240 protein-coding genes, 1 riboswitch and 1 other annotated feature (1 of these 242 running past the window's edge) are annotated in these 230,686 nt (G+C 38.0%); of the genes, 207 read left to right on the top strand and 33 right to left on the bottom strand.

What is annotated here, in order from left to right; all coding sequences use genetic code 11:
* Positions 1-73 precede the first annotated feature (73 nt).
* A riboswitch (SAM riboswitch) is annotated at positions 74-184 on the top strand.
* 73 nt (positions 185-257) lie between these two features.
* From mtnW to FS608_RS07770, 5 genes are all read left to right on the top strand, one after another.
* Positions 258-1,469, top strand: coding sequence for a 2,3-diketo-5-methylthiopentyl-1-phosphate enolase (gene mtnW, locus FS608_RS07750; RefSeq protein ID WP_144548701.1), 1,212 nt, complete (start codon positions 258-260; stop codon positions 1,467-1,469).
* On the top strand, positions 1,466-2,140 hold the full coding sequence (locus FS608_RS07755; protein WP_144548702.1) for a 2-hydroxy-3-keto-5-methylthiopentenyl-1-phosphate phosphatase: 675 nt from the start codon (positions 1,466-1,468) through the stop codon (positions 2,138-2,140). The genes mtnW and FS608_RS07755 overlap by 4 nt, the downstream gene beginning before the upstream one ends.
* Complete coding sequence (locus FS608_RS07760) at positions 2,134-2,754, top strand: methylthioribulose 1-phosphate dehydratase (RefSeq protein WP_395947663.1); 621 nt, start codon at positions 2,134-2,136, stop codon at positions 2,752-2,754. Before FS608_RS07755 ends, FS608_RS07760 begins: the two co-directional genes overlap by 7 nt.
* A 40-nt stretch (positions 2,755-2,794) precedes the next feature.
* Entirely contained in the window at positions 2,795-3,325 is a 531-nt protein-coding gene (locus FS608_RS07765) for a 1,2-dihydroxy-3-keto-5-methylthiopentene dioxygenase (RefSeq protein WP_144548704.1), read from the top strand.
* A gap of 276 nt (positions 3,326-3,601) precedes the next feature.
* Complete coding sequence (locus FS608_RS07770; protein WP_144548705.1) at positions 3,602-3,844, top strand: aspartyl-phosphate phosphatase Spo0E family protein; 243 nt, start codon at positions 3,602-3,604, stop codon at positions 3,842-3,844.
* Between the two features lie 46 nt (positions 3,845-3,890).
* Here FS608_RS07770 and FS608_RS07775 read toward each other — a convergent pair whose 3' ends face one another.
* Positions 3,891-4,625: a ZIP family metal transporter gene (locus FS608_RS07775; RefSeq protein ID WP_144548706.1), complete on the bottom strand. Its 735-nt coding sequence runs from the start codon at positions 4,623-4,625 to the stop codon at positions 3,891-3,893.
* A 407-nt stretch (positions 4,626-5,032) separates the two neighbouring features.
* Here FS608_RS07775 and FS608_RS07780 point away from each other — a divergent pair, with 407 nt between their 5' ends.
* From FS608_RS07780 to FS608_RS07795, 4 genes are read left to right on the top strand one after another with little or no spacing between them, the layout of a single operon-like run.
* On the top strand, positions 5,033-5,857 hold the full coding sequence (locus tag FS608_RS07780; protein WP_144548707.1) for an electron transfer flavoprotein subunit beta/FixA family protein: 825 nt from the start codon (positions 5,033-5,035) through the stop codon (positions 5,855-5,857).
* A gap of 35 nt (positions 5,858-5,892) precedes the next feature.
* The gene (locus tag FS608_RS07785; protein ID WP_144548708.1) at positions 5,893-6,924 is read left to right on the top strand and encodes an electron transfer flavoprotein subunit alpha/FixB family protein; all 1,032 of its coding nucleotides are present in this window, start codon (positions 5,893-5,895) and stop codon (positions 6,922-6,924) included.
* Positions 6,917-8,212: an FAD-dependent oxidoreductase gene (locus FS608_RS07790; RefSeq protein ID WP_144548709.1), complete on the top strand. Its 1,296-nt coding sequence runs from the start codon at positions 6,917-6,919 to the stop codon at positions 8,210-8,212. The genes FS608_RS07785 and FS608_RS07790 overlap by 8 nt, the downstream gene beginning before the upstream one ends.
* Positions 8,212-8,496, top strand: coding sequence for a ferredoxin family protein (locus FS608_RS07795; RefSeq protein WP_066252392.1), 285 nt, complete (start codon positions 8,212-8,214; stop codon positions 8,494-8,496). Before FS608_RS07790 ends, FS608_RS07795 begins: the two co-directional genes overlap by 1 nt.
* Positions 8,497-8,631: 135 nt before the next feature.
* Here the strand turns inward: FS608_RS07795 and FS608_RS07800 are convergent, their stop codons facing one another.
* Positions 8,632-8,979, bottom strand: coding sequence for a hypothetical protein (locus FS608_RS07800; RefSeq protein ID WP_144548710.1), 348 nt, complete (start codon positions 8,977-8,979; stop codon positions 8,632-8,634).
* Positions 8,980-9,201: 222 nt separating this feature from the next.
* Here FS608_RS07800 and FS608_RS07805 point away from each other — a divergent pair, with 222 nt between their 5' ends.
* Complete coding sequence (locus FS608_RS07805; RefSeq protein WP_260871624.1) at positions 9,202-9,723, top strand: hemerythrin domain-containing protein; 522 nt, start codon at positions 9,202-9,204, stop codon at positions 9,721-9,723.
* 26 nt (positions 9,724-9,749) lie between these two features.
* On the opposite strand, the gene FS608_RS07810 is transcribed toward FS608_RS07805, so the two are convergent.
* Positions 9,750-10,991, bottom strand: a complete 1,242-nt coding sequence (locus FS608_RS07810) for an MFS transporter (RefSeq protein WP_144548711.1) — start codon at positions 10,989-10,991, stop codon at positions 9,750-9,752.
* A 345-nt stretch (positions 10,992-11,336) separates the two neighbouring features.
* Here FS608_RS07810 and FS608_RS07815 point away from each other — a divergent pair, with 345 nt between their 5' ends.
* A complete protein-coding gene (locus FS608_RS07815) occupies positions 11,337-11,777 on the top strand; it encodes a MarR family winged helix-turn-helix transcriptional regulator (protein ID WP_144548712.1) in 441 nt (146 codons plus the stop codon).
* A gap of 95 nt (positions 11,778-11,872) precedes the next feature.
* Positions 11,873-13,567, top strand: a complete 1,695-nt coding sequence (locus FS608_RS07820) for a M3 family oligoendopeptidase (protein ID WP_144548713.1) — start codon at positions 11,873-11,875, stop codon at positions 13,565-13,567.
* Between the two features lie 50 nt (positions 13,568-13,617).
* On the opposite strand, the gene FS608_RS07825 is transcribed toward FS608_RS07820, so the two are convergent.
* Positions 13,618-15,771, bottom strand: a complete 2,154-nt coding sequence (locus FS608_RS07825) for an ATP-dependent Clp protease ATP-binding subunit (RefSeq protein WP_144548714.1) — start codon at positions 15,769-15,771, stop codon at positions 13,618-13,620.
* Positions 15,772-15,963: 192 nt separating this feature from the next.
* On the opposite strand from FS608_RS07825, the gene FS608_RS07830 reads away from it, so the two are divergent.
* Entirely contained in the window at positions 15,964-17,013 is a 1,050-nt protein-coding gene (locus FS608_RS07830) for a YkvI family membrane protein (protein ID WP_144548715.1), read from the top strand.
* A gap of 32 nt (positions 17,014-17,045) precedes the next feature.
* Here the strand turns inward: FS608_RS07830 and FS608_RS07835 are convergent, their stop codons facing one another.
* Positions 17,046-17,657, bottom strand: a complete 612-nt coding sequence (locus FS608_RS07835) for a CPBP family intramembrane glutamic endopeptidase (RefSeq protein WP_144548716.1) — start codon at positions 17,655-17,657, stop codon at positions 17,046-17,048.
* A gap of 145 nt (positions 17,658-17,802) precedes the next feature.
* Here FS608_RS07835 and FS608_RS30730 point away from each other — a divergent pair, with 145 nt between their 5' ends.
* Positions 17,803-17,922 carry a DUF6254 family protein gene (locus FS608_RS30730; protein WP_222127323.1) on the top strand — a complete coding sequence of 40 codons (120 nt, stop codon included), beginning with the start codon at positions 17,803-17,805 and terminating at the stop codon, positions 17,920-17,922.
* Between the two features lie 61 nt (positions 17,923-17,983).
* Here FS608_RS30730 and FS608_RS07840 read toward each other — a convergent pair whose 3' ends face one another.
* Positions 17,984-18,172: a YkvS family protein gene (locus FS608_RS07840; RefSeq protein WP_026566278.1), complete on the bottom strand. Its 189-nt coding sequence runs from the start codon at positions 18,170-18,172 to the stop codon at positions 17,984-17,986.
* Between the two features lie 249 nt (positions 18,173-18,421).
* On the opposite strand from FS608_RS07840, the gene FS608_RS07845 reads away from it, so the two are divergent.
* The 9 genes from FS608_RS07845 to FS608_RS07880 all read left to right on the top strand — a co-directional run bounded on the left by FS608_RS07845 (position 18,422) and on the right by FS608_RS07880 (position 24,771).
* Positions 18,422-18,616 (top strand): hypothetical protein, encoded by a 195-nt coding sequence (locus FS608_RS07845; RefSeq protein WP_144548717.1) that lies wholly within the window; start codon positions 18,422-18,424, stop codon positions 18,614-18,616.
* Between the two features lie 281 nt (positions 18,617-18,897).
* Positions 18,898-19,164, top strand: coding sequence for a phosphocarrier protein HPr (locus FS608_RS07850; RefSeq protein WP_144548718.1), 267 nt, complete (start codon positions 18,898-18,900; stop codon positions 19,162-19,164).
* Positions 19,164-20,876, top strand: coding sequence for a phosphoenolpyruvate--protein phosphotransferase (gene ptsP / locus FS608_RS07855; RefSeq protein WP_144548719.1), 1,713 nt, complete (start codon positions 19,164-19,166; stop codon positions 20,874-20,876). Before FS608_RS07850 ends, ptsP begins: the two co-directional genes overlap by 1 nt.
* A 231-nt stretch (positions 20,877-21,107) precedes the next feature.
* Positions 21,108-21,254, top strand: a complete 147-nt coding sequence (locus tag FS608_RS30135) for a hypothetical protein (protein ID WP_186328651.1) — start codon at positions 21,108-21,110, stop codon at positions 21,252-21,254.
* Positions 21,255-21,361: 107 nt separating this feature from the next.
* Positions 21,362-21,997, top strand: a complete 636-nt coding sequence (locus tag FS608_RS07860; protein WP_144548720.1) for an FMN-dependent NADH-azoreductase — start codon at positions 21,362-21,364, stop codon at positions 21,995-21,997.
* Positions 21,998-22,129: 132 nt separating this feature from the next.
* A complete protein-coding gene (locus FS608_RS07865; RefSeq protein ID WP_144548721.1) occupies positions 22,130-22,915 on the top strand; it encodes an SDR family oxidoreductase in 786 nt (261 codons plus the stop codon).
* An 88-nt stretch (positions 22,916-23,003) separates the two neighbouring features.
* Positions 23,004-23,477 carry a hypothetical protein gene (locus FS608_RS07870; protein ID WP_144548722.1) on the top strand — a complete coding sequence of 158 codons (474 nt, stop codon included), beginning with the start codon at positions 23,004-23,006 and terminating at the stop codon, positions 23,475-23,477.
* A gap of 165 nt (positions 23,478-23,642) precedes the next feature.
* On the top strand, positions 23,643-24,518 hold the full coding sequence (locus FS608_RS07875) for an NAD(P)-dependent oxidoreductase (protein ID WP_144549385.1): 876 nt from the start codon (positions 23,643-23,645) through the stop codon (positions 24,516-24,518).
* 73 nt (positions 24,519-24,591) lie between these two features.
* Positions 24,592-24,771, top strand: coding sequence for a hypothetical protein (locus FS608_RS07880; protein WP_144548723.1), 180 nt, complete (start codon positions 24,592-24,594; stop codon positions 24,769-24,771).
* Between the two features lie 50 nt (positions 24,772-24,821).
* On the opposite strand, the gene FS608_RS07885 is transcribed toward FS608_RS07880, so the two are convergent.
* The 6 genes from FS608_RS07885 to FS608_RS07910 all read right to left on the bottom strand — a co-directional run bounded on the left by FS608_RS07885 (position 24,822) and on the right by FS608_RS07910 (position 29,942).
* Complete coding sequence (locus FS608_RS07885; RefSeq protein WP_144549387.1) at positions 24,822-25,976, bottom strand: aminotransferase A; 1,155 nt, start codon at positions 25,974-25,976, stop codon at positions 24,822-24,824.
* 160 nt (positions 25,977-26,136) lie between these two features.
* A complete protein-coding gene (locus FS608_RS07890) occupies positions 26,137-26,337 on the bottom strand; it encodes a hypothetical protein (protein ID WP_144548724.1) in 201 nt (66 codons plus the stop codon).
* 158 nt (positions 26,338-26,495) lie between these two features.
* The gene (locus FS608_RS07895; protein ID WP_144548725.1) at positions 26,496-26,972 is read right to left on the bottom strand and encodes a YkyB family protein; all 477 of its coding nucleotides are present in this window, start codon (positions 26,970-26,972) and stop codon (positions 26,496-26,498) included.
* 187 nt (positions 26,973-27,159) lie between these two features.
* Positions 27,160-28,032 (bottom strand): metallophosphoesterase, encoded by an 873-nt coding sequence (locus FS608_RS07900; RefSeq protein WP_144548726.1) that lies wholly within the window; start codon positions 28,030-28,032, stop codon positions 27,160-27,162.
* 365 nt (positions 28,033-28,397) lie between these two features.
* Complete coding sequence (locus tag FS608_RS07905; RefSeq protein WP_144548727.1) at positions 28,398-28,862, bottom strand: CBO0543 family protein; 465 nt, start codon at positions 28,860-28,862, stop codon at positions 28,398-28,400.
* Between the two features lie 225 nt (positions 28,863-29,087).
* Positions 29,088-29,942: a C39 family peptidase gene (locus tag FS608_RS07910; RefSeq protein ID WP_144548728.1), complete on the bottom strand. Its 855-nt coding sequence runs from the start codon at positions 29,940-29,942 to the stop codon at positions 29,088-29,090.
* A 134-nt stretch (positions 29,943-30,076) separates the two neighbouring features.
* On the opposite strand from FS608_RS07910, the gene FS608_RS07915 reads away from it, so the two are divergent.
* From FS608_RS07915 to FS608_RS07965, 11 genes are all read left to right on the top strand, one after another.
* Positions 30,077-31,288: an EAL domain-containing protein gene (locus FS608_RS07915; protein ID WP_144548729.1), complete on the top strand. Its 1,212-nt coding sequence runs from the start codon at positions 30,077-30,079 to the stop codon at positions 31,286-31,288.
* Between the two features lie 222 nt (positions 31,289-31,510).
* Positions 31,511-31,747: a YkuJ family protein gene (locus tag FS608_RS07920; RefSeq protein WP_026566292.1), complete on the top strand. Its 237-nt coding sequence runs from the start codon at positions 31,511-31,513 to the stop codon at positions 31,745-31,747.
* Positions 31,748-31,898: 151 nt separating this feature from the next.
* Positions 31,899-32,351 carry a cyclic-di-AMP-binding protein CbpB gene (cbpB, locus tag FS608_RS07925; RefSeq protein ID WP_144548730.1) on the top strand — a complete coding sequence of 151 codons (453 nt, stop codon included), beginning with the start codon at positions 31,899-31,901 and terminating at the stop codon, positions 32,349-32,351.
* Between the two features lie 55 nt (positions 32,352-32,406).
* Entirely contained in the window at positions 32,407-33,909 is a 1,503-nt protein-coding gene (locus FS608_RS07930; RefSeq protein WP_144548731.1) for an MDR family MFS transporter, read from the top strand.
* A gap of 33 nt (positions 33,910-33,942) precedes the next feature.
* On the top strand, positions 33,943-34,830 hold the full coding sequence (locus FS608_RS07935; RefSeq protein ID WP_144548732.1) for a transcriptional regulator CcpC: 888 nt from the start codon (positions 33,943-33,945) through the stop codon (positions 34,828-34,830).
* Between the two features lie 75 nt (positions 34,831-34,905).
* On the top strand, positions 34,906-35,616 hold the full coding sequence (gene dapD / locus FS608_RS07940) for a 2,3,4,5-tetrahydropyridine-2,6-dicarboxylate N-acetyltransferase (protein WP_144548733.1): 711 nt from the start codon (positions 34,906-34,908) through the stop codon (positions 35,614-35,616).
* Between the two features lie 90 nt (positions 35,617-35,706).
* Positions 35,707-36,825 (top strand): N-acetyldiaminopimelate deacetylase, encoded by a 1,119-nt coding sequence (locus FS608_RS07945; RefSeq protein WP_144548734.1) that lies wholly within the window; start codon positions 35,707-35,709, stop codon positions 36,823-36,825.
* Between the two features lie 279 nt (positions 36,826-37,104).
* Entirely contained in the window at positions 37,105-37,653 is a 549-nt protein-coding gene (locus tag FS608_RS07950; RefSeq protein ID WP_098572591.1) for a peroxiredoxin, read from the top strand.
* Between the two features lie 65 nt (positions 37,654-37,718).
* Positions 37,719-38,174, top strand: a complete 456-nt coding sequence (locus FS608_RS07955; RefSeq protein WP_144548735.1) for a TlpA family protein disulfide reductase — start codon at positions 37,719-37,721, stop codon at positions 38,172-38,174.
* Positions 38,175-38,315: 141 nt separating this feature from the next.
* Positions 38,316-39,218 carry a DUF4349 domain-containing protein gene (locus FS608_RS07960; protein WP_144548736.1) on the top strand — a complete coding sequence of 301 codons (903 nt, stop codon included), beginning with the start codon at positions 38,316-38,318 and terminating at the stop codon, positions 39,216-39,218.
* Between the two features lie 85 nt (positions 39,219-39,303).
* Complete coding sequence (locus tag FS608_RS07965) at positions 39,304-39,963, top strand: potassium channel family protein (protein WP_144548737.1); 660 nt, start codon at positions 39,304-39,306, stop codon at positions 39,961-39,963.
* 173 nt (positions 39,964-40,136) lie between these two features.
* Here FS608_RS07965 and rnjA read toward each other — a convergent pair whose 3' ends face one another.
* Positions 40,137-41,804: a ribonuclease J1 gene (gene rnjA, locus FS608_RS07970; RefSeq protein ID WP_026566302.1), complete on the bottom strand. Its 1,668-nt coding sequence runs from the start codon at positions 41,802-41,804 to the stop codon at positions 40,137-40,139.
* Entirely contained in the window at positions 41,801-42,019 is a 219-nt protein-coding gene (locus FS608_RS07975) for a DNA-dependent RNA polymerase subunit epsilon (protein WP_144549389.1), read from the bottom strand. Before FS608_RS07975 ends, rnjA begins: the two co-directional genes overlap by 4 nt.
* 475 nt (positions 42,020-42,494) lie before the next feature.
* On the opposite strand from FS608_RS07975, the gene FS608_RS07980 reads away from it, so the two are divergent.
* Positions 42,495-42,740 carry a hypothetical protein gene (locus tag FS608_RS07980; RefSeq protein WP_144548738.1) on the top strand — a complete coding sequence of 82 codons (246 nt, stop codon included), beginning with the start codon at positions 42,495-42,497 and terminating at the stop codon, positions 42,738-42,740.
* 356 nt (positions 42,741-43,096) lie between these two features.
* On the opposite strand, the gene def (FS608_RS07985) is transcribed toward FS608_RS07980, so the two are convergent.
* Positions 43,097-43,651 (bottom strand): peptide deformylase, encoded by a 555-nt coding sequence (def, locus tag FS608_RS07985; protein ID WP_144548739.1) that lies wholly within the window; start codon positions 43,649-43,651, stop codon positions 43,097-43,099.
* A 179-nt stretch (positions 43,652-43,830) separates the two neighbouring features.
* Here def (FS608_RS07985) and FS608_RS07990 point away from each other — a divergent pair, with 179 nt between their 5' ends.
* From FS608_RS07990 to lpdA, 5 genes are all read left to right on the top strand, one after another.
* Positions 43,831-44,493: a YkyA family protein gene (locus tag FS608_RS07990; protein ID WP_144548740.1), complete on the top strand. Its 663-nt coding sequence runs from the start codon at positions 43,831-43,833 to the stop codon at positions 44,491-44,493.
* Between the two features lie 498 nt (positions 44,494-44,991).
* Positions 44,992-46,107 (top strand): pyruvate dehydrogenase (acetyl-transferring) E1 component subunit alpha, encoded by a 1,116-nt coding sequence (gene pdhA, locus FS608_RS07995; RefSeq protein ID WP_144548742.1) that lies wholly within the window; start codon positions 44,992-44,994, stop codon positions 46,105-46,107.
* A 3-nt stretch (positions 46,108-46,110) separates the two neighbouring features.
* Positions 46,111-47,088, top strand: coding sequence for an alpha-ketoacid dehydrogenase subunit beta (locus FS608_RS08000; protein ID WP_144548744.1), 978 nt, complete (start codon positions 46,111-46,113; stop codon positions 47,086-47,088).
* 79 nt (positions 47,089-47,167) lie between these two features.
* Positions 47,168-48,496 carry a dihydrolipoamide acetyltransferase family protein gene (locus FS608_RS08005; RefSeq protein WP_144548746.1) on the top strand — a complete coding sequence of 443 codons (1,329 nt, stop codon included), beginning with the start codon at positions 47,168-47,170 and terminating at the stop codon, positions 48,494-48,496.
* Between the two features lie 4 nt (positions 48,497-48,500).
* The gene (gene lpdA / locus FS608_RS08010) at positions 48,501-49,916 is read left to right on the top strand and encodes a dihydrolipoyl dehydrogenase (protein ID WP_144548748.1); all 1,416 of its coding nucleotides are present in this window, start codon (positions 48,501-48,503) and stop codon (positions 49,914-49,916) included.
* A 462-nt stretch (positions 49,917-50,378) separates the two neighbouring features.
* On the opposite strand, the gene FS608_RS08020 is transcribed toward lpdA, so the two are convergent.
* The gene (locus FS608_RS08020) at positions 50,379-50,813 is read right to left on the bottom strand and encodes a DUF1885 family protein (protein ID WP_186328652.1); all 435 of its coding nucleotides are present in this window, start codon (positions 50,811-50,813) and stop codon (positions 50,379-50,381) included.
* 169 nt (positions 50,814-50,982) lie between these two features.
* Here FS608_RS08020 and FS608_RS08025 point away from each other — a divergent pair, with 169 nt between their 5' ends.
* Both FS608_RS08025 and FS608_RS08030 read left to right on the top strand, forming a co-directional pair.
* Positions 50,983-51,282: a DUF3055 domain-containing protein gene (locus tag FS608_RS08025; RefSeq protein WP_144548755.1), complete on the top strand. Its 300-nt coding sequence runs from the start codon at positions 50,983-50,985 to the stop codon at positions 51,280-51,282.
* A 165-nt stretch (positions 51,283-51,447) separates the two neighbouring features.
* Positions 51,448-51,570, top strand: a complete 123-nt coding sequence (locus FS608_RS08030; RefSeq protein WP_144548757.1) for a GapA-binding peptide SR1P — start codon at positions 51,448-51,450, stop codon at positions 51,568-51,570.
* Positions 51,571-51,622: 52 nt separating this feature from the next.
* Here FS608_RS08030 and FS608_RS08035 read toward each other — a convergent pair whose 3' ends face one another.
* On the bottom strand, positions 51,623-53,095 hold the full coding sequence (locus tag FS608_RS08035) for an aminotransferase class I/II-fold pyridoxal phosphate-dependent enzyme (protein ID WP_144548759.1): 1,473 nt from the start codon (positions 53,093-53,095) through the stop codon (positions 51,623-51,625).
* A gap of 202 nt (positions 53,096-53,297) precedes the next feature.
* Here FS608_RS08035 and FS608_RS08040 point away from each other — a divergent pair, with 202 nt between their 5' ends.
* Both FS608_RS08040 and FS608_RS08045 read left to right on the top strand, forming a co-directional pair.
* Positions 53,298-54,257 carry an NAD(P)H-dependent flavin oxidoreductase gene (locus tag FS608_RS08040; RefSeq protein WP_144548762.1) on the top strand — a complete coding sequence of 320 codons (960 nt, stop codon included), beginning with the start codon at positions 53,298-53,300 and terminating at the stop codon, positions 54,255-54,257.
* A 42-nt stretch (positions 54,258-54,299) separates the two neighbouring features.
* Positions 54,300-54,572, top strand: a complete 273-nt coding sequence (locus tag FS608_RS08045) for a UPF0223 family protein (protein ID WP_144548764.1) — start codon at positions 54,300-54,302, stop codon at positions 54,570-54,572.
* A gap of 45 nt (positions 54,573-54,617) precedes the next feature.
* On the opposite strand, the gene FS608_RS08050 is transcribed toward FS608_RS08045, so the two are convergent.
* Entirely contained in the window at positions 54,618-55,250 is a 633-nt protein-coding gene (locus FS608_RS08050) for a YktB family protein (protein ID WP_144548765.1), read from the bottom strand.
* Between the two features lie 179 nt (positions 55,251-55,429).
* On the opposite strand from FS608_RS08050, the gene FS608_RS08055 reads away from it, so the two are divergent.
* Both FS608_RS08055 and FS608_RS08060 read left to right on the top strand, forming a co-directional pair.
* Positions 55,430-55,624, top strand: coding sequence for a hypothetical protein (locus FS608_RS08055; protein ID WP_098572623.1), 195 nt, complete (start codon positions 55,430-55,432; stop codon positions 55,622-55,624).
* 264 nt (positions 55,625-55,888) lie between these two features.
* Positions 55,889-56,686 carry an inositol monophosphatase family protein gene (locus tag FS608_RS08060; protein ID WP_144548767.1) on the top strand — a complete coding sequence of 266 codons (798 nt, stop codon included), beginning with the start codon at positions 55,889-55,891 and terminating at the stop codon, positions 56,684-56,686.
* Between the two features lie 29 nt (positions 56,687-56,715).
* Here the strand turns inward: FS608_RS08060 and FS608_RS08065 are convergent, their stop codons facing one another.
* Positions 56,716-56,901, bottom strand: a complete 186-nt coding sequence (locus FS608_RS08065; RefSeq protein ID WP_144548769.1) for a YlaF family protein — start codon at positions 56,899-56,901, stop codon at positions 56,716-56,718.
* A 172-nt stretch (positions 56,902-57,073) separates the two neighbouring features.
* Between FS608_RS08065 and typA the strand changes: the two genes are divergently transcribed.
* Genes typA through FS608_RS08080 form a run of 3 tightly spaced genes read left to right on the top strand, consistent with a single transcriptional unit; the run spans position 57,074 to position 59,543 of the window.
* The gene (gene typA, locus FS608_RS08070; protein WP_144548771.1) at positions 57,074-58,912 is read left to right on the top strand and encodes a translational GTPase TypA; all 1,839 of its coding nucleotides are present in this window, start codon (positions 57,074-57,076) and stop codon (positions 58,910-58,912) included.
* A 19-nt stretch (positions 58,913-58,931) separates the two neighbouring features.
* Positions 58,932-59,237 (top strand): YlaH-like family protein, encoded by a 306-nt coding sequence (locus FS608_RS08075; protein ID WP_144548773.1) that lies wholly within the window; start codon positions 58,932-58,934, stop codon positions 59,235-59,237.
* A gap of 15 nt (positions 59,238-59,252) precedes the next feature.
* Positions 59,253-59,543: a hypothetical protein gene (locus tag FS608_RS08080; protein WP_144548775.1), complete on the top strand. Its 291-nt coding sequence runs from the start codon at positions 59,253-59,255 to the stop codon at positions 59,541-59,543.
* A gap of 85 nt (positions 59,544-59,628) precedes the next feature.
* On the opposite strand, the gene FS608_RS08085 is transcribed toward FS608_RS08080, so the two are convergent.
* Positions 59,629-59,829 carry a YlaI family protein gene (locus tag FS608_RS08085; RefSeq protein ID WP_144548777.1) on the bottom strand — a complete coding sequence of 67 codons (201 nt, stop codon included), beginning with the start codon at positions 59,827-59,829 and terminating at the stop codon, positions 59,629-59,631.
* 174 nt (positions 59,830-60,003) lie between these two features.
* On the opposite strand from FS608_RS08085, the gene FS608_RS08090 reads away from it, so the two are divergent.
* Complete coding sequence (locus tag FS608_RS08090; RefSeq protein ID WP_144548779.1) at positions 60,004-60,459, top strand: pyridoxamine 5'-phosphate oxidase family protein; 456 nt, start codon at positions 60,004-60,006, stop codon at positions 60,457-60,459.
* Positions 60,460-60,500: 41 nt separating this feature from the next.
* Here the strand turns inward: FS608_RS08090 and FS608_RS08095 are convergent, their stop codons facing one another.
* Positions 60,501-61,085 (bottom strand): YhcN/YlaJ family sporulation lipoprotein, encoded by a 585-nt coding sequence (locus FS608_RS08095; protein ID WP_144548782.1) that lies wholly within the window; start codon positions 61,083-61,085, stop codon positions 60,501-60,503.
* 204 nt (positions 61,086-61,289) lie between these two features.
* Between FS608_RS08095 and FS608_RS08100 the strand changes: the two genes are divergently transcribed.
* A complete protein-coding gene (locus FS608_RS08100; RefSeq protein WP_098572738.1) occupies positions 61,290-62,618 on the top strand; it encodes a PhoH family protein in 1,329 nt (442 codons plus the stop codon).
* 36 nt (positions 62,619-62,654) lie between these two features.
* Here FS608_RS08100 and FS608_RS08105 read toward each other — a convergent pair whose 3' ends face one another.
* Positions 62,655-63,152 carry a molybdopterin-binding protein gene (locus FS608_RS08105; protein WP_144548785.1) on the bottom strand — a complete coding sequence of 166 codons (498 nt, stop codon included), beginning with the start codon at positions 63,150-63,152 and terminating at the stop codon, positions 62,655-62,657.
* Positions 63,153-63,374: 222 nt separating this feature from the next.
* On the opposite strand from FS608_RS08105, the gene FS608_RS08110 reads away from it, so the two are divergent.
* From FS608_RS08110 to pyc, 3 genes are all read left to right on the top strand, one after another.
* On the top strand, positions 63,375-63,656 hold the full coding sequence (locus tag FS608_RS08110) for an Fpa/YlaN family protein (protein WP_026566329.1): 282 nt from the start codon (positions 63,375-63,377) through the stop codon (positions 63,654-63,656).
* Positions 63,657-63,848: 192 nt separating this feature from the next.
* Positions 63,849-65,057, top strand: a complete 1,209-nt coding sequence (locus tag FS608_RS08115; protein ID WP_144548787.1) for an FtsW/RodA/SpoVE family cell cycle protein — start codon at positions 63,849-63,851, stop codon at positions 65,055-65,057.
* 66 nt (positions 65,058-65,123) lie between these two features.
* Positions 65,124-68,567 carry a pyruvate carboxylase gene (gene pyc, locus FS608_RS08120; RefSeq protein WP_144548789.1) on the top strand — a complete coding sequence of 1,148 codons (3,444 nt, stop codon included), beginning with the start codon at positions 65,124-65,126 and terminating at the stop codon, positions 68,565-68,567.
* A gap of 37 nt (positions 68,568-68,604) precedes the next feature.
* On the opposite strand, the gene FS608_RS08125 is transcribed toward pyc, so the two are convergent.
* Entirely contained in the window at positions 68,605-69,513 is a 909-nt protein-coding gene (locus FS608_RS08125; protein WP_144548791.1) for a COX15/CtaA family protein, read from the bottom strand.
* Positions 69,514-70,097: 584 nt separating this feature from the next.
* Here FS608_RS08125 and cyoE point away from each other — a divergent pair.
* The 7 genes from cyoE to FS608_RS08160 all read left to right on the top strand — a co-directional run bounded on the left by cyoE (position 70,098) and on the right by FS608_RS08160 (position 76,708).
* On the top strand, positions 70,098-71,033 hold the full coding sequence (cyoE, locus tag FS608_RS08130; protein WP_144548793.1) for a heme o synthase: 936 nt from the start codon (positions 70,098-70,100) through the stop codon (positions 71,031-71,033).
* A 113-nt stretch (positions 71,034-71,146) separates the two neighbouring features.
* Complete coding sequence (coxB, locus tag FS608_RS08135) at positions 71,147-72,205, top strand: cytochrome c oxidase subunit II (protein WP_144548795.1); 1,059 nt, start codon at positions 71,147-71,149, stop codon at positions 72,203-72,205.
* 31 nt (positions 72,206-72,236) lie between these two features.
* Positions 72,237-74,108 carry a cytochrome c oxidase subunit I gene (gene ctaD, locus FS608_RS08140; RefSeq protein WP_144548797.1) on the top strand — a complete coding sequence of 624 codons (1,872 nt, stop codon included), beginning with the start codon at positions 72,237-72,239 and terminating at the stop codon, positions 74,106-74,108.
* Complete coding sequence (locus FS608_RS08145; RefSeq protein ID WP_026566335.1) at positions 74,108-74,734, top strand: cytochrome (ubi)quinol oxidase subunit III; 627 nt, start codon at positions 74,108-74,110, stop codon at positions 74,732-74,734. Before ctaD ends, FS608_RS08145 begins: the two co-directional genes overlap by 1 nt.
* 4 nt (positions 74,735-74,738) lie before the next feature.
* The gene (gene ctaF / locus FS608_RS08150) at positions 74,739-75,074 is read left to right on the top strand and encodes a cytochrome c oxidase subunit IVB (RefSeq protein WP_144548799.1); all 336 of its coding nucleotides are present in this window, start codon (positions 74,739-74,741) and stop codon (positions 75,072-75,074) included.
* Between the two features lie 143 nt (positions 75,075-75,217).
* Positions 75,218-76,123: a cytochrome c oxidase assembly factor CtaG gene (gene ctaG, locus FS608_RS08155; protein ID WP_144548801.1), complete on the top strand. Its 906-nt coding sequence runs from the start codon at positions 75,218-75,220 to the stop codon at positions 76,121-76,123.
* A 120-nt stretch (positions 76,124-76,243) separates the two neighbouring features.
* On the top strand, positions 76,244-76,708 hold the full coding sequence (locus tag FS608_RS08160) for a DUF420 domain-containing protein (protein ID WP_144548803.1): 465 nt from the start codon (positions 76,244-76,246) through the stop codon (positions 76,706-76,708).
* Positions 76,709-76,746: 38 nt separating this feature from the next.
* Here FS608_RS08160 and FS608_RS08165 read toward each other — a convergent pair whose 3' ends face one another.
* Positions 76,747-77,106: a YugN family protein gene (locus FS608_RS08165; protein WP_144548805.1), complete on the bottom strand. Its 360-nt coding sequence runs from the start codon at positions 77,104-77,106 to the stop codon at positions 76,747-76,749.
* Between the two features lie 191 nt (positions 77,107-77,297).
* Here FS608_RS08165 and FS608_RS08170 point away from each other — a divergent pair, with 191 nt between their 5' ends.
* Positions 77,298-77,732 carry a CBS domain-containing protein gene (locus FS608_RS08170; RefSeq protein ID WP_144548807.1) on the top strand — a complete coding sequence of 145 codons (435 nt, stop codon included), beginning with the start codon at positions 77,298-77,300 and terminating at the stop codon, positions 77,730-77,732.
* A gap of 179 nt (positions 77,733-77,911) precedes the next feature.
* On the top strand, positions 77,912-78,994 hold the full coding sequence (locus tag FS608_RS08175) for a CAP domain-containing protein (protein ID WP_144548809.1): 1,083 nt from the start codon (positions 77,912-77,914) through the stop codon (positions 78,992-78,994).
* A 16-nt stretch (positions 78,995-79,010) separates the two neighbouring features.
* On the opposite strand, the gene FS608_RS08180 is transcribed toward FS608_RS08175, so the two are convergent.
* On the bottom strand, positions 79,011-79,370 hold the full coding sequence (locus FS608_RS08180; protein WP_144548811.1) for a hypothetical protein: 360 nt from the start codon (positions 79,368-79,370) through the stop codon (positions 79,011-79,013).
* Positions 79,371-79,390: 20 nt separating this feature from the next.
* On the bottom strand, positions 79,391-79,876 hold the full coding sequence (locus FS608_RS08185; RefSeq protein WP_144548813.1) for a PaaI family thioesterase: 486 nt from the start codon (positions 79,874-79,876) through the stop codon (positions 79,391-79,393).
* Positions 79,877-80,024: 148 nt separating this feature from the next.
* Here FS608_RS08185 and FS608_RS08190 point away from each other — a divergent pair, with 148 nt between their 5' ends.
* The 5 genes from FS608_RS08190 to FS608_RS08210 all read left to right on the top strand — a co-directional run bounded on the left by FS608_RS08190 (position 80,025) and on the right by FS608_RS08210 (position 82,100).
* Entirely contained in the window at positions 80,025-80,429 is a 405-nt protein-coding gene (locus FS608_RS08190; RefSeq protein WP_144548815.1) for a YlbD family protein, read from the top strand.
* A gap of 19 nt (positions 80,430-80,448) precedes the next feature.
* Complete coding sequence (locus FS608_RS08195; RefSeq protein WP_144548817.1) at positions 80,449-80,688, top strand: YlbE-like family protein; 240 nt, start codon at positions 80,449-80,451, stop codon at positions 80,686-80,688.
* Between the two features lie 108 nt (positions 80,689-80,796).
* Positions 80,797-81,162: a hypothetical protein gene (locus FS608_RS08200; RefSeq protein ID WP_144548819.1), complete on the top strand. Its 366-nt coding sequence runs from the start codon at positions 80,797-80,799 to the stop codon at positions 81,160-81,162.
* Between the two features lie 61 nt (positions 81,163-81,223).
* Positions 81,224-81,667 (top strand): YlbF/YmcA family competence regulator, encoded by a 444-nt coding sequence (locus tag FS608_RS08205; protein WP_144548821.1) that lies wholly within the window; start codon positions 81,224-81,226, stop codon positions 81,665-81,667.
* 157 nt (positions 81,668-81,824) lie between these two features.
* On the top strand, positions 81,825-82,100 hold the full coding sequence (locus FS608_RS08210; RefSeq protein ID WP_026566347.1) for a YlbG family protein: 276 nt from the start codon (positions 81,825-81,827) through the stop codon (positions 82,098-82,100).
* A 34-nt stretch (positions 82,101-82,134) separates the two neighbouring features.
* Here the strand turns inward: FS608_RS08210 and FS608_RS08215 are convergent, their stop codons facing one another.
* Positions 82,135-82,524 (bottom strand): DUF7147 family protein, encoded by a 390-nt coding sequence (locus FS608_RS08215; protein WP_144548823.1) that lies wholly within the window; start codon positions 82,522-82,524, stop codon positions 82,135-82,137.
* A gap of 408 nt (positions 82,525-82,932) precedes the next feature.
* On the opposite strand from FS608_RS08215, the gene rsmD reads away from it, so the two are divergent.
* Positions 82,933-83,493 carry a 16S rRNA (guanine(966)-N(2))-methyltransferase RsmD gene (rsmD, locus tag FS608_RS08220; protein WP_144548825.1) on the top strand — a complete coding sequence of 187 codons (561 nt, stop codon included), beginning with the start codon at positions 82,933-82,935 and terminating at the stop codon, positions 83,491-83,493.
* Positions 83,494-83,505: 12 nt separating this feature from the next.
* Complete coding sequence (coaD, locus tag FS608_RS08225; protein ID WP_144548845.1) at positions 83,506-83,988, top strand: pantetheine-phosphate adenylyltransferase; 483 nt, start codon at positions 83,506-83,508, stop codon at positions 83,986-83,988.
* Positions 83,989-84,025: 37 nt separating this feature from the next.
* On the opposite strand, the gene ylbJ is transcribed toward coaD, so the two are convergent.
* Positions 84,026-85,240, bottom strand: coding sequence for a sporulation integral membrane protein YlbJ (ylbJ, locus tag FS608_RS08230; RefSeq protein ID WP_144548848.1), 1,215 nt, complete (start codon positions 85,238-85,240; stop codon positions 84,026-84,028).
* Between the two features lie 233 nt (positions 85,241-85,473).
* On the opposite strand from ylbJ, the gene FS608_RS08235 reads away from it, so the two are divergent.
* On the top strand, positions 85,474-86,253 hold the full coding sequence (locus FS608_RS08235) for a patatin-like phospholipase family protein (RefSeq protein WP_144548850.1): 780 nt from the start codon (positions 85,474-85,476) through the stop codon (positions 86,251-86,253).
* Positions 86,254-86,261: 8 nt separating this feature from the next.
* The gene (locus FS608_RS08240) at positions 86,262-87,281 is read left to right on the top strand and encodes a SepM family pheromone-processing serine protease (protein WP_144548852.1); all 1,020 of its coding nucleotides are present in this window, start codon (positions 86,262-86,264) and stop codon (positions 87,279-87,281) included.
* A 220-nt stretch (positions 87,282-87,501) separates the two neighbouring features.
* Here FS608_RS08240 and FS608_RS08245 read toward each other — a convergent pair whose 3' ends face one another.
* Positions 87,502-88,716: a nucleotidyltransferase gene (locus tag FS608_RS08245; RefSeq protein WP_144548854.1), complete on the bottom strand. Its 1,215-nt coding sequence runs from the start codon at positions 88,714-88,716 to the stop codon at positions 87,502-87,504.
* A 255-nt stretch (positions 88,717-88,971) separates the two neighbouring features.
* On the opposite strand from FS608_RS08245, the gene FS608_RS08250 reads away from it, so the two are divergent.
* From FS608_RS08250 to FS608_RS08265, 4 genes are all read left to right on the top strand, one after another.
* Positions 88,972-89,493, top strand: a complete 522-nt coding sequence (locus FS608_RS08250; RefSeq protein ID WP_144548856.1) for a YceD family protein — start codon at positions 88,972-88,974, stop codon at positions 89,491-89,493.
* 89 nt (positions 89,494-89,582) lie between these two features.
* Positions 89,583-89,756, top strand: coding sequence for a 50S ribosomal protein L32 (gene rpmF / locus FS608_RS08255; RefSeq protein ID WP_026566356.1), 174 nt, complete (start codon positions 89,583-89,585; stop codon positions 89,754-89,756).
* Between the two features lie 138 nt (positions 89,757-89,894).
* Positions 89,895-90,629 (top strand): enoyl-CoA hydratase/isomerase family protein, encoded by a 735-nt coding sequence (locus tag FS608_RS08260; RefSeq protein WP_144549391.1) that lies wholly within the window; start codon positions 89,895-89,897, stop codon positions 90,627-90,629.
* Between the two features lie 83 nt (positions 90,630-90,712).
* The gene (locus FS608_RS08265; protein ID WP_144548858.1) at positions 90,713-91,342 is read left to right on the top strand and encodes an RsfA family transcriptional regulator; all 630 of its coding nucleotides are present in this window, start codon (positions 90,713-90,715) and stop codon (positions 91,340-91,342) included.
* A 36-nt stretch (positions 91,343-91,378) separates the two neighbouring features.
* On the opposite strand, the gene FS608_RS08270 is transcribed toward FS608_RS08265, so the two are convergent.
* A complete protein-coding gene (locus FS608_RS08270) occupies positions 91,379-91,855 on the bottom strand; it encodes an N-acetyltransferase (protein WP_144548860.1) in 477 nt (158 codons plus the stop codon).
* A 236-nt stretch (positions 91,856-92,091) separates the two neighbouring features.
* Between FS608_RS08270 and FS608_RS08275 the strand changes: the two genes are divergently transcribed.
* The 49 genes from FS608_RS08275 (at position 92,092) to pyrE (ending at position 142,591) form a co-directional block, all read left to right on the top strand.
* Positions 92,092-93,429 carry an acetyl-CoA carboxylase biotin carboxylase subunit gene (locus tag FS608_RS08275; RefSeq protein WP_144548862.1) on the top strand — a complete coding sequence of 446 codons (1,338 nt, stop codon included), beginning with the start codon at positions 92,092-92,094 and terminating at the stop codon, positions 93,427-93,429.
* A 13-nt stretch (positions 93,430-93,442) separates the two neighbouring features.
* A complete protein-coding gene (locus FS608_RS08280) occupies positions 93,443-93,655 on the top strand; it encodes a biotin/lipoyl-containing protein (protein ID WP_144548865.1) in 213 nt (70 codons plus the stop codon).
* Positions 93,656-93,676: 21 nt separating this feature from the next.
* Positions 93,677-95,218 carry an acyl-CoA carboxylase subunit beta gene (locus FS608_RS08285; RefSeq protein WP_144548867.1) on the top strand — a complete coding sequence of 514 codons (1,542 nt, stop codon included), beginning with the start codon at positions 93,677-93,679 and terminating at the stop codon, positions 95,216-95,218.
* A gap of 120 nt (positions 95,219-95,338) precedes the next feature.
* Entirely contained in the window at positions 95,339-96,241 is a 903-nt protein-coding gene (locus FS608_RS08290) for a 2-dehydropantoate 2-reductase (RefSeq protein ID WP_144548869.1), read from the top strand.
* Complete coding sequence (locus FS608_RS08295) at positions 96,238-96,633, top strand: DUF3397 family protein (RefSeq protein WP_144548871.1); 396 nt, start codon at positions 96,238-96,240, stop codon at positions 96,631-96,633. Before FS608_RS08290 ends, FS608_RS08295 begins: the two co-directional genes overlap by 4 nt.
* Before the next feature lie 88 nt (positions 96,634-96,721).
* Positions 96,722-98,356, top strand: a complete 1,635-nt coding sequence (bshC, locus tag FS608_RS08300) for a bacillithiol biosynthesis cysteine-adding enzyme BshC (protein ID WP_144548873.1) — start codon at positions 96,722-96,724, stop codon at positions 98,354-98,356.
* Between the two features lie 372 nt (positions 98,357-98,728).
* Positions 98,729-99,160 (top strand): division/cell wall cluster transcriptional repressor MraZ, encoded by a 432-nt coding sequence (mraZ, locus tag FS608_RS08305; RefSeq protein WP_144548875.1) that lies wholly within the window; start codon positions 98,729-98,731, stop codon positions 99,158-99,160.
* A gap of 63 nt (positions 99,161-99,223) precedes the next feature.
* Entirely contained in the window at positions 99,224-100,156 is a 933-nt protein-coding gene (gene rsmH, locus FS608_RS08310) for a 16S rRNA (cytosine(1402)-N(4))-methyltransferase RsmH (protein ID WP_144548877.1), read from the top strand.
* 61 nt (positions 100,157-100,217) lie between these two features.
* Positions 100,218-100,571 (top strand): cell division protein FtsL, encoded by a 354-nt coding sequence (ftsL, locus tag FS608_RS08315; RefSeq protein WP_144548879.1) that lies wholly within the window; start codon positions 100,218-100,220, stop codon positions 100,569-100,571.
* Between the two features lie 2 nt (positions 100,572-100,573).
* Positions 100,574-102,811 carry a penicillin-binding protein gene (locus FS608_RS08320; protein ID WP_144548881.1) on the top strand — a complete coding sequence of 746 codons (2,238 nt, stop codon included), beginning with the start codon at positions 100,574-100,576 and terminating at the stop codon, positions 102,809-102,811.
* A 116-nt stretch (positions 102,812-102,927) separates the two neighbouring features.
* Positions 102,928-104,847 carry a stage V sporulation protein D gene (locus FS608_RS08325; RefSeq protein ID WP_144548883.1) on the top strand — a complete coding sequence of 640 codons (1,920 nt, stop codon included), beginning with the start codon at positions 102,928-102,930 and terminating at the stop codon, positions 104,845-104,847.
* A gap of 190 nt (positions 104,848-105,037) precedes the next feature.
* The gene (locus FS608_RS08330; RefSeq protein WP_144548885.1) at positions 105,038-106,498 is read left to right on the top strand and encodes a UDP-N-acetylmuramoyl-L-alanyl-D-glutamate--2,6-diaminopimelate ligase; all 1,461 of its coding nucleotides are present in this window, start codon (positions 105,038-105,040) and stop codon (positions 106,496-106,498) included.
* Positions 106,499-106,500: 2 nt separating this feature from the next.
* The gene (locus FS608_RS08335; RefSeq protein ID WP_144548887.1) at positions 106,501-106,944 is read left to right on the top strand and encodes a hypothetical protein; all 444 of its coding nucleotides are present in this window, start codon (positions 106,501-106,503) and stop codon (positions 106,942-106,944) included.
* Position 106,945: 1 nt separating this feature from the next.
* The gene (gene mraY, locus FS608_RS08340; protein WP_144548889.1) at positions 106,946-107,920 is read left to right on the top strand and encodes a phospho-N-acetylmuramoyl-pentapeptide-transferase; all 975 of its coding nucleotides are present in this window, start codon (positions 106,946-106,948) and stop codon (positions 107,918-107,920) included.
* Positions 107,921-109,273 carry a UDP-N-acetylmuramoyl-L-alanine--D-glutamate ligase gene (murD, locus tag FS608_RS08345; protein WP_144548891.1) on the top strand — a complete coding sequence of 451 codons (1,353 nt, stop codon included), beginning with the start codon at positions 107,921-107,923 and terminating at the stop codon, positions 109,271-109,273.
* Positions 109,274-109,376: 103 nt separating this feature from the next.
* Positions 109,377-110,477, top strand: a complete 1,101-nt coding sequence (gene spoVE, locus FS608_RS08350; protein WP_144548893.1) for a stage V sporulation protein E — start codon at positions 109,377-109,379, stop codon at positions 110,475-110,477.
* Positions 110,478-110,828: 351 nt separating this feature from the next.
* Entirely contained in the window at positions 110,829-111,932 is a 1,104-nt protein-coding gene (gene murG / locus FS608_RS08355) for an undecaprenyldiphospho-muramoylpentapeptide beta-N-acetylglucosaminyltransferase (protein WP_144548895.1), read from the top strand.
* 61 nt (positions 111,933-111,993) lie between these two features.
* The gene (gene murB / locus FS608_RS08360; protein WP_144548897.1) at positions 111,994-112,902 is read left to right on the top strand and encodes a UDP-N-acetylmuramate dehydrogenase; all 909 of its coding nucleotides are present in this window, start codon (positions 111,994-111,996) and stop codon (positions 112,900-112,902) included.
* Positions 112,903-113,148: 246 nt separating this feature from the next.
* Complete coding sequence (locus FS608_RS08365; protein ID WP_144548899.1) at positions 113,149-113,940, top strand: cell division protein FtsQ/DivIB; 792 nt, start codon at positions 113,149-113,151, stop codon at positions 113,938-113,940.
* Positions 113,915-114,625: a DUF881 domain-containing protein gene (locus FS608_RS08370; RefSeq protein ID WP_260871626.1), complete on the top strand. Its 711-nt coding sequence runs from the start codon at positions 113,915-113,917 to the stop codon at positions 114,623-114,625. Before FS608_RS08365 ends, FS608_RS08370 begins: the two co-directional genes overlap by 26 nt.
* A 50-nt stretch (positions 114,626-114,675) precedes the next feature.
* Positions 114,676-115,407 (top strand): DUF881 domain-containing protein, encoded by a 732-nt coding sequence (locus tag FS608_RS08375; protein ID WP_144549396.1) that lies wholly within the window; start codon positions 114,676-114,678, stop codon positions 115,405-115,407.
* Entirely contained in the window at positions 115,407-115,769 is a 363-nt protein-coding gene (locus FS608_RS08380; RefSeq protein WP_026566380.1) for a small basic family protein, read from the top strand. The genes FS608_RS08375 and FS608_RS08380 overlap by 1 nt, the downstream gene beginning before the upstream one ends.
* Before the next feature lie 126 nt (positions 115,770-115,895).
* On the top strand, positions 115,896-117,194 hold the full coding sequence (gene ftsA / locus FS608_RS08385) for a cell division protein FtsA (RefSeq protein WP_144548901.1): 1,299 nt from the start codon (positions 115,896-115,898) through the stop codon (positions 117,192-117,194).
* A gap of 38 nt (positions 117,195-117,232) precedes the next feature.
* Positions 117,233-118,369, top strand: a complete 1,137-nt coding sequence (gene ftsZ, locus FS608_RS08390; RefSeq protein WP_144548903.1) for a cell division protein FtsZ — start codon at positions 117,233-117,235, stop codon at positions 118,367-118,369.
* Positions 118,370-118,452: 83 nt separating this feature from the next.
* A complete protein-coding gene (locus FS608_RS30735; RefSeq protein WP_222127324.1) occupies positions 118,453-118,608 on the top strand; it encodes a hypothetical protein in 156 nt (51 codons plus the stop codon).
* Between the two features lie 50 nt (positions 118,609-118,658).
* Positions 118,659-119,693, top strand: coding sequence for a sigma-E processing peptidase SpoIIGA (gene spoIIGA / locus FS608_RS08395; RefSeq protein ID WP_313958703.1), 1,035 nt, complete (start codon positions 118,659-118,661; stop codon positions 119,691-119,693).
* A gap of 44 nt (positions 119,694-119,737) precedes the next feature.
* Complete coding sequence (sigE, locus tag FS608_RS08400; RefSeq protein ID WP_026566384.1) at positions 119,738-120,457, top strand: RNA polymerase sporulation sigma factor SigE; 720 nt, start codon at positions 119,738-119,740, stop codon at positions 120,455-120,457.
* Positions 120,458-120,618: 161 nt separating this feature from the next.
* The gene (gene sigG / locus FS608_RS08405) at positions 120,619-121,398 is read left to right on the top strand and encodes an RNA polymerase sporulation sigma factor SigG (RefSeq protein ID WP_026566385.1); all 780 of its coding nucleotides are present in this window, start codon (positions 120,619-120,621) and stop codon (positions 121,396-121,398) included.
* Between the two features lie 264 nt (positions 121,399-121,662).
* Entirely contained in the window at positions 121,663-121,932 is a 270-nt protein-coding gene (locus FS608_RS08410; RefSeq protein ID WP_144548905.1) for a YlmC/YmxH family sporulation protein, read from the top strand.
* Between the two features lie 69 nt (positions 121,933-122,001).
* Entirely contained in the window at positions 122,002-122,820 is an 819-nt protein-coding gene (gene pgeF / locus FS608_RS08415) for a peptidoglycan editing factor PgeF (RefSeq protein ID WP_144549400.1), read from the top strand.
* 5 nt (positions 122,821-122,825) lie between these two features.
* Positions 122,826-123,503 (top strand): YggS family pyridoxal phosphate-dependent enzyme, encoded by a 678-nt coding sequence (locus FS608_RS08420; RefSeq protein WP_144548907.1) that lies wholly within the window; start codon positions 122,826-122,828, stop codon positions 123,501-123,503.
* A gap of 11 nt (positions 123,504-123,514) precedes the next feature.
* Positions 123,515-123,976: a cell division protein SepF gene (locus FS608_RS08425; protein WP_144548910.1), complete on the top strand. Its 462-nt coding sequence runs from the start codon at positions 123,515-123,517 to the stop codon at positions 123,974-123,976.
* Positions 123,977-123,982: 6 nt separating this feature from the next.
* Positions 123,983-124,249 carry a YggT family protein gene (locus tag FS608_RS08430; protein ID WP_144548912.1) on the top strand — a complete coding sequence of 89 codons (267 nt, stop codon included), beginning with the start codon at positions 123,983-123,985 and terminating at the stop codon, positions 124,247-124,249.
* Positions 124,250-124,279: 30 nt separating this feature from the next.
* Positions 124,280-125,056, top strand: coding sequence for a YlmH family RNA-binding protein (locus FS608_RS08435; RefSeq protein WP_144548914.1), 777 nt, complete (start codon positions 124,280-124,282; stop codon positions 125,054-125,056).
* 86 nt (positions 125,057-125,142) lie between these two features.
* The gene (locus FS608_RS08440) at positions 125,143-125,658 is read left to right on the top strand and encodes a DivIVA domain-containing protein (protein WP_026566392.1); all 516 of its coding nucleotides are present in this window, start codon (positions 125,143-125,145) and stop codon (positions 125,656-125,658) included.
* A gap of 49 nt (positions 125,659-125,707) precedes the next feature.
* Positions 125,708-125,950, top strand: a binding site (T-box leader).
* 75 nt (positions 125,951-126,025) lie between these two features.
* On the top strand, positions 126,026-128,791 hold the full coding sequence (gene ileS / locus FS608_RS08445; RefSeq protein ID WP_144548916.1) for an isoleucine--tRNA ligase: 2,766 nt from the start codon (positions 126,026-126,028) through the stop codon (positions 128,789-128,791).
* A gap of 141 nt (positions 128,792-128,932) precedes the next feature.
* The gene (locus tag FS608_RS08450) at positions 128,933-129,217 is read left to right on the top strand and encodes a hypothetical protein (RefSeq protein ID WP_144548918.1); all 285 of its coding nucleotides are present in this window, start codon (positions 128,933-128,935) and stop codon (positions 129,215-129,217) included.
* A 99-nt stretch (positions 129,218-129,316) separates the two neighbouring features.
* A complete protein-coding gene (gene lspA / locus FS608_RS08455; RefSeq protein WP_313958704.1) occupies positions 129,317-129,826 on the top strand; it encodes a signal peptidase II in 510 nt (169 codons plus the stop codon).
* On the top strand, positions 129,798-130,709 hold the full coding sequence (locus tag FS608_RS08460) for an RluA family pseudouridine synthase (protein ID WP_144548923.1): 912 nt from the start codon (positions 129,798-129,800) through the stop codon (positions 130,707-130,709). Before lspA ends, FS608_RS08460 begins: the two co-directional genes overlap by 29 nt.
* Before the next feature lie 185 nt (positions 130,710-130,894).
* Positions 130,895-131,437 carry a bifunctional pyr operon transcriptional regulator/uracil phosphoribosyltransferase PyrR gene (gene pyrR / locus FS608_RS08465; RefSeq protein WP_144548925.1) on the top strand — a complete coding sequence of 181 codons (543 nt, stop codon included), beginning with the start codon at positions 130,895-130,897 and terminating at the stop codon, positions 131,435-131,437.
* 171 nt (positions 131,438-131,608) lie between these two features.
* Positions 131,609-132,922: a solute carrier family 23 protein gene (locus FS608_RS08470; RefSeq protein WP_144548927.1), complete on the top strand. Its 1,314-nt coding sequence runs from the start codon at positions 131,609-131,611 to the stop codon at positions 132,920-132,922.
* 151 nt (positions 132,923-133,073) lie between these two features.
* The gene (locus FS608_RS08475) at positions 133,074-134,018 is read left to right on the top strand and encodes an aspartate carbamoyltransferase catalytic subunit (RefSeq protein ID WP_144548930.1); all 945 of its coding nucleotides are present in this window, start codon (positions 133,074-133,076) and stop codon (positions 134,016-134,018) included.
* Positions 133,978-135,264 (top strand): dihydroorotase, encoded by a 1,287-nt coding sequence (locus FS608_RS08480; protein ID WP_144548932.1) that lies wholly within the window; start codon positions 133,978-133,980, stop codon positions 135,262-135,264. The genes FS608_RS08475 and FS608_RS08480 overlap by 41 nt, the downstream gene beginning before the upstream one ends.
* Positions 135,261-136,352, top strand: a complete 1,092-nt coding sequence (locus tag FS608_RS08485; protein WP_144548934.1) for a carbamoyl phosphate synthase small subunit — start codon at positions 135,261-135,263, stop codon at positions 136,350-136,352. The genes FS608_RS08480 and FS608_RS08485 overlap by 4 nt, the downstream gene beginning before the upstream one ends.
* On the top strand, positions 136,345-139,551 hold the full coding sequence (gene carB / locus FS608_RS08490) for a carbamoyl-phosphate synthase large subunit (RefSeq protein ID WP_144548936.1): 3,207 nt from the start codon (positions 136,345-136,347) through the stop codon (positions 139,549-139,551). The genes FS608_RS08485 and carB overlap by 8 nt, the downstream gene beginning before the upstream one ends.
* Positions 139,548-140,321, top strand: coding sequence for a dihydroorotate dehydrogenase electron transfer subunit (locus FS608_RS08495; RefSeq protein ID WP_144548938.1), 774 nt, complete (start codon positions 139,548-139,550; stop codon positions 140,319-140,321). Before carB ends, FS608_RS08495 begins: the two co-directional genes overlap by 4 nt.
* Entirely contained in the window at positions 140,318-141,259 is a 942-nt protein-coding gene (locus FS608_RS08500; protein WP_144548940.1) for a dihydroorotate dehydrogenase, read from the top strand. The genes FS608_RS08495 and FS608_RS08500 overlap by 4 nt, the downstream gene beginning before the upstream one ends.
* Entirely contained in the window at positions 141,231-141,947 is a 717-nt protein-coding gene (gene pyrF / locus FS608_RS08505; RefSeq protein WP_144548942.1) for an orotidine-5'-phosphate decarboxylase, read from the top strand. The genes FS608_RS08500 and pyrF overlap by 29 nt, the downstream gene beginning before the upstream one ends.
* Entirely contained in the window at positions 141,944-142,591 is a 648-nt protein-coding gene (gene pyrE / locus FS608_RS08510) for an orotate phosphoribosyltransferase (RefSeq protein WP_144548944.1), read from the top strand. Before pyrF ends, pyrE begins: the two co-directional genes overlap by 4 nt.
* A gap of 44 nt (positions 142,592-142,635) precedes the next feature.
* Here the strand turns inward: pyrE and FS608_RS08515 are convergent, their stop codons facing one another.
* A complete protein-coding gene (locus tag FS608_RS08515; protein ID WP_144548946.1) occupies positions 142,636-144,345 on the bottom strand; it encodes an Rqc2 family fibronectin-binding protein in 1,710 nt (569 codons plus the stop codon).
* Between the two features lie 183 nt (positions 144,346-144,528).
* On the opposite strand from FS608_RS08515, the gene FS608_RS08520 reads away from it, so the two are divergent.
* The 17 genes from FS608_RS08520 to spoVM all read left to right on the top strand — a co-directional run bounded on the left by FS608_RS08520 (position 144,529) and on the right by spoVM (position 162,393).
* Positions 144,529-147,207 carry a calcium-translocating P-type ATPase, SERCA-type gene (locus FS608_RS08520; protein WP_144548948.1) on the top strand — a complete coding sequence of 893 codons (2,679 nt, stop codon included), beginning with the start codon at positions 144,529-144,531 and terminating at the stop codon, positions 147,205-147,207.
* Positions 147,208-147,313: 106 nt separating this feature from the next.
* Positions 147,314-148,189 carry a YicC/YloC family endoribonuclease gene (locus FS608_RS08525; protein WP_144548950.1) on the top strand — a complete coding sequence of 292 codons (876 nt, stop codon included), beginning with the start codon at positions 147,314-147,316 and terminating at the stop codon, positions 148,187-148,189.
* 60 nt (positions 148,190-148,249) lie between these two features.
* Positions 148,250-148,513 (top strand): extracellular matrix/biofilm regulator RemA, encoded by a 264-nt coding sequence (gene remA / locus FS608_RS08530; protein WP_026566410.1) that lies wholly within the window; start codon positions 148,250-148,252, stop codon positions 148,511-148,513.
* Positions 148,514-148,524: 11 nt separating this feature from the next.
* Positions 148,525-149,139, top strand: a complete 615-nt coding sequence (gene gmk / locus FS608_RS08535) for a guanylate kinase (RefSeq protein WP_144548952.1) — start codon at positions 148,525-148,527, stop codon at positions 149,137-149,139.
* Between the two features lies 1 nt (position 149,140).
* Positions 149,141-149,359, top strand: a complete 219-nt coding sequence (gene rpoZ, locus FS608_RS08540; RefSeq protein ID WP_144548954.1) for a DNA-directed RNA polymerase subunit omega — start codon at positions 149,141-149,143, stop codon at positions 149,357-149,359.
* 192 nt (positions 149,360-149,551) lie between these two features.
* On the top strand, positions 149,552-150,775 hold the full coding sequence (gene coaBC / locus FS608_RS08545; protein ID WP_144548956.1) for a bifunctional phosphopantothenoylcysteine decarboxylase/phosphopantothenate--cysteine ligase CoaBC: 1,224 nt from the start codon (positions 149,552-149,554) through the stop codon (positions 150,773-150,775).
* A complete protein-coding gene (gene priA / locus FS608_RS08550) occupies positions 150,762-153,173 on the top strand; it encodes a primosomal protein N' (RefSeq protein WP_144549402.1) in 2,412 nt (803 codons plus the stop codon). Before coaBC ends, priA begins: the two co-directional genes overlap by 14 nt.
* Before the next feature lie 115 nt (positions 153,174-153,288).
* Entirely contained in the window at positions 153,289-153,774 is a 486-nt protein-coding gene (gene def, locus FS608_RS08555) for a peptide deformylase (protein WP_144548958.1), read from the top strand.
* Positions 153,771-154,709, top strand: a complete 939-nt coding sequence (gene fmt / locus FS608_RS08560; protein WP_144548960.1) for a methionyl-tRNA formyltransferase — start codon at positions 153,771-153,773, stop codon at positions 154,707-154,709. Before def (FS608_RS08555) ends, fmt begins: the two co-directional genes overlap by 4 nt.
* 2 nt (positions 154,710-154,711) lie before the next feature.
* Positions 154,712-156,061, top strand: coding sequence for a 16S rRNA (cytosine(967)-C(5))-methyltransferase RsmB (gene rsmB, locus FS608_RS08565; RefSeq protein WP_144548963.1), 1,350 nt, complete (start codon positions 154,712-154,714; stop codon positions 156,059-156,061).
* Between the two features lie 3 nt (positions 156,062-156,064).
* A complete protein-coding gene (rlmN, locus tag FS608_RS08570) occupies positions 156,065-157,156 on the top strand; it encodes a dual-specificity RNA methyltransferase RlmN (protein ID WP_144548965.1) in 1,092 nt (363 codons plus the stop codon).
* Positions 157,157-157,161: 5 nt separating this feature from the next.
* Positions 157,162-157,920 carry a Stp1/IreP family PP2C-type Ser/Thr phosphatase gene (locus FS608_RS08575; protein WP_144549404.1) on the top strand — a complete coding sequence of 253 codons (759 nt, stop codon included), beginning with the start codon at positions 157,162-157,164 and terminating at the stop codon, positions 157,918-157,920.
* Positions 157,917-159,899, top strand: a complete 1,983-nt coding sequence (pknB, locus tag FS608_RS08580; protein ID WP_144548967.1) for a Stk1 family PASTA domain-containing Ser/Thr kinase — start codon at positions 157,917-157,919, stop codon at positions 159,897-159,899. Before FS608_RS08575 ends, pknB begins: the two co-directional genes overlap by 4 nt.
* 42 nt (positions 159,900-159,941) lie before the next feature.
* Complete coding sequence (gene rsgA, locus FS608_RS08585) at positions 159,942-160,823, top strand: ribosome small subunit-dependent GTPase A (protein WP_144548969.1); 882 nt, start codon at positions 159,942-159,944, stop codon at positions 160,821-160,823.
* Between the two features lie 2 nt (positions 160,824-160,825).
* Positions 160,826-161,470: a ribulose-phosphate 3-epimerase gene (gene rpe, locus FS608_RS08590; protein WP_144548971.1), complete on the top strand. Its 645-nt coding sequence runs from the start codon at positions 160,826-160,828 to the stop codon at positions 161,468-161,470.
* A gap of 57 nt (positions 161,471-161,527) precedes the next feature.
* Entirely contained in the window at positions 161,528-162,175 is a 648-nt protein-coding gene (locus FS608_RS08595; RefSeq protein WP_144548973.1) for a thiamine diphosphokinase, read from the top strand.
* Between the two features lie 134 nt (positions 162,176-162,309).
* Positions 162,310-162,393: a stage V sporulation protein SpoVM gene (gene spoVM / locus FS608_RS08600; RefSeq protein WP_035445740.1), complete on the top strand. Its 84-nt coding sequence runs from the start codon at positions 162,310-162,312 to the stop codon at positions 162,391-162,393.
* A 79-nt stretch (positions 162,394-162,472) separates the two neighbouring features.
* Here spoVM and FS608_RS30740 read toward each other — a convergent pair whose 3' ends face one another.
* Both FS608_RS30740 and rpmB read right to left on the bottom strand, forming a co-directional pair.
* Positions 162,473-162,652: a hypothetical protein gene (locus FS608_RS30740; protein WP_222127325.1), complete on the bottom strand. Its 180-nt coding sequence runs from the start codon at positions 162,650-162,652 to the stop codon at positions 162,473-162,475.
* A 77-nt stretch (positions 162,653-162,729) separates the two neighbouring features.
* Positions 162,730-162,918, bottom strand: coding sequence for a 50S ribosomal protein L28 (gene rpmB, locus FS608_RS08610; protein ID WP_026566424.1), 189 nt, complete (start codon positions 162,916-162,918; stop codon positions 162,730-162,732).
* A gap of 284 nt (positions 162,919-163,202) precedes the next feature.
* Between rpmB and FS608_RS08615 the strand changes: the two genes are divergently transcribed.
* From FS608_RS08615 to FS608_RS08930, 65 genes are all read left to right on the top strand, one after another.
* Positions 163,203-163,565 (top strand): Asp23/Gls24 family envelope stress response protein, encoded by a 363-nt coding sequence (locus tag FS608_RS08615; RefSeq protein WP_144548976.1) that lies wholly within the window; start codon positions 163,203-163,205, stop codon positions 163,563-163,565.
* 35 nt (positions 163,566-163,600) lie between these two features.
* Positions 163,601-165,283, top strand: a complete 1,683-nt coding sequence (locus tag FS608_RS08620; RefSeq protein WP_144548978.1) for a DAK2 domain-containing protein — start codon at positions 163,601-163,603, stop codon at positions 165,281-165,283.
* 187 nt (positions 165,284-165,470) lie between these two features.
* On the top strand, positions 165,471-167,519 hold the full coding sequence (gene recG / locus FS608_RS08625; RefSeq protein WP_144549406.1) for an ATP-dependent DNA helicase RecG: 2,049 nt from the start codon (positions 165,471-165,473) through the stop codon (positions 167,517-167,519).
* A 141-nt stretch (positions 167,520-167,660) separates the two neighbouring features.
* Positions 167,661-168,227 (top strand): transcription factor FapR, encoded by a 567-nt coding sequence (fapR, locus tag FS608_RS08630; RefSeq protein ID WP_144548981.1) that lies wholly within the window; start codon positions 167,661-167,663, stop codon positions 168,225-168,227.
* A 12-nt stretch (positions 168,228-168,239) separates the two neighbouring features.
* Positions 168,240-169,244, top strand: coding sequence for a phosphate acyltransferase PlsX (gene plsX, locus FS608_RS08635; protein WP_144548983.1), 1,005 nt, complete (start codon positions 168,240-168,242; stop codon positions 169,242-169,244).
* 12 nt (positions 169,245-169,256) lie between these two features.
* The gene (fabD, locus tag FS608_RS08640; protein WP_144548985.1) at positions 169,257-170,204 is read left to right on the top strand and encodes an ACP S-malonyltransferase; all 948 of its coding nucleotides are present in this window, start codon (positions 169,257-169,259) and stop codon (positions 170,202-170,204) included.
* Positions 170,201-170,944 carry a 3-oxoacyl-[acyl-carrier-protein] reductase gene (fabG, locus tag FS608_RS08645; RefSeq protein ID WP_144548987.1) on the top strand — a complete coding sequence of 248 codons (744 nt, stop codon included), beginning with the start codon at positions 170,201-170,203 and terminating at the stop codon, positions 170,942-170,944. The genes fabD and fabG overlap by 4 nt, the downstream gene beginning before the upstream one ends.
* Before the next feature lie 111 nt (positions 170,945-171,055).
* A complete protein-coding gene (acpP, locus tag FS608_RS08650; protein WP_026566432.1) occupies positions 171,056-171,289 on the top strand; it encodes an acyl carrier protein in 234 nt (77 codons plus the stop codon).
* A 168-nt stretch (positions 171,290-171,457) separates the two neighbouring features.
* Complete coding sequence (gene rnc / locus FS608_RS08655) at positions 171,458-172,198, top strand: ribonuclease III (RefSeq protein ID WP_144548989.1); 741 nt, start codon at positions 171,458-171,460, stop codon at positions 172,196-172,198.
* Between the two features lie 54 nt (positions 172,199-172,252).
* Entirely contained in the window at positions 172,253-175,819 is a 3,567-nt protein-coding gene (smc, locus tag FS608_RS08660) for a chromosome segregation protein SMC (RefSeq protein WP_144548991.1), read from the top strand.
* Positions 175,820-175,926: 107 nt separating this feature from the next.
* The gene (gene ftsY, locus FS608_RS08665) at positions 175,927-176,913 is read left to right on the top strand and encodes a signal recognition particle-docking protein FtsY (protein ID WP_144548993.1); all 987 of its coding nucleotides are present in this window, start codon (positions 175,927-175,929) and stop codon (positions 176,911-176,913) included.
* Positions 176,914-177,009: 96 nt separating this feature from the next.
* Positions 177,010-177,342, top strand: a complete 333-nt coding sequence (locus FS608_RS08670) for a putative DNA-binding protein (protein WP_144548995.1) — start codon at positions 177,010-177,012, stop codon at positions 177,340-177,342.
* A 12-nt stretch (positions 177,343-177,354) separates the two neighbouring features.
* Positions 177,355-178,707 (top strand): signal recognition particle protein, encoded by a 1,353-nt coding sequence (ffh, locus tag FS608_RS08675; protein WP_144548998.1) that lies wholly within the window; start codon positions 177,355-177,357, stop codon positions 178,705-178,707.
* A 119-nt stretch (positions 178,708-178,826) separates the two neighbouring features.
* Positions 178,827-179,099, top strand: a complete 273-nt coding sequence (gene rpsP / locus FS608_RS08680) for a 30S ribosomal protein S16 (protein WP_144549000.1) — start codon at positions 178,827-178,829, stop codon at positions 179,097-179,099.
* 11 nt (positions 179,100-179,110) lie between these two features.
* Entirely contained in the window at positions 179,111-179,341 is a 231-nt protein-coding gene (locus FS608_RS08685; protein WP_144549002.1) for a KH domain-containing protein, read from the top strand.
* 121 nt (positions 179,342-179,462) lie between these two features.
* On the top strand, positions 179,463-179,858 hold the full coding sequence (locus tag FS608_RS08690; protein WP_144549004.1) for a YlqD family protein: 396 nt from the start codon (positions 179,463-179,465) through the stop codon (positions 179,856-179,858).
* 4 nt (positions 179,859-179,862) lie between these two features.
* Complete coding sequence (rimM, locus tag FS608_RS08695; protein ID WP_144549006.1) at positions 179,863-180,381, top strand: ribosome maturation factor RimM; 519 nt, start codon at positions 179,863-179,865, stop codon at positions 180,379-180,381.
* Positions 180,378-181,121 (top strand): tRNA (guanosine(37)-N1)-methyltransferase TrmD, encoded by a 744-nt coding sequence (gene trmD / locus FS608_RS08700; protein WP_144549009.1) that lies wholly within the window; start codon positions 180,378-180,380, stop codon positions 181,119-181,121. The genes rimM and trmD overlap by 4 nt, the downstream gene beginning before the upstream one ends.
* Positions 181,122-181,266: 145 nt before the next feature.
* Positions 181,267-181,611 carry a 50S ribosomal protein L19 gene (gene rplS, locus FS608_RS08705; RefSeq protein ID WP_026566443.1) on the top strand — a complete coding sequence of 115 codons (345 nt, stop codon included), beginning with the start codon at positions 181,267-181,269 and terminating at the stop codon, positions 181,609-181,611.
* A 187-nt stretch (positions 181,612-181,798) separates the two neighbouring features.
* The gene (gene lepB, locus FS608_RS08710; protein WP_144549011.1) at positions 181,799-182,356 is read left to right on the top strand and encodes a signal peptidase I; all 558 of its coding nucleotides are present in this window, start codon (positions 181,799-181,801) and stop codon (positions 182,354-182,356) included.
* A 145-nt stretch (positions 182,357-182,501) separates the two neighbouring features.
* Positions 182,502-183,365 carry a ribosome biogenesis GTPase YlqF gene (ylqF, locus tag FS608_RS08715; RefSeq protein WP_144549013.1) on the top strand — a complete coding sequence of 288 codons (864 nt, stop codon included), beginning with the start codon at positions 182,502-182,504 and terminating at the stop codon, positions 183,363-183,365.
* Between the two features lie 122 nt (positions 183,366-183,487).
* Entirely contained in the window at positions 183,488-184,150 is a 663-nt protein-coding gene (gene sdaAB / locus FS608_RS08720; RefSeq protein WP_144549015.1) for an L-serine ammonia-lyase, iron-sulfur-dependent subunit beta, read from the top strand.
* 31 nt (positions 184,151-184,181) lie between these two features.
* On the top strand, positions 184,182-185,087 hold the full coding sequence (sdaAA, locus tag FS608_RS08725) for an L-serine ammonia-lyase, iron-sulfur-dependent, subunit alpha (protein ID WP_144549018.1): 906 nt from the start codon (positions 184,182-184,184) through the stop codon (positions 185,085-185,087).
* Positions 185,088-185,178: 91 nt separating this feature from the next.
* Entirely contained in the window at positions 185,179-185,946 is a 768-nt protein-coding gene (locus tag FS608_RS08730) for a ribonuclease HII (RefSeq protein WP_144549020.1), read from the top strand.
* Between the two features lie 3 nt (positions 185,947-185,949).
* On the top strand, positions 185,950-186,123 hold the full coding sequence (locus tag FS608_RS30140; protein WP_186328655.1) for a hypothetical protein: 174 nt from the start codon (positions 185,950-185,952) through the stop codon (positions 186,121-186,123).
* A gap of 297 nt (positions 186,124-186,420) precedes the next feature.
* A complete protein-coding gene (sucC, locus tag FS608_RS08735) occupies positions 186,421-187,581 on the top strand; it encodes an ADP-forming succinate--CoA ligase subunit beta (protein WP_144549022.1) in 1,161 nt (386 codons plus the stop codon).
* Positions 187,582-187,603: 22 nt separating this feature from the next.
* Positions 187,604-188,506, top strand: coding sequence for a succinate--CoA ligase subunit alpha (gene sucD, locus FS608_RS08740; protein ID WP_098571679.1), 903 nt, complete (start codon positions 187,604-187,606; stop codon positions 188,504-188,506).
* Positions 188,507-188,594: 88 nt separating this feature from the next.
* Positions 188,595-189,482, top strand: coding sequence for a DNA-processing protein DprA (gene dprA, locus FS608_RS08745; protein ID WP_144549024.1), 888 nt, complete (start codon positions 188,595-188,597; stop codon positions 189,480-189,482).
* A gap of 345 nt (positions 189,483-189,827) precedes the next feature.
* Entirely contained in the window at positions 189,828-191,906 is a 2,079-nt protein-coding gene (gene topA / locus FS608_RS08750; protein ID WP_144549026.1) for a type I DNA topoisomerase, read from the top strand.
* Between the two features lie 197 nt (positions 191,907-192,103).
* Positions 192,104-193,411 carry an FADH(2)-oxidizing methylenetetrahydrofolate--tRNA-(uracil(54)-C(5))-methyltransferase TrmFO gene (gene trmFO, locus FS608_RS08755; RefSeq protein WP_144549028.1) on the top strand — a complete coding sequence of 436 codons (1,308 nt, stop codon included), beginning with the start codon at positions 192,104-192,106 and terminating at the stop codon, positions 193,409-193,411.
* A gap of 184 nt (positions 193,412-193,595) precedes the next feature.
* Positions 193,596-194,138, top strand: coding sequence for an ATP-dependent protease subunit HslV (gene hslV / locus FS608_RS08760; RefSeq protein WP_088086376.1), 543 nt, complete (start codon positions 193,596-193,598; stop codon positions 194,136-194,138).
* An 18-nt stretch (positions 194,139-194,156) separates the two neighbouring features.
* A complete protein-coding gene (gene hslU / locus FS608_RS08765; RefSeq protein ID WP_144549030.1) occupies positions 194,157-195,560 on the top strand; it encodes an ATP-dependent protease ATPase subunit HslU in 1,404 nt (467 codons plus the stop codon).
* Between the two features lie 120 nt (positions 195,561-195,680).
* A complete protein-coding gene (gene codY, locus FS608_RS08770; RefSeq protein ID WP_144549032.1) occupies positions 195,681-196,460 on the top strand; it encodes a GTP-sensing pleiotropic transcriptional regulator CodY in 780 nt (259 codons plus the stop codon).
* Between the two features lie 198 nt (positions 196,461-196,658).
* Positions 196,659-197,363, top strand: coding sequence for a 30S ribosomal protein S2 (rpsB, locus tag FS608_RS08775; RefSeq protein WP_144549034.1), 705 nt, complete (start codon positions 196,659-196,661; stop codon positions 197,361-197,363).
* Between the two features lie 139 nt (positions 197,364-197,502).
* The gene (gene tsf, locus FS608_RS08780; protein WP_144549037.1) at positions 197,503-198,384 is read left to right on the top strand and encodes a translation elongation factor Ts; all 882 of its coding nucleotides are present in this window, start codon (positions 197,503-197,505) and stop codon (positions 198,382-198,384) included.
* Between the two features lie 106 nt (positions 198,385-198,490).
* A complete protein-coding gene (pyrH, locus tag FS608_RS08785) occupies positions 198,491-199,216 on the top strand; it encodes a UMP kinase (RefSeq protein ID WP_026566459.1) in 726 nt (241 codons plus the stop codon).
* The gene (gene frr, locus FS608_RS08790; RefSeq protein WP_144549039.1) at positions 199,216-199,773 is read left to right on the top strand and encodes a ribosome recycling factor; all 558 of its coding nucleotides are present in this window, start codon (positions 199,216-199,218) and stop codon (positions 199,771-199,773) included. Before pyrH ends, frr begins: the two co-directional genes overlap by 1 nt.
* A 266-nt stretch (positions 199,774-200,039) precedes the next feature.
* The gene (locus tag FS608_RS08795; RefSeq protein WP_144549041.1) at positions 200,040-200,816 is read left to right on the top strand and encodes an undecaprenyl pyrophosphate synthase; all 777 of its coding nucleotides are present in this window, start codon (positions 200,040-200,042) and stop codon (positions 200,814-200,816) included.
* A gap of 24 nt (positions 200,817-200,840) precedes the next feature.
* Entirely contained in the window at positions 200,841-201,635 is a 795-nt protein-coding gene (locus tag FS608_RS08800; protein WP_144549043.1) for a phosphatidate cytidylyltransferase, read from the top strand.
* Between the two features lie 34 nt (positions 201,636-201,669).
* On the top strand, positions 201,670-202,812 hold the full coding sequence (gene dxr, locus FS608_RS08805) for a 1-deoxy-D-xylulose-5-phosphate reductoisomerase (protein WP_144549045.1): 1,143 nt from the start codon (positions 201,670-201,672) through the stop codon (positions 202,810-202,812).
* Between the two features lie 17 nt (positions 202,813-202,829).
* A complete protein-coding gene (gene rseP, locus FS608_RS08810) occupies positions 202,830-204,089 on the top strand; it encodes an RIP metalloprotease RseP (protein ID WP_144549047.1) in 1,260 nt (419 codons plus the stop codon).
* A gap of 185 nt (positions 204,090-204,274) precedes the next feature.
* Positions 204,275-208,600, top strand: a complete 4,326-nt coding sequence (locus tag FS608_RS08815; RefSeq protein WP_144549049.1) for a PolC-type DNA polymerase III — start codon at positions 204,275-204,277, stop codon at positions 208,598-208,600.
* A gap of 215 nt (positions 208,601-208,815) precedes the next feature.
* Complete coding sequence (rimP, locus tag FS608_RS08820) at positions 208,816-209,286, top strand: ribosome maturation factor RimP (protein WP_144549051.1); 471 nt, start codon at positions 208,816-208,818, stop codon at positions 209,284-209,286.
* A gap of 35 nt (positions 209,287-209,321) precedes the next feature.
* Positions 209,322-210,443, top strand: a complete 1,122-nt coding sequence (nusA, locus tag FS608_RS08825; protein WP_144549053.1) for a transcription termination factor NusA — start codon at positions 209,322-209,324, stop codon at positions 210,441-210,443.
* A gap of 19 nt (positions 210,444-210,462) precedes the next feature.
* Positions 210,463-210,735 (top strand): RNase P modulator RnpM, encoded by a 273-nt coding sequence (gene rnpM / locus FS608_RS08830; RefSeq protein ID WP_144549055.1) that lies wholly within the window; start codon positions 210,463-210,465, stop codon positions 210,733-210,735.
* Positions 210,736-210,743: 8 nt separating this feature from the next.
* On the top strand, positions 210,744-211,046 hold the full coding sequence (locus FS608_RS08835; protein WP_144549057.1) for a YlxQ family RNA-binding protein: 303 nt from the start codon (positions 210,744-210,746) through the stop codon (positions 211,044-211,046).
* Between the two features lie 19 nt (positions 211,047-211,065).
* Entirely contained in the window at positions 211,066-213,384 is a 2,319-nt protein-coding gene (gene infB, locus FS608_RS08840) for a translation initiation factor IF-2 (RefSeq protein WP_144549059.1), read from the top strand.
* Positions 213,381-213,662: a DUF503 domain-containing protein gene (locus FS608_RS08845; RefSeq protein ID WP_026566471.1), complete on the top strand. Its 282-nt coding sequence runs from the start codon at positions 213,381-213,383 to the stop codon at positions 213,660-213,662. The genes infB and FS608_RS08845 overlap by 4 nt, the downstream gene beginning before the upstream one ends.
* Positions 213,663-213,679: 17 nt before the next feature.
* The gene (rbfA, locus tag FS608_RS08850; protein ID WP_144549061.1) at positions 213,680-214,051 is read left to right on the top strand and encodes a 30S ribosome-binding factor RbfA; all 372 of its coding nucleotides are present in this window, start codon (positions 213,680-213,682) and stop codon (positions 214,049-214,051) included.
* A gap of 46 nt (positions 214,052-214,097) precedes the next feature.
* Positions 214,098-215,018, top strand: a complete 921-nt coding sequence (gene truB, locus FS608_RS08855) for a tRNA pseudouridine(55) synthase TruB (RefSeq protein ID WP_144549064.1) — start codon at positions 214,098-214,100, stop codon at positions 215,016-215,018.
* A 30-nt stretch (positions 215,019-215,048) separates the two neighbouring features.
* Positions 215,049-215,987 (top strand): bifunctional riboflavin kinase/FAD synthetase, encoded by a 939-nt coding sequence (gene ribF / locus FS608_RS08860; protein WP_144549066.1) that lies wholly within the window; start codon positions 215,049-215,051, stop codon positions 215,985-215,987.
* Positions 215,988-216,173: 186 nt separating this feature from the next.
* Positions 216,174-216,443: a 30S ribosomal protein S15 gene (gene rpsO / locus FS608_RS08865; RefSeq protein WP_026566475.1), complete on the top strand. Its 270-nt coding sequence runs from the start codon at positions 216,174-216,176 to the stop codon at positions 216,441-216,443.
* A 237-nt stretch (positions 216,444-216,680) separates the two neighbouring features.
* Complete coding sequence (gene pnp, locus FS608_RS08870; protein WP_144549068.1) at positions 216,681-218,798, top strand: polyribonucleotide nucleotidyltransferase; 2,118 nt, start codon at positions 216,681-216,683, stop codon at positions 218,796-218,798.
* 159 nt (positions 218,799-218,957) lie between these two features.
* Positions 218,958-219,905 (top strand): polysaccharide deacetylase family protein, encoded by a 948-nt coding sequence (locus FS608_RS08875; protein ID WP_144549070.1) that lies wholly within the window; start codon positions 218,958-218,960, stop codon positions 219,903-219,905.
* Positions 219,906-220,003: 98 nt separating this feature from the next.
* Complete coding sequence (locus FS608_RS08880) at positions 220,004-221,242, top strand: M16 family metallopeptidase (RefSeq protein WP_144549072.1); 1,239 nt, start codon at positions 220,004-220,006, stop codon at positions 221,240-221,242.
* Positions 221,243-221,384: 142 nt separating this feature from the next.
* A complete protein-coding gene (locus tag FS608_RS08885; protein ID WP_088086400.1) occupies positions 221,385-221,627 on the top strand; it encodes a YlmC/YmxH family sporulation protein in 243 nt (80 codons plus the stop codon).
* A gap of 169 nt (positions 221,628-221,796) precedes the next feature.
* On the top strand, positions 221,797-222,699 hold the full coding sequence (gene dpaA, locus FS608_RS08890) for a dipicolinic acid synthetase subunit A (protein WP_144549075.1): 903 nt from the start codon (positions 221,797-221,799) through the stop codon (positions 222,697-222,699).
* The gene (dpaB, locus tag FS608_RS08895; protein WP_026566481.1) at positions 222,696-223,295 is read left to right on the top strand and encodes a dipicolinate synthase subunit B; all 600 of its coding nucleotides are present in this window, start codon (positions 222,696-222,698) and stop codon (positions 223,293-223,295) included. Before dpaA ends, dpaB begins: the two co-directional genes overlap by 4 nt.
* A 204-nt stretch (positions 223,296-223,499) precedes the next feature.
* Entirely contained in the window at positions 223,500-224,549 is a 1,050-nt protein-coding gene (gene asd / locus FS608_RS08900; RefSeq protein ID WP_144549077.1) for an aspartate-semialdehyde dehydrogenase, read from the top strand.
* A gap of 33 nt (positions 224,550-224,582) precedes the next feature.
* Positions 224,583-225,827 (top strand): aspartate kinase, encoded by a 1,245-nt coding sequence (gene dapG / locus FS608_RS08905; protein ID WP_144549079.1) that lies wholly within the window; start codon positions 224,583-224,585, stop codon positions 225,825-225,827.
* An 81-nt stretch (positions 225,828-225,908) separates the two neighbouring features.
* On the top strand, positions 225,909-226,784 hold the full coding sequence (gene dapA, locus FS608_RS08910) for a 4-hydroxy-tetrahydrodipicolinate synthase (protein ID WP_144549081.1): 876 nt from the start codon (positions 225,909-225,911) through the stop codon (positions 226,782-226,784).
* Between the two features lie 225 nt (positions 226,785-227,009).
* Positions 227,010-228,677: a ribonuclease J gene (locus FS608_RS08915; RefSeq protein ID WP_144549083.1), complete on the top strand. Its 1,668-nt coding sequence runs from the start codon at positions 227,010-227,012 to the stop codon at positions 228,675-228,677.
* A gap of 97 nt (positions 228,678-228,774) precedes the next feature.
* Positions 228,775-229,521, top strand: coding sequence for a ClpP family protease (locus FS608_RS08920; protein ID WP_144549085.1), 747 nt, complete (start codon positions 228,775-228,777; stop codon positions 229,519-229,521).
* Between the two features lie 14 nt (positions 229,522-229,535).
* Positions 229,536-229,757, top strand: a complete 222-nt coding sequence (locus FS608_RS08925; protein WP_313958705.1) for a YlzJ-like family protein — start codon at positions 229,536-229,538, stop codon at positions 229,755-229,757.
* Between the two features lie 128 nt (positions 229,758-229,885).
* A protein-coding gene (locus FS608_RS08930; protein ID WP_144549089.1) for an FtsK/SpoIIIE family DNA translocase crosses the window boundary here: on the top strand, positions 229,886-230,686 show its 5' portion. Its footprint extends 1,548 nt past the window's final position; the window shows 801 of its 2,349 coding nt (coding positions 1-801); it begins with the start codon at positions 229,886-229,888; the stop codon falls past the right edge of the window.

Below are 230,686 nucleotides of genomic sequence, written 5' to 3' on the forward strand. Positions count from 1 at the left end.
TTTTATTTTTTTCTTGCGATAATGCAAATTAAAGTTAAACACACATTAATAACTGAATAAAATACGAATCGTTTTCTTATCAAGAGCAGGCGGAGGGAAAAGCCCAATGAAGCCCGGCAACCGACTTAAACTAAAGTTTAAGCACGGTGCTAATTCTTGCAGCAACAAGGCTGATAGATGAGAAGATGTTAGTTTGCGGCTAACCTCTTCTTTGTCGAAGAGGTTTTTTATGTTTGATTAAAAGGAAGTGTTTTTTAATGACTGAAATTATTGCTACATATCTACTAAATAACGAAAAGAAACCATCAAAGAAGGCAGAGGAAATTGCCCTAGGTTTAACAGTTGGATCCTGGACGAATCTACCTGAATTAGAACAAAATCAATTGCGTAAACATAAAGGAAGAGTCGTATCGGTTGAATCGAATCCCTCAGAAACAGAAGATCAAGCAGTAATCAAAATTGCCTATCCATCGATAAATTTTTCTAATGACCTCCCCGCTATCATAACTACCGTTTTTGGTAAACTTTCATTGGATGGCGAAATAAAATTACTTGATTTGGAATTTGATGAAGGACTAAAAAGGCAGTTCCCTGGTCCAAGATTTGGGATTGATGGACTGAGGGATAAATTAAACGTTAATAATCGACCATTATTAATGAGTATCTTTAAAGGCGTGCTCGGGAAAGACATTAATTTTTTAGTCGAACAGTTAAAACAACAAGCCCTTGGTGGTGTTGATTTGGTAAAGGATGATGAAATCCTGTTTGAAAATGAATTAACACCATTTGAAAAAAGAATTGTTGAAGGAAAAAAAGCGCTGCAAGAAGTGAATGACCAAACAGGACACCGCACTTTATATGCTGTAAACCTAACTGGCAGAACTTCGCAGCTGAAAGAAAAAGCAAGAAAGGCTGCTGAACTTGGAGCAGATCTCTTATTATTCAATGTTTTTTCCTATGGATTAGATGTGCTGCAGGAATTAAGAGAAGATGATGAAATTGCATTACCGCTAATGGCACATCCTGCTTTCAGTGGTGCATTTGCATCATCACCCGTATATGGAGTATCCCATTCCTTATTACTTGGGAAACTGCTTCGATATGCAGGTGCTGATTTGTCATTGTTCCCATCGCCGTATGGGACAGTTGCATTAGAAAAAACGAAAGCACTGTCGATTGCTAATGAATTAACTAGTGAGGACAGTTTTAAAAAGTCTTTCCCAGTGCCATCGGCTGGAATTCATCCTGGCTTGGTTCCATTGTTAATAGGTGATTTTGGTATTGATTCGGTTATTAATGCAGGCGGTGGAGTACATGGACATCCAGGCGGTGCCCGTGGCGGCGGTCTTGCATTCCGACAAGCGATTGAAACTAAACTCCAAGGCAATTTATTGGCTGAAGGGGCTGAAATGTATCCTGAACTTAAACTAGCACTAAAGCTATGGGGAAATGCAGAGGTAACAGTATGACCAAACCTGTAATCTTTTGTGATTTTGATGGAACCGTAACGGAAAGTGATAATATTATCAAAATGATGGAAGAATTTGCTCCTCAGGGATGGGAAAACATTAAGGATCAAATTCTCACTTGCCAAATCTCCATTAATGAGGGAGTAGGAAAATTATTCTCTTTATTACCTAGTCAATTGGAGAAAGAGTTAACTGCGTTTGCGATTGAGCATGCAAAAATTCGGCCGGGATTTAAAGAATTTGTAGAATTTGCGCAAAAAGAAGAGATTCCTTTATATATTGTTAGCGGTGGGATTGACTTTTTTGTTTATCCGGTATTAGAGAAATTTGGACCATTTGCTGGTATTTATTGTAACGAATCTGATTTTTCGGGTGAGAGAATTAAAATTCTTTGGCCGAATGAATGCGATTCATTATGTGACAATAATTGTGGCTGCTGTAAGCCGAGCATTATTCGAAAGCTAACCCATGAAAACGACAAGTTCAAGATTGTCATAGGAGATTCGGTTACAGATCTTGAGGCAGCGAAGCATGCTGATTTTGTGTTAGCAAGAGATTTACTGCAGGAGAAATGTGAGGAATGGGGCATTAATCATCGAGGATTTAGTACGTTCTTCGAATGTATCGAGGAAATTAAAAAAAGAATTGAGGTGGGGGAATTAAAATGTTAAAGGAAAGATGGAATGAATTAGCAGATGTAAAAGATGAACTTGCAAATCGAGACTGGTTTATGGGTACGAGCGGTAATCTAGCGATAAAAGTTAGTGATCATCCACTTCATTTTTTGGTAACAGCGAGTGGTAAGGATAAGCGGAAACGTACAGATGAAGATTTTTTACTTGTTGATGAGTTTGGTCACCCTGTCGAACAAACACATTTAAAACCCTCAGCAGAGACACTGCTTCATGTTGAAATTTATCGAAAAACGAATGCTGGCTGCAGTCTTCATGTTCATACAATTGATAATAATGTTATTTCAGAAATATATGGTGATCAGGGTGAGGTCACGTTTAAAGGACAAGAATTAATCAAAGCATTTGATTTGTGGGAAGAGGATGCAACCTTAAAAATACCGATCATTCACAATTATGCACATATACCGACTCTGGCTGCTAAATTTTCTGAACAAATATCTGGGGATACGGGGGCTGTTTTAATTCGTAACCATGGAATCACGGTATGGGGGAAAACTGCATTTGAAGCGAAAAAAATTCTTGAAGCTTCTGAGTTTTTATTTCGGTATCAGTTACGGTTATTAGAACATAAACCATACCAAATTATTTAAAGTAGTCAAACCAACTAATAATGGAAAGGAAGAATGTAAAATGGCATATATTACATTTCAAAACAAAGAAGTGCAAATAAATGTTCAAGAAGAGGTTGCAAGTTTCCTTGAATCTCAAGAAGTTATTTATGAAAATTGGGATATTAGCAAGCTTCCAAGTGCTCTGGTAGAAAAGTATCTTTTGAGCGAGGGAGAAAAAGAAGAAATTCTAAGTGTTTTTTCTGAAGAAATCGCTGATATCTCTGCTAGAAGGGGTTACAAAGCTCAGGATGTGATTTCATTGTCAGAAAATACTCCGAATTTGGATGTCTTGCTGACAAATTTTAAAAATGAACATCATCATACAGATGATGAAGTTCGTTTTATTGTCAGTGGCCACGGTGTATTTGTCATTCAAGGCAAAGATGATGAGTTCTTTGAGGTACATCTAAATCCTGGTGACTTGATCTCTGTCCCTGAAAATACAAGACACTATTTTACCTTAGAAGAAGACAGAAAAGTTGTCGCAGTAAGGATATTTGTAACAACCGAAGGCTGGGTTCCGATTTACGACAAGTTAGAAGTTCAATAATAGTAGTGAAAGAACTGGCTGTAGTTATCTGCAGCCAGTTTTTTCGTGAATATCTTATTAGTTTGATGAAAAAAGGATTTGAAGAAATACGAAGAATTTTGTCGTAAAACCGATATGTTTAACGAAGAATTTGTCGAAAAACGAAAGAAATAGGATGTTTTGTCTACTTTTGCGAATGTGTTTACTTTTATCAAAATTCTTGTCATAATTCATCAAGTAGTCTAAATTTTAGTGATTTACAGTAATTGGGTAATAGGTAGGGGGAAACAAAAAATCATGTACGAGTATTGTAATAACCATAATGAAATGATTGAAGAGATAAAGGAAAAAAGGCAGCTAATGATTAATAGTGCCAACTCTCTTGGGTTTACGAGTGAAGTAACTATAAAATATAGTCAAGAGCTGGATGAATTAATAAACGAATATCAAAAGGCCATGGAAGGATCCTCGAGGCCAAATGATGAAATCAAGCTTGCTTTTAAACAGATGATTATGATTTGGCCTAAAATATTGATTTAATAACAATGCAAAAAACCATCTCGAATAGGCCCCGTTAAATGAAATCCTATGAAAAAATATCAATAATGTACACCATGACAAGCAGTCCCATGATAAATGCATAGGTGGACACCCGCTCATTTCCGTCTCCATGGCTTTCGGGTATCAATTCCTTATAAATAATAAATAACATAGCTCCGGCTGCAAAAGAAAGCCCATATGGTACAAGACCTTGTACATATGATGTCAAAAAATATCCTAATAATGATGTAACGATTTCAATGGCTCCCGTTAATGTCGCTATAATGAAGGCCTTCCACTTACCTATCCGCTGATTAATTAAAAATAATGCGACAAGAAGGCCTTCTGGTGCATTTTGAAATCCAATTGCCAAAGCGATAAGATTTCCTGTATCGCCCTGCTCCGATGCGTAACTGACGCCAACTGACAATCCTTCAGGAATATTATGCAGAGTAATCGCAGAAATAATTAAAAGGGCTTTCTCGTCAAATTGAATTCCAGTTTTGTTATGCTGTAAGTCAATATGAGGGATATTTTTTTCTAATAGAGTCAGCGTCCAAACTCCTAGACAGATTCCTACAAAAAGGGATGCAAATCCACCGTATTTCAATGCCTCTGGGATTAAACCTATCGTAGAAGCTGCCATCATAATACCAGCACTAAAAGCTAATAAAACATCCTTCCAACGATGTGTAATAGAATGTTGAATAAATAGAATGATTAGTGCACCTGCTCCTGTAGATAGCGCCGAAAGTACACTGCCAAAAATAACCTCAGTCATCACATAATTCCTTCCTTATCCAATAATCCTAATCCAGACATCTACAAAATTAGACATGACCTGTGATTTTTATCATTGTTTATATCTAAATATTTCATATAGTTATATTAGTACTATTTATCAAATATTTACATCACGATTAACTACATATCTTACCACAACTTGTCATAACTTCAAATTGTTAATACTTTTAATTCTACCTCTTAGAAACGGCATAAAGATTTGTTTGAAGTCTTTTAATCATCACTAGTTTAAGTAAAATTCAGTAAGAAAATAAGAAATCTATCATTGTTTGGTACTATGCTTCTGTTGCGATACATATATCGTTAATAAAAGCATTTTTCAACCATAAGGGAGCAAACGCTTTCACTAAATCTAGAGATCATATGGAGGAGGGAAATTCCTACATGCATATTGTCGTATGTGTCAAACAAGTACCCGATACAAAAATTATTAAAATCAACCCAAAAACGAACACACTCGACCGCCGCAGTGCACCTGCCATCTTGAACCCTTACGATGCCCACGCTGTTCAGGAGGCGGTAACAATCAGGGAAAGAACTGGGGGTACCATTTCCGTTTTATCAATGGGTCCGCCGCAAGCGACTGATATCATTAAAAAGAGTGTAGAAATAGGTGCAGATAAAGGATATCTAATTTCAGACCGTGCCTTTGCAGGAGCAGATACTCTGGCAACTAGTTACGCTCTTTCGAAAGCATTAGAAAAAATCAATAAAGAACACCCGGTAGATATGATTATTTGTGGAAAGCATGCAATTGATGGTGATACAGGACAAGTTGGGCCTGGAATCGCAAGAAGAATGGATATCCCGCCAATAACCAATGTAATTGAAGTGACAGAAGTCAATCAGAAAGAAAAGACAGTACTGATAAAACGAAAATTAACAAACGGCTATGAATTGATTCAATCGGAACTACCTTGCTTATTAACCGTTGAAAAAGAAATTAATGAGATTGAGTATTCACCAATGCCCAATATGGTTCAAGCAGCAAGGTATGAACCCATTATTTGGGCAGTAAGTGACTTTGAAAATGTTGAACGCTCGCAGCTCGGACTAAAAGGTTCACCAACAATTGTGGGGAAAATGTTTACGCCGCCTCGTCCTGAAGGTGGTAAAAGACTAGAAGGTGCTGCAGATGAGCAGGTCAAGCAGCTTATGGACCTTTTGATGGAGAAGAAGGAACTATTAACAATCCAGACATCTAATTAATATAGAACAATCTTTTGTCAAGGGGGGAATTTAACATGAATCTAGACGATTTTCGGGGAGTCTGGGTATTTATTGAACAAAATGATGGGAAGGTCGAAGGTGTTTCTCTAGAATTACTTGGTGCCGGAAGAAAGTTAGCGGATAAATTACAAGTTCCATTAGCTGGCTTTTTACTTGGTCATGAAATAAAACCATTAGGGAATAAAATTATTTCTTATGGTGCAGATATTGTGTATATGGTTGATCATCCTGTTTTAAAGAATTATCGTACAGAATCATATATGAAGGGCGTAATGCTCCTTGCTGAAACATACAAACCAGAGATAATCCTTTACGGTGCAACACCCAACGGGAAAGATTTAGCAAGTGCCGTAGCTACAGATTTAAATACAGGTTTAACGGCAGATACAACCATGCTAGACGTGGATATTGCTAATAGATTGCTAGAAGCAAGCAGACCTGCCTTTGGCGGTAATATTATGGCAACTATCCTTTGTAAAAAACATCGACCGCAAATGGCAACGGTGAGACCAAAGGTAATGAAGGCATTAGAACCAGATTCAGGGAGAACAGGCAAAATCATTGAGGAAAAAATATCACTTCAAGAAGAAGATATGCGTACAAAGGTATTACAAATTGTGAATGACGTAACAAATAAAGTCAATTTAGCTGATGCCCATGTCATCGTCTGTGGAGGAAAAGGAATGGGGGATTTGCAAAACTTCCAGCTTCTGTATGAATTTGCAGAAACAATTGGAGCAACCGTTGGTGGTACACGTGATGTTGTTGAAGCTGGCTGGCTGCCACATCACCTTCAAATTGGTCAAACAGGTGAAACAGTTACTCCAAAAATTTATTTTGCCGTTGCCTTATCTGGAGCCATTCAGCACGTTGTTGGTATGAAAAATTCTGATTTAATTATCGCGATTAACAAAGATCCAAATGCGCCAATTTTTGATGTTGCGACATATGGAATCGTTGGAGATGCCTTGGAAATCCTTCCAAGATTAATCGAACAATTTAAGCAACTTAGATCTGTAAAGGGCGGTGAAATGAGTTATGTCTGAAAAATTTGATGTGATTGTCGTTGGTGCTGGCCCAGCAGGTACTTCATGTGCCCTTACCTGTGCAAAAAGTGGACTAAACGTTTTACTAATTGAAAGAGGGGAATACCCAGGGGCTAAAAACGTAATGGGCGGGGTATTGTACCGTAAGCAAATGGAAGAATTAGTTCCTGAATTTTGGAAGGAAGCACCTCTGGAACGACCAGTGATTGAACAACGTTTTTGGATGATGGATAAAGAATCTGTTGTTCAATTTGGTTATAAAGGTCTCGAATGGGGTGTAGAACCATATAATAATTTTACAGTCTTACGCGCACAGTTTGACCAATGGTTTGCCAAAAAGGCAGTTGATGCTGGTGCACTCCTTATAAATGAAACAGTTGTAACTGAATGTATTGTTGAAAACGGTAAAGTCGTTGGAGTTCGTACCGATCGTCCAAATGGTGATGTATATGCGGATGTCGTCGTGCTTGCAGATGGGGTTAACTCGCTCCTTTCAAAACAGTTGGGCTTCCATAAAGAATTTAGACCAGATGAAGTTGCTTTAACCGTAATGGAAGTGATTAATTTACCAAAAGAAAAAATAAATGACCGATTTAATTTGGAAGATAATCAAGGGTGTACGATTGAAATTTTTGGTGATTCAACAAAAGGCAACCTCGGTACAGCGTTTGTGTACACCAATAAAGAAAGCTTAAATATTGGGGTGGGAACAACACTATCGAGTATGATTAAAGCGAAAATAAAGCCATATGAGCTCCTAGACTACTTAAAAACTCACCCTATGGTAAAACCAATCCTGGCAGGGGGAGAATCCGCCGAATATCTTGCCCATCTCATACCAGAAGGGGGCTACCGTTCGGTTCCTAAAGTGGCTGGAAATGGAGTTATTGTCGTTGGAGATGCAGCACAGCTAGTCAATGCGATTCATCGTGAAGGTTCGAACATGGCGATGGCATCTGGAAAAATGGCTGCAGAAGCTGTTGTCCAGGCACATAGTCGTGGGGATTTTAGTGAATCAAGCTTAAATAGCTATCGTGATGCACTAAATAGTAGTTTCATAATGAAAGATTTAGAGAAATATAAGGATGCTGCACATATCTTTGAGAAGTATCCGCAATATTTTAATGAATATGTTCCAATGATGAATAAAGCCATGAGCAAATTCTTTACGGTCGATGGAACACCGAAGCGGGAAAAACAAAAACAAATCATGAAGAGTGTGACCTCAGAACGTGGAACCATCCGTGTGATACAAGATATTTATCGTGCTTGGAAGGCGGTGAAATAATGTCAACGAAAAATATCGAGGAAAAACAGTATCTCCTCCGTTTTAAATGTGATACAAAATCTCATTTGACCGTACTGGATCATGACGTCTGCATGACAAAATGTCCCGATAAGATTTGTACAGTATTTTGCCCTGCTGAGGTTTATAAGTGGGAAGGAACACGAATGCAGGTAGGCTATGAGGGCTGTCATGAATGCGGAAGCTGCCGGATTGGCTGTCCGTATCAAAATATTAAATGGGAATACCCTAAAGGCGGACATGGAATTGTATTTAGGTTAGCCTAAGTTTCAAATTAAAAAGTGCTGTCTGCAATTGCAGACAGCACCTTTTTTATGTAGATTTTTAATTTTAACTATATGTGGGTTATTTCACAAATGAGAGTAAAAAGAAGGTGAAGCAGAAGGTAATATTTTTAGGGGTTAGCTTATTTTCTCTAGAAGCGTTGCTGAAGAAAGTCGATCGTTTTTGCCGGCTGAAACGAGAGACGATGCAAATGCGTTTGCATGATCAATTAACTCCATATTCGTAGAACAATAATATGGCTTTTTCCAATTGAAGTCTCCTTCACAATCAGCAGGGTATATACTTACTTTCCAATGAAAATATATTTTTGTTTGTGGGAGTTGAACCCCTTCTACGGCAATCAGCCAATGGGTTGAAGGTGAGTTCGCATTGTTTGCACTGGATTCCTGTAAGGCAATTTGGTCATTTACACCAATGGGGATTAGTGCCTTTTGATAAAAATCGTGATAATTTGGGGTTTTCATATCTTTTCCCTCCCTTTTATGGTCTACCTCTATTATATGAAACAATTAATCTTTTTTTGTGTGATAAATGTTAAAATTTTAAAAAAAATTGGCAAGTTTTCATTAAACTGACAAAATTTCTTTCATTCATTCACAATTTTGTATAAATGTGAGCAAAGTCACTACATTAACTACTGGTTGATTTTATACTTGTACCAATAAAAGTGATAGAGGTGATTGTTGATGAGTGGCTGTATGAGTGGGTTTGGAGGCATGCCCCAAGCTGAACTAAGTAAAGGACTTAAGCAATTAAAAGGTGAACACTCACCGTTATTAAAGCAACTAGATGACATGTACGAGTTAACACAAAAAATTGACCAAGAAATAGATATCGAGACTAATTTCTCAGCATTAATTACAAGTGTAAAAGAATTTAAGGCGGCATTAGACCCCCATTCTGAAAGAGAAGAAGGTGTTCTTTTTCCGATGATGGGTGTTTATATCGGTACAACTTCAGGACCTATTGCTGTAATGGAGTATGAGCATGACCAAGCTAAATCCAAAATTGGAGAATTTCTTAGGAATGCAGAAAATAAACCGAGGTCTATTGAGGAAAAGAAAAAAGCAGCACAACTAGTTCAAAGTGCTTACTTTATCTTAACAGAGCATTTCTCCAAAGAGGAAAATGTTTTATTCCCAATGGCGGAAAGAATGCTTACCGACGAGCAAAAGGAAGAATTATATCAAAAAATCCAGGAAATATAAAAGGATGGGCTCCTGTGCCCATCCTTTTATATTTCCTGCTTATTCCATTCCGTGATCTTTTTATCGGTTGGAAGAAGGAAAGCTATTATACCTAGTAATGGCAGTACTCCGAGCAACCTTATCATTGATTGCATCCCAATCCAGTCTGCAATATAACCAAGGCCCACAGAACCAATTGCCCCCATTCCAAATGCAAGGCCAACTGTTAATCCTGACATCGTCCCAATTTTACCTGGGACTAATTCCTGAGCGTATACTACCGTAACTGAGAAACTAGTCATTAAGATAAATCCAGTGATAATCAGGAATATAAACGCCAGAGTCGGCGGTGCATACGGAATCAAAATAGAAAAAGGAACGGTCGTTAACATTGAGATAGAAATGATGGTTTTTTTTCCAAAACGATCTGAAAGAGGCCCTCCAAAAAAAGTACCGACTGCGCCCGAAACTAAAAAAGCGAAGAGGAAGAGCTGAGACTGTTTAATCGTCAAGGAATATTCCTTGATTGCATAAAAAGTATAAAAATTTGTAATTCCAGAAGTATACCAAGTCCTTGCAAAAATTAATAACAGAATCAAAAGTAATGTAGTTTTTACCTCTTTCGTTAACCCTTTATTTGTTCCTGCACTAGATTGCTTTTTCTTTAATACATTTGGAGAAACTATTAATCTCTGATGGTACCAATTAGCAATATAGACCAATAAGATTACCGCAAGTGCAGCTACAACCGTAAACCATGAAGCTCCGATTTGCCCAAGAGGAACTAATATTAACGCTGTAATTAAAGGGGCTAATGCCTGCCCTGTGTTACCGCCGACCTGATATATTGATTGAGCCAATCCACGGCGATTTCCTGCTGCCATATAGGCAACCCTAGAACCCTCTGGATGAAATACCGCTGACCCAAGACCAATGAACAGAACTGACAGTACGATCAATCCGAAGCTTGAAGCAAATCCTAATCCAAGAATACCGACTAAAGTGAAAGTGAGCCCAACCGGGAGTGCGTAGGGCATTGGTTTTTTGTCGGTAATAAACCCGACAATAGGCTGCATAACGGATGAAACCATATTTAAGGAAAAAGCAATTATCCCAAGTTGGGTAAAACTCAGTCCCATTGATTTTTCCAAGATAGGAAACATCGCGGGGACGACAGCTTGAATGGCATCATTTAATAAATGACACAATCCAATAATAAATAAAATTTTGTACATGGTTGCTTCAGAAGTATTGGATTTCTGTGAGGGTAAAACTGCTGGTTGACTCATAAACATCCCTTCTTTATTTAAGTAGTTAGTAACTATTTGCTAACCTTATCTTACTATTGAATGAAGGAAATAAGAAATATTTATTCTTTATTCAATAATAAACATTCTTACCTCTTCCTTGTTGGGTAAATTGACAAATCATCAAAAATTTTTTATAATAATCTTGAAATCAAGATAATTATAAGATCCATCTCTTATATAAATAAAATTATTTTATTATATAGGCTGTGTTATTTTTGGTACTCTGTTGACCTTCGTTCCAGGCACGCCCGCTAACCGCTCGTGCCTGGAACGGAAATCAACAGACAAGTTTAACACAGACAATAATTAAAGGATGAGTTTTTTATGGAAAATAATTCAACTGCCAATTCATTGAAGCTTTTTATTGTCCTTTCAAGAGCATATAAAGCTATAAACGAACATGTAAATAAAGTAATCCAGGCTAACGGGTTAAACCCTACCGAATTTGCCGTTCTGGAACTTCTGTATCATAAGGGTGACCAGCCGATGCAGCAAATTGGCGGAAAGATCTTGCTGGCAAGTGGGAGTATTACTTACGTGGTCGACAAACTTGAACAAAAAGGGATGTTAAGAAGAATTGCCTGTCCGAAAGATCGCCGTGTCACTTATGCACAAATCACAGAAGATGGGAAAAAATTTATTCAGGATATTTTCCCTGAACATGCAGAACAAATCAATAATCTCATGTCAGCGCTTAGTGAACCTGAAAAACTAGAGGCGATTGAATTGTTAAAAAAACTGGGATTACCTGCTGGTAAATTCTAATACGGCCATTTTGGCCGTATTTTTTTGTTTTCAGGAATGTTAGTCGATAGTATATAATATAATAGGTTGGAATATTTTACAAAGGGGTTGTTTCAATGGGGTTTGAAAACTATACATACATAAGGCCGAACTTAAAAGAAGTAACAGAAAAATTTAATGCTGCCCTTGAGAGTTTAAAAAATGCAGTCACAGTAGATATACAAAACGAAATAATGAATGAAATTAATAAATTAAGAAATGACATAGGGACGATGTTTAACCTTTGTTATATCCGTCATTCAATTGATACCAATGATGAATTTTACAAGGAAGAACAAGATTATATGGATGAAATTCAACCTGAGGTTGAAGGGTTAGTGACAAAGTATTATCAAGTACTGGTTGATTCTAAGTTCCGGCCTCAACTAGAAGCGAAATGGGGTAAACAGCTTTTTGCCCTTGCCGAAGGACAGCTGAAGACATTCAAACCAGAAATTGTTCCTTTACTTCAGAAAGAAAATCGGTTGTCAACGGAATATACAAAGCTAATGGCATCTGCAAAGATTGACTTCGAAGGGGAAGAAAGAACTCTAGCCCAATTAGAGCCGTTCGCTCAATCAACTGACAGAGAAATGAGAAAAAGAGCAAATGAAGCGAAATTTGGCTTTATGGTTGAACATGAAGCAGAATTTGATCGCATTTATGATGATCTTGTTAAAGTAAGGACTGAAATCGCTCAGAAACTTGGGTTTAAAAACTTTGTTGAACTTGGTTATTATCGAATGATGAGAACTGATTATAATGCAGAAATGGTTGCCAATTTCCGTAATCAAGTAAAGGACTACATTGTTCCAATCGCAACAAAATTAAAGGTGAGGCAACAGGAAAGAATCGGTCTCGATAAGCTTAAATATTACGACGAATCTTTTAATTTTCAAACGGGAAATGCCACTCCAAAGGGTACGCCGGAATGGATTATAGAAAATGGGCAGCAAATGTATGAGGACCTATCACTAGAAACTGGGGAATTTTTCCGATTTATGCAGGAAAATAATTTGATGGATCTTGTGGCTAAGAAGGGAAAAGCCGGCGGCGGCTATTGTACTTTTATCGAAAATTATAAAGCTCCTTTCATTTTTTCAAATTTCAACGGTACCTCTGGAGATATTGATGTTCTTACACATGAGGCTGGTCATGCATTTCAAGTTTATTCGAGTCGTCATTTTGAGATTCCTGAATATGCTTGGCCGACATACGAAGCATGTGAAATTCATTCCATGAGTATGGAATTTTTCACATGGCCATGGATGGATTTGTTCTTTAAGGAAGATACCGATAAGTACAAGTTTTCTCATCTAAGTGATGCTTTATTATTCCTGCCATATGGGGTGTCCGTTGATGAATTCCAACACTGGGTCTATGAAAACCCAGAAGCTACACCAAAAGAGCGAAAGCTACAGTGGCGTAAAATTGAGAAAAAGTATTTACCTCATAAAGATTACGACGGCAATGAATACCTAGAAAATGGGGGCTTCTGGCAGCGTCAAGGCCATATCTTTAATTCACCGTTTTACTACATTGATTATACACTTGCGCAAATTTGTGCCTTTCAATTCTGGAAGCGCTCCAGAGAGAATCAAAAGGAAGCATGGGAAGACTATGTGAAATTATGCAAATTAGGCGGCAGTATGTCATTCACTAAGTTAGTTGAAGCAGCGAATTTAATCTCGCCATTTGAGGCTGGTTGTGTTGAATCGGTAGTGGGTGTGATTGAAAACTGGTTAAACTCTGTGGATGATAAGCATCTATAAATGAAAAGAGCGAAGCCCTTCTACAATTTCTAGAAGGGCTTCGCTTTTGCTTATTTAACAGCAGTAACATGAGAAACTACTTTTATCTCATCTTTTTCAACAATAGCAGTTAATTCTTTAATCTCTGGCTGCTCTAAGATAAAATCCGCTATTTTATCTTCAAGCTGTTCTTGGATGACACGGCGGAGCGGGCGTGCGCCGAAAGCTGGATGGTATCCAAGCCGTGCAAGTTTTTCTTTTGCCTCAGTCGTCACCGTTAGTTCAATCTTTTGTTCCGTAAGCGTTTCTTGTAATTCATTAATCATTAAGTCGACAATAAAAAGGATATGCTCTTTGCCGAGTGAATTAAACTCGATGATACTGTCGAAGCGATTTAAGAATTCAGGTTTAAAGAAACTGCCAAGTGAGTCAAGGATACTTGCTTCTTCTATCGCCTCGTTTGTACCGAATCCAACATGAACGGTCTTGTGGCCCACGCCAGCATTGCTTGTCATAATGATTACGGAATCTTTAAAGCTGACAATTCTACCTTGACTATCTGTCAGGCGTCCATCCTCAAGAATTTGCAGGAATAGATGTTGAACGTCTGGATGTGCCTTTTCAATTTCATCTAATAGAATAATGCTGTATGGGTTTCTGCGCACTTTTTCTGTTAACTGTCCTGCTTCTTCATGACCTACATAGCCAGGGGGTGAGCCAATCAATTTAGAGATACTGTGTTTTTCCATGTATTCGCTCATATCTAGGCGGATCATTGAATCCTTAGAGCCAAATAGTTCTTCGGCAAGTGTTTTCGTTAATTCTGTTTTACCAACTCCGGTTGGTCCGACAAATAAGAAAGAACCGATTGGACGATGTTTTGATTTTAAGCCGGCACGACTGCGTCTAATCGCTTTAGCTACTTTTTTTGCAGCTTTTTCCTGACCTATAACCTTAAATTTTAGATTTTCCTCTAAAGATTTCATTTTTAACTGTTCATCTTGTTGTAGCTTTCCAACTGGAATACCTGTTTTTTCTTCAATAATTTCCTGTATATGTGATACATCCACAATGGGTCTCTCTATACTTGAAACTTTATTTAATGCCTTTTCCAATTTGGCTTCTTCATCGCGAAGAGCAGCTGCCTTTTCATAATTCTCGCTTTTCAGTGCCTCTTCTTTTTCACCAACAATATTTTTTAAGCGCTGTTCAATTTGTTCATTGTTTTGATAATCTGAAATAAGGTTTAATTTTGAACCCGCCTCATCCAGCAAATCAATGGCTTTGTCAGGCAAGAAGCGGTCTTGAATATAGCGATGTGACAATTGCACACAGGCAAGAATTGCTTGATCAGAATAGGTCACTTGGTGATAATCTTCATATTTCTTTTGTATCCCTTTTAATATATCAATTGCAGCTTCTGGTGTTGGTTCAATAACATGAACGGGCTGGAAGCGTCGTTCTAAAGCGGAATCTTTTTCGATTTGTCGATACTCTTTTAGTGTTGTTGCACCAACAACTTGAAGCTCACCGCGTGCCAGGGCAGGCTTTAAGATATTTCCTGCATCCATAGAGCCTTCAGCAGAACCAGCACCGACTAGTAGGTGAATTTCATCGATGAAAAGAATAATATTTTTCCTCTCTTGTAACTCTGAAATGAGGTGTTTCATTCTCTCTTCAAATTGACCGCGGATTCCTGTATTGGCAACAAGGGACGCAACGTCCAGCAAGTAAACCTCTTTGTTACGTAACTTGCCGGGAACATCTCCTTCTGCAATCTTCTGTGCCAGACCCTCAGCAATCGCCGTTTTTCCGACCCCTGGTTCACCAATTAGGACGGGATTATTTTTATTACGTCTATTTAGTATTTCGATAACGCGCTGTACTTCTCCATCACGACCAATAACAGGATCAATTAAGCCTGCTTTACCCATTTGAGTTAAATTTCGTCCAAATTGATCTATAAAACCGCTATGTCCGCTTTTTCTACCAGTTTGTGTAACAGGGCGACTGCTGTCATCCTTACCAGGGTTTGCATTAGACATGAAAAAGTCTTCAAATGGGAAACTTGGGAAAAGGTTCATATTTTGACCTAGCCCGGCTCCTAGGGATTGCTTTTCTTTTGAATAACATTCGTGACAGAGTTTAATTTCCTTACGCTGTCCATTAATAATCATGTTTAATTGTATATTTGCATTATTTTCATTACATTGTTGACAAAGCATAAGTAAATACCCTCCTATTAAAAAATTTATTATAATGTTTGACTTTGACTATATTTGACCTTATGACGATAGTATACTCTGACCTTTTTTGACTTTCAAGTGATTTGTTTTGGTAATGGTTTCTAATTAAAGGAAAAAAGCTCGTCTTTGTTTGTCCTTATCATCATATATTGATGATAAGGAGGAGATGATGTGAAAAGGGAATGGACGCAAGCATTTCAAATAGCTGCAGTCTATGTAGGGACTGTGGTAGGAGCTGGCTTCGCCACCGGGAAGGAAATCGTTGAATTTTTTTCACGATTTGGTTTCTTTGGCTTAATAAGTATAATAATGAGCGGTTATCTCTTTATAGCGCTGGGTTCTAAACTAATGAGAATGGCTGCACATATAAATGCAAAATCCTATCAAGAGTTTAATGAGTATTTGTTTGGCAAATGGCCAAGTCGTGTCATTAATATCTTTATGCTTTTTATGCTTCTAGGAGTTAGTGCCGTTATGCTTTCAGGGGCTGGGGCAGTGTTTGAGGAACAGTTAGGTTTACCGAAAACAGCCGGCGTTTTCCTGACCATTTTTTTATCCTTTTTAGTTATGTTAGTTGGAACAAAAGGTCTATTTGCTGTTAATACGTTTGTTGTTCCTCTAATGATAACTTTCAGCCTTATCTTAATGCTCTTTTCAGTGCAAATGCCCCACTTTATAGATCAATTACTATTTATCCCACATGCGGATGATGGCTGGAAGAGTGTCATCGCCCCATTTTCGTATGTGGCATTAAATCTTGGTCTATCTCAAGCAGTTTTAGTGCCAATTGCTACAGAAGTGAAGGATGATTGGACGATTAAATGGGGAGGTATTCTTGGAGGTTCTGCTTTAACTATCATCTTAATTGCCAGTCATTTTTCCTTAATCATGCTCCCTAGTTTAGAAATATATAACATCCCAATGGCCATTGTCATGAAAAATTTAGCTCCTTTTTTATTTTGGATTTTTGTTCTCGTTATTTATGGAGAAATTTTCACCTCAGTGATTGGAAATGTCTTTGGACTCGATCGACAGTTGAAACAATATTCGTCTATACCGACAATGCTATCTGTAACGCTCATTTTTGTTGTTTCTTATCTGATCAGTCTTGTAAATTATGGGACGCTGCTCTCCTATTTATATCCTTTGTTTGGGTATATTTGCATGATTTTTTTTATTTTACTTTGGATAAAACCATTACCAACAAGTATCAGAAAATAACAAAAGCAGTTGTTCGGGAGAGCAACTGCTTTTTAATGTAAAGGTAAGATAATAAACATCATCAAGTCAAAAATGATATGAGAAACAATCACCAAAGGCATGCTCTTTTTCCATAGATACAGATATCCCCAAACTACACCAGAAATAAAGGCCGCAAGAACTAACAAAAATGAGCCAGCATAAATATGGACGGAAGCATACAGGATTGAAGCTGCCAAAATACTGAACCCTGGCTTAAACTTTTTGCTCAATCTTTTTTGGATAAAACCCCTCCAGAAAAGTTCTTCTCCTGGGGCTGCAACTAATACAAGGGCAAGATATTGCCAAAATATTGTTGGAGCAAACCATTTATATAGGTTCTTAAGACTTGTATCATAGGGTAGATGCAGTATCTTCATTCCACGGATCCCAAGCCAAAAGATACTATATAATAATAAACCGGTTAGTACCCCAAGAAAAATATATTGAATAAAGGATACGTTATCATCCACTTCTTCTTGAAACATAGCATAAGCGATTAAGATTAGAATCGAACCAGCAAAAATATACCAAAAGATCGCTTTATCATGAAATGAAAAAAATAAGAGTAAATGTGCAATAATTAAGCCAATCAGTATGCGTGGGTCTTGGAAGAATTTTTTCATTACGCGATCTCCTTTTTAGAAAACATAAAATATATTTTATCAAATAAGTTTTTCGAATGGAAATCATTACATCTCGAATTTTACTGTTTCGTTAGGTTAGAACATAAAGAATAGAAAAAAATAAAAAAGGAAGGGAGTGAAAGAAATGAGCAAATCAAAAAGTGAACAAGAACGAGAATGGACTGTCCGGAAGCAAGATCAAAATCCACATGGAAAAGTAAAAACAAAAAAGCAATTGGCTAATGAAGCAGGAAAGGGCCAATAACTAAGGTCAAAAAAGAAAAGGCAGCCATAACGAGGCCTGCCTTTTCTAGTATTCTATTATTTTAATAAGCGCTTTCTTTTATAACTTTATAGTTTTTGTGATTGACAACAGTTCGCTGATCCAATTCTAAATCACGATAATTATCCATAACAGTTAGGTCGACAATGACAGAATTTTCATTTACCTTTTCAACAATCCCTTTCAAACCACCACGGAATTCTATGATATTTCCAACTTCTGCTTTTCTCATAATGTCTCTCTCCTTTACCTCAAAAACTATAAATAAAATCCAGTTAAATAACAGTTTGCACTACTTTTTTCGTTTCGTAAAGCCTTTTATTTGACAATTATGTTAATTCTTTATTAACAATATAATTATATGAGAAAAAAGGCAACAAAAGAATAGGAAACGCTTTCAATTATAGTGAAAAAATTAATAATGTTGGATTAAGGTTATGTGGTTACGTTAATATAAATCCAGGTAAAGGTGGTGTTGGGAATGACGGAAGAAATGATTACAGATATCTTGGATCGCCTCATGACAGGGGAACTTTCTGAGTATTATGTCACAAACGATCAGTTTATGGAATTTCGTCAGGTATTGGTGAAAAGAAAAGATTTTAAGCATTTCCGCGGGATCGGGCAAAGGGGCGGCGATGTTTTGTATCAATATCTAAAAGAAGCAAGGAGTTAATTTAATTTTTCAAGGGGCTCTCAGAAAAATTCATGATAGTTTTTGAGAGTTTTTGACAGTTTTGTGACAATTCAATATAAAATAGACTTTTCAGTTGTTCGAATAAGTCGAAAATGGTATTATTCATTACATGTTTGTTTTCTTTTTGGAAAAAATAGCTGAAAAGAAATGATTTTTTCTCTTTAGTTAATTAACGATTTAGTTGACTAAATGATGAGAAATGTTTATTTTTAATGAAGCAAGTTTGAATTTTATATAAATATTAAAGGAGTATGATTAGCATGTCAGAAAAGCAATTTAAAATAATCGCAGAAACAGGAATCCACGCTAGACCCGCAACTTTATTAGTTCAAACAGCAAGCAGATTTGATTCTGAGATTCATTTAGAATATAAAGGTAAAAAAGTTAACTTAAAATCAATTATGGGCGTTATGTCTCTAGGTGTTGGCCAAGGAGCTGATATTACCATTTCAGCAGAAGGAAACGATGCAAACGATGCATTAAATAGCCTTGAAGAGACATTGAAAAAAGAAGGATTGGCAGAATAATGACTTTTTTACAGGGGATAGCCGCATCAAATGGTATCGCTATTGCAAAAGCATACCGTCTTGTTGAACCAGATTTATCATTTGAAACAAAAACAATTGATGATGCTGCGGCAGAGGTTGACCGTTTCCGCAAGGCAATAGAGAAATCTAAAACAGAACTCGAAGCAATTCGTGACCGTGCCAAAGTAGACCTTGGAGCTGATAAAGCAGCGATTTTTGAAGCACATCTACTCGTGTTAAGTGACCCTGAATTAAATTCACCAATTGAAGATAAAATTCAGTCTGATAAAGTAAATGCTGAATCTGCATTAAAGGAAACAGCAGATATGTTCATTATGATGTTTGAACAGATGGATAATGAATATATGAAAGAACGTGCTGCAGATATTCGTGATGTAACAAAGCGTGTATTAGCTCATCTATTAGGTGTGCAGCTAGTAAATCCAAGTATGATTGCTGAAGAAGTGATTATTGTAGCGGAAGACTTAACGCCTTCCGACACAGCACAATTAAACAGACAATTTGTCTTAGGATTCACAACAAATATTGGTGGTCGTACCTCACATTCTGCCATTATGGCTCGATCAATGGAAATTCCAGCGGTAGTTGGAACAAAGTCAGCGACAGAGGAAATCAATAATGGAGATCTTGTCATTGTTGATGGACTAAAGGGTGAGGTACATATTAACCCAACACCTGAGCTGGTTGAACAGTACCGTATAATTCATGAAGAATACGAAATTCAAAAAGCCGAATGGGCCAAGCTTGTCAATGAACCAACTGTAACAAATGATGATCATCATGTTGAATTAGTAGCCAACATCGGAACTCCGAAGGATTTAAAAGGAGTTATTGAAAACGGCGGTGAGGGTGTAGGTCTATATCGGACTGAATTCCTTTATATGGGAAGAGATCAACTACCAACAGAAGAAGAACAGTTTGAATCCTATAAGGCTGTATTAGAGGGTTTAAATGGTAAGCCAGTTGTTGTTCGTACTCTTGATATCGGTGGAGATAAGGAACTTCCTTATTTGGATCTTCCAAAGGAAATGAATCCATTTTTGGGCTTCCGGGCTATTCGCTTATGTTTAGAAGAGCAAGACATCTTCAGAACCCAGCTCAGAGCACTGTTACGGGCTAGCAACTATGGAAACTTAAAAATCATGTTCCCAATGATTGCAACTCTAGATGAGTTCCGTGCTGCCAAAACGATTCTTGAAGAAGAAAAGCAAAAACTTCTTGCAGAAGGCCAAAAAGTTGCCGAAGGTATTGAACTTGGTATTATGGTCGAAATTCCGTCTACGGCTATCTTAGCGGATCAATTTGCAAAAGAAGTAGATTTCTTTAGTATCGGTACAAATGATTTAATTCAATATACTATGGCTGCTGATCGGATGAATCAGCGTGTTTCTTACTTGTACCAGCCATATAGCCCATCCATTTTACGATTAGTAAAAATGGTTATTGATGCAGCACATGCACAAGGAAAATGGACAGGTATGTGTGGGGAAATGGCAGGAGATGAAACAGCCATTCCAGTTCTTATCGGACTTGGACTTGATGAATTTTCAATGAGTGCGACATCAATCTTAAAAGCTCGCTCGCAAATCAAGAATTTGAAAAAATCTGATATGGAAAAGCTTGCTCAAGAAGTTTTAAATATGCAAACAACTGATCAGGTTATCGAAGCAGTTAATGCTGCGACAAAGTAATTATATGAAACAGAAAGACCGGCTAATAATTAGCCGGTTTTTTTGTGAGTGTATTTTTTTGATTTTTCATATTATTTATCTTTTTTATTATCGATTTTTGAGTATAATAAAAAGTAATACCTAATACCTATTTTCAAACAGTTCTTATGGATGATTAATAGACAAAATTAGGCAAGATATTAGGTGATGATTGTACATAATATAGTAGTAATGGTGGAGGCGAAAGGAAATATGGAACAAAAACCTGTACATTATGATGGAAGTTCACAACTAGGTCAGGCAACAAATGAGGCATTGGTTAATGAACCATTCCAGATGACTGATGAAATGAGAAGTAATATTGGTCGTAACCCTTACTCCCTTGAAACAAATGAATAAATGATGGAAGAAAAAGGATTTGTCTTCGGGCAAATCCTTTTTGATTATTTTTTTGTCTTTTAACTGATAATAATATTGTTTTTATTTAAATGAAAGGTGGAGCATGAATGGTACGTGTATTGTATATAACGGCACATCCTCACAATGAAACACAGTCCTATAGTATGGCTGTAGGTAAGGCTTTTATTGATAGCTATAAACAAGTTAATTCCGGTGATGAGGTTATTCATCTAGATCTATATAAAGAAAATATACCTCATATTGATGCAGATGTTTTTAGCGGATGGGGGAAACTCCGTTCCGGTCAAGGTTTTGGTGAACTAACAGGAGAGGAAAAGCAAAAAGTCAGCCGTCTTAACGAGTTAAGTGAGCAGTTTGTGAGTGCCGATAAATATGTATTTGTCACGCCTCTATGGAATTTCTCATTTCCACCTATTATGAAGGCTTATCTTGATTCAGTAGCAGTAGCAGGAAAGACTTTTAAATATACCGAAAAGGGTCCTATAGGTTTGTTGACGGATAAAAAAGCCCTGCATATACAAGCCCGAGGTGGGTTTTACTCAGAGGGTCCTGCAGCTGAGATGGAAATGGGACACCGGTATATTAGTGTGATGATGAGTTTCTTTGGTGTTCCTTCCCTTGAGGGGCTGTTTGTAGAAGGTCATAATGCCATGCCTGACAAAGCACAAGAAATTAAAGAAAATGCAATTGCAAGAGCAAAAGATTTGGCACACACCTTTTAAAAGTATCTCTAGTTTGTTGAAAAGAGGCAGAAGAAATCTGTCTCTTTTTTTATGAACTTTTACCAAGTATTCCCTCGATATATCCTGTATACTAGTAGTAGATTTAGATTTATGAAGGAGGAATCGAACACGATGGAGTTGAATTTAACAGGTAAAACAGCTTTGGTTGTTGCTTCGAGCCAGGGCCTAGGGTTTGCAATAGCTGAACGTTTAATAAAAGAGGGAGCAAATGTTATGATTTCTGGCCGTGAAGAGGAAAAGCTGAGACAGAAAGCAAGTCAGCTTGAATCTATTGGTTTGGGAAAAGTAGCCTACCAAAAAACTGACATAATGAATGTAAAGGATATTGATCAGTTGGTAAAAGTAACTGTAGATACATTTCAAAGTATTGATTTGTTAGTGAACAATGCTGGAGGTCCTCCTGCAGGTTCATTTGAGGAATTAACAGATGAAGAATGGCAGAATTCCTTTGAATTGAATTTATTATCATATGTTCGAATGATTCGTGCAGCATTGCCCTATTTAAAACAACAAGGCGGGAAAATTCTTAACATCGCCTCTAGTTCAATTAAAGAACCGATTCCAGGATTAATTCTTTCAAACACTTTTCGAACTGGTATTGTTGGACTTTCAAAGACACTAGCATCGGAGTTAGCTCCCTATAATATTTTAATTAATACGATTGCGCCTGGTCGAATTGCAACGGACCGCGTTAATCATTTAGATCAAGTAAACGCAGATAAATTAGGAGTTGACAGGGAAACAGTTGCATTAAAGGCTAAAGAAGGAATTCCTTTAAAAAGATACGGAACTCCTGAGGAATTTGCAAATGTTGCAGCGTTCCTGTTATCTGATGCTAATTCCTATATGACAGGCAGTTCATTTTTAGTAGATGGAGGGATGATCAAAGCAATCTAAAACAAAGTTTTTTCCTATATTAACCTTTCTTTACGTTTATTACCGATGTATTTTGGCTATGGTAAAAATATTAAGGGAGTGTTATTACATGCTGAAAAATATTCGATTAATGACTGTTTTGCTCTTGGTTCTATGTGGGTCCATTCTATTAAGTGGCTGTGGTTTACTTTTTTCCAATGAATTAATTGTCAATCGTTATGCAGATGCTTTGTTGACAAAAAACAATGAATTACAGTTCCGATTTCGAATTAACAATGAAATCTTATCTGGGCAGCAATTATATAAGGTAAAAGTGACTATTCATGATGATAAACTAGCAGCCGCAATTGGGAAAAGAGAAATAGTTTACGGCGAAGATCAAGTGTTAAACGGTGAATATTTAGAAGTAAAAGGAAAAAGCGGAAAATATATTTTTATGGACCCGCTTCCTCTGAAAGAAGATTTACATATTCATGAACTTAAAAACATGATAGAAAAGGATAATGCGGTTTCGATTGAAGTATTTAATAATCAAGAAGTATTCGGCCGTGCCTATCTAACAAACTTTTCATCAGAGTTGTAAATTATGATTATGTTGGGATGAAAAAGGACAAAATAAAAATGTGCATAATATTGGAGATGGAGCACAAAGGCTGGAGCGATTGGGACGCTCCGGTTTTTTTTTGCCAAATTTTTTTTGTATAATGCTAAAATTAAAAAGATAATAAACATGAGAGGGATGATGATGTTGCTTACACCAGAAAATACGGTGATTGGGTTTATTGGTACTGGGGTTATGGGAAAAAGTATGGCAGGGCATTTATTAAAGGCGGGATACTCCTTAGTTGTGTATTCAAGGACAAAGGAAAAAGCTCAAGAACTATTAGATCAAGGTGCAGAGTGGGCTGCAACACCCAAAGTGGTGGCTGAAAATGCATCGGTAACATTTACAATGGTCGGGTATCCAAACGATGTGGAGGAAATATACCTTGGTGGAGATGGTTTAATCAATAATGGAAATCCAGGTAGTTACTTTATCGATATGACAACCTCCTCCCCTTCACTTGCGCTTAGAATTTATGAGGAAGCAAAGAAAAAAGGGATTCAGGCTATAGATGCACCAGTATCTGGTGGAGATGTAGGAGCAAAAGAGGCTAAGCTCTCAATTATGGTTGGGGGTGAAAAGGAGGCTTTTGATGAGGTGCGGCCTATTTTAGAATTAATGGGAACGAACGTAGTCTATCAAGGTAAACCAGGTGCGGGACAGCATACAAAAATGTGCAATCAAATTGCCATTGCTTCAAATATGATCGGTGTCTGTGAAGCGATTATTTATGCTGAAAAAGCTGGCCTGGACCCTGAAAATGTTCTTAAAAGTATAACCACGGGGGCTGCTGGCAGCTGGTCGTTGAGTAATCTTGCTCCAAGAATGTTAGCAGGAAATTTTGAACCTGGTTTTTACATAAAGCATTTTATAAAGGATATGAAAATTGCGATAGATGAAGCAGAACGAATGGAGATGGAAGTACCAGGTCTTTCCTTAGCAAAGTCTTTATATGATCAATTAGCAGAAAGAGGAGAAGAAAATAGCGGCACCCAAGCGCTATATAAATATTGGAAGTGATAATTGGATTGAATAAATTCCTCCTATCTATTTGAAACTATGAGAGAAATCTTGATATAGGAGGAATTGTATCATGGCTAAAAGGACGAAAAAGAACGACGCTAAACAAAAAAATAAAAAGGGATTTGATTCTGCAGTTGCCAACGAAGAATTCGCCACTGAAATAGGTTCAGCAGCGGCAAATCAAGCACATAAAGAAAAAGCAAAAAAAGAAAAAGCACCTAAAAATAATGGGAAATACAAAGGGCAGTAATACTAACATCTTAAGACCCCCACATTCAATGTGAGGGTCTTAAATTTTCCCTATTTCAAGTCTTTCAAGAATGGTTCTAGCCGGTTTAGGCCGAGTTCTAATAATTCCATGGAACATGCAAACGATAAACGGAAATAGCCCTCTCCATATTCTGAAAAAGCGCTACCTGGAACAACAGCCACTTTTGTTTCTTGAACAAGCTTAAGGCAGAAATCAAAGCTGTTTAATCCAATGGTTTTATGGATTTTTATAAAGAAATAAAAAGCACCATCTGGCTTAATTACATCTAGTCCCATAGCAGATAAACGCTTGTAGACATATTCTCTTCTTTTTAAATATTCTTCTTTCATAACAAGCGCATCATCAATACCTGTTGTTAATGCCGCATAGGCTGCCTTCTGTGCAATGGAAGTGGCACAAGAAATATTATATTGATGAACCTTTAAAATATGTTTTGCAATGCTATCAGGGGCAAATAAAAAGCCGATTCTCCAGCCTGTCATTGAATGGGATTTTGATAAACCATTAATGAGGATGGTTTGTTCCTTTAGAAAGGCGGCAATTGACTTATGTGGCTGATCATAGGTAAGCTCGCTGTATATTTCGTCTGCCAGGATAAAAATATTTTTATTCTTAAGATAATCTGCTATTTCTTTTAATTCTGATTCTGAGAGACTCACTCCCGTTGGGTTAGAAGGGTATGGAAGTACAATACAGCGGGTTTTCTCAGTAATAAAGGGTTTAATCATTTCTAGAGTAAACCGAAACTGATTTTGTCGAATATCGACATGGACTGCGGCAGCTCCCATCATATTAATAATTGGTTCATAGCCAGGGTAAATCGGCCCCGGTAGAAGAACTTCAGAACCTTCTGTTAAAATAGTCCGAAATGCAATATCTATTGCCTCGCTTGCCCCTGCAGTAACGATAACCTCTGATTCAGGTTTATAATCCAAGCCATATTTAGTTTTAACGAAATTACAAGCAGCTTCCCTTAATTCTAATGTTCCTGCATTATGGGTATATGAAGTGAAGTTTTGCTTAATCGCATCAATACCGGCTGCTTTCACATGTTCTGGTGTAGGAAAATCAGGCTGCCCAATCGTAAAGGAAATTAAGTCATCGACATCGGCTACCATATTGAAAAACTTTCTAATTCCGGAGATTTCGATATTTTTTACACGTTCATTGATTAAATGCTCCAACATTGTCCATCCTTCCGAGTGAGGCTTAATTTCAGTTATTATGTATAAAATGATTATAGACTATTTTCGGGTGAAGATTCTACCAAACAGGAATGAAAAAAACGATCTGAGCTCTCAGACCGTTTTTGGGGGAGGGGAGTTTATAACAAATTAAAGTGTTTTAGTATCCATAGTCCCAGTCAATTTCGTCTTCGTGCCAAAATACAGGGGACACAAAACCGAAATTAACTAATTTATTTTCGAGTTTGCAATTACATTGTTCGCACCCACATTGATCTTTAATCTCTTCATAAATAGAGTGATCAACATCTTCAATAAATGTAACCTTTTGTTCCTGAAAAAGAATCGCAGTACCTTTCATTGGTTAAGCACCTCTTTGAATAGATTTATCTTATAACTGTATTGTAAATCTGCTGTGAATACGCGTCTATAATTTAGTGATATTGTTCACAAAATCATCACGAAGCTGTTTGCGAAAAAGGACAGATTCACAAAATAAAAAAGCCAGGGGACCTGGCTTCAAGAGTATCGTTCGCCTAATTTTTTGAAGATAGGCTTTTGATAGGTTTTGTTCTTTTTATTTTTCGGTGGCATTTGCTCGTTTTCGGAGATACCTGTATAAAGTTGAAGTAATGCTTTTGCTGAATTAAGGGAAAGTGTTGCTTTTGGATTTCTTACTCGTTCGTCTAATTTCCCAAAATGGGGTAGATTAAGAAAGTCAGTTTTCGTTGGAGGCATATGGAATGTGTACCTTCCACATTCAACTAGCACGTCGGATTGCTGTTGACTATTTCGCGGATTTTCAGAAAAATGGAGACCCACTTTTTTCGCTTTACCTTCGTCAATTAATTTCTTTAGTGTTTCCTGTTTTAATTTGTACAATAATTTGGGATTGGGTGCTGTTTTGGCATGGCGATTCACAATAAAGATAGCTTGTGCGAGGTTATCAATGGTTAGATTTAGATTGATTAGGGGGCCTTTCTGATCACGATTCAAAATATGTTCTCCTTTCAGTTATATAAAACATTTATATTATACCTTTTTTATTAAGAAAAGGGAATATAACGTTAATTTTATTGTAAAATATAAACAATCGAATGTACAAACATTATTGTAAAATATAAGAAATTTTTCTAATTGCAAAAAACTCCTAATCTTAAATTGAGAAGGAGTTTTTCTTTGCTTACTTTTCGGGTCTAAGCGTAAAGATTGTTAACTCAGGTTTTGACAAAAAACGAAAGGGGAGACGAGTGGTTCCAATCCCTCTATTTACATAAAGTGATAGGTGAGAATCATCACCAACTGAATAAAGACCCTCTGGGTATAATTGGCCAAAAGGAGGAGTCACAAGTGCTCCTAAAAATGGGATTTTAATCTGTCCCCCATGACTATGGCCACTGAGCTGCCAATAGATCGGATATTGTGCTGCTGTTTCTGCAAGATCAGGGGCATGCGATAATAATATATTAAAAGTATTGTTAGGTACATTTTTTAAAGCTAATGGCAGATTGGGATTCCCTAACATCGCATCATCAATTCCCAGCAAATAGATGATGCTCCCATCACTCATTTTAATGGGAGCTGACTCATTTAAAAGTACGCTGAAATCAGAGTTCACCATTATATTTCTGTATATATCAGAACCATATCCGCCATGATCATGATTTCCAAAAATGCAGTACTTACCAAGTGGAGCATGTAAACTCTTTAAAATCGGCATCAACTTATTAATTTCGGTATATTGATTGGGCTCGTCCATTAAATCTCCCGTAAACAAAATAATATCCGGTTGAAGACTATTAATTTTCTTTACTAATTTAGTAAATTGGTGAAGATTATATTGAAAACCTAAATGAGTATCACTAAATTGAACTAGTTTTATTCCATCAAAGCTCTTTGGGATTAGTGGATGAATTATTTGAAGTTCTTGTATATCAAGTAATGAAGGCTCAATTCGATTGGCATATAGAAATCCACCCGAACTTAATCCAAGAAGGGTAAGGACTGAGCCAAATGATCGTCTTAAAAACGTTCTCCTCGTCTGTTTTTTAGCCATTTTTTCTACCAGCCTATCTTTTATTTACCTAAAAAAGTAGAGTCTTTCTGTATTTTCATTAAAAACGATAAATAATGCAAGTGGAAAGGTACTTTGTATGTGTTTATTCAAAAAAAATAAAATATTCATAAAAGCAGCCAAAGTTGGCTCATGCTACTGGGCCTGTTGATTTCCGCTCTAATCAACAGGGGCTAGAACAACCTAAAGAATTGTAACACTTTAGGAGCATATCAAAAGGACGCCTTATTACTAAAGATAAGCGCCCGATACGGAATATTGAAAAATGCGAAAGAGCAAAAATGGCTCTTAGTTATTAAAAGAAAAGTAATAGATAGATAAAAACGGTAAACCTTACAATAAATTCCTTAAATAAATCTTTCCTTCCTGTTTATTAACTGCATAAGGAAACGGATAAACATCATTAGGAGAAAGGTGCTTATAAATGTGTATAGCCATGTCCATGTATGATATTTAATTAATTCGGTATATCTTTCAAACAATAACTCAATGATCGTTAAAACAGTGGTGTACAAAATACATTGTAGAACAATGTTGAGATATCTTGAACGATAAGTCGTTTGATAAAAGTAAATACAAACAACTGGAAATAGAAGATATTCATAAAGAAGGCTGGAACTAAAATAGTTACTTAAAAATCTCACTGGATATTCGAGCATTTTCTCTTCTACAACAAGAACACCAAAAAACGTTGAAAAATAAGAGGACAATGAAAAAATTAAAATCCAATTTTTGATTGGTGCTTTTCTTAAACTAGAAAACAATAGGGTGATCCCGATTATAAGCAGTGACCACAACATTATTCTTTCCATAGATAAAATAGCCCCCTATCTTTACTTTGCTTATCAATGAGTATAACCAAAAAAAAGACCAAAGATTTTATCAATTGCATAAAACCCATTAAAAAAGACGCTTCCCGAATCTTGTGGCTTAAACAATGATTTAAATATGTCTTCTTAAAATTTAAGAAAATTGAATAGAAAAAAGGCTATCGAAAGTTTTTCGACAGCCTGAGCAGCCAAGTTTGGCTGCTTTTCCTAATGATAACTAACGGCTCGGCTTTTTAATGCTTTCCAAGATGATATAAATTGTTGTTTTCCAACCCGTACTTTTTTTCTGCCCGAAAGAGGGTCATTCAAGTAGACATAATGGTTATCATATCCTACTAAGACGACGGCGTGTAGATCGAGGGGAGTTTTAATATATTGCTTCCCGTGGTACCAACCCTCCCAACGATCAGGCAGGCGATAATCCCCGGTTGTCCATACTACGACAGGGTATCCTGCTGATACATGCTCTAATACTTGATCGAACGGCTTGTTTGTTAAATTTACCGCTCTTCCAGGAAGCTTTTGGTTGATTAAGGCAATCATTGGTTGATCAAATACTGCATAGCCTGCCCTTCGGCCAGTCATATCTCCAACAAAGCCATCAGCAGGGTTTCCCCAACGTAAAATATCACCCTTTGGTGATTTGATTAACGGGTCAGAATCTTTCCTAACAGATCGGTAAAGGTCGATTTTGCTTGTTTTTACTCCTGCATAATTTAATACCATGGCAAGGCTTGTGACCTCACAACCGTATCGTAATTCAGGATTTTGCTTAATTAGCACTACATTCAGCATTGCGGAGTCTTTTTTCTTTTGGGTGGTAGTAACCGACTTGCTTTTATTAACTGAATTCTTAACATTTATCACTTGCTCTTTTACATCGTTCATTTTGTATGGAGTGCTATTTAACTTAGTTGCTGAAGAGTTGGGTGTTTTATCTTCTACTGTTACCGAAGAGAGAAGCTGTTTCTTTTCAATTTTGTCATTGGTATCAGCATCAAAGTGACTACATCCAAGCATAGGAAGGATCATCGTTAATAAACAAAGTCTTTTCAAAAACATATCCTCCTTATCAAACAACTTGGGTATAGGATATGATTGTTTCTAGGCGGCTATAATGGTATCCTTTTGGAAAAGAACGATAATTCTTACATAAGCGTATGGTATAATAAGAAAAAATTTTTGGAGGTACTTGGATGGATGCTTTGGAAATACTATCGGATCTTGAAAATGTATTTCCCTATTTTCAACCGATTTTTAGTGCCGATCAACAAAGTGTAATTGCCTATGAGGTATTAGGGAGATATAGATCTGGAGAAGATATCATTAGTTTAGGAAACTTTTTTCAGGATGATCAAATTCCTGATGAATATAAATACGAAGTGGATTTGTTATTAGTTAAAATGGCGCTTGAAAAAGCACTGACCCTAGATGAGGATGTAAGTATTTTTTTAAATCGACATGCTGATTTATTAATGTACGGGCATGGTGAGCCTTTCTTACAAGAACTGCTTTTATTTGAAAAAAAAGGTTTTGATCTCACTCGAATTGTCCTTGAAATATCTGATCGGAATTATTCTGGGGATTTAAATCAATTTGATCACTTACTGCAATATTATCGAACCTATGGAATAAAAATAGCCATTGCAAGAATTGATAGTGAAAGCCATTATTTTGAACGGATTGGACAACTTGAGCCAGATATTTTGAAAATTAACTTACAGGCTTTAAAATCAACATCAACAGGAATAAATTTTAACGATGTATTGTTTTCGTTATCTCTTTTGGCAAGGAAAATAGGTGCAACCCTCTTGTTTGAGAATATTGAGATGAGTTACCAGCTGCAATTTGCTTGGAAAAATGGCGGCCGCTATTATCAGGGATATTATTTACATCCACCTGCCCCTGACTTTATTCAACATGATTTGTTGAAAGAGCGCTTAAAAGATAAATTTCATGACTTTATTTCCTATGAAAAAAAGAAATTAGAGGCCGTTTATACGACCGCAGAAGCCTTTCAAGCTAGGGTCCAAGAGATTGTGATGAAAAACAGGAATGGAACATATCAAACACTTTTTCAGGCTTTAATAAAAGAATTAGACCAGATTGCCTTTAGGATGTATGTATGTGATGAGGATGGTTTCCAGAAATCTGTCAATATTTTCAAAGCGAAAGACGGTTGGATTTCACAATCCGAATACATTCATAAAAACTGGAGCTGGCGACCATATTTTTTAGAAAATATTATTAAAATGAGAAATGAACGGAAAGGGATTTTATCCGACTTATATTCTGATATAGAAAATGGAGAAACCATTCGTACTTTTTCTTTTCCTATGAATGGGGATGATTATTTGTTTATTGATATTTCCTATCAATACTTATTTCAAAACGACCAATTACTTTAAAGGATTGCATGGATAGTTAATACCCAAATATCGTTCATATAGAAAAAATTACCCTATTTTTTTATTTTTACTTGGACAAATGGTCGGTGTTATTTTATTCTTTTAATATTGGCATATTAAAATACGGCTGGAAAATTATGAAAGTCATCCACTCGGATAGAAAAATGCTAAATGAGAAATATAATTGTAGATGTTTGTTTGGTTGGAAAGGAGTCGGAGCATATGTCACAGCTTCAAGGTATATTAACAAGATTAAAAAATCTTCAGGAAACAGCAAATAGTGGTGAACCAGCGCAACGCTATTTCGAAGTAAACGGTGATCGGAAGTGTCAAGTAACATTTCATCCGAAAACGGAAACATTTGAATTAGAAGTATATAATGAAAAGGAAAAACCAAAACGTTATCAATTTGACAATATTGATATGATTACAATTGAAATTTTTGATTTGATTCAATAAGGGACCTTAAGGGTTCCTTTCTTTTTCGTGTCGTGCATAATGGTGGAGGAGTCAAAGACGTTTCCACCTTTACGGTACCAAAATTAGCACAGACTCCTGAATACTATGGTAGAATGTAACTGTAGAAAAACAAATTTGAGGAGTTACGGCGATGATCAGTCTTCCTAACGATGAATTTTTAAAATTAACGATAAAAGAATTAATGATTCCCTCTGAACGGGTCGCACATGTGCAAATTGGCAATAACCTCGAGCATGCCTTATTAGTTTTAACAAAAAGCGGTTATACGGCGATTCCTGTGTTAGATCCCCATTACAAACTTCATGGGTTAATTAGCACACCTATTATTATGGATTCAATTCTAGGATTAGAAAGAATTGAGTTTGAACAACTTGAGAAGAAACGCGTAGAAGAGATTATGAAAAGCTCGGTACCGCGAGTGAAAATTTCTGCATCTATTAAAAAATGCCTTGAGTTACTCGTTACTCAACCTTTTTTATGCGTTGAGACTGAAGATGGTTATTTTGAAGGGATTTTACCAAGAAGCACTTTATTAAATCAAGTAAATAAAATAATTAATAAATTTCAAAACAGTGAAAAATGATGCTTTTAGGCTCCCGAAATGGGAGCTTGATTTTTTTAAAGTTTGAGGTGGTAATATGAGTAATCCTACTGGTAAGGAAAGTTCACAAAGAAAGCAAACAAAAAAACCACTAGTATTAGCTTCAGTAATGTTAGCAATGTTTATGGGAGCGATTGAAGCCACGATTGTTTCCACTGCAATGCCGGCCATTGTTGCAGACCTGGGCGGATTTACCCTTTATAGCTGGGTGTTTTCTGCATACTTATTAATGAATTCTGTAACCGTTCTCATCTATGGAAAATTATCTGACTTATTTGGCCGGAAACCAATTCTTACAATTGGAATTATTTTCTTTTTAATCGGTTCGATTCTATGTGGGTTCGCTACTTCAATGAAAATGCTGATAATATTTCGTTTGATTCAAGGGTTTGGCGCTGGGGCTGTCACACCAATCGCGACAACTATCGTTGGTGATATCTACACTACTGAAGAAAGAGCCAAAATTCAAGGGTATCTGTCTAGTGTTTGGGGTATTTCTGCAATTACAGGACCTGCTGTGGGGGGCCTACTCGTTCAATATGTAAGTTGGCATTATGTTTTCTGGATTAACATTCCACTTGGGATTCTTTCATTAGTGGGACTTTGGATGTTTTTACATGAAGATATCAATAAGAAAAAACATGAGATAGATTACTTTGGCGCTATATTATTGACGTTCACGATCTCCTCACTGATGTTTATTCTTGTGGAAGGTGGAAGCCGTTTTGCCTGGGGTTCTTGGCAGACACTAAGTTTATTTGCATTTAGTGCTTTAACATTACTCGGATTCGTTCTTCAGGAAAGCCGTGCTAAGGAGCCGGTTATGCCATTTTCGATATGGAAAGAACGTTCAATTCTTATTGCTAACACAACCTCGCTGACAACGGGTATTATGTTAATTGGAATCTCGAGCTTTTTACCAACATTTGTACAAGGTGTGATGGAACAAACACCTATTGTCGCAGGGTTTACATTGACAACGATGTCAATAGGCTGGCCAATAGCATCCACTCTTGCCGGCCGGTGGCTGATATCCATTGGGTATCGAAAAACATCGATAATTGGCGGGGTGTCTTTAATCGTCGGCAGTATCGCTTTTGTGACGATGTCAGCGTCCTCTGGGCCTCTTTGGGCAGCAGTGGGTTCATTTTTGGTAGGATTAGGAATGGGCTTAACATCAACAGCATTTATTGTCTCAATTCAAAGTACTGTCGGTTGGGAACAGAGAGGAATCGCTACTGCATCTAATATGTTTATGCGAAATCTGGGGAATACAATTGGAGCCGCATTACTAGGAGGTATCCTAAATAATCGGCTAAGTCAATATTTCAGTCAAAATGGACATCCCTATTCAGTGGATGATGTCAATATCCTCTTAAAATCGACTGAACGAGACCATCTCTCAGAATCGGCCAGAAGTATCTTGCAGAATGGATTAACCCATTCCCTGCACTTTGTTTATTATGTTGTCCTTGCTTTTGCTGTGATTAGTTTACTATTAATATTTTTTATACCAAAAAAGATTGATAGCTCTGTGTAACTTTCACAGGGCTTTTTTTAAGGAGTGTTCAGTTTGTCCTCATTATCTGAATTTCAGCTACTATCTGTATTGGCTCAGGAAATGAATATGAGAAAGGCGTCAGAACGACTATTTGTTTCACAACCAGCCCTATCACAACGATTGCAAACAATTGAAAAAGATTGGGGAACTAAATTATTTATTCGCTCACAAAAAGGTTTAGCACTAACTCCTGCTGGTGAACATGTCATTCAATTTGTCGATGATGTGCTAACAAAACAAGAAAAGGTCCGTGAAACCATTTATTCTCTCCAATCAGGGGTGTCAGGCACTTTAAAAATTGCTGTTGCTTCGATTGTAGGGCAAAACTGGCTTCCTCAGGTGTTAAAGAAATTTATTGATAGATATCCTCAAGCCAAAATTTCATTAGTGACAGGATGGAGCAGCGAAATTTTAAAATCCTTGTATGATGATCAAGTTCATATTGGAATTATTCGCGGAACACCTGATTGGAAAGGGGTTAAAGTCCACCTTTTTAATGACCCTTTATATTTAGTTGACAGGGAAATTACTAGTCCTGAACAAGTGTTACATACGGACCGTCCCTTCATTCAATTTAAGAGTGACTCAAATTATTATCAGGAAATTCAAGATTGGTGGATGCGAAATTTTAAGACTTCACCAAAACGAACAGTTGTTGTTGACCAAATTGAAACCTGTAAACAAATGGCCTTTAATGGTATCGGTTATGCCATACTACCAGCGATAACATTGACGAAAACTGACAGGGAAATTTTCAAAATACCGCTTGTTGATGAGAATAATCACCCCTTAAAACGTGATACATGGCTTTTGGGCTATGAATCAGCCTTTCAACTAAAGCAGGTTAAAGCTTTTGTCGAATTAATTAAGGAATATATCGCAGAATCTTCAGAAGAATAAGGTGGTTTTTCTTGTTTTCATTTCTTTTGTTTGATAAAGTAATTTTTAGTAACGACAACAATAGGGGGCCTACTTATGAAAATGATGGATGCAAATGAAATTATATCTTTTATTCAAAATAGCAAAAAATCTACACCAGTAAAGGTTTATGTAAAAGGTGAATTAGAGGGAATTGATTTTGGTAATGAAACAAAAACCTTTATTAATGGTAATACTGGTGTTCTTTTTGGTGAATGGTCTGAAATTAATGAAGTATTAGAAGCGAATAAAGCGAACATTGAAGATTATGTTGTTGAAAATGACCGCCGTAATTCCGCTATTCCTTTACTTGATACCAAGCATATTAATGCGCGAATTGAGCCAGGTGTAGTTATCCGTGATCAAGTAGAGATTGGGGATAATGCCGTTATTATGATGGGGTCTGTTATCAATATTGGTGCCGTGATTGGGGAAAAAACCATGATAGATATGGGTGTTGTCCTTGGCGGCAGAGCAACAGTAGGGAAGAACTGTCATATTGGTGCAGGAACGGTATTAGCAGGAGTAATTGAGCCGCCATCCGCTAAGCCAGTAGTAATTGAAGATGATGTTTTAATCGGAGCAAATGCCGTTGTCCTTGAAGGGGTAACAGTTGGACAAGGTTCAGTAGTTGCTGCGGGTGCAGTAGTTACTCAAGATGTAGCACCATTTACGGTTGTAGCTGGAATGCCTGCTAGAAAAATAAAAGATATCGACGAAAAAACAAAATCGAAAACAGAAATTATGCAAGAACTTCGACAACTATAAAAGCTAAAGCGCCTTGGCGCTGGAGCTAGATAGTAAAAGTGGAAGCGTGGATTCTTTCCACGCTTCTTTTATAGGGAGGAAAGGTAATAAATGAATCATTTTATCAAAATCCGCCGTGACCTTCATCAAATACCAGAACTAGGATTCCAAGAGTTTAAAACACAGGCATACTTATTAAATTACCTTGAGTCTTTGCCGCAAGACCGAATGACAATAAAGAAATGGAAGACAGGCTTGTTTGTTAAGATCCACGGTCTAAATCCTCGAAAAACAATTGGTTACAGAACAGATATTGATGGATTGCCTATAAGTGAAGATACAGGCTTACCCTTTTCATCTGCACATAATGACAAGATGCATGCTTGTGGTCATGATTTTCACATGAGCATCGCTCTTGGGGCACTTACTTATTTTACAGAAAATCCAATTATCGATGACCTTTTATTTGTTTTCCAACCGGCTGAGGAGGGACCGGGCGGAGCGGAGCCAATGTTGAAGTCAGAAGAAATGCAGGAATGGAAGCCGGACCTAATTTATGCTCTACATATTGCACCAGAGTATCCCGTTGGAACAATAGCAGTGAAGGAAGGGTTATTATTTGCGAATACCTCTGAATTATTTATTGACCTCAAGGGCAAGGGGGGGCATGCAGCAAGACCACATGAAACGAATGATATGGTTGTGGCGGCTTGTTCATTGGTTAATCAGCTCCAAACCATTGTCTCGAGAAATGTTGACCCATTAGATAGTGCAGTTATAACCATCGGGAAAATTACTGGAGGCACAGTTCAAAACATCATTGCAGAAAAAGCAAGACTTGAAGGAACAATTAGATCGCTTTCAGCTGATTCAATGAAAAAAGTTAAACATCGTATTGAAGCTATTGTTAAAGGAATCGAAGCGGGCTTTGAATGTGAAGCCACTATTGATTATGGTTCGATGTACCATCAAGTATATAACACTGAGTCGATCACAAGAGACTTTATGAAATATATTCAAGAAGAAACCGATGTGGACGTCATTGAGTGCAAGGAAGCGATGACAGGCGAAGACTTTGGTTATATGCTTAAAGAAATCCCAGGGCTAATGTTTTGGCTTGGTGTAGAATCACCTTATGGTTTACACCATGCAAAGTTAAATCCACAGGAAGAAGCAATAGGTGTAGCGATTAAAATTATTACATCTTATTTCTCTCATCTAGGGGAATAATTTAGCAGGCGGATTATTTTATTCTGCTTCGTAATCATGATAAAATTAAAGCAGAATTAATAGGGAAATTGTTACATATCGTCGTGTTATTCTCTAGCAAATAGGGTAAACTTATGAAGGGGAAATAGGGTTATAATTAATAATGTTTATTAAATTAAATTAATTATAATTTAATATTGACTCGAAATAAGTTCTATCCTATAATTAGTATTGTGATAAAGGATAGCAAATGAGAATTGCTATAAACACTCATTTTATTTATAATTTGGAGGGATTTGAATGCCTGAACGTATGGTAGGTAAACAAGCACCACGCTTTGAAATGGATGCTGTATTGCCAAACAAAGAATTTGGTAAAGTTAGTCTAGAAGAAAACATGAAAAACGATAAGTGGACTGTATTATTCTTCTATCCAATGGACTTTACATTTGTTTGTCCAACTGAAATCACAGCATTATCAGACCGCTATGAAGAGTTTGATGATTTAGATGCAGTTGTTATTGGTGCATCTACAGATACTATTCATACTCACCTTGCTTGGATCAAAACAGACCGTAAAGAAAATGGTCTTGGCGATTTAAATTACGCATTAGCAGCTGATACCAACCATGTTGTAGCTCGTGATTATGGCGTTCTAATTGAAGAAGAAGGAATCGCATTACGTGGATTATTCATCATCAGCCCAGAAGGTGAATTAATGTATTCTGTTGTTAACCACAACAATATCGGCCGTGATGTTGATGAAACTCTTCGCGTTCTTCAAGCATTACAAACTGGTGGTCTTTGCCCAGCTAACTGGAAGCCTGGACAAGCTACATTGAACGTATAATTTGTAAAAAATAGATTGACCTAACCTATTATAGTGTTAGGTCTTTTTAATAGGAGGAAATCTAAATGAAATTACGTGAACCGATGCCAGAATTAACTGGGGCCGTTGAATGGTTAAATGGTGAAGTAACAAAATCTGACTTAATTGGTGAAAAACCAACCCTAATCCATTTTTGGTCGGTTAGCTGCCATCTTTGTAAAGAAGCAATGCCTCAGGTCAACCAATTCCGTGATGATTTTAAGGACAAATTGAATGTGGTTGCTGTGCATATGCCTCGTTCTGAGAATGATTTGAATATAGAAGACATTAAACAAGTAGCCGCAGAACATGGTATCAATCAACCGATTTTTGTGGACAGTGAACATAAGTTAACAGAAGCATTCGAAAATCAATATGTCCCTGCTTATTATGTCTTTGACCGTGAGGGCAAGCTTCGTCATTTCCAAGCAGGTGGAAGCGGTATGAAAATGCTCGAGAAACGTGTAAACCGTGTATTGGATGAATTGGAAAAAACAGAATAATAAACATTGAAAAGCTGCTCGCAAGTAAATAACGGGCGGCTTTTTTTATTTGACTGTAACCTTGGGGCCTTTTAATCGTCGGTATTTATAAGGATGCATTTATACAGGACTTATCAATAAGGACAAAAGGGGTGTCTGAAGATGAAAAAAAGAAGGTTACCAATCCTATTTATTATTTTATTAGTTTGGATTACTGGTTGCAGTGCTAGCAGTGAAGAAAAAAGTGGAAAATTGTCTCAAAGTAATGATGTGGCTATGGATAACACTCAATCTGGAAGTGGCGAGCAAGCTAACTTTTATTCAAGTGAAATGGGAAAAGCGGAAAAAACAATTGAGCCTGAAAAAATAAAAGTTCAAAACCAAATGGTCATTTATCAAGCGGATCTCGAACTGCGTGTAAAAAAATTTGATAAAACGGTCCAGACTCTTGAAGAAAAAGTAATCAAATATGGCGGCTATATTACTGAGTCCAATGTGTCCAAAGAGGGGAAGGAGCAGGTGAGTGGCAGACTTAGAATAAGAATACCACAAAAAAACTTTCAAGCCTTTTTACATGATGCAGAGAGCCAAGCTGCTGAGGTTCTGCAAAGGAACATTACGGGCCAGGATGTAACGGAAGAATATGTTGATCTTAAGTCAAGATTAAAATCAAAAAGGGTAGTGGAAGAACGGTTAACAACTTTTATGAAAAGTGCAGTAAAAACAGAAGATTTATTAAAAATTTCGGCGGATCTAGCAGTTGTTCAAGAGGAAATCGAGGCCATTGAAGGAAAGATGAAATTCTTAGAAAATCAAACATCCCTTTCGACAGTAAATATCACTCTATATGAAAAAAGCGTAGTAATTCCAACCATTGATAAAGACGAGTTAAATACTTGGGAAAAAACAAAAAAACAATTTATGAAAAGTATCAATATGTTGTTGGCTGGCTTATCAAGTTTAGTTGTTTTGATTGTTGGTAATATTCCTGTCATAGCTATTTTATTATTACTAGGATTTCTTTTCTTTTTCTTTTATAGAAAGAAGAAAAACAGACCTGAGTAAATAGCTGTACCATACTATATATCCTTAATGAATAATGCTAAAATGGATGCATAGTAGATAATGTTTGAAGCAGAGGGGTAATACTATGAAAAAGAGCTTTGCAGTCATTGGGCTGGGCCGATTTGGTGGAAGTATTTGTCGTACACTAACCGATGAGGGGATGGAAGTACTGGCAATTGATAAAAATGAGGAACGTGTCAATGAATATGCAATGATTGCTTCCCATGCGGTTGTAGGTGATACAACAGACGAAGCTGTTTTAAAAAGCTTAGGGATCCGGAACTTTGATCATGTAATTGTTGCTATTGGCGATGATATTCAATCAAGCATACTAACAACCCTTATTCTCAAAGAATTGGGAGTCGTACGTATTACAGTAAAGGCTCAAAATGATTACCATGAAAAAGTTCTTCGTAAAATTGGAGCAGACAGTGTTGTCCATCCAGAAAGAGATATGGGAAGACGTATAGCTAACAATATGGCCTCTAGTAACGTTGTTGACTATCTTGAACTTTCAGATGAACACAGTATTGTTGAAATTGTCGCGAATGGAAGACTTAGTGGCCATACGATTATGGATTTGGACATTCGGAAGAGATATGGTTTGAATATTGTCGCTATCAAAAGAGGAGAAGAGATTATTGTTTCTCCACAGGCAAAAGAAACCTTCCACGCTAATGATGTTTTAATTGTAATCGGAACAGACAAAGACATCGATCGATTTGAAAAAAAGGTATTAGAATAAAGAAAAGCGGAAGCGCCTTGCTAGGGGCGACAGGCATAAGACGAGCAGGCGTGAAGGTTGCTCTTTAACCTTCATGACTGATTGGCTTATGACCCCGAGCCCCTAGGCGCTGGAGCTAGACAATAAAGAAAAGCGGAAGCGCCCTTACAGGCGCTTCCGCTTTTCTTTATTATTTACACTTCCATAATGATTGGTAAGATCATTGGTCTGCGTTTTGTTTTTTCGTATAAGAAAGGAGCTAATGTATCTGTAATTTCGTTTTTAATTTCCGACCATTGGCTTGTCTTTCTTTCCATTACCCTATTCAAGTGTTTGGTGATTAGGTTCTGTGCATCATTAATTAAATCACCTGATTCTCGCATATAAACAAATCCTCGCGAAATTAAGTCTGGACCGGATGCAATTTTGAATTCTTTCATATTAATGCTTACCACCACAACTACTAAACCTTCTTCTGAGAGAATTCTACGGTCACGTAAGACGATGTTTCCGATGTCGCCTACTCCGCTGCCATCAATATAAACGGAACCAGATGGGATCTTTCCTGCAACCTGTGCTGTATCCTCAGAAAGTGCTAATACCTCACCATTATCCATAATAAAACAATTTTCTTCTTGTACCCCACAATCAACTGCAATCTTAGCATGCATTCTTTGCATACGATATTCACCATGGATCGGCATAAAGAACTTTGGTCTGATTAAGCGAAGCATAAGCTTTTGTTCTTCCTGTCCACCATGACCAGAGGTATGAATATTGCTAAGTTTCCCGTGAATAACTTCAGCCCCTGCTCTGTAGAGCATATTAATAGTCCTGCTCACGCTGATTGTGTTCCCAGGAATAGGTGATGATGAAAATACAACAGTATCTCCGGGAATAATTTGAATTTGTCTGTGTGTACCATTTGCAATTCTTGATAGGGCAGCCATCGCTTCACCCTGACTTCCAGTACAAAGGATGGTAACTTTATCAGCAGGCAGTCGATTGATTTGATTTGCTTCAATAAAGGTTTCTTTAGGTGCATTAATATAACCTAACTCAAGTCCAATATTAATGGCAGCTTCCATACTCCGTCCAAAAACTGCTACTTTCCTTCCGTATACCACGGCTGCCTCTACCACTTGCTGCAATCGATGAATATTTGATGCAAATGTTGCAAATATGATTCGGCCATCCACTTTACGGAAAATATCGTTAATGCTGTCGCCAACCCGGCGTTCTGACATCGTAAATTCAGGTATTTCACTATTCGTACTGTCTGAAAGTAAACATAGTACGCCTTCCTTACCGATTTCGGCCATTTTAGTTAAATTGGCTGGTTCACCGACAGGGGTAAAATCAAATTTAAAATCGCCAGTATGGACAATTTGTCCTGGCGGTGTTTTAACAACAATTCCATATGAATCAGGAATACTATGTGTAGTGCGGAAAAAAGTAACGGATGTTTTGCGGAATTTTATGACATCGTCTTCTTTTATATCAATCAGCTTAGCATTTCTCAATAAGCCGTGTTCTTCAAGTTTATTTTTTATTAATCCAAGAGCCAATTTGCCTCCATAAATTGGAACATTTACTTCGCGTAATAAATAGGGAATGCCACCAATGTGGTCTTCATGCCCATGAGTAACAAATAAGCCTTTTATTTTTTCTTGATTTTTAACCAAATAGGTGTAATCCGGTATAACATAATCAATGCCTAATAGCTCGTCCTCTGGAAATTTAATGCCGGCATCAATCAATATTATTTCATCCTGGAACTGAACTGCATATGTGTTTTTGCCTATTTCGCCTAAACCACCAAGGGCAAAAACTGCAGTTTGATCATTCTTAACAAATTTCATAAATTATCTTTCTCCAATACTTTATAGTCTTCATTTTGTTGTTCATAACTAAGATGTGCTCCCTTAACTTCTTGAACAGATTCAACATTATAGCCACGGTCAGCAATTTTTGTACGGACGTCTCTGACTGATTCACCTTCAATAAAAAGGGTTTTTGTATTTTCTCTAACAGGTACTTCTGTAATGCTTTCTTGATAATATACTTTAAATATCATTACAATATCGCTCCTAACTTGAGTCATAGCTTTTTCTATTATATAAAACATTTTCATCTTTTTCATTTATTTTCTTTGGAAAACATTAGTCTTGTATGAAAAGTATGTAAAAAAGAATCGTTGTTTTTACAATTTACAATAACGAAGGAGCCCTTCGCAAGTTTGAAGGGCCCTAAATAAATTTAGGCAATGGGATTTATGCAATGGATTTTTTTCGTAGTAAATCATTCCACTGTTTTAAGAGCTTCTTTCTCAGCTTCTTTAACATAGTGGATCATCTCCTTATCTCTTATTTTATACGAACCTTGTCCAATGTAAAGTAAGCGATGGCAGATTATTGAAGTTTTTTTAAAATAAGAGTATTTTTACTTTATTATATGAAGAAAAATGCTGATTCAATCATGGTTAAACATGGAATTATAGTGACATTATAAAAAATAGCAAAAGAACCGACCAATAGGCCGGTTCTTTTGTTTTGACTGTTTTCGGAATAATTGCTGTTTTTGGAACCGATTTAATCATAAAAATCTCAGAAGGAATTATAGTTCGGACACGATTGCTTTTAAAATTACGAAAGCTGTCCGAAGACGACCGAAGTTCGGACACGATTGCCATTGAAATCACGAAAGCTGTCCGAAGCCGACCGAAGTTCGACACGATTGCCATTGAAATCACGAAAGCTGTCCGAAGCCGACCGAAGTTCGGACACGATTGCCATTGAAATCACGAAAGCTGTCCGAAGCCGACCGAAGTTCGGACATGATTGCCTTTGAAATCACGAAAGCTGTCCGAAGCCGACCGAAGTTCGGACACGATTGCCATTGAAATCACGAAAGCTGTCCGAAGCCGACCGAAGTTCGGACATGATTGCCATTGAAATCACGAAAGCTGTCCGAAGACGACCGAAGTTCGGACATGATTGCCATTGAAATCACGAAAGCTGTCCGAAGCCGACCGAAGTTCGGACATGATTGCCATTGAAATCACACGGAAGCTGTCCGAATGGGCCACGAATCGAAAACAGTAACAAAGTTTACGATAAGAACCTTTATTTTTTACGACTTCAATTTGGGGATTTTAACGCTCGATTGCAATGGCACCTTCGATCGGTCTTAATGGATCTGCATGATTAATATAATCATAAAACATAATCCCATTTAAATGATCAATTTCGTGTTGAAAACAAATAGCAGGAAGTCCTTTTAAACGAAGTTTCACTTCTTCACCATTTAGTGTAGTTCCCTTTAGTGTGATTCTTGCATGTCTTGGAACATAACCGGGAATCGCTCTATCAACAGACAGGCAGCCTTCACCTGCTTTCAAATAGGACTTTTCAATAGAATGGCTAATAATTTTTGGGTTAAATAACGCATAGCTATAAAGAGTTCCTGTCTCATCCATAAGATGGACAGCAATCATTCGTTTTAACACATTAATTTGTGGGGCCGCTAAACCGATTCCTGGTCGCAGACCATATTGTGCAGATACTTCAGGATTTTGGCTATTAATGACATATTCTAATAAGCTGCTTAGTATTTGTTTATCCTCTTCAGAGGGCGGCATAGATACTTCTGCAGCCACTTTTCTAAGGGAAGGATGGCCATCTCGTATGATATCTCCCATCGTTAACATGAAAACACTCACTCCTGTACTCTAACTGAATTATTAATAATAATTAGTCTATCAGACAATTAATAAAAAGTTAACAATTGATTAAAGCCCTCCTTAAAGCATCCTTTTATAAACTCCTTATTGTCAAACAAACCAAGTGTCGATATAGTAGAATATGGAATAAGCAGGAGGTTTAAAACATGTCATTTTTAAAAAAGTCTGGATTTATTTTTATTATATTGGCTATGACAGTTATTTTTGCAGGATGTACAAAAGAAAAGACACCTGAAGAAAAAATGTATACCGTCTTAGAAAAAGTCGTAAAGGCGGAAAAGGTATTCGAAGAACAACAGAATCCCCTTGTCGCGCTAGAAAAAAAGGAAAAAGGGATTTATGACCAAATTATTGAACTTGGCATGAAAGAATATGATCAAATCGTTAAGCTTTCAGATGAAGCACTTTTATTAGTAAATCAAAGAAAAGAGCTTATGGACAAGGAAACAAACAGTATTAAGCTCTCGGAAAAAGAATTCTCAAAAGCTGCAAATATAAAAGATAAATTTGAAGATCCAAGCTTAAAGAAAATAGCTAATGATATGTATGAAATAATGATGAAAAGATATGAAGCTCATGATGTGTTATTCACCGAATATAACGAGGCACTTAAAAATGATAAAGCATTATATGATATGTTTAAAAATAAAAACCTTCCACTAGAGGATCTTGAATCTCAAGTAAATAAGCTCAATGAAACATATAAAAGAATCTATAATGCGAATGAAAAATTTAATATACTAACAGAACAATACAATGATAAAAAGTTGTTATTTTATAAGCAGGCGGGGCTTAATACAAGTAACTAAATATTATTTAATAAAAATAATCGGCAAATTCTGCCGATTTTTTTATATTATAACAACTTCAGGAAAAGGAAATATTTATATAACAGATATTCAAATTGAATGATACAGAAAGAATGATATGCAATTATTTAGCAACATGTTTGTGTTGAAAAATATTAATACATAGTATTTGACGTGTAAAAAGTAATGAGGTAAACTTGTAAAAGAGTTCATTAATTGTATCAATGATGTTACATAATATAGTGGTACAGAATAAAATGATGGTGAGGTAAAAGAAAATTTGTTTTATCTTATCTTTTCTGTGAAAAACTATTTAGTAGTATGTTTAAGAACTAAGCTAACCAAAATTCTATGTAATATCACGGGTTTACTCAATACAAAGTACAAAATGGATAGGAATGACTATCTGCTTTTATTCTTTAGCTTTTGGGTAATCTAACTTAGTGGATAATATTTTCAAAAATTTAGCTCCTGAATTGAAAGGAAGAGGTGACCTTAATGGTTTCTAAAACTCAAAACGCTAAGCTTGATGCGAAGAAAACACTAGAAGTTGTCGAGGAACAATTTCAAACACTTCAAATTTTAAATGAAGCTGGTGAAATCGTAAATGAAGCAGCGATGCCTGACCTTACTGATGAACAGCTCCAAGAATTAATGCGCCGCATGGTTTACACACGTATTCTTGATCAGCGTTCTATTTCATTAAACCGTCAAGGAAGATTAGGTTTCTATGCTCCAACTGCAGGGCAAGAAGCTTCTCAATTAGCTTCACAGTTCGCACTTGAAAAAGAAGATTTTATTTTACCTGGATATCGTGATGTTCCACAAATTGTTTGGCATGGCTTACCATTATCCCAAGCATTTTTATGGTCAAGAGGACATTTTCAAGGAATGCAAATTCCGGACGGAGTAAATGTTCTTCATCCTCAAATTATCATCGGTGCCCAGTATGTACAAACTGCCGGTGTTGCTCTTGCTTTTAAAAAGCGCGGAACAAAGGCAGTAGCTATTACTTATACCGGTGATGGAGGAACATCACAAGGGGATTTCTATGAGGGAATGAACTTTGCCGGCGCCTATAAAGCTCCAGCCATCTTCATTGCTCAAAATAACCGATTCGCGATTTCGACTCCTGTTGAAAAGCAATCAGCTGCCAAAACTCTCGCTCAAAAAGCTGTTGCAGCTGGAATTCCAGGAATTCAGGTTGATGGTATGGATCCACTGGCTGTTTATGCTGCTGTACGTGAAGCACGCGAACGGGCAATTAATGGGGAAGGTCCAACATTCATTGAAACTTTAACATACAGATATGGTCCTCATACTATGGCAGGTGATGATCCAACTCGCTATCGTACAGCAGACCTTGACAATGAATGGGAAAAGAAAGATCCATTAGTTCGTTTCCGTAAATTCCTTGAAAACAAAGGTCTATGGTCAGAAGAAAAAGAAAATGAAGTAATCGAACAAGCGAAAGAAGACATTAAAGAAGCAATTAAATTAGCTGATGCTGCGCCTAAACAAAAGGTTACTGATTTAATGTCTATTATGTATGAAGAAATGCCTCAAAACTTAAAAGAACAATATGAAATATATAAAGAAAAGGAGTCGAAGTAAGCCATGGCTCAAATGACAATGATTCAAGCAATTACAGATGCTTTACGTTCGGAATTACGCAACGATCCAAATGTGTTAGTATTCGGTGAGGACGTTGGTGTAAACGGTGGTGTATTCCGTGCAACCGAAGGGTTGCAACAGGAATTTGGCGAAGATCGTGTATTTGACACGCCACTAGCTGAATCTGGAATCGGCGGCTTAGCAGTAGGTCTAAGTTTGCAAGGATTCCGCCCAGTTCCAGAAATTCAATTTTTTGGTTTCGTATTTGAGGTCATGGATTCCATTGCTGGTCAATTAGCCCGCCAACGTTATCGTTCAGGTGGAAAGTTTAGTGCGCCTGTAACGTTTCGCTCGCCATTTGGTGGAGGGGTACATACTCCTGATATGCACGCTGACAGTTTAGAAGGACTTATGGCTCAGACACCTGGAGTTAAGGTTGTTATTCCGTCAACTCCATATGATGCTAAGGGGTTGCTCATTTCATCTATCCGTGACAATGATACAGTTGTTTTCCTTGAGCATATGAAATTATACCGTTCATTCCGTCAAGAAGTTCCTGAAGAGTCATATACAATCCCACTAGGAAAAGCTGAAGTTAAACGTGAAGGTACTGACGTTTCAATTATTACCTATGGTGCAATGGTACATGAGTCATTAAAAGCTGCCGAAGAGTTAGAAAAAGAAGGTTTTTCTGCGGAAGTAATTGATTTACGAACTGTAAGCCCAATCGACCTTGAGACAATTATTGCATCTGTTGAAAAAACAGGTCGTGCGATTGTTGTTCAAGAAGCACAAAAACAAGCTGGTATTGCAGCAAATGTTGTTGCTGAAATAAATGATCGTGCAATTTTAAGTTTGGAAGCACCAGTCTTACGTGTGGCTGCTCCAGATACCGTTTTTCCATTCCCACAAGCAGAAGCTGTTTGGCTTCCGAATTATAAAGATGTAATTGCAACAGCTAAAAAGGTTTTAACTTTTTAATTAACTTATTTAATCGTACGCTGATATTTCTATAGTTATGTTGCTCAAAAAAACATGTAATTTAGGAGGATGAATCCTAGTGTCATTTCAATTTAAAATGCCTGACATCGGTGAAGGTATACATGAAGGCGAAATTGTTAAATGGTTCGTAAAACCAGGTGACAAAGTTCAAGAAGATGATGTACTTTGTGAGATTCAAAATGATAAAGCTGTAGTAGAAATCCCTTCCCCTGTTGAAGGAACAGTGGTTGATGTATTAGTTGGCGAAGGAACTGTCGCAACAGTTGGACAAGTTTTGGTAACCTTTGATGCTCCTGGTTACGAAAACCTTCAATTTAAAGGCGATGAACATGCTGATGAACCGAAACAAGAAGAGAAGCCTGCAGCAGCAGCTCCTGCGCCAGAGGTTAAACAAGATGCAGCACCACAGCCAGCAGCTGTTGCAGTAGCAACGCAAGTTGAAGTAGATCCAAATCGTCGAATTGTTGCAATGCCGTCTGTCCGTAAATACGCTCGTGAAAAAGGAATTAATATCCAATTAGTTCCTGGAACAGGAAATCTTGGTCGCATTCTTAAGAGTGATATCGATGCCTTTGTAAGCGGTGGAGCTGCACCTGCACCACAAGCGGCTACTGATACTGCAGCAGCAGCTACGGAAACTGCTAAAGTGGAAGCACCACAAGCGGCAGCCATTCCTCAAGGCGAATATCCTGAAACTCGTGAGAAGATGAGTGGTATCCGCAAGGCGATTGCTAAGGCTATGGTTAATTCCAAGCATACAGCACCGCATGTAACACTTATGGATGAAGTGGATGTAACTAAACTTGTTTCACACCGTAAGAAGTTTAAAGAGGTAGCTGCAGCAAAAGGCATTAAGCTTACATTCTTACCATACATCGTTAAAGCATTAACAAGTGCATTACGTGAATTCCCTGCATTAAACACATCACTAGATGATGCAACAAGTGAAATTATTCATAAGCATTATTATAATATTGGAATTGCAGCCGACACAGAAAAAGGCTTACTTGTACCAGTTGTAAAAGATGCAGATCGCAAGTCAGTTTTCTCAATTTCTAACGAGATCAATGAATTAGCTGGAAAAGCACGTGATGGAAAGCTTGCCCCTAATGAAATGAAAGGTGCTTCATGTACTATTTCCAATATTGGTTCAGCTGGCGGTCAATGGTTTACTCCAGTAATTAATCATCCTGAAGTTGCCATCTTGGGTGTTGGCCGAATTGCAGAAAAACCAATCGTTAGAAACGGTGAAATTGTTGCAGCGCCAGTTTTAGCTTTATCATTAAGCTTTGACCACCGCATGATTGACGGAGCAACAGCGCAGAATGCTTTAAATCATATTAAACGTTTATTGAACGATCCAGAACTATTGTTAATGGAGGCGTAATATCATGGTAGTTGGAGATTTCCCAATTGAAACAGATACTATAGTAATTGGAGCTGGCCCAGGGGGATATGTTGCAGCAATTCGTGCAGCACAATTGGGACAAAAAGTGACAATTGTTGAAAAAGAATATGTAGGCGGCGTATGTTTAAATGTCGGTTGTATTCCTTCGAAAGCTTTGATTTCGGCAGGACACCGCTACGAAACAGCCATGCATTCCGATTCTTTTGGAATTACCGCAGAAAATGTAAAAGTGGATTTTTCAAAAGTTCAAGAATTCAAGGCAGGCATCGTTAAAAAGTTAACTGGTGGTGTCGAAGGTTTATTAAAAGGTAATAAAGTAAACATTGCTCGTGGTGAGGCCTATTTTGTCGATGCCAATACATTGCGTGTTATAAATGAAGATTCAGCACAGACTTATACCTTTAAAAATGCAATTATTGCAACTGGATCTCGTCCAATCGAACTTCCAGCCTTTAAATATTCAAAGCGTGTTCTGAATTCTACTGGGGCACTTAACTTAAATGAAATCCCTGAAAAAATCGTTGTCATCGGCGGCGGTGTCATTGGGATTGAACTTGGTGGAGCCTACGCAAACTTTGGCAGCCAGGTTACCATTTTGGAAGGTGCGGAAGAAATACTCGGTCTTGGCGTTTTTGATAAGCAAATGGCTGCTCTTGTAAAGAAGAGTATGAAGAAAAAAGGTGCAGAATTCTTTACAAAAGCTTTTGCTAAGGGCGTTGAAGAGACTGAAAATGGTGTGGTTGTAACGTTCGAAACAAAAGGCGAAGAAAAGAAAATTGAAGCAGATTACGTTTTTGTAATGGTTGGACGTCGACCTAACACAGATGAAATGGGCTTAGAACAAGTGGGTATTAAGGTGTCTGACCGCGGACTAATTGAAATTGACAAACAATGCCGCACGAACCTTAACAATATCTATGCTATTGGTGATGTTGTAGCAGGTCCTCAATTGGCACATAAAGCTTCATATGAAGCGAAAATTGCTGCTGAGGCAATTGCTGGTCACACCTCTGAAATTGATTATTTAGGTATCCCTGCTGTTGTCTTCTCTGAACCTGAATTAGCTTCAGTTGGCTATACAGAAGCACAAGCAAAAGAAGAAGGAATCACTGTAAATGCAGCTAAATTCCCATTTGCTGCTAATGGTCGTGCGTTATCATTAGATAGTGGGGATGGATTCTTGAAACTGATTACTCGTAAAGATGATGGTCTTGTAATTGGGGCACAAATTGCTGGAACAAGTGCTTCAGATATGATTGCTGAATTAGGACTAGCGATTGAAGCAGGAATGACTGCAGAAGATCTTGCTATGACAATTCATGCACATCCAACACTAGGAGAAATAACAATGGAAGCGGCGGAAGTAGCTTTAGGAAGCCCAATTCACATCATGAAATAAATTAGAATTTATAAAAGTCCTTTTCGCAAACTAGCGGAAAGGACTTTTTTATTCTGACGAATTGTTTTTATTAAAAAAAGCGTAAAAAAATCCTTGTTATCATAAAAACAAAATATATCTCTCGTTTTTAGAACATATACTTAAAAGAACTAACATTCTAATTTTAACTTTGAATGTATTAAGAGTGGTGATAAATATGAGGGTCTATATTGTCGTGATACTACAATTTATCATTTGGAGCGGTTATACATTTATTGAATGGTTGTCAAAGCATGACCAGCTAATATATAAAGTCTTTATGTTTTTTGTATTTTTTTATTTAGCTTATCTAATTGGAAACCATGTAACCAAATCATCGCGTAAAACGCTATTTATCACTACTTTAAGCCTTGTTATTTACACTTCAATTCACTATACAATGGAAATGTTTACGCACTAAAAAAAGCCCCTAAAGGAGCTTTTTTATTTTCGTGGATAATAATACATGATGCGCTCATTGAACAGATGGAGTTCCCCTTGTAGTTTTTTCGCAAGGTATTTACAAAATTCATTGGCTTTCCCTTTATCACCGTAAGTAGATTGATCAGGTAAAGTGATTTGTATGTATGTTTGTTCCAGTTCTTGCCCCTCTTCATTACGAATCGTTTCCTGATCAACTCCAATTAAAATGGCATTGTAGCGTTCATCATTTGAATGTAAATAGAACCATTTTCCTTCGGCCTCTTTTGTTTCTTTCAGTTCATATGGAAAGGCTGCCTCTCCGTATTCCCATCCTATTTGATTGCCTGTTTTTGTTGTATTCTTTTTATACTCAATAAATAAGTCCTTTACTTCTTCAATTGTTACCTTTTGTTTAGCAGATGAAGGCACTAGCTTAATGTATGCGTTAACAGCCATCATCATTCCCCCCCACGAGTACGTTAGTATTATTCATCTCTATTCTAGCACTGAATAAAATATTATGACAACTGCGGCATGAAACAAATGTACAAGTTTCTTGTTTCTTGTATAAATTTGAATTATAATAATATTCTAAAGAATCATTTTTTTTAAAAAGGAGGAACTTATGGAAATCTTTGAGAAGCTCTATGATGAGCATGAAAATTCAAAAGTTAGGTTTATTGGGTTTACCACAGAAAGTACACGTTATGATTTCGGAATTATTTATACCACCATGTTTTTTGGAAAGCCGTTAGTTGTCTGCATGCAAACAGGCCGCTCCACTCTCCTTGACCCCAAAGATATTGAAGATATTGATTACCTTCAAACCGTATTCCGTATACCTGACCAACAGCAGGCAGCTGATTTAGCTGACTTCTTCAGAGAAACTCTACCATCCATCCCTTTTGTCACCCAATATGAGTAATGATTCAAAAAAGAAGGCCCTAATAGGCCCTTTTTTTATGAATATTTTTTAATTGTGACATACAATTTAGGCTTGATATTTATAATGTGATATATTATTATGTGATTAAGGATATATAAATACTTCGCTTTGTGGACATTCATTAATGAAAAGGGGATTGAGCAGATGGGTACTTTAGTATGCCAAACATGTAATTCAACTATTGATCATTTTGAAGATGAAAAAGTAACGGTGCTTTATTCTAAGTGCAATTGTTGTGAGGATCATCATTCAGAGGAAGATATATAATTGCTAAATATAAATAAAACAGGATTCCTAAATGGAATCCTGTATTTTTGTTCTATTTTATTGCTTTATACTCCTTAATCACGAGAAGTGATTTAAGTTCATCATCCTCCGGTCCTTGTACAGGGAGGCCTGCTTCGAGGTTTTTCCGGATGTAATGGAGGTTTTCCTTTGTAATAATCTCGCCAGGGATAAAAATTGGGATACCTGGTGGATAAACCATAACAAATTCTGCAATGATTCTTCCTTCTGATTCTTCAAAAGGAATAACTTCAGTTTCCGCATAAAATGCATCTCTAGGTGTTAATGCAAGCACTGGGATTTCTGGAAGAAGAACTTCTACAGGTTCAATTCTATCGGTACTGTGTTGGCATTCGTCCGCTAATTCCTTAAGAGCATTTACTAGTAAGTCTGCTTCGGTTTCTGTGTCTCCAAGTGTGATAATACAAAGAATGTTATATAAATCGGAAAGTTCCACTTCAATATTATGTTTCTCTCTTAGCCACTTTTCTACATCATAACCAGTTAATCCTAATTCTTTCACGGAAATAATCAATTTAGTTGGATCGTAATCAAAGGTAGCTTTTGACCCTAAGATTTCTTCGCCAATACAATGCAGATTTTCGATCTCATTAACTCTTTTACGAATTGATTGTGCCACTTTAATGGTATTATCGATTAATTCCCTTCCCTTTGTAGCTAATTGCTTACGTGCGACATCAAGTGAAGCAAGCAATAAATACGACGTTGAGGTAGTAGTTAGCATACTTAATATGGATTGGACATGTTTGGCAGAAACAAGGCCTTCTTTAACATTTAGAATCGAACTTTGGGTCATTGAACCGCCTAGTTTATGAACGCTGGTAGCAGCCATATCTGCACCAGCCTGCATCGCAGAGAGAGGAAGTTCTTCATGGAAATGAATATGAACACCATGTGCTTCATCAACAAGAACAGGAATATCATAAGAGTGTGCAATTTCAACAATCTTTTTTAAATCTCCGGATATACCAAAATACGTTGGGTTGATAACTAATACTGCTTTCGCATCTGGATGCTGTGTAAGAGCTCTTGCCACGGCATCGGGAGTAATTCCATGTGATATACCTAGTTCCTTATCAATTTCGGGCTGGATAAACACTGGAATAGCTCCAGAGAAAACAATGGCCGACATGATTGATTTATGGACATTCCTCGGAACGATAATTTTGTCATCAGGTCCACAAACAGCCATGATCATCGCAATAATTGCTCCGCTTGTGCCTTGTACCGAAAAGAATGTTCGGTCCGCACCAAAGGCTTCTGCTGCTAAATCCTGCGCTTGCTTGATAATCCCTTTTGGTTGATGTAAGTCGTCTAGCGGCCCGATATTTATTAGGTCGATAGATAAGGCATTATCCCCGATAAAGTAACGAAATTCAGGGTCAATTCCAGCCCCTTTTTTATGACCTGGAATATGGAATTGAATTGGGTTCTTTTTTGCATGTTCTAATAAACCGCTAAATAACGGTGTTTGATTTTGAGTCAATTGATAACCACACCTCTTTATAAAAAATACTCTAATTATGTCGAATTTCAATAATAAACAAAAGGAATTATAGCATTATTCCTATTCATTGCAAAGAAATATATGTTATTCCTTGCCCGGTTTACGATAGTTTCCCTTGAATAAAGGAAAATTACCCTGAAGTAACGAAATAACAAGTAGAAAGTTTTTAGGAGGGTTTCAAATGGAATGGAAAACTCGACTTACTCAATTACTAAACATACGTTATCCGATCATTCAAGGGGGATTAGCTTATTTAGCCTATTCTGAGTTAGCGGCAGCGGTTTCAAACGCTGGTGGTCTTGGCCAGATTACTGCCATGTCCTTGGCTGAACCTGAACAACTTCGAACGGAAATTAGTAAAGTGAAACAACTGACAAACAATCCTTTTGGGGTTAACTTTGCGATTGGGCAGCATGGCAGACCATTCGCCGATTTTCTCCAAGTGGCTATTGATGAAAAGGTCCCGGTTGTTTCGATGACAGGAGGAAACCCTGCTCCCATATTTGAGCAATTAAAAGGGACACAGATAAAAACACTCGTCCTTGTTGCCGCCAGAAGACAGGCAGTGAAAGCAGAAGAACTTGGTGCTGACGCTGTTATGGTCGTGGGGCAGGAAGGTGGGGGGCATCTTGGCCGTGATGATGTAGGGACCATGGTCTTGGTGCCTCAAGTTGTAGATGCTGTTTCTATACCAGTTATTGCTTCGGGTGGAATAGGTGATGGCCGCGGGCTAATGGCTGCCCTTAGTTTAGGGGCAGAGGGAATTGAAATGGGTACAAGATTCATTGCAACAAAGGAATGTGTTCATGCCAACGAATTATATAAAAAAACCTTAGTGGAAGGCAATGAATCAGGAACAGTGGTGATTAAAAGAACACTAGGTGCTCCGGCTAGGGCACTTGCTAACAGTTGGACAGAAAAAATTCTGGACATTGAAAAAAACAATGGGGGATACGATGGATTAAAAGATTACATTAGTGGAACTGCAAACCAACGCTATATTTATGATGGTGTACCTGATGAAGGCTTTGCATGGGCAGGGCAAGTGATGGGGTTAATTAAAGATGTCCCTGCAGTTAAAGAACTATTTCATCGAATGATTCATGATGCTGAACTAATTCGTGCAAAATGGGGAAAATAAGTATATGATTCTGTTTAGTTGAATTAGTTAGAAGGTGAAATTATGGAATACCAATATCCAATTGATCATCATTGGAGTACAGAAGAAATTGTGGATGTGATTGCATTTTTTGAAACAATTGAAAAGGCTTATGAACAGGGAATTGACCGCGATGAAGTATTGAAGGCGTATCGCCGCTTTAAAGAGATTGTTCCTAGCAAAGCTGAAGAAAAAACAATTTGTAATGAATTTGAAGAAATGAGTGGTTATTCGTCTTATCGAACGATAAAAAAAATAAAAGATGCAGCCACCGGGGAAAGAATAAAAATGAAATAGGATAAACAGCTCCTGCACCTTTTGTGAAGGAGCTGTTTTTTCTTTTTACTTTCTATTTTGTGAGATTCGATATAGAGCGGCTACCTTCTCAAATACGCCCTCAATTTGTTGAACTAACTGATCGGAACCTAATTCGATTACTTGTTCTCTGTCAATCGTATAACCACATAATAATTCTGCTTTTTTTACGTTTTGCAGGCGGTCAAAAAGCGATCGAAGTTCTTCCTTGGATAATTGATTGTGCCCAATGGTTTCTGGTTTTGTATGATCCACTGACCAAACAAAGTCCTTGGGTGTATCTTTATAAATTTTTGCTAATTTTTTTGAAAATCTTTCAGCAATTAAATCTTTTTGAGGTGCTTCATAAATAACGGCAAACCATATAAATAAATGGGTGTTCCACATGCCGATTTGAAAATGAGGGAGCATTTTATAACCTCGAGGATTACTTGAGAATGCTACCCAAGTATCTTTAGGCGGATTAATAGTCCTTCTGGCATGTTTTGCAACATGAACAAACATTTCATCATCCGTAAGTGAAGAAATGAAAGGGGCGAAGTGATTTCCTAATTCTTCTAATTTGGGTCGAACGGTTTCCTTCAAAGCCTCCATCCGTGTCTCTAAACCATCTATTAAAAAAACATCAAAATCCTCGTTTGTAAATCCTTTAAAAACCATACGTATAAACCTCCAGCTAAACATTTGTTCTTAATTGTAGCATAACAATAAGAGAGACCAATAATTTGATGCTTTCTAGGTAAGAGCACATATTTGTTGCAACATATCTCCCTAACTCATATTATACAGTAAAAAAATAATCTGAAAAATGAGTTAAATCCAGGAAGGGGAGGAGAAACGTGAAACAATTGATGAATACCTCACTTAAAAAAGCAAGCGAAAAGGAAAGAACAGCAGTTTTAAGATTGGAAATGGATTATGAATTAGCTACATTATTCGAAGCGATTGAAGAAAAGAATGAGAAGAAAATGAAAGAATGCAAACAAAAATTAGAAAAAATCCGTCAAGAATTATTACGGTTAAAAGCACTTTGATAAATTTATAATGTTTTTTTATCCAAGGAGAACTAAAGCAGGATGGAAAGAAATAGAATATATTCTGAATTTATAAAACGAACTCCAGTAAAAATGAAGGGGGTTCGTTTATTATTGTCTTTTTTGATGTGGTACGTGTACCTCTTAAAAGTTGATGTGTTCCAACAATTTGATTAAGCTAAAGGTACATTATTTAATTTATGATGCATCATACTACATACATTGAAATCTTGACAGGATTATAGATTTATTTGGAGGAGAGTTATGAACTGGGAACAAATTTATCTTCATGCAAAGGAATGGGTTAATGAGGCAGGTGCTAGAATTAGATTATCTTTTGATAAAACATTAAATATTCAAACGAAGTCAAATGCTAATGATTTGGTAACGAATATGGATAAAGAAATTGAACAATTTTTTATTAGTAAGATCAGAGAGGTTTATCCCGATCATAAAATATTGGGCGAAGAAGGGTTTGGAGATACACTCGAAAGTCTTGATGGTGTGGTTTGGATGATTGATCCAATCGATGGAACGATGAATTTTATTCATCAACAAAGAAATTTTGCTATTTCTCTTGGTATTTATGAGAATGGTATTGGTAAAATTGGACTCATTTACGATGTGGTCCATGACGAACTGTATCATGCCAAAAGGGGAAATGGAGCTTATATAAATGAAAAACCTCTAGTTCCTCTAAAGGATACAACTGTTAAGGAATCCATCATTGCCCTAAATGCAACATGGGTAATGGAAAATCACCGTATTGACCATAATTTAATGATTCCTTTAGTGAGAGATGCACGGGGAACAAGATCATATGGTTCGGCAGCCCTTGAAATGGTGTTTGTTGCAACAGGAAGAGTTGATGCGTACCTCTCGATGCGCTTATCACCCTGGGATGTTGCTGCAGGGGCAGTGATTATAGAAGAACTTGGCGGGTTTGTTACAAATTTAAGGGGAGAAAAACTGAGTTTCCTTGCACAGGATTCATTATTTACTGCAAATCCAGGATTACACCAATTGATCTTGAAGGACTATTTAAAAGAGGGAAGATGGTAAAAAGAAGAAGCCGTGGCAGGCTTCTTCTTTTATAATTCTCCATTTTCACGCATTTTTCTTTTTGTTTTAAATCCCATGCCCATAATTACGATAATTGCAAGGATACAGCCTATAGCACCGATTATGCTTTTTTCGCTAATTGCAACACCAATCCCCATAATACTTGCGGCTGCAAGGATCGCATAAACGAGTAATGACCACTTTACGTTTTTCATTTTTTTACCCCTTTTTCATTGAAAAATACAGTTCAAACGTACAAAGCTTTCTTATATTTTATATTCTACAATAAAATGGTTAGGGGTTTCCACTTTAATTGTGGTATAATGTTTTAGTTGTGAATGGGAAACTACAAATAGACTTATTTTTAGAATATAGGAGTGGAATTTTTTGAATATAAGAAATGATATACGTAATATTGCGATCATTGCCCACGTTGACCACGGGAAAACTACGTTGGTTGATCAATTGTTGAAACAATCTGGAACATTTCGTTCTAACGAGCATGTTGAAGAACGTGCTATGGATTCGAATGACTTAGAAAGAGAGCGTGGAATCACCATCCTCGCGAAGAACACGGCTATTCAATACAAAGATACTCGTATCAATATTTTGGATACTCCAGGACACGCTGACTTTGGCGGAGAAGTGGAACGGATTATGAAAATGGTTGATGGGGTATTGCTTGTAGTTGATGCCTATGAAGGCTGTATGCCACAGACTCGTTTTGTTCTTAAAAAGGCATTAGAGCAGAATTTAACTCCAATTGTTGTTGTTAATAAAATTGACCGTGACTTTGCGAGACCTGCAGAAGTAATTGATGAAGTAATCGATTTATTTATTGAACTTGAAGCAAATGAGGATCAGCTTGAATTCCCAGTTATTTACGCTTCAGCAATTAATGGTACAGCAAGTACTGACCCTGAGAAGCAAGATGAAAATATGCAATCCTTGTATGATGCAATCGTTGAATATATACCTGCTCCAGTTGATAATCGTGAAGAACCATTACAATTCCAAGTTGCCCTTCTTGATTACAACGATTATGTTGGCAGAATCGGAATCGGCCGTGTTTTCCGCGGTACGATGAAGGTGGGTCAACAAGTTGCCCTAATGAAGTTAGATGGTTCAGTGAAGCAATTCCGTGTGACCAAAATTTTCGGTTTCTTTGGATTAAAGCGTCAAGAAATCCAAGAGGCAGTAGCGGGTGATTTAATCGCTGTTTCAGGAATGGAAGATATCAACGTTGGTGAAACAGTTTGTCCTGTTGAACATCAAGAAGCACTACCAATCCTAAGAATTGATGAGCCAACATTACAAATGACATTTGTTGTAAACAACAGTCCATTTGCAGGTAGAGAAGGCAAGTATTTAACTGCAAGGAAGATTGAAGAAAGATTACGTGCTCAATTGCAAACAGATGTAAGTTTACGAGTGGATAACACAGATTCACCAGATGCATGGATCGTTTCTGGCCGTGGTGAACTTCATTTATCAATTCTTATTGAAAACATGCGTCGTGAAGGTTATGAACTTCAAGTTTCAAAACCTGAAGTTATCGTTAAAGAAATTGATGGTGTTCGCTGTGAACCAGTTGAAAGAGTTCAAATTGATGTACCTGAAGAGCATACTGGTTCAGTTATGGAATCAATTGGTGCCCGTAAAGGCGAAATGATAGATATGATTAACAATGGTTCAGGTCAAGTACGCTTAATCTTTAACGTACCAGCACGTGGCTTAATTGGTTACACTACCGAATTCTTAACTATGACTCGTGGTTATGGAATTATAAATCATACCTTTGATAGCTATCAGCCAATGTTACCAGGCCAAGTCGGTGGACGACACCAAGGTGTACTTGTGTCAATGGAATCTGGAAAAGCTTCGACATATGGTATCATGCAAGTGGAAGACCGTGGAACTATTTTTGTTGAACCAGGTACGGAAATATACGAGGGGATGATCGTGGGCGAAAATACTCGTGAAAATGACATCACCGTTAATATTACTAAAATGAAACAGGCAACAAATGTGCGTTCAGCTAACAAAGATCAAACATCAGTGATTAAAAAGCCGCGCATTATGACATTAGAAGAGTCATTAGAATATTTAAATGATGACGAATATTGTGAGGTAACACCGGAATCGATTCGTCTTCGTAAGAAAATTCTTGATAAAAATGAACGTGAAAGAGCTGCTAAAAAGAAAAAATATGCTGAACAGAGTTAAGTAAAAGGAGTGCAAGAAGATGGAAGGATTCTCTCCTAGCCTTAGATTTTTCATTGAACTAACAGATGTAAAAACCGCTGTGTGGTTACAGTATGTATATATTGTTATTTTAGCGGCTATTGTATATAAGTTAGGCTTTGCAAAAAAATTGCCTCTTTTGAAAAACATCGTGATTTATACATGCTTGTTAATTGGATGCTTTGTTATGCTGATTTTTTCATACGCATTGCCTATTGCGGAGGGACTCGCAGGTGCGGCCGTGTTACTGATAATTTATAAAATACGCTTACATCAAACGAAGAAGCATCAGGCTGAAGCGAAATAACGGGGGTTTAGTTAAATGAAATCCGTCCAGGATACATTATATAATTGGCTTACAATTAAGGTTGTATGCGACGCACGGCCTGATGATACAGCAGCTCAAGATACTTTACACCTCTTTGAAGAAATGTTAGCTGATCTTAACCTCTCCAACATAGAGGTAACAACAGATGTTGTCATGTATTATGTTTCCTATCAACAAGGGGATGAGAAGAAAAAAACTCGTTTTCCACGGGAATTGATAGAGGTCATGCTGCAACAGATAAATCAAGAACCAGAAAAGTATGAGAACTATCCAATTGAAGAATAAATAAAAAACCATCATGTTCATTCCACTTTGGAATGTGCATGATGGTTTTTTTAGTAATAATCTACACGAGAACTTCCGTTTTTTTTCACCAGTCGTCTTCCTCCGATTTTGTACGGTATAAACGAAAATTTCCTGTTTCAAATCTGGCATTTGTTTTTTTCGCTATTCTTGTATTACATTCATTACACATATATGTATGGATGGGACGATTACGAAGTCGTTTGGCCACAAACGATTCATCCTCAATTGCTTCAATTTTATCGCAAATTACACATTTAACTCTCATAAGTCACCTCTTTAACTATTTCTAATAACCGATGGTATTCCTCTAGTATATCATGGCAGAAAGTTTGTAAGTAATCAATTGGTTAAATTTGATGAAAGAAAGGGATAGTAGTATTATGAGAATATCTGTTTTTTAAAACAGGGTAAAGGATCTAATTAAAGGGGATGTAGAAAAATGGCAAATCAAGTAGAACCAATGCTAATTAAGCCTTTATATGATGAGCTTCAAAAAGAGAGGTTCGTGACATTGGCAACAGTTGATTATGAAACAGGGGGGCCTAATGTTAGTTCTATTTCCTGGGTGTTTGCAAAGGATGAAAGTACCATCTATTTTGCAGTAGATAATCGCTCTAGAATCCTCGAAAATATTCATAAAAACAATCAAGTGGTTATTAATTTGATTGCGAATGAATCTACATATGCTATTCACGGGGACGCTCAGGTAAAAGAGGAAAGACTTCAGGATGTGCCACTAAAACTTGCTCTAATCCAGGTAAAAATTACTGCGGTAAGGGATGTTATGTTTTATGGTTCTAAAATAGTCACAGAGGTTCAATATGACAAAACCTATGATAAAAATGCTGCCCAAAAGTTAGATAATCAAGTTATGGATGCAATAAGAAAAGCTTAGGAATTAACCCTAAGCTTTTCTTTTATTTTTAGGCTGTCGCTTTATTTATAGTGGTTTGATTGGTCCTCTTGTTCTTTTTCCAGCTCCTTTTGGTCGTTTGATTTTAGCTTTTTATCTGGTTTTTCAGGAGCATTTTTAGGGCTTGGGGTAAGTATATCTCCAGGTACCTCTGGCATTAATCGACCGGCTACATCTGCAAGTTCCTCCATAATTCCTTGAATTGGCCTGCCTTTATTAATATCCTCTTGAATTTCTCTTAAACGCTGCGTTGTATCCGCATCAGCTACAACTACTGACTTAGCACCATAAGGATCCTTTTTTAAACTTTCAGCCACGGAATACTTAATGGACCCTACTTGTGAGCGGTCAATTTTTGCGTTCACATCAATACCGACAATCGCATATCTTCCTATTACCACAGCAGTTGCATCTTTAACATTTGGAATACTTGTTGCAAGTTTTACCAATCGTTTAGAGATCTCTTGCCCTGTTTTTCGATCAACATTTTCAATATAGCTGTTTTTTACTTTAACGGATGAATCGTTTACATTGTTTGAGAGCTCCTTATTTGTACTACAGCCGGCTAAGATTAGCAAGAACGCAGTTATGATTAAGGTCTTCTTCATTCCTATTCCACCTCCGCAATGCTTTATAAATAATTGAGATAAAGTCATAATCACCTATCTGAATTGAATGTCTCACTAACATTTATTGTGCGGAAATCCTTCTATCTTTATTCCAATAAACATATATTTTACCAAAGTCCAATCTAGCAGAAGGGTTGTTTGCAAGTTGCAATCCAAACAACAAGTAAAGCAGGAGGCGTTGCTTTGAGTAAGATATACGTGTTAGATACGAATGTCTTGTTGCAAGACCCGTATTCACTCTTCTCCTTTGAAGATAATGAGGTTGTAATTCCTGCAGTGGTTCTTGAAGAAGTGGACTCAAAGAAAAGGTACATGGATGAAGTAGGGAGAAATGCAAGACAAGTATCAAGGTTAATTGATGGATTTAGGGCTTCAGGAAAACTCCATGAAAAGATTCCTCTTGAAAACGGAGGGACCATCCGAATTGAGTTGAATCATCGTACCTTCCATGAACTTCAGGATATATTTGTTGAAAAAACAAATGATAATCGAATTTTGGCTGTTGCGAAAAATTTATTTTTAGAAGAACAAACCAAAGAAAATGGAAAGCCAGTTATTTTAGTAAGTAAGGATGCTCTTGTCAGGGTCAAAGCAGATGCAATTGGATTAGATGCCGAAGATTTTTTAAATGATCGAGTAGTTGAAATCGATCATATCTACACAGGCTTTTTTGAAGTGTTGATTCCCATCGAATTATTGGGTCGTTTTTATGAAAAAGGTGAACTGAATCTCTCTGAGATAGCAAATCACCCATTTTATCCGAATCAATTTTTAGTAATGAAAGATGCATTGGGCAGTTCTGCATCTGCCATAGGAATGGTCGATAAAACAAGTAAGAAAGTAAAAAAATTAGCATTAAACCAAGAGCATGTTTGGGGTATCCATTCTAGGAATGTTCAGCAGACGATGGCAATTGAATTGTTATTACGAAAAGACATTCATTTAGTTACATTAACTGGGAAAGCAGGAACAGGGAAAACGCTGTTAGCACTTGCTTCTGGTTTGATGCAAACGGAAGATTTCCGGGAATATAAAAAACTTTTAGTGGCAAGGCCGATTGTCCCCGTTGGGAAGGACTTAGGATTTTTACCCGGAGAAAAACAAGAGAAGCTTAGACCATGGATGCAGCCCATTTTTGATAATCTCGAATTTCTATTCAACACTAAAAAGCCAGGTGAACTTGATGCTATTTTAGCGGGACTGGGATCAATTGAAGTGGAGGCATTAACGTATATTCGCGGCAGAAGTTTACCGAAGCAATTCATCATCATAGATGAAGCACAAAATTTAACGAAACATGAAGTGAAAACGATCCTGACACGTGTTGGAGAGGGAAGTAAAATTGTGTTAATGGGAGACCCTGAACAGATTGATCATCCTTATCTAGATGCATATAACAACGGATTAACTTACGTTGTTGAAAAATTTAAGGATCAGTCTATTTCAGGACATGTTAAATTAATGAAAGGGGAAAGGTCGGGATTAGCTTTATTGGCTGCAGATTTACTCTAATATTAAAAAGTAAAACGGGCGCCAAAGGCACCCGTCTTATTTTATGGTAATACGTGTAACATTTTTAATCGGAGTTTGTTGATTGGAGCCATCGCCAAAATAAACATGAATTGGCCCGTCTACTGTAAGTGGCTTGCCATTATCGGAAAATTTTAAGATAAAATCATTTGCCGTTTCAAGAGGGTATTCATATTCACTGTCAATACAGTGAATAACTAAAGTATGTGCATCACTAGCAGGTTCTGAATTTTGTAGAAAGGGTTTTAATGGTATACCGAAAGTTCCGGTCAATACCTTTTCTTTTTCAAATTTCTTTTCAGTCTTCAGTGTAGGCGGGTAAATCGCACCCTCGGTAATTTCCCGGTCCCAATGTTTGGATACTGCTTTTGTATACTCTTCCAATGATTTAGAATTCTCTAGCTTTGTTGTAAAATAGGTGGTTAAATCAACTCGTCGGTCATCAAAAATCCACACACTTGGATCAAGTGTGATTGTATACTTCACGTTTCCTGAAATGATAATAATATTTTCCATAGTGTATTCCCCCTAAACCTTTGCATAATTAGTATAACTTTTTTTTGCAAGATGGCATAGTAGGACAATCGGGTTTCGCGAAAAGATAAATCATCTTATGAAGAACATTTGTCTCAACTTGCTGCTTTATTTAATCTACTTCATTGTTCTTGCAATTTTCCGTTGTAAACGGTAAAATTTATAGATAAGTTGTATTATCGCTCTGAAATGGGGGGATTTATGTTGGCCTCTGAAATGATCGTGAATCACCAAGAAAAAGCATTTGCCTTATTACAGGCTGACGCTGAAAAAATATTAAGGCTAATCAAAGTGCAAATGGACAATCTCACAATGCCTCAATGCCCTCTTTATGAAGAGGTACTAGACACACAAATGTTTGGCCTTTCAAGAGAGATAGATTTTGCTGTTCGATTAGGTTTAATAGATAGTAAAGATGGTAAAGCAATCCTCGATACATTAGAAAAAGAACTATCAGTGCTTCATGATGCATCGTTAAGGAAATAGTTGCATAGGAACTCAAACAATTACTGTTCATTGTTTGGGTTTTTTTGTTATTTAAGACAGGTGATTTCAATTATTTTTGAGACTATTCCAATATTAATTTGTTGTAACAAATTAGCTTTTCCTCAAGAAATAATGTTTATTTTCTATTATAATAGAATGATATAAATCAATATTGAAAATGAGGACCATTTAATGCTAAAAAAAATATTGAAATCATATGATTATACTTTAATTATTGCTACTGTTCTTTTGTGCACCTTTGGACTTGTTATGATTTACAGTGCAAGTATGGCTTCCGCCGTACAAAGATACGAAGTTCCAAGTGATTATTTTTATCAAAAGCAAAAAATTTGGCTGTTGATTTTTACACTAATTTTTCTTTTTACAGCAATTATGCCATATAAGATAATGCAGTTTACAAAAGGGTTTCAGGTTCCCATGGTTATAGGGTCTATCGTTATCCTCTTAGGACTAATTCCTTTTGGAGTAATTGTTGGCGGCGCCCAAAGTTGGTATCAAATCGGCACATTTCGCCTGCAGCCATCTGAATTTGTCAAACTTGCGGTGATCATTTATTTAGCAGCAGTATACGCGAAAAAGCAAGCCTATATAAATCAACTGAATAAAGGTGTACTTCCGCCGTTAATTTATTTATTTATCATATGCGGGATTATTATTTTACAGCCTGATTATGGAACAGCTTTTATTATTGCATCAATTGCTGCTATGATAACTTTTTGCTCAGGGCTGAACCCTAAAAGTATCTTAAAATTACTAATCATTGCACTTATAGTTTTGGTACCAATTGGTTTAGTTGCAAAAGATAAGATATTTTCTGAAAAGCGAACTGACCGTTTTGCTATTTTAGACAATCCTTTTGCTGAAGATGTTGTAAATAATGCAGGTTTTCATTTAGCAAACTCATACATTGCGATTGGCTCTGGTGGTGTTAATGGATTAGGTTTGGGAAAGAGTATTCAAAAGCTTGGCTATTTACCGGAATCACATACTGACTTCATTATGGCTGTTATTGCGGAAGAGTTGGGGATATGGGGTGTTGGTTTCGTAATTATACTCCTTTTCTATATTGTTTTAAGAGGGATATATGTAGGATTACAGTGTAAAGATCCTTTCGGAAGCCTCCTTGCGATAGGTATTTCAAGTATGATTGGAATCCAGACATTTGTAAATCTAGCAGGAGTATCTGGTATAATACCATTAACAGGAGTCACTCTGCCATATGTAAGCTATGGCGGGTCCTCGCTTTTAGTACTTGGAGCGGCGACCGGAATCCTTGTAAATGTTTCTATGTTCAATAAATATGAAAAGAAATATAAAAATAACCAGGAACAGATAGATAAACGTGTTAAACAAAAAGATGGTAAGGTTTTTTATATTTAATTAAAACGCGAAGGACATTTATGCTCTTCGCGTTTTTAAAAATACATAGAATAGAAGGTGCTTTTTGTGACTAGACAAATTAATAAAGTATTGGTAGCCAACCGAGGGGAAATTGCCATAAGGGTTTTTCGTGCCTGTACAGAACTGAATATTCGAACTGTTGCGATTTATTCGAAAGAGGATTCCGGAGCTTACCATCGTTACAAAGCTGATGAGGCTTATCTCATAGGGGAAGGAAAAAAACCAATTGATGCCTATTTAGACATTGACGGCATCATTGCAATCGCCAAAAAAAGCGGTGCTAATGCCATTCATCCAGGGTATGGTTTTTTGTCTGAAAATATTCATTTTGCTAAGCGTTGTGAAGAAGAAGGAATTATTTTTATTGGACCTCACGTAACACAATTAGATATGTTCGGTGATAAGGTCAAAGCAAGGCATCAGGCAGAGCTTGCCGGAATACCAGTCATTCCAGGGAGCCCAGGTCCGGTTAAAGAGGTAAATGATGTAGAAGACTTTGTGGAAGAACACAAGCTGCCAATTATCATAAAGGCCTCTCTTGGCGGAGGCGGCCGCGGGATGAGAATTGTAAAACAAGTTGATGAAATCCGTGAAGCATTTGAAAGGGCAAAGTCAGAAGCAAAAGCCGCTTTTGGAAATGACGAAGTATATCTTGAAAAATTAATTGAAAATCCAAAGCATATTGAAGTTCAAATTATTGGTGATAAGAAGGGGAATATAGTTCACCTCTTTGACCGCGATTGTTCCGTCCAAAGGCGCCATCAAAAGGTTGTAGAGGTTGCTCCAAGCGTATCTATATCTGATGAGTTACGAAAAAGAATATGCGACGCTGCTGTAAAATTGATGAAAAATATAAATTACTTGAACGCAGGTACTGTAGAGTTTCTTGTTTCTGGAAATGATTTTTACTTTATTGAAGTAAATCCACGAGTTCAAGTAGAACACACAGTCACTGAGATGGTAACGGGTGTCGATATCGTCCAAACGCAAATATTGATTGCGGAGGGTCATGAAATACATGGTCCGATAGTGGGTATACCATTACAAGAAAAAATTCAAGTTAACGGATTTGCGATTCAGTCAAGGGTAACAACGGAAGACCCGCTAAATAACTTTATGCCTGATACAGGAAAAATTATGGCCTATCGTTCAGGTGGAGGTTTTGGAGTACGTCTGGATGCAGGAAATGGCTTTCAAGGTGCTGTTATTACACCCTATTATGACTCATTATTAGTAAAACTATCAACTTGGGCATTGACCTTCGAGCAAGCAGCCTCAAAAATGGTTCGAAATTTACAGGAATTCAGGATTAGAGGGATAAAAACAAATATCCCGTTCTTAGAAAATGTCGTGAAGCATGAAAAGTTTAGGAATGGCGAATATGATACTTCATTTATTGATACGACGCCGGAATTGTTTATTTTCCCGCTTCGTAAAGACCGTGGGACAAAAATGTTATCGTACATTGGTACAGTAACCGTAAATGGGTTCCCAGGTATTGAAAAAAAGAAAAGACCAGTATTTTCTAAACCGAGAATACCTAATTTACCATATGATTTGCCGTATCAATCTGGGACTAAACAAATCCTTGATAAGTTCGGTGCAGAAGGTCTTGTCGAGTGGGTAAAGAATCAACCACATGTATTATTAACGGATACTACTTTTCGTGATGCACATCAGTCGTTATTAGCTACCCGTTTGCGGACGACCGATATTCTACATATCGCTGAGCCCTCTGCAAAACTTTTGCCAGACTTATTTTCATTTGAAATGTGGGGCGGAGCAACTTTTGATGTGGCATACCGCTTTTTAAAAGAAGATCCATGGGACCGATTAGTATCACTTCGTAAGAAAATTCCAAATGTATTATTCCAAATGTTAATCCGTGGAGCGAACGCAGTAGGATATAAAAATTATCCTGATAATCTGATCCGTGAATTTGTGGATCAATCCGCTTCAGGTGGAATTGATGTTTTTCGAATTTTTGATAGTTTAAACTGGGTAAAGGGAATGGAAGTTGCGATCGATGCGGTTCGTCAAACTGGTAAAATTGCTGAAGCATCAATTTGTTATACAGGCGACATTTTAGATCAGACAAGGACGAAATACAATCTTCAGTATTACAAACACTTGGCAAAAGAGTTGGAACTTCAAGGGGCACATATACTAGGAATTAAAGATATGGCTGGATTATTAAAGCCTGAGGCAGCGTACAGACTTATTTCTGAGCTAAAGGAAACTGTTAATATTCCTATCCATCTTCATACCCATGATACGAGCGGAAATGGTCTTTATACGTATGCAAGGGCAATAGATGGAGGAGTAGATATTGTTGACACGGCTTTAGGAGCAATGGCAGGCTTAACATCCCAGCCTAGTGCTAATTCATTATTTTATGCACTTGAGGGGACGCCGAGGAAACCACAAGTAAATATTGATGCATTGGAGAAGTTGTCTTATTATTGGGAAGATGTACGCAAGTATTATCAAGATTTTGAAAGTGGAATGATTTCCCCTCATACTGAAATTTATCAACATGAGATGCCAGGAGGTCAATATAGCAACCTCCAGCAACAAGCGAGAGCGGTTAGTCTCGGTGACCGTTGGGATGAAGTAAAAGAAATGTATGCACGCGTAAATCAGATGTTTGGGGATATTGTCAAGGTAACCCCTTCATCAAAGGTCGTTGGCGATATGGCATTATTTATGGTTCAAAATGATTTAACTGAGGCAGACGTGCTATTAAAGGGAGATACGTTGGATTTCCCGGACTCAGTTGTTGAACTATTTGAAGGATCGCTTGGCATGCCATACGGTGGTTTTCCAGAAGGCTTGCAGCAAGTAATCTTAAAAGGAAAAAAACCATTGGAAGTTCGCCCGGGTGAATTGCTTGATTCTGTGGACTTAGAGAAAATAAAGGAAAAATTATTTAAAGAACTTGGCAGACAAGTGACTGATTTTGAGATTATTTCTTATGCTTTATATCCTAAGGTATTTATGGAGTACATGAAAATAGATGAACAATATGGCAATATCTCAGTCCTTGATACACCAACATTCCTATATGGAATGCGACTGGGTGAAGAAATTGAAGTTGAAATTGAAACAGGGAAAACACTAATTGTTAAACTCGTCTCTATCGGTCATCCTCAAGCTGACGGTACGAGAGTAGTTTATTTTGAATTAAATGGTCAGCCGCGGGAAGTATCCATCAAGGATGAGAGTATTAAATCTACGGTAGTGTCTAGGTTAAAGGCTGATCCAAAAAATGAAAATCAATTAGCTGCGACGATGCCGGGAACCGTGATTAAGGTGCTCGTTGAAAAAGGTGAAAAAGTGGAACGCGGTGACCATTTAATGATTACCGAAGCCATGAAAATGGAAACAACCGTTCAAGCGCCATTTTCAGGGATTGTGAAGGATATTTATGTATCAAGCGGGGATGCAATATTAACAGGTGATCTTTTACTTGAGTTAACGAAAAACTAAAAAAGTTGCTAGGGATACCTTGTCCCTAGCAACTTTTTTATTGATAATTTTTCTTAGATCTAGAATATAACAAAAGGAAATAACTCAAAACCCCAAATAAGCAGGTAATAAAGAATGCATGCAAAAGAGCGATATACAGATTTAAACTAGTAAAAATGATTAAAGCACCTGCAATCACTTGTAAGGAAACCAGGATGAAAGAAATTATCCATCCCCAATAAAGAACTCTTTGCTCTTTATAATGGCGGACCGTCATTATAAGGATATAAGTAATCCAGATAAAAATTAGAGCAGCAGCTGCCCGGTGCCCCATTTGCACCCATTCGTACAAGTTAGAGGGTAAAGCTGGGGCGTCATTTAAACATAATGGCCAGTCCCGACAAACAAGACTAGACTTCGTATGACGTACTAGTGCACCAGTGTAAATAACCAGATAACTATAAATGGAAACACCGACAATATGAAACCCCATTCGCTTATCAATATAAAGTTTTTCTGCATCAAATTTCTTATCAATTTCAAAAATTAAAAGTGTTAACAATAACACCGATGAAAAGGAGATAAGAGAAATACCGAAATGTAAGGCTAGGACAAAACTTGATTGTCCCCATTTTACTGCAGCTGCTCCGATTAATGCTTGTAAAAGTAAAAAGAAAAAGGACAGGAATGAAAGAAATTTTGTTTCTCTTATATGCCCTATCGCCTTCCATGACCAAACCGATAGAATGAGAACCATAATTCCACCTACTCCGGAAACAAGCCTGTGGGCAAGTTCAATAGCTAATTCTGGCGTTATTGCCAACGGAAGGAATTTGCCATGACATAGTGGCCAAGATCTTCCGCATCCCATTCCAGAACCGGTCTTTGTCACTAATGCACCGCCAATTAGTATAAAAATCATTACGATGGTAGTGGCAACCGCTAACCACTTCAAAGATCGTCGCAAAAAAGTCACCTCTTAAATAGTTCAATAATTTGTCATTGGATAAACCTGACAGTATAATAAATGGAAAAGACGAGATTATTAAATTCCCTATTAATAATACCGAATAATGTCGAAAATGAACAGAAATTAAATATGGATTATTAAATAACTTTTATAAATAAAAAAGGTCCTGAATAATAAATAATTAACACTATTATTATAGTGGAAATAGTTGTAACTTTGCTTTTAGTCTTTTAGTAATAGATATGGTTATATTGTATAGAAGGTTTCTGTTTTTAAAATAAGGGGTTTTAACCGTAAAATTCATACTTCAGTCATTAAATAATGAATCCTGTCACAATTTTGTATAAAATTATTCAAAAAAAGTTCACAAAAATATCGGAAAGTGTGATTTAATATACAGAGAAAGTGTTTTGAAAATCACTATTCTTTTTTGATAATTATTATTCAAGTCGAAAAAAATTTATTGATTTTTTCTGCTGAGCATTCCTTTTTATTACAAATGAGGGCATAAATAATGAAGTATCAATATTACATACTTAAATGATGAAAGTTTTCTTATTTAGGTTTAGGAGGAGAAACAAATGTCTAACTCTAAGGCTTACGGAGATGCTGCTATTGATAATGGCGCTGCGGGCCTGAATACCGACTTACAAACCTCAGCTTGGAAAGACCTTATGGCCCTTATAAAAATAGGAATTGTAAATTCCAACCTTATTACTACTTTTACAGGGTTATGGTTAGCACTACATTTTACAGGGCAAAGCTTTCTAAATAATTTAGATATTGTCTTTTTTACAGTAGTTGGTTCTTCGTTAATCATCGCTGGGTCCTGTGCAATCAATAATTATGTTGATCGCGACATTGACCATTTAATGGAAAGAACGAAAGCGCGACCAACTGTAACAGGGAAAATAGGGCCGGTAAAAGTTCTATCATTAGGTATTTTACTCATTGGACTGGGAACACTGTCTTTATTCTTTACTACGATGACTGCAACAGTAATTGGACTGCTTGGAGTTTTTAGCTATGTTTTCCTCTATACCCTGTGGTCGAAGAGGCAATTGGTTTCCAATACCATTATCGGGAGCATTTCAGGGGCCGTACCTCCGCTTATTGGGTGGGCAGCTGTTGATGCAAATCTTGATATTATGGCATGGTCATTGTTTGTATTAATGTTTGTTTGGCAGCCACCGCATTTTTATGCATTGGCGATGAGAAGAGTTAAAGAATATAAAGCTGCTGGTATCCCAATGCTACCGGTAGTGAAGGGTTTTAAAACCACCAAAATTCACATCGTACTATGGGTTGCTGCACTTCAACCGATTCCGTTTTTTCTAACCAAGTTAGGAATCCCATTTCTAGTACTTGCCATCCTATTAAATATCGGGTGGCTGGCATTAGGGATTTATGGATATAGAATCAAAGATGACATAAAGTGGGCAAAACTAATGTTTGTTTACTCTTTGCAATACTTAACTATTATTTTTGTAGCAATGGTTATCGTTACATTGATTTAGTTTTGCAATTGATTGTTTCTGGATGAAATTGAAGGAAACAGTCATCCTACATACTTCTTTGATCCACCAAATGTTTTAAGAATTTATTAGTGAAAGAGGGGTTTGATTAAGCTATGAAAAGGCTTGCAAAATGGCGTTTATTTTCGTTATTTTCGATTTTAGCGCTTGTACTCTCCGGATGTGGCGAACCGTACCTTTCCACGTTAAAGCCTGCCGGTGAAGTTGCGAAAACGCAATATGATTTAATGAAGTTAAGTACTTTAATCATGGTTGGGGTTATTATTGTTGTTGCGATCATTTTCATTTTGATCTTGGTTCGTTTTAAACGAAAGGATGACAGAATCCCAAAACAAGTAGAAGGAAGTCACAAATTAGAAATTATTTGGACTGTTGTGCCAATTCTTTTACTATTGATTCTTGCCGTTCCGACTGTAGCTGCAACCTTTAAACTTGCAGATGTATCACCAATGGACAAGAAAAATACAAAAGCGCTTGTTATTAATGTGCGTTCTCATTTATACTGGTGGGATTTCGAATATCCTGGACAGAAGATTGTAACAAGTCAGGATTTAGTTGTACCTACGAATGAAAAAGTGTATTTTAATTTAAAGTCAACTGATGTTAAACATTCATTTTGGATTCCTGCTGTTGGAGGAAAACTTGATACCAATACTGACAATATCAACAAATTCTGGTTAGAGTTTGATGATAAACAAGCAAACGAGGCAGGAAACCTCTTTTATGGGAAATGTGCAGAACTTTGTGGACCATCCCATGCATTAATGGACTTTAAAGTGAAAGCAATCAGCAGGGACAAATTTGATGCTTGGGTTACTTCGATGCAGAATGTAAAAGAACCAGCTAAAGCACAAGGCACTGTTGCTGCACAGGGACAAGAAATTTTTAATCAAAGCTGTATCGGCTGTCACGCCGTAACACCATCAAATAAAGTGCCTGAGACTGCACGTCTTGCACCGAATTTATCAGATTTTGGTAATCGCTCTCGTGTAGCAGGTGTTTTGGATCATAATAAAAAAGAGTTGAAAAATTGGATCCGTAACCCGGAAACATATAAGCCTGGTAACATGATGACAGGTAAATACCCTGAAATGTCTGAAGACCAGCTTGATGCGTTAGCTGAATATTTAATGAGCTTAAAGGTTCAGCAATAAAAGGGGAATTGGTTGAAAGGGAGGTAAAATTGTGAGTACCTATGCTCAAAAAAAGGGATTTGGCGCAACTTTATGGGACTTTTTAACAACAGTTGACCATAAAAAAATCGCGATCCTATATCTCATTGCAGGTGGATTTTTCTTCTTAGTGGGCGGACTTGAGGCAATATTTATCCGTATCCAACTTGCAGTGCCGAATAATGACTTTGTTAGTGCCGGATTATTTAATGAAATTATAACAATGCATGGAACAACAATGATTTTCCTTGCTGCAATGCCACTTGTATTTGCATTTATGAATGCAGTAATGCCATTACAAATTGGGGCACGCGACGTTGCGTTTCCATTTGTAAATGCACTAGGTTTTTGGTTATTCTTCTTCGGGGGAATATTTCTAAACCTATCATGGTTCTTAGGTGGTGCTCCTGATGCAGGTTGGACATCTTACGCGTCGCTTGCACTTCACTCAAAAGGTCATGGTGTAGACTTTTATATCTTAGGTTTACAGATCTCTGGTATAGGAACCTTAATTGGTGGTATTAACTTCCTTGTTACCATAATTAACATGCGTGCTCCTGGTATGACATATATGAGAATGCCTTTGTTTACTTGGACTACATTTGTTACTTCAGCACTGATTTTGTTCGCATTTCCTCCATTAACAGTTGGTTTAGTTCTAATGATGTTCGACCGATTGTTTGGTGCGAATTTCTTTGATGTTACTTTAGGTGGTAATACAGTTATTTGGGAACATCTTTTCTGGATTTTTGGTCACCCAGAAGTATATATTTTAATACTTCCGGCATTCGGGATTTTTTCGGAGATCTTTCCAATTTTCTCGAGAAAACGTTTATTTGGTTACTCTTCCATGGTTTTTGCAACTGTATTAATTGGTTTCTTAGGCTTCATGGTATGGGCCCACCATATGTTTACAACTGGTTTAGGACCTGTTGCTAATGCAATTTTCGCAGTAGCTACTATGGCAATTGGTGTACCGACAGGAATTAAAATATTTAACTGGCTGTTAACAATGTGGGGAGGAAGTGTGAAATTTACTACTCCTATGCATTGGGCAATGGCGTTTATTCCATCATTTCTTGCTGGTGGGGTAACAGGTGTAATGCTTGCTTCCGCAGCAGCAGACTATCAATACCATGATACTTATTTCGTTGTTGCGCACTTCCATTACGTTATTGTAGGTGGTGTAGTATTTGCAGTCTTTGCAGGTACACATCTTTATTGGCCAAAAATGTTTGGAACAATGTTGAATGAAACTTTAGGTAAAATTACTTTCTGGTTGTTCTTTATCGGGTTCCATTTAACATTCTTTATTCAACATTTCTTAGGTTTATGGGGAATGCCGCGACGCGTATTCACATACCTTCCTGGTCAAGGATTTGACAGTGCAAACATGGTTAGTTCTATAGGAGCTGCGTTTATGGGCTTGGGTGTTATAGTAATGTTATATAACATCATTATTACTTCTGTGAAAAATGTTAAAGTTGGAAATGATCCATGGGGAGATGGAAGAACACTAGAATGGGCAATCCCTTCACCACCACCGTTCTATAACTTTAAGCAACTTCCACTTGTTCGTGGGTTGGATGCGTACTGGTTAGAAAAAATGGATGGTAAAAAAGGAATGACTCCAGCTGAGCCGCTTGGTGACATTCATATGCCAAATTCATCTTTCTTACCATTTATGATGGCTTTAGGATTATTCATTGCCGCCTTTGGTGCAATGTACCATGTCAATGATAAAGCTTGGGCTTTACCAGTAATGATCATTGGTTTATTGGTAACTTTTGGCTCCATGTTCTTACGTTCAGTAAAAGATGATCATGGATTCCATATTCACAAAGAAGACTTAATGGATGACGAAGATAAGGGGGTTAAGGCATAATGCACGCTGATGAAAAATTTACTTATGAGACATGGCCTGCTGCGCCGGAAAAATCAACCCTTGAATCGAAAAATAAATTTTTAGGTTTTTGGTTTTTCCTAGGGGGAGAGACAGTTCTTTTTGCTTCCCTCTTTGCCACTTACCTTGCATTAAAGGATAAAGTTCCAAGTTCAAGTCATCCTTTAGCAAAGGATTTATTTGAATTACCGTTAACATTTGTTGCGACAATGCTGCTCTTAACCAGCTCATTAACAAGTGTGTACGCCATGTATCATATGAAGAACTTTGCCTTCAAAAAAATGATGGTATGGCTTGGTCTTACAGCTCTTTTAGGTGCAGGGTTCTTAGGACTTGAAGTTTATGAGTTTACCCATTATGTTCATGAAGGTCACACCTTTACAAGCAGTGCTTTCGGATCTGCCTTCTATACATTAGTTGGTTTCCACGGGGGCCACGTTGCTTTTGGTTTACTTTGGTGTTTAACATTAATGTTTAGAAATTCTAAACGTGGCTTAGACCTTTACAACGCGCCAAAATTCTATGTGTTTAGTTTATACTGGCATTTTATCGATGTTGTTTGGGTATTTATCTTTACAGTAGTATATTTAATGGGAATGGTGGGATAAACTGATGGCTAATCAACAATTAAATTCAGGTAACCCAAGAGTAGACATTGAATATCGTCGCAGGAAAAATGCAGAAGAAATGAGATATCAATTAGTTTCTTTTGCCTTAATGATTTTCTTAACATTAATTGCTTTTGCAGCTGTATATATTAAAGGGTTTACCTCATGGTTTACTGTACCGTTTATTATTCTATTAGCAGTTGTTCAAGTTATTTTCCAACTATATTATTTCATGCATATGAGCCATAAAGGGCATGAAGCTCCATCACTCTTTTTATACTCAGGTGTGTTGGTTGGAGCTATAACTATACTTGCCTTTACCACAATTATTTGGTGGTAATATGTTAAAAAAAAGAAAATCGGCTAAGGCCGATTTTCTTTTTTAAGAGCAAAATTATGGCATGCTATATTTCTTTGCTTATCGTTTTGACCAAGGGTATAATATAATCAATAATTCTTTTAAATCAAAAAGAGGTGATTTGGGTGCTTAGTCTAGATATATTTGGTTTTAAAGCACTTTGGAGCCCGTACTTTTTATTAATTTTACTTCTATTTACTGCAGGTTATTTTGTCCTTACAACAAAATATAGAAACTGGTTTCCAGATAGTATGCCGTTAACGAAAACACAAGGTTCTTTGTTTCTAGTATCAATCATCCTGCTTTATGCCATTAAGGGATCACCTATTGATTTATTAGCACACCTTATGTTTTGGGTCCATATGATTCAAATGGCTGCTCTGGTATTAGTGGTACCACCTATTTTAATCATAAGCATACCAAACTGGGTTTGGAGAAAATTATTCAGTATCAGGGCTATCGACTCCGTCTTTAAGGTATTAACAAAGCCACTTATTGCACTGATTGTTTTTAATGGATTATTTTCTTTTTATCATGTTCCAATTATTTTTGATCACGTTATGCAAAATGGCTGGTTACATGCTAGCTATTCCATCCTTTTATTTTTTGTAGCAATCTTTATGTGGTGGCCATTACTTAACCGTCTTCCTGAACAACAGACATTAAGTGGTCTGAAAAAGGTTGGTTATATTTTTGCTGATGGAATTCTGCTAACACCTGCTTGTGCTTTAATAATTTTTGCAGATACACCAATGTATGCGACCTATTCTGATCCTCAAGTTTGGGGACAAGTAATGAGTCTTTGTGTCGGTTCGGCGAACTTTGATAACTTGAATTTAAGTGGTCCACAACTTTTTAGTTCAATGTCCTTAATTCATGATCAACAGCTTGGCGGCGTATTAATGAAAATTATTCAAGAAATCATCTATGGAGTCATCCTTGGACATGTTTTCTATGAATGGTATCGAAAAGATCAATCGGATACTGAACAAGAAATGAAGCCACAGCTAAATCCTTTGCTCATAAAATAATCTCCCATACTCTTTGGGAGATTTTTTTACTAATTAGAGGATATTTCATGTTTATCCGTTGAATTGTTAGTGTAGTTGAACTACTATTATTGTAGAATAAAAGAAAAGAGAGGACATGGAATGAATTCCTTACCGATTTTACCTACGATCAGTACTTCATTTATTGTATTAAGTGCTATTACCGTTGCCATTGGATGGTGGCAAATAGCGCAAAAGAAGATTGAATCTCACAAAAAAACAATGTTTTTGGCTGCTATTTTTGCTGTAATCTTTTTTATCATTTATGCTTCCCGGACAATCTTTATTGGGAACACGTCGTTTGGTGGCCCAGAAAATATTAAAATTTATTACACCATATTTTTAATCTTTCATATAACACTTGCCACAATTGGAGCTGGGTTCGGTATTGCCTCAATCTTGACCGGATACAAAAACAAGCTTTCTATCCATCGCAAACTCGGCCCAATTACTAGTCTCATTTGGTTTTTCACTGCGATTACAGGAGTTGCTGTTTACCTACTGCTTTATGTATTTTATCAAGGCGGTGAGACAACTTCGATGATTAAAGCAATTCTAGGACTGTAAAATAAAAAGACGCATGAGTCCATGCGTCTTTTTTGCTCTTATAGAGCGAATTTACTTACTTCAGCCTTGACGGCTTCAAGAATCTTTTTACACTGATTCACAAGTGAGGTAGGGAAGTTTTCTCCTTCACCATATTCAACACCATGTGGATAATAGTGTTTACCTAAAAGCGGTGTCATTAATTGAATGGTTGCTCTATCTGCACCAATGTCACCTTCTACCGCATGGCCGCGGACACGCAGGTAAAATACCCCTTCTTTTAACTCAAACTTGCGGTCATATGTAACACGTTCGTAGTCCCATTGCCCCTCGCGAACTAAACCGTGATCTAACATAACTTCATCTAAACGGTTTAAGTCAGCCTTTAACTTCTCAATCTCAGTATTCTCGAATTTCATAAATAATCCCTCCTAAAAACAATACCATTACCCCAAAGTTTCTTTTATCAGTAAAGCAATTATTATTCAATTTTAATAATAGTTGAAAATCAATCAACTTGCAATGAATAGATTCAGGCGAATAAAACATTATTGGTTGGAAAACCTAGTATAAAGATAAGAGGAAATAATTATACCATGGGGGTAAGAAAATGGAAAATATCAGGGATATTATGACTAGCGAAGTTGAAGGTTGTACATTATTGGATAATGTATATGAAGTGGCCTTAAAAATGAAAGAGTTAAATGTAGGTGCTATTCCAATTCTCGACCAGGATAAGCTTGTGGGTATGATAACAGACCGTGATATTGTCGTAAGAGGCGTTGCAGAAAAACATCCTGGTTCTACCAAGGTAGAAGATATTATGAGTAACCAACTGATTACCATTACACCTGATTCTACAAGCAAGGAAGCGGCAAAATTAATGGCTGAACATCAAATACGCCGATTGCCTGTGGTAGAAGGAGATAAATTAGTTGGAATTGTTTCATTAGGTGATTTCGCCATCCGAGAATTAACTGATGATCAAGCAAAAGTGGCCTTAACCGAAATATCTGAACAAAACTTTAATAGTGCACAACACTAGGAATTATTATATAAAAAAAATAGTGTGATTATAATTAAACAGGTACTCAGTGTACCTGTTTTCTTTTAATCAGTTCATTTTACTGATATTTATGATAATCACTATTATTATTCAAGTCATAGATGATATAATAATTTTATCTATACATATAATGATAGAAAAAGTTCCAGAGAGGGTGAATGCCTCTGCGTATACTGTCAAAAATTTTAATCCTTTCAGCGGTTTTTTTAACCATTGGTTTTTATGTTAGTATAAACGAAAATAATGAAGATGCTATTTTAATTAAAGAAAATAATACATCAGAAATAAAAGAACAAAACATAACTCAAAACCCAGTAAATAATCCCAGTAAAAAAATTGTCTCAGAAAAACCAAATGAAGGTTTGGCTTTATTAATTGGAAAAAATGAAGAGGATTTAGAAAAGGAACTTGGTAGACCTTTACGGATTGATGAGTCTATGTATGGCTATCAGTGGTATATTTATAATCCAAATCCTAAAGGTTATTTACAAGTGGGTGTAGAAAATAACCGTATTGTTACGATTTTTGCCATTGGTCAGAATTTAGATGTAGCACCATTTGAAATCGGACAACCAGTTGAGGAAATTTTTAATACTCACTATATTGATACGAATGTTAATCTCGAATTTAACGGAAATTCTTATCGCTTTGAACTAAACGATACAGATTTAAATCTTCGACCGATGGTGCAATTGGGTGATATTTTTGTTCAACTATATATGGATAAGTTCACCGGAAACCTCTCAAGTGTTCGATTCTTAGATGCATCTACACTAATCAAGCAGCGTCCCTATGAACTTGTTTATAATGGTGTCTTAATTCAGGCTCCTGAGCCTAGCGAGGAAATGCAGCGCAAGATTGAAGAAGATACCGAACAAGAGATATTTGACATTACTAATGTCTTAAGGGCAAGAAATAAATTAAAGGTTTTAAAGTGGGACGAAAATACGGCAAAAGCAGCGTTTCAACACAGTAAGGACATGTCAGAAAACAATGACTTCTCACATACATCTAAGAAGTTTGGAGACCTCGACAAAAGACTAAAAACTGCTGAAGTGGTTTATAAGTCTGCAGGTGAGAATATCGCGGCAAATTATACCGATGGCCCTGCTGTGGTGGAAGGTTGGCTCAATAGTAAAGGTCATCGTGAGGCACTATTAAATAAGGAATATTCACATCTTGGAGTAGGAGTTTTTGAAAAATACTATACTCAAAATTTTATTCAAAAAATAGAACAATAAAAAGGTGACGATAAGGTCACCTTTTTTCAATAACATATTCGTTAAATAAAAATTTATTCTCCTTCCACATTCCATGTACTCTTATGACTTCCCCTACTTTAAAGGAAACTTTCTGAAAGTCTTTTGTAATTGGCGTTATCTTTTGGACGGTAATTAATTTTGTTTCTGTTTGCAATCTTAATGATTGAACATGAATGTAACGGTGATAATAAAACCGTTGCTTCTCCTCTATGATGCTTTTAATTTCCCCAATTAAGATTGCTTCGTGCTGAACGTGACCAGAATTGACCCACTTAGAATCATTTTCCTTCATCTCTTTTTTTGTAAGCAAATAAAAGTAAAGGCAAATAATTGGAATGACGATGGCGGTGACCATTATGTATCAAACTCCTCCGGTCATGACTTGCTAATTATAAAGAAGGTACCTGTTGCATATGCCATTTTTTTTCCGTCACCCCGGTAGGCTTCCCCTGATATAACCATTGTTTTGCTGCCCTTATGGACTATCTCCGCTTTACAACGAAGCGTTTCTCCAATACCTGGAGCTATGTAATGGATATTTAATTGATTGGTAACAGCCCCAAATCCTTTTGGCAAATAGTAATTAGCCAAACTACCCATCGCAGTATCAAGGACAGTAGCAGTAATTCCGCCATGGACGATATCTAGGTTATTATTAAGAATTGGATGAAGCGGAATGGTAATTTCACAAGTATTCTCTTCAAATTTCCTGTCCATTTGAAGAATCCCATCAATATAAGTACTGCGGTTTTGATTAATTTTTTCTTTAAGCCCACTTAAAAGATAGGCAATAGAATTTAGATCAGCTTCTGAACCATTTTCGATACATGTTTCTAATAATTGTCGTAATTCATCTTTCATTCTAGATACCTCTTTCAATTCTTATTCTTCTGACATCTTATCATTAACAGAAAAAATATTAAATACATTCATCTTGCAAGGTTCTTTCACATTTTGAGTTATCTTTCATATTGTATTATTGGCAGTAATATGGGTTGAGGTGAGAAAAATGACACAAAAAAAATTACACCCTACCGTTATACAATTCAAAGAATTTGTTAAAAACAATCCTAAACTTGTCCAGGAAGTACGGAGGGGGAAGGCAACCTGGCAAGAGTTATATGAAGAGTGGTATTTATTAGGAGAAGAGGATACCCGCTGGGAAACGATTGGATCCAATAATGAGACCGCTGAAGAAGAAAGCACAGAATCGAAAAGTGATTGGATTTCCACGATTATGGGGATGGTTAAGAAAATGGACCCGAACCAGATGCAAAACCATATCAATAACTTAAGTCAGGCCCTCGGAGCGGTCCAAGGTGTACTTTCGCAATTTCAAGGGAACAATCCAGCGGGGGGGCCAGCAAAACCACAAGAAGGACCAAAACATCCCTTTTTGTTTAGAAAAGACTGATAGGAAGGGGTATTAATCTATGCGAAGAGATGTGCTTGAATATATTGAAAGTCAGAAGGATTTAAAGCAGTTTATCCGCGAACAACCCATCTGGTATCGAAAGTTATCAAGAAATCCATATGATTTACAGGCACTTGAAATTGAATCGTTACACTATTATAAAAAGACTATTCCAGATCAAGTGAACAAATTTTCAAATAGCGTACAAATGGCTTCTATGATGTATCATATGTTTCAAGCAATGAAAACTCAAAATTAACAAAGTCCACATGATTTATTTTGTGGCTTTTTTTGTTGTTAACAAGAGGATTAAGACTAAAAAATGAAATGGAGGCGAACAATACAAGCAAAGAAGGAGTGAATCAAAATGAAAAAGCCGTTTCCGCAGGTAGTCCTTATTATCTTTTTGATTGGAATGCTTTCCGGATTTAATCATATTAAGCCAAGAACCGAATTACCTTCATTATTTGTCCACCACCAAATAAAAGGGGAAAAAGTATTAGTTAATTGTATTGTCTCAGGAATTAGTTTTCGAGAAACTGATCAATCAAAGAAGAAGTTAGGAAAGCTAGTTATATGGATTGATGGTAAGAAAAAATCAGAAGTTAATGCGGCAGCATTTATTATTAAAGGGCTACCTCCGGGAAGCCACAGTGTTAAACTTGAAGTGGTTGATTTAAATAATCAACCGTATGGAATGGAAAAAGAATTTATGGTAAATATCACTAGATAATCTGTATTTTTCGCATTACTAACACTTTCATGTTAAAATATCAGTGGAGGTGGGCGTTATCGTGCTTGCTACATTAGAAAGAGTCGAATTATTGGAACAGGCTGAGCAACTAGCAAAAATGGTTCTGGAATCCGAAATTGCGGAACAATATCAAATTTGTTTATATAAATTGCAAAATAATAGGGAGTCACAGCGTAAAATAAAGCGTTTTGTTAGTCTAAAGGAATTATATGATGAGGTTCAACGCTTTGGGAAATACCATCCTGATTATAAAAAAGTAATGACTCAAATCCGCGAAAGTAAAAGAGAAATGGATTTGGATCCACTAGTAGCGGAGTTTAAATTGGCAGAGAATGACCTGCAAGACCTTCTAGATGCCATCAGCATCATCGTTGGTGGTGCTGTCTCAGAACATATAAAAGTCCCAACCGGCAACCAGTTTTTCGAAACAAAATCCAGTCACAGCAGTGGTTGTGGCGGCGGTGGCAGCTGTAATTGCGGGTGAAAAATCAGCTAAAGAAAGCTGATTTTTTCTTTTAGAGTGCAGTAATTTTCTTGTGACAGCCATACAATATTGAAATGAAACAAAGTTTGAATTGAAATGAAGCGTTTTTATATGCTAGACTTAGTTAAAATGATGGTTCTATTGAAGGGGAAATAGTATGTTTGTTCAAAGACAAGGATTGGTGGTTTGGCTTTACTCTTTAAAACAAGCTAAAATGCTTAGACGCTTCGGAAATGTACATTATGTTTCAAAAAAGCTGAAATATGTTGTACTTTATTGTAATCAACAAGAAGTAGATGAGATCATGGAAAAGTTAAATTCTTTTTCGTTTGTAAAAAAAGTAGAACCTTCATATAAACCATTCTTAAGAATGGAGTATGAAAATTCAGCACCCGATAAAGCAAAAGAATATGATTATAAAATGGGTATCTAAAAAGGTGAGGGCGATTCAGGTCCCTCACCTTTTTCTATTGGAGTGGAGATAGATAATGATTAAGCCTCAGAATTCCAATTAGGTATTGGAAATAAAGTTCCTTTTCATAAAAGATAGAAGATGGCTTTACCGATAGTTCGTGAATTTGTTTATTGTACGCAGCAGCGGTTTGGGCAAAGAGTTCATACCTTTTATTAGGACAATAATTTGGATTCGGTATGCCCTCACGACAAATATAAAGCGGTTGAAACTTTCCTGGATCTGTAGGTTTAAAAATAACGACCAAGGAAGTCAGTTCCTTCCCATCAATCTTTGTGTGAAGTGCAAGCAGATGTTGAAGACGGTGCTGATTGGCATTAATTAGCTCTAGTAACTCATATAAATCTGAATATCCTTCACCTAATTCAATAAAACGCTGGATCAATTAAAACGCTCCTTTATAATGGATCAATTCTACAATACTTTATCACTTATAATGGATTTTTTGAATAAAAAGCAAAAAAAAAACCTGCAGAACTTTCTGCAGGGTCCTTCCACATCCTCATAAAGGATAGAAGGCAAAGGGAGAGGAGAAACCGGAGGAAGAACTTATGGGGAAACGTAAGTCTTCTCCGCGGTTGGCAACAACATCCTCGAATTGATGTTGTTAATTACATTATTTCCACAACCCAAAAGCTTATACGTGTTTTATGATAAAATTTCGAGATATGACAATCTTTGGTGTGCTTTGATAAAATTAATAAGATATCATCCACAGAAATTGTCTAGTTTTTATAAATTATGGTAGGATGTATTAAGAAATTATTTCTGAAAAAAATGTGGTGATAGGTAAGTGAGAGTGGTTTCAGGCAGTTGTAAAGGAAGACCGCTGAAAGCAGTTCCAGGAAATACGACGAGGCCGACAACTGATAAGGTCAAAGAAGCTTTATTTAATATGATTGGTCCTTATTTTGATGGTGGGATCGGGTTAGACCTGTTTGCTGGCAGTGGTGGGTTAGGATTAGAAGCGCTTAGCAGAGGATTAGAAAGGGTTATTTTCATTGACCGTGAGTCCAAGGCCATTCAAGTAATTCATGAAAATATAAAAGCTTGTAAATTTGAGGATCAAGCGGAGGTTTATCGCAATGATGCCGATAGAGCATTAAAGGCTCTGATAAAAAGAGATATCAGCTTTGATTACATATTTTTAGATCCGCCATACAAAAAACAGCAACTGGTCAGTTTAATGGAAAAGATGGATAAACAGAATGTAGTAAACGAGGATGGAATCATTGTCTGTGAACATAGCTTTGATGTTGAATTACCGAAATCAGTAGGGCGATTTAGCCAGATAAAACATGAGAAGTATGGGATAATTGCGGTAACCATTTATATTCGAACAGATATTGAGTAAGGGGGAATCAAGTTGACAAGAATAGCCGTTTGTCCAGGAAGCTTTGATCCAATTACATATGGTCATTTAGATATTATTAGAAGAGGTGCCAAAGTATTTGATACCGTCTATGTGAGCGTTTTAAATAATTCATCTAAAAATCCGTTATTCACTGTTGATGAGCGAATGAATCTAATAAAGGAAGTAACAAAAGATCTTCCAAATGTTAAGGTAGATGTCCATTCTGGCTTACTTGTTGATTATGCAAAGGCTGTAAATGCTAATGCCATCATCCGTGGATTGCGTGCTGTTTCGGACTTTGAGTACGAAATGCAAATTACTTCAATGAACAGAGTTCTAAATGATGAGATTGAAACCTTTTTTATCATGACGAACAATCAATATTCCTTCTTAAGCTCAAGTATTGTTAAAGAAGTGGCAAAATATAACGGGGACATTTCGTCACTTGTCCCGCCAATCGTTGAAAAAGAATTACAAAAGAAATTTATAGGGTAAATGAAAAAAGAGCCAGGCTTGCATGCCAGCTCTTTTATTATTGTTTTTTTAAGCGGGAAAACAATATAAGCACATACACTAAGAGTGAGATGATGGTGATAATCGGCCCAAAGACCATCATTTTATGAAATAGGTGGCCCGCCCATGATCCATCCTCGAAAAAACTAACTGGCAAAGCATTTGAAGGCTGCTCATTCCCATTAAAGCGCAAATAAACAGGCTTCCATAAAATCAATGCAAACAAACTTGCGAAAATACCTTGAAGAATTCTCGCCATAAAAAATGGTTTAAACCTAATATCTGTTTGTGCCAGAATACTTGCAACTTGGGCTTGGACACTAAAACCACTAAAGGCTAAGATAAAGCTGGTAATCATCGCTTTTTGTAAAAGGGTAGCATCTGGATTTTGACTAGTTAGTTGACTGCCTAAAGTGATCTCAAATAAACCTGAAATAAACGGAATACTCAACATTTCTGGGAAGGACAACGCTGATAGCAGCACCTCAACAGATTTTGCCAATGTGGCTGTGATATGTAAATGATAAAGTATTTTGTTTATTACAGAGAAAAGAATGATAAACCCGCCAACCATTAATAAGGTTTGAATGGATGAATTAACGGCATCCCCAAGTAGTTTTCCAATTGGTCGATTATCTTTTAATCTTGTTTGATGCAAAGCTGATAAAGCGGAACGGATTTTGAACTTCTTCCTTTTCGATGTGATTTCATCAGGTGACTCTTTTCCATAAAAGCGCATAATTAATCCAACACAAATATTTCCTAAATAATGAGATAGTGCAAGGATAACCCCTAAATGTGGATTATAGAAAAATCCTACCGAAACAGCCCCAAAAATAAATAATGGATTTGATGAATTAGTGAAAGAAACAAGTCTTTCAGCTTCAATTCGTGTTAGCTGGCCTTCTTCTCTTAATCTTGCCGTGAACTTTGCTCCAGCCGGAAATCCAGAAGCCATACCCATGGCCCAAACAAATCCGCCCACACCAGGAACCTTAAAAAGGGGTCTCATTAACGGTTCCAATAATACACCAATAAATTTTACAACTCCGAAGCCAATTAACATTTCAGAAACAATAAAAAATGGTAATAAGGATGGAAAAACAATTTCCCACCACATATTTAGGCCGCGAATGGATGCATCTAAGGACTCTTGTGGATAAAATATTAGAGAGCCAGCTAGAATGGTGACGGATATGGATAAAAAAATTGTTTTTAATTTGGCCCGAAACAATGAAGAGACCTCCTCCCGAGGAAATCGTTGAACTGTGCAATCGATTAAATGAATGGTAAAATAAAGAAATATTCCATCCTGACTTGTCCTCATATAACTCAAATATACTCATAGAACGTTTATTTAGACCATAAGATTGAACGAGATTTCACTTTTACATGGAAGGAATTCGTAAAGTCCGTCAATTAAGAAATCAATTATTTTGATTAGGTATTGATAGGAGGTCTACAATTATGGAGCACCCAAAAATAGGCTTGGCGCTTGGTTCAGGAGGTGCACGCGGGTTTGCTCACTTAGGTGTCATTAAAGCATTAATTGATGCTGAAATTCCAATTCATCTGATTGCAGGCAGCAGTATGGGAGCACTAGTTGCAAGTTTTTACGGTGCAGGTATTGATATGGATCGGTTATATAAATTATCCACTGCCTTCAAGAGGAAGTACTTTTTAGACTTTACAGTTCCAAAAATGGGCTTTATTTCAGGAAAAAAAGTAAAAGAATTTATTAAGGTATTTACCCACGGTAAAAATATTGAGGAGCTTTCGATTCCAATTGGAATCGTCGCCACTGATTTATTGACGGGGGAAAAGGTGGTATTTAAAACGGGTTCTGTCGCAGATGCTGTCCGAGCAAGTATTTCGATACCTGGAATTTTTGTACCGGAAAAATATAATGGCAGAATCCTTGTAGATGGCGGTGTATCTGATCGTGTTCCTGTTTCTGTCGCTAAGGAGATGGGGGCGGATATCGTTATCGCAGTCGATGTTTCCAGGGTAAAGCGTAATGCCGAAATTACCTCTATTTATGATGTCATCATGCAGAGCATAGATATTATGCAAGCAGAAATAATTAACAATCGGGAAATTGCCGCTAGTGTAATGATTCGCCCTCCTGTCGAAATCTATAGTTCACGAGCCTTCACAAATATTGAGGAGATTATTAATCTAGGTGAGGCAGAAGCGAAAAAACACATAACGCAAATAAAAACCGTGATTGAACAGTGGAAGGGGTAAATACTGCTATGCGCAAAAAAATATATATAGGGTCTGCTCTAATTATTACGATACTTTTTATTTGGGGTATGTTTTATTCACTGCCATATTATGTCTCCAAACCGGGAATGGCGAAGGAACTCGGACCAATCATTACTGTTGAAGGCGGGGATAAAGATGAAGGGAACTTTATGCTTACGACGGTTAGAATAGGTAGAGCCAATATATTCTCTTATATAGAAGCAAAGGTTCGAAATTATGAAGAGCTTTATCCACTTGATATGATATTAAATAAAAAAGAAACCGAGGAAGAATACAACGCAAGACAGCTTCATCTTATGGCGGGGTCGAAACTAAATGCAATAGAGGTAGCATACCGGAAAGCGGGGTTGCCTGTAAAATACAAATATAAAGGGATTTATGTGGTCCAAGTGATTCCTGATATGCCTGCATACCGGAAACTTTCCGCGGGTGACCGGATTTTTAAAGTGGATGGGAAGCAATTACCTTCATCGGAAAAATTCATTGATTACGTTAGTAAGAAACATGCGGGTGACAAGGTAGAATTAACATATTTACGAAATAAAAGTACAAAGAATGTCACATTAAAACTTCAGGCTTTTAAGGAGGATCCTCAAAAGGTTGGAATTGGGATTTCGCTCGTTGATGATAAAGAAATAATAGTAGATCCAAAAGTTAAGGTTAAAACGGATGAAATTGGCGGACCTTCCGCAGGGTTCATGTTTTCTTTAGAAATTTATAACCAGTTGGCAGAAGGAGATTTGACGAAAGGCTATCAGATTGCAGGAACAGGTACTATTGAAGTGGACGGGACTGTTGGTCCTATTGGCGGAATTGAACAAAAAATTGTTGCGGCGGACAAGGCAGGCGCGGAAATCTTTTTAGCCCCTAATGAGAAAGGAATAAAGAATTCCAATTACCGGGATGCAGTCAAGACCGCCCGTGAGATAAAAACTAAAATGAAAATTGTTCCTATCGATACATTTGACGAAGCTGTTAGCTATTTAGAAAACCTAAAGGAAAAATAAAAAGATGGTGCGCCTGCATCATCTTTTTATTATGGTTAAGTTAGGAAATATTGTTGATTTTGGCACCCTGTTGATTGGAGCGGAAGGCGCGAGACTCCTATAGGAGTACGGGGCTGGGGAGACCCCGCAGGCTCTTAAAGCGCCGAGGAGGCTCCCTGCAACGCCCGCGAACCGCACGCGACTGGAGCGGAAATCAACAGGCCCTGTTTAACAGAGCTTTTTACTTTATATAAATAGGTGGCTGCTCATATTCTTGATGAATCATTTTATTTTTTAAATGACTAGGAATGCCGAGAGAATAAATCCGTGCTGCTTTAATATCTAGGTTAATCTCTTTTCCTTTATAAGAAGAAAGTTTCGATATTAGAGGGAGACTGAGATGAGCCTTGTTTTTATTTAGGTATTCCTTGCCCTTTGTGGTTATACCAAGAAGTCTTAAATAAGTGGCTTTTTCTGAGATCATTGCCATCTCCTCTTTTTTCGAATTAGTTAAAATATGAACACATAACCTTTGCAGCCTAGTCCAAGTATAACGTTTCGTTTTAATTTTCTGCATAAACTCAAGAAAAGTATCAGCCTCTCGAGCCGCAGAGAGAAGTCTATTTTCAAGCCCCTCTTCCATTTCGTATATATCTCTCAGCTCTTCCGGGCTAGCATGAATTAAACGATATTGAAGATAACTCCAATAGTTTTCCCATTGGTGAAATACTTGATAAGATAGTAAATATTCTTTTAGTAACTGTTTGGTCGGCTGTGGTACATATTGGTCTATAGCTGATTCTCCTTCGCTGTCAGCAAAGATGGCTTTCCTGATACTGGTGGCACTTGCAATCGTTGCAGAGGTAAACTCTTGATCATGGTAGTTAGCATTTTTTCTAGCAATTGTCATTGGGATGACATTCGACTTTTGTTGTTTTATAGCTTTTATGTATTCGAGTCCTAGAATATTATTGGGCATAGTTAAATCTAAATATTTATCCGAATCTGGCAATTGTTCATAAGCAAGGGATAAAGCTCTTGGATAACTGACACCTGTGTCAAGGAACTGTTTTATGTTTTTATTAAATGGATGATGCTTCTCTTCTAGGTATTCAATTGTTTGAATGAAATTCGATATGTCTCCGCTTTCGCTGCCGAAACAGAGGCAATCAGAGCCAACTGCATCCAACATTGACACTGCACCATTTGCAAAGGTTCCCGCTTTTTGAGTGGCGAAGCAATATGGCAGTTCAAAAACAATATCTACACCATTGAGCAATGCCATTTTGGTTCGCTGCCATTTGGATACAAGTGCAGGTTCCCCACGCTGTAAAAAGTTACCACTCATTACTGCAATAACAATATCAGCTTCTGCTGCTTCCTTAGATGCTTGTAAATGATAGGCATGCCCATTATGAAAAGGGTTGTATTCCACGATTAATCCAACAGCTCTCATTTCTAATCTCCTTATAACCTTAAATTCTTATATGCTTCCGCTTTTCTTAACATTATAGCAATATTTTAAGGAAACCAATCAAATTATATGGTAAGATATTAAGGATGTTTGCAAAAGGCGTATCTGGTTAAACTAGTATAGGAAATAGGCAGGTGCATTTTGCTTTTTTAATCATCTGACGGGGTGTAAAGAAAAAACATTGACAAAAAATTTATCGAAGGCTATAATTACCTTTGTTGCCTTGGGGTGATTCAATTGAAATGGACATTAAGTCAATTACAAAAATATCGAAACAAGGAATTTATTATTGATGAGATAGTTCGTGTGGATGAGATTAAACAAGATGATCCAACCATCCGAGAAGTTTCTCCGATGCATATTACCGGTCGGGGCGATATCGATTCAACAAAAGTAACATTCCATTTAACAATCGAAGGTTACTTAATACTTCCGTGTTCTCGTACTTTAGTGGATGTTAAACTTCCAATTAATGTCGAAACAACTGAAACGTTCCTCTTACAAGGTTCAGTTTATGAAGCTGAAGAGGAAGCATATCAAGTGAAAGGTGAAGTGATTGATGTAATGCCAATCCTTCGAGAGATTCTTTTACTTGAGGTACCAATGCAAGTTTTTTGCGAAGATGTTAATCGTGAAGATGCTGCTCCACAATCTGGCAAGGATTGGGAAGTTGTTCATGGAGAAGATCAATCTAAAAAAATTGATCCGAGACTAGCAGGTCTCGCAAAATTCTTCGATGAAAACAATTCTTCTTCGTAAATTTAATCGACAAATCTAAGAAGCAAAGTGAAGACCCAGCATTCCTGGCCTTCATTACTTTCTTAATACTCTTTAAGGAGGTGGGAAGAATGGCTGTACCTTTTAGAAGGACTTCTAAAACTGCAAAAAGAAAACGTCGTACTCATTTTAAATTAAACGTACCTGGTATGGTAAGCTGCCCAAACTGTGGTGAAATGAAACTTTCACACCGTGTATGTAAAGCTTGCGGAACATACAAAGGAAAAGACGTAGTGAACGACTAATTTTCGATAAGATAGAAAGCACAAGGGTTTAATTCCCTTGTGCTTTTGTCGTTCTTCTGGAATTATACATACTCATTTTTGCGAAAATAATACGAAGGGCTGTGTTGTAGGTTGTCGTACAAGATTGAAAAGCGTAATATGGGTTTTTTGATATTTACTATTACTAGAAGTGAAAAAAGAAATGCTATTAATTTTGATGTCATGGAAGGATTAGCAGAAGCAATAAAAAGATCTTTTCACCCTGATATTAAGGCACTGGTTATTACCGGAGAAGATGATCGCGCTTTTTGTTCAGGTGGAGACTTATCTGTTTTTCACTCCCTTCGCACAAAGGAAGAAGCTTATGGAATGCTCTCAAAAATGGCAAATATTCTTTATTCGCTGCTTACACTTCCTATTCCGACGATTGCTCTCATGAATGGAACAGCGGTTGGCGGCGGTTGTGAACTTGCAGCTGCCTGCGATTTTCGCTTAGCGAGAGAAGGTATATTGGCAGGGTTTGTGCAAGGGAAGCAAGGAATAACAACGGGATGGGGCGGAGGTTCAATTTTAGCAGAGAAGTTGCCTGTTGCCAGTGCAATGAAGCTTTTAATGGAAGCAGAACTCCAAACAGCCTCATATTTAAAGGAAATTGGGTTTATTAACTCTCTATATACTGATCAACCTCTTCAGGCTTGTGAAACATACCTTGGAGAATTGATATCTAACGATGTAAATGTAGTAAAATCCTATAAAAGGATTTGGATTAGAAAGTGGGAAGAAACAAAACTGCGCGAAAGAATAGAGGAAGAGGTTAGAAATTGTGCTATCCTCTGGGAAAGCGATATCCATCATGAATATGTAAATGCGTTTATACGAAAAAACAATGAATAAAGATGAAAAACACAGGGATTGATTAAGTCTATCTTTTCTAGTAGATGCATATGTATTATAAAAACACTAGGAGGGATGATTTAATGTCACCGACTCGACAAGATGCATGGTCCCAAGATGAAGACTTGTTGCTTGCTGAGGTTGTGTTACGACACATCCGGGAAGGCGGGACGCAGCTGCAAGCATTCGAAGAAGTAGGAAAGCAGCTCACGCGTACCTCAGCAGCCTGTGGCTTTCGTTGGAATTCGTTTGTTAGAAAACAGTATAAATCAGGCATTGAGCTGGCTAAAAAGCAGCGTAAAGAGTTGAAAAAACAGCCAATGTCGAATGAAATAGAAACCATTGAAGAACCAGTAAAAGTAGAAGCTGTTCCTTCACCAACAGGAAATGAACAGGAAAGCACGATTACATTTACGGCGGTGATCCATTATTTAGAAGGGCTTCAACAAAAAGCACAGGCCTCATCCAACAATGAAGCAGAACGGAAGAAATCGAATGAAAAAATTAAAGAGTTGGAAAAAAAGGCATATTATTTGGCGGCAGAAAACGAAAGATTATCTAAAAATTTAAAAGCAATTGAAGAGGATTATCGTTCGTTAATTGAAATTATGGAAAGAGCTCGGAAAATGGTAGTTCTTCAGGATGAGGATCGACAACAAAAAGTAAAATTCCAAATGGACAAAAATGGTAATCTTGAAAGAGTAGAAAAGTAGAAAAAGCGGACCCAATTGTCCGCTTTTTAATTTGTATTAATTATGATGTTGTGCCTCTACGCCTGAAGGGTACCAAACCAATGGATTTTCGCCACGGTCACGCTCCATATCGTAATCTACATTCGCAAAGCCCATCTTTTCCCAAAAATCTCTTGATTGTACTCTTGGATTAGTCTTAATCGGGAGACCAAAGCTTTTCGCAAATTCGACAAGGACTTTGCCGTAACCCTTACCTTGATAATCAGGTAATACCTCAAGTTTCCATAACTCTAAGTAATTTTGCGGTGGATAGAAATAGCGGTCAAACTTTGCATCGATTTGGTATAAACTCATTCTGGCTACTAATTTATCTCCGAAATAAATACCATAAAAAGGGGAGTCGCTATTATTATCAACCATATTTGCCTCAAGATCTTCAAGCATGGATAATTCTTGAATCCCATATTCTTTAAATTTTTTAAACTCTTCTAGTGTTTTAAAATTTACCTTGAGTCTTTCCACTTTTACTGCCATAGTCAACCTCCTAAATATGATTACTCATAATCTTGTATATATTCATTTGCTCTTGAATAACATGAAATGAATTAATTTTGGCATTTTTCAAATGAATCCCCTTCATTATATAACAAAAACTCAAAAAATTCTTCATATAAGTTCGGAAAGCGTTTTCAAAATTTTGCAGGAAATTCAGAGAATCATGTAGAAACATATAAATGGTGGAATAAAAAGGGGACGAAAGGGGAAAAAGTGTGCAAAAAATTTTAATTGCTAATCGAGGAGAAATTGCCCTTCGGATTATTCGAACCTGTCAGGAGATGGGGATTGAAACAATTGCTATCTATTCCGAAGCTGATAAGGATATGCCCTTTGTAAAAGAAGCAACGATGGCTTTCTGTGTGGGGGAACCTCCTGTAAACAAGTCCTATTTACAAGTTGATAAAATTTTAGAAATAGCAAAACGGGAGAAAGTAGATGGAATTCACCCTGGTTACGGCTTTTTATCTGAAAATGCTGCATTTGCTAAACGAGCAATGGAGGAAGGTATTATTTTTATCGGTCCGAACCCGGCAACTATTGAATTAATGGGTGATAAAATTATTTCGCGTCGAACGATGGAAAAGGCGGGGGTCCCGGTCGTTCCCGGCAGTGGCTACGGATTAAAAACCAGTGAGGAAGCAGTTGCTCTTGCAGATACAATTGGTTACCCTGTGATGCTGAAGGCAAGCAGCGGAGGCGGCGGGATTGGAATGGTATTTTGTGAAGATGAGCAAGCGCTCAATAAGTCTTTCGCCCAGACTAAAGCCAGAGCAATGGCCTATTTTGGCTCAGACGAAGTCTTTATCGAAAAATATATCAAAGATGCGAGACACGTTGAAGTCCAGGTGTTTGGAGACAGCCATGGAAATATCGTCCACTTGTTTGAAAGAAATTGTTCGATTCAAAGAAGACATCAAAAAGTAATCGAGGAATCTCCGTCACCTTGTTTATCGGAAGATTCACGAAACAAGATGTTTGAAACAGCCTTAAAAGCGGCGAGGGCTGTTAATTATACAAATGCAGGGACAATTGAATTTATTGTTGATGAGAACGAAAATTTTTATTTTTTAGAAATGAACACCCGCCTCCAGGTTGAACATCCGGTGACTGAAATGATAACTGGTCTCGATTTAGTGAAATGGCAAATCCTTATCTCTCGGGGTGAACGGTTACCGTTGCTGCAGGATGAAATCACTTTGTCAGGCCACGCCATTGAATTTAGGCTTTATGCTGAAGACCCTGTCCGCTTTTTACCGTCGCCAGGTAAAATTAACAAGCTTGATTGGAGTCATTCAGCGGGAGTGAGAATTGATACAGGTTATGATGAAGGTGGAACGGTTACACCGTTCTATGATCCAATGATTGCGAAAATTATTATTCACAATAAAACACGTGAAAAGGCATTAGAAGAAGCAATTCGCTTCTTTAAAGGCCTGAAAATCGAAGGAATTAAAACAAATGCACCACTTTTTCTTAATGTATTAACAGATAATGACTTTCAAAAGGGGAAGTACAACACAAGCTTTTTAGCAAAAAATTTAGTGAATTAAGGAGAGAATGAAAATGAAAGAAATCACAGCAAGCATGGCAGGGACAGTTTTAAATATATTTGCAGCAAAAGGGAATCAAGTTCAACTGGGTCAAGAAGTCGTGATGCTTGAATCGATGAAAATGGAAATTCCGATTGAAAGCAATGCAGAAGGTTTGGTATTAGATGTAAAAGTAAACATTGGTGATTTCGTTAATGAAGGCGACGTACTGATCGTCCTAGAATAAAAGTTTTGAGGGGTGAAAATTATGGCTGTAACCAATACATTGAATGAGCAATTAAATGAGAACCGTAAACTAATTGAAGCTGGTGGGCATCCAAAATATCATCAGAAAGCTAAAGAGCAAAAAAAGTTATTTGTACGTGAGCGACTTGCCTTATTGTTTGATGACGGGAAATATGAGGAAGATGGTAAATTTGCTAATTTTAAAGCTGGTGATCTTCCTGCAGATGGTGTTGTCACAGCAATTGGGAAAATTAATGGCCAAACGGTTTGTGTTATGGCGAATGATTCAACGATCAAAGCTGGTTCATGGGGAGCAAGAACCGTTGAAAAGATTATTCGCATTCAAGAAGTTGCAGAAAAATTAAAGGTCCCGTTATTCTATCTTGTCGATTCCGCAGGGGCAAGAATAACTGATCAATTAGAGATGTTTCCAAATCGCCGGGGAGCAGGAAGGATCTTCTACAATCAAGTGAAACTTTCCGGGATGATTCCGCAGGTATGCATTTTGTTTGGCCCTTCCGCGGCTGGCGGCGCTTACATTCCTGCCTTTTGTGATATCGTCATAATGGTCGACCAAAATTCTTCTATGTATTTGGGGTCACCAAGGATGGCTGAAAAGGTAATCGGCGAAAAAGTGACACTTGAGGAAATGGGCGGTGCAAGAATGCATTGTTCAGTTAGCGGCTGCGGGGATATTCTTGCCTATAGTGAAGAGGAAGCAATCGAATCAGCCAAAAAATATATCAGCTACTTTCCTGCTAGCTTTAAAGAAAAACCAAAGATGACTACTGGTGTAGAAGCAAAACAGGGTCGTGAATTAGAAGCAATTATTCCTGAAAATCAAAATGCACCGTTTGATATGTATGAATGTATTGATAGGCTTGTGGACAATGAAAGTTTTTATGAAATTAAAAAATTGTTTGCTCCTGAATTGATAACGGGGTTTGCAAGAATCGATGGAAGACCGATTGGAATTATTGCTAATCAACCGAAAGTGAAAGGCGGTGTTTTATTTGTAGATTCTGCAGATAAAGCAGCAAAATTCATTCAACTCTGTGATGCCTTTCATATTCCTCTTTTATTTTTGGCGGATGTACCTGGTTTCATGATTGGAACAAAGGTGGAGCGTGCGGGCATTATCCGTCATGGGGCCAAGTTAATTGCTGCGATGAGTTCAGCCACGGTCCCGAAAATTTCAGTTATTGTTAGAAAAGCGTATGGTGCTGGTCTATATGCTATGGCTGGACCGGCTTTTGAGCCGGATTGCTGTATCGCTTTACCGACAGCACAAATTGCAGTTATGGGACCAGAAGCAGCTGTAAATGCGGTTTATTCCAATAAGATTAATCAAATCGAAGATCCGAAAGAAAAAATAGCATTTGTCCAAGAAAAGCATAAAGAATACAAAGAACATATCGACATTTATAAGTTGGCATCAGAATTAATTGTTGATGAAATTGTCGCTCCATCAGAATTAAGAAATGTTCTGGTTCAACGCTTTGCCTATTACGAAACCAAGGAATTAAATTTTAGCATGCGTAAGCATCCGGTATACCCTGTCTAACTTTATTGGCCCTATTCGGTGTTTGTCGAATAGGGTTTAATTTTTTTCAAATTCTTAGTAACAAACTATCGGCGGCTTCTGATAAAATATGGGTAAAGACGACTAAAAAGAGGGGTTACCATGAAGGTTGGAATTATTGGTGCAGGGTCAATTGGACTGTTATTCGCAGCATATTTTAGTAGAATTTTAGATGTTACGTTATACACCAGAACACCAGAACAAGCAACAGAGATAACTAAATATGGAATTGTGCTGAAGAAAAAAGATGAACAAACGATATCCAAAATAAAGACTTTGCCAATAAAAGAATGGAAGGGAAATGAGGATCTTACCATCATTTCCGTTAAGCAATATCAGCTTCAGCCAATTATCGAAAAAATTAATCAGTTGCCCATTCTTCCTAACAATCTCTTATTTTTACAGAATGGCATGGGCCATTTAAAACAGCTTGAAACCATCCCGTTCACTAATATTTTTGTTGGTTCAGTTGAGCACGGTGCGCTGAAAGAAAATTCATATACCGTTTCCCATAATGGTGAAGCTGTGACAAAAGTTGCCGTATTTAAAGGGGATCCAGCACTTTTGTATAAATGTATCTCTCTTGCACCATTGGAATTTCCGCTTGTTTTTAAGGAGGATTATTTTACAATGCTGCTGAGTAAACTAGTTGTCAATGCCGTTATTAATCCATTAACTGCCATCCTCGAGGTGGAAAATGGAAAATTAATAAAAAATGAATACTATTTTCAGGTCCTAAAAAATTTATATTCCGAGGTATCTTCGATCTTAAATCTAGAAAATACAGAAGAACAATTGCAGCAAATTATTACTATTTGTAAAAATACTTCTGCTAACCGTTCCTCCATGCTTAAAGATATAGAAGCGCACAGACTGACAGAAGTGGATGCAATATTGGGATATATTTTAGAAGAGGCTGAACACAAAGGTTTGAAAGCTCCACAAGTGGCGAACCTATATTATTTAATTAAAGGTAAAGAAATGAAAAAGGAGGAATACGTTTGATTACTTTTCTATCCTACTTCATCTCTATTTTCTTCGCCATCCCATTTTTAGGATTTCTATTTGTTTTTATGGTAATGAAACTTGTGACAAAAAATACGCGAAAGGCAGTTCATACCTCACTAGATTCTACAACATTTTTATTTATTATATCCGTTCATTTTTTAATTGTTACTATATGGGAAAAATCATATTTTTGGTTAATTATATTAATAATGATATTAATTGCGATGATTTTTGTGTTGGTTCATTGGAAAGTAAAAGAAGAAATTATCTTAAAAAAAGTGATAAAGGGTTTTTGGCGTTTTAATTTTCTCCTTTTTCTTCTTGCTTACCTCACCTTAACATTTTATGGATTAATTCATCGAGCATTGATTTTTACTTTTACCAGCTGAAATATAAGCCAAAGTTTTTTTCAAATTCGGTTGGTAGTGGTATACTCTTAACAGAATGAATTTGGGTGATCAGAAAGGAAGTACATGAATGGAGATTTTAAATCTCTCTTTACCAGCAACCAATCGGTTTGCTTCGAATTATTTGGACCAATCTCCAGAAATCCAGCCTTTTTTTCATTACCGGTTTAATGATGGAACCGATGATGCCAAACGAGTTGCTGAACTTAGTAACCGATCATTTCCTCGCTTAGAGGTTGCTGAACACATTGAGAGCTTTATGAAGCGGTTTCCATCGTCTGAAGCTGTTATAAAGTCAATCGATAAACTAAAATCAAATAATAGCCTCGTTGTTATTGGGGGACAGCAGGCAGGTATTTTAACCGGCCCGTTATATTCAATACATAAGGTAATCTCTATTATTAAATTGGCGGAGCAAAAAGAGGCACAGCTAGGAGTGCCGGTGATTCCTGTATTTTGGATTGCTGGAGAAGACCATGATTTTCAAGAAGTTAATCATGTGTTTGTACCAGCGAACCAAAAGGTTGATAAATGGACATACCCTGCAAGAATGCTTCAAAAGAAGATGGTCTCTGATATTCAGCTAAACAAAGAAGACTGTCTTACTTGGGTACACAATTTAATTGAAAACTTCGGTGAGACAGAACATACAAATACATTATTAAAATTCGCTGAAGAACAAATATCGATATCAACCACCTTCGTCGATTTCTTTGCCAACATTATAATGGAATTGTTCAAGGATTACGGGTTATTAATTGTCGATTCTGGTAACAAAGAGTTTCGAATGCTGCAGAAAGAATTTTTTAAAAAGCAAATCCTAGACCATGAAGCGATTACAAACAAATTATTGGAACAACAAACGCGAATTGGCGAAAAAGGTTTTCCGGTAACAATTGATGCAAGTGAAAAGAATGCGAACCTATTTTATTATGACCAGAAAATGCATGACCGGATTTTACTTGAATATGATCGGGATAATGGTTGTTTTGTGGGGAAAAATGGGGCTTTAACATTTTCAAGAGAACAATTAGTGGAGTATGCAGAGGAGAATCCAGCTTCTTTAAGTAATAATGTGGTGACTCGGCCATTAATGCAGGAATGGCTCTTCCCATCCATTGCTTTCATTGCGGGACCGGGAGAAATTTCTTACTGGGCAGAACTAAAACTAGTCTTTGAGCATTTTCAAATTAAGATGCCTCCCATTGTTCCTCGTTTGAACATTACGATTCTTGATCGATCGGTTGAAACAGATGTTTCTGATTTACATTTAAACTTAACCGATATATTAAGCAATGGAATGGAAAAAGAGAGAAATCAATTTCTAGAAAAAATAAAAGATAAAGAAGTGGTTTCGCTATTTTCGCTCGCGAAAGAACAATTAATAAATCAGTACCGATTAATAGAAGATAAGACATCTGAGTTAGACCGCGGTTTACTACCTTTGTTAAAGAAAAATGAAGGTTACTTACTTAAAGAAATCGGGTTTATGGAAACCAAATTATATGAAGCAGGAAAGTTGAAACACGATAATATCCTTAAAAAATATGACCGTGTGGAACTATCATTAAGGCCGGATGGCTTCCCTCAAGAAAGAGTTTGGAATATATTTTATTACCTAAATCAATATGGGTTGAATTTTATTCATGATCTAATGTCAGGTACATTTGAATTTGATGGCCGGCATAAGGTAATGAAAATGTAGAAAACTTCACAGCTGTGATGTTTCAGACTGTCGACAAATCCGAAGGATTTCGGGTTTTAAACCGACAGTCTTTTTTTTTTGCTCATTAAACTAGTCTGTTGATTTCCGTTCCAGGAGCTTCGCTTTCCGCGGGCTCCCGGACCTCCCGCGGAAAGCGAGTGACCGGAGCGGAAATCAACTGGCCGGTTTGCATAGCCAATTCTAACAACCTTTCTCGATAATCTGAACTTCACAGCTGTGAAGTTTTTTTTTTTTTTTGAGAAATTTCTGGATAAAAAAGGATTTCAGGGTTTTAAGAAGAATAGTTTAAAAATGGGTGGTGGAAAGTGGGGGAATGTGGTACATTTTTAATAGAAAGTGGGGGTCGTGGGTATGTTCATGGGTGAATACCATCACAGCATTGATAATAAAGGCCGACTGATCGTGCCCTCCAAATTCCGTGATGAACTTGGTGACATGTTTATCATTACACGTGGTTTGGATCAATGTTTGTTTGGTTACCCGTTATCAGAGTGGGGGCTGATTGAAGAGAAATTAAAAGGCTTACCTCTGACAAAAAAAGATGCCCGGGCTTTTACTAGATTCTTCTTTTCAGGAGCAACAGAGAGTGAACTCGATAAACAAGGAAGGATTAATATCCCTGCACCACTTTTGCAATATGCAAAGTTGGAAAAAGAATGTGTAATTTTAGGTGTTTCCAATCGAATTGAAATTTGGAGCAAGCAGATTTGGGAAGACTATTTTACTGAGTCAGAAGAATCTTTTGCAGAAATTGCAGAAAATATGATTGGCTTTGATATATAATGGATAAATTATGTTAATATATTTTCTGTTATATATCGTTCGATTGGAAAAGGTGGTTACTACATGTTTGAACATACAACTGTATTGTTAAAGGAAGCTGTTGATGGCTTAAATATTAAGCCTGATGGAATTTATGTTGATTGTACTTTGGGTGGAGCGGGGCATAGTTCACTCATTCTTTCAAAACTTGGAACCCACGGTAAACTATATGCATTTGACCAAGATGAAACTGCAATTGCACACGCAAAAGAGAAGTTGGCTGAATATGGGGATCGTTTAGAAATTATTAAAAGCAATTTCTTATACTTGAAAGAAGAACTTGAAAATCGAGGAATTGTTAAAGTGGATGGAGTTCTATACGACTTAGGAGTTTCTTCTCCGCAATTGGATACTCCAGAAAGAGGTTTTAGTTATCACCATGATGCACCACTTGATATGAGAATGGATAATGAAGCCGATATTTCTGCCTACGATGTGGTTAATCATTGGGCCTATGAAGATTTGGTGCGCATCTTTTTTCGCTATGGGGAGGAGAAATTCTCTAAACAAATAGCTCGAAAAATAGAAGCAGCAAGGATGGTAAAGCCGATTGAAACGACTGCAGAATTAGTAGAGTTGATTAAGGATGCGATTCCAGCCCCTGCAAGAAGGAAAGGTGGACATCCGGCTAAGCGAGTTTTTCAAGCAGTCAGAATTGCCGTGAATGATGAATTAGCTGTGTTCGAACAGTCAATTAATCAAGCGATTGACTTGCTAAACCCTGAGGGAAGAATAAGCGTTATTACCTTCCACTCACTTGAGGACAGGATTTGCAAGGCAGCCTTTAAGAAGGCAAGTGAGACTCCTAATTTACCTCCAGGTTTACCAATCATTCCAGATGAGTATAAACCGATATTAAAGTTAATTTCACGGAAGCCGATCCTTCCATCTGATGAAGAATTAGAGCAAAATAATCGCGCTAGATCTGCTAAGTTAAGAGTTGCCGAAAAGCTATGAGAAAAAGTCCAGAAATGCAAACCTAGATTTAAAAATAGATAATAAGCTGGAGGGGAAAAGTTTGAGTAATCTTGCCAGGAAGAAATTAGAACAGCAACACACGGAGCAGAAAGTCCAACAAAAGAGACAAGTCATTATTAAAAAATCCTGGCTGACTCCAGGGGAAAAAATAATTGGAATAGCCTTTGCCGGATTTGTATGTTTTGGTGCCGTTCATATTATTTCAAATCAAGCCAAAATTTACGATGTTAACAAAGATATACAAATTATGGAATCAAGGGTGTCGGAACAACAGAAAGTAAATAGTGATTTGCAGGTTCAAGTAAGTGAATTGAGTGCGTACGATCGAATTTATAAGAAGGCCAAGGAAATGGGCCTAATAAAAAATGAAAATAACGTCAAGGTAGTGCATTAGAAATGAACAAGAAACAGCCCTATATGAATGCAGGAGCAACCCTTTTATTTGGATTTTTTGGTTTGCTCTTTTTTGTTTTACTCTTCAGATATTTTTCAATTCAAATCACTGGCGAGGTTGATGGACAGCCTCTTGCTGCAAAGGCACAAGAAAAATATAGCAGGGAAGGGAATTTGGCTGCGTTAAGGGGCGATATCTTAGACCGGAATGGCGAAGTAATTGCTGAGGATACCAATGCCTATACGTTAATTGCTATATTAGATAAAAAGATGACAACTAATTCCAAAAAGCCTCAGCACGTAAAAGATCCAGAGAAAACGGCAAAAGAATTGGCTAAATATCTAGAAATGGACGAATCAGAGATTTATAGTATTTTATCAAAAGGAATAAAAAATCATAAATTTCAAGTTGAATTCGGCAAAGAAGGCAGAGATATTACCCACGAAACAAAGAATAAAATTGAGAAACTTAAACTTCCTGGCATTACATTTATCCGTGACTCCAAACGCTTCTATCCCAATGGTGTATTTGCTTCCCACTTGGTGGGTTATGCTGACCGGATTGAGCAGAAGGACAAAAGTATTAAGTCAGTGGGTAAAATGGGCATTGAGAAAAGTTTAAATGATGAATTAACGGGGACAAATGGGAAGGTTAATTTTGAAAGTGATTTGTGGGGATATATACTACCTGATGGAAAAGAAAAAATTACCCCTGCCAAAAATGGGAATGATGTTTATTTAACCATTGACCAAAAAATTCAAACCTTTTTAGAAGATGCAATGAACAAAGCAGCAAAGGAATATAACCCGGAAAAAATCATTGCGATTGTGGCGGATCCGAAAACTGGTGAAATATTAGCAATGGGACAACGTCCTTCTTTTGATCCAAAAACAAAAGAAGGAATTGAAGACGGCTGGCATAATGAAGCGATTGAAACTTCATTCGAACCTGGTTCAACCATGAAAATTTTTACGCTTGCTGCAGCGGTCCAGGAAAAGGTGTTCAATCCAAACGAAATCTATCAATCTGGTTCATATCAAGTAACAAAAAGGGATAAAGCAATTCATGATCATAATTACACGGGATGGGGTCCAATCACCTATCTTGAGGGTGTACAGCGTTCATCAAACGTTGCTTTTGCAAAAATAGCGAAAGAGAAGCTTGGTTTTGAAAAGTACCGAGAATATTTAACAAAGTTTGGCTTTGATAAGCCCACAGGAATTGACCTTCCCAACGAAACATCTGGGAAAATTCAATTCACCTATCCGATTGAAAAAATTACTACTGCTTACGGGCAGGGAACAGCAATAACACCCATACAGCAAATTCAAGCTGCAACAGCTATTGCAAATGGTGGGAAAATGATAAAACCGCATGTGGTTAAAAAAATTGTTAATCATGATACTGGTGAGGTCATTAAATCATCATCCTCTCAAGTTGTTTCAACACCAATCACAAAAGAAACGGCTAAAGAGGTTCGAGATATCCTTGAAACTGTTGTTACCTCACCAAAGGGTACTGGCGGCCGTTATAAAATTGATGGATACAGTGTTGCTGGAAAGACGGGAACAGCTAATATCCCTGGACCGAATGGCGGGTATTTACAAGGTGCTAATAACTATATGTTCTCATTTTTAGGGATGGCACCAAAGGATGATCCGGAATTAATAGTTTATGTTGCTGTTCAACAGCCTGAATTAGAGGGGCTTGAAACTGGTCAAGGTGCAATTCCTGTTTCGGCAATTTTTAACCCAGTCATGAAAAACAGCCTGCATTACTTAAACATTAAGCCTTCTCAGCTTGAAGAGGCAAAATTGAATAAACTAGAAGATTTTAAGGGGAAATCGGTTGCTGAAACCGTAGCTGCTCTAAAAGGAAAAGGTATTGAACCTATCGTAATTGGAAAAGGATCAGAAGTTATCAGGCATTTGCCGGAGTCTGGGACAACAGTTTTACAGGGTGAGAAAGTAATCATACAAACGAACGGTGAAATAATTTCCCCTGATATGACAGGTTGGTCACTTAGAGATGTAATGAAAGTAGCGAATATTGCTGGATTAAAGTTAAATTCAAAGGGCAAAGGGTTTGTAACCCATCAAAATATAAAACCGAAAACACATGTTCAAAAAGGAGATTTTTTAATCGTAGACTTAAAGACTCCTGAAGAACAGTGGAATCAGGAAAATAATGAAAAAACAAATGCCCAGGAAGAAAATACAGAAGAACAAATCCAGGATTAATAGAAAATCCCGCTGTCTTAGCGGGATTTTTCCTATCTAATAACCGTAACCAGTGTTCTAAGAGAAAAAGTACAAGCATATAAATGAACGATAGAAAAAGGAGGGTCGTTCAAACTATGCGTGTTTCAAATGTTACCGTTCGTAAACGATTAATGATTGCACTATTCATTGGTATTCTCACCTTCTTAATTATTGATGTCCGGCTAGGATATGTTCAATTTGTCCTTGGTGATTGGTTAACAGCAGGTGCTAAAGACTCTTGGAGCCGTAATATTCCCTTTGAACCTGAACGAGGAGAAATTGTTGACAGGAATGGGGTACCGCTTGCAACAAATATTAGTACTCCAACCGTCTGGGTTGTTCCAAGACAAATTAAAGACCCGGCAACAACAGCGGAAAAGCTTGCTTCCGTTTTAAATATGTCAAAAGAAAAGGCTTATCGGGATATTACCCTGAAAGAAAGGATTGTTCGGATTAAGGAAGGTAGAAAAATTTCACATGAAAAGGCTAAGGAAATCAGGTCATTAGGACTTGAAGGTGTCTATATTGGTGAAGATTCTAAGCGGCATTATCCAATGGGAAGCTATCTATCACATGTTCTTGGGTTTGCAGGAGTGGACAACCAGGGGTTGATGGGCTTAGAGCAATATTATGATAAAGAGCTAAGTGGTGAACGGGGTTCAGTTAAATTTTATGCAAATGCTAAAGGGGAAAGAATGAACGATATGGCAGATGATTATGAGAAGCCGACAAACGGTCTCGCATTGAAGCTGACAATCGATTCAAAAATCCAAACAATAGTGGAAAGAGAGTTGGATATCGCGGACGCAAAATATAACCCAGACGGGATTGTTGCCATTGCAATGAACCCGAACAGTGGAGAGATATTAGCCATGTCGAGCAGACCGACCTTTGATCCAGCTAATTTTCAAAATGTACCACAAGAGGTTTATAACCGAAATCTCCCTGTATGGTCAACATATGAACCAGGATCTACTTTTAAAATTATTACCCTGGCAGCAGCCTTGAATGAAGGAAAAGTAAATTTAGAAAAGGAACATTTCCATGATTCAGGGTCGGTTCAGGTAGCGGGAGCCAGGTTAAAGTGTTGGAAACGAGGCGGTCACGGCGATCAGTCCTTTTTAGAAGTTGTACAAAATTCCTGCAACCCTGGGTTTGTCGAATTAGGACAAAGACTTGGGAAAGAAAAATTGTTTAAATATGTGAAGGATTTTGGTTTTGGTCAGAAGACCGGTATTGATTTACAAGGCGAAGGAACGGGAATTTTATTCAATTTAGATCGTGTAGGGCCAGTTGAACAGGCAACGACAGCCTTTGGACAAGGAGTATCAGTAACACCTATCCAGCAGGTTACGGCTGTATCTGCAGCCATTAATGGCGGGATATTATATAAGCCGTATATTGCAAAAGAGCTCGTAGATCCAATTACAAACGAGGTCGTAATGAGAAATTCCCCAGTTGAAAAACGCCGGGTAATCACTGAAGAAACTTCAAAAGAAATCCGCCATGCTCTTGAGAGTGTAGTTGCCCAGGGGTCCGGTGGAAGGGCATTTGTTGATGGTTACCGAGTAGGAGGAAAAACTGGAACAGCCCAGAAAGCGAAAAACGGGAGATATTTAGAAAATAACTTTATCGTTTCCTTTGTTGGATTTGCTCCCGCAGATGATCCACAAATTGTTGTCTATGTGGCAGTCGATAATCCAAAAGGAGTTACAGCCTTCGGTGGTACAGTCAGTGCTCCAATTGTTGGTAATATAATGAAAGATAGTTTGAGCCAGATGGGGATTAAACCTCGAAAGGGTCAAATTGAAAAGGAACTGAAATGGCCAGATACACCGTTAATAAAATTACCGGATTTCACAGGATTAACAAAAATGGAGCTAATGGATCAACTGATAAACCTAAAAATTGATGCTAGTGGTGAAGGTGATGTAGTCGTAAGACAATCTCCCGAAGCAGGTGCCAAAGTTAAAGAAGGGTCAAAAATTAGGCTTTATTTTGGTCAAGAAGATTAATGTAACTAAAAATTCATGTAAGTAGAGGCGGTCGGAATGATTTCCGCCGCCTAATTTTTTCATTAAGCTTTGATTACTAAATAGCAAAATAAAATGTTTTAATGTAAAATAAGATGGAACTTTCTTAAGAGGAATTTCCAGTGTGAAAATTAGTCATATGTATGTACGGTTATGAGAGGATTTGAGAGAAATGAATCTACAAAAGCTGCTTAAGAATTTGCATCTTCTAGTTCCTCATCTAGGTGAGGATCCAGAGATAACTTCGATTGAGAACGATAATCGGAAGGTGCAAAACGGGAGCTTATTTATTTGTATTAAGGGATACACAGTAGACGGTCATGATTTTGCTGAATCTGCTGTGCAAAGCGGGGCAGCAGCTGTATTAGCTGAACGTCCGTTATCACTAGATGTACCTGTCATTCTTGTTAAAGATACAACGAGAGCAATGGCAGTGCTAGCTGATGCTTTTTATGAGCAGCCAACGAAAAACCTGCACTTGATCGGAATTACCGGAACAAACGGGAAAACAACCACCAGCCATTTAATTGAGAAAATATTCGCCGATGCCAATCAAAAAACAGGTCTAATTGGCACGATGTATACTAAAATAGCTGACAAGACGATTGAAACTAAAAACACAACCCCGGAAAGTTTAACACTTCAAAAAACCTTTAGACAAATGGTTGAAGCAGGTGTTGATATAGCAGTAATGGAGGTTTCCTCACATGCGTTAGATCTTGGCAGAGTTCATGGCTGCGATTATGATGTGGCTGTGTTTACAAACCTTACGCAGGACCATTTGGATTATCATAAAACAATGGAAGAATATAAGCGTGCAAAGAGTTTATTATTTGCCCAGCTGGGTAATACATTTGATCACCAAAAACCTAAATTTGCCGTTTTAAATGCTGACGACCCAGCTTCTGATATGTATCGCAGGTCGACGGCTGCACATGTTATTACATATGGAATCGACAATAAAGCTGATCTTCAAGCGAAGAACATCCAAATGACTTCTTCAGGTACCCAGTTTGAGCTTGATGTCCAATCGGAAAAATATCCAATTAAGATGCAATTAATTGGTAAATTCAGTGTTTATAATGTTTTAGCAAGTATTGCGGCTTCCGTTGTGTCCGGCATTGATATTAAGGCAGTTATCCAGTCGATCGAAAGTGTAAAAGGCGTATCAGGCCGATTTGAGCTTGTAAATGCAGGACAGGATTTTACGGTTATTGTTGATTATGCCCATACACCTGACAGTCTTGAAAATGTATTAAAAACGGTTCAGCATTTTGCTAAGAAAAAGGTTTTCGTTATTGTTGGCTGTGGTGGCGACCGTGATCGAACGAAGAGACCGTTGATGGCTAAAATAGCATGCCAGTTGGCCTCAGATCCAATCCTAACTTCGGATAACCCAAGAAGTGAGGACCCGCTAGCAATATTAAAGGACATGGAAGCAGGAGTGCAAGGTTCAGCATACCGAATGATCCCTGACCGCAAAGAAGCGATCCAAACTGCTATTCGAGAGGCATCAGCAGGTGATGTGATTTTAATTGCAGGTAAAGGCCATGAAACCTATCAAATTATTGGCAATGTGGTTCACGATTTTGACGATCGGTTGGTTGCTCGGGAAGCGATTGAGGGGAGATAGCTATGTATTTAGCTTTAAAAGACTTGATAAGTCTATTTGAGAATAGTCGTGGAGTCAAAGATAACCTGCTATTTTTTACAGTTTGCGACCAAGCTCACACAGCACAGCCAAAAGGATTATTTGTATCATTAACTAAAAACGCAGGGGAACTTTCTGAGGCAATTTCTAACGGAGCAATAGCCGCGATTTGGGAGCAAGGACATGAAGTTCCAAGGTATACACCGAACCATTTTCCAATATTCTATACACCAGACCCGGCAGATGCGATTGTAACTATCCTAAATCGTTATATTGAAAAATTAAATGGAGAAACAGATAAAATTATGGAAATAACTAACTTTAAATTTACAAATAAAAAACTTCTTAATAAAAATAAAGAAACATATGATATAGCTGTGATGTTAAACGAAATTACTAGCAAATACGACGCTGAAAGGAGGGAATAAAATGCTCGAGCAAGTTATTTTCTTCACAATAATTATGGGATTTCTTATCTCGGTATTGCTTTCTCCAGTTTTTATTCCCTTCTTAAGAAGGTTGAAATTTGGACAAAGCATTCGTGAGGAGGGGCCAAAATCCCATCAAATAAAATCAGGCACCCCCACCATGGGTGGTGTAATGATTTTATTTTCGATTGTAATTACAACAATTGTAATGACAGGTAAGTTTTCTGAACCGACGGTTAAAACTTATTTGCTGCTTCTTGTTACACTTGGTTTTGGATTGCTTGGGTTTTTAGATGATTTTATCAAAGTTGCTCTTAAAAGGAATTTAGGATTAACTTCTAAACAAAAACTGGCAGGTCAAATCATTATTTCAGTAATTTTTTATCTTATTTATAAACAACAAGGTTTTTCTACCGAAATAAGCATTCCCTTTTCGGATTCCACATTTGATTTGGGATGGTTTTTCATTTTCTTCATCATATTCTGGTTAGTTGGCTTTTCCAATGCTGTTAATTTAACAGATGGACTGGATGGATTGGTGTCAGGCACCGCTGCTATTGCATTTGGTGCACTTGCTGTCCTTGCGTGGAATCAATCTCAGATGGAAATTGCGATATTTTCTGTGGCGGTGGTAGGCGCTGTACTAGGATTCTTGGTATTTAATGCCCATCCTGCTAAGGTTTTTATGGGAGATACAGGTTCACTTGCACTCGGTGGTGCGATTGCAACGATTGCTATTCTTACCAAGCTTGAAATTTTACTCATTATCATTGGTGGAGTATTTGTCATTGAAACGTTATCGGTTATTTTACAGGTTATTTCCTTCAAAACGACTGGTAAACGGATTTTCCGTATGAGCCCATTACATCATCATTATGAATTAGTAGGCTGGTCGGAATGGCGGGTGGTCGTCACTTTTTGGAGTGTAGGATTAATTCTTGCGATACTAGGAATCTATATTGAGGTGTGGTTATAATTGAAACAGATTAACTCTTTTAGTCATAAAAAAATTCTTGTCCTAGGTTTGGCGAAAAGCGGGGTAACAGCTGCTGCCCTATTACATAAGCTTGGTGCATTTGTAACTGTTAATGATAAAAAGCCATTTTCGGAAAATCCAGAGGCTCAGGGATTACTAGAGCAAGGAATTAAAGTAATTTGTGGTGATCACCCTATTGAGCTGCTTGACGAAGGATTCCAGTTAATTGTCAAGAATCCTGGTATTCCATATAACAACCCAATGATTTCAGGTGCTATAGAAAAAGGGATCCCTGTAATTACTGAGGTCGAACTTGCTTATGAAATATCTGAAGCACCATTTATTGGGATCACAGGGACCAATGGGAAAACAACAACGACAACCTTGGTTTATGAAATGCTAAATGAGGGTCAGAAACACCCGTTAATCGCAGGGAATATTGGTACAGTGGCATCAGGGGTAGCCGAGGAGGCAACGGCAGAGAATACAATTGTCATTGAATTATCTTCCTTTCAGTTAATGGGAATTGACACGTTTAAACCTAAGATCGCTATACTTACTAACCTTTATGATGCCCATTTAGATTATCATGGGACAAAAAAGGAATATATTGCTGCAAAGGCAAACATTACAAAAAATCAAACTGAAGTTGACTATCTTATTGTTAATGCCGATCAAGAAGAAACATTAGAAGTTGCACGTCACTCTAAGGCCAGAATTATTCCTTTTTCGACAAAGAAGAAGCTGACTGAAGGTGCATATCTATCTAATGGCTGGATTATGTTTAATAATGATAAAGTAATGGAAATTGAGAATATCGCTTTACCGGGCAATCACAATCTTGAAAATATCTTATCTGCTATGGCTGCAGCAAAGCTTTCATGTGTAGAAAATGGCGCCATCCAGCAGGTTCTCCGAACCTTTACTGGTGTCAGGCACCGTCTGCAATACGTAAGAGAAGTGAACGGAAGAAAGTTTTACAATGATTCGAAAGCAACGAATATTTTAGCTACGATTAATGCCTTGGCTGCTTTTGAAGCTCCGGTTATTCTCCTTGCGGGTGGTTTGGATCGCGGAAATGAATTTGATGAACTACTTCCTTATTTAAAAAATGTAAAAGCAATGATAACCTTTGGGCAAACTGCACCTAAAATGGAACGCATTGGGAAGGAAGCGGGAATAAAACGAATCAAGCGTGTCGATAATGTTGACAAGGCTGTGCCTGAGGCTTATCGATACTCTGGATCAGGTGACGTGATATTATTATCTCCGGCATGTGCGAGCTGGGATCAATATAAAACTTTTGAGGTCAGGGGAGACATTTTTATCGATGCCGTGCATAAGCTTAAGTAAGGGCTTGTCTTAGTCGTAAAGTACACTATTTAAGTGCACTTGAGAATAAAACAAAAATAGAGGTTCTGCTTAGCCCTAAAACTAGCAGTTGAGGTGTATGGTGGTGCCGACAAAGAGAACAACTCCTGATTTTATTTTAATGATTGTAACATTCACGCTTCTGGCAATAGGACTTATCATGGTTTACAGCGCAAGTGCTATTTGGGCTGAATATAAATTTAATGATTCCTTTTTCTTTGCAAAAAGGCAAACTCTTTTTGCCGGAGTTGGAGTTGCTGCCATGTTTTTCATAATGAACATCAATTATTGGACGTGGCGGACCTGGTCAAAGACCTTTCTACTTGTTTGTTTTGTTTTACTTATTCTTGTGTTAATTCCTGGGATTGGAAATGAAAGAAATGGTTCTCGTAGTTGGATTGGTGTAGGAGCCTTTTCAATCCAGCCTTCGGAATTTATGAAACTGGCAATGATTGCTTTTTTGGCTAAGTATCTTTCCGAACGGCAAAAGTTGATTACTTCGTTTAAAAAGGGTCTTATTCCTTCATTAGGACTTGCTTTTCTAGCCTTTTCAATGATCATGCTTCAACCGGATTTAGGCACAGGCACGGTGATGATGGGAACCTGTGTTGTGATGATTTTTATTGCAGGTGCTCGTGTAAGTCATTTTGCCTTTCTGGGACTGATAGGGGTCGCTGGATTTATTGGTCTTATTGCCTCCGCTCCATATCGAATTAAACGGATCACATCTTTTTTGGATCCATGGTCGGATCCGTTAGTAACAGGATTTCAAATTATTCAATCACTCTATGCGATTGGTCCTGGCGGATTGTTTGGGCTCGGACTTGGCGAGAGCAGGCAGAAGTTCTTCTACCTGCCTGAACCTCAGACAGACTTTATCTTTGCGATTCTTTCTGAAGAACTAGGATTTATTGGTGGTTCATTCATATTACTTTTGTTTGCACTGTTGTTATGGAGAGGGATTCGAATCGCATTAGGTGCACCGGATTTATATGGCAGTTTTCTAGCAGTAGGAATCATCGCCATGGTAGCGATTCAGGTTATGATCAATATTGGTGTTGTTACAGGTCTTATGCCTGTTACAGGCATTACCTTGCCATTTTTAAGCTATGGAGGTTCTAGTTTGACCTTGATGTTAATGGCGATTGGTGTTCTCCTTAATATCAGCAGGTATTCGAGATTATGAACCTTCACCCTGTTTAGCGGCAGGGTTCTTTTTATTTTTTGGTAAGTTAAACTAGTCTGTTGATTTCCACTCCAGGCACGTGCGGTTTGCGGGCGTTGCGGGGAGCCTTCTCGGCACTTTTTGCGCCTGTGGGGTCTCCCTGCCCCGTACTCCCGCAGGAGTCTTCGCGCCTTCCGCTCCAATCAACAGAGTGGCATAATCAGTAATCAACATTAACACAGCCTTAATTAAAAAAATTAAATCATATTTTTACATTTAGATAACATTCTTTTTTCATTTGCGTTATTTCGATTGTTTTTATAGTAAGATAGGGTAGGCATTAGGTGTTAAATAGTTAATGAGGTGGAAAAAATGAAAATAGTTGTTAGTGGTGGAGGGACTGGCGGGCATATTTATCCTGCTCTCGCACTCATTCGTGAAATACAAAAACAGAACAAAGAGGCACAATTCTTATACATAGGAACAACTAATGGCTTGGAAAGCAAATTAGTTCCGAGGGAAAATATTGATTTTAAAGCGATTCATATTACAGGTTTTAAGAGAAAACTATCCTTTGAAAATGTAAAAACGGTACTCCGCTTCCTAAAAGGTGTGAAAGACAGTAAAAGAATGTTAAAAGAATTCAGACCAGACATTGTCATCGGAACAGGCGGGTATGTTTGCGGTCCTGTTGTGTATGCTGCATCTAAGCTTGGTATCCCTACGGTCATTCACGAACAAAATAGTGTTCCGGGCTTAACAAATAAATTTTTAAGCCGATATGTAAACCAAATTGCCATTTGTTTTGACGAGGCAAAAGAGTACTTTCCAGCACAGAAAACAGTCTTTACAGGGAATCCTCGTGCATCTGAAGTAATTGGCAAGGACGGAATTCAAGGTCGTCTTGCTGCTGGGCTTAGTGCAACCATGCCAGTGGTTTTAATCTTCGGTGGCAGTCGTGGTGCGAGGCCGATAAATGAGGCGGTGGTTAAGGCATTCGCTGATTTGGCTGAGAAACCATATCAAGTACTATATATTACGGGAGACGTCCATTATGAGGATGTCAAAAAGGAAGTTGACTTAATTGGAAACCCTAAAAATGTAGTTATTAAACCGTTTATTCATAATATGCCAGAAGTACTTGCTGGGGTAGATTTAGTGGTATCAAGAGCAGGAGCGACGACACTTGCAGAAATAACCTCACTTGGTATCCCAAGCATCTTAGTCCCAAGTCCATATGTAACAAATAATCATCAAGAGAAAAACGCTCGGTCATTAAGTGACCATGGTGCTGCAGAACTTTTATTAGAAAAGGACTTAAACAATAATAGTCTTGTGAATCATATTGATCGCATTCTTTTAAATAAAGATAAATTAAAAGAAATGAAAGTAAAGGCTAAAAAAATGGGTGTTCCGGATTCAGCTTTAAGACTTTATTCCTTAATGCAAGATCTGGTAAACACAAATCAAAAGTAGCCCAATAATATTTTTAGCATAAACTGATTTAAATGCTTCTAGGAAAGTAAGGGTGGTAATTATGGACGGAATCTTAAATGAGTTAGTAGCTTTAAATATCGGAAAGGTTAAGGAAAATGAACCATTAGCAAATCATACAACGATGAAAATTGGGGGTCCTGCAGACCTCTTTATTGAACCATCTTCGGTTGAAAATTTAAAAACCGTCATGAGTGTGATAGAAAAACATGGATTACCATGGCGTGCGATTGGCCGTGGGTCGAACCTGTTAGTGTCAGATAGGGGGATTGAAGGGGCTGTTATCAAGCTTAGTTCTGGAATGGATCACCTTGAGATTAACGATACAAGTATTACAGTTGGCGGTGGTCATTCACTTGTCAGTTTATCGACACTTATAAGCAAAAAGGGCCTCGCAGGACTGGAGTTTGCCAGTGGGATTCCTGGCTCAGTTGGTGGGGCTGTATATATGAACGCAGGTGCCCATGGTTCGGATATTAGTAAAATCTTAACCAAAGCACATATATTATTCGATGATGGAACATTGGAATGGCTCTCCAATCAAGAAATGGGGTTCTCCTATAGGACCTCTGTGCTTCAAAAAACTCGTCCTGGAATTGTGGTGGAAGCCGTTTTTGACCTTGTGAAAGGTGATCGAGCAGCGATTGTGGCGCAGATGCAAAAAAACAAAGATTATCGAAAAGAGACACAGCCATGGAATTTTCCTTGTGCTGGAAGTATTTTTAGAAATCCACTCCCGAATTACGCCGGGAAATTAATTGAAACCGCTGGGTTAAAGGGATTTAGTATTGGCGGTGCAAAGATTTCGGAAATGCATGGGAATTTTATTGTTAATGCTGGTGGTGCCACTGCAGAAAATGTGCTGGCATTAATTCAACATGTCAAGGATACCATCTTTAGCTTATATGAAGTAAAAATGGAAACTGAGGTTGAAATAATCGGTAGGAAGTAAGAATAATGGAAGGATTTATACTTAATTTCCAAAGAAATTATCCTTACTTTTCTTGTGAGAAATGTCGTCCGAATGACAAATATTGTGTTATAATTACTGATAATATTATAGGTGCAACCTCGAAAAAGTAAGAGACGGCATGGTTTTTCGTGCCGTTGTTTCTCTTTTCGAGGTAACACTATCGAATGTTGGACAGGCTTAGTCTACTTATGTTAGAGCAGCTGCTTTTTATGTGGAGGAATTTAAATGGAAAAAGGTAAAATTGTAGCTCTCGAGGACCGTATTCCTAAGCTAAAGGAGCAAAGACGACGAAAAGCAAACCGACGCCTTGTACTCCTGTTAATTCTGTTTTTTACAATGATAGTAGTTATCGCCTATTCACAATCACCCTTAAGCCATGTAAAGACGATAACGATAAAAGGAAATGGTGTGTATTCTGATACAGAATTGATCAGTCAGAGCGGCCTCTCGAATAATACGAATATTTGGAAAATAAAAAAGGATGAAACGGCATCGAGAATAAAACGTCTATCTGAGATAAAGACTGTTACCATCAAGACTCATTGGCCAAACACAGTGGTCATCCAAGTAAAAGAACATAAAAGAATTGCTTATCTTAAAAAAGCAAATAAGTTCTTACCAATTATGGAAAATGGGAAAATAGTGAACGAAAAAGCAGCAGAAAAAATTCCTGTAAATTCTCCAATTTTATTTGAGTTTAAAGAGGGGGCAGCCCTCAATAAAATGGTGAAAGAGTTAGAGAAACTTCCAAGTGAAATATCTAACTCTATCTCTGAAATCCATTATACTCCGAAAAAAACTGATCAATATCATATTTCCTTATTTATGAATGATGGATTTGAGGTTAGTGCCACATTAAGAACCTTCTCTGAAAAAATGGTACATTATCCATCAATTATCTCTCAAATTGATCCCAAGAAGAAGGGAATTATTGACCTAGAAGTAGGAACGTATTTTAAAGCCTTTGAAACCGAAGTGGAGGAAAAAGAAGTTGAGCAAGATAAGGGTGAAGGGTAAGCACGTTGTTTTGTCCCTGGTTTGTCTTGTTTTAGGATTTATGCTGGCCTTTTCCTATCATTTAACACAAATGGAATTGAATAAAGGGAAACCTAAAGTATCTGATAAACAGTGGGAACAGACCCTTGCACTACGAAACCAATTAATTGCTGAGGAAAAGAGCAATCGCGAATTGCAAAAGGAATTAAATCAAAAACAAGAGTTGGTCCTAAAAAATGAGAAAGACCTCTCGAAAGAAGCAGAGGTTTATGAGAATCTCGCTGAGGATGCTGAGAAATATCGGATGTTCTTGGGGAAGGTGAAGGTAAAGGGTAAAGGAGTAAAGATTACACTTACAGATGGTGCTTACGATCCGAAAGAGGATAATATTAATAATTATCTTGTTCATGAACACCATGTATTTAAAGTGGTTAATGAGCTTTATATTTCCGGGGCAGCAGCAGTTGCCATAAATGGACAAAGGCTGACTAGCCATTCTTATATTATTTGTAATGGACCTGTTATTACGGTTGATGGAGTCGAGCATCCAGCCCCCTTCATAATTTCAGCAATTGGTGATCCTGATGTCCTTTCATCTTCAATTAACTTAATCGGTGGGGTAAAAGATCAGTTAGTAAATGATAACATTGTTTTCACATTGGAAAGAGATGATGAAATGGTACTCGATCCAATCCTAGGTAGTTAGGTATGAAGTAATGTCCACGGCATGATAATTTAAAAGGTTAGGTGAAAAAAGTGGACAATAAAAAAGTCAATGTAAGTTTTACATTAATCGCAATCTTAGTGGGATTTATGATTGCGATCCAATTTCAAACAGTTAAAAAACCTGCTGAACGTGATACCCGTGATATTTGGCAACTTCGTGAAGCAATACTGAAAGAAAAGGAACTACAATCTAACTTACTAAGTGAAATTCGTTCAAATGAGGAAAAACTAGCAGCCTATGAATCTAAACGAAAACAAAGCAAGGAACAAGCCTTAAGTGATACATTAAAGGAATTAAAGCTTGAAGCTGGACTAACTGATATTACTGTTCCTGGTATTAAATTAAAGATTGAACCAGTAATCGAAGAAATAAAGACGGGTACTCCTGTTAATAGAGTTATTCCACCTGAACTTCTAACGAGATTACTAAACGAATTGAATATGTACGAAGCGAAATATGTAGCAATTGATGGAAAGAGAATTATTAATACCACTGTGATTCGCGACATCAATATGGAAACAAAAATTGACGGGCATACCATTGAAAGGCTGCCGATTGAAGTTGTTGTAGGTGTAGACAATAACTCTACAGCTGAAAAATTATATAATCGGATGAAAGTATCAAAAGCAACGGAAGAATTTTTTATTGAGAATCTAAGGCTTTCGATTTCAAAACCAATTCCGAACTTAACGGTACCAGCTTACGATGATTCCATACGCATCCGCTACATGGAACCGACAAAAGAAGGAGGCGATTCTTAATGTGGCTTCCATTCATAGGATTAATAATTGGGATTATTTTGGGACTACTAACAGAAATACGCATTCCTGAGGAATATTCCAATTATTTGTCGATTGCTGTCTTGGCAGCATTCGACACTCTTTTCGGTGGGATCAGGGCATACCTGCAAAATATATATGATGAAAAAGTGTTTGTATCAGGGTTTTTCTTTAATATTATACTTGCTGCAAGTTTAGCTTTTCTCGGTGTTAATCTTGGTGTAGACTTATATTTAGCAGCAGTTTTCGCGTTTGGTGTCAGATTGTTTCAGAATATTGCCGTAATAAGGCGAATATTATTGACAAAGTGGTCAACGAACAAAGAAAAAGTAGAAAAAAATTGAATTTTTTTAAAGGGAATCATTTAGTTGTGACGAATAATTTTATATGATATGAATATTGAACTTTTATTGGACAAAAAAAATATAGTTGTTGTTCAACTTAAGGAAATCTAAAGGAGGTGCCAAAGAATGAACAGCAATGAAATATATGTTAGTCTTGACATCGGTACATCCAGTGTAAAAGTAATCATTGGTGAAATGGTCAATGACTCGGGTAAAGACTCATTAAATATAATTGGTGTTGGAAATGTGAAATCTGAAGGATTACGCAAAGGTTCAATTGTTGATATGGACGACACCGTTCATTCGATTAGAAGGGCGATAGAGCAAGCAGAAAGAATGATTGGGATGGAAATCAGGGATGTGGTGGTTGGCATTTCAGGTAACAATGTCATGCTTCAACATTGTCATGGTATTGTTGCTGTTTCCAGCCAAAATAGAGAGATTACGAATGAAGATGTCATTCGTGTCATTGAAGCATCACACGTTGGTTCAATCCCGCCTGAAAGAGAAAACATCGGAGTTATTCGAAAACAATTTATCCTTGATGGTAAAGATGAAATTAACGACCCCCGCGGTATGATTGGGGTTCGTTTGGAAATGGACGGGACACTTATTACTGGTTCCAAATCGATAATCATTAATACCCTTCGATGTGTGGAACGTGCCGGACTCGAAATAGTGGATATTGTTCTACAGCCATTGGCAGCAGGTGATTATGCACTGTCAAAAGATGAGAAAAACCTCGGTGTTGCTCTTATCGATCTTGGTGGCGGCTCAACTACGATAGCTGTTTTTGAAGAAGGATTTATCACACAAACTAGTGTTATGCCTATTGGCGGAGACTATATCACAAAAGATATATCTGTAGGGTTACGGACTTCAACAGAAGATGCAGAAAAAATAAAAATAAAACATGGACATGCATTCTATGACGAAGCGTCAGAAGATGAAGTGTTCAGTGTTCCAATCATTGGCAGTGATCAACATCAACAATTTAATCAGCTGGAAATTTCGGATATTATTGAAGCTAGAATGGAAGAGATTTTTGAACTAGTATTGCATGAAATGAAACGCTTAGGATATAGTGACCTGCCAGGCGGTTATGTATTAACTGGAGGTATTGCAAATATGCAAGGTGTACTTGAACTTGCTCAGGTTATATTACAAAATAGAGTCCGCATTGCAGTGCCAGACTATATTGGTGTAAGGGAACCACAATATACTACAGCGGTTGGTTTAATTAAATATGCGTACAAGAATGCTAGATTACCAGGTGGACATGTTGGTTCTTCAACCATTTCTGAACCTGCCGAAAAGAGAGCACCTAAACAACAACAACAACCTAAACAACCAAAAGCAGAAAAACATCCGGAAGAAAAGATGTCATCAAAAGTAAAAAAATTCCTTGGTTACTTTTTCGAATAGGCTAATCGAAAAGGTACTGACGAATTAGGAGGATTGTCATGTTAGAATTTGATACAAATTTAGATTCTCTTGCTACTATAAAAGTAATCGGTGTCGGCGGCGGTGGCAATAACGCGGTCAATCGAATGATTGAACATGGCGTTCAGGGAGTAGAATTTATCGCTGTTAATACTGATGCTCAAGCACTAAATCTTTCAAAAGCAGAAGTAAAGATGCAAATTGGTGCTAAACTTACTCGTGGACTAGGAGCAGGTGCTAATCCAGACGTTGGAAAGAAAGCAGCCGAAGAAAGTAAAGAGCAATTGGAGGCAGCATTAAGTGGTGCGGACATGGTATTTGTTACTGCAGGAATGGGCGGAGGAACTGGTACTGGTGCAGCACCTGTTATTGCTCAAATTGCCCGTGACCTAGGTGCATTGACTGTTGGTGTAGTAACTCGTCCGTTCACATTTGAAGGAAAAAAACGCTCCGGACAAGCATCAGGTGGAATTGGTGCCATGAAGGATGCTGTTGATACACTTATTGTGATTCCTAATGACCGTCTCCTTGAAATTGTTGATAAAAGCACTCCAATGCTGGAAGCATTCCGTGAAGCAGATAATGTTCTTCGTCAGGGTGTACAAGGTATATCAGATTTAATTGCTGTACCAGGTCTTATTAACTTGGACTTTGCTGATGTTAAAACAATCATGTCTAATAAAGGGTCTGCTTTAATGGGTATTGGTGTTTCTGCTGGTGAAAATCGTGCCGCAGAGGCTGCTAAGAAAGCGATTAGTTCTCCATTATTAGAAACATCTATTGATGGAGCACAAGGTGTACTAATGAACATTACAGGCGGTACAAATTTAAGTCTTTATGAAGTTCAAGAAGCTGCTGATATCGTAGCAACCGCTTCTGATCAGGAAGTAAACATGATTTTTGGTTCTGTTATTAATGAGTCATTAAAAGATGAAATTATCGTTACTGTCATCGCTACTGGATTTAAAGAAGAAACCTTGCAGCCAAAAGCTACTCGTCCTACTTTTGGTCAGACTAAACCACAGATGAGTAATATTAAACGAGAACAGCCAAAACGCGAAGAGGTTCAGCAAGAGCCTGTCCGCCATACCCAAGTTTCCCAAGAGGAAACATTAGATATTCCAACCTTCTTACGGAACCGTAATCGAAGAAGGTAATTTAATAAATGAAATTCAAGAGACACGACCTGTTTTTGGTCGTGTCTTTTTTATTTAGGCTAATTTATATTGTGTTGATATAATTGGCACCTGTTGATTGGAGTGGAAGGCACGAGACTCCTGCGGGAGTACGGGACAGGGGAGACCCCGCAGGAGTGCAGCGACGAGGAGGCTCCCCGGCACGCCCGCGGAAAGCGAAGTGCCTGGAGCGGAAATCAACAGCCGTGTTTTATGTATGACAAAATCCATCTGACAAAATACGTTGTGAATAGTGGAAATTTTTGTTTATTTGATTACAGAAAGTGACACACTTCAGCCATGCAAGTACGATATACTTTTTCGTAAACAGAAAGGAAAAGCTGATAAATTTTTAGAGAGGAAGCTGGTAACTATTTATTTAGATGTGATCTGGGCTCTAAATTTTTTATTTGATAGTCTGCTTCTATATTTAACAGCTATTTTTCTAAAAAGAGAGATTAAAATAGGGAGACTAGCCGCTGGTGGATTTATTGGTTCAATGATAATTTTATTATCATTTACGCCATTAAATGTCTATACAAGCCATCCTATATCAAAATTCTTATGCTCAATCCTAATGGTGTTAATAACGTTTGGATTTAAGCGGATGACTTTTTTCTTTAAGGCATTAATGACACTTTATGTGTCCACCTTTTTAATCGGCGGGGCATTAATGGGGGCCCATTATTTTATCCAGTATGATTCTGAGTTAACAACCAAGGTCCTCGTTTCCAGCACAAAAGGGTTTGGCGATCCGATAAGTTGGATATTCGTTCTAATTGGATTTCCCTTCGCTTGGCACTTCTCAAGAAAAAATGTTGAAAGCATGGAGATGACAAAAATTCAATTTGATCAAATTGTTAAAGTCAGAGTCAATATAAATAACGAAACCCTTATCTTTAAAGGATTAGTGGATAGCGGGAATCAACTTTATGATCCATTGTCAAAGCAACCTGTGATGTTTGTCTCCATTAAAAACATTCAAGAAACGATCCCAGAATCAATCAAGAAACTTGCTGATGACCCAGAATTACTTATCAATGGCAGTGTAGACCTTCCAGCGGATTGGCAAAATAGGATCCGAATTGTTCCTACTCGCGTGATTGGACAAGAGCATCAACTAATAATTGCTGTAAAACCTGAAAGCATTTTTATTGAACATAAAGAAACTCAATATCTATGTGAAAAAGGTCTTGTTTCCTTTACAACAAAGCAACTCTCAAGCGAAGATGCATTTCAATGTATTGTTCATCCAAAGATGCTCACAGGTCCTAAGCAGCAAATAAAAACCATTAAGGTGAGTTAGTATTACTATACTCAGAAAAACATATTTTAGAAGGAGGAACACACATGAAAAAATGGAGGCTTCGCCTATCCTACTACTGGTATAAACTATTAATGAAATTGGGTTTAAAAACAGATGAAGTTTATTATATTGGTGGTAGTGAGGCCTTACCGCCTCCTTTAAGCAAAGATGAAGAAGAGATGCTGCTGAAAAAATTACCTGGTGGTGATAAAGCAGCAAGGTCAATATTAATTGAACGAAATCTTCGTCTTGTTGTTTACATTGCGAGAAAATTCGAGAATACCGGGATTAATATCGAAGACTTAATTAGTATTGGAACTATTGGATTAATTAAAGCTGTAAATACCTTTAATCCCGAGAAAAAAATAAAACTTGCTACATATGCCTCACGATGCATCGAAAATGAGATTCTCATGTACTTAAGGCGCAATAATAAAATCAGGTCAGAAGTATCCTTTGATGAACCCTTAAATATTGATTGGGATGGGAATGAACTATTATTATCTGACGTTCTAGGAACGGATGATGATATTATTACAAAAGATCTTGAAGCAAACGTGGACCGAAAGCTCCTGACAAAAGCACTTCATCAACTGACTGACCGTGAAAAACAAATTATGGAACTCCGGTTTGGTCTTACAAATGGAGAAGAAAAAACCCAAAAAGACGTAGCTGACATGCTGGGAATATCCCAATCTTATATTTCCCGTTTAGAAAAAAGAATTATAAAAAGGCTGCGAAAAGAATTTAATAAAATGGTGTAAAGAAGAAAAAATTTTTTCCATTAAAAAACCTATGATTTTCGTGACTTAATTGCATTTTTCGACAAATATGCACTTGTCCACCATCGTGGATAAGTGCATATTTTTCCTTCTCAAGGAGATACTGTTTTTTGTACAGCAACTCCTGTGAGGAGGGAAAAGGATTGACTCGAAATAAAGTTGAAATTTGCGGTGTGGACACAGCAAAACTTCCTGTCTTAAAAAACGAAGAAATGAGAATACTCTTCAAGCAAATGCAAGAGGGCGATATTTATGCCAGAGAAAAGCTAGTCAACGGTAATTTACGACTCGTATTAAGTGTCATTCAACGTTTTAACAATAGAGGCGAGTTTGTTGACGACTTGTTTCAAGTTGGCTGTATTGGGCTGATGAAATCTATCGATAACTTTGATTTGGGCCAAAACGTAAAGTTTTCAACCTATGCGGTTCCAATGATTATTGGTGAAATTCGAAGGTACTTGCGTGATAATAATCCAATTCGCGTTTCTAGATCCTTGAGGGATATTGCATATAAAGCCCTTCAGGTAAGAGAGCGATTGATGAGCGAAACTTCAAGGGAACCAACCGCGGAAGAAATTGCGAAGGTCTTAGAAGTTCCACATGAAGAAATCGTTTTCGCCCTTGATGCCATTCAGGACCCAGTGTCCCTTTTCGAGCCAATTTATAATGATGGCGGCGATCCAATTTATGTGATGGACCAATTAAGCGATGAAAAAAATAAAGATATCCATTGGATTGAAGAAATTGCATTAAAAGAAGGAATGCGCAGGCTAAACGATCGCGAAAAGTTAATTTTACGGAAACGATTCTTTCAAGGTAAAACACAAATGGAGGTCGCAGATGAAATTGGGATTTCCCAAGCACAAGTTTCTCGGTTAGAAAAAGCTGCGATAAGACAAATGAATAAAAATATCCAAAGTTAGGCTGTCCTTAGGGCAGCTTTATTTTTATTCCTTTTACTAAAGGTTATTTTCGCAAAGAATATTGTTTTTTGTATTAGTTCATCTACACGCAAAACAATTGGGTTCGTGGCATCTTTTCGTAAAAACTTTTGCGAAAATTGCTTACAAACTTAAGTTTTTGGCCCGTATTAAGTTCCAAAAGCAACAAAGTTTACGAAAAGAGCCTTACTAAAAGTCTTAGAGTAAACATATATTTTATAGAAATAAAACCGGGAGTGAGAAAAAATGGTAAAAATTTCTGAGTTCCAAATAAAAGATGTGGTTAATGTAGCAGATGGAAAAAGGCTTGGAAATATTGGTGATATTGAGATAAATTTAACAACAGGAAAGATTGAAGCAGTCGTCATTAGCGGCAGTGGAAGAGTGCTTGGCTTTTTTGGTAAAGATGACGATGTGGTTATTCCTTGGAAGAATATTTTAAAAATAGGTCAAGATGTTATTTTGGTCAGATATAAAGGCAGTACAGAAAATCTAACGGAAGAAGCAGAAGTTTAACTATTTTATTTGCGGTGACCAATTTTTCTTTTCATGGTAAACTATAGAAAAAACATTAGAGGTATGAAAATGGAACCCTTTGTTTTAAAAAATCAATCCTTTTTAACTATTGAAAACTGGGTAAGCAAATATCCATGTTTAGTTGCGGGAATAACAACTAATAATGGCGGAGTAAGCAAAGGGGTTTACGAATCCCTTAACCTTGGTTTTCACGTTGGTGATAATCAAAGCGATGTTTGTTCTAACCGAGAAAAAGTTTCAGACTTACTCACATTTCCGCTAAAGACTTGGGTCGGAGCAGAACAAACACATGGGATTCATCTTAAAAAAATTTCTAAACATGACCGTGGCAAAGGCTCAAATTCCTATGAAAATGCTATTAAAGATACAGATGGTTTTTATACGAATGAGGAGGGAGTCTTGTTAACACTATGCTATGCCGACTGTGTCCCTCTTTTTTTTATTGCACCTGAATCAAAGATGATAGGAGTTGCCCATGCTGGCTGGAAAGGGACTGTAGGCCAAATTGCAAAGGAAATGATCATTGCGTGGAAAAGAGAAGGAATTAACCCAGAACAGATTCTAGTTACAATTGGCCCATCCATTTGTGAAAAATGTTATATTGTTGACAAGTATGTTATAAACTTGGTCGAAAATACACTAGAAGATGTCGAAATTTTACCCTATAATTTAATTAAAGACGGCCAATATTCCTTAGATTTACGAGAAGTAAATAGACAAATACTAATGAAGTCTGGTGTACCGGATACGAATATCCAGTTGACTAACTTTTGTTCTAGTTGTGATAAAGAGTTTTTTTCCCACCGCCGTGACCAAGGGAAAACAGGAAGAATGTTAACTTTTATGGGCTGGAAGGAGAAAATGTAAAGTTTATGAGGGTAGCAGAAAAATACGAGATAATAAAACAACAAATCAATGAGGCCTGCCTTCGGGTCAAGCGAAACCCTGAAGAAGTCAGGGTGATAGCGGTTACGAAATATGTTAGTACTGAGAGAGCAAATGAAGCACTACAAGCAGGTATTATAAATTTAGGCGAGAATCGGGATGAGGGACTCCTTCGTAAGTGGGAAGAACTCAAGGACAAGCCTGTATGGCATTATATCGGTTCACTTCAGACACGAAAAGTAAAAAATATCGTTAATATTGTTGAGTATATACATTCTTTGGACAGAATTTCTCTTGCAGAAGAAATTAATAAACGAGCAGAACATAAGGTAAAATGCTTGGTGCAAGTTAATGTCTCTGGAGAAGAATCAAAGCATGGCTTACCTGCAGAAGAAGTGCTGACTTTTATTGAATCACTTCGTAACTTTGAACATATCAGTGTTGAAGGTTTAATGACAATGGCTCCACTTACTGATAATGAATCTCAAATACGTGAATGTTTTCGTAAATTAAGAGAACTTCGTAAACAAGTCCAAGCCTTAAATTTAGATTATGCTCCTTGCACAGAACTTTCGATGGGCATGTCCAATGATTTTGAAATTGCTATTGAAGAAGGGGCTACAATGGTAAGAATAGGCACTGCGCTTGTTGGTGAAGATGGTTAGGAGAGAAAATCATGACGATTAAATCGAAATTAAAAACATTTTTCTTTTTGGATGATGAATATGATGATAACAAAGTTGATTATCCAGAAGTAGTTGAACCACTTCCAGTAAAACAAAAGCAACAACCTGTGGTAAAGAACCAAAACGTTGTCAACTTGCAAACCGTGCAAAAATCGGCTAATTCTACAAAATCATCCAAAGTAATTTTAGTTGAACCACGTTCTTATTCTGAGTCAACTGAAATTGCAGACCATTTAAAAAACCGCCGCGCAGTTGTCGTGAACCTGCAGCGAATTGACAGTGACCAAGGCAGACAAATTGTCGATTTTCTAAGTGGTGCTGTTTATGCAATTGGTGGAGACATTCAAAAGATTGGTTTCAGTATATTCTTATGTACACCTGATAATGTTGAGGTTTCAGGAAATATATCAGAACTTATTCCTGACTTTGAAAATCAAAATACGAGGTGGTAATGCTTAATGGCACTTGTTTTTAGTTTATTACAGAAGCTAATACAACTTTATTCGTATGCCTTAATTATATATATTTTAATGTCTTGGTTTCCAAACGCTAGAGGGTCATCTATCGGACAATTTTTTGCGAAAATTTGTGAACCATATTTAGAGCCATTTAGACGAATCATTCCACCAATTGGTATGATGGACATCTCTCCAATCGTTGCCTTTCTTGTACTTAACTTTGCGCAAAATGGATTATCAAGTGTCTATCGTTTTCTTGTTTCTTAAGAATATTGAATCTAGGTTGTGTTTTGAAAAATGAATATCTATCAGCACTTTCGTCCAGAAGAACGAGAATTTATTGATCAGGTGTTAAATTGGAAGAATTATGTTGACACACAATATACTCCTAAATTAACCGATTTCCTTGATCCAAGAGAACAACATATACTAAAAATGTTAATTGGTGAACATGGTGAGGTAAAGTATAAACTTTTTGGCGGCAGCACAGATGTAGAAAGAAAAAGAGCCCTAATTTTTCCTGATTATCTAACATCGATTAATAATGATGAATTTCAAATAAGCCTTTTCGACATTCACTATCCAACCAAGTTTGTTACGATCGAGCATCGACAGGTTTTGGGAACACTTATGTCCCTAGGTCTGAAGCGGGGAAAGTTTGGGGATATCCTCAATATAGATGGGAAATGCCAATTTTTTGCCGCAAAGGATATAAGCGATTATATCCTAAACAATGTTGAAACAATTGGCAGGGCAGGCGTAAAACTAACTGAAACGAATATAGAAAATGCACTTCCCACCAATGAAAAATTGGTGGAAAGTGACTTAACGATATCTTCTCTGCGTCTTGATACGGTTATCTCAGGAATTTATCATTTGTCACGGCAAAAATCACAACTTCTTATTCAACAAGGACTCGTGAAGGTGAATTGGACAATAATTGAAAATCCTTCATTTGAATGTGGTGTGGGTGACATGATTTCAGTTAGGGGAAGTGGCCGAGCAAAGATTTTTGCTATTCAAGGGAAAACGAAAAAAGAAAAATGGCGACTAAATGTCGGAAAACAAAAATAACTATATAAATAAAGAAGGAAATTCGATGAATGATGTCGAATTCTTGCATATACATATAGAATTAGAGATTGTATGGAGGTGGCATCATGCCGTTAACACCGTTGGATATTCACAATAAGGAGTTTAATAAGGGTTTTAGAGGATATGATGAGGATGAGGTCAACGAGTTTCTCGATCAGGTGATCAAGGATTATGAATTAGTACTTAGAGAGAAAAAAGAATTAGAAGAACGCTTGAACGATATGAACGAGCGTCTTGGTCACTTTGTTACGATTGAAGAAACTCTAAATAAATCTATCATCATTGCTCAAGAAGCGGGTGAGGATGTTAAACGAAATGCTCAAAAGGAAGCAAAGTTGATTATTAAAGAAGCGGAGAAAAATGCGGATCGGATTGTCAATGAATCACTATCAAAAGCAAGGAAGATTGCTCTTGAAATCGAGGATTTAAAAAAGCAGTCTAAAGTATTCCGGACACGTTTTAAGATGTTGATTGAGGCTCAGCTTGATATGTTGAATACCGATGATTGGGATCACTTATTAGAATATGAGGTAGATGCAACGGAACTAAAAGTTCATGAAGAAGAAGATTCATTAGCTTGACGAAAAGCATTTTTATAGCATATAATTTCTTAACAGTTATAAAGAATGGTCAATGACGATGATAGGGACAGTATAATTTTTCTAGGACTTTTTTAGCGAGCCAGGGGCGGTGTAAGCCTGGTAAAGTTGAAAAATTGAAGATCACCCTTGAGTTCCATAGCCCAACCTCCTTATTTAAGGATAGTAGGCTTAGGCGTGTTATTCACGTTACGAATGCTAAAGAGGATAGCCAATTTAATTCGAGCTATCTATCAGGGTGGTACCGCGGGAATAAAACCTTCTCGTCCCTATTTTGGGATGAGAGGGTTTTTTTATTTGTCTATTGGCTATTCTTGTTATATGAAGAGGATTACAGGAGGAAGAAAAAATGGAGTATAAAAATACGTTATTAATGCCACAAACTGAATTTCCGATGCGTGGCAATCTTCCACAAAGAGAGCCTGAGATTCAGGCAAAATGGGAAGAGTTAAATATTTACAAAAAAGTTCAAGAACGAACTAAAGGACGTCCGATGTTTGTATTGCATGATGGTCCTCCATATGCCAATGGTGACATCCATATGGGGCATGCCCTTAATAAAATTTTAAAAGATATGATTGTCCGCTATAAGTCAATGAGCGGTTTCCATGCACCATACGTACCAGGCTGGGATACACATGGCCTTCCAATTGAGCAAGCGTTAACGAATAAAGGTGTAAAACGTAAAGAAATGACGGTCGCAGAATTCCGTCAACTTTGTACAAAGTATGCTCTCGAACAAATTGATAATCAGCGTGAACAATTTAAACGACTTGGTGTGCGCGGTGACTGGGAAAACCCTTATATTACCCTAAAACCAGCCTATGAAGCACAGCAGATTAAAGTCTTCGGTGAAATGGCTAAGAAAGGTTATATTTATAAAGGACTCAAGCCTGTCTATTGGTCACCATCCAGTGAATCTGCACTTGCTGAAGCTGAGATTGAATACCAAGACAAAAAATCCGCATCCATTTATGTGGGCTTTAAGGTGAAAGATGGAAAAGATGTACTAGATACAGACACCCAAATTATTATCTGGACAACAACTCCTTGGACAATTCCGGCGAACTTAGGTATTTCTGTTCATCCGGATCTAACATATGTTGTAGTTGCGGCAAATGGGAACAAATATCTAGTTGCTGAGGCTCTTTTGGAATCAGTTTCGAAGGAAATTGGCTGGGAAGAAGTAACAGTTGTTAAAAAGGTAAAAGGAAATGATTTAGAAAATATTTTAGCTGTTCATCCTCTTTATGGCCGCGATTCATTGGTAATGTTAGGAGAACATGTAACAACAGATGCAGGTACTGGCTGTGTTCATACAGCACCTGGTCACGGGGAAGATGACTTTTATGTAGGCCAAAAATATGGTTTAGATGTCCTATGCCCTGTCGATGATAAAGGTGTGATGACCAGTGAGGCGCCAGGTTTTGAAGGATTATTTTACGATAAAGCAAATAAACCAATCACACAAGCATTAGAAAATGCAGGTGCATTGCTTAAACTTTCTTTTATTACCCATTCTTATCCACACGATTGGAGAACGAAAAAACCGGTAATCTACCGAGCGACAGCACAATGGTTTGCATCTATTAAAGATTTCCGAAATGAGTTACTAGATGCAGTAAAGGAAACAAAATGGATTCCTGCTTGGGGTGAAACCCGTTTATTTAATATGGTTCGTGACCGAGGGGACTGGTGTATTTCTCGTCAACGTGTCTGGGGAGTACCAATTCCTGTTTTCTACGCAGAAACTGGCGAAGAAATCATTACAGATGAAACGATTAATCATGTTTCAGATTTATTCCGTGAATTTGGTTCAAATGTATGGTTTGAGCGTGAGGCAAAAGAATTACTACCTGCTGGCTTTACTCATCCAGGAAGTCCAAACGGTATTTTTACTAAAGAAACAGATATCATGGATGTATGGTTTGATTCAGGATCTTCCCATCAAGCTGTTTTACTTGAAAGAGATGATTTAGTTCGACCAGCTGATCTTTATCTTGAAGGCTCGGACCAGTATCGCGGCTGGTTTAACTCGTCATTATCTACTGCTGTAGCCGTGACAGGTGAAGCACCATACAAAGGAGTATTAAGCCACGGATTTGCCCTTGATGGTGAAGGCAGGAAGATGAGTAAGTCCATCGGTAATGTCGTTATCCCTGCAAAAGTAATGAACCAGTTAGGTGCAGATATTTTACGCCTTTGGGTTGCTTCAGTTGATTATCAAGCAGATGTTCGTGTTTCAGATGCAATCTTAAAGCAGGTCGCAGAGGTTTATCGTAAAATTCGTAACACCTTCCGTTTCTTATTAGGAAATTTAGCTGATTTTACTCCAGCAGATAAAGTGGCATATGAAAATCTGCGCGAAGTCGACCAATTTATGCTGGTTAAATTAAATAATTTGATTAAAAATGTTCGCAATGCCTATGAAAACTATGAATTCGCTGGCATCTATCACGCGATTAATAATTTCTGCACCCTTGATTTAAGTTCATTTTATTTGGATTTTGCTAAAGATGTCCTTTATATTGAAGCTACAAATAATCATGAGCGACGTGCTATTCAGACAGTGTTATATGAATCGCTGCTTGCTTTAACAAAATTAGTTTCACCTATCCTTTCACACACTGCTGATGAAGTGTGGAAGTTTATCCCAGCGGTAACAGAAGAGAGTGTCCAGTTAACTGACCTTCCTGAATATCAGGAATTAAAAAATGCTCAAGGTTTAGAGGAAAAGTGGACTGAATTCATGAAACTTCGGGATGATGTATTAAAGGCTCTTGAGGAAGCACGTAATCAAAAAGTGATTGGGAAGTCGTTAACTGCAAAGGTTACTCTTTATGTCAATGAAAAATCAAAAGCTTTATTAGACTCGATTGAAGAAAATATGAAACAACTCTTTATTATCTCAGGCTTTGAAGTGGCAGGTGCCTACGAGGATGCACCTGAAAATGCAGTTAAATTAGAAACTGCAGCCATTGTTATAACAAAGGCTGAGGGTGAAACATGTGAGCGTTGCTGGATTGTAACACCAGAAGTAGGTCAAGATCCAGAACACCCAACACTTTGCCCGCGTTGTGCTGAAGTAGTAAAAGCTAACTATACTCATAATTAATTATGATAGCTCTGTGCAATTGCACAGGGCTTTTAAATTTTTCCTTCTCCGTTAATTGTTGTTGTAGTTGTCAAATGTTTTTCCGAGTCGGTTATTGGATGGCGGAAATAATAAGACAAATGAAACACGGAGGTAACAACTATGAATGCCACGCAGGAACAGCTGTTTTTGGAACTCCGTCAAACGAAAGAAGAAATTGAATATTCCTTAAGGAACAAACCGAAGCAGGACTGGTTTACATCCGTTTTAGAAGAGGAATTATCAGATATTAATGCAGCAATTCAAAAGCTTAAAAATGGAAATTTTGGGCAATGTGAAATTTCTGGAGAATTTTTGCCTAATGAATTATTAAAGATCATTCCTACAATAAAGTCAGTAAAGGATTCAGAGTATTTAATGCATTATTACAAAAAACCGATTTACTGATCATTTTCATAAAGTTACATTTTCGTTTAGCGAAAAAGTATGCTAAAATGCTTAAGAAGTATGATAAGCGAAAGCGTCTAGACATGATGAGTCTAGTTGATGTGGAGGTATTTCTTAGTGTTTTATTACTTAATCGCTCTTTTTGTTATTTTATTAGATCAAATTACGAAATGGCTAATTGTAAGCAAGATGTATCTAGGGGAGAGTATACCTATCATTGATAATATTTTCTATATTACTTCTCATCGCAATCGTGGAGCAGCGTGGGGAATATTACAAGGACAAATGTGGCTCTTCTATGTTATTACCATTGTTGTAATCATCGCAATTATGTATTATCTATACAAAGCTGCAAAGGGTAAATGGATACTAGGTGTATCTTTAGCATTGATGCTTGGAGGAGCGATCGGAAACTTTATTGACCGTGTCATTCGCAAGGAAGTTGTTGATTTCATTCATACGTATGTTTTTGGCTATAATTTCCCTGTCTTTAACATCGCAGATTCAGCTTTAGTGATCGGTGTCATCTTGTTAATGATTCAAATGGTACTAGAAGAGAGAGAAACAAAGGAGAAATCATATGGAGAAAATGGAACACATCATTCTTGAGGAGCAAAAAGGGGATCGGATTGATAAGGTGATCTCTGGTCTTGATGAAGAATGGTCAAGAACTCAAGTACAGCAATGGATTAAAGAAGGCAATATAACGGTGAATGGACAACAGATTAAAACAAATTATAAATGTAACGTGGACGACCAAATAGAAATTACGATTCCGGCCCCCGAAGAGTTGAATGTGGTCCCAGAAGATCTTAATTTAGAAATTTACTATGAAGACAGTGATGTTTTGGTGGTAAATAAACCGAGGGGTATGGTTGTTCATCCAGCGCCTGGCCATATGTCTGGAACATTAGTCAATGGATTAATGTTTCATTGTAAGGATTTATCAGGGATTAACGGTGTGTTAAGACCAGGGATTGTTCATCGGATTGATAAGGATACATCCGGACTATTAATGGTGGCTAAAAATGATTTGGCTCACGAAAGTCTTGTCAATCAGTTAGTGGCCAAATCAGTTACCCGTAAATATAAAGCGATTGTTCATGGAGTCATTCCCCATGACTTTGGAACTGTTGATGCTCCACTTGGCAGAGATACAAAAGACCGACAAAGCATGACAGTTGTTGACCATGGCAAACATGCGGTCACACATTTCCATGTGCTTGAACGCTTTAAGGATTTTACATTTGTGGAATGTCAATTAGAAACAGGTAGAACACACCAAATACGTGTTCATATGAAATACATTGGATACCCTCTCGCTGGAGATCCGAAATATGGACCTAAAAAGACGCTCGATATTAACGGACAAGCATTACATGCAGGTGTGCTTGGTTTTAACCACCCGAGAACAGGCGAATATTTAGAATTTGAAGCGCCACTTCCAGAAGATATCGAGATATTACTCAATCAGCTTCGAAATAATCGTTGACACAGTCGTTAATTTGAAGTAAGATGATTTTAGCTTAATAAGCCTTTAAAACAGTCCCGTGAGGCTGAGAAGGAAACGGTTAAGATAATGGGGGTAACTATACCCATATCTGTAAATTAACTAGTTAACCTCTCGCCAAAATTGGGTGAGAGGTTTTTTATTTTTACAAAAGAAGAAGGTGTAGTATGAACCAAAAAGCTGTTGTCCTGGATGAACAAGCCATTAGCAGAGCTCTGACTAGAATTGCCCACCAAATTATTGAAAAAAACAAAGGTATAGATGATAGTATTTTGGTAGGCATTCGAACGAGGGGCATTTATTTGGCCAATCGACTTGCAGCCAAAATTGAGGAGATTGAGGGAAAAGCAATTGCTGTTGGTGAGTTAGATATTACCCTTTATCGAGATGATTTAACAAAGAAAACAGATAATCAAGAACCACTGGTTAAAGGATCGGATATTCCGGTGGGGATAAATAATAAAAAAGTGATACTTGTTGATGATGTTTTATATACAGGGAGGACAGTCCGAGCTGGACTAGATGCCTTAATGGATATAGGAAGACCTTCAGTCATTCAACTTGCAGTCTTAGTAGACAGAGGGCACCGGGAACTTCCGGTCAGAGCAGATTATGTTGGGAAAAATATTCCAACCTCAAGCGAAGAAAAAATAGTTGTTGAACTAGTTGAAGTGGATCAGGTGGATCAAGTCAGTATTTTTGAAAAATAAATAGCAACCCTTTTAAAAGTAGTCCTGTGAGGCTGACAAAGGGGAATATGCCGGAAGATCTTTATTTAGGCATGTCCATACCCTCTTTGTACCTTTACGGACAAAGAGGTTTTTTTTATGAAAAAAATAAGATACTAAAGAAAAGCAATATACAAAACGGGGGAAATCACAGTGAACAATAAACCTATCCTAGACGTAAAAGAGATTCCTAAACCCTTTCAATGGATAACATTAAGTTTACAGCACTTATTCGCCATGTTTGGAGCCACAATATTGGTACCTTACCTTGTTGGATTAAGCCCGGCGATTGCACTTATATCAAGTGGACTTGGAACATTAGCGTTTCTATTAATAACTAAATTCCAAGTTCCAGCTTACTTAGGCTCATCCTTTGCCTTTATCGCACCTGTAATTGCCGCTAAAGCAGCAGGGGGGCCTGGCGGTGCCATGGTCGGTACTTTCCTTGCAGGACTTGTTTACGGACTGGTTGCACTTATCATCAGCAAGGCTGGTCATCGCTGGATCATGAATCTTCTCCCGCCAATTGTTGTCGGACCCGTTATTATTGTCATCGGATTAGCCCTATCCGGAACTGCTGTGAATATGGCGATGAATAATCCCGTGAGTGGTAAATACAGCATGCTTCATTTCTCTGTAGCCCTTGTCACGCTATCAGCAACAATTATCTTTTCGATATATGCAAAAAAAATGTTAAGTATGATCCCTATCTTAGCGGGGATTATTGTCGGATATATCTACGCTCTAGTGGTTGGAGTGATCGATTTTAAACCAGTATTAGAAGCTAAGTGGTTTGAAATGCCTGAATTTATCATTCCGTTTGTAAGCTATAAAGTAAAATTCACTTGGGATTTAGTCTTGTTAATGGTACCAGTAGCGATTGTTACACTATCAGAGCACATCGGACACCAGTTGGTGCTAAGTAAGGTAGTCGGCAGAGATTATATTAAAGAACCTGGATTACATCGCTCGATCCTTGGGGATGGAACAGCAACGATGATTTCCGCTCTGATTGGCGGCCCGCCAAAAACAACATATGGTGAAAATATCGGCGTCCTTGCAATTACTCGAATTTACAGTGTGTATGTCATCGCTGGTGCTGCAATATTCGCCATCATCTTTGGCTTTATTGGAAAAATAACTGCTTTAATCAGCACCATTCCAACACCGGTTATGGGAGGCGTTTCGATCCTGCTTTTTGGAATCATTGCTTCTTCTGGATTACGAATGCTGGTGGATAGCAAAATTGATTTTGGTAACAAGCGAAACCTTGTCATTTCATCCGTCATATTGGTAGTTGGCATCGGTGGAGCAGTGATAAAAGTGTCAGAATCATTACAAATTCAGGGGATGGCTCTAGCAGCCATTTGTGGGGTATTGTTAAACCTTATCCTTCCAGGCAGAGAAACAGCAAATGAAAATATGCTTGAAGAAATTGAATTCACTGATAAGCGGAAAACTGCATAATTAAGTTTCAACTCTTTAAAGAAATCCAGAGAGGTTTAAAAGGGTGTAAGCTTAGTCCCGTGATTTTTGACTCATGGATTAAGTTTGTATTACCTTCACCCTGAACTTTGGTCAGGGTGTTTTTTATCCAATATGAGAGGCGGGATGATGGATGTTAAATCATTTACTAACTACGAACGAATTAAAGGTTGATGAGATTTATCAAATCTTAACAGATGCTCATAACTTTAAAAATGGAATGCAATGGCGTCCAGACAGGCAAATGTTTACTGCCAATCTATTTTTTGAACCAAGTACAAGAACAAAGAGCAGTTTTGAAGTGGCCCAAAGAAGATTAGGATTAGAGGTAATTCCATTTGAAGTGCTTACTTCTAGTGTCCAAAAAGGGGAAACACTTTACGATACAGTAAAAACATTAGAAGCCATTGGTGTCGAATCAATTGTCATTCGGCACGAACAGGACCGCTATTTTGATGAATTAGTCGGAAAGATTAACATTCCAATCATTAATGGCGGGGATGGGTGTGGGCATCATCCAACGCAATCACTCCTTGATCTAATGACCATCCAGCAGGAGTTTGACCAATTCACAGGTTTAAAAATTGCCATTATCGGCGACATTCGTCATAGCCGGGTAGCACGTTCCAATGCGGATGTTTTATCAAGGCTGGGAGCAGAAGTGATTTTTTCGGGACCAAAAGAGTGGTTCGATAATAGAAGTACAGATATATCAAGGTATAGGCCAATTGATATGGCTATCCAAGAGGCCGATGTAGTCATGCTTCTTCGAGTACAGCATGAACGGCATCAGCAAAAAAGCAGCTTTACGGCAAATGAGTATCACAAACAATATGGTCTGACGCTTGAAAGAGAAAAGATGATGAAGCAAAAAAGTATTATCATGCATCCTGCACCTGTTAATAGAAATGTGGAAATTGCCGATAGTCTTGTCGAGTGCAAAAGATCGAGGATTTTCAAGCAAATGGAAAACGGTGTGTACGTCAGAATGGCAGCCATTAAAAGATCAATCGAAAGCCTTGAAGGAGGAAACCAAAATGAAACTACTTATTCAGAACGCGTGCTACATAGCATCTAATGGAGAAAAGAAACAATCTGATCTATTAATAGAAGATGGAATAATAACAAAGATTGAAACCCAAATCGACGCAATCGTGGATCGCACAGTGAACGCGGAAGGTAAATTAGTTTCACCTGGATTTATTGACCTGCATGTCCACCTTCGTGAACCAGGCGGAGAAAAAAAGGAAACCATCGCAACCGGAACAGCAGCCGCAGCAAGAGGCGGATTTACCACTATTGCCAACATGCCAAACACAAGACCGGTGCCTGACACCATTAACAACATGGAGGACTTGCAAAAGCGAATTAAGGATACCGCGAAGGTAAGGGTACTGCCGTATGCTTCAATTACAATTCGTCAGTTGGGTCAAGAATTAACAGATTTTGAAGGACTGAAAGCTCTGGGTGCATTTGCCTTTACTGATGACGGGGTAGGCGTGCAGTCAGCTGCGATGATGCTTGAAGCGATGCGTAAAGCGGCCGCACTAGACATGGCGATTGTCGCTCATTGTGAGGAAAATACATTAATCAATAAGGGTTCTGTCCATGATGGATCATTTGCGAAGAAGCATGGATTAAATGGAATTCCATCTATATGCGAATCTGTTCAAATTGCTAGGGATGTTCTCTTAGCGGAAGCAGCAGACTGTCATTATCATGTCTGCCATATCAGCACAAAGGAATCTGTCCGAGTAGTCAGAGATGCCAAACGAGCAGGAATTAAAGTTACAGCAGAGGTAACGCCGCATCACCTATTGTTATCTGAAGATGATATCCCAGGTTTGGATGCAAACTTCAAAATGAATCCGCCGCTTCGTGCTGCAGAAGACCGCAAAGCGTTAATAGAAGGGCTCTTAGACGGAACCATTGATTTCATTGCAACAGATCATGCTCCACATACAGCAGAAGAAAAAGCGGAGGGAATGACGCTTGCACCATTTGGTATTGTTGGGCTGGAAACAGCGTTCCCGCTTCTTTACACACACTTTGTCTTAAAAAATATCATGACGCTTGAAGAGTTAATAAAATATTTAACAGTCAAACCAGCCGAAGCATTTGCGCTTCCGTACGGGAAAATCGAAGTAGGATCCCCGGCAGACTTAGTCCTGTTGAACCTAGAGGAAGAACGTGCAATTAACATAGAAGAATTTTTATCAAAAGGAAAAAATACACCATTTAGCGGTTGGAAATGTAAGGGATGGCCTGAGATGACAATCGCTAGAGGAGAAATCGCATGGGAAAAAGGAAGTGTCTTAGTATGAAAAAACAACTTATATTAGAAGATGGCACCATATTTATCGGCAAAGGCTTTGGAAGTGATACAGAAACAATTGGTGAAGTTGTTTTTAATACAGGGATGACCGGTTACCAGGAAATCATTTCTGACCCATCCTATTGCGGACAGATAGTAACCCTTACCTATCCATTGATCGGAAATTACGGAATCAACCGAGATGATTTTGAATCCATCAATCCAGCAATAAAGGGCTTAATTGTAAAAGAAGCAGCGAATTTCCCATCCAACTGGAGAAATGAATATACATTGGATGAATACTTTGACATGAAAAAGATCCCGGGGATTGCAGGGATTGATACTCGTAAATTAACACGGATTATCCGCCAATACGGAACATTGAAAGGGGCCATCTGCAGTATTGAGAAGGATCCAAACGAGATCTTGAATCAATTAAGAAAAACGCCTCTTCAAACGAATCAAGTAAAACAAGTATCCACAAAAAATGCTTATCCAAGCCCAGGTCGTGGTAAGAGAGTAGTCCTTGTCGATTTTGGAATGAAACACGGAATCTTACGTGAACTTAACCACCGGGATTGTGATGTGGTGGTCGTACCTTATCATACAACAGCAGACGAAATCCTTCAGTTACGCCCAGACGGGATTATGTTATCCAATGGACCTGGGGATCCAAAGGATGTTCCTGAGGCAATTGATATGCTAAAAGGTGTATTAGGTCGAGTTCCACTATTCGGAATTTGCTTAGGACACCAATTGTTTGCCCTAGCATGCGGAGCTAATACGGAAAAAATGAAGTTCGGTCATCGCGGCTCAAACCATCCTGTTAAAGATCTGACTACAGGAAAAGTGGCGATTACTTCACAAAACCATGGCTATACAGTTGAGGAAGAATCAATTAAAAATACAAGATTAGAAATTACTCATATTGCAGTAAATGACGGAACAGTCGAAGGGTTGAAACACCTTGATTACCCAGCATTTACAGTTCAGTATCATCCCGAAGCATCTCCAGGACCAGAAGACGCAAACGGCTTATTCAATCAATTTCTTGACTTGATGGAAAAGAACAAACAGGAGGTTACAGCAAATGCCTAAACGTACAGATATAAACTCCATTTTAGTAATCGGTTCAGGACCTATTGTTATCGGGCAGGCTGCAGAATTTGACTATGCCGGTGCCCAAGCATGTATCGCTCTGAAAGAAGAAGGCTACCGTGTTATTCTAGTTAACTCCAATCCGGCCACCATCATGACGGATACAGAGATGGCAGATGCCGTTTATATCGAGCCCTTGACTGTGGATTTCGTCAGCAGAATCATTCGTAAAGAACGTCCAGATGCGCTTCTCGCGACTCTTGGCGGACAAACCGGTCTTAACCTGGCTGTCGAACTAACAAATTCAGGCGTCTTAGCTGAATGTGAAGTAGAAATTCTTGGTACGAAACTTTCAGCGATTAACCAAGCAGAGGATCGCGACCTTTTCCGCAGCCTTATGAATGAATTAAATGAGCCAGTACCCGATAGCGAAATTATCCATGAATTGGCTGAAGCTAAAGCCTTTGTTGAAAAAATTGGCTTCCCTGTCATTGTTCGTCCAGCATTTACTTTAGGTGGAACAGGCGGTGGTATCTGTCATAACGACGAGGAACTAGAGGAAATCGTCACTAGTGGATTAAAGCACAGCCCTGTAAATCAGTGTCTACTAGAAAAAAGTATTGCCGGCTTTAAGGAAATTGAATATGAAGTAATGCGTGATAGAAATGACAATGCCATCGTGGTTTGTAATATGGAAAACATCGACCCAGTCGGAGTTCATACTGGAGATTCCATTGTAGTGGCACCAAGTCAGACATTAAGCGATCGTGAATACCAGCTGCTTCGCAATGTTTCGCTAAAAATTATTCGTGCCTTAGGAATTGAGGGGGGCTGCAATGTTCAGCTAGCCTTAGATCCAGACAGTTTCAATTATTATATTATCGAAGTAAATCCACGTGTTAGCCGTTCTTCGGCATTAGCGTCAAAAGCAACAGGTTATCCGATTGCTAAGCTTGCAGCTAAAATCGCCGTCGGCTTAACACTTGATGAAATGTTAAATCCGGTAACAGGAAAAACCTATGCTAGCTTTGAACCTGCACTAGATTATATCGTAACCAAAATCCCTAGATGGCCGTTTGACAAGTTTGAATCTGGTAACCGTTCCCTAGGGACACAAATGAAAGCAACGGGCGAGATTATGGCGATTGGCCGTACATTTGAAGAATCTCTATTGAAAGCGATCCGATCCCTTGAGACAGGTGTTTATCATTTCGAATTAAACGACGCTGCAGAAATCAATGATGAACTACTCGAGAAACGGATACGCAAAGCAGGGGACGAACGCCTCTTTTACATTGCAGAAGGGTTAAAACGTGGATTAACCATTGAGACGATTCATGAATGGAGTAAAATTGACTTATTCTTCCTAAAGAAAATGGAAGGAATAATCGAACTGGAAAAAGAAATTACTGCAAATCCTTTTGAAACGGAAATCTTAATCGAAGCAAAACAAAAAGGCTTTACAGATAAAAAAATCGCCCAGCTTTGGAATACATCTGAACAAGAAATTTATAAGACTAGAAAAAATCTCGGAATAATCCCGGTATATAAAATGGTTGATACTTGTGCAGCTGAATTTGAATCTGCAACACCATACTACTATGGCACATATGAAGAAGAAAACGAGTCGATTGTAACAGAGAAAAATAGTGTCATTGTTCTAGGATCCGGTCCAATCCGCATCGGACAGGGGATTGAATTTGATTATGCGACCGTACACTCTGTTAAAGCCATTAAAGAAGCAGGCTATGAAGCGATTATCATTAATAATAATCCGGAAACAGTTTCAACGGATTTCAGTATTTCTGATAAGCTATACTTCGAACCGCTTACAATCGAAGATGTGATGAGTATTATTAACTTAGAGAAACCAATGGGGGTAGTCGTCCAGTTTGGCGGACAAACTGCAATCAACTTAGCTGCTAAACTTGAAGAAAACGGCGTGAAAATTCTTGGAACAAGCTTAGAAGACTTAGATCGAGCTGAAAATCGTGATAAATTTGAGCAAGCGCTTGTGCAATTAAACATCCCACAGCCATTAGGAAAAACAGCCATGTCAGTGGATCAGGCACTTGTGATTGCGGGTGAAATCGGTTATCCGGTCCTTGTCCGCCCTTCCTATGTACTTGGTGGAAGAGCTATGGAAATTGTTTATCATGAAGAAGAACTTCTTTACTATATGAAAAACGCTGTTAAAGTGAATCCAGAGCATCCAGTCTTGATTGACCGATATTTAACAGGAAAAGAAATTGAAGTTGATGCCATCTGCGACGGCACCAATGTCTTAATCCCAGGAATCATGGAACATATCGAACGAGCTGGGGTCCATTCAGGTGACTCGATTGCAGTTTACCCTTCGCAAACTCTAAGTGAAAAAGTAAAACAAACACTTGTGGAATATACCGAGAAATTAGCGAAAGGGTTAAATATTATTGGATTACTAAACATTCAATATGTGCTCGCGGGAGAACAAGTATACGTATTAGAGGTAAATCCAAGATCGAGCCGTACCGTTCCATTCTTAAGTAAAATTACGAATATTCCAATGGCCAAAATTGCAACAAAGGCGATTCTAGGAGTATCGATTCTCGACCAAGGCTACATCCCAGGTCTTGTCACTGAAAAAGAAGGAGTATATGTCAAAGTTCCTGTATTCTCTTTCGCCAAACTGAAGAGTGTCGATATCACGCTTGGACCAGAAATGAAGTCAACTGGGGAAGTCATGGGTAAGGATGTAACATTGGAAAAAGCTTTATACAAAGGATTAGTTGCATCAGGCATGAAAATTCAGCCATTTGGCACTGTATTGTTTACAGTTTCCGATAAAGATAAAGAAGAAGCATTAAAGCTTGCGAAGCGTTTCTCTGCAATCGGCTATCGTTTAATGGCAACAAGCGGTACAGCAGCTGTTCTAGAATCTGCTGGCCTAAGAGTAAAAGTGGTTGGAAAAATTGGTTCAGAAGGAAAAACGCTTTTAGATGTAATCCATAATGGAGAAGCTCAGTTCATTATCAATACACTAACAAAGGGCAAACAGCCTGAACGTGACGGGTTTAGAATTCGCCGGGAAGCAGTTGAAAATGGAGTCCCATGCTTAACTTCACTTGACACGGCTGATGCGATCTTAAAAGTAATTGAATCGATGAATTTTTCAGCAGAACCGATGGCCGCGATGAAAAAGGAGGCCGTGTTTGCATGATCCAAAAAGAGTTATGCAAAGTACTCAGCCAAAAAGAAATTGCCTTAGATATCTATGAGATGACCATTGAAGGAGAGTTGGTTTCTCAAATAACGGAGCCAGGTCAATTTGTCCATCTTAAAGTATCCAATGGCTTAGATCCACTGTTACGAAGACCAATTAGTATTTCCTCGTACGATTTTGAACAGAAAAGTTTAACAATGATTTATCGTAAAGATGGAAGAGGAACTTCCATGCTGGCAGAATTACGACCAGGGATGCATGTCGACATCCTTGGTCCACTAGGTAATGGTTTTCCTGTTGAAGAAGTCAGCATGGGAGATACTGCTTTACTTGTCGGGGGTGGGATTGGCGTTCCCCCACTATATGAACTGTCCAATCAGTTAGTAGCAAAAGGTGTTAAAGTCATCCATGTGCTTGGCTTCCAGACTGCATCAGCCGTCTTTTATGAAGAGGAGTTTTTGAAAAATGGGGAAACCTATGTAGCGACTGTTGATGGTTCATACGGTAGGAAGGGCTTTGTGACGGATGTGATGAAAGAAATGCAATTTGATTGTATTTATACATGCGGACCAACTCCGATGTTAAGAGCAATTGAGCAGAATTACCAAGATAAAAAAGTATTCTTATCGTTAGAAGAACGGATGGGCTGCGGTATTGGTGCCTGCTTTGCTTGTGTATGTAAAAAGAAAGACGATCCAACAGGAGTTTCCTATAAAAAAGTATGCAGTGATGGTCCTGTATTCCGAGCCGGGGAGGTATTGATATGAGTCGCTTAAACATTGAATTACCGGGCTTACACTTAAAAAACCCAATCATGCCTGCATCCGGCTGCTTTGGGTTTGGCAGAGAATATAGTCAGTTCTATGATCTGAGTGTACTCGGCGCGATTATGATTAAAGCTACAACAGTAGAACCAAGGTTCGGAAATGCAACACCACGTGTCGCCGAAACTTCTGCAGGCATGCTAAATGCAATTGGCTTGCAAAATCCAGGACTAGAAAAAGTCATTGGCGAAGAGCTTCCTTTTTTATCTCAGTACGATGTACCAATTATTGCAAATGTGGCAGGCTCTCTTGAAGAGGATTACGTGGAGGTAGCTCGGCAAATTTCAAAGGCTCCAAATGTTCATGCCCTTGAACTGAATATCTCCTGCCCTAATGTAAAAACAGGCGGGATTGCTTTTGGAACCATTCCTGAAACTGCGAAACAATTAACCCGTAAGGTTAAAGAGGTATCAGAGGTACCAGTATATGTGAAGCTGTCGCCCAATGTAACAAACATTGTCGAAATGGCAAAGGCTGTTGAAGCTGGTGGTGCGGATGGATTGACCATGATTAATACTCTTATTGGGATGAGACTTGATTTAAAAACAGGGAAACCTATACTAGCCAATCGGACTGGCGGATTATCTGGTCCAGCAATTAAGCCAGTGGCGATCCGGATGATTCACGAAGTCAGCCAAGCCGTCGGGATTCCAATTATCGGTATGGGAGGCGTTGAGACAGCTAGTGATGTCATTGAGTATTTTTATGCGGGCGCCAGTGCAGTCGCAGTCGGAACTGCTAATTTCGTAGACCCATTTGTATGTCCAACGATTATTCAAGAACTGCCTGAACTACTTGAAAAATTAGGATTTGAACACATCAGTGAATGTACAGGAAGGAGCTGGAAGGAACATGGACAACTCACTTATCATCGCACTTGATTTTCCCGGCATGAACGAGGTCAATCAATTTTTAAAGCCGTTTGAGGGCCAAGAGCTTTTTGTAAAAGTAGGGATGGAGTTGTTTTACCAGGAAGGCCCCTCCATTATTCATCAATTAAAAGAGCAAGGCCACCGTATTTTCCTAGACTTAAAGCTTCATGACATTCCAAACACAGTGAAAAGTGCAATGAAGGGTCTTGCGCGTTTAGAGTGTGATTTGGTTAATGTTCATGCTGCCGGTGGAATTGATATGATGCAAGCGGCATTGGAAGGTCTAGACGCAGGTACTCCTGCAGGACGAAAACGGCCTAACTGTATCGCAGTAACACAATTAACAAGTACGTCTGAGGAACAAATGCAAAAAGAACAGCTTATTCCGGTCTCCTTGAAGGAATCGGTGCTTCATTATGCCTCCATAACGAAACAAGCAGGCTTAGATGGAGTTGTTTGCTCCGCATGGGAAGCCTCTTTGATAAAGGAAACGGCCGGACAATCATTTTTGACAGTATGTCCTGGGATTCGGATGGCATCTGATCAGGCAGGAGATCAAAAGCGTGTCACAACTCCTGAATTAGCACGGACAATGGGGGTAAGTGCGATTGTAGTAGGCCGCTCAATAACCCGTTCACAAGACCCGCTAACAAGTTATCAACAATGGATGGAAGCATGGAAGGGAGTAACACAATGAAAAATTTAATTGCAGAAAAATTACTAGAAATCAACGCGGTTGCCCTGAAGCCCGAGGAGCCGTTTACATGGGCATCTGGACTTCGTTCCCCAATCTATTGTGATAATCGCTTAACACTATCCTACCCTGAGGTAAGAAAAGCAATTGCTTCAGGACTGAAGCAGCTGATTGAGGAAAATTTTCCGGGGACGGAGGTCATTGCAGGAACTGCAACGGCGGGGATCCCTCATGCCGCATGGGTCAGCGACCTAATGGATCTTCCTATGTGCTACGTTCGTTCGAAAGCAAAAGGTCACGGTAAAGGGAATCAGATTGAAGGAAAAGCTGAGGCAGGTCAAAAGGTTGTTGTTGTAGAAGATTTAATCTCAACTGGAGGCAGTGTGATTACTGCTGTTCAAGCATTAAAGGAAGCTGGCTGTGACGTGCTTGGAGTAGTATCCATTTTTACATATGGCCTTGAAAAGGGAAAAGAACTGCTTCAGGAAAATGAGATTACTAGTAAATCACTGACTGATTTTGAAACATTAATAGAAGTAGCGATTTCTAAGAGTATCGTTACTGAAGATAATCAGAAAAGTCTCCTATTATGGAGTAAAAACCCTGCTGAATGGAGCAATAAGTTCTTGGAAACACAGATTCGCTGATAAAAAGAGGGCATCCAATACCTTGCGGATGCCCTCTTTTCTTTCTATTTCTTCAATTTAAGTACCAATTCCTCATCTGGCGTGACATATACTGTCTGTTGATTATCATAAATCACAAATCCTGGCTTTGCCCCACTTGGTTTTTTTACAAATCGAACCTTTGTAAAATCAACAGGGACAGAGCTGGAATTGCGTGCCTTACTGAAATAAGCGGCTAATACGGCAGCTTCTCGAATCGTTTCATTAGAAGGTTCTTTACTGCGAATCACCACGTGTGAGCCAGGGATATCCTTAGTATGAAGCCAAATCTCATCCCTTGCTGCCAATTTATTAGTTAAATAATCATTTTGCTTATTATTTTTGCCAACGATAATATCTGTACCATCGCTAGAAAGAAAATGATCTAATATTGGTTTGGCATTTTGTGCCTTCTTCAATTTCTTCTTTTGCCGTTCCCGAATGTAGCCGCCCTCCACTAGTTCTTCGCGAATCTCTTGAATATCTTTAGGGGAGGCAGCTTGTACCTGCTGTAATAAATTATCAAAGTAGGAAACTTCAACTTGGGCTTTCTCGATTTGCTCAATAACAATTTCAACTGCATTTTTTGCCTTCTGGTATTTTGAAAAATACTTTTGGGCATTTTCAGATGGTGTCTTCCGCGGGTCTAATGGAATGATAATCGTCCCGCCTAATTCATCATAATAATTGAGCACTTCAATTTCACGCATCCCTTTATTGGCTGCATATAAATTGGCCGTTAAAAGTTCCCCATATCGTTGAAATTGTTCTGCACGCTCAGCTTCTTTTAATGTAACGTTCAGTTTGTTAATTTTCTTTTCATTCTTTTCTTTTTCATTATGAATAAATCGTTCAATATCATTTCCTTGCTGCTTTACCCGATCTCTTTCGGCTTTGCCAAAATAAAACCGGTCAAGCATTTCACTTATTGTGGGATATGTTTTTATTTCTCCTTTCAGATGCTCAAGTGGAAATAAGTAAAATGCGTCCTTCCCGCCTGCCGAGATAATGGAGGGGGAAATATCACCTGATTCAACTTTTTTAACCATACTTATAAACGTTCCCGGGACAGTAGCACGATTGGCAATTCCACTTTGGAATATTACTTCTTTAGCGAATAGGGGTGAAATTCCAGCAAATTGTTCAACTAATTGGCGGTCAATCTTCCCTGCATTGAAATCAATTTTTCTTAATAGGTCGTCTTGGTCACAATGGAATGGATTTTGCTTATGCTGTTCTGGTGGAAAAACATAAGGCTGTCCTGGCATTATTGCCCTGTGGCTGTTCACAGCAAAGGAGACATGCTTGATGCTGTCAAGAATGATATTCCGGGATTTATCAACGAGCACAATATTGCTGTGTCTACCCATAATTTCAATAATTAATTGTTTGTAGCTAATATCCCCAATCTCATTCCTGCCCTTAATTTCTAGAACAATCATGCGATCGGTTTCTTTTTGATATAAATCCTCTAATATATAACCCTCAATATGTTTCCTGAGCAGCATACAAAACATTGGCGGCTCACTTGGATTTTCATATGCCTCTTCCGTGAATTGAACTCGTGCATAGCTTGGGTGCGCCGATAATAGCAGTTTTTGATTTACCCCATTGGCGCGAATGGTGAGAATCACTTCATTTTTATAGGGCTGATGAACTTTATTAATCCTTCCGCCCTTTAACGAACGGACAAGTTCATCGACCATTGCTTTTGTAAATAAACCATCAAATGACATGGAAAACATCCTTTACTACATTCATATGAATTAATTATAGCTTACTAAAAAAAGACTGTCTTATTTTAACTTATTATCTAATTTAACTTTCACTATATCATAGCATTTTTTGGGACGACCCTGAATAAGCTTTCTTTAGAGTATGTATTTATAGGTATTTAAAGGGGGAAGTGAGATGGTCGGATGAAATTCCATGAAATGAAGATAGATCAAGTAGAAAAGGCCCTAGAAACCGACTTTTCTTCTGGATTATCGCAGGAAGAAGTAAAAAAACGGGTGAAGCTGCACGGTCTAAATGAATTGGACGAAGGAGAAAAGCAATCAGCTTTACTCTTATTTTTTAGTCAATTTAAGGATTTTATGGTTTTAGTTTTGCTTGCTGCTACACTTATATCTGGGTTGCTTGGCGAATACATTGATGCCATTGCGATTATCGCCATCGTCATTATTAATGGCTTTCTAGGCTTCTTTCAAGAAAGAAGAGCGGAGAGATCACTTCAGGCTTTAAAGGAATTATCTGCTCCACAAGTTTCGGTGCTTCGGGATGGACAGTGGATCAAGATCCCATCGAAAGAAATTGTTATTGGGGATGTTTTGAAGTTTACTAGCGGGGACCGAATTGGTGCAGATGTGAGGGTAATTGAATCAAAAAGTTTAGAGATTGAAGAATCGGCCCTTACAGGTGAGTCTGTTCCTGTTTCTAAACATATCGAATCATTAGCTAATCCAAACCCAGGAATAGGTGATATGGAGAATATTGCCTTTATGGGTACAATGATTACGAGGGGAAGCGGTGTTGGAGTCGTCATTGCAACAGGAATGAAAACAGCTATGGGGCAAATTGCTGATTTACTCCAAAATGCAGAGACACAGGATACACCATTACAGCGGCGTTTAGAACAATTGGGGAAAATTTTAATAACTGTCGCATTGTTGTTAACTGTTTTGGTTGTGGTGGTTGGTGTTTTAAGGGGCCACGACATTTATGAGATGTTTTTAGCAGGTGTTTCACTTGCTGTTGCCGCCATTCCGGAGGGGCTCCCAGCGATTGTCACAGTAGCATTATCCCTTGGTGTCCAAAAAATGATTAAGAAAAATGCGATTGTTAGGAAGCTTCCAGCGGTTGAAACACTCGGCTGTGCATCGGTCATATGTTCAGATAAAACGGGAACGATGACGCAAAACAAAATGACCGTTACTCACTTATGGAGCGGGGGGCAAACCTGGACTGTAGATGGGGTCGGTTATCAACCCCAAGGAAATTTTTATAGAAATGAACGAAATATAAATCCTAAAGATGAAAAGGCATTGCAGCAGATGCTGATTTTTGGGATGTTATGCAATCATTCTGATTTAGTTGTCAGGGATGATGATTATTTTCTTGATGGAGATCCAACTGAAGGAGCACTATTAGTAAGTGCTATGAAAGCAGGTTTTGATCGTCCAAAATTACTAGATGAATTTACAATTATTAAAGAATTCCCCTTTGATTCAGCACGTAAGATGATGAGTGTGCATGTTCAAGACAAGCAGGGACGGAATTTCATTGTCACCAAAGGGGCACCAGATGTCCTATTAGGAATTAGTGAATCTGTCCTTTGGGACGAGAGAACCCAATTTTTAAATAAAGAAACACAGGTTAAAGTACAAGAGGCAATAAACGGTCTTGCGTCACAGGCTCTTCGAACGATTGCGATTGCCTTTAAACCAATTCAGGCTAATACAGTCATTTTAAGTGAGCATGAGGCAGAGAAGAATCTAACCCTAATTGGTATCCAAGGAATGATAGACCCGCCAAGACCTGAAGTGAAAAAAGCGGTCAAGGAATGTAAGGAAGCAGGCATAAAAACAGTTATGATAACCGGTGACCATGTGATCACTGCTAAAGCAATTGCCTCCCAACTTGGAATCATAACCAATAAGAGTAGGGTCATTGATGGAAATGCCCTATCGCAAATGTCTGTAGAAGAATTGGAAGAAGTCGTTGATGATGTTTCCGTTTTCGCCAGGGTATCTCCAGAGCATAAACTGAAAATTGTCAAAGCATTACAAAATCGCGGCCATATTGTTGCGATGACGGGTGATGGAGTAAATGATGCTCCAGCCATTAAAGCGGCTGATATTGGAGTGGCGATGGGAATTACCGGTACAGATGTTGCAAAAGAGGCATCTGCACTAGTACTGTTGGATGATAACTTCGCAACAATTAAAGCAGCGATTGTTGAAGGTAGAAATATATACGAAAACATCCGGAAATTTGTCCGCTACTTACTAGCTTCCAATGTTGGTGAAATTTTGGTCATGTTGTTTGCGATGGTTTTAGCGCTGCCGCTCCCGCTAATCCCTATCCAAATTCTCTGGGTTAATTTGGTAACAGATGGTTTGCCGGCGATGGCACTTGGACTTGACCGACCAGAAGAAAATGTGATGAAACGTAAGCCGCGCAGTCCTGATGAAGGTGTTTTTTCGCGCGGGTTAGGCTGGAAAGTTGTATCACGGGGCTTCCTAATAGGGATTGTAACATTGTTGTCCTTCATGGTTGTCTATCATAACGATCCGACACAGTTGCAATATGCACAAACTGTTGCCTTTGCAACACTCGTAATGGCACAGCTCATTCATGTATTTGATTGCCGTAGTGAAAAATCAGTTCTGTCGAGAAATCCTTTTGGAAATCAGTATCTTGTTTGGGCGGTGATATCTTCATTAGTATTGATGCTGGTTGTTATCTATTACCAGCCATTACAGCCTGTTTTCCATACGCTCCCGATCGCAGCTAAGGATTGGCTTCTGATTGTTGGGTTATCATCGATTCCAACTTTTTTACTAGCTGGTTCATTTTTGTTAAGAAAAACAAAATAAAGTGTGTTATAATCCAAAAGGTAATAGATTCCACTCTATTACCTTTTGTCTTTTTTGAAAAATTTAGGGGGCAGATCAATTTTTCAGGAGATTGGATGTGCACAAAATGGTAACTAGTATGACGGGATTCGGAAGAGCTAAGGCAGAGTCAGATTTTTTCTCTGTTAATGTGGAAATAAAAACAGTGAACCACCGTTTTTGTGAAATGAATATCCGCATGCCCAGGCAGCTATTAAAAATAGAAGATCGTTTGAAAAAGAAACTAAGTCAGTATATCCGCCGTGGCAGAGTTGAAGTTTATGTCAGCTTAGAGGGTGAAGGCAGCGTAAATCGAAAAGTCCATGTTGACTGGAAACTCCTTGATGAATATTCCCAAATCATCAAACAGGTACGTGAAAAGTATAATGTTGAAGGAATAGTCACACTTCAGGATTTACTTAGTCGAAGTGAACTCTTACATATTGAAGAAAGTGAAATCGGCAATGATGAGCTTGAAAAGCTAGTTCTAGAAGCAACAGAGGAAGCTGCCAATTTATTAAAACAAATGCGATTGGCAGAAGGAGATGAATTAAAAAAGGATTTGCTCGCTATCTTGTCACAATTAGAAATTAATGTGATGGAACTTCAAAAATTCGCTCCACTCGTTGTTCAATCATATAAAGAGCGCTTAACAAAAAGGATGGAAGAATTCGTTAATGGCCAATTGGATGAAACGAGGATATTAACGGAAGTTGCCGTTTTTGCTGATAAAGCTGATATCAGTGAAGAAATTACCCGTTTAAAAAGCCATATTCAACAGTTCTTGCATACCCTGCAAAGTATGGAACCAATTGGAAGAAAATTAGACTTTATCGTTCAAGAAATGAACAGAGAAGCAAATACGATTGGATCAAAAGCAAATGACTCCAACATTGCTAAACAGGTTGTTGATATTAAAAGTTTGCTCGAGAAGCTGAAGGAACAGGTTCAAAATATCGAGTGAACCTTGTTTAGAAATGGTTTGAGACGGTCAAAATATATTATTAATGATTGGATGAAGACCATGTCGATTAAATTAATTAATATTGGATTTGGCAATATCGTTTCTGCCAATCGAATTATTTCAATTGTCAGCCCTGAATCTGCTCCAATAAAAAGAATTATTCAGGATGCCCGCGACCGGGGGGCATTAATTGACGCCACTTACGGTAGACGGACACGAGCAGTAATTGTTATGGATAGTGACCATGTTATTCTATCAGCCGTTCAACCAGAAACGGTTGCACACCGTTTAGCTGATCGAGATGAAATAATTGATGAAGGGTAGGATTTTTGAAAATGCAGGAAAAAGGATTGTTAATTGTACTTTCTGGGCCATCTGGGGTTGGAAAAGGAACGGTACGGAAAGAAATTTTTTCACATCCGGATACAGCTTTTGAGTATTCCATTTCGATGACAACTCGCTCACCTCGAGAAGGGGAGATTGATGGAGTAGATTACTTTTTTAAGTCTAGGGCAGAGTTTGAACATTTAATAAAGCAGGGAAAGCTGTTAGAGTATGCCGAATTTGTCGGCAATTATTATGGTACCCCTGTGGACTATGTTCGTGAAACGCTAGATGCCGGAAAAGACGTCTTTTTAGAAATTGAAGTAAAAGGTGCCCGTCAGGTTCGTGAAAAGTTTCCTGAAGGTTTATTTATATTCCTTATGCCGCCAAGTTTATCCGAATTAAAGAACCGAATTGTCACAAGGGGAACAGAAACAGATGACATTATCCAAAACCGGATGTTGTCTGCCCGAGAAGAAATTGAAATGATGGAATTATATGATTATGTCGTTGAAAATGACCAGGTGGAGCGTGCTTGTGAACGAGTGAAAGCTATTGTCACTGCAGAACATTGCCGTAGAGAACGTGTAGAACATCGCTATAAAAAATTGCTGGAGGTTGAATAAAATGTTATATCCTTCTATTGATTCGTTGCTTGAAAAAATTGATTCTAAATACTCACTAGTGTCCGTAGCTGCAAAACGTGCACGGGTAATGTCCCAAGTAAAGGATGAAAGATTACCAAAATATGTTTCCCATAAGCATGTAGGTAAAGCACTTGAGGAAATTTATAGTGGTGAATTAACGTACCGGATTTCTAAAAAGGCAGATGCACCTGCTGATTAATATATAATTATATGATTAGAAATCATTAGAGAAGGCGTGACAAAAGGGAGAAACCTTACGTGTCAGCCTTTTTTATTTTGGTGATTCAATATTTAGTGGATTTTGTCGAATGATAGTAGGTAAAAGATGAAAAATTGCATTCATTCTTGCATAATAAAAGAAAGACTAATGGACTAAGAAGCGGGGGAAGCGATGATGAAAGATAAAAAAATATTATTATGTGTGACGGGTGGAATCGCTGTCTATAAAGCAGCAGCACTAACAAGTAAGCTTGTTCAAACTGGAGCACAAGTAAAAGTTATTTTAAGTGAATCAGCTCAAAAGTTTGTTACCCCATTAACCTTTCAGGCATTATCCCGCAATGAAGTGTATGTTGATACTTTTGTTGAAATCAATCCGCGAGTCATTGCACATATTGATTTAGCAGATTGGGCTGATTTAATTCTAGTTGCTCCGGCTACGGCAAATACGATTGGGAAAATTGCGAGTGGAATCGCTGATAATATGATAACAACAACACTGCTTGCAGCCACCTCACCTGTTTGGATTGCCCCTGCTATGAATGTACATATGTACGATCATCCTGCTGTGAAAAAAAACCTTTCACTTTTAGCGGAATATGGTTATCAATTCATCGAACCTAGTGAAGGGTATCTTGCCTGTGGCTATGTTGGAAAGGGCCGCTTAGAAGAACCGGAAAAAATTGTGGATCTCATCCGAGAATTTTTTATCAACCAAGATCACCAAACATTAAAAGGAAAAACGGTTGTGGTAACAGCAGGTCCTACACGTGAAAAGATTGATCCTGTTCGTTTTATTTCAAATCATTCGACTGGGAAAATGGGGTATGCGCTAGCTGAAGAGGCAAAGAGACAAGGGGCTCAAGTTGTATTGGTTTCAGGTCCGGTCAATCTTTCAGCTTCTTTAGGAATCGAAGTGGTGAAAGTGGAAAGCGCTGAGGAAATGTACAAGGCTGTTATGGAATATTATTCATTAGCGGATGTTGTCATAAAAACAGCAGCTGTTGCTGATTACCGTCCAAAAACCAGCTATGAACATAAGGTAAAAAAGCAAGCTGGTGACTCGAGTATTGAATTGGAAAGAACAAAAGATATCCTAATGGAACTGGGAAAGAGGAAAAAGAACCAAGTGCTTGTTGGCTTTGCCGCTGAAACGGAAAATGTAGAAGAGTATGCCAGAAAAAAATTAGCTGCCAAAAATGCTGATATGATTGTCGCCAACAATGTGAAGGCGGAAGGGGCAGGGTTTGGGACAGACACGAATATTGTGACCCTGTATAAACGATCAGGAAACCCAGTCGATTTACCACTTATGTCAAAAAGTAATGTAGCAAAAATGATTATAGAAGAAATTACTTCCCTTTTGAAGGATATGGATGAAAATGGAAATAGCTAGCGTGATTGTGGATGTACCGACAAAACAAACGGACCGGGCTTTCGATTATTTGATTCCAGAGCAGTGGAGCGAAGTGATCCAGCCTGGAATGAGAGTAATCGTCCCATTCGGTCCTCGGAAGATCCAAGGGTTTGTCACTTCATTAAAATCACACTCAGAATTCAAAAAGTTAAGAGAGATTATCGAGCCAATGGAGCTCGAGCCTGTTTTAAATAAAGAATTATTAGAACTAGGCGATTGGCTGACCGAACATACACTTTGTTTTAAAATTTTTTCCTATCAGGTAATGCTTCCCGCTGCATTAAAAGCAAAGTATGAAAAAAAAGTGAAACTTGCTAAAGGGGTACAACTGGCTGATTTATCAGAACCCCTCCAAGCTCTTTTTGAAAATAAAGCAATAGTTGACTGGGAAGTCGCATTAAAAAATGGAATGGTTCCATTATTACAAAAAGAGGCAGCGAAAGGAAAACTGGAAGTCACATACATTGTTAAGGAAAAGGTCAAAAAGAAACAACTTAAGTTTGTCCGTCCATTAACTTCTGTTGCTGAATTAGAAGAGGTCATTGAGAGTTTCCCCAAGAAAGCAGAAAAGCAAAAACAAGTATTAAGTTATTTTGTCGATCACTTTGAACCAATCGAATCAAGACAACTGGTCGCGGAAATAAAAACGACATCCTCAACTATTAAAGCTCTTGTCGAAAAAAAGCTCCTAATTGAGTATGACATGGAGGTATATCGTGATCCATTTGAAGATAAGACGTTTAAAAGAACAAAGCCATTACCATTAACCAATTCCCAACAAACAGCGATTGCTCCAATTCTTAACTCCATTGAATCCAATCGGCATGAGGTATTTTTACTGTACGGTGTAACGGGAAGTGGGAAAACAGAAATCTACCTCCAATCAATCCAAGAGGTGATTGAGAGAGGACAGGAGGCGATTGTTCTTGTACCGGAAATTTCGCTTACCCCTCAAATGGTTAATCGTTTTAAAGGAAGATTCGGGGATTTAGTGGCTGTTTTGCACAGTGGTTTATCTGCAGGAGAAAAATATGACGAGTGGCGTAAGATACAACGTAAGGAAGTAAAAGTAGCAGTTGGGGCTAGATCCGCAATTTTTGCACCATTTGAGAATTTAGGCATCATTATCATTGATGAGGAACACGAAACAAGCTATAAGCAGGAGGAAATGCCTCGTTATCATGCCAGGGATGTAGCCATTGAAAGAGCAAAAAACTATCACTGCCCAGTGGTACTTGGAAGTGCAACCCCATCGCTCGAATCATTCGCTAGGGCTCAAAAGAAGGTGTATCATCTTTTATCACTTCCTAATCGGATGAATAATCAATCCCTGCCTTCAGTGGAGATCATTGACATGCGCGAAGAGCTTCGTAATGGAAATCGTTCAATGTTTTCAAGCAAGCTTTTTGAAATGTTAAAGGACCGTATCGAAAAAAAACAACAATCTGTTTTATTTTTAAATAAACGTGGACATTCCTCATTTGTGATGTGCCGGGATTGCGGGTACGTGATGAATTGTCCTAATTGTGACATATCGCTAACCTACCATCGTGTTCACGAACAAATGAAATGTCATTATTGTGGCTATGAAAGCCAAGTGCCGACGCAATGTCCAGAGTGCTCCAGTGAATATATCCGCTATTTTGGGACTGGTACACAAAAGGTGGAAGATGAGTTGGGAAAAATTCTTCCAGAAGCCAGGGTCATTCGTATGGATGTGGATACAACAGGACGAAAGGGATCCCACGAACGATTATTAACCGATTTTCAAAATGGGAAAGCAGATATTCTCCTCGGGACACAAATGATTGCTAAAGGCTTGGATTTCCCCAATATCACCTTAGTTGGAGTGCTTTCGGCTGATACTATGCTTCATTTACCAGATTTTCGTGCCTCTGAAAAAACCTTTCAATTATTAACACAAGTAAGTGGGAGGGCAGGACGTCACCAATTGCCAGGAGAGGTGATTATTCAAACCTACACTCCTGAACATTATAGTGTTGAGCTTGCTGGGACACAGGATTACGATCTCTTTTATCAACAAGAAATGATGATGCGTAAAACACATCATTATCCACCATTTTATTATCTATCATTGATTACTGTCAGTCATGAACAGTTAATGACAGTCGTCACAGCTACCGAGAAAATTGTTAATTATGTCCGGTCCCAGGTTTCTAATGCTGCAGTCGTTTTAGGGCCAGCTGCCTCGCCAATTCCTAGGATTAATAATAGATATCGCTATCAATGTCTGATAAAATACAAGCGGGAACCGAACTTGACAAAAATGTTAAAAACCATTTTGGATCAATATCAAACAGATACAAAGAGTGGTTTACTGGTAACAATAGATGTGAATCCATTTATTTTAATGTAACCAGCTTAAGACCTGAGGCTTCCAAAGGTTAATAATTTGCATTTTTGGTGAAAATGTAAGCAATAAAAAAATTTAATTACGCCTTTCTTAAAATGGCATTAATGGGGGAAATGAATTGCCAATCCTAAAAGTAGTAAATTACCCAGCTGAAATACTTGAACAGACTTGCAAGACAGTTGTAAAGTTTGATAGAAAGCTGGCCAAAGTACTTGATAATATGTATGACACAATGATTGAATATGATGGGGTAGGGCTTGCTGCCCCGCAAATTGGATTAGACCAACGCATTGCAATTGTCGATATCGATGATGAATTAGGGACAATTGAAATGATAAACCCAGTAATCTTAGAAACATCTGGTGAACAAACTGGACCAGAAGGTTGTCTAAGTTTCCCTGGATTATTTGGTGAAGTGACAAGACCCAATATTGTTAAAATTGAGGCATTTGATCGTAAAGGGAGAAAATATACATTAGAAGCAGAGGGCTTCCTCGCAAGAGCCATTCAACATGAAATCGATCACCTTGATGGGATTTTATTTACAACAAAGGTGACAAGATATTTAGAGGAAGATGAGTTAAAAGGAGTAGAAGCTGAATGACCAAAATTGTTTTTATGGGCACCCCGGATTTTTCCGTGCCGGTTTTACAACAAATTATTAATGACGGATATGATGTAATTGGTGTAGTGACACAACCAGACCGTCCAGTTGGCAGGAAAAAGATATTAACACCTCCTCCAGTAAAGGTTGAGGCTTTAAAACATGATATTCCGGTCTTTCAGCCAGAAAAAATACGTCACGAACAAGAACTCGAGAAGATCCTATCATTGAAACCTGATTTAATTGTTACGGCTGCGTTTGGTCAAATCTTACCAAATAAATTATTGGAATCCCCAAAATACGGCTGTATCAATGTTCATGCATCCTTGCTTCCTGAACTTCGCGGCGGCGCTCCTATCCATTACGCTATTATTCAAGGAAAACAGAAAACCGGTGTGACAATCATGTATATGGTTGAAAAATTAGATGCAGGAGATATCTTAACAAGTATTGAAGTTCCAATAACTGAAGAAGACAATGTCGGAACACTTTTCACCAAACTTAGTGACGCAGGGGCTAAGTTATTATCTGAAACCTTGCCGCTTCTTCTAGAAGGGCGACTTACGCCAAAGCCGCAGAATCATGCTAATGCGACCTTTGCATCCAACATTAAACGAGAACAGGAAAAAATTAACTGGACAAAAACCGGTGAAGAAATCTATAACCATATTCGTGGGTTAAACCCTTGGCCTGTTGCCTTTACTACCTTAAATGGCCAGGTGGTAAAGATATGGCAAGCTAAGAAAGAAGCAGGTCTGAGCGGAGAAGTACCTGGTACTGTGTTTAAGGTAGAAACTGATAGTTTCACTGTTAGTACGGGCAATGATACAGCCATTAAGATCATTGAACTTCAGCCTTCTGGGAAATCAAAAATGCTATGTGAACAATTCTTAAGAGGTTCTAAAATTTCAGTAGGCACGAGACTAGGAGAATAGCAATGACATCAACAATAAATAATGTACGAACCATCGCAATGGACATGTTAGTAGCTATTGAAAAGAATCAAGCCTACAGCAATTTACTTCTAAATTCTACCATTGAAAAAAACGAGCTGCCTGCTAAAGATGTCGGTCTCTTAACAGAATTAGTCTATGGAACATTACAAAGAAGAATGGCGCTTGACTATTTTTTAGAGCCTTTTGTCAAAGAAAATAAAAAGTTAGCAAATTGGGTTCACCATTTATTAAGGCTCACGCTATATCAAATGGTTTACCTTGATCGAATACCTGACAGAGCTGCAATATACGAAGCAGTTGAAATTGCCAAAAAACGCGGTCATAAAGGAATTGGCAGTTTGGTAAATGGTGTTTTAAGGAGCATCCAAAGAGAAGGGCTCCTGTCACTTTCGGAAATTGCCGATCCAAATAAGAGACTCGCACTTGAAACTAGTCATCCGGAATGGCTTATTACTAGGTGGGTAGATCAATTTGGATATGATAAGACAAAAGAAATGTGTGAGGTTAACTTAACCGCACCATTGCAAACGGCACGAGTTAATCTTACAAAAATTTCAAGAGACGAATGTATTTCCATATTAGAGGAAGATGGTTTTCAAATCGAAAAAAGCCCGATCATCCCTGAGGCCATTCGTTCGTTAAAGGGAAATCTTGCTTCAACCATTTCCTTCAAATACGGAATGTTTACCATCCAAGATGAAAGTTCTATGCTTGCAGCCTATGCATTAGGTGCATCGCCGAACGAATATGTCCTCGATGCCTGCGCCGCACCAGGTGGTAAAAGTACCCATATTGCTGAAAAAATGGGCAATACCGGTGAAGTGATCTCGGTAGATCTTCATCAGCATAAGGTAAGATTAATCAATGACAATGCCAAGCGGTTAGGTTTAGAAAATATAAAAACAAGTGTCTCTGATTCAAGACATTTACAAGAAAAGTTTAAGATTGAATCATTTGATCGAATTCTTCTTGACGCTCCGTGCTCCGGACTCGGAGTTATGAGGAGAAAGCCAGATATGAAATATACCAAAACAGAGATGGATATAAAGCGGCTAAGTATAATTCAACAAGACTTATTAACGTCCGTAACGCCTTTACTGAAAAAAGGCGGCATTCTTGTTTATAGTACATGTACAGTCGATAAAGAAGAAAATGAATATACAGTTAAAACATTTCTAGAGAATAACCCTGAATTCGAGGGGGATGTAACTTTTAAAAACCGAATGCCAGAAGCGATACAGCCATTGATTACAGGTTTTGATTTGCAAATATTCCCTCAAGATATTGGGTCAGATGGATTTTATATAGCAGTTTTAAGAAAGAAGGTGTAACAGTTGGAACAATTAAATACAACTGAGACAAACACAACAGCGGAAGTAAAGAAAAAATCTATTTATTCATTACAATTACAAGAATTAAAGGATTGGCTTTCTGAGAATGGTGAAAAGCCATTTCGTGCCGAACAAATCTTTGAATGGCTTTATAAAAAAAGAATTACATCTTTTGAGGATATGAGTAATGTCTCGAAGGGCCTTAGAGAAAAGTTAGAAAGTAATTTTGTACTAACTACATTAAATACGGCAATTCAACAAACCTCATCTGATGGGACCATTAAGTTTCTTTTTGAACTTCATGACGGATATTCCATTGAAACCGTGTTAATGCGTCATGAATATGGGAATTCAGTTTGTGTCACAACGCAGGTAGGCTGTCGAATTGGTTGTACCTTTTGTGCTTCTACATTGGGCGGATTAAAAAGACATTTGGAAGCAGGCGAAATTGTTGCTCAAGTTGTGAAAGTCCAACAAACACTTGATGAAACAGATGAGCGTGTTAGTTCAGTGGTTATTATGGGTATTGGAGAGCCGTTCGATAATTATGATAATATGATGTCATTTTTAAAAATAATTAATCATGAAAAGGCGCTTAATATTGGAGCACGTCATATTACCGTATCAACAAGTGGAATTGTACCGAAGATTTATAAGTTTGCCGATGAAGACACACAAATTAATTTTGCGATTTCTCTGCACGCTCCAAATACAGAATTACGATCGAGGTTAATGCCTATTAACAAGGCATATAAACTTGATGACTTAATGACGGCAGTAAGGTATTATATCGATAAGACAGGGCGTCGAATCAGCTTTGAATATGGTCTTTTTGGCGGAGTTAATGATTCAGTTGAGCATGCCGAAGAATTAGCTGAATTATTAAAAGGATTGAAATGCCATGTGAATCTAATTCCTGTTAACTATGTTCCTGAAAGGGATTATGTACGGACGCCAAGAGATAAAATTTTTGCCTTCGAAAAAACATTGAAAAACCGCGGCATAAATGTAACGATTCGCCGAGAGCAGGGGTCAGATATAGCTGCAGCATGTGGGCAACTTCGTGCAAAGGAGCGGAAAGAGGAGACGAGGTGACAAAAGTGAAAGCTGTTTTTAAAACAGACCAAGGAAGAGTTCGTCAAAATAATGAAGATAGTGGTGGTACTTTTGTAAATCGGGACGGACACCGCCTTGCCATCGTAGCAGATGGTATGGGCGGTCACCTTGCCGGTGATGTTGCAAGTAATATGACGGTAACACATTTACAAGAAATGTGGGAGAAGTCTGAAGGGATTCAAACAGCTGATCAAGCAGAAGCATGGTTAAAAACGCATGTTCTTCAAGTGAATCAATTGCTTTTTAATCATTCCAGAAGCCATGTGGAGTGCGAAGGGATGGGCACAACGATTGAGGCGGTCATAGCATCAGAGAATTTTACAACCATTGCCCATGTTGGTGATAGTCGTTGTTATATTTTAAATGATACGGGATTCAAACAGCTTACGGAGGACCATACGCTTGTCAACGAATTAGTTCGGACCGGACAAATCTCGAAAGAGGATGCGGAGCATCACCCAAGGAAAAATTGGATTTTAAGAGCCCTAGGAACGGAACAAGATATTAAAATCGATTTTAAAACAATCATGTTCGAAGAAGGAGATTATCTTTTACTGTGCTCTGATGGATTGTCCAATAAAGTAAATGAAAAAGAAATGATTCAAATTCTCCAAAATGAAGATTCACTTGAACAAAAGGCATCTACATTAATAAAGATTGCCAATGAGAATGGTGGAGAAGACAATATAACCCTAATTATATTAGAATATGCTAATGATCATGAATTGGGTGATCATCAGTGATTATTGGGAAGAGAATAAGCGGCCGCTATAAAGTTCTTGAAATGATTGGCGGAGGCGGTATGGCTAATGTTTATTTAGCACATGATATGATTTTAGACAGGGAAGTTGCTGTTAAAATGCTCCGCCTTGATTTTGTGAATGATGAGGAATTTATTCGCCGTTTTCATAGAGAAGCACAGTCAGCTACCAGTCTTACCCATCCCAATATAGTCAGTATATACGATGTAGGTGAAGAGGATTCTCTTTACTATATCGTTATGGAATATGTGAATGGGCAAACATTAAAGCAATACATAAACCAACATGCATCACTTCGTGTCGAAAAAGCTTTAGATATTATGATGCAATTAACTTCTGCCATATCTCATGCCCATCAAAATCATATTATTCATCGTGATATTAAACCACATAACATACTTATTGATCGGAATGGCAATGTAAAAATCACTGATTTCGGAATTGCTATGGCATTGAGTGCAACAAGCATTACTCAAACTAATTCGGTTTTAGGCTCGGTCCACTATTTGTCACCAGAACAAGCTAGAGGCGGTATGGCGAATAGGAAATCAGATATTTATTCTCTTGGGATTGTTATGTTTGAAATTTTAACTGGAAGGCTTCCATTCTCTGGGGAATCGGCTGTTTCGATTGCATTAAAGCACCTTCAATCAGAAACTCCGTCTGTAAGAAGGTGGAATTCAAACATCCCACAAAGCGTAGAGAATATTGTTTTGAAGGCAACTGCAAAAGATCCATTTCATCGTTATAACAGTGTAGATGAAATGGAAGAGGATATTAGAACAGCACTTGATCCAGAAAGAATGAATGAACCTAAGTTTATCATTCCAATCGATAATGAAGCAACAAAGGCAATACCCATTATTACCGATGACCGTCCTCATAAAAATCTTGATGAAACATTAGTTCATAGTGCGGACAAAACTGTCCAAACCAAAAAAGAGACACCTGAAAAAGAAAAAGAGACTAAGAAAAAGCGGAAAAAATGGCCGACTGTCTTAATTGTAACTTTTCTTACCCTTGCTGTTCTAGGGCTATTAACTATAACCTTTTTACCTGGTTTATTGTCTGCTAAAGATATCAAAATTCCGGATGTAAGTGGGATGGAATTGGATGATGCGATTTCCAAGCTTAAGTTAAATGGTTTAGAGGTAGAGAAACAAATCGAGATTCCAGATGATGTGGTTGATCAAGGAGAAGTCATTAAGACAGATCCAGAAATTGGCACAACAGTTAAGGAAAACACAAAAGTTAACCTATATGTAAGTACAGGAAAAGAAAAAACGGAACTCTCGGATTATGTTAGAAGACTATACGATGATGTTTTTCCTTTATTAGAGAATCGAAATTTTAAAGATATTAAGAAGACAGAAGTATATGATGAAAGTGAACCAGGAACGATCCTTAGTCAATCACCTCCAGGTGGTGAAAAAGTTGTCCCTGAGGACACTGTATTAGAGTTTGAAGTTAGTAAGGGACCAGAAACAATCGATCTTAAGGACTTAACACAATACACCTTAAAAAGTGCAGAGGACTATGCCTCTTTAGTAGGACTCAATATCAAGACTGAAGAAAAATATGATGAAAAAGTTCCTGCCGACATGGTGATTTCACAAAAACCAAAACCTGGAACGGTAATGACTAAGGGCGATACCGTAACCATTATTATTTCAAAAGGTAAAGAAGAAAAGCCGCCGAAAACGGTAGTGAAGGAAATAACCATTGATTACGAGCCAACCGTTCCGGTTACTGGTGAACCTATTCCTAAACAGGAAGTTCTTATTTACATCGAGGATATGAATCACAGTATGACGGAACCGGCAGAAACCTTTTTTATTACCGAAACAACCAAAAAACAAATTGAGTTAACAATACCATACGGCGGAAAAGCTGGCTATAGAGTAATTCGAGACACCAAGGTAATAGCGGAGGATGTAATTAACTATTCTGAAACAGAATAATGATAGTTGAGGTTTTCTAATTGAAAGGCAAGGAGTGTGGCTATGCCGGAAGGAAAAATTGTTAAAGCACTTAGCGGATTCTATTATGTACTTGGAAACGATAAGTTAATCCAATGCCGTGGAAGAGGGATCTTTCGAAAAAATAAAATTACCCCTCTAGTAGGGGACGAGGTAGTTTTTCAAGCGGAAAATGACTTGGAAGGATACATCATGGAGGTAAAGTCTCGCAAGAATGAGTTAATACGTCCACCGATTGCAAATGTTGACCAGGCCATTCTAGTGTTTTCAGCTGTTGAACCTGAATTCAGTACGGTCCTATTAGATCGATTCCTAGTACTGGTTGAATTTAATCGAATTGAACCACTTATTTGTATTACCAAAATGGACCTTACCAACGATGATGAGCAAAAGATGATTAAGGAATACAGAGAGCAATACACAGCAGCAGGATATAAAGTAATTCTTACTTCTTCCGAAACTGAAGCAGGAATTGAGCTGTTAAGTCCGCATGTCGATAATAAAATATCTGTTTTTGCTGGTCAATCTGGTGTTGGGAAGTCATCGTTACTGAATGTCCTTAGACCTGACCTTGAATTAAAAACAAATGATATTTCATCGCATCTAGGCAGAGGAAAGCACACAACCAGACATGTGGAATTAATTAAGATTGGCAATGGACTAATAGCAGACACGCCAGGCTTTAGTTCATTGGAATTTACCAATATTGAAGCCGAAGATTTGACTTTTTGTTTCCCTGAAATTCAAACAGCTAGTGAAAATTGCAAATTCCGTGGCTGTTTGCACGTGAGCGAACCTAAATGTGGTGTGAAGCAAGCCGTTGACTCAAATGAAATCCCAGCATATCGTTACGAACATTATTTGGACTTCCTACAGGAGATAAAAGATAGAAAGCCGAGGTACTAAACATGGTTAAAATAGCCCCATCCATACTTTCAGCCGATTTTTCAAAATTAGGTGAAGAAATTTTAGCAGTGGAAAAAGGAGGAGCTGACTACATTCATATTGATGTTATGGATGGTCACTTTGTCCCTAATATTACGATTGGACCCCTGATTGTTGAAGCGATTCGTCCAATCACCAAACTTCCGCTAGATGTACACCTTATGATTGAAAACCCTGATCAATATATTGAGGCATTTGCTAAAGCTGGAGCTGATTATATTACTGTACATGTTGAGGCATGTCGTCACTTACATCGCACGATTCAAAATATTAAATCCTTTGGTATTAAGGCAGGTGTAGTATTAAACCCAGCAACACCTGTTGAATCGATTCAACATATAATCGGTGAAATTGACATGGTTTTATTAATGTCAGTTAATCCAGGGTTCGGCGGGCAAAAATTCATACCTGAAGTTCTTCCGAAAATAAGAAAAGTAAAAGAAATGGCAGAACAAAAAGGTGTAGACATGGAGATTGAGATTGACGGCGGTGTTAACCCAGAAACGGCAAAGCTTTGCATGGAAGCAGGTGCGAATGTTCTTGTGGCAGGCTCAGCTATTTATAATCAAGAAGATTATGCGGAGGCAATTTCGCTGATAAGAGGTTAATGGGGAAAGCCAGCTTACATGCTGGCTTTTTGCATACTGAAAAAAAGGAGAATTTTTATGATTATCAATATTGTAGCCGGAGGCCCTGAAGACCTTTTGCCAGATTTTACGGAATACATGGTAAATGATGCAATTTGGGTAGGAGTCGATCGCGGCGTCTATCATTTATTAAAAAGAAACATTTCTCCCTCTATTGCTTTTGGTGATTTTGATTCTGTGTCATCAGATGAGTTAATTTATATTGAAGACCGGGTTACAGAATTGAAAAAGTATAAACCGGAAAAGGATGAAACTGATATGGAGCTAGCTCTGAATTGGGCGCTTAATCAGCATCCAAGCACCATTCGTTTATTTGGGGCAACTGGCGGCAGGCTGGATCATTTATTTGCGAATGTTCACTTATTGCTCACTCCGGTTCAAGAAAAAAATGAAGTGGATATTTGCATAATTGACCGTAATAATATTGTTTTTATTAGAGAAGCAGGCAGTTATAAGATTGAAAAAATGGATTCAAAAAAATATATTTCCTTTGTTCCTGTAACATTAAATATCCGCAATCTTACCCTAGAAGGCTTTAAATTCCCTTTGAAAAATCGTCATATTTCAATTGGTTCAACACTATGTATTAGTAATGAACTTATTGATGATTATGGTACTTTTTCATTTTCTGAAGGCATATTAATAGTGATAAGAAGTCATGATTAATATGTTTTAGTAACTAACTCAGAATGGTGCCTACAATGTTTTTGGTACTGATTTCGTTCGTTTGAATAAAATGGTAGGGCGTTCGAAAAAAGTTGAGTTGAAATAAGCTGGGGAGATTTGTGAGGAGGGACAGTATGAAATTTTATACGATTAAACTGCCGAAATTTTTAGGCGGACTTGTCCGTGCGATGATTGGAGCGTTTAAAAAGAACGAATAGCATAAATATGTATGTTGATATCGTTTTACAATGGCACCCGTATAATTTGGGTGCTTTTTATTTTGTTAATTAGGGAATACTATACAAATAGTTTCCTGAAGAGAAAAAGTGCTTTTTGGTACAAATTCTGTTGATTTCCGCTCCAGGTACTTCGCTTTCCGCGGGCGTTGCGGGGAGCCTCCTCGGCGCTTTTAGCGCCTGTGGGGTCTCCCCTGCCCCGTACTCCCGCAGGAGTCTTCGCACCTTCCGCTCCAATCAACGGGGTGCCAAAATTAACGATCAGTGTTAAATAAAAAGAAAAGACACCCTTAACGGATGCCCATTCTAAACGGTTTATTAAACGCGTTCTACTTTACCTGATTTTAACGCTCTTGCAGAAACCCAAACACGCTTAGGCTTTCCATCAACAAGAATACGTACTTTTTGTAGGTTAGCACCCCATGTACGCTTGTTTGCGTTCATAGCGTGAGAACGTGCGTTACCAGTTGTTGTTTTCTTTCCAGTTACAACACATTGACGTGGCATAATGATTTCCCTCCTTAACTACCAAAAGCTTTATACAGCAATCTTTAAGATCCTCATCTGGAAAAAGAAAATTGTTTGAACAAATTTTCTAGACTTGAGATACCTTAATAATTTATCATACAACTTATTTGATTGCAATAGTTACCTTTCAAGAAAAAAGCCTTGACATCACTTTATATAAAATACTCTATTAGTAAACAGACAGGAATAACTTTCAATATTGCAGTGACTATAGTAAAATGACTATAGTCAAGGAGCAATTTTTTCAGGAGGGGGAACGATTCATGTCCATTGAATTAAAAACAAAGTACGGACAAATTGATATTTCTAACGAAGTAATCGCGACCATTGCCGGAGGAGCGGCGATCGAATGTTATGGAATCGTCGGTATGGCCTCAAAGAATCAAATTAAAGATGGAATTACGGAAATACTACGTAAAGAAAATTTCACTCGGGGCGTGATTGTCCGCCAAGAGAACGAGGCATTACATATTGATATGTATATTATTGTTAGCTATGGAACGAAAATTTCCGAAATTGCCCACAACGTGCAATCAAAGGTTAAATATACCCTCGATAAGACTGTTGGACTTGCCGTTGACTCGGTCAATATTTACGTTCAGGGAGTTAGAGTGACGAACCCGTAAGTTTGTGTAACGACTCTCGTAGAGGAGGAAAGTTTGTGTCAATAACAGCTTTAGATGGAAAACGTTTTGCCGAGATGGTGATACAAGGTGCCAATCATTTGTCAGCAAATGCGAAAATGGTTGATGCTTTAAACGTTTTTCCCGTGCCCGATGGTGATACTGGAACTAATATGAATTTATCAATGACATCCGGGGCAAAAGAAGTAAAAAATAATGTTCAAGATCATATTGGAAAAGTAGGAGTAGCCCTTTCCAAAGGATTGCTAATGGGAGCGCGCGGCAATTCAGGAGTTATCCTGTCACAGTTATTCCGTGGCTTTTCAAAGGCGGTTGAAACGAAAGCAAAAATCTCAGGGACTGATTTTGCCGAAGCCCTGGAAGCTGGAGTAGAGACAGCCTATAAAGCAGTAATGAAGCCTGTTGAAGGAACCATTTTAACTGTCGCCAAGGATTCTGCTAAAAGGGCCGTCCAAGCTGCCCAGCATTCAAACGACGTTATTGTGATCATGGAAGAAGCTTTAAAAGAAGCTAAAGCTTCATTGAAACGCACTCCCGACCTGCTTCCTGTTTTAAAGGAAGTTGGCGTGGTTGACAGTGGCGGTCAAGGTCTTGTATTTGTGTACGAAGGATTTCTTGCGGTCCTAAAAGGCGAAAAGCTTCCTGATACACCTACAGCGGCTCTTTCAATGGATGAGCTGGTTAATACTGAACATCATAAAAGTGTCCAAGGACATATAAACACAGCAGACATTGAATTTGGGTATTGCACCGAATTTATGGTGAGATTTGAACAGGAAAAGACAGCAAAACATCCCTTCGATGAAGGTATATTCAGAAACGACCTTAGCAAATTAGGCGATTCTTTATTGGTCATAGCGGATGAGGATGTGGTGAAAGTCCATATTCATTCCGAACAACCTGGAGAAGTACTTAGCTACGGGCAAAAGTATGGAAATTTAATTAATATGAAAATAGAAAACATGCGTCAACAACATAGCAATATTGTTGGCGAACAAAAAAGTGCACCAGTTGCAGACCAGCATAAATCAGCAAAAGAACAGCAAGAATACGGAATCGTTGCCGTATCAATGGGCTCCGGGATTGCTGATTTATTTAGAAGTATTGGCGCACATGCAGTGATTGAGGGCGGACAAACGATGAATCCGAGTACGGAGGATATCGTCAAGGCAGTGAAAGAAGTGAATGCTAAAAAAGTATTTATCTTACCGAATAATAAAAACATCATTATGGCAGCTCAGCAGGCCGCAGATGTTTCTGAAGAGGACATTTATGTGATCCCTTCCAAAACGGTTCCGCAAGGACTATCAGCTTTGTTAGCATTCAATCCAACTACTGATCTTCAGACGAATGAAGAATCAATGAATGAGGCACTAAAACATGTGAAAACTGGTCAAATCACCTTTGCTGTTCGGGATACTCAGATTGATGGATTAGAAATCGAAAAAGATGATTTTATGGGTATTGCTGAAGGGAAAATAGTCGTTAAAAACAAGGACAAAGGCAAAGTTGCCAAGGACCTGCTTTCACAAATGCTGGATGAGGATTCAGAAATATTAACCATCATTTATGGGGAAGACATTAACGAGGAAGATGTAAAACAGCTTTCAAAATATGTTGAAGAAAATTATGGAGATGTTGAAGTGGAAATCCATAATGGCCGTCAGCCATTATATTCATATATCTTTTCAATTGAATAATGAAAAGCTAAAATAGAAGGGAGCATCCCTTCTTTTTTTGTGCAAAAAAAGCAAGTGGAAAAATACGAAAATAATAACAGGTTTAACGATGCCAACTACACTAAGAGAAACTGGGCAGGGAGGGTTGGCGGCAGCACCGACAGATCGTAACTGGAAGCCGAGATCTTCGGTATACCGCAGTGTAATAGTGAATCCACAACTTAATCAATCAATAACCGTCATAAAGGGAATTGGTGAAGAAACTGCTGAAATTTTTTCAGAAATGAAAATCTTTACGATAAAAGATTTATTGGAGTATTTTCCTTATCGTTATGAAGATTACCGCCTCCGTGAACTAACAGAGGTGCAGCATGATGAGAAAGTAACAGTGGAAGGGAAGGTTCACAGTGAGCCTTCTCTTAGCTATTTTGGCAGGAAGAAATCAAAACTTATGTTCCGGCTTTTTGTTGGAGCACATTTGATTAAGGTAGTCTTTTTTAACCAACCCTATTTAAAAAATAAAATCATCATCAATGAAACCATTACGGTCACAGGAAAATGGGATGCCCATCGGCAAACGATTACCGCAAATGAAATGCAGATGGGAACAAATGCAAAAACAAAAGATTTTGAGCCGGTTTACTCGTTAAGAGGAAAATTAACGACAAAGGGAATACGGAAATTTATCAGCATTGCTTTTCAACAGTATGGACATTTTATTGAAGAAACGCTGCCAATTGCTTTTTTAAAAAAATATCGATTACTTGATAGGCAGGCAGCATTCCAAGCTATGCATTTTCCAGACAGCCAAGAAGAGGTGAAACAGGCTAGAAGGCGTATTGTTTATGAAGAATTTCTTTTGTTTCAATTAAAAATGCAGGCATTAAGGAAATTTGAACGCGAGCATTCACCTGGGGTTTGCCAAAACTATGATGTAACAAAAATAAAGGAATTTATTAATAGCCTTCCGTTTCCGTTAACAAATGCCCAAGCACGTGTGGTAGATGAAGTATTAACAGAACTAAAATCACCACTTCGCATGAATCGATTACTGCAGGGTGATGTTGGTTCGGGAAAAACAGTGGTTGCGGCAATTGGCTTATATGCCAGTGTTACGGCTGGGTTTCAAGGTGCGCTTATGGTACCAACAGAAATTTTGGCAGAGCAGCATGCAGAAAGTTTAAAAAGAATGCTAGAACCTATTAATGTCAGGTGTGAACTTTTGACGAGTTCTATAAAAGGAAAACGAAGAAAGGAAATCCTCCAACAACTAGCAGATGGGAACGTGGATATTTTAATTGGTACACACGCACTAATTCAGGACGAGGTCACCTTCAAGAGACTTGGTTTTGTCATCACGGATGAACAGCATCGTTTTGGCGTGGAACAACGAAGAGTACTGAGAGAAAAAGGTGAGAATCCAGACGTTTTGTTTATGACAGCGACGCCGATTCCTCGAACACTCGCGATTACGGTATTTGGTGAAATGGATGTTTCAATCATTGATGAAATGCCAGCAGGAAGAAAGACGATAGAAACCTATTGGGCCAAACCAGAAATGCTTGAACGGGTACTGGCTTTTGTTGAAAAAGAATTACAAAAAGGCCACCAAGCCTATGTTATTTGTCCGCTCATTGAAGAATCAGAAAAGCTCGATGTTCAAAATGCCATTGACGTGTACAATACATTAAGTCATTATTTTCAAAACCGATTTAAAGCGGGTCTTATGCATGGCCGTTTAAGCTCGGAAGAAAAGGACTCGGTAATGAAGGCATTTAGTGCGAACGAAGTACAGGTTCTAGTTTCAACAACCGTTGTTGAGGTGGGGGTAAATGTACCGAATGCGACCATGATGGTTATTTATGATGCTGAAAGGTTTGGCCTTTCACAGCTTCACCAGCTGCGCGGCAGGGTTGGACGCGGCAGCGATCAATCTTATTGCATTTTACTGGCAAGTCCAAAATCAGAAGTGGGCCAAGAACGAATGCGGATCATGACCGAAACGAACGATGGCTTTGTATTAAGTGAAAAAGACTTAGAGCTTAGAGGGCCTGGCGACTTTTTTGGCAGAAAACAAAGCGGGGTTCCTGAATTTAAAGTGGCAGATATGGTTCATGATTATCGAGCCCTTGAAACCGCACGAAATGATGCAGTGATGTTGATTCAGTCTGAAACATTTTGGAAAGACTCAGAATATCAATACCTAAGAAATATCCTCGATGAATCAGGCGTTTTAGAAGGGGAAAAACTAGATTAAATCAAACTTTTTCCTCTTAAAAGGTTCTTTGTTGGAAAAAGCAGAAGTGCAAGATAAAAAACTATTTCTTGCAATCTGCTTTTTCAAATTTTATACTACTATTAGTACCTAGTCATAAGATCGCGGACGGTGTGAACATACATGAGAAAAAGTAAAAAAGAGCGACAACAATTGTTGACCACGACAATCCAAGATAATCCTTTTATAACGGATGAAGATTTAGCAGAAAAGTTTCAAGTAAGTGTACAAACTATTCGTCTTGACCGTTTAGAATTATCGATTCCTGAACTACGTGAACGGATCAAGACTGTAGCTGAGAAACGATTTGATGATGAAGTACGCTCATTACCGCTTGAAGAAGTAATTGGTGAAATTATTCATATAGAATTGGATCAGAATGCCATTTCGATTTTTGATGTAAAAAAAGAGCATGTCTTTATTAGAAATAACATAGCACGCGGCCATCATGTATTCGCTCAGGCTAATTCTTTAGCTGTAGCTGTAATAAATGATGAACTGGCGCTAACAGCCAAAGCGAATATCCAATTTAAACGTTTGGTAAAACTGAATGAGCGGGTAATTGCCAAGGCTAAGGTTACAAAAATTGATCGGAATCAAGGTAGAACAAGTGTCGAAGTTACAAGTTTTGTAAATAATGAACTTGTTTTTACTGGAGAATTTGAAATGTACCGTTCGAAAAATCGGTAGAGGATGAGGAACATGAAACTAGCAATCGATGCCATGGGCGGTGACAATGCTCCCAAAGAAATTGTATTAGGGGCACTTAAAGCTGTACAGGCATTTTCAGATATACATATTACCCTTGTCGGGGATGAAAATAAAATTAATGATACATTAACCAATCATGAACGGATCTCTGTTATCCATACAACGGAAGTAATCCTCGGAACAGATGAGCCTGTTAAAGCGGTTCGGCGCAAAAAGAATGCTTCGATGGTGCTAGCCGCAGGGCAAGTCGCAGATGGATTGGCAGATGCATGTATTTCAGCAGGGAATACAGGTGCGTTAGTAGCTGCTGGACTTTTTGTGGTAGGAAGAATTTCCGGGATACACCGCCCAGCCTTAGCACCTACACTGCCAACCATAGGCGGCGAGGGATTCTTGTTATTAGATGTCGGCGCTAATGCGGATGCCAAGCCGGAGCATCTCCTCCAATATGGACTAATGGGTTCGATTTATAGTGAGAAAGTAAGAGGCATTTCCAAGCCAAGAGTCGGTCTTTTAAATATTGGGACGGAGGAAAAGAAAGGGAATGAACTTACCAAGCAAGCTTTCGAATTGTTAAAAAATGCTAATATTCATTTTGTGGGAAATGTCGAAGCGCGGGATCTATTAGATGGTGTAGCGGATGTGGTTGTGACCGATGGATTTACGGGAAACATGGTCCTAAAGACGATTGAAGGCACGGCACTTTCCATGTTTAAAATGTTAAAAACAGCATTGATGAGTAGCTTTACAAGTAAATTAGCGGCAGCTGTGCTGAAACCGAATCTTAAAACGTTAAAAAATACAATGGATTACTCTGAATATGGTGGTGCAGCTTTGTTTGGTTTGAACGCTCCTGTCATTAAGGCGCATGGCTCCTCGAATGGTCAGGCTATATTTAGTGCAATCAGGCAAACAAGGGATATGGTAAGTAACGATGTTGTCGGTTTAATAAAAATGTCATCTGAAGAAGCAAATCAAGAAAAAGTAGAACGGTAAAGGAGTTATAAAATGAATAAAATAGCATTCGTGTTTCCAGGACAAGGGTCACAAACGGTCGGAATGGGAAAAGAATTGGCAGATAAACACTCTGAGGTTATGGATTATTTTAGAAGAGCCGATGAAAAGCTAAATATTCCACTGAGTAATCTAATTTTTGAAGGACCGAAGGAAGAATTGACTGTTACCTTCAATACACAGCCTGCCCTATTAACAACAAGTATTGCTATTTTAAATTACTTCCAAAAATTTGGAGTAAAGGCTGATTACGTAGCTGGTCACAGCTTAGGGGAATATACGGCGTTAGTTGCTGCCGGCACACTTTCTTTTGAAGAAGGAGTTTATGCCGTCAGAAAACGCGGCGAATTTATGGAGAATGCAGTCCCAAATGGAGAAGGGTCAATGGCTGCCATCCTAGGGCTTGACCGAGATAGTCTTATTGCAGTAACAAATGAGGTAAGTGAATCTGGTAATCCCGTTTCACTCGCAAACCTAAATTGCCCTGGCCAAATCGTCATTTCTGGTTCTAGAAAAGGGGTCGAGTTGGCAAGTGTAAAAGCAAAAGAAGCAGGAGCAAAAAGGGCTCTTCCTCTAGAAGTTAGCGGCCCATTCCATTCCACTTTAATGAAGCCTGCTGCAGACCAGTTGCGTGAAGTTCTGGATGGTATTGAAATGAAGGATGCCGAAGTCCCAATCATTGCAAATGTAACTGCAGAACCGATTAAGTCAGCATCTGAAATGAAGGATAAATTAATTGAGCAGCTATATTCCCCTGTATTATGGGAAGATTCCGTTCGCAAAATGATCGAGTTAGGTGTCGATACTTTCATTGAAATTGGTCCTGGAAAAGTTCTTTCAGGTTTAATCAAAAAAATTGATAAAACAGTTACCACTTTCTCTGTCTCGGATGAGGAAAGTGCACAATCTGTTATTGATGCATTAAAGGAGGAGAAATTATGAATCTTGAAGGTAAAGCAGCCCTTGTAACAGGTGCATCAAGAGGAATAGGCAGAGAAATTGCTCTTGAACTTGCGAGGCAAGGAGCAAATGTAGCCGTAAATTATTCAGGCAGTGAAGCAAAAGCAAATGAAGTTGTGGATGAAATAAAGGCTCTTGGCAGAGAGGCATTCGCAGTAAAATGTGATGTATCAAACGCTGAAGAAGTTGCTGAAATGGTTAAAGGAACAATAGACAATTTTGGAAAACTTGATATTCTAGTCAATAATGCAGGAATTACAAAAGATAATTTGTTGATGAGAATGAAAGAAGAAGAATGGGATGATGTTATTAATATCAACCTTAAAGGTGTATTCCTTTGTACTAAGGCGGTAACAAGACAAATGATGAAACAACGGGTTGGACGCATCATTAATATCGCATCAGTAGTTGGTGTAAGTGGAAATCCAGGTCAGGCAAACTATGTGGCTGCAAAAGCAGGCGTCATCGGCTTAACTAAAACAACAGCTAAAGAGCTTGCTTCCCGGAATATTACAGTTAATGCGATTGCCCCAGGCTTTATTACCACTGATATGACAGATAAATTACCCGAAGAAGTTACGGCAGAACTGTTAAAACAAATTCCTTTAGCAAGATTAGGAGAACCAAAAGATATCGCTAAAATAACAGCATTCATAGCTTCTGACGATTCCGCCTATATCACAGGGCAAACCCTTAACGTAAACGGTGGAATGGTGATGTAACGAAAAGCGGAAGCGGCTGTTCAAAAAGTTCAAAAATGCAAATAGTAATAAAAACCTAGTGTATTATTTTGTTGAAATACTCTATAATAGCTTGAGGGGAGGTGAACAGGCATGGCAGAGGTATTAGAACGTGTAACAAAAATCATCGTTGACCGCTTAGGTGTAGATGAATCTCAAGTTAAACTTGAAGCTTCATTTAAAGATGATCTTGGTGCTGATTCCCTTGACGTAGTTGAACTAGTTATGGAATTAGAAGATGAGTTCGATATGGAAATTTCTGACGATGATGCTGAAAAAATTAGCACAGTTGGTGACGCTGTTAATTACATACAAAGCACAAAGTAATCGTTAGATTTATTCACAAAAGCTCCGTTTTCAAACGGAGCTTTATTCTGTAAAATAGAACTTGGCTTCCAACAGTGATGCCAAGTTTCTTTGCGTTTTACGAAAATCTTTTTTAAACTAGAATGTAGAAGTGTGTAAATTATTTGATGCAAGGTGGAGAAGTTTTATATGCGCAAGAACAATAATGAAAAAGAGTTGAATAATCGCGCAAAAGAAAATCTTTTTAAAGATTTTCAACATACGATTGGTATTTCGATGGAGAACGAAAAATTATTAAAACAAGCATTTACTCATTCATCCTATGTGAATGAGCATCGCAGAAAGCCTTTCGAAGACAATGAGAGACTTGAGTTTTTAGGGGATGCGGTTCTAGAATTAACTGTTTCACAATTCCTTTACAAAAAATATCCAACGATGACAGAGGGCGAGTTGACAAAACTTCGAGCAGCCATTGTTTGCGAGCCGTCTCTTGTATCTTTTGCCAATGAATTACATTTTGGAAAATTAGTTTTGTTAGGTAAAGGAGAAGAGATGACAGGTGGAAGAGAACGTCCAGCTTTATTAGCAGATGTTTTTGAAGCATTCATCGGGGCCCTTTATTTAGACCAAGGAATTGAAACAGTAATTAGTTTTCTTGAGAAAGTAGTCTTCCCTAAAATAAATGCTGGTGCTTTTTCTCATGTGATGGATTTTAAAAGTCAATTACAAGAACTCATTCAGCGAGATGGTACAGGGACAATTGAATATCGTGTACTTCAAGAAATAGGACCTGCCCACAACAAAGAATTTGTTTCAAAAGTTTCCTTGAATGGTAAGGAATTAGGTGTAGGAACCGGAAAATCAAAGAAGGAAGCCGAACAACATGCCGCCCAAATGGCTTTAGACATATTAAAGGCTAAAACAACTTAGAATGACAAAATGTTTGCAGGGAGTCCGACTTGCATGCATAGGGAGGATTAAGAAATGTTTCTAAAACGGTTGGACATTATTGGCTTTAAGTCCTTCGCTGATCGTATAGGTGTTGATTTTGTTCCAGGCGTAACGGCAGTGGTAGGTCCCAATGGCAGTGGAAAAAGTAATATAACTGATGCCATCCGTTGGGTTTTAGGGGAACAATCAGCTAAATCACTAAGAGGCAGTAAAATGGAGGATATTATTTTTGGCGGAAGCGACACAAGGAAGCCTCTGAATTTTGCTGAAGTGACACTAACCTTAGATAACCAAGACCAAGGCTTGTCCCTTGATTATAACGAGGTAAGTGTGACGAGAAGAGTAACACGATCGGGTGAGAGTGAATTCTTAATAAATAAACAGCAATGCCGTCTTAAAGATATTATTGATTTATTCATGGATTCTGGGCTGGGACGAGAAGCATTTTCGATTATCAGCCAAGGAAAAGTGGAAGAAATTTTAAATAGTAAAGCAGAAGAACGACGAACGATATTTGATGAAGCTGCTGGGGTTCTAAAGTATAAACAGCGTAAGAAAAAAGCGGAAGTGAAATTGTTTGAGACTCAGGACAATTTAAACCGTGTAAATGATATACTTCACGAACTCGAAAGCCAAGTTGAGCCATTAAAAATACAGGCATCAATGGCCAAGGATTTTCTGGAGAAAAAAGAGGAACTTGAAAAGTTTGAAGTTTCCTTAACCGTTTATGAAATCGAGGATCTCCATCAAAAATGGGAAGACCTTTCAAAACAGTTAAAAGTACACCAAGAGGATGAACTCAAAATCTCATCTGAACTACAAGTAAAGGAAGCTAAAATTGTTGAAAAAAGAGATCAGATAGCTGCATTCGATGAGTCAATTACTGATCTGCAAAATGTTCTTCTTCATGCAACAGAGGAACTAGAGAAACTTGAGGGGCGAAAAGAAGTCTTAAAAGAGCGTAAGAAAAATACCTCCCAAAATAAAGAACAGCTTCAAACGAACATCACCGAATTAACTGATAAAATTAGCCAGTTAAAAAGGAATCGGGACAGTTTTTCTAAAGCGGTTGAGGACCTTGGAAAGCAAGTAAATCTATTACAAGTCCAATTAAAAGAAAAACAGGCAAAGCTGCAGTTATTTAATGAAAATATTGAAGAAAAAATTGAGAACTTAAAAAGTGAATATATTGAAATACTTAATGATCAAGCTGGCGCAAAAAATGAATTGAAATACATTGATCAGCAGCTTGAACAGCAGGAAAGAAAAAGTTCCCGGCTAGACGTTGAAAATGACAAGTTTATTGAAGAGCGGCAAATCGCGAAAGGTAAGAAATCAAAAATCCAATCCTCATTAAACGAAATACAACAAAAAATAGAGGACCAAGTCGGTGCTTTTAGAGAAAAGCAGCGAAAGCTTGAAACATCGAAAAACAATTATCAAAAACAGGAAAAGACTTTATACCAGGCATATCAAATTCTTCAGCAGGCACAGTCAAGAAAAGATATGCTCGAAGAAATGGAAGAAGATTACTCAGGCTTCTTTCAAGGTGTCAAAGAGGTTCTTAAAGCACGGGGGAAAACCCTTAAGGGAATTGAAGGGGCTGTAGCGGAACTTGTTACCGTTCCAAAAGAGTATGAAACTGCATTGGAAACTGCTTTTGGCGGGGCACTGCAGCATATTGTGGTGGATAATGAACAAAATGCACGATCAGCTATTCAATATTTGAAACAAAATTCTTTTGGCAGGGCTACATTCTTACCTTTAAGTGTCATCAAGGGGCGAGCATTGTCTTCAGTCCAATTATCTTCAATTCAAAATCATCCATCCTTTATTGGTACAGCCGTCAGTCTTGTGAAATTTGATCCAAAATTTGCGGAGGTTATGAGCAGCCTTCTTGGAAATGTGGTTATAACGAGAGACTTAAAAGGTGCCAATGAATTAGCAAAAATTCTTCAATACCGCTGCCGGATGGTTACACTTGATGGAGATATCGTCAATCCTGGCGGTTCAATGACAGGTGGGGCGGTTAAGCAAAAAAACTCTTCTTTATTAACTCGTAAAGGGGAACTTGAGGAATTAAAGGAAAAGTTAATTGTGATGGAAGAAAAAACAATCCAGTTAGAGAATCTTGTAAAGTCATTAAAAACAGAGGTTCAAGATTTAGAGACTTTGCTGGATGAAATGCGAAAAAATGGCGAAGATTTGAGATTAAAGGAACTAACCTTAAAGGGAGACCTTCGCCAAGCAGAGCTTGAAGAAAAAAATATTAATGAACGATTAGCTATTTATGACCTTGAAAAAGGGCAATTTTCTGATGAGAAAACAACCCTTACCAATAGAAAAAATGAATTATCTGCATCAATGGATAACTACAAAACTTCTCTAGCAGAATTAGATGCTCAAATAGCGAAACTTTCGGAACAAAAGTCGATTGATCTGAATTCAAAAGAAGCACTTTCGAATGAAATAAATGATTTAAAAGTTGCTTTTGCCTCCAAGAATGAGCAGTATATGAGTACACAAGAACGTTTAACACAATTACAAGCGGATTTAGATGAGAGTGAACAAAGGCTTTCTCTGTATAGCGAAGACTTCAATCTGTTATCTTCGGAAATGACAAACAGTTCATCCGGGGAGGAACAGTTAGAAACAGCTGCAATTAGAAAACAACAGGATAAAGATGCCGCGCTGCAGTTAATTTCTGCACGAAGAGAAGAACGCTTAACCTTAAAGACGACATTAGAAGATTTAGAATTGGAAGTAAAAGAATTAAAACGACTTCAGCGTGGGCTGATTGTTGTTTTAAAAGACGAGGAAGTAAAAATTAACCGTTTGGATGTGGATCTTGAAAACCGTTTTGCCCGCTTAAGGGAAGAATATCTTTTATCGTTTGAAGGTGCTAAGGAGCAATATCCATTAACCATACCGCTAGAAGAGGCTAGAAAGAAGGTCAAGCTCATCAAACTGGCCATAGAGGAACTTGGAAATGTGAACATCGGAGCGATTGATGAATATGATCGTGTCTCTGAACGATATGAGTTTCTCAATGAACAAAAGACAGATCTCCAAGAGGCCAAAGAAACTCTTTACATGGTAATTGAGGAAATGGATGAGGAAATGAAAAAACGCTTTGAACAAACCTTTAATGGTATTCGAGAGCATTTTGAGCCAGTATTCAGGTCACTCTTTGGCGGTGGCAGAGCAGACTTGGTACTTACAATACCAGGAGATTTATTAAACACAGGTGTCGAAATTGTTGCACAGCCTCCGGGGAAAAAACTGCAAAATTTAGGCTTATTATCAGGTGGAGAACGCGCATTAACAGCTATTGCACTCCTCTTTTCAATTTTAAAAGTTCGGCCTGTTCCATTCTGTATTCTTGATGAGGTTGAAGCTGCCTTGGATGAAGCGAATGTCCAGCGCTTTAGCCAATACCTAAAACGATATAGTAAGGAGACACAATTTATTGTGATTACTCACCGCAAAGGAACGATGGAGGAAGCGGATGTACTATATGGGGTCACCATGCAAGAATCAGGCGTCTCAAAGCTTGTATCTGTTCGTCTCGAGGATACCAAAGAGCTTGTTGAAACTTAATAAATGTCTTTGTTAAAAGTCGTAGTTGATTGGAGCGGAAAGCGAAGCGCCTGAAGCTAAAATCAACAACTAAGTTTAACATAACAAAATTAATAGGAAGTGATAAAATGAGTTTTTTTAAAAAGTTAAAAGAAAAAATCACCAAATCAACCGATACAGTTACAGAGAAATTTAAGGAAGGCCTTACAAAGACAAGAAATAATTTTTCAGGAAAAGTAAATGATCTAGTCGCAAGATACCGCAAAGTAGATGAAGACTTTTTCGAAGAGTTAGAGGAAATCATGATCCAAGCCGATGTCGGTTTTGATACCGTAATGAAATTAATAGAAGAGTTGAAAATGGAGGTCAAACGCCAGAACATCCAAGACCCACAGGAAGTTCAAAGCGTAATTTCCGAGAAACTGGTTGATATCTATAATGCTGGTGAAGAGCAATCCTCCAAATTAAACATTCAAGAGAATGGTCTAACTGTTATCTTATTTGTAGGGGTTAATGGTGTTGGGAAAACCACCACAATTGGTAAATTAGGTTACAAATTTAAAAATGAAGGAAAGAAAGTACTATTGGCGGCAGGTGATACCTTCCGTGCGGGTGCGATTGAACAACTGGAAGTTTGGGGAGATAGAGTTGGTGTTGACGTCATCAAGCAAGCAGAAGGTTCAGATCCTGCAGCAGTTATGTATGATGCCATTCAGGCAGCAAAGTCTCGGAAATCCGATATTTTGTTATGTGACACCGCTGGGCGTTTGCAAAACAAAATAAACCTTATGAAAGAATTAGAGAAGGTTAAGCGTGTCATCGAAAAAGAAGTTCCTGGAGCGCCGCATGAAGTAATCCTAGTTTTAGATGCAACAACGGGTCAAAACGCGTTAATCCAGGCAAAAACATTTAAAGAAGTGACAAATGTAAGTGGGATCGTTCTTTCAAAATTGGACGGAACAGCCAAAGGTGGAATCGTTCTTGCGATTCGCAATGAATTAAAAATTCCTGTTAAATTTGTTGGTCTGGGAGAAAAAATGGATGATCTTCAGGAATTTGATGCAGAGAAATATGTATATGGATTATTTGCGAATGAAATTGAACAAACCGAATAAGTGATGTAAAGGGATTATCTTGACAGATAATGTCTGACCCTGTAAACTACTTATGTAAAGGCTTTTCACTTAACATACGTGTTGGAGGGGATTGGCATGCTTGAAAAGACAACACGAATGAATTATCTTTATGATTTTTATCATTCGTTGTTAACACCAAAGCAGCAAAGCTATATGTCTCTCTATTATTTAGATGATTTCTCATTAGGAGAAATAGCCGAAGAGTATGATGTCAGTCGACAAGCCGTTTATGATAACATTAAGCGGACCGAGACAATGCTCGAGGAGTATGAAGAAAAGCTGCTGTTATTTCATAAATTTCAAGAGCGTAGTAAACTTTTAAGAAATGTGAAAGATTTGCTTAACGAGGACGACCCTTCAAAGCAGGCATTGCTAGAAGCTGTTGCCGAGTTGGAGAATTTAGATTAGGAGGCGGCATGAATGGCATTTGAAGGATTAGCCGACCGACTGCAGAATACAATTCAGAAAATCCGCGGTAAAGGGAAAGTCTCCGAAGCGGATGTTAAAGAAATGATGCGGGAAGTGCGTCTCGCTTTACTAGAAGCAGACGTAAACTTTAAGGTAGTTAAAGATTTTGTGAAAAAAGTCAGTGAACGTGCCGTTGGGCAGGAAGTACTGAAAAGCTTAACACCAGGACAGCAAATTATTAAAATCGTTAATGAAGAATTAACGGAATTAATGGGTGGAGAACAAAGCAAAATCGCTGCATCAAATCGTCCCCCTACTGTCATTATGATGGTCGGCTTACAGGGTGCTGGTAAAACGACAACTTCGGGCAAACTTGCTAATTTACTTCGCAAAAAGTATAACCGCAAGCCATTGCTTGTTGCGGCTGATATTTACCGACCTGCTGCCATTAAACAACTTGAAACCCTTGGTAAACAATTGGACATGCCCGTTTTCTCACTCGGAGATCAAGTAAGCCCCGTAGAGATTGCTAGGCAGGCTATTGCAAAAGCAAAAGAAGAGCACAATGATTATGTACTCATTGATACGGCTGGTCGACTTCATGTGGATGAAGCATTAATGGGTGAGTTAAAAGACATTAAAGAATTGACAAAACCTGATGAAATCTTCTTAGTAGTTGATGCTATGACAGGTCAAGACGCAGTCAATGTTGCTCAAAGCTTTAATGAACAACTCGGTCTAACTGGTGTTGTATTAACCAAGTTGGACGGTGATACAAGGGGCGGAGCTGCGCTATCGATACGCGCTGTTACGCAAACACCGATTAAATTTGTCGGTTTAGGTGAGAAGTTAGACGCTCTTGAACCGTTTCACCCTGAACGGATGGCATCAAGGATCCTGGGTATGGGTGACGTGCTTACATTGATTGAAAAAGCACAGGCTAATGTAGATGAAGAAAAAGCCAAAGAGTTGGAACAAAAAATGCGGACAGCTTCTTTTACGCTCGAAGACTTTTTGGATCAGCTTGGTCAAGTCCGTAATTTAGGACCGCTTGACGAATTATTAAAGATGATGCCTGGTGCAAACAAAATCAAAGGGTTAAATAATCTGCAAATTGATGAAAAACAAATTGCCCATGTAGAAGCAATCATCCGTTCAATGACGAAGGCTGAAAAAAATAATCCTGAGATCTTGAACGCGAAACGGAAAAACCGGATTGCTAAGGGCAGCGGTCGTTCTGTAACAGAAGTAAACCGTTTGTTGAAGCAGTTTGAAGATATGAAAAAAATGATGAAACAAATGACTGGAATGCAGCAAAAAGGCAAGAAAAAAGGTGGATTTAAGTTCCCTTTTAATCCATTCTAACCTGTTTTATTTTTGAAAAAATTGGTAATACTGTATGTAAAGAAAAAACACTTTACAAACTATAAAAGAATTGATAATATACTATCTTGTGTGAAACTATTCGGAGGTGCTTTTTTAAAATGGCAGTAAAAATTCGTTTAAAACGTATGGGAGCTAACAAAACTCCTTTCTATCGTATCGTAGTAGCAGATTCTCGTTCACCACGTGATGGACGTTACATCGAGGTTGTTGGAACTTATAATCCAGTTGCACAGCCAGCAAAAGTTGAGATCAACGAAGAACTAGCTCTTAAATGGTTACAAGACGGTGCAAAACCATCTGATACAGTTCGTAACCTTTTCTCTAACCAAGGCATCATGGAAAAATTCCATAATGCAAAATTAAGTAAGTAAAACGGTCGACGATGAAACAATTAATCGAAACGATTGTTAAGCCCCTTGTAGATTTTCCAGAAGACGTCCATGTGGATGTTAAGGAAGACGACACCCGGATTACTTATCAGCTGTCTGTGAATAAAACAGATATGGGGAAAGTGATTGGTAAACAAGGGCGTGTTGCAAAGGCCATTAGAACTGTTGTATATGCAGCAGGATCATCACAACAAAAGAAAATTTTTCTAGAAATTGGTGAATAGCTTTTTGCACCTAGATGAAAGGGAGGAATTAATTCCTCCCTTTTTTGCTATAAGAAAAGCTCCAGCCCCTAGGCGGTGGAGCTAGACAGAGAAGGGCAGAACTTTTAGGGAGGCATTTTCTTTGCAAATCATTCAAACTGTTGTGGTTAAACAAATTCTAACGGAAGATAGTAAGAAAAAATTATTCGATCAATATGAGTCTAAAAAACTGCAGCTTCAGCGGGAAAATAGTCAGCTTCAATTTGAGTTGAAGCGGATGGAAAAAACAAAGAATTTTTCACCTGGTGCATTGAAGAATCATTTTGAAAAAGAAATCAATAAACGTTTGGAAAAAGAAAAGCTTCTTGAGTTTCAAATCGAACAATTACATATGCTACCTTTAGGCAGTGAATTAAAGGAAAAGGAAGTCCAGGCGCTTATTGAGGTAAAAGTAGGCGATTCGTGGAATGAACGTCGAGGACAGTCCGAAATCATCATTAAAGACGGTATAATAGAGGAAATCAGAGAAGGTGAATAAAGAAATGGAAAAATGGTTTAATGTAGGGAAAATTGTTAACACACAGGGCATTAAGGGGGAAGTCCGGGTTATATCAAAAACCGATTTCCCTGAAAAACGCTATAAGGCTGGAAATGTATTATATTTGTTTATGCCAGGTTCAAGTTCGCCGATTGAATTAACAGTCAAAAGCCACCGAACCCATAAAAATTTTGAATTACTTACATTTGAAGGATTCAACAATATCAATGAGGTAGAAAAGTTTAGAGACGGTATTTTGAAAGTACCTGAATCACAACTAGGCACTCTTGAGAAAGATGAATTTTATTACCATGAGATTATTGGGTGTCTTGTTGCGACAACAAAAGGGGAAGAACTTGGAAAAATTTCTGAAATTCTATCTCCAGGCGCGAATGACGTATGGGTGGTCAAAGGCAAAGGCGGCAAAGAATTACTGATTCCGTACATCCATGATGTAGTTAAGAAAGTAGATGTGAAAGAAAAAGTCGTCCTTATCGAACCGATGGAAGGGCTGCTTTCATGATGCAGATTGATATCCTTACCCTATTCCCGGAAATGTTTTCTGGGGTATTTGGTCAATCAATTTTGAATAAAGCGGCTGAAAAATCTGCAGTAAACTATACTGTGATAAATTTTCGTGAGTATGCAGATAACAAACATTCTACTGTTGATGATTATCCCTATGGCGGCGGTGCAGGAATGGTATTAAAACCGCAGCCGATCTTTGATGCCGTTTCAGCACTAAGGGAAAAGGCTAAAAGTAAGAATCCAAGGGTGATTCTTCTTTGCCCCCAAGGTGAACGCTACGAACAGCGAAAAGCTGAGGAATTGTCAAAAGAAGAGCATTTAATTTTTATTTGCGGTCATTATGAGGGATACGATGAACGGATAAGGGAACATGTGGTAACAGATGAAATTTCGATTGGTGATTATGTCCTGACTGGTGGTGAACTTGGTGCAATGGTGGTAGTTGATAGTGTAGTCCGCCTACTGCCAGAAGTGTTAGGTAATCAGGAATCACATATGAAAGACTCCTTCAGTACGGGACTGCTAGAACATCCTCACTACACAAGACCGGCTGACTTCCGTGGCATGAAGGTACCTGAAGTTCTAATATCAGGGAATCATAAGTTAATAGAAGAATGGCGCAATAAAGAAGCATTACGTAGAACACTTGTAAGACGCCCAGACCTTTTCGAGAAAATTGAATTAACAGATGAGCAGGAAAAATGGCTTAAAGAAATAAAAAAAGAATACAAGTAGTATTGCACGTGCCTAGTAATTATGGTATGATACTACTTGTGACTTGAGCTGATACCTATCAGAGTGTAGTCTTATAACGATGTTCCGCTGCAATGGATTTAGAAGTTTGATGTGCATGAGCGTCTGTTGGAAGGAGTTGAAAACGATGCAAAAATTGATTGAAGAAATCACAAAAGAACAACTTCGTACTGATCTTCCTGCTTTCCGTCCTGGTGACACTGTACGTGTACACGTTAAAGTTGTCGAGGGTACTCGTGAGCGTATTCAGTTATTTGAAGGTGTTGTGATTAAGCGTCGTGGTGGTGGAATTAGCGAAACTTTTACAGTTCGTAAAATTTCTTACGGAGTAGGCGTTGAGCGTACTTTCCCAGTACACACACCAAAAATTGCGAAGCTAGAAGTACTTCGTCGCGGTAAAGTTCGCCGTGCTAAGCTTTACTACTTGCGTAACCTTCGCGGTAAAAAAGCAAGAATTAAAGAGATTCGATAATAAAAAAGAAGAAGAGCTTGCTCGGAAGCAGGCTCTTTTTTATGTATATTGATTACCCATTATAGCTTGTTTTTTAACAAATTATTAAAGTTTGATTAAAAAATATGATCCCATCGTGTTAAATTTGTTGAAGTTATGTAAAATAAGCTTTATAAAACTTTTTTTACAGAGATTGGCGGGGATTGTTATGACAAAAAAGAAAAATGAACTGTGGGAATGGACAAAAGCCCTTTTGATTGCCGTTATCTTAGCTGCGGTCATTCGTTACTTTTTATTTGCTCCGATTGTTGTCGATGGGTTATCGATGATGCCGACATTGAAGGACCAGGATCGGATGATAGTAAATAAATTTAGTTACAATATTGGTGAGCCAAAGCGATTTGATATCATTGTCTTTCATGCTCCAGAGCAAAAGGATTACATAAAGCGCGTAATTGGACTGCCCGGCGACACCATTGAGTATAAAGATGATACATTATATGTTAATGGAAAAGCGTATAAAGAACCATATTTGGATAAGTATAAAAAAGAAGTACAAGATGGACCATTAACAGATGCATTCACTTTGGAAGAAAAAATAGGTCGAAAAACAGTTCCAGAAGGTGAATTGTTTGTGATGGGCGACAATCGTCGTTTCAGTAAAGATAGTCGTCACATTGGGACCGTTCCATATAGTAAAATAATCGGTAAGACAAGCTTTGTTTACTGGCCTTTAAATGATGCACATATCGTAACAGTGAAATAAAATTTACTATCCAGCGAAAGCGCCTAGCCCCTCGAGGTCAAAAGCCAATCCGACATGAAGGTTAAAAAGCAACCTTCCTGCCAGCTTGGCTTTTGCTTGTCGGGGCTGGTAATGGCGCTTTCGCTTTAAAGGGAGGTGGCCAACAATGACGATCCAATGGTTTCCTGGCCATATGGCAAAGGCTCGCAGAGAGGTCACAGAAAAGTTAAAGTTAGTTGATATTATATTTGAATTGGTGGATGCGAGGATTCCCTACTCTTCGAGAAATCCAATGATTGATGAAATCATTCAACATAAGCCTAGGCTTGTCTTGTTAAATAAAGCAGACATGGCTGATCGAGAAGCAACAAAGGAATGGATTCACTTCTTTGCCGAAAAAGGAATTAAAGCACTAGCAATTAATTCTCAGGCTGGAGAAGGTATGAGGGAAATTGCGCAAGCTTCACAAGAAATATTAAAAGAAAAATTTGATCGTCTTAGAGCAAGAGGGGTTACAAATCCACGGGCGATCCGTGCAATGATAGTCGGAATTCCCAATGCAGGTAAATCAACTTTGATTAATCGGTTAGCGAAGAAAAATATCGCTAAAACTGGTAATACTCCAGGTGTTACGAAAGCCCAGCAATGGATTAAAGTAGGAAAGGAAATGGAACTTCTCGACACGCCAGGAATATTATGGCCAAAGTTTGAGGACCAAGAAGTTGGCAAAAAACTAGCGGTTACAGGGGCAATCAAAGATACATTACTGAACCTCCAAGACCTCACAGTTTATGTCCTTAGGTTTTTAGAACGGGAATATCCAGAGCGCTTAAAGGAGCGTTACAGTCTTGAAACTCTACCTGAGGATGTGGTAGAGATGTTTGATAATATAGGTGTACTGCGCGGATGCCTGGCGGCTGGAGGCATTGTTGATTATGATAAGGTATCTGAATTAGTCATCAAGGAAATTAGATCCGAGAAATTTGGCCGGATTACGTTTGAACGACCTGATGATATAATTTCTGAATAAAGAATTAGTTTTTACTCTCCGGCCGGAGAGTCTTTTTTATGTATTTTTCCCAGTATTTATCGAAGGCTATTTTGCCTTTTTTCTTGTAATATTATTGTATAGAAAGTAAAGGAGCGTCCTAAATGAAATATCGTTCTGCATTTGATATTATTGGTCCTGTCATGATTGGACCATCAAGCTCACATACAGCAGGCGCAGCACGAATTGGCCGCGTAGCAAGGACTTTATTCGGTCAGCTGCCAAAGAAAGCAGTCATCTCATTGTATGGTTCGTTTGCAAAAACCTATAAAGGACACGGAACAGACTTTGCCATAGTAGCTGGACTGTTAGATTTAGATACATTTGATGACCGAATGCCAAAATCTTTGGAAATTGCAAAAGAATTGGGTTTAGAGGTGACCTTTCGTACTGAAGAGGCAGTAACAGATCACCCAAATACCGTGAAAATAAATTTGTACCATGAAGATAACCAACTCGAATTAGTTGGAATTTCAATTGGCGGTGGAACGATTGAGATTACTGAAATAAATTCATTCCCATTGAAACTTTCAGGGGAACACCCTGCAATTTTAGTTATTCATCAAGACCGTTTTGGTATCATTTCAGCCGTAACAAGTGTGTTATCAAAATATGAAATTAACATTGGCCATATGGAAGTTTCGCGATTAGAAAAAGGAGAAATGGCATTAATGGTTATTGAAGTCGACCAGAAGATTGATGACAAGGTCATAGTGGAATTACAGGATCTTTCAAATGTATCACAAATCATTCGCATGGCTGATTAGATAAACTTATTTGACATCAGGAGGTGCTCAAATGTTTCGAAATGTAACCGAACTTGTTCAACTTGCAGAAAGCCATCAGGTTAAAATTGCAGAAATCATGATTCGTCAAGAAATCGAGGTTTCTGGTCTTTCTAGAGAAGAAATTCTAGATAAAATGGATAGGAACCTAGTGGTAATGGAACAAGCAGTGGAAAGAGGTTTAAAGGGAGTACACTCCCATACAGGTCTAACTGGCGGCGACGCAGTGTTGCTTCAAAACTATATTAAAAGTGGCAAAGCCCTAGGGGGAACAATTTTGTTAGATGCCGTTAGTAAAGCAGTGGCAACTAATGAAGTAAACGCAGCAATGGGTGTTATTTGTGCTACACCAACAGCTGGTTCAGCAGGTGTAGTACCAGGAACATTATTTGCGGTAAAAGAAAAATTAAATCCAACTCGACAAGAAATGATTGAATTTTTATTTACGGCAGCTGCTTTCGGTTTCGTTGTCGCTAATAATGCCTCTATTTCTGGCGCAGCGGGTGGATGCCAAGCTGAAGTAGGTTCAGCGAGTGGAATGGCTGCAGCAGCGATTGTTGAATTAGCTGGTGGGTCGCCTCAGCAGGCAGCCGAGGCGATGGCAATTACTTTGAAAAATATGCTTGGATTAGTATGTGATCCAGTTGCTGGTTTAGTTGAGGTTCCTTGTGTAAAACGGAATGCTATGGGCGCATCTAATGCGATAACGGCTGCAGATATGGCGTTGGCGGGTATTACAAGTAGAATCCCTTGTGACGAAGTCATTCATGCTATGTTTTTAATCGGCCAATCCATGCCGTCTGCTTTAAGAGAAACAGCCGAGGGTGGACTTGCAGCGACTCCTACAGGAAAAAGATTGGAACAAGAAATTTTTGGCAAGGACAAACCATTTAAATTAAAAGACTTAGTATTATCCTAATAAGTGTGAATAACACCCAATGCTAAAGAAAATTGGGTGTTATTTTGTTTGTTAAAAGAAATGATAATGTATCAAAATAGCGGGTGATAGAATGAAACAATTAACAATCGCAGAAATTGAACAACGATTAGAAAATATAGTGATCGAATCTGATCCGTTCTTATTGGACCTTTTTCGAGATGAGCGGAAAGGTGTCCAACAATTGGTACATAGATGGAAAAAGAAATATGCTGAGAAACAACAGCTAAAAGAAAAGTTTGAGGAAATGAATGTTTATGAACATAATTGGCGCTTAAAAGGATTTGAAATGATTGCGGGTGTTGACGAAGTCGGAAGAGGACCGCTTGCTGGTCCAGTAGTTGCGGCAGCTGTCATTTTGCCAAATGACTTTTTTCTTGCGGGTATTGACGACTCTAAAAAGTTGTCTGAAAAAAAACGTTTAGAATACGATTCAATCATTAGAAAAGAAGCCATTGCCTTTAGCATTTCAATGATTCATGCTCAGGAAATTGATGAAATGAATATTTATCAAGCGACAAAAAAGGCAATGAATACTGCCATTGCATCTTTAGACCCAAAACCAGACTTTTTACTTATTGATGCAATGAAACTTGATATTCCCTTCCCCTCTGAATCTATTATTAAGGGTGATGCAAAAAGTATTTCAATCGCTGCTGCATCGATTGTAGCAAAAGTAGCAAGAGATACACTGATGAAGGAAATTTCACAAACCTATCCAGTCTATGGATTTCAGCAAAACATGGGATATGGAACCAAGGAGCACATCGAGGCTATCAAACAACATGGGATAACATCCTATCACAGAAAGACCTTCGCACCAGTCAAAGATTTTATTTAAATAATGACTGTGTTAATGGTTACAATTAATTTTGGCACCCTGTTGATTGGTGCGGAAGGCACGAAGACTCCTGCGGGAGTACGGGACAGGGGAGACCCCGCAGGAGCAAAGCGACGAGGAGGCTCCCCGGCACGCCCGCGGAAAGCGAAGTGCCTGGAGCGCCAATCAACAGACTAGTTGAAACACTATAAACTATATAATAATTGGTGAATTATTAAAGAAAGCAGAAAAGAGGCTATTGAAAGTTTTTCGACAGCCTGACAGGCAAACCCTGTTTTTATTATTATATTAGAAAACAAATTATTCCAAATGAGGCGCAAACTTCCTGTGTAAAATCTAGAAAAAATAATTGACAATTTAGAATATATTTAAGCAGTATATAATTTTTTAGCATAATGGTAGACAAGGTATGTATCATTATATAAAATGAAAACGGAGTCAGTTTTTAGAAGAGTTTGAATAGGAGGATGGGAAATGAATATCCATGAGTATCAAGGGAAAGAGATCCTCAGAAAATACGGGGTTGCGGTTCCAAATGGAAAAGTAGCGTTCACTGTAGAAGAAGCAGTGGAAGCAGCAAAAGAATTAGGTACACAGGTTTGTGTAGTAAAAGCACAAATCCATGCTGGCGGACGGGGTAAAGCCGGCGGTGTTAAAGTAGCAAAAAACCTTGATGAGGTTCGTACATATGCAAGCGAAATCCTCGGAAAAACTTTAGTAACACACCAAACAGGTCCAGAAGGTAAAGAAGTGAAACGCCTGCTTATTGAAGAAGGCTGTGATATCAAAAAAGAATACTATGTTGGACTAGTATTAGACCGTGCGACATCTCGAGTTGTTTTAATGGCTTCAGAAGAGGGCGGTACGGAAATTGAAGAGGTTGCTGAAAAGACTCCAGAGAAAATTTTCAAAGAAGAAATTGATCCGGTTGTAGGCTTACAGCCTTATCAAGCACGTCGCATTGCATTCAATATTAATATTCCAAAAGAATTAATTAATCAAGCTGTTAAATTTATGACAGCGCTATACAATGCATATATCGAAAAAGATTGCTCAATCGCAGAAATTAACCCACTTGTTGTTACAGGTGATGGTAAAGTAATGGCTCTTGATGCAAAATTAAACTTTGACTCAAATGCTCTATATCGTCAAAAAGACGTTCTTGAGTATCGTGACCTTGAAGAAGAGGATGCAAAGGAAATCGAAGCCTCTAAATACGACTTAAGCTATGTTGCTTTAGACGGAAACATTGGTTGTATGGTTAACGGTGCAGGTCTTGCCATGTCAACGATGGATATTATTAAACATTACGGCGGGGACCCTGCTAACTTCCTTGATGTTGGGGGCGGCGCAACTGCTGAGAAGGTTACAGAAGCATTTAAAATTATCCTTTCTGATCCAAACGTAAAAGGTATTTTCGTTAATATCTTTGGTGGAATCATGAAGTGTGATGTTATTGCTGAGGGTGTAGTAGAAGCAGCTAAGCAGGTTGGACTAAGTGTTCCGCTTGTTGTTCGCTTAGAGGGAACAAATGTTGATTTAGGTAAGAAAATCCTTGCTGAGTCAACTGTAGAAATTATTGCTGCTGAATCCATGGCTGATGGCGCACAAAAAATCGTTTCATTAGTGAAATAGGATCAAAGAAAGGGGAATTAACGTGAGCGTTTTTATTAATAAAGATACAAAAGTTATTGTTCAAGGGATTACTGGTTCAACAGCCCTTTTTCATACAAAACAGATGCTTGAATATGGAACCCAAATTGTTGGTGGGACATCTCCAGGTAAAGGCGGAATGGAAGTAGAAGGCGTTCCTGTCTTTAATACTGTTAAAGATGCAGTTGTCGCAACAGGCGCTACAGCTTCTGTTATTTATGTACCTGCACCATTTGCAGCCGATGCGATTATCGAAGCTGTCGATGCTGAGTTGGATCTTGCCATTTGTATCACTGAACATATTCCAGTTTTAGATATGGTAAAAGTGAAACGTTATATGGAAGGTAAAAAGACCCGCTTAGTTGGTCCAAACTGCCCAGGTGTTATTACTGCTGATGAATGTAAAATCGGAATCATGCCTGGTTACATTCATACTAAAGGACATGTCGGCGTCGTATCCCGTTCAGGAACATTAACATACGAGGCTGTTCATCAATTAACTCAAGCTGGGATTGGTCAAACAACTGCTGTTGGTATTGGTGGCGACCCTGTTAATGGGACAAACTTTATCGATGTTTTAAAAGCTTTTAATGAAGATCCTGAAACATACGCTGTGATCATGATTGGTGAAATCGGCGGTACAGCTGAAGAAGAAGCAGCTGAATGGGTGAAAGCGAATATGACAAAACCTGTTGTCGGCTTCATTGGTGGACGTACAGCTCCTCCAGGGAAACGTATGGGACATGCAGGTGCGATTATCTCTGGTGGTAAAGGTACAGCAGATGAAAAGATCCGTGTCATGAACGAATGCGGAATTAAAGTTGCTGATACACCATCTGTTATGGGTGAAACTTTAATTGAAGTATTAAAAGAACAAGGATTATATGAAAAGTGTAAAACACACTAATATTTACTGCTAGTCTTTAACAAATAGTCCCTCATAATTGAGGGGCTATTTGTCTAATATTATTTTTATAAGGAGGCAATTATTAAAAATGGACGACTTTAAAGAGAAACTGATTTCTTTGTTACATTATCCAGATATCTCCTGGAGCGCTGTTTTCCAAATGCTAAAAAAAGACCCAACCCTGAAAAACGTCTACAATTCCCAAATTCAATTTCCACACCAGACTAGTTTATTTCCACCTAGTTCCTCAAGTAACTCTTCAGAAAAATCTTCTAGCATTACACCAAATCCCGACATCATTCGTGACCAAATCCGCCAATACGAAACCAATGATATTACCATCATCACAATTTTGGATAAAGAATATCCCCCATTGTTAAAAGAAATTTATCAACCACCATGGGCATTGTTTGCCAAGGGCGATCTCTCCCTGCTCGAAAAAGACCCCAAACTTGCCGTAGTTGGTTCTCGTCAGGCTACCCAATATGGAAAAAATGCCATTCGAATGATTTTTCCAGGTTTAATAGATCAAGGGGTAGTAATAGTAAGTGGTTTAGCAAGGGGAATTGACGCACTTGCCCATGAAAATGCGATAAAAAATGGTGGAAATACCATTGCCGTGATTGCTGGTGGGTTTTATCATATATATCCCAAAGAAAATTTGAACTTAGCTTTAGAAATGATGAAAAATCAACTTGTTCTTTCTGAGTATCCGCCCGATACAAAGCCGCTAAGATGGCATTTTCCATCGAGAAATCGAATCATTAGTGGTTTGTCTAAGGGAACCCTTATTATAGAAGCAAAGCGAAAAAGCGGTTCCCTAATTACAGCCAATTTTGCCGTCAATGAGGGAAGAGATGTATTTTCCTTACCCGGAAGCATTTTTAACCCCTATTCAATTGGTGCAAATGAGTTAATTCAACAAGGGGCAAAGCTGGTAACAGATGCGGAGGATATATTAGTTGAAATTAGATAAAACTCTAGGTTAACAATAAATTTTTAAGAAAAATTGTTTATTTTTAAAGGTTTTTATGAATAAATGGAGAAATTAGCTTAAAAAGGTTGCAATAATTTCTAATTTGTTATACATTTTCCAACAGATGTTCGAAAAAAAGAATATTTGCACATGGAATAAATAATTATGTAAAAAACATATAAAAGAAAAACTTTGGGATAGGGCAGTTTTGTAAAGTATTTTCTCCGGTCAATTTAGGTAAAACTGGTATGTAGGAAAGCTTCTCAAAAGAAAAGCACCTTAGAAACAGAAATTTTGCCAGATTCGGGGCGCTTCTACACTTTCCCTCTTAAGGAGGATATTTAAATGGCAGATTTTCTTGTAATCGTTGAATCGCCGGCAAAAGCGAAAACGATTGAACGATATTTAGGAAATAAATATAAAGTAAAAGCATCAATGGGACATATCCGCGATTTGCCACGGAGCCAAATGGGGGTTAATGTAGAAAATAGCTATGAACCAAAATATATTACGATTCGTGGAAAAGGTCCTGTTTTAAAAGAACTAAAAACAGCAGCTAAAAAAGCGAAAAAAATCTATCTCGCAGCTGACCCGGATCGTGAAGGGGAAGCAATTGCATGGCATTTAGCCCATAGTTTATCAGTAGACATTAGTTCTGATTGTCGAGTCGTTTTTAATGAAATAACAAAAGATGCGATTAAAGAGTCATTTAAGCATCCACGTCCAATTAATATGGATTTGGTGGATGCCCAGCAGGCACGTAGAATTCTCGACAGGCTTGTAGGATATAATATCAGTCCTCTTCTCTGGAAAAAGGTGAAGAAAGGGTTAAGTGCAGGCCGAGTTCAATCTGTTGCTGTCCGTCTAATTATCGACCGGGAAAATGAAATCAAGGCCTTTGTTCCCGAAGAATATTGGACCATCGATGGCGAGTTTTTAAAAGGAAAAGACCATTTTAGTGCTCAATATTTTTCATTAGCGGGCAAAGAAAAATTTGAACTTAAATCAGAACAAGATGTCCAAAGCATCCTAAGCCAAATGGATGACAATAAGTTTAAAGTCATGTCAGTTACAAAAAAGGAACGAAAAAGAAACCCTGCACCTCCTTTTATTACTTCATCGTTGCAACAAGAGGCAGCAAGAAAACTAAATTTTCGAGCTAAGAAAACGATGATGCTTGCACAGCAGTTATATGAAGGAATTGAGCTTGGAAAAGAAGGAACGGTTGGTCTGATTACATATATGAGAACGGATTCAACACGGATCTCAGAAGTCGCACAAACCGAGGCTGCCAATTACATCCGCTCAGAGTATGGAGAAGATTATTTAAAAAATGAGCAAAGAAAAGAGAAGAAACAATCCAATGCTCAAGATGCACATGAAGCGATTCGACCGACAAGCACTTTGAGAGACCCAAATAGCTTAAAATCATTCTTATCAAGAGACCAATTACGCTTATATAAATTAATCTGGGAACGGTTTTTAGCGAGCCAAATGGCACAAGCTGTGATGGATACAATGAGCGTGGACTTGCAAAATGGGAATGTTCTATTCCGAGCTAATGGTTCAAAAATCAAGTTTCCTGGATTTATGAAACTTTATGTTGAGGGCTCTGATGACAATGTAGATGAAAAAGATAAAATGCTTCCAGACCTAGAAGTTGGAGATGAAGTGTTTAAAAAGGATATCGAGCCGAAGCAGCACTTCACCCAGCCTCCGCCAAGGTATACGGAGGCAAGACTGGTTAAGACATTGGAAGAACTGGGAATCGGCCGTCCGTCGACATATGCACCAACCCTCGACACTATTCAAAAGCGTGGCTATGTTGCACTCGATAATAAAAGATTTGTACCTACCGAGCTTGGTGAAATCATCGATGAGTTAATTTTAGAGTTTTTCCCGGATATTCTAGATGTCGAATTTACAGCAAAAATGGAACAGGGATTGGATAATATCGAAGATGGAAAGGTCCCTTGGGTCAATATTATCGATGAGTTTTATCAAGATTTTGAAATTCATTTAAAAAAAGCTGAAGAAGAAATGCAATCTGTTGAAATCAAAGACGAGCCGGCTGGGGAAGATTGTGAGAATTGTGGTAATCCAATGGTCTTTAAAATGGGACGATATGGGAAATTTATGGCTTGCAGTAATTTTCCTGATTGCCGGAATACAAAACCAATTGTCAAAGAAATCGGAGTAACTTGCCCGAATTGTAAAGAAGGACAAATCATTGAGCGTAAAAGCAAGAAAAAGAGATTATTTTATGGATGCACCCAATACCCTGAATGTGAATTTATCTCCTGGGATAAACCACTGCCAAGGGAATGCCCTAAATGTGAAGGCATGCTGGTTGAAAAGAAATTAAAAAAAGGCGTGCAAGTTCAATGTGTTAGTTGTGATTACAAAGAGGAACCGCAAAACTAATGGGGAGAGTGGACAAAGTCCACTCTTTTCATTTTGCTAAAATCATAATTAAAAATATTTCCAAGTTGCTTAAAACTTTTTTCTTTTTCATTCGTATAGTACAATGCAAGTTGGACTTAATTGTGGGAAAGGTAATGATAGGTATGTGAACTTTTCCACATTTACATAAACCAAGGTTAATATTAGGAGGATAATAAATGAACGTTGGAACGATTAATGTAATCGGGGCTGGCCTTGCAGGAAGCGAAGCAGCATGGCAAATTGCAAAACGCGGGGGTAAAGTAAGACTATATGAGATGAGACCAGTGAGGCAAACTCCTGCGCACCATACTGATAAATTTGCAGAATTAGTCTGCAGTAATTCTTTACGTGCAAATACATTAACAAATGCAGTTGGCGTATTAAAAGAAGAAATGAGAAAGCTTGATTCCGTCATCATCGCAGCTGCAGATGCTTGTTCTGTACCTGCCGGGGGTGCGCTAGCAGTCGACCGCCATGAATTTGCAGCAAAAGTAACTGAAATGGTAAAAAATCATGAAAATGTGACGGTAGTAAATGAGGAAGTAACGGAAATTCCTGAGGGTATAACAGTTATTGCCACAGGACCGCTAACAAGTCCGGATCTTTCTGAAAAACTTAAGGGGCTGACAGGCGAGGAATATCTATATTTTTACGATGCCGCTGCACCAATACTTGAAAAAGATAGTATTGATATGGAAAAAGTTTATTTAAAATCCCGTTACGATAAAGGGGAAGCAGCTTACTTGAATTGTCCAATGTCCGAAGAAGAATTTAACCGTTTTTATGAGGCGCTAATCTCTGCTGAAACAGTTCCTGTAAAAGAATTTGAAAAGGAAGTTTTTTTTGAAGGGTGTATGCCTATTGAAGTAATGGCCTCTCGAGGAAAGAAAACGATGTTATTTGGTCCGTTAAAACCAGTAGGATTAGAAGATCCCAAAACAGGAAAAAGACCTTTTGCAGTAGTACAGCTTCGTCAAGATGATGCGGCAGGAACACTTTTTAATATTGTCGGTTTTCAGACACATTTAAAGTGGGGCGCACAAAAGGAAGTCATTCAATTAATTCCTGGATTAGAAAATGCGGAAATAATCCGTTATGGTGTGATGCATCGTAATACGTTTATTAATTCTCCAAAGGTCTTAAAAGCGACTTATCAATTCCGCAGCCGGGAAGATTTATTTTTTGCTGGTCAAATGACAGGGGTAGAAGGATATGTTGAGTCGGCTGCAAGCGGATTAATTGCAGGAATAAATGCCGCACGGTTAAGCCAAGGTTTGGATCCACTTGAATTTCCAGCTGAAACAGCGATCGGAAGCATGGCACATTATATTACGACAACCAACGCAAAGAATTTCCAGCCAATGAATGCAAACTTTGGTTTATTTCCCGAACTGCCGGTAAGAATTAAAGGAAAGCAAGAGCGTAATTTACAGCATGCAAATAGAGCGCTGGAAACAATTCAGAACTTTGTGAAAGTTTTGTAAAGTTTATTGCAAGGGAATTAGAAGTATGTTACGATTTAGTAGCCCTTGCGAGGAAAATATTATGACAAATGTGAATATTTTCTTAAAGTTAATTATAGAGTATTTACAAATTGAAATTTCACATGTTACATAATTATCTGTGCGAAAATGTAATCGAAATCACTCCAAAAGGAGGTTCATCTTTATGAACCAATTTCATGCGACAACGATATTTGCAATCCATCATAATGGTGAATATTCAATGTCAGGTGATGGACAAGTGACATTTGGTAATGCGGTAGTGATGAAACACACAGCAAGAAAAGTTAGAAAGATATTTAATGGAAAAGTACTTGCTGGTTTTGCCGGTTCTGTTGCAGATGCATTTACCCTTTTTGAACTATTTGAGGGAAAATTAGAAGAATTTAACGGAAACCTTCAAAGAGCTGCGGTAGAGCTTGCCAAAGAATGGAGAAGCGATAAAGTGCTCAGAAAGCTTGAAGCAATGCTCATTGTTATGAATCGTGAATATTTACTGCTTGTATCAGGAACTGGAGAAGTAATCGAACCTGATGATGGAATTCTTGCAATTGGCTCAGGTGGTAACTATGCGTTATCCGCAGGTCGTGCGCTAAAGAAATATTCAGGAGACCACTTATCTGCAAAGGAAATAGCGAAAGCTTCTTTAGAAATAGCAGCGGAAATATGTGTGTACACGAACCATAACATTATTGTGGAAGAGCTATAACGGAAGGAGACGTATATTATGGGAAGAACCACTAATTTAACCCCTCGTCAAATAGTTGAAAAACTTGATCAATATATCATTGGACAAAAGGATGCTAAGAAAGCAGTGGCTGTTGCCCTTAGGAATCGATTCAGAAGAGGATTGTTAAATGAAAAACTTAGGGATGAAATTATCCCTAAAAATATATTGATGATCGGGCCAACTGGTGTCGGAAAAACGGAAATTGCCAGAAGAATTGCTAAAATTGTAGGTGCTCCTTTTATCAAAGTGGAAGCTACCAAGTTTACTGAAGTGGGCTATGTCGGGCGAGATGTTGAATCCATGGTGAGGGATCTTGCTGAAACCTCTGTACGTTTAGTGAAAGAGGAACGAATGCAAAGTGTGAAGGAACGGGCTGAAGAGAATGCAAACAGTCGACTTGTCGATTTATTAGTTCCGTCCGCTAAAAAGGCAAATAACTTTAAAAATCCTCTAGAGATGCTTTTTGGCGGCGGCAATCCGTCATCTGAAACAGAAACTCAGCAAGAAGATTATTCGATCACAGAAAAACGGAAAATTGTCAAAGAAAAATTAGCACTAGGGCAGCTTGAGGAAGAAATCGTTACAGTCGAAGTAGAAGAGCAAACACCATCAATGTTTGATATGCTTCAAGGCTCAGGGATTGAACAAATGGGGATGAATATGCAAGATGCCCTAAGCAGCTTTATGCCTAAGAAACGCAAAAAGCGCAAATTGACTGTTCGTGAAGCTAGAAAGGTGTTAACCAGTGAAGAAGCTTCTAAGCTGATTGACATGGATGAAGTATCTTCAGAAGCAATCTACCGAGCTGAACAAAATGGAATCATTTTTATTGATGAGATTGATAAAATTGCTAGTAAGAACTCTGGAGGTTCTTCAGCGGATGTATCAAGAGAAGGTGTCCAACGTGACATTTTACCTGTTGTTGAAGGTTCAACAGTGGTAACAAAATATGGGTCAGTGAAAACGGATCATGTTTTATTTATTGCAGCCGGCGCGTTTCACATGGCCAAACCTTCAGATCTAATTCCGGAACTTCAAGGGCGCTTCCCGATTCGTGTAGAATTAACGAAGTTGACTGTTGAAGATTTTTTCAGGATCTTAATCGAACCGGATAATGCATTAATTAAGCAATATCAAGCATTATTGGAAACTGAAGGTATACAAATTGAATTTTCTGACGATGCTATTCGTAGAATTGCTGAAGTTGCATATGAAGTGAATCAAAATACAGACAATATTGGTGCAAGACGTCTTCATACCATACTAGAAAAGCTTTTAGAAGATTTATCTTTTGAGGCACCAGATATTTCTATGGAGAAGGTTACCATTACACCACAGTATGTAGATGATAAACTCGGTGCTATTTCGAAAAACAAGGATTTAAGTCAGTTTATCCTATAAAAGTGAATATCTGCTTTTTAAATTATGAAAGCAGTGTTCATTTATTAAATACCTAAAATGTAAAAATTATGCTTCATTAAAATTTAATAATGGTTGTAGTTACTTAGGAGGAAGAAACAGATGGATTTACTTACAAAAACTAGAAGGATTAACGTATTATTGCAAAAGGCGGCTGGAAAACCAGTTAATTTTAAGGAAATGTCCGAGACATTGAGTGAAACAATTGAAGCAAATGTGTATATTGTCAGCCGTCGCGGTAAACTTCTTGGTTTTTCAATTTATCAGCAAATTGAAAACGAAAGAATGAAAAAGATGTTTGAGGATCGTCAATTTCCTGAAGAATATACTAAAGGTTTATTTAATATTCAAGAAACATCTTCAAACCTTGATATTGAAAGCCAATATACTGCTTTTCCAGTGGAAAACAGAGACTTATTCCGTACAGGTTTAACAACAATTGTGCCAATTATTGGTGGTGGGGAGCGTCTGGGAACACTTATCCTTGCAAGATTAGAAGCAAAATTCCATGATGAAGATTTAATCCTTGCAGAATATGGTGCAACAGTTGTAGGTATGGAAATCCTTCGTGAAAAGTCAGAAGAAATTGAAGAAGAAGCAAGAAGTAAAGCAGTTGTTCAAATGGCGATTAGTTCATTGTCATATAGTGAACTCGAAGCGATCGAGCATATTTTTGAAGAGTTAAATGGCCGTGAAGGGTTATTAGTTGCATCTAAAATTGCAGACCGTGTTGGAATTACCCGTTCAGTTATCGTTAACGCTTTAAGAAAGCTTGAGAGCGCTGGGGTAATCGAATCACGTTCACTTGGTATGAAAGGAACATATATCAAAGTCTTAAATGATAAGTTCTTGATTGAATTAGATAAACTAAGAGCAAATTAATTAAACCATTCCCTAGCCACGCTAGGGATTTTGTTTTTTTAGTAAAGTAATGCTTGATTGTTATTATCACATATGCTATATTATTTTACGGTGTTAATACACACGCTTATTGATTTAAACAGATGGTGCTGTTCATAACAGTTTCTGTTTAAAAATGAAGTAAGCGGAGGAAAACAAACCATTAGGAGGAAAAAAATCATGTCAGTAATTTCTATGAAGCAATTGCTTGAAGCTGGTGTACACTTTGGACACCAAACACGCCGTTGGAACCCAAAAATGAAGAAATATATCTTCACAGAGCGTAACGGTATCTATATCATTGACCTACAAAAAACAGTTAAGAAAGTTGAAGAAGCTTATAACTGGGTTAAGGAACTTGCTGGTAACGGCGGAACAGTTCTTTTTGTTGGTACTAAGAAACAAGCTCAAGATTCTGTTAAAGAAGAAGCAGGCCGTTCTGGTATGTACTATGTTAACCAACGTTGGTTAGGTGGTACACTTACAAACTTTGAAACAATTCAAAAGCGTATTGGCCGCTTAAAAGATATTGAAAGAATGTCTGAAGACGGTACTTTCGAAGTATTACCAAAGAAAGAAGTAGTACAATTAAAGAAAGAACAAGAACGTCTTGAAAAATTCCTAGGCGGAATTAAAGACATGAAACAACTTCCAGACGCATTATTCATCATCGACCCTCGTAAAGAGCGTATTGCTGTTGCGGAAGCAAAGAAATTAAACATTCCTATCGTTGGTATTGTTGATACAAACTGTGATCCAGACGAAATCGATGTTGTTATCCCAGCGAATGATGATGCGATTCGTGCGGTTAAACTTTTAACTGGTAAAATGGCTGATGCGATCCTTGAAGCTAAACAAGGTGAAGAAGTAGCTGTTGAAGCTTAATTTAAGCGATTAAATGAAAAGGTGATAAGAGGGAGACCCTTTATCACCTTTTTTTAAGAAGGTTTTTTTAAGAAAGTTTTATATTAGCTGTCATTGGCTAAGATATGGATACATAGAAAAATAAAGGAGGAATTACATTATGGCAATTACTGCTCAAATGGTAAAAGAATTACGTGAAAAAACTGGTGCAGGTATGTTGGATTGTAAAAAAGCATTAACTGAAACTGATGGTGATATGGACAAAGCAATTGACTTCTTACGTGAAAAAGGAATTGCATCTGCGGCTAAAAAAGGTGACCGTATCGCTGCAGAAGGATTAACATATGTTGTTACTGAAGGGAACAATGCAGTAATCTTAGAAGTAAACTCTGAAACTGATTTCGTTGCGAAAAACGAAGCGTTTCAAGCACTTGTAAAAGAATTAGCTGCACATCTTCTAAAAAACAACCCATCATCTGTTGAAGAAGCATCTGCTCAAACAATGGAAAATGGTGCTACTGTTGCAGACCATATCAATGCTGCGATTGCTAAAATTGGTGAAAAATTAACACTTCGCCGCTTTACAGTGCTATCAAAAACTGACAACGATGCATTTGGTGCTTACATTCATATGGGTGGCCGCATTTCTGTGTTATCTGTACTTGAAGGTACTACAGATGCAGACGCTGCAAAAGATGTTTCTATGCATATCGCTGCACTTAAGCCAAAATACGTTTCTCGTGACCAAGTTTCACAAGACGAAGTTGAGCATGAGCGTCAAGTATTAACTCAACAAGCTCTAAACGAAGGCAAGCCTGAAAAGATTGTTGAAAAAATGGTTGAAGGCCGTCTTGGAAAATATTTTGAAGATGTTTGTGTTCTTGACCAAACTTTTGTTAAAAACCCTGATCAAAAAGTACGTCAATTTGTTGAATCTAAAGGTGCTACAATCCGTGAATTCGTTCGTTACGAAGTAGGAGAAGGCATTGAAAAACGTGAAGATAACTTTGCAGAAGAAGTAATGAATCAAATTAAAAAATAATCGAAAATATTCTTGAACAAAAGGGAATATTACGAAATAGCTATTAAATAGGGGACACTATGTGTTCCCTTTTTTAAGAAGAAATAAATACATATTGGAGGTTTATATGAGCGGTCCTAAGTACAAACGCGTAGTTTTAAAGTTGAGCGGTGAAGCACTAGCTGGTGATGAAAGCTTTGGTATCAAACCTTCAGTAATCAAATCAATTGCTATTCAAGTGAAAGAAATAGCAGAACTTGGTGTAGAAGTTGCTGTCGTTGTTGGCGGTGGTAACATTTGGCGTGGTAAAATCGGTAGTGAGATGGGAATGGACCGGGCAACAGCTGATTATATGGGGATGCTTGCAACTGTAATGAATTCTTTAGCTCTACAAGATAGCTTGGAGCACTTAGGGATTGAATCAAGGGTACAAACATCAATTGAAATGCGCCAAGTGGCAGAACCTTATATTAGACGCCGTGCGATTAGGCACTTAGAAAAAAAACGGGTGATCATTTTTGCGGCTGGTACAGGGAATCCATATTTCTCAACTGATACAACAGCAGCACTCAGAGCAGCGGAAATTGATGCTGAAGTGATTTTGATGGCAAAAAATAACGTCGATGGAGTTTATTCTGCTGACCCGCGTTTAGATGCTAACGCAATCAAATATGAAGATCTATCTTTCCTTGATGTCCTTAAAGAGGGATTAGCAGTTATGGACTCAACTGCCTCTTCATTATGTATGGACAATGATATTCCATTAATTGTATTCTCAATTATGGAGCAGGGTAATATTAAACGAGCTGTTATGGGTGAAAAAATAGGAACAATTGTTAGGGGGAAACATTAATGCCGAAACAGGTCATTGCTGCGACAAAAGATCGTATGACAAAAGCGCTTCAGTCATATTCACGTGAACTTGCAAGTATTCGAGCGGGAAGAGCAAGTGCTTCATTATTAGATAGAATTACAATTGATTACTATGGTGCACCAACTCCTGTCAATCAAATGGCTGGAATTACCACACCTGAAGCAAGACTAATTGTGATTCAACCTTATGATAAATCCATTCTTGGTGATATTGAGAAAGCTATCCTTAAATCCGATTTAGGATTAAATCCTACCAATGACGGCACGGTAATCCGCCTTGCGATTCCACAATTGACAGAGGAGCGCCGTAAAGAACTGGTTAAGTTAGTTAAAAAGTATTCAGAAGAAGCTAAAGTAGCTATCCGTAATATCCGTCGTGACGGTAATGATGATTTGAAGAAGCTTGAGAAGAATGGGGAAATTACTGAGGATGCTCTTCGCGGTCATTCTGATGATATTCAAAAGTTAACTGACGAATACATTAGTAAAATTGATCAAGTCACAAAAGATAAAGAAAAAGAAATTATGGAAGTATAATTCATTATCGAACCCTCTGTTTAGGGGGTTTTTCAGTATTTTATTACGTAAATAAAATCTATTGAGGGATTTTGAGTGTTGTCTGAAAATAATTCTTAATTCCTTTTATTTTACATAAGTTATTAATAGAGATATCTTAATGCTTTTTTGGTATGATAAAAACATGCTACCCCGAAATGTCCATTACATAACAACACATGCTTCAATGGAATTGATCGATGATTTATTTTCGGAGGAAATGATTAACTAATTAGAGGAGCAATGTCATGTTTAATAAAATAAGGCTTGGGAAGAACCGTAACAACCTTTCCACACTCCGAAATAAAATAGATGAAATAAAAAAATTGCCTGTTCCTGAACATGTGGCGATTATTATGGATGGAAACGGGCGTTGGGCTAAAAAACGAGCTTTACCGAGGATTGCTGGTCATCACGAAGGTATGAAAGTAGTCCGTAAAACAACGAAATTAGCAAATGAACTTGGAATTAAGACGTTAACATTATATGCGTTTTCGACTGAAAATTGGAAAAGACCAAAGAATGAAGTGGAATATATAATGAGTCTTCCTGACGAGTTTTTAGGTACTTTTCTCCCTGATTTGATTTCAGAAAATGTACAGGTGAAAATGATGGGTTACAAAGATCAACTTCCTCCACATACTCTCCGTGCAATCGAAAAAGCGATTGAAGATACGAAGGATAACGACGGGTTAGTTCTCAATTTTGCTTTAAATTATGGGAGTAGAGCGGAAATACTTGATGCCGTTAAGAAGGTCTTAAATGATAGCAAAAGTGGTAAACTAAATGAGACAGACCTAGATGATAAAGTCTTTTCTTCCTATCTAATGACTGCCAACTTTACTGACCCAGACCTATTAATTCGTACGAGTGGTGAAATTCGACTTAGTAACTTTATGCTTTGGCAGTTAGCTTACTCAGAGTTTTGGTTTACAGATGTGTTATGGCCGGATTTTAGTGAGGAACATTTACTTGAAGCAATTGATACCTTCCAAAAACGGCAGCGTCGGTTTGGTGGTATATAGTACAACAAAGGTGTTGAAAATTAAATGAAGCAACGAATCATAACAGGAGTCATCGCAGCTGCACTTTTTTTGCCCATCGTTTACTTTGGTGGATTTCCAATGGTATTACTTACGTATTTTTTAGCGACGATCGGTTTATATGAGCTATTGAAAATGAAAAAACTTAATATTTTTTCGGTCAATGGTGTATTATTAGTTTTATTTCTATGGGTGCTGCTCTTCCCTGAAAAGTATCATCACATATTAGATTCATTTTATTACTCAAAAGTCGAAATTTGTATTGCGTTAATCCTATTGTTATTAACCTTTACCGTCATAACCAAGAATCAATTCACATTTGAAGATGTTTCATTTTCAATTTTGTCAGCTATTTATGTAGGGATTGGCTTTTACTTTTTCTTTGAAACAAGACAAGATGGCGGACTCGTCTTTATTTTGTATTCCTTGTTTATGATCTGGGCTACCGATTCAGGGGCGTATTTTATTGGAAAGGCTCTTGGAAGGACAAAGCTATGGCCGGAAATTAGCCCCAATAAAACAGTGGAAGGATCAATTGGCGGTATTGCTTGTGCAGTATTGGTTGCTGTGCTCTTTGCGCTTTTCTCTGACATCAACGTCGGTCTTTTATCATTAATGGGCATTACAGTAGTTCTTTCTGTTTTTGGACAAATCGGTGACTTAGTTGAATCTGCCTTTAAGCGTCATTTTAATGTTAAAGATTCTGGAAATATCTTACCGGGTCACGGAGGGATTCTTGACCGATTTGACAGTCTATTATTTGTTTGGCCCTTGCTTCATCTGTTTCACCTATGGATATAAAGCGTATGTGCTTCACATTTAGGAGTTGACCTTATTGAAAAAAATTAGTTTATTGGGTGCCACTGGATCAATCGGCACCCAAACGTTAGATATTATTCGTGAGCATCCAACTGAATTTAGTGTTGCAGCCATTTCTGTTGGTAAGAATATTGATTTGGCTCGAAAAACAATTGTTGAGTTTCAACCTGAGCTTGTTTCTGTACAAGACTATCAAGACTGTCATACATTAAAAGCAGAATTCCCTACTATTAAGTTTACATTTGGTCAGGAAGGATTAATTGAGACTGCCGTTTATGAAAAAGCAGATATCCTTGTCAATGCTGTCATTGGAAGTGTGGGTCTAAATCCAACACTGCAAGCGATTGAGAGTGGGAAAGTCATCGCGATTGCTAATAAAGAAACGCTTGTAACTGCTGGTCATTTGGTAATCGATGCTGCTAGAAGAAATAATGTGCCGCTCCTTCCTGTCGATAGTGAACATTCTGCCATTTTTCAAGCCTTGCAGGGGGAGAAAGAAAAAAATATTGATAGATTAATTTTAACTGCTTCAGGCGGAAGCTTTCGTGATCTTTCCAGGCAAGAATTGAAAAATGTGACTGTTGAACAAGCATTAAACCATCCAAATTGGTCGATGGGTGCCAAAATCACCATTGATTCGGCATCGATGATGAATAAAGGTTTGGAAGTAATTGAAGCACACTGGCTCTTCAATATGCCATATGAAAAGATTGATGTATTGCTGCATAAAGAAAGCATCATCCATTCTATGGTAGAATTTCATGATAGCAGTATTATTGCCCAGCTTGGTACACCAGATATGAGAGTACCCATCCAATTTGCACTCACTTATCCTGATCGCTTAGCATTGCCTACATCAAAGCGTTTGGATTTAGCAAGCATCGGGAAATTGCATTTTCAGGAAATGGATGTGGCGAGATTCCGCTGTCTAGGGTTTGCCTATGAGGCAGGAAAAAAAGGAGGCTCGATGCCTACCGTATTAAATGCAGCTAATGAAGTGGCCGTTGCAGCATTTCTAGACGGAAAAATTCATTTCTTGCAGATTGAAGATTTGATTGAAAAGGCATTAACTACTCACCAAATCGTGGATCACCCTAGCTTAGCGGCTATCCAAGAGATTGATACAGAAACAAGAGAGTATGTACGTTCACTTCTATAAAAAAAGGTGGTTTTAATTTGACTACAGTTATTGCCTTTATTGTGATTTTTGGCGCACTTGTATTCTTTCATGAATTAGGTCATTTGATTTTCGCAAAAAGGGCAGGTATTTTATGCCGTGAATTTGCCATAGGGTTTGGGCCAAAGGTATTTTCTCATAAAAAAGGGGAGACGACTTATACCATTCGCTTACTACCGATTGGCGGATTTGTCCGTATGGCAGGGGAAGATCCAGAAATAATTGAAATTAAGCCTGGATATCGAATTGGCCTGTTATTTGATAAGGATGAGAAAGTAAATAAAATCATCTTGAATAATAAAGAAAAATTTCCTAATTGCCGGATTGTTGAAGTGGAATATGCCGATATAGAAAAAGATTTAATCATTAAAGGATTTCCTGACGATGAAGATGAGGAATTAAAAACATTTGCCATTAACCCAAAAGCAGTCATCGTAGAAAATGGGGTCGAATCACAAATTGCTCCCATTGATCGTCAATTTGGTTCAAAAACATTAGGGCAAAGAACAATGGCTATTTTTGCAGGACCAATGATGAATTTTGTACTAGCATTCATTGTCTTTATTATTATTGCTTTTATTCAAGGTGTTCCTACGAATGAACCTAAGTTAGGTGAAATCACTCCTGAAGGTGCAGCAATGGCTGCAGGTCTTAAAAAAGGTGATTTAATACAGACGATCAATGGTTCAGAAATAACTAGTTGGTCTGATGTTGTAGAAGTCATTAGGAAAAACCCGAATGAAAAACTCGATTTTTCAATTCGCCGTGACAATAAGGATTTAGATATCACTGTAACCCCAATTGAAAAAACGGTGGAAGGAAAGAAAATCGGACTGATTGGTGTATATAGTCCAGTTGAAAAATCACCCATTCAAGCGGTAAAAGCAGGATTCACAGAAACTTATTTCTGGACTAAGCAGATTTTTGTGATGGTTGGTAAATTAGTTACGGGACAATTTTCAATCGATGCTCTATCTGGGCCGGTTGGTATTTACCAAGCTACTGATTCTGTTGCTAAATCTGGAATTTATTATTTAATGAAGTGGGCCGGGATTTTAAGTATTAATTTAGGTATTATGAACTTATTACCTATTCCCGCTCTTGATGGCGGCAGATTGATGTTTTTTGCTGTTGAAGCTGTCAGAGGAAAGCCAATTGATCGTCAAAAGGAAGGGATGGTTCATTTTATTGGATTTGCTCTCCTCATGCTCCTCATGCTCGTTGTAACGTGGAACGATATTCAAAGGTTTTTCCTATAAGATGATAAATTTTATGTAAAATAAGGGGCCGTTAATCCGGTCCCTTATTTTTTTTAAAAGAAAACTTTTTAACTAAATTGGAGAATTTTTTCTGTCGATTAATGCCGAATCAAATCGACTCATATGATATAATTATTTTTTGACGAGATAAATAAAGTGATTTTTAATAGATGGGAGAGAGAACGATGAGCGAACATGCCTTAGGCAAAAAAGAGCGATTCCAACTCTTGCTCCAGCAGCTGCAATTGATCGAGGATGCTGTTGTGGTGCATTTTAACAATGCGCAAATAGATAGGTTATTAGTTGAAAAAAAGAATCGAAAGTGGCATTTTCAATTTTTACTCGAAAATATCCTTCCCTATAATATCTATGTTCTGTTTACGACACAACTTGAACGGACATTTTCAAACATTGCCACGATATCTTTCCAAATTAATGTAACAAATCAAACCATTTCATCAGAATTAATTCGAGATTATTGGAGTTATAGCATTCAGCAAATTGATGGGATTGCTCCGCCACTATTAAAACTGTTGCATGAACAACTCCCTGAAGTGAATGGAAATAAACTAACGATTACGGTTCGTAACGATACAGAGGGACTTGCATTAAAGAGGAAATATGGAGAGATAATCTCAAAAATATATCAATCGTTCGGGTTTCCTAGTCTTTCAATAGAGACGGACCTGAAGAATGTTGAAAAAAGTGATGAATACCAACAATTTTTACTTGCTAAGCAAAAAGAAGATCAAGAACGCGGACTGCAAGCAATGGTAGAATTGCAGAAAAAAGAAGCTGAAAAGGACCAAGCTTCGGGTGAGTTGCCAACTGGACCACTTACTATTGGTCTCACGATTAAAGATAATAACGACTTCCGTAGTTTGATTGATATTGTCGATGAAGAAAGAAGAGTAGCAGTGGAAGGTTACATCTTTGATGCTGAGATTCGTGAACTCAGGAGCGGCCGGTCTCTGTTGACCTTTAAAATAACGGATTATACAAGTTCCATCTTGGTAAAAATGTTTTCGCGAGATAAAGAGGACGCTGCTCTCTTCCAATTAGTCAAAAAGGGTATGTGGGTAAAGGTTCGAGGAAGCATTCAAAATGATACCTTTGTCCGTGACCTCGTCATGATCGGAAATGATATCAATGAAATCAAACCGGCAGGCCGGAAGGATACAGCTCCTGAAGATGAAAAACGGGTTGAGCTCCATCTTCATACCCCGATGAGTCAAATGGATGCTGTCACACCTGTCAGTGCGTTGATTGCCCAGGCTAAAAAATGGGGTCATAAAGCGATTGCTGTAACCGACCACGCCGTTGCCCAATCTTTTCCAGAAGCATATGGTGCAGGGAAGAAAAATGATATTAAAATTCTTTATGGAGTTGAAGTAAACTTAGTAGATGATGGGGTGCCAATCGCTTATAATGATGCGCACCGTCAGCTTACCGAGGATACGTATGTCGTTTTTGACGTTGAAACGACTGGTCTATCAGCAGTGTATAACACCATTATCGAACTAGCCGCTGTAAAAATACATGATGGAGAAATCATTGACCGTTTTGAATCGTTTGCCAATCCACATCACCGTTTATCGGCTACTACGATTAACCTCACTGGAATTACCGATGATATGGTTCAAACTGCACCAGAAATAGAGGAAGTACTTCGGAACTTTAGGGAATGGGCCAGTGATGCAGTACTTGTAGCCCATAATGCTTCCTTTGATATGGGTTTCCTAAATGTCGGCTATAAAAAAATAGGCTTTGATAAAGCCAGTAATCCTGTTATTGATACGCTTGAGCTTGGTAGATTCCTCTATCCAGAATTGAAAAACCATCGGTTAAATACGCTGGCAAAGAAGTTTGATATTGAATTAACCCAGCATCACCGAGCAATATATGATGCAGAGGCCACTGGTTATTTACTTTTGAAAATGTTAAAAGATTCCCTTGAAAAAGGTATCGAATATCATGATCAATTTAATGATAACATGGGAAAAGGCAATGCCTACCAACGTGCTCGTCCGTATCACTGTACATTATTAGCTCAAACTCAAGCAGGTTTAAAGAATCTATTTAAACTTGTATCCATATCCCACCTCGAATACTTTTATCGTGTCCCTCGATTGCCTCGATCTGTTTTACAAAAATACAGAGAAGGGATTCTTGTTGGCTCCGGATGTAATAAAGGAGAAGTATTTGAGGGGATGATGCAAAAATCTCCTGAGGAAGTGGAAGGTGCTGCCCGCTTTTATGATTACATTGAAGTCATGCCAAAAGAAGTCAATGCACCGTTAATTGAAATGGAATTGGTGAGCGATGAAAAAGCAATGGAAGACATCATTTCGAAAATCGTTAACTTAGGAGATAAATTAGGACTTCCAGTCGTTGCCACAGGAAATGTTCATTACCTTAACGAAAATGATAAAATTTATCGCAAAATATTAATTAACTCGCAAGGGGGAGCAAATCCGCTCAACCGTCATCAACTTCCAGATGTTCACTTTAGAACAACCAATGAAATGCTTGATGCCTTTTCATTTTTAGGAAAAGAGAAAGCAAAAGAAATTGTAGTCACGAACACAAATAAAGTTGCTGATATGATTGAAGTCATTAAACCAATTAAAGATGATTTGTATACACCGAAAATTGAGGGTGCCGATGAAGAAATGCGTGAAATGAGTTATGCAATGGCACGTAAAATTTACGGTGACAACTTGCCAGAAATTGTTGAAGCCCGGTTAGAAAAAGAATTAAAAAGTATTATTGGGCATGGATTTGCCGTTATTTATTTGATTTCACATAAGCTAGTAAAAAAATCATTGGATGATGGCTACCTTGTAGGTTCAAGGGGGTCTGTCGGTTCATCGCTGGTTGCGACAATGACAGAAATTACCGAAGTCAATCCACTGCCGCCACATTATGTATGTCCAACGTGTAAGCATTCAGAGTTCTTTAATGATGGATCAGTTGGGTCTGGTTTTGATTTACCTGATAAAGATTGCCCGCACTGCGGCGGGAAATACCATAAGGACGGACACGATATTCCTTTCGAAACGTTCCTTGGATTTAAAGGGGACAAGGTTCCCGATATCGATTTAAACTTCTCGGGAGAATATCAGCCGCGTGCCCATAACTATACAAAGGTTCTTTTCGGAGAAGAATATGTTTATCGTGCAGGAACGATCGGCACGGTTGCAGATAAAACAGCTTTTGGTTATGTGAAGGCATATCAGCAGGATAACAATCTTCAACTCCGCGGAGCCGAAGTGGAACGACTAGCTTCGGGCTGTACAGGTGTTAAAAGGACAACGGGACAGCATCCGGGGGGGATTATCGTAATCCCTGATTACATGGATGTTTATGATTTTTCACCGATTCAATTCCCAGCTGATGATAGAAATTCTGAATGGAAGACCACCCATTTCGATTTCCATTCCATCCATGATAATGTCTTGAAGCTCGATATTCTTGGGCACGACGACCCGACAGTCATTAGGATGCTTCAGGATCTGAGCGGAATGGATCCAAAAACAATCCCAACTGACGACCCTGAAGTTATGAAGATTTTCAGCGGTACCGAGTCATTAGGCGTAACAGAACAACAGATTATGTGTAAAACGGGGACATTGGGGATCCCTGAATTTGGTACGCGTTTTGTTCGTCAGATGCTTGAAGATACAAAACCAACTACTTTTTCTGAATTAGTGCAAATCTCAGGATTGTCACATGGTACCGATGTATGGCTGGGGAATGCTCAGGAATTAATCCATAATAAAACATGTAATCTAAGTGAAGTAATTGGCTGCCGGGATGATATTATGGTTTACCTTATTTATCAGGGGTTGGACCCATCCTTTGCTTTTAAAATTATGGAATCAGTTCGTAAGGGTAAAGGCTTAAGTGAAGAAATGGAAGCTGAGATGAGAAAAAACGAGGTTCCGGAATGGTACATTGACTCTTGTAAAAAGATCAAGTATATGTTCCCTAAAGCCCACGCTGCTGCCTACGTACTTATGGCAGTAAGAATTGCGTACTTCAAGGTGCATTTACCGCTTCTATATTATGCCGCTTACTTTACTGTTCGTGCTGAAGATTTCGACATAGAGGCGATGTCTCGCGGTTCAGAAGCAATACGAGCTAAAATTGAGGAAATCAATGCTAAAGGCTTGGAAGCATCAAACAAAGAGAAAAACTTATTGACTGTTTTAGAACTAGCCTTAGAAATGACAGAAAGAGGCTTCGTCTTCCAAAACTATGATTTATATAAATCATCTGCATCTGAATTCATCATTGAAGGCAATACGTTAATACCGCCATTTAATTCGATTCCAGGTCTCGGAACGAATGCGGCCTATAATATTGTCAAAGCTAGGGAAACAGGAGAGTTTTTATCTAAAGAAGATTTGCAGCAACGCGGAAAAGTATCTAAAACCATTCTTGAATATTTGGACAAACAAGGGTGCCTCGCATCCCTTCCAGAGCAAAACCAGTTATCTTTGTTTTAAATAGGAAAATACTTGACAAACGGCGAAGCTATTTGCATAAAAATGATGATTATGGTATAGTTTTATTGGAAATACTAAGAAATACTCTCGTGAACAAGAGTGGGGAAACCCGCTCTTTCCTTTTTGTATACGTCTTTTTTTCTTAGTATAACTTGATAAAACTTTCCGTGAACTACATACAATATGGGTGAAATTATCGGAAAAGGAGGTAAAGCATGAGCAAGGTAACGGAAGTGGTAGAAGAACTGGCAGCACCTATTTTTCAAGAACTTGGTTTAGAATTGGTGGAAATTGAGTACGTGAAAGAAGGGAAAAGTTGGTTTCTACGCGTATATATCGATAAAGACAACGGTGTTGATATTGAAGATTGCGGACTCGTTAGCGAAAAACTCAGCGAAAAACTCGATGAGCTTGATCCGATTCCCCATAACTATTTTCTTGAAGTTTCTTCACCTGGGGCAGAACGTCCATTAAAAAAAGATAAAGACTTTCAAAAAGCAATCGGCAAAAATGTTTTTATCAAAACTTATGAACCAATCGATGGGGAAAAAAGCTTTGAAGGGACCTTATTAGAATTTGATGGAAATCATCTAAAAATCGAAGTAAAGATAAAAACCCGTAAGAAGACGATTGAACTTCCCTTTGAAAAGGTAGCAAATGCGCGCTTAGCGGTTACTTTTTCGTAAAGAAATTATTGGAAAAGATAGGGGGATACACAAAGATGAGCAGCGAATTATTAGATGCTCTTAATATACTGGAAAGAGAAAAAGGTATTTCCAGAGATGTTATCATTGAAGCAATTGAAGCAGCCCTTGTTTCGGCATATCGCCGAAATTTTAATCAGGCACAGAATGTACGGATTGATTTAAATTTACAGTCTGGATCGATGCGTGTTTTTGCTAGAAAAGAAGTAGTCGATCAAGTGTTTGACCCTCGTCTTGAAATTTCCTTGGAGGATGCTAGACAAATCTCACCAAATTATCAAGTTGAAGATGTTGTCGAAATGGAAGTCACTCCTAAAGATTTCGGACGGATTGCTGCTCAGACAGCTAAACAAGTTGTTACCCAACGTGTTAGGGAAGCAGAACGGGGAATTATTTATTCTGAATTTATTGACCGTGAAGAAGATATTATGACTGGTATTGTTCAAAGATTGGACTCCAAATTTATTTATGTAAGTCTTGGGAAAATCGAGGCCTTACTACCAGTGAACGAGCAGATGCCTAATGAACGTTATAAACCTCATGATCGAATCAAAGTATTTATCACAAAAGTAGAAAAAACGACTAAAGGTCCCCAAATATTTGTTTCACGGACACATCCAGGCCTCTTAAAACGTCTGTTTGAGATTGAAGTACCGGAAATTTATGACGGCACGGTTGAAATTAAATCAGTTGCCCGTGAAGCAGGAGACCGATCGAAAATCTCTGTTCATTCAGATAATTCTGAGGTAGATCCTGTTGGTTCTTGTGTTGGACCTAAAGGAGCAAGGGTTCAAGCGGTAGTTAATGAATTAAAAGGTGAGAAAATAGATATAGTTAAGTGGTCAGCGGATCCGGTTGTTTTTGTGGCAAACTCTTTAAGCCCGTCTAAAGTGTTAGATGTAATGGTGAATGAAAATGAAAAAGCAACCACTGTTGTTGTTCCTGATTATCAACTTTCATTGGCAATTGGTAAACGTGGACAAAATGCCCGCCTTGCAGCGAAATTAACAGGCTGGAAAATTGATATTAAATCAGAAACAGATGCACGCGAAATTGGTATCTATCCGCGTGAAGAAACCATTAGGCTTTTTGATGATCAAGTTGAAAATGACTTCGATTATGAAGAAGAGCTGGATTAAAAAGTGAGGTGAATGATGAGTGAACCAAAAGAAAAAAGTTCCTATGCGTAAGTGTGTAGCAACCGGTGAAATGAAACCGAAAAAAGAACTAGTTCGCATCGTTCGCTCAAAAGAGGGGGAAGTATCCATCGACCTGACGGGAAAGAAATCCGGAAGGGGTGCCTACCTTTCAAAGGACAAGGAAGCAGTCTTACTTGCCAAGAAAAAAAATACCCTATCTAATCACTTACAGGTTTCTATAAATGATTCGTTATACGAAGAGCTACTTGAGCTTATAGAGAAGGAGAATTGACTATCCAAATGAAAGAGAATCAATGGATGTCATTGCTTGGCTTGGCCAATCGAGCACGTAAAATCATATCAGGTGAGGAGCTAACCGTGAAGCAGATTCAAAGCGGAAAAGCACGCCTCATATTATTATCCGCAGATGCTTCTGCAAATACGACAAAAAAAATTACTGATAAATGTAATTCGTATGAGGTTCCATGTAAATTTGTGGAAAATCGTCATCTTCTTGGCCAAGCGATTGGCAAGGAAGCCCGCGTTGTTGTAGCTGTACTGGATGATGGCTTTGCAAAAAAGATGGTAACGTTGCTCGATTAAATCTAGCGGGGGTGAAAAGATGAGTAAAATACGTGTATATGAATACGCAAAAAAACACAACATTTCAAGTAAAGAAATCATCACAAAACTAAAAGAAATGAATATAGAGGTCTCCAATCATATGGCAACAATAGAAGACGCAGACGTTAAAAAGCTTGACGCAGCATTCAGCAAAAAAGAGAACAAGACACCACAGGAACAAGAAAATAAACAAAATGGACAACAGTCACAACGAACTAATTCACGTCCAGCTCAAGGGCAGCAACGTCAAAACCAAAGACCTGCTCAATCCGCGCAGCGACCGCAAGTGCAAACCAAAACTGCTAAAGCATTTGAGGAAGCAGCAGATAATAATGCTGCTCCAACAAAAGTGAAAGTAGTCTCTCCTCCGAAAGCAGGAGACGGAAAAAAGCAAAACCAGGAAAATCAATCCAAAGAGAATAAGGTCTTCAATAATGCTGATAAAGCAAAGTCCAGACCTTATAATAATAATCAAAATCGCAATAATAATAATAATAAAAATAAGAAAAAGACACATACGCCAGTTCAACAAACACAACCACAAAAGAAAAAAGAGAAAGAACTTCCAGCTAAAATTACTTTTAGTGAATCTCTAACGGTTGGCGAATTAGCGAAAAAGATTTATCGTGAGCCTTCAGAAATTATTAAAAAGCTCTTTTTGCTTGGTGTCATGGCAACAATTAACCAGGTTCTAGATAAAGATGCTATTGAATTGATTGCAAGTGAGTATGGGGTTGAAGTTGAAGAAGAAATTAAAGTTGATACAACAGATCTTGAAGTGTACTTTACTGAAGATTCAAAGGAGTCACAAGTGGAAAGACCTTCTGTTGTAACAATAATGGGTCACGTTGACCACGGGAAAACAACCTTGCTTGATTCTATCCGTAACACAAAGGTAACAGAAGGAGAAGCAGGTGGGATTACCCAACATATTGGTGCCTATCAAGTCATGGAAAACGGCAAAAAAATTACTTTCCTTGATACTCCTGGGCACGCTGCCTTTACAACAATGCGTGCACGCGGAGCTAAAATTACTGATATTACCATCCTTGTGGTAGCCGCTGATGATGGTGTTATGCCGCAAACTGTTGAAGCAATCAATCATGCTAAAGCAGCTGAGGTTCCAATTATTGTCGCGGTTAATAAAATGGATAAAGAAGCTGCAAATGCTGACCGTGTAATGCAAGAATTAACTGAACATGGATTAGTATCAGAAGCATGGGGTGGAGATACTATCTTTGTACCACTGTCTGCAAAAACCGGAGAAGGCATTGACACTCTTCTGGAAATGATATTACTCGTTAGTGAAGTTGAAGAATATAAAGCAAATCCAAATCGTAAAGCCGTTGGTACTGTTATCGAAGCCCAATTAGATAAAGGTCGTGGATCAGTCGCAACCTTATTAGTTCAAAACGGTACATTAAAAATTGGTGATCCAATTGTCGTTGGACATACCTTTGGTCGTGTCCGCGCGATGGTTAATGATAAAGGACGCCGCGTCAAAGAGGCTGGCCCGTCAACTCCTGTTGAAATAACTGGTCTTAATGATGTGCCGCAAGCAGGGGACCGTTTCGTTGTATTTGAAGATGAAAAAACTGCACGTCAAGTTGGGGAAGCAAGAGCACAAACTGCATTGGTAGCCCAACGTGGTGAAAAATCGATTGTCAGTCTAGAAACGCTATTTGATCAATTGAAGCAAGGTGAAATGAAGGACCTAAATATCATCTTAAAAGCAGATGTTCAAGGTTCTGCTGAAGCCGTTGCCGCTTCATTACAGAAAATAGATGTTGAAGGTGTCAACATCAGAATTATTCATAGTGGCGCTGGTGCGATTAATGAATCGGATATTAGTCTGGCCGCTGCATCGAATGCCATCGTCATCGGTTTTAACGTCCGCCCAGATGTTAATGCGAAACGTGCAGCTGAAGCTGAGAAAGTTGACGTTCGTCTTCACCGCATTATTTATAAAGTTATCGAAGAGATTGAAGCGGCAATGAAAGGGATGCTCGATCCTGAATTCCAAGAGAAAATTATCGGTCAAGCTGAAATTCGCCAGACTTTCAAAGTCTCTAAGGTTGGTACCATTGCTGGATCTTATGTGACCGATGGGAAAATTACCCGTGATAGCGGTATTCGTTTAATTCGTAACGGCGTCGTCACTTTTGAAGGTAATATCGATGCCTTAAAACGTTTTAAAGATGACGTAAAAGAGGTAGCACAAGGGTACGAATGTGGAATTACCATTAAAAACTTTAATGATGTGAAAGAAGGAGACATTATTGAAGCATATGTAATGGAAGAAATTGAACGTAAATGATCATCGGAGCTGCTGAATGTGAATGTATGATCTATGATGCGCATTCGTTAAAAGAGAAACGAGCAGTTTTGCAAAGAATCCTAACTCGCTTAAAACAGAAATTTAATGTTTCTGTAGCTGAAGTAGGCTTTCAGGATGTGTGGCAGCGAACGAAAATTGCGATCGTTGTCGTCACTTCCACTCGTGTAAGCACGGAACATGAGTTGAATAATGCGTTAAAATTAATTGACTCCTTTCCAGAAATAGAGAGAACAATCACCGAGATTGAATGGCTTTAAGTTAAGAGGTGAATATGATGAGCCACAGAGCAAATCGTGTTGGAGAACAAATGAAGAAAGAACTGGGTGACATCATCGGTCGTAAAATTAAAGACCCCCGGATTGGTTTTGTTACGGTTACCGATGTTGAAGTATCAGGTGATCTACAACAAGCCAAAGTATATATTTCCGTATTAGGTGATGAAGAACAAAGGGAAAATACTTTAAAGGGTCTAGCCAAAGCGAAAGGCTTTATTCGGACCGAGATTGGCCACCGAATTCGTCTTCGAAAAACCCCTGAGATCATCTTTGAATGGGATGAATCGATTGATTACGGGAATCGAATCGATACACTTCTTCACCAACTGCATAAGGATGAAAAGCCTTTAGAAAAAAGGGAAGAAGAATAACTGGATAGACATACGTCTATCCTTTTTTTTGATTGGAGGTTATACAGTGGAAGGAATACTACCTTTATTTAAACCAGCGGGACTAACATCACATGATTGTGTCTTTCGGTTACGGAAAATATTAAAAACAAAAAAAGTAGGGCATACAGGCACACTGGATCCAGACGTCACAGGGGTACTTCCTATATGTATTGGAAAAGCAACTAAAGTGGCCGAATATATAACGGATGCAGGTAAAGCATACGAGGGAGAAGTAACTATTGGTTATTCGACAACAACAGAAGATGCTTCAGGTGAAACAGTTGCCCAAAAGCCAGTAACCAGGGTTATTCAACGGGAAGAAATTCTTAAAGTATTACAGTCATTAACTGGTGAAATTGAACAAACACCACCAATGTTCTCGGCAGTAAAAGTTGGTGGAGTCAGACTGTATGAATACGCGCGCAAAGGAATTGAGGTCGAACGGCCATCTCGTAAGGTAACGATTTATTCAATCGAGTTATTAGACGATCGATCTGAATATATCGATGAAACGATAAAATTTAAGTTTAGAGTCAGTTGTAGTAAAGGAACATATATTCGGACCTTGGCCGTAATGATTGGTGAAATGCTTGGCTTTCCAGCACATATGTCATACCTGCAAAGAGTTCAATCAGCTTCTTATTCCTTAGAGGACTGTTTAACGTTTGAAGAGATTGAAAAACATATGGAAGCAGGAACGATTTCGAGTGTATTAAGGCCTCTAGAAACTGCACTTTCTCATTTGCCGAAACTCCAAATTAATGATAAAGTAGCAGAGAAAGTGAAAAATGGCGCATTATTACAAATGCCTGAACATTTAAAAACTAGTAACGGACCGATTATCGTTGAAACTGTAGATGGACTGGCTCTTGCTATTTATTCAAAGCATCCTAATAAGCCTGACCTCTTTAAACCAGTTAAAGTGTTACGAAATGATTTAGATTAAAAGGTACGGTATAGAAAAGGTGAGTTTCTTTTGGAAGTAATTAGGCTTAGATTCCCATTTAATAATGCAATTGATGAATATCCGCCTCTCTCAATGGCGTTAGGCTACTTTGACGGTGTTCACCGTGGACATCAACAGGTAATTCTTGAGGCCAAAAATCAAGCTAAAGAAAAAGGAATTTGCAGTGCGGTGATGACGTTTGACCCGCATCCTTCCGTTGTATTAGGAAAAACAGATAAGCAGATTAAGTATATTTCCCCATTAACAGAAAAAATAAAGATAATTGAAGAACTAGGAATTGATTATTTATTTATTATTCATTTTAGTGTGGAATTTGCTAATTTGCTGCCACAGGAATTTATTGACCAATATGTGATTAGCCTGAACGTAAGGCATGTGGTCGCTGGCTTTGACTTTACCTATGGACGAATGGGAAAAGGAACAATGGAAACATTGCCCTTTCATTCTAGAGATAAATTTTCGTATTCTATTGTTCCAAAATTTACACAAGGTGATGAAAAGGTAAGTTCAACCAGAATTCGCAAACTGCTTAAAGATGGCAGGACCAATGAACTCTATTCACTTTTAGGCCGATATTATACAACATCAGGCATCGTCATCCATGGTGATAAACGAGGACGGACGATTGGTTTTCCTACTGCGAATGTAGATTTCAATGATGAGTATATTATGCCGCCTGTTGGTGTTTATGCAGTTCGAATGAAAGTTCATTCAAAATGGTACACTGGCGTATGTAATATTGGTTATAAACCAACATTTAATAAGGATGCACTCCTTCCTTCCGTGGAAGTCCACTTATTTGACTTTAATGAAGATATCTATGGTGAAGAAGTGATTATTGAATGGCATCTTCACTTACGTAATGAACAAAAATTTTCAGGAATTGAAGCGCTTGTCGCACAAATTGAACGTGATAAGCAAAATTCACTCCATTATTTTAAGAAATAAGACAATTGTCTTCATTTTAGTCTGTAAAAGGTGTTTTTCCTACAATAAACTTTGTTAGAGCCTTGCTTTTTGCTGTGAAAAGTTGTATTCTTATTAACGTATTAAAAATAACCTCTACTTGGCAAGACGAATCACCAACGCTTGCTCGGTATCAGGGGATTTGTAAAATTTAGGAGGTGAATCCGGATGGCAATCACTCAAGAACGTAAAAATGAACTTATCAATGAGTTTAAAACTCATGAAAGCGACACTGGATCTGCAGAAGTTCAAATCGCTGTCCTTACAGAATCAATCAACAATTTGAATGAGCACTTACGTACTCATAAGAAAGATCACCACTCACGTCGCGGTCTTTTGAAAATGGTTGGTAAACGTCGTAATCTTTTAACATTCCTACGTAACAAAGATGTTCAACGTTACCGTGTGTTAATTAATAAGCTTGGTCTACGTCGTTAGTTTACAGAAGCGGGATTATTCCCGCTTTTTTATTAGGTTAAAAAAGCTTATTGCTAAATAAAGAATTTTTTATACATATTTTTAAGTCAGGACTTTTTTGTGCATACTATTAAGGTGATTTGTATTGATATATAAGCTTTTTAAGCTTTTTAATATTAGTTTAGAATGATGATTACAGCGAGGGTAGAAATTTTCGCTTCATCCTCCTAAGTGATTTAGATAGAGAGGGGTAAAAATATGGAACAATTGAAACATGAGTATTCCATTGTTTGGGCAGGTCGTAAATTAACTGTCGAAATTGGACAATTAGCCAAACAGGCAAACGGTGCTGTCCTAGTTCGTTATGGGGATACAGCAGTATTGAGTACGGCAACAGCATCAAAAGAACCTAAAAACTTAGACTTTTTCCCATTAACTGTTAACTATGAAGAACGTTTGTATGCAGTTGGTAAAATTCCTGGGGGCTTCATTAAACGTGAGGGTCGTCCAAGTGAAAAAGCAATCTTAGCCAGCCGACTGATTGACAGACCTATTCGTCCACTATTTGCCGATGGGTTCCGCAATGATGTTCAAGTTATTAGTATTGTCATGAGTGTGGATCAGGACTGTTCAACAGAAATGGCAGCAATGTTTGGTTCTTCGTTAGCACTAAGTACTTCAGATATCCCATTTGAAGGGCCGATTGCTGGTGTCGTTGTTGGTCGGGTTAACAATGAATTTGTCATTAATCCAACCGTGGAACAAGCTGAAAAAAGTGATATTCATTTAACTGTGGCAGGTACGAAAGATGCCATCAACATGGTAGAGGCAGGGGCTTTAGAGGTTCCTGAGGAAACGATGCTTGAAGCGATTATGTTTGGTCATGATGAGATTAAGCGCCTCATTGAATTCCAAGAAAAAATCGTTGCTGAAATCGGAAAGCCAAAAAGAGAAATAACTCTTTATGAAATTGATAAGGACCTCGAGGCTGAAGTGAGGGAAATGTGTGAAGCTGATATGGTAAATGCCATCCAGGTTCAAGAGAAGCATGCCCGTGAAGATGCTATTAAAGAGGTGAAAAACCGAGTTATTGCTAAATATGAAGAACAAGAAGCAATAGATGAAGATTTGAAACAAGTTAAGCAAATATTGGACAAGATTGTTAAAGGTGAAGTACGTCGTTTAATTACAGTTGAGAAGGTTCGTCCTGATGGCCGTAAAATCGACGAAATCCGTCCGCTTTCTTCACAGATAAGTATCTTACCTCGTACACACGGTTCCGGTCTGTTCACACGCGGACAAACCCAGGCCTTAAGTATTTGTACACTTGGAGCAATGGGAGATGTACAAATTCTTGATGGACTTGGAATAGAGGAAGAAAAACGTTTTATGCATCATTATAATTTTCCTCAATTCAGTGTGGGTGAGACAGGTCCAATTCGTGGACCAGGTCGCCGTGAAATTGGTCATGGTGCGCTTGGTGAACGTGCACTTGAACCGATTGTTCCATCTGAGAAGGATTTCCCATACACGATTCGACTTGTATCTGAGGTACTTGAATCCAATGGTTCGACTTCACAAGCAAGTATATGTGCTAGCACTTTAGCAATGATGGATGCTGGTGTACCGATTAAAGCACCTGTAGCCGGAATTGCGATGGGTCTTGTAAAATCTGGTGAGCACTATACTGTGTTGAGTGATATTCAAGGGATGGAAGATCATCTTGGAGATATGGATTTTAAAGTGGCCGGCACAGCTAAAGGTGTTACTGCCCTTCAAATGGATATCAAGATTGAAGGTCTTTCCCGTGAGATATTAGAAGAAGCCCTTCAACAGGCAAAGGTTGGCAGAATGCATATTTTGGATTCAATGCTAGCTACGATTTCTGAACCAAAAGCAGAGCTTTCACAGTTTGCGCCGAAAATTTTGACGATGACAATCAATCCAGATAAAATTCGTGATGTTATTGGACCTAGTGGAAAACAAATCAATAAGATTATTGAAGAAACTGGTGTTAAAATTGATATTGAGCAGGATGGTACAGTATTTATTGCCTCAACAAATCAGGAAATGAACCAAAAAGCCAAGAAGATCATCGAAGATATTGTCCGTGAAGTTCAAGTAGGCGAAATGTATCTTGGTAAGGTAAAACGGATTGAAAAATTCGGAGCCTTCGTAGAAATCTTTGCTGGAAAAGATGGTCTCGTTCATATATCTGAACTAGCCGAAGAACGTGTCGGTAAGGTAGAAGATGTTGTCAAAATCGGGGACGAACTTTTAGTTAAAGTAACTGAAATTGATAAGCAAGGTCGTGTAAACCTTTCCCGAAAGGCTGTCTTAAAAGAACAGCGTGAAAAGGCTGAAGAAAACAAATAATAAGAATCTAAATAGTTAAGTCAGGGTAATTACCCTGGCTTTTTACATATGTAAACCCTATACTTTTTTTCTTTTAACTTTTGCACTATTGTATTGGTGAACCTGCAGTTCTACCTTGTCCCTTTTATACATAATCTTTATGGAAAGGGGGAAAGTTAGATGAAAAAGGTGTCTATCATAATAATTATTTGTATTGCTGGATGGATCGCGGTAAGTAATCCATTTGTTAGTGAATATTTAAATTTAAAAGCGCAATCATCATTGCCAGCAGCTAAAGTGTCAGACCCTCTTTACCAAAGTATTATTAAAAATGCCCATACATATGAAATAGCGCCTAAAGATGCGACCATAGACAGGGTTTGGAAAGCAATTCCTGGTTATAATGGACGGAAGGTTGACATTAACGCATCATATAAGAATATGAAAAGCAAAGGCGTTTTTAATGAAAAAAAACTCATCTTCACGCAAATAAAACCGAAGGTCCACCTCAAAGATTTGCCGCCATCCCCAATTTATAAAGGGAATCCGGATAAACCAATGGTATCATTTATTATTAATGTGGCGTGGGGGAATGAATATTTATCTGAAATGCTTGCTACGTTAAAAAGACATAATGTATCAGCGAGTTTTTTTCTAGAAGGAAACTGGACTAAAAAAAATTCCGATCTTGCTAAATTGATTGTTAGCTCAGGTCATGAAGTCGGCAATCATTCTTATTCTCACCCTGATATGAAGCAGCTAACTGCTGCGAAAGCCAGGGAACAAATAGTGAAAACCAACGAAATTATTGAAGCCGCTACTGGAAAGAAATGTGTTTGGTTTGCCCCTCCTAGTGGCAGCTACCGTGATGAAACCATAAAAGTGGCCGCTGAATTTAATATGATGACCGTAATGTGGACGGTTGATACGGTTGACTGGAGAAAACCAACTCCTGATGCGCTTATTTCCCGAGTCATGTCAAAAATTGATAATGGTTCAATGGTTCTCATGCATCCAACAGAATCTACAGCAAAATCACTTGATCGCTTGATTACTCAAATTAAACAAAAAAACCTAAAAATTGGTACTGTTTCAGAATTATTAAGCGAACAAAGAGTAGACCAATAATAATGGGTAAGAAATACTGAAAATTGGAGAAAATACACTATTATAAGTATAATGATAGATGGAGAAGCAGCTGCGTTTATATAGACTGGAGGAAGTCGATGATTAATAAATACACATGCCAAAATGGAGTAAGAATCGTTTTAGAAAATATTCCTACCGTACGTTCGGTAGCAATTGGTGTTTGGATAGGTACTGGTTCGAGAGATGAGAACCCCGTAAACAATGGTATTTCCCATTTTCTTGAGCATATGTTCTTTAAAGGCACTTCAACTAGATCAGCAAAGGAAATAGCCGAATCCTTTGATAGTATCGGCGGGCAGGTGAATGCGTTTACCTCTAAGGAATATACATGCTATTATGCTAAAGTCCTTGATACACATTCCCAATTTGCATTAGATGTACTCGCGGATATGTTCTTCAACTCAACATTTGTTGAGGAGGAATTAAACAAAGAGAGAAACGTAGTTTTAGAAGAAATAAAAATGTATGAAGATACTCCAGATGATATCGTTCATGATTTATTAAGCAGAGCAGTATTTGGTGATCACCCACTTGGCTATCCGATCTTAGGTACAGAGGAAACACTTAATACGTTTACTGGAGAAACACTGAAGGAATATATCCATGAGCGATATACTCCAGAAAATGTGGTCATTTCGATTGCTGGAAATGTATCCGATTCATTTATTAAAGAGGTCGAAAAGTATTTTGGATCTTATAAAGGTGCGGACCAACAAGTAAATGAAAATATTCCAACCTTTCATTCGAATCAAATTTCACGTAAAAAAGAAACTGAGCAGGCCCATTTATGCATCGGTTTTGAAGGATTAAAAGTGGGACATGAAGACATTTACAGCTTAATTACTTTAAATAATATATTAGGCGGTAGTATGAGTTCTAGATTGTTCCAAGAGGTTCGTGAGCAAAGGGGCTTAGCATACTCAGTATTCTCTTACCATTCTGCATACCAAGATAGTGGGATTGTGACAGTATACGGCGGAACTGGTGCGAAACAGCTGAATGTATTATTTGAAACCATCCAAGAAACACTTAATACATTAAAGCGAGATGGGATTACTGAAAAGGAATTAACTAATAGTAAAGAGCAGCTTAAAGGCAGTTTAATGCTAAGTCTTGAAAGCACAAATAGCCGGATGAGCCGTAATGGAAAAAATGAACTTTTATTAAAGCGACACCGTTCCCTTGATGAAATAATTGAACAGATTGATTCAGTTACAAAAAACGGAGTAGATGAAATGGCCCGAAATATATTTACAGATAAATATTCAGTTACTCTGATAAGCCCAGACGGAGAATTTCCTAATAAACTTTCATAATAAGATGAGGTATTCCATTTAGAGGGATACCTCTTTTTTTAGATGGAAAACTCCACTTCATAGCTCTGCAAGCTTTTCTTTAGTCTAAATAAGGACTTCCTCTTATAAACTAATAGTAGGGAGAAGGAAGGGGGCTTTTGCATTGAGGTTGAGTGAATTAAGCGGAAAAGAAATAGTGGATGTTAAAAAGGCAGAACGACTGGGAGTACTCGGGCAAACCGATTTAGAAATTAATGAAGGGACAGGCCAAATTCAGGCATTGCTTATTCCTTCTATAAAATGGTTTGGTTTTCGAAAACAAGGGGAAGAAATTAGGGTTCCGTGGCAGCATATAAAAAAAATAGGCTCTGATATGATCATTATCGATGTACCAGACGAAGATTAAAACACACAAAACCTAAGTAGGCCCAAGCAAGTTTCATCTTGCTTGGGCTTTTTTTATTTAGTACGTATGGAAAACTCACCGAATGAAGAGAACCGACATAAGATGGTGAAGTGATATAAAGAAAAGGATTCTTAGAAGGATTTTTAAAAAAAAGAAGGTGAATGTTTTCATGCTGACAGGGATGCAGATTGCCGTGATTGGCGGGGATGCCAGACAGCTGGAAATCATCCGCAAGTTAACCGAATTAGATGCGAGATTATCGCTTATTGGTTTTGAACAACTTGACCATGCCTTTACTGGTGCCGTCAAGGAAAAGTTGGATGAAGTCGATTTTTCAAATATGGATACCCTTATCCTGCCAGTTCCCGGTACAAATTTAGAAGGTCAGGTAGAAACAATCTTTTCAAATGAAAAGGTTATTTTGACAGGAGATTTGCTTGCAAAGACACCTGAGCATTGTACGATTTATTCCGGAATTAGCAATTCCTATTTAAATGGAATTACTAAGGAAGCCAAACGAACTCTTATTCAATTATTTGAAAGGGATGATGTGGCCATCTACAATTCAATTCCGACGGTTGAAGGGACAATTATGATGGCGATTCAACATACTGATTTTACAATACATGGGTCGAATATTACGGTTCTAGGCTTAGGGAGAGTGGGTATGAGTGTGGCAAGAACCTTTGCGGCACTAGGAGCAAAAGTTAAGGTAGGAGCAAGGAAAAGTGAGCATCTAGCAAGGATTACTGAGATGGGATTAACACCATTCCATTTAAATAATCTAGTTAATGAAGTGAAAGACACCGATATTTTAATAAACACTGCACCACATTTGATCGTAACAGCGATGGTTATCTCAAAAATGCCTTCACATACGCTCATTATTGACTTGGCTTCCAAACCAGGAGGTACTGATTTTCGTTATGCCGAAAAAAGAGGGATTAAAGCATTGCTAGCACCGGGGCTGCCGGGAATTGTCGCTCCGAAAACGGCAGGTCAAATTTTAGCCAATGTTCTTGCCCAACTGCTTCAAGATGATTTAAGAAAGCGAAAGGGGAAAGTGAAATGAGTTTAAAAGGTAAAAGAATTGGCTTTGGCTTAACCGGCTCTCATTGTACGTATGACGCAGTATTCCCAGAAATTGAAAAGTTAGTGCAAGCCGGTGCAGAGGTAATGCCAGTCGTGACTTTTACAGTTAAAAATACAGATACCCGCTTTGGCAAAGGGGAAGATTGGATCCAAAGAATTGAAGATTTAACAGGAAACAAAGTAATCGACTCCATCGTAAAAGCAGAGCCGCTAGGACCAAAAATTCCTTTGGATTGTATGGTAATTGCTCCATTAACAGGTGTATCAATGAGTAAATTCGCTAATGCCATGAATGATAGTCCAGTATTAATGGCAGCAAAAGCAACACTGCGCAACTTAAAACCAGTGGTGCTGGGAATTTCAACAAATGATGCACTCGGTTTAAATGGAGTAAATTTAATGAGGTTAATGGCTACCAAGAATATATACTTTATTCCATATGGTCAGGATGATCCAATTAAAAAACCAAATTCAATGGTTGCGAGAATGACATTGCTTACAGAAACAGTTGAAGCAGCTATCGAAGGAAAACAAATTCAACCTGTATTAGTTGAAAGGTATAAAGATTCTGACTAATAATTCCCTCATTCATCAAAATAGGTTATTTCTTTAAAGGAATATGTTAAAATAAATTATTCTATCATCAGTGGGAAGATTCAACCCACTGATGAGAAATAAAAAAATTATTAATAACATGCTGGATGCTATATAAAGGCAATTTCCTTTTAAAGTATATAACCAGTTATGTACAACGATGAGTATGGAAGGGGAAAACTAGTAATGACTCAACAAAATGGATTTCACGTTGCTGTTGTTGGAGCAACTGGAGCAGTAGGACAACAAATGTTACAAACATTAATGAAAGAGAACTTCCCAATCAGAAAACTTACCCTATTATCTTCAGCACGTTCAGCAGGGAAAAAAGTAGATGTTAATGGACAGGAATATACGATTGAAGAAGCTAAGCCTGAGAGTTTTGAAGGCGTGGATATAGCTCTTTTTAGTGCAGGCGGTAGTGTATCAAAGGAGCTTGGTCCAGAAGCAGTTAAGCGTGGTGCAATCGTGGTGGACAACACTAGTGCATTTAGAATGGATGAGAATACCCCTTTAGTTGTCCCTGAAGTGAACGAAGAGGACCTTCATCAACATAATGGAATTATTGCTAACCCCAATTGTTCCACCATTCAAATGGTTGTTGCCCTTGAGCCAATTCGTCAACAATTTGGTTTGAAAAAGGTGATCGTCTCCACTTATCAAGCTGTCTCAGGTTCAGGTGCAGCAGCGGTGGAGGAATTAATGCAGCAAACTCAGTCAATCTTAAACGGAGAAGCATATGAACCAAAGATTTTACCGGTGAAGTCAGATAAAAATCACTATCAAATTGCTTTTAACGCGATTCCACAAATTGATAAATTTCAAGATAACGGATATACATTTGAAGAGATGAAAATGATTAATGAAACCAAAAAAATCATGCATTTACCAGAGTTACAGGTTTCGGCAACTTGTGTTCGGCTTCCTGTAGCAGTTGGTCATTCTGAATCAGTTTATTTTGAAATTGAAGCGGATGATGTTAGTGCGAATGACATTAAAGCATTGTTAAAGGATGCTCCAGGTGTTATTTTACAGGATGATCCAGAAAATCAACTATATCCAATGCCTGCAAATTGCGTTGGGAAAAATGATGTTTTTGTCGGACGTATTAGAAAGGACATCGATGAATCTCGTGGTTTCCATATGTGGGTTGTCTCTGATAACTTGCTTAAAGGAGCAGCTTGGAACTCTGTCCAAATCGCAGAAAGTTTAGTGAAGTTAGGTATTGTAAAATAAAGTTACATCACAAAGGCAGGTTTTGGTGTCCCCATGAAAATTATTGTTCAAAAATTTGGCGGTACATCTGTTAAAGATGAAGAAAGCAGAAAATATGCTCAAGGCCATATCGAAAAAGCCTTAGCTGATGGCTATAAAGTGGTAGTTGTTGTTTCCGCGATGGGAAGAAAAGGTGATCCTTATGCAACAGATTCATTACTTTCTTTAGTTGGTGGAAATTTAAGTAGAATTTCAAAACGCGAACATGATTTATTATTGTCATGTGGTGAAGTTATTTCGAGTGTTGTGTTTGTGAATATGTTACTAGAGAGCGGAATCAATGCTGTATCATTAACGGGCTCACAAGCAGGTTTCCGTACAAATAATGACCATACAAACGCAAAAATTATTGATATGCAATGTGATCGGTTGCTTAGTGAGTTAGAGAGTAATGATGTTGTCGTGGTAGCAGGCTTTCAAGGTGCGGCAAATAATGGTGATATTACAACCATTGGCCGGGGTGGAAGTGATACCTCAGCGGCTGCGTTAGGAGCTGCCCTAAACGCTGAATATATTGATATATTTACAGATGTGGAAGGAATTATGACAGCCGACCCTCGTATTGCTGAAAATGCACGACCGCTATCTGTTGTAACTTACACAGAAGTGTGTAATATGGCTTATCAAGGGGCAAAGGTCATTCACCCTAGGGCAGTTGAAATCGCTATGCAGGCTAAAGTTCCAATCCGGATCCGCTCTACTTATTCAGATAATTTAGGAACATTGGTTACTTCCTTAAATAAAAATAATCGTGGCAGTGATATCAAGGAACGAGTTGTTACCGGAATTGCCCATGTTTCAAATGTTACGCAAATTAAAGTCTTTGCAAAAAAGGATCAATATTACTTGCAGGCTGAAGTTTTTAAGGCAATGGCCAATGAAGGAATCAGTGTAGATTTTATCAATATTTCTCCTAATGGAGTGATCTATACAGTTACGGAAGAAATGACGGACCGTGCAATTACAGTTCTAAATGAATTAGGCCATGACCCCGTCGTTGAGCGTCATTGTGCTAAGGTTTCTGTTGTTGGTGCAGGAATTGCCGGTGTCCCTGGCGTTACCTCCAAAATCGTGACTGCCTTATCGGATTATGGGATTCGTATTTTGCAATCTGCAGATAGTCATACTACGATTTGGGTACTTGTAAAGCAGGAGGACTTAGTTAAATCGGTTAATGCCCTTCACGACGCCTTTCAGTTAGAAGATGAATCAGTAGAATTTAATTTTACTGATTTATAAAAGTTATCTTCAAATGAATAGTAAATCCCTTAGATGAATGTGGATTTAATTATGCTTGATGGTATTGAGAGGAGTAGAAATATGGTTCATTTCGGGCGAGTATCGACTGCAATGGTAACTCCCTTTGATAAAAAAGGTCATATTGACTTTGTTAAAACCACGCAATTAGTGAATTATTTAATTGAAAATGGAACAGATTCTCTTGTAATTGCAGGAACTACTGGTGAATCACCAACCTTAACAAAAGAAGAAAAGCTGGCATTATTTGATCATGTTGTTAAAGTTGTAAATAATCGAATTCCAGTAATAGCTGGAACAGGAAGCAATAATACTTACGCATCCATTGAACTGACAAAAAAAGCTGAGCAGCTGGGTGTGGATGCGATCATGATTGTTGCCCCTTATTATAATAAACCAAATCAGGAAGGCCTGTATCAGCATTTCAAGGCTGTTGCAGAAGCAACTTCCTTGCCGGTAATGGTTTACAACATACCAGGACGTTCTGCAGTTAATATCCATCCTGAGACGATTATTCGACTTTCAAAGATAGCGAATATTGTTGCGGTTAAGGAAGCAAGCGGTGATCTTAATGCAATGACACATATCGTTGCAAATACAGATGATGATTTTGTTTTATATAGTGGTGATGATAGTATGACAATCCCTGTTCTGTCTATTGGCGGGGTAGGTGTAATTTCGGTTGCATCACACGTAATTGGGAATCAGCTGCAGGAAATGGTTAAAGCATTTTTTAACGGTGAGAATGAAAAGGCTGCTAAAATGCATCAACAGCTTCTCCCAGTTATGCAAGGTTTATTTGCTGCACCGAGTCCTGCTCCTGTAAAAACAGCGTTACAGGTTGCAGGATTAGATGTCGGGTCAGTAAGGCTCCCGCTCGTTGGGCTGACAGAACAAGAACGTACAACATTAATTTCATTATTAAAACAATTAAAATAAATTGAAAAAGCCAACCGAAAGAAATAGTCGGTTGGCTTTTTTATTTCAGTAAAACTTCATTATTACTTTTTTGTTGGAAAGGTTTTCAAAAATCAAGTATAATAATCATAACTGATTTGGATCGGAAATAAGAAAAGCGGATGCACCCAATGAGCGGAGCTAGAGCTAGACATTTTTCGGAGTTCAATAAATTAAATTTAGTTACAACATAGGAGGATTTACAAATTGATAAACAAAATTAATAACTCCATTAAGGTAATCACACTTGGTGGTGTAGGAGAAATCGGTAAAAATATGTATCTGGTTGAAGTGGACAAGGACATATTTATTATTGATGCCGGCTTAATGTTCCCCGAGGAAGAAATGCTAGGCATAGATATTGTGATTCCGGATATTACATATTTAAAAGAAAATAAGGAACGGGTAAAGGCAATATTTTTAACCCATGGTCATGAAGATCATATTGGGGCATTATCGTATGTTCTCCGTCATATTGATGTACCTGTTTATGGAACTAAGCTCACACTTGCTCTTGCAAATGCAAAACTTAGAGAGCAAGATTATTTTAGTAAGACCAATTTTATTGAAGTACAGTCTGATACGATTGTTAAATTAGATGCCGTAGATGTAAGCTTCTTTAAAACCAATCACAGTATTCCTGATTCTGTGGGGATTTGCATCCATACCTCTGAAGGAATAATTGTCTATACAGGTGATTTTAAATTTGATCAAGCGGCAACGCAGCTTTATAAACCTGAAATCGGAAAGATGGCTGCAATAGGGGAACAAGGGGTACTATGCTTATTGTCTGATAGTACAGAAGCTGAAAAGCCTGGCTATACAGCATCAGAGGCAATTGTTGAGCGCGAAATGTCCAATGCCTTCTATAATGCACCTGGAAGGATTATTGCAGCATGCTTTGCCTCAGATATAAATAGAATTCAGCATATTTTTAATGCAGCCAAGGAAAACGGACGTAAAGTCACTGTGGTTGGAAAAAGCTTAGAGAGAATTTATCATATTGCCCTTGATTTGGGATATTTAGAAGTAGATGAGGATTTAATTATTCCAGTTAGTCAGATAAAAGAATATCAAGATCGGGAAATTGTCGTATTAATGACTGGAAGTCAAGGTGAACCAATCGAGGCTCTGCAAAAAATGGCAAAGCAAATGGATAAAGTGGTTAACATCCAAAAAGGAGATACCGTATTAATTGCCGCTTCCCCATTAAGAGGAAGTGAAGTATTTTTATTTAAAACTATCGATATGCTCTTTAGAGCTGGTGCCAATGTTATATCGGGTAAAAGGACCATCCATGTATCAAGTCATGGCAGTCAAGAAGAATTAAAATTTATGATTAACTTAATGAAACCAAAATATCTGGTTCCTGTACATGGTGAATACCGGATGCTTAAGGCCCATCGGAAATTAGCTTTGGAATGTGGGCTGACTGATGAACAAATTATTATCCCTGACCGTGGTGATATTCTTGAATGGAAGGAAGGCAGGCTCGCCGTTGCAGGCAAGGTTCCTTCTGGAAATATTCTAATTGACGGCATTGGTGTTGGAGATGTCGGGAATATTGTCCTTCGTGATCGAAGGCTCTTATCACAGGATGGAATCCTAATTGTTGTAGTAACATTAAAAAAACAAGACAAGAGTATAGCAGCTGGCCCTGAAATTATTTCTAGAGGATTTGTTTATGTTCGCGAATCAGAAAAATTGATGGAGGAGTCAACAAAACTAGTTCGTGACATTGTAGAGAGAAATATTGCGAAGGATTCATTTGAGTGGTCAAGTTTAAAGCAAGAAATTAGAGAAGAATTAAACCGTAACCTATATGAAAAAACAAAAAGAAGACCAATGATTCTTCCAATCATTATGGAAATCTAGAAAGAAAGCACTGGAATGCCAGTGCTTTTTATTTTTGGCATGAAATTACCTTATAAGATAATACTAACCTATATCATGTTTGAAGGGAGTATTAAGGATGAATAACGATATACAAAAAAATAATCAAGAAGGCGGGGAACCTCAAAAAGAGGATAAACCTTCTTCAGCATTAATAGAGAAAATTCAACAACTAGGACAAACAAATGTCCCACAACTTTCAACAGATTCTAAAATTCATTGTTTGACGATTATCGGTCAAATTGAAGGACATTTAGCTCTGCCACCGCAAAATAAAACAACAAAATATGAGCATATCATTCCACAACTCGTCGCAATTGAACAAAATCCTAAAATAGAGGGCGTTCTAATCATTTTAAATACAGTTGGCGGTGATGTTGAGGCGGGGCTTGCTATCTCCGAAATGCTAGCGACAATATCAAAACCAACTGTTTCAATTGTATTAGGAGGAGGTCATTCGATTGGAGTCCCAATTGCTGTTTCTTGTGACTATTCTTTTATAGCAGAAACCGCTACAATGACCATTCATCCTATCCGCTTGACTGGTCTTGTGATTGGAGTTCCAGCAACCTTTGAATATTTGGATAAAATGCAAGATCGGGTCATCAATTTTGTAACGAAGCATTCTAAAATTACCGAAGAAACATTTAAAGATTTAATGTTTGCAAAAGGAAATCTAACCAGGGACATTGGAACAAATGTAATTGGTGTTGATGCAGTTAAGACAGGTTTAATTGATGAAGTAGGAGGTCTTGGTCAGGCAATGAAAAAGTTAAATGAAATGATTGACCTCCATAAAGAAAAGGATGAAGGGCTGATCCAATGATACTTTACACCATGATGCCACCCGAATTGGTTTTTCCTTATGAGACGGAATCACCAAGCAAACAGCAAATGGTCAGCTATCAGGGCATACCCCTCTTAGTAGAGTTGATAGATGGTCAAAATGTTCAAGTCATTCGGAATCTAAGTACAGATCCTCAGCATTACTTAGATAACCAAATATGCCCGGGAGCAAAAATTTCTTTCGCAAACCTAGAAGGATTGTCCGCTTTGTATTAGTAGATTATGGTATAATCAAGTGAACACACAAGAGCAGCCAGCAAGGCTGCTTTCTTCCTTTTTACCCTCTGATACAGGGATGTTTTATATTAAAGGATGATTTACCATAATAAACACAGGGTGATTAGATGGCAAAGAAAAAGAGAAGACAACCTAAAAAGAGAGATAACCATTTGAAAAAGACCGTTCAATTTGAATTATCCGCACTGGCCATTTTAGCGGTTGCGATCATATCGATAGCAAAACTTGGTGCAGTAGGGAAAGCAACCGTGATCTTCTTCCGTTTTTGGATGGGTGAATGGTATATGCTCAGTTTAATTGGACTAGTGGTATTAAGCGTTTATTTGATGTGGAAACGCAATATTCCTTTTTTCTTCCACATTAAATTAGTTGGAGTGTATTTTATTACATCAGCGATTCTGCTCCTAAGTCATGTAACCCTTTTTCATTTGCTAACCAATGATGGGAAATTTAAAGACCCCAGTGTCATCAGCAATACATGGGAACTGTTTATGATGGAGCTTAGAGGTGAAACAAGCACAACCGATTTAGGCGGGGGAATGCTTGGGGCAGTATTATTTGCCTTATTCCATTATTTATTTGCTGAGACTGGAACGAAAATTATAGCTTTTATTTTTATCTTAATTGGAGTTATTTTACTGACTGGGAAATCATTTGGAGATTTTGTTGGGAAAATCATGATGGTTCTAGTTGATTTTTCAAAAAGTCAGTGGGATGCGTTTAAAACCGATATGACAGAATGGAAACAAAAAAAGCTAGACAAAAAAGCAGAAAGAACTACGCAAAGAAGACAAGAACAGGAAAATCATGAACAAAATCGCCAGACAAGGTCAACTACAGAACCACAATCTCCACAGGAAGAAGTTAGTTCACCAGAGCCAATAATTTCAAGCTTCGCTGATAGGGCC

It is taken from the genome of Bacillus sp. X1(2014), assembly GCF_007678255.1.

Bases quoted from the DNA above. Each gene is read 5' to 3' on its own strand.
- mtnW (WP_144548701.1), top strand. From the start codon at position 258: ATGACTGAAATTATTGCTACATATCTACTAAATAACGAAAAGAAACCA.
- FS608_RS07755 (WP_144548702.1), top strand. From the start codon at position 1,466: ATGACCAAACCTGTAATCTTTTGTGATTTTGATGGAACCGTAACGGAA.
- FS608_RS07760 (WP_395947663.1), top strand. From the start codon at position 2,134: ATGTTAAAGGAAAGATGGAATGAATTAGCAGATGTAAAAGATGAACTT.
- FS608_RS07765 (WP_144548704.1), top strand. From the start codon at position 2,795: ATGGCATATATTACATTTCAAAACAAAGAAGTGCAAATAAATGTTCAA.
- FS608_RS07770 (WP_144548705.1), top strand. From the start codon at position 3,602: ATGTACGAGTATTGTAATAACCATAATGAAATGATTGAAGAGATAAAG.
- FS608_RS07775 (WP_144548706.1), bottom strand. From the start codon at position 4,625: ATGACTGAGGTTATTTTTGGCAGTGTACTTTCGGCGCTATCTACAGGA.
- FS608_RS07780 (WP_144548707.1), top strand. From the start codon at position 5,033: ATGCATATTGTCGTATGTGTCAAACAAGTACCCGATACAAAAATTATT.
- FS608_RS07785 (WP_144548708.1), top strand. From the start codon at position 5,893: ATGAATCTAGACGATTTTCGGGGAGTCTGGGTATTTATTGAACAAAAT.
- FS608_RS07790 (WP_144548709.1), top strand. From the start codon at position 6,917: ATGTCTGAAAAATTTGATGTGATTGTCGTTGGTGCTGGCCCAGCAGGT.
- FS608_RS07795 (WP_066252392.1), top strand. From the start codon at position 8,212: ATGTCAACGAAAAATATCGAGGAAAAACAGTATCTCCTCCGTTTTAAA.
- FS608_RS07800 (WP_144548710.1), bottom strand. From the start codon at position 8,979: ATGAAAACCCCAAATTATCACGATTTTTATCAAAAGGCACTAATCCCC.
- FS608_RS07805 (WP_260871624.1), top strand. From the start codon at position 9,202: ATGAGTGGCTGTATGAGTGGGTTTGGAGGCATGCCCCAAGCTGAACTA.
- FS608_RS07810 (WP_144548711.1), bottom strand. From the start codon at position 10,991: ATGAGTCAACCAGCAGTTTTACCCTCACAGAAATCCAATACTTCTGAA.
- FS608_RS07815 (WP_144548712.1), top strand. From the start codon at position 11,337: ATGGAAAATAATTCAACTGCCAATTCATTGAAGCTTTTTATTGTCCTT.
- FS608_RS07820 (WP_144548713.1), top strand. From the start codon at position 11,873: ATGGGGTTTGAAAACTATACATACATAAGGCCGAACTTAAAAGAAGTA.
- FS608_RS07825 (WP_144548714.1), bottom strand. From the start codon at position 15,771: ATGCTTTGTCAACAATGTAATGAAAATAATGCAAATATACAATTAAAC.
- FS608_RS07835 (WP_144548716.1), bottom strand. From the start codon at position 17,657: ATGAAAAAATTCTTCCAAGACCCACGCATACTGATTGGCTTAATTATT.
- FS608_RS30730 (WP_222127323.1), top strand. From the start codon at position 17,803: ATGAGCAAATCAAAAAGTGAACAAGAACGAGAATGGACTGTCCGGAAG.
- FS608_RS07840 (WP_026566278.1), bottom strand. From the start codon at position 18,172: ATGAGAAAAGCAGAAGTTGGAAATATCATAGAATTCCGTGGTGGTTTG.
- FS608_RS07845 (WP_144548717.1), top strand. From the start codon at position 18,422: ATGACGGAAGAAATGATTACAGATATCTTGGATCGCCTCATGACAGGG.
- FS608_RS07850 (WP_144548718.1), top strand. From the start codon at position 18,898: ATGTCAGAAAAGCAATTTAAAATAATCGCAGAAACAGGAATCCACGCT.
- ptsP (WP_144548719.1), top strand. From the start codon at position 19,164: ATGACTTTTTTACAGGGGATAGCCGCATCAAATGGTATCGCTATTGCA.
- FS608_RS30135 (WP_186328651.1), top strand. From the start codon at position 21,108: ATGGAACAAAAACCTGTACATTATGATGGAAGTTCACAACTAGGTCAG.
- FS608_RS07860 (WP_144548720.1), top strand. From the start codon at position 21,362: ATGGTACGTGTATTGTATATAACGGCACATCCTCACAATGAAACACAG.
- FS608_RS07865 (WP_144548721.1), top strand. From the start codon at position 22,130: ATGGAGTTGAATTTAACAGGTAAAACAGCTTTGGTTGTTGCTTCGAGC.
- FS608_RS07870 (WP_144548722.1), top strand. From the start codon at position 23,004: ATGCTGAAAAATATTCGATTAATGACTGTTTTGCTCTTGGTTCTATGT.
- FS608_RS07880 (WP_144548723.1), top strand. From the start codon at position 24,592: ATGGCTAAAAGGACGAAAAAGAACGACGCTAAACAAAAAAATAAAAAG.
- FS608_RS07890 (WP_144548724.1), bottom strand. From the start codon at position 26,337: ATGAAAGGTACTGCGATTCTTTTTCAGGAACAAAAGGTTACATTTATT.
- FS608_RS07900 (WP_144548726.1), bottom strand. From the start codon at position 28,032: ATGGCTAAAAAACAGACGAGGAGAACGTTTTTAAGACGATCATTTGGC.
- FS608_RS07905 (WP_144548727.1), bottom strand. From the start codon at position 28,862: ATGGAAAGAATAATGTTGTGGTCACTGCTTATAATCGGGATCACCCTA.
- FS608_RS07910 (WP_144548728.1), bottom strand. From the start codon at position 29,942: ATGTTTTTGAAAAGACTTTGTTTATTAACGATGATCCTTCCTATGCTT.
- FS608_RS07915 (WP_144548729.1), top strand. From the start codon at position 30,077: ATGGATGCTTTGGAAATACTATCGGATCTTGAAAATGTATTTCCCTAT.
- FS608_RS07920 (WP_026566292.1), top strand. From the start codon at position 31,511: ATGTCACAGCTTCAAGGTATATTAACAAGATTAAAAAATCTTCAGGAA.
- cbpB (WP_144548730.1), top strand. From the start codon at position 31,899: ATGATCAGTCTTCCTAACGATGAATTTTTAAAATTAACGATAAAAGAA.
- FS608_RS07930 (WP_144548731.1), top strand. From the start codon at position 32,407: ATGAGTAATCCTACTGGTAAGGAAAGTTCACAAAGAAAGCAAACAAAA.
- dapD (WP_144548733.1), top strand. From the start codon at position 34,906: ATGAAAATGATGGATGCAAATGAAATTATATCTTTTATTCAAAATAGC.
- FS608_RS07945 (WP_144548734.1), top strand. From the start codon at position 35,707: ATGAATCATTTTATCAAAATCCGCCGTGACCTTCATCAAATACCAGAA.
- FS608_RS07950 (WP_098572591.1), top strand. From the start codon at position 37,105: ATGCCTGAACGTATGGTAGGTAAACAAGCACCACGCTTTGAAATGGAT.
- FS608_RS07955 (WP_144548735.1), top strand. From the start codon at position 37,719: ATGAAATTACGTGAACCGATGCCAGAATTAACTGGGGCCGTTGAATGG.
- FS608_RS07960 (WP_144548736.1), top strand. From the start codon at position 38,316: ATGAAAAAAAGAAGGTTACCAATCCTATTTATTATTTTATTAGTTTGG.
- FS608_RS07965 (WP_144548737.1), top strand. From the start codon at position 39,304: ATGAAAAAGAGCTTTGCAGTCATTGGGCTGGGCCGATTTGGTGGAAGT.
- rnjA (WP_026566302.1), bottom strand. From the start codon at position 41,804: ATGAAATTTGTTAAGAATGATCAAACTGCAGTTTTTGCCCTTGGTGGT.
- FS608_RS07975 (WP_144549389.1), bottom strand. From the start codon at position 42,019: ATGATATTTAAAGTATATTATCAAGAAAGCATTACAGAAGTACCTGTT.
- def (WP_144548739.1), bottom strand. From the start codon at position 43,651: ATGTTAACGATGGGAGATATCATACGAGATGGCCATCCTTCCCTTAGA.
- FS608_RS07990 (WP_144548740.1), top strand. From the start codon at position 43,831: ATGTCATTTTTAAAAAAGTCTGGATTTATTTTTATTATATTGGCTATG.
- pdhA (WP_144548742.1), top strand. From the start codon at position 44,992: ATGGTTTCTAAAACTCAAAACGCTAAGCTTGATGCGAAGAAAACACTA.
- FS608_RS08000 (WP_144548744.1), top strand. From the start codon at position 46,111: ATGGCTCAAATGACAATGATTCAAGCAATTACAGATGCTTTACGTTCG.
- lpdA (WP_144548748.1), top strand. From the start codon at position 48,501: ATGGTAGTTGGAGATTTCCCAATTGAAACAGATACTATAGTAATTGGA.
- FS608_RS08020 (WP_186328652.1), bottom strand. From the start codon at position 50,813: ATGGCTGTTAACGCATACATTAAGCTAGTGCCTTCATCTGCTAAACAA.
- FS608_RS08025 (WP_144548755.1), top strand. From the start codon at position 50,983: ATGGAAATCTTTGAGAAGCTCTATGATGAGCATGAAAATTCAAAAGTT.
- FS608_RS08030 (WP_144548757.1), top strand. From the start codon at position 51,448: ATGGGTACTTTAGTATGCCAAACATGTAATTCAACTATTGATCATTTT.
- FS608_RS08040 (WP_144548762.1), top strand. From the start codon at position 53,298: ATGGAATGGAAAACTCGACTTACTCAATTACTAAACATACGTTATCCG.
- FS608_RS08045 (WP_144548764.1), top strand. From the start codon at position 54,300: ATGGAATACCAATATCCAATTGATCATCATTGGAGTACAGAAGAAATT.
- FS608_RS08050 (WP_144548765.1), bottom strand. From the start codon at position 55,250: ATGGTTTTTAAAGGATTTACAAACGAGGATTTTGATGTTTTTTTAATA.
- FS608_RS08060 (WP_144548767.1), top strand. From the start codon at position 55,889: ATGAACTGGGAACAAATTTATCTTCATGCAAAGGAATGGGTTAATGAG.
- FS608_RS08065 (WP_144548769.1), bottom strand. From the start codon at position 56,901: ATGAAAAACGTAAAGTGGTCATTACTCGTTTATGCGATCCTTGCAGCC.
- FS608_RS08075 (WP_144548773.1), top strand. From the start codon at position 58,932: ATGGAAGGATTCTCTCCTAGCCTTAGATTTTTCATTGAACTAACAGAT.
- FS608_RS08080 (WP_144548775.1), top strand. From the start codon at position 59,253: ATGAAATCCGTCCAGGATACATTATATAATTGGCTTACAATTAAGGTT.
- FS608_RS08085 (WP_144548777.1), bottom strand. From the start codon at position 59,829: ATGAGAGTTAAATGTGTAATTTGCGATAAAATTGAAGCAATTGAGGAT.
- FS608_RS08090 (WP_144548779.1), top strand. From the start codon at position 60,004: ATGGCAAATCAAGTAGAACCAATGCTAATTAAGCCTTTATATGATGAG.
- FS608_RS08095 (WP_144548782.1), bottom strand. From the start codon at position 61,085: ATGAAGAAGACCTTAATCATAACTGCGTTCTTGCTAATCTTAGCCGGC.
- FS608_RS08105 (WP_144548785.1), bottom strand. From the start codon at position 63,152: ATGGAAAATATTATTATCATTTCAGGAAACGTGAAGTATACAATCACA.
- FS608_RS08115 (WP_144548787.1), top strand. From the start codon at position 63,849: ATGCTAAAAAAAATATTGAAATCATATGATTATACTTTAATTATTGCT.
- cyoE (WP_144548793.1), top strand. From the start codon at position 70,098: ATGTCTAACTCTAAGGCTTACGGAGATGCTGCTATTGATAATGGCGCT.
- coxB (WP_144548795.1), top strand. From the start codon at position 71,147: ATGAAAAGGCTTGCAAAATGGCGTTTATTTTCGTTATTTTCGATTTTA.
- FS608_RS08145 (WP_026566335.1), top strand. From the start codon at position 74,108: ATGCACGCTGATGAAAAATTTACTTATGAGACATGGCCTGCTGCGCCG.
- ctaF (WP_144548799.1), top strand. From the start codon at position 74,739: ATGGCTAATCAACAATTAAATTCAGGTAACCCAAGAGTAGACATTGAA.
- FS608_RS08160 (WP_144548803.1), top strand. From the start codon at position 76,244: ATGAATTCCTTACCGATTTTACCTACGATCAGTACTTCATTTATTGTA.
- FS608_RS08165 (WP_144548805.1), bottom strand. From the start codon at position 77,106: ATGAAATTCGAGAATACTGAGATTGAGAAGTTAAAGGCTGACTTAAAC.
- FS608_RS08170 (WP_144548807.1), top strand. From the start codon at position 77,298: ATGGAAAATATCAGGGATATTATGACTAGCGAAGTTGAAGGTTGTACA.
- FS608_RS08175 (WP_144548809.1), top strand. From the start codon at position 77,912: ATGCCTCTGCGTATACTGTCAAAAATTTTAATCCTTTCAGCGGTTTTT.
- FS608_RS08180 (WP_144548811.1), bottom strand. From the start codon at position 79,370: ATGGTCACCGCCATCGTCATTCCAATTATTTGCCTTTACTTTTATTTG.
- FS608_RS08185 (WP_144548813.1), bottom strand. From the start codon at position 79,876: ATGAAAGATGAATTACGACAATTATTAGAAACATGTATCGAAAATGGT.
- FS608_RS08190 (WP_144548815.1), top strand. From the start codon at position 80,025: ATGACACAAAAAAAATTACACCCTACCGTTATACAATTCAAAGAATTT.
- FS608_RS08195 (WP_144548817.1), top strand. From the start codon at position 80,449: ATGCGAAGAGATGTGCTTGAATATATTGAAAGTCAGAAGGATTTAAAG.
- FS608_RS08200 (WP_144548819.1), top strand. From the start codon at position 80,797: ATGAAAAAGCCGTTTCCGCAGGTAGTCCTTATTATCTTTTTGATTGGA.
- FS608_RS08210 (WP_026566347.1), top strand. From the start codon at position 81,825: ATGTTTGTTCAAAGACAAGGATTGGTGGTTTGGCTTTACTCTTTAAAA.
- FS608_RS08235 (WP_144548850.1), top strand. From the start codon at position 85,474: ATGGAGCACCCAAAAATAGGCTTGGCGCTTGGTTCAGGAGGTGCACGC.
- FS608_RS08240 (WP_144548852.1), top strand. From the start codon at position 86,262: ATGCGCAAAAAAATATATATAGGGTCTGCTCTAATTATTACGATACTT.
- FS608_RS08245 (WP_144548854.1), bottom strand. From the start codon at position 88,716: ATGAGAGCTGTTGGATTAATCGTGGAATACAACCCTTTTCATAATGGG.
- rpmF (WP_026566356.1), top strand. From the start codon at position 89,583: ATGGCTGTACCTTTTAGAAGGACTTCTAAAACTGCAAAAAGAAAACGT.
- FS608_RS08260 (WP_144549391.1), top strand. From the start codon at position 89,895: ATGGGTTTTTTGATATTTACTATTACTAGAAGTGAAAAAAGAAATGCT.
- FS608_RS08265 (WP_144548858.1), top strand. From the start codon at position 90,713: ATGTCACCGACTCGACAAGATGCATGGTCCCAAGATGAAGACTTGTTG.
- FS608_RS08270 (WP_144548860.1), bottom strand. From the start codon at position 91,855: ATGGCAGTAAAAGTGGAAAGACTCAAGGTAAATTTTAAAACACTAGAA.
- FS608_RS08280 (WP_144548865.1), top strand. From the start codon at position 93,443: ATGAAAGAAATCACAGCAAGCATGGCAGGGACAGTTTTAAATATATTT.
- FS608_RS08285 (WP_144548867.1), top strand. From the start codon at position 93,677: ATGGCTGTAACCAATACATTGAATGAGCAATTAAATGAGAACCGTAAA.
- FS608_RS08290 (WP_144548869.1), top strand. From the start codon at position 95,339: ATGAAGGTTGGAATTATTGGTGCAGGGTCAATTGGACTGTTATTCGCA.
- bshC (WP_144548873.1), top strand. From the start codon at position 96,722: ATGGAGATTTTAAATCTCTCTTTACCAGCAACCAATCGGTTTGCTTCG.
- mraZ (WP_144548875.1), top strand. From the start codon at position 98,729: ATGTTCATGGGTGAATACCATCACAGCATTGATAATAAAGGCCGACTG.
- rsmH (WP_144548877.1), top strand. From the start codon at position 99,224: ATGTTTGAACATACAACTGTATTGTTAAAGGAAGCTGTTGATGGCTTA.
- FS608_RS08320 (WP_144548881.1), top strand. From the start codon at position 100,574: ATGAACAAGAAACAGCCCTATATGAATGCAGGAGCAACCCTTTTATTT.
- FS608_RS08325 (WP_144548883.1), top strand. From the start codon at position 102,928: ATGCGTGTTTCAAATGTTACCGTTCGTAAACGATTAATGATTGCACTA.
- FS608_RS08330 (WP_144548885.1), top strand. From the start codon at position 105,038: ATGAATCTACAAAAGCTGCTTAAGAATTTGCATCTTCTAGTTCCTCAT.
- FS608_RS08335 (WP_144548887.1), top strand. From the start codon at position 106,501: ATGTATTTAGCTTTAAAAGACTTGATAAGTCTATTTGAGAATAGTCGT.
- mraY (WP_144548889.1), top strand. From the start codon at position 106,946: ATGCTCGAGCAAGTTATTTTCTTCACAATAATTATGGGATTTCTTATC.
- murG (WP_144548895.1), top strand. From the start codon at position 110,829: ATGAAAATAGTTGTTAGTGGTGGAGGGACTGGCGGGCATATTTATCCT.
- murB (WP_144548897.1), top strand. From the start codon at position 111,994: ATGGACGGAATCTTAAATGAGTTAGTAGCTTTAAATATCGGAAAGGTT.
- FS608_RS08365 (WP_144548899.1), top strand. From the start codon at position 113,149: ATGGAAAAAGGTAAAATTGTAGCTCTCGAGGACCGTATTCCTAAGCTA.
- FS608_RS08380 (WP_026566380.1), top strand. From the start codon at position 115,407: ATGTGGCTTCCATTCATAGGATTAATAATTGGGATTATTTTGGGACTA.
- ftsA (WP_144548901.1), top strand. From the start codon at position 115,896: ATGAACAGCAATGAAATATATGTTAGTCTTGACATCGGTACATCCAGT.
- ftsZ (WP_144548903.1), top strand. From the start codon at position 117,233: ATGTTAGAATTTGATACAAATTTAGATTCTCTTGCTACTATAAAAGTA.
- sigE (WP_026566384.1), top strand. From the start codon at position 119,738: ATGAAAAAATGGAGGCTTCGCCTATCCTACTACTGGTATAAACTATTA.
- FS608_RS08410 (WP_144548905.1), top strand. From the start codon at position 121,663: ATGGTAAAAATTTCTGAGTTCCAAATAAAAGATGTGGTTAATGTAGCA.
- pgeF (WP_144549400.1), top strand. From the start codon at position 122,002: ATGGAACCCTTTGTTTTAAAAAATCAATCCTTTTTAACTATTGAAAAC.
- FS608_RS08420 (WP_144548907.1), top strand. From the start codon at position 122,826: ATGAGGGTAGCAGAAAAATACGAGATAATAAAACAACAAATCAATGAG.
- FS608_RS08425 (WP_144548910.1), top strand. From the start codon at position 123,515: ATGACGATTAAATCGAAATTAAAAACATTTTTCTTTTTGGATGATGAA.
- FS608_RS08430 (WP_144548912.1), top strand. From the start codon at position 123,983: ATGGCACTTGTTTTTAGTTTATTACAGAAGCTAATACAACTTTATTCG.
- FS608_RS08435 (WP_144548914.1), top strand. From the start codon at position 124,280: ATGAATATCTATCAGCACTTTCGTCCAGAAGAACGAGAATTTATTGAT.
- FS608_RS08440 (WP_026566392.1), top strand. From the start codon at position 125,143: ATGCCGTTAACACCGTTGGATATTCACAATAAGGAGTTTAATAAGGGT.
- ileS (WP_144548916.1), top strand. From the start codon at position 126,026: ATGGAGTATAAAAATACGTTATTAATGCCACAAACTGAATTTCCGATG.
- FS608_RS08450 (WP_144548918.1), top strand. From the start codon at position 128,933: ATGAATGCCACGCAGGAACAGCTGTTTTTGGAACTCCGTCAAACGAAA.
- lspA (WP_313958704.1), top strand. From the start codon at position 129,317: ATGTGGAGGTATTTCTTAGTGTTTTATTACTTAATCGCTCTTTTTGTT.
- FS608_RS08460 (WP_144548923.1), top strand. From the start codon at position 129,798: ATGGAGAAAATGGAACACATCATTCTTGAGGAGCAAAAAGGGGATCGG.
- pyrR (WP_144548925.1), top strand. From the start codon at position 130,895: ATGAACCAAAAAGCTGTTGTCCTGGATGAACAAGCCATTAGCAGAGCT.
- FS608_RS08475 (WP_144548930.1), top strand. From the start codon at position 133,074: ATGTTAAATCATTTACTAACTACGAACGAATTAAAGGTTGATGAGATT.
- FS608_RS08480 (WP_144548932.1), top strand. From the start codon at position 133,978: ATGAAACTACTTATTCAGAACGCGTGCTACATAGCATCTAATGGAGAA.
- FS608_RS08485 (WP_144548934.1), top strand. From the start codon at position 135,261: ATGAAAAAACAACTTATATTAGAAGATGGCACCATATTTATCGGCAAA.
- carB (WP_144548936.1), top strand. From the start codon at position 136,345: ATGCCTAAACGTACAGATATAAACTCCATTTTAGTAATCGGTTCAGGA.
- FS608_RS08495 (WP_144548938.1), top strand. From the start codon at position 139,548: ATGATCCAAAAAGAGTTATGCAAAGTACTCAGCCAAAAAGAAATTGCC.
- FS608_RS08500 (WP_144548940.1), top strand. From the start codon at position 140,318: ATGAGTCGCTTAAACATTGAATTACCGGGCTTACACTTAAAAAACCCA.
- pyrF (WP_144548942.1), top strand. From the start codon at position 141,231: ATGGACAACTCACTTATCATCGCACTTGATTTTCCCGGCATGAACGAG.
- pyrE (WP_144548944.1), top strand. From the start codon at position 141,944: ATGAAAAATTTAATTGCAGAAAAATTACTAGAAATCAACGCGGTTGCC.
- FS608_RS08515 (WP_144548946.1), bottom strand. From the start codon at position 144,345: ATGTCATTTGATGGTTTATTTACAAAAGCAATGGTCGATGAACTTGTC.
- FS608_RS08520 (WP_144548948.1), top strand. From the start codon at position 144,529: ATGAAATTCCATGAAATGAAGATAGATCAAGTAGAAAAGGCCCTAGAA.
- FS608_RS08525 (WP_144548950.1), top strand. From the start codon at position 147,314: ATGGTAACTAGTATGACGGGATTCGGAAGAGCTAAGGCAGAGTCAGAT.
- remA (WP_026566410.1), top strand. From the start codon at position 148,250: ATGTCGATTAAATTAATTAATATTGGATTTGGCAATATCGTTTCTGCC.
- gmk (WP_144548952.1), top strand. From the start codon at position 148,525: ATGCAGGAAAAAGGATTGTTAATTGTACTTTCTGGGCCATCTGGGGTT.
- rpoZ (WP_144548954.1), top strand. From the start codon at position 149,141: ATGTTATATCCTTCTATTGATTCGTTGCTTGAAAAAATTGATTCTAAA.
- coaBC (WP_144548956.1), top strand. From the start codon at position 149,552: ATGATGAAAGATAAAAAAATATTATTATGTGTGACGGGTGGAATCGCT.
- priA (WP_144549402.1), top strand. From the start codon at position 150,762: ATGGAAATAGCTAGCGTGATTGTGGATGTACCGACAAAACAAACGGAC.
- fmt (WP_144548960.1), top strand. From the start codon at position 153,771: ATGACCAAAATTGTTTTTATGGGCACCCCGGATTTTTCCGTGCCGGTT.
- rsmB (WP_144548963.1), top strand. From the start codon at position 154,712: ATGACATCAACAATAAATAATGTACGAACCATCGCAATGGACATGTTA.
- rsgA (WP_144548969.1), top strand. From the start codon at position 159,942: ATGCCGGAAGGAAAAATTGTTAAAGCACTTAGCGGATTCTATTATGTA.
- rpe (WP_144548971.1), top strand. From the start codon at position 160,826: ATGGTTAAAATAGCCCCATCCATACTTTCAGCCGATTTTTCAAAATTA.
- FS608_RS08595 (WP_144548973.1), top strand. From the start codon at position 161,528: ATGATTATCAATATTGTAGCCGGAGGCCCTGAAGACCTTTTGCCAGAT.
- spoVM (WP_035445740.1), top strand. From the start codon at position 162,310: ATGAAATTTTATACGATTAAACTGCCGAAATTTTTAGGCGGACTTGTC.
- rpmB (WP_026566424.1), bottom strand. From the start codon at position 162,918: ATGCCACGTCAATGTGTTGTAACTGGAAAGAAAACAACAACTGGTAAC.
- FS608_RS08615 (WP_144548976.1), top strand. From the start codon at position 163,203: ATGTCCATTGAATTAAAAACAAAGTACGGACAAATTGATATTTCTAAC.
- fapR (WP_144548981.1), top strand. From the start codon at position 167,661: ATGAGAAAAAGTAAAAAAGAGCGACAACAATTGTTGACCACGACAATC.
- plsX (WP_144548983.1), top strand. From the start codon at position 168,240: ATGAAACTAGCAATCGATGCCATGGGCGGTGACAATGCTCCCAAAGAA.
- fabD (WP_144548985.1), top strand. From the start codon at position 169,257: ATGAATAAAATAGCATTCGTGTTTCCAGGACAAGGGTCACAAACGGTC.
- fabG (WP_144548987.1), top strand. From the start codon at position 170,201: ATGAATCTTGAAGGTAAAGCAGCCCTTGTAACAGGTGCATCAAGAGGA.
- acpP (WP_026566432.1), top strand. From the start codon at position 171,056: ATGGCAGAGGTATTAGAACGTGTAACAAAAATCATCGTTGACCGCTTA.
- rnc (WP_144548989.1), top strand. From the start codon at position 171,458: ATGCGCAAGAACAATAATGAAAAAGAGTTGAATAATCGCGCAAAAGAA.
- smc (WP_144548991.1), top strand. From the start codon at position 172,253: ATGTTTCTAAAACGGTTGGACATTATTGGCTTTAAGTCCTTCGCTGAT.
- ftsY (WP_144548993.1), top strand. From the start codon at position 175,927: ATGAGTTTTTTTAAAAAGTTAAAAGAAAAAATCACCAAATCAACCGAT.
- FS608_RS08670 (WP_144548995.1), top strand. From the start codon at position 177,010: ATGCTTGAAAAGACAACACGAATGAATTATCTTTATGATTTTTATCAT.
- ffh (WP_144548998.1), top strand. From the start codon at position 177,355: ATGGCATTTGAAGGATTAGCCGACCGACTGCAGAATACAATTCAGAAA.
- rpsP (WP_144549000.1), top strand. From the start codon at position 178,827: ATGGCAGTAAAAATTCGTTTAAAACGTATGGGAGCTAACAAAACTCCT.
- FS608_RS08685 (WP_144549002.1), top strand. From the start codon at position 179,111: ATGAAACAATTAATCGAAACGATTGTTAAGCCCCTTGTAGATTTTCCA.
- rimM (WP_144549006.1), top strand. From the start codon at position 179,863: ATGGAAAAATGGTTTAATGTAGGGAAAATTGTTAACACACAGGGCATT.
- trmD (WP_144549009.1), top strand. From the start codon at position 180,378: ATGATGCAGATTGATATCCTTACCCTATTCCCGGAAATGTTTTCTGGG.
- rplS (WP_026566443.1), top strand. From the start codon at position 181,267: ATGCAAAAATTGATTGAAGAAATCACAAAAGAACAACTTCGTACTGAT.
- lepB (WP_144549011.1), top strand. From the start codon at position 181,799: ATGACAAAAAAGAAAAATGAACTGTGGGAATGGACAAAAGCCCTTTTG.
- ylqF (WP_144549013.1), top strand. From the start codon at position 182,502: ATGACGATCCAATGGTTTCCTGGCCATATGGCAAAGGCTCGCAGAGAG.
- sdaAB (WP_144549015.1), top strand. From the start codon at position 183,488: ATGAAATATCGTTCTGCATTTGATATTATTGGTCCTGTCATGATTGGA.
- sdaAA (WP_144549018.1), top strand. From the start codon at position 184,182: ATGTTTCGAAATGTAACCGAACTTGTTCAACTTGCAGAAAGCCATCAG.
- FS608_RS08730 (WP_144549020.1), top strand. From the start codon at position 185,179: ATGAAACAATTAACAATCGCAGAAATTGAACAACGATTAGAAAATATA.
- FS608_RS30140 (WP_186328655.1), top strand. From the start codon at position 185,950: ATGACTGTGTTAATGGTTACAATTAATTTTGGCACCCTGTTGATTGGT.
- sucC (WP_144549022.1), top strand. From the start codon at position 186,421: ATGAATATCCATGAGTATCAAGGGAAAGAGATCCTCAGAAAATACGGG.
- dprA (WP_144549024.1), top strand. From the start codon at position 188,595: ATGGACGACTTTAAAGAGAAACTGATTTCTTTGTTACATTATCCAGAT.
- topA (WP_144549026.1), top strand. From the start codon at position 189,828: ATGGCAGATTTTCTTGTAATCGTTGAATCGCCGGCAAAAGCGAAAACG.
- trmFO (WP_144549028.1), top strand. From the start codon at position 192,104: ATGAACGTTGGAACGATTAATGTAATCGGGGCTGGCCTTGCAGGAAGC.
- hslV (WP_088086376.1), top strand. From the start codon at position 193,596: ATGAACCAATTTCATGCGACAACGATATTTGCAATCCATCATAATGGT.
- hslU (WP_144549030.1), top strand. From the start codon at position 194,157: ATGGGAAGAACCACTAATTTAACCCCTCGTCAAATAGTTGAAAAACTT.
- codY (WP_144549032.1), top strand. From the start codon at position 195,681: ATGGATTTACTTACAAAAACTAGAAGGATTAACGTATTATTGCAAAAG.
- rpsB (WP_144549034.1), top strand. From the start codon at position 196,659: ATGTCAGTAATTTCTATGAAGCAATTGCTTGAAGCTGGTGTACACTTT.
- tsf (WP_144549037.1), top strand. From the start codon at position 197,503: ATGGCAATTACTGCTCAAATGGTAAAAGAATTACGTGAAAAAACTGGT.
- pyrH (WP_026566459.1), top strand. From the start codon at position 198,491: ATGAGCGGTCCTAAGTACAAACGCGTAGTTTTAAAGTTGAGCGGTGAA.
- frr (WP_144549039.1), top strand. From the start codon at position 199,216: ATGCCGAAACAGGTCATTGCTGCGACAAAAGATCGTATGACAAAAGCG.
- FS608_RS08795 (WP_144549041.1), top strand. From the start codon at position 200,040: ATGTTTAATAAAATAAGGCTTGGGAAGAACCGTAACAACCTTTCCACA.
- FS608_RS08800 (WP_144549043.1), top strand. From the start codon at position 200,841: ATGAAGCAACGAATCATAACAGGAGTCATCGCAGCTGCACTTTTTTTG.
- FS608_RS08815 (WP_144549049.1), top strand. From the start codon at position 204,275: ATGAGCGAACATGCCTTAGGCAAAAAAGAGCGATTCCAACTCTTGCTC.
- rimP (WP_144549051.1), top strand. From the start codon at position 208,816: ATGAGCAAGGTAACGGAAGTGGTAGAAGAACTGGCAGCACCTATTTTT.
- nusA (WP_144549053.1), top strand. From the start codon at position 209,322: ATGAGCAGCGAATTATTAGATGCTCTTAATATACTGGAAAGAGAAAAA.
- FS608_RS08835 (WP_144549057.1), top strand. From the start codon at position 210,744: ATGAAAGAGAATCAATGGATGTCATTGCTTGGCTTGGCCAATCGAGCA.
- infB (WP_144549059.1), top strand. From the start codon at position 211,066: ATGAGTAAAATACGTGTATATGAATACGCAAAAAAACACAACATTTCA.
- FS608_RS08845 (WP_026566471.1), top strand. From the start codon at position 213,381: ATGATCATCGGAGCTGCTGAATGTGAATGTATGATCTATGATGCGCAT.
- rbfA (WP_144549061.1), top strand. From the start codon at position 213,680: ATGAGCCACAGAGCAAATCGTGTTGGAGAACAAATGAAGAAAGAACTG.
- rpsO (WP_026566475.1), top strand. From the start codon at position 216,174: ATGGCAATCACTCAAGAACGTAAAAATGAACTTATCAATGAGTTTAAA.
- pnp (WP_144549068.1), top strand. From the start codon at position 216,681: ATGGAACAATTGAAACATGAGTATTCCATTGTTTGGGCAGGTCGTAAA.
- FS608_RS08875 (WP_144549070.1), top strand. From the start codon at position 218,958: ATGAAAAAGGTGTCTATCATAATAATTATTTGTATTGCTGGATGGATC.
- FS608_RS08880 (WP_144549072.1), top strand. From the start codon at position 220,004: ATGATTAATAAATACACATGCCAAAATGGAGTAAGAATCGTTTTAGAA.
- dpaA (WP_144549075.1), top strand. From the start codon at position 221,797: ATGCTGACAGGGATGCAGATTGCCGTGATTGGCGGGGATGCCAGACAG.
- dpaB (WP_026566481.1), top strand. From the start codon at position 222,696: ATGAGTTTAAAAGGTAAAAGAATTGGCTTTGGCTTAACCGGCTCTCAT.
- asd (WP_144549077.1), top strand. From the start codon at position 223,500: ATGACTCAACAAAATGGATTTCACGTTGCTGTTGTTGGAGCAACTGGA.
- dapG (WP_144549079.1), top strand. From the start codon at position 224,583: ATGAAAATTATTGTTCAAAAATTTGGCGGTACATCTGTTAAAGATGAA.
- dapA (WP_144549081.1), top strand. From the start codon at position 225,909: ATGGTTCATTTCGGGCGAGTATCGACTGCAATGGTAACTCCCTTTGAT.
- FS608_RS08920 (WP_144549085.1), top strand. From the start codon at position 228,775: ATGAATAACGATATACAAAAAAATAATCAAGAAGGCGGGGAACCTCAA.
- FS608_RS08925 (WP_313958705.1), top strand. From the start codon at position 229,536: ATGCCACCCGAATTGGTTTTTCCTTATGAGACGGAATCACCAAGCAAA.